Annotated in this window: 194 protein-coding genes, 1 tRNA gene, 6 pseudogenes and 1 riboswitch; of the genes and pseudogenes, 86 read left to right on the top strand and 115 right to left on the bottom strand. The window is 71.1% G+C overall.

Annotated elements, in window-relative coordinates:
* Positions 1-219: 219 nt before the first annotated feature.
* Together CU044_RS17775 and CU044_RS39050 are read right to left on the bottom strand one after the other, a co-directional pair.
* A complete protein-coding gene (locus CU044_RS17775; RefSeq protein ID WP_129769682.1) occupies positions 220-1818 on the bottom strand; it encodes an ABC-F family ATP-binding cassette domain-containing protein in 1599 nt (532 codons plus the stop codon).
* Between the two features lie 98 nt (positions 1819-1916).
* Positions 1917-2897 (bottom strand): hypothetical protein, encoded by a 981-nt coding sequence (locus CU044_RS39050; protein ID WP_193563993.1) that lies wholly within the window; start codon positions 2895-2897, stop codon positions 1917-1919.
* Positions 2898-3139: 242 nt separating this feature from the next.
* On the opposite strand from CU044_RS39050, the gene CU044_RS17765 reads away from it, so the two are divergent.
* The gene (locus tag CU044_RS17765) at positions 3140-3541 is read left to right on the top strand and encodes a VOC family protein (protein ID WP_129769681.1); all 402 of its coding nucleotides are present in this window, start codon (positions 3140-3142) and stop codon (positions 3539-3541) included.
* A gap of 144 nt (positions 3542-3685) precedes the next feature.
* On the opposite strand, the gene CU044_RS17760 is transcribed toward CU044_RS17765, so the two are convergent.
* From CU044_RS17760 to CU044_RS17750, 3 genes are all read right to left on the bottom strand, one after another.
* Positions 3686-4993, bottom strand: a complete 1308-nt coding sequence (locus tag CU044_RS17760) for a hypothetical protein (RefSeq protein ID WP_129769680.1) — start codon at positions 4991-4993, stop codon at positions 3686-3688.
* A 430-nt stretch (positions 4994-5423) separates the two neighbouring features.
* On the bottom strand, positions 5424-6551 hold the full coding sequence (locus CU044_RS17755) for a hypothetical protein (RefSeq protein ID WP_129769679.1): 1128 nt from the start codon (positions 6549-6551) through the stop codon (positions 5424-5426).
* Between the two features lie 92 nt (positions 6552-6643).
* Entirely contained in the window at positions 6644-7306 is a 663-nt protein-coding gene (locus tag CU044_RS17750; RefSeq protein WP_129769678.1) for a class II aldolase/adducin family protein, read from the bottom strand.
* 176 nt (positions 7307-7482) lie between these two features.
* On the opposite strand from CU044_RS17750, the gene CU044_RS17745 reads away from it, so the two are divergent.
* From CU044_RS17745 to CU044_RS17715, 7 genes are all read left to right on the top strand, one after another.
* Positions 7483-8766: an inorganic phosphate transporter gene (locus CU044_RS17745; RefSeq protein WP_129769677.1), complete on the top strand. Its 1284-nt coding sequence runs from the start codon at positions 7483-7485 to the stop codon at positions 8764-8766.
* A 14-nt stretch (positions 8767-8780) separates the two neighbouring features.
* Positions 8781-9008 carry a hypothetical protein gene (locus tag CU044_RS17740; protein WP_129769676.1) on the top strand — a complete coding sequence of 76 codons (228 nt, stop codon included), beginning with the start codon at positions 8781-8783 and terminating at the stop codon, positions 9006-9008.
* A 203-nt stretch (positions 9009-9211) separates the two neighbouring features.
* Positions 9212-9355, top strand: a riboswitch (cobalamin riboswitch).
* Positions 9356-9387: 32 nt separating this feature from the next.
* On the top strand, positions 9388-10416 hold the full coding sequence (locus CU044_RS17735) for a cobalamin biosynthesis protein (protein ID WP_129769675.1): 1029 nt from the start codon (positions 9388-9390) through the stop codon (positions 10414-10416).
* Positions 10413-11996: a cobyric acid synthase gene (locus CU044_RS17730; protein ID WP_129769674.1), complete on the top strand. Its 1584-nt coding sequence runs from the start codon at positions 10413-10415 to the stop codon at positions 11994-11996. The genes CU044_RS17735 and CU044_RS17730 overlap by 4 nt, the downstream gene beginning before the upstream one ends.
* 28 nt (positions 11997-12024) lie before the next feature.
* A complete protein-coding gene (locus CU044_RS17725) occupies positions 12025-14142 on the top strand; it encodes a putative cobaltochelatase (RefSeq protein ID WP_129769673.1) in 2118 nt (705 codons plus the stop codon).
* A complete protein-coding gene (cobO, locus tag CU044_RS17720; RefSeq protein ID WP_129769672.1) occupies positions 14142-14741 on the top strand; it encodes a cob(I)yrinic acid a,c-diamide adenosyltransferase in 600 nt (199 codons plus the stop codon). Before CU044_RS17725 ends, cobO begins: the two co-directional genes overlap by 1 nt.
* A 7-nt stretch (positions 14742-14748) precedes the next feature.
* The gene (locus tag CU044_RS17715; RefSeq protein WP_129769671.1) at positions 14749-16164 is read left to right on the top strand and encodes a cobyrinate a,c-diamide synthase; all 1416 of its coding nucleotides are present in this window, start codon (positions 14749-14751) and stop codon (positions 16162-16164) included.
* 59 nt (positions 16165-16223) lie between these two features.
* Here the strand turns inward: CU044_RS17715 and CU044_RS17710 are convergent, their stop codons facing one another.
* The gene (locus CU044_RS17710) at positions 16224-16970 is read right to left on the bottom strand and encodes a ZIP family metal transporter (RefSeq protein WP_129769670.1); all 747 of its coding nucleotides are present in this window, start codon (positions 16968-16970) and stop codon (positions 16224-16226) included.
* 147 nt (positions 16971-17117) lie between these two features.
* Here CU044_RS17710 and CU044_RS39560 point away from each other — a divergent pair.
* The 3 genes and pseudogenes from CU044_RS39560 to CU044_RS39555 form a co-directional block, all read left to right on the top strand.
* Positions 17118-17474 (top strand): annotated as a pseudogene (locus CU044_RS39560) (cobalamin biosynthesis protein); the annotation flags it as partial.
* 347 nt (positions 17475-17821) lie between these two features.
* Positions 17822-18889, top strand: coding sequence for an Rv2231c family pyridoxal phosphate-dependent protein CobC (cobC, locus tag CU044_RS17700; protein WP_129769668.1), 1068 nt, complete (start codon positions 17822-17824; stop codon positions 18887-18889).
* A gap of 8 nt (positions 18890-18897) precedes the next feature.
* Positions 18898-19146: pseudogene (locus tag CU044_RS39555) on the top strand (hypothetical protein); the annotation flags it as partial.
* A gap of 202 nt (positions 19147-19348) precedes the next feature.
* On the opposite strand, the gene CU044_RS17690 reads toward CU044_RS39555, so the two are convergent.
* Both CU044_RS17690 and CU044_RS17685 read right to left on the bottom strand, forming a co-directional pair.
* On the bottom strand, positions 19349-20278 hold the full coding sequence (locus CU044_RS17690; protein WP_129769667.1) for an SCO1860 family LAETG-anchored protein: 930 nt from the start codon (positions 20276-20278) through the stop codon (positions 19349-19351).
* A 384-nt stretch (positions 20279-20662) separates the two neighbouring features.
* Complete coding sequence (locus CU044_RS17685; RefSeq protein WP_129769666.1) at positions 20663-21754, bottom strand: amidohydrolase family protein; 1092 nt, start codon at positions 21752-21754, stop codon at positions 20663-20665.
* A 180-nt stretch (positions 21755-21934) separates the two neighbouring features.
* Between CU044_RS17685 and CU044_RS17680 the strand changes: the two genes are divergently transcribed.
* The 5 genes from CU044_RS17680 (at position 21935) to thpD (ending at position 26967) form a co-directional block, all read left to right on the top strand.
* Entirely contained in the window at positions 21935-23050 is a 1116-nt protein-coding gene (locus CU044_RS17680; protein WP_129769665.1) for an aminotransferase class V-fold PLP-dependent enzyme, read from the top strand.
* Between the two features lie 418 nt (positions 23051-23468).
* Positions 23469-24008 (top strand): diaminobutyrate acetyltransferase, encoded by a 540-nt coding sequence (ectA, locus tag CU044_RS17675; RefSeq protein WP_129769664.1) that lies wholly within the window; start codon positions 23469-23471, stop codon positions 24006-24008.
* 245 nt (positions 24009-24253) lie between these two features.
* Positions 24254-25522: a diaminobutyrate--2-oxoglutarate transaminase gene (gene ectB, locus CU044_RS17670; protein WP_129769663.1), complete on the top strand. Its 1269-nt coding sequence runs from the start codon at positions 24254-24256 to the stop codon at positions 25520-25522.
* Positions 25523-25669: 147 nt separating this feature from the next.
* Positions 25670-26068, top strand: coding sequence for an ectoine synthase (locus tag CU044_RS17665; protein ID WP_129769662.1), 399 nt, complete (start codon positions 25670-25672; stop codon positions 26066-26068).
* 2 nt (positions 26069-26070) lie between these two features.
* The gene (gene thpD / locus CU044_RS17660) at positions 26071-26967 is read left to right on the top strand and encodes an ectoine hydroxylase (protein ID WP_129769661.1); all 897 of its coding nucleotides are present in this window, start codon (positions 26071-26073) and stop codon (positions 26965-26967) included.
* 94 nt (positions 26968-27061) lie between these two features.
* On the opposite strand, the gene CU044_RS17655 is transcribed toward thpD, so the two are convergent.
* Complete coding sequence (locus tag CU044_RS17655; RefSeq protein ID WP_129769660.1) at positions 27062-28126, bottom strand: alkene reductase; 1065 nt, start codon at positions 28124-28126, stop codon at positions 27062-27064.
* Positions 28127-28289: 163 nt separating this feature from the next.
* On the opposite strand from CU044_RS17655, the gene CU044_RS17650 reads away from it, so the two are divergent.
* Positions 28290-28844: a MarR family winged helix-turn-helix transcriptional regulator gene (locus CU044_RS17650; RefSeq protein WP_129769659.1), complete on the top strand. Its 555-nt coding sequence runs from the start codon at positions 28290-28292 to the stop codon at positions 28842-28844.
* On the opposite strand, the gene CU044_RS17645 is transcribed toward CU044_RS17650, so the two are convergent.
* The 10 genes from CU044_RS17645 to CU044_RS17600 form a co-directional block, all read right to left on the bottom strand.
* Positions 28797-29513: an aminotransferase class I/II-fold pyridoxal phosphate-dependent enzyme gene (locus CU044_RS17645; protein WP_240045666.1), complete on the bottom strand. Its 717-nt coding sequence runs from the start codon at positions 29511-29513 to the stop codon at positions 28797-28799. The genes CU044_RS17650 and CU044_RS17645 overlap by 48 nt on opposite strands.
* 316 nt (positions 29514-29829) lie before the next feature.
* Positions 29830-30879: an aminotransferase class V-fold PLP-dependent enzyme gene (locus tag CU044_RS17640; RefSeq protein ID WP_129769657.1), complete on the bottom strand. Its 1050-nt coding sequence runs from the start codon at positions 30877-30879 to the stop codon at positions 29830-29832.
* 69 nt (positions 30880-30948) lie between these two features.
* On the bottom strand, positions 30949-31686 hold the full coding sequence (locus CU044_RS17635) for a DsbA family oxidoreductase (RefSeq protein ID WP_129769656.1): 738 nt from the start codon (positions 31684-31686) through the stop codon (positions 30949-30951).
* Between the two features lie 117 nt (positions 31687-31803).
* On the bottom strand, positions 31804-32040 hold the full coding sequence (locus CU044_RS17630) for a hypothetical protein (protein WP_129769655.1): 237 nt from the start codon (positions 32038-32040) through the stop codon (positions 31804-31806).
* A gap of 201 nt (positions 32041-32241) precedes the next feature.
* Positions 32242-32592, bottom strand: coding sequence for a hypothetical protein (locus CU044_RS17625; RefSeq protein ID WP_129769654.1), 351 nt, complete (start codon positions 32590-32592; stop codon positions 32242-32244).
* Between the two features lie 74 nt (positions 32593-32666).
* Positions 32667-33998: a cytochrome P450 gene (locus tag CU044_RS17620; RefSeq protein WP_129769653.1), complete on the bottom strand. Its 1332-nt coding sequence runs from the start codon at positions 33996-33998 to the stop codon at positions 32667-32669.
* Positions 33999-34074: 76 nt separating this feature from the next.
* Positions 34075-35361, bottom strand: a complete 1287-nt coding sequence (locus CU044_RS17615; protein WP_129769652.1) for an SDR family oxidoreductase — start codon at positions 35359-35361, stop codon at positions 34075-34077.
* A 167-nt stretch (positions 35362-35528) separates the two neighbouring features.
* Positions 35529-36071, bottom strand: coding sequence for a GNAT family N-acetyltransferase (locus CU044_RS17610; protein ID WP_240045664.1), 543 nt, complete (start codon positions 36069-36071; stop codon positions 35529-35531).
* An 85-nt stretch (positions 36072-36156) separates the two neighbouring features.
* A complete protein-coding gene (locus tag CU044_RS17605; protein ID WP_165371921.1) occupies positions 36157-36774 on the bottom strand; it encodes a DUF1349 domain-containing protein in 618 nt (205 codons plus the stop codon).
* 62 nt (positions 36775-36836) lie between these two features.
* Positions 36837-38369 (bottom strand): aldehyde dehydrogenase (NADP(+)), encoded by a 1533-nt coding sequence (locus CU044_RS17600; protein ID WP_129769651.1) that lies wholly within the window; start codon positions 38367-38369, stop codon positions 36837-36839.
* A 234-nt stretch (positions 38370-38603) separates the two neighbouring features.
* Between CU044_RS17600 and CU044_RS17595 the strand changes: the two genes are divergently transcribed.
* Positions 38604-39374 (top strand): IclR family transcriptional regulator, encoded by a 771-nt coding sequence (locus CU044_RS17595; RefSeq protein ID WP_129769650.1) that lies wholly within the window; start codon positions 38604-38606, stop codon positions 39372-39374.
* 138 nt (positions 39375-39512) lie between these two features.
* On the top strand, positions 39513-40961 hold the full coding sequence (locus CU044_RS17590; protein WP_129769649.1) for a penicillin-binding transpeptidase domain-containing protein: 1449 nt from the start codon (positions 39513-39515) through the stop codon (positions 40959-40961).
* A gap of 110 nt (positions 40962-41071) precedes the next feature.
* On the opposite strand, the gene CU044_RS17585 is transcribed toward CU044_RS17590, so the two are convergent.
* On the bottom strand, positions 41072-42703 hold the full coding sequence (locus tag CU044_RS17585) for an amidase (protein ID WP_129769648.1): 1632 nt from the start codon (positions 42701-42703) through the stop codon (positions 41072-41074).
* Positions 42700-43002, bottom strand: coding sequence for a hypothetical protein (locus CU044_RS17580; RefSeq protein ID WP_129769647.1), 303 nt, complete (start codon positions 43000-43002; stop codon positions 42700-42702). The genes CU044_RS17585 and CU044_RS17580 overlap by 4 nt, the downstream gene beginning before the upstream one ends.
* A gap of 296 nt (positions 43003-43298) precedes the next feature.
* On the opposite strand from CU044_RS17580, the gene CU044_RS17575 reads away from it, so the two are divergent.
* The gene (locus CU044_RS17575; protein WP_129769646.1) at positions 43299-44516 is read left to right on the top strand and encodes an MFS transporter; all 1218 of its coding nucleotides are present in this window, start codon (positions 43299-43301) and stop codon (positions 44514-44516) included.
* Positions 44517-44525: 9 nt separating this feature from the next.
* On the opposite strand, the gene CU044_RS17570 is transcribed toward CU044_RS17575, so the two are convergent.
* The gene (locus tag CU044_RS17570) at positions 44526-45704 is read right to left on the bottom strand and encodes a hypothetical protein (RefSeq protein ID WP_129769645.1); all 1179 of its coding nucleotides are present in this window, start codon (positions 45702-45704) and stop codon (positions 44526-44528) included.
* On the bottom strand, positions 45701-46726 hold the full coding sequence (locus CU044_RS17565) for a 5-dehydro-4-deoxyglucarate dehydratase (protein ID WP_129769644.1): 1026 nt from the start codon (positions 46724-46726) through the stop codon (positions 45701-45703). Before CU044_RS17565 ends, CU044_RS17570 begins: the two co-directional genes overlap by 4 nt.
* A gap of 267 nt (positions 46727-46993) precedes the next feature.
* Between CU044_RS17565 and CU044_RS17560 the strand changes: the two genes are divergently transcribed.
* Positions 46994-47803, top strand: a complete 810-nt coding sequence (locus tag CU044_RS17560) for an NAD(P)-dependent oxidoreductase (RefSeq protein WP_129769643.1) — start codon at positions 46994-46996, stop codon at positions 47801-47803.
* Positions 47804-47894: 91 nt separating this feature from the next.
* A complete protein-coding gene (locus CU044_RS17555) occupies positions 47895-49103 on the top strand; it encodes a TerD family protein (RefSeq protein ID WP_129769739.1) in 1209 nt (402 codons plus the stop codon).
* Positions 49104-49220: 117 nt separating this feature from the next.
* Here CU044_RS17555 and CU044_RS17550 read toward each other — a convergent pair whose 3' ends face one another.
* The gene (locus CU044_RS17550) at positions 49221-49448 is read right to left on the bottom strand and encodes a hypothetical protein (protein ID WP_129769642.1); all 228 of its coding nucleotides are present in this window, start codon (positions 49446-49448) and stop codon (positions 49221-49223) included.
* Positions 49449-49532: 84 nt separating this feature from the next.
* The gene (locus CU044_RS17545) at positions 49533-50951 is read right to left on the bottom strand and encodes an alkaline phosphatase PhoX (RefSeq protein ID WP_129769641.1); all 1419 of its coding nucleotides are present in this window, start codon (positions 50949-50951) and stop codon (positions 49533-49535) included.
* Positions 50952-51057: 106 nt separating this feature from the next.
* Between CU044_RS17545 and CU044_RS17540 the strand changes: the two genes are divergently transcribed.
* Positions 51058-51822, top strand: coding sequence for an SDR family oxidoreductase (locus CU044_RS17540; protein WP_129769738.1), 765 nt, complete (start codon positions 51058-51060; stop codon positions 51820-51822).
* Positions 51823-52682: 860 nt separating this feature from the next.
* Here CU044_RS17540 and CU044_RS17535 read toward each other — a convergent pair.
* Positions 52683-54161 (bottom strand): hypothetical protein, encoded by a 1479-nt coding sequence (locus tag CU044_RS17535; RefSeq protein ID WP_129769640.1) that lies wholly within the window; start codon positions 54159-54161, stop codon positions 52683-52685.
* Between the two features lie 184 nt (positions 54162-54345).
* On the opposite strand from CU044_RS17535, the gene CU044_RS17530 reads away from it, so the two are divergent.
* On the top strand, positions 54346-56184 hold the full coding sequence (locus tag CU044_RS17530; RefSeq protein WP_129769639.1) for an endonuclease/exonuclease/phosphatase family protein: 1839 nt from the start codon (positions 54346-54348) through the stop codon (positions 56182-56184).
* A gap of 93 nt (positions 56185-56277) precedes the next feature.
* On the opposite strand, the gene CU044_RS17525 is transcribed toward CU044_RS17530, so the two are convergent.
* From CU044_RS17525 to CU044_RS17515, 3 genes are all read right to left on the bottom strand, one after another.
* The gene (locus CU044_RS17525) at positions 56278-56982 is read right to left on the bottom strand and encodes an antibiotic biosynthesis monooxygenase (protein ID WP_129769638.1); all 705 of its coding nucleotides are present in this window, start codon (positions 56980-56982) and stop codon (positions 56278-56280) included.
* A 102-nt stretch (positions 56983-57084) separates the two neighbouring features.
* Complete coding sequence (locus tag CU044_RS17520; protein WP_240045662.1) at positions 57085-57711, bottom strand: SMI1/KNR4 family protein; 627 nt, start codon at positions 57709-57711, stop codon at positions 57085-57087.
* A gap of 273 nt (positions 57712-57984) precedes the next feature.
* Positions 57985-58578: a DUF4232 domain-containing protein gene (locus CU044_RS17515; RefSeq protein ID WP_129769637.1), complete on the bottom strand. Its 594-nt coding sequence runs from the start codon at positions 58576-58578 to the stop codon at positions 57985-57987.
* Between the two features lie 168 nt (positions 58579-58746).
* Between CU044_RS17515 and dapA the strand changes: the two genes are divergently transcribed.
* Entirely contained in the window at positions 58747-59661 is a 915-nt protein-coding gene (dapA, locus tag CU044_RS17510) for a 4-hydroxy-tetrahydrodipicolinate synthase (RefSeq protein WP_129769636.1), read from the top strand.
* A 64-nt stretch (positions 59662-59725) separates the two neighbouring features.
* Here the strand turns inward: dapA and dapD are convergent, their stop codons facing one another.
* From dapD to CU044_RS17495, 3 genes are all read right to left on the bottom strand, one after another.
* On the bottom strand, positions 59726-60724 hold the full coding sequence (dapD, locus tag CU044_RS17505; RefSeq protein WP_129769635.1) for a 2,3,4,5-tetrahydropyridine-2,6-dicarboxylate N-succinyltransferase: 999 nt from the start codon (positions 60722-60724) through the stop codon (positions 59726-59728).
* A gap of 130 nt (positions 60725-60854) precedes the next feature.
* Positions 60855-61430 carry a TetR family transcriptional regulator gene (locus CU044_RS17500; RefSeq protein WP_129769634.1) on the bottom strand — a complete coding sequence of 192 codons (576 nt, stop codon included), beginning with the start codon at positions 61428-61430 and terminating at the stop codon, positions 60855-60857.
* A complete protein-coding gene (locus CU044_RS17495; protein WP_129769633.1) occupies positions 61430-61750 on the bottom strand; it encodes a multidrug efflux SMR transporter in 321 nt (106 codons plus the stop codon). Before CU044_RS17495 ends, CU044_RS17500 begins: the two co-directional genes overlap by 1 nt.
* A 78-nt stretch (positions 61751-61828) precedes the next feature.
* Between CU044_RS17495 and CU044_RS17485 the strand changes: the two genes are divergently transcribed.
* On the top strand, positions 61829-63079 hold the full coding sequence (locus CU044_RS17485; protein WP_240045660.1) for a hypothetical protein: 1251 nt from the start codon (positions 61829-61831) through the stop codon (positions 63077-63079).
* A 69-nt stretch (positions 63080-63148) separates the two neighbouring features.
* Here CU044_RS17485 and CU044_RS17480 read toward each other — a convergent pair whose 3' ends face one another.
* From CU044_RS17480 to CU044_RS17445, 8 genes are all read right to left on the bottom strand, one after another.
* On the bottom strand, positions 63149-63487 hold the full coding sequence (locus CU044_RS17480) for a metal-sulfur cluster assembly factor (protein ID WP_129769630.1): 339 nt from the start codon (positions 63485-63487) through the stop codon (positions 63149-63151).
* Positions 63484-63948 carry a Fe-S cluster assembly sulfur transfer protein SufU gene (gene sufU, locus CU044_RS17475; protein ID WP_129769629.1) on the bottom strand — a complete coding sequence of 155 codons (465 nt, stop codon included), beginning with the start codon at positions 63946-63948 and terminating at the stop codon, positions 63484-63486. The genes CU044_RS17480 and sufU overlap by 4 nt, the downstream gene beginning before the upstream one ends.
* A 25-nt stretch (positions 63949-63973) precedes the next feature.
* Positions 63974-65248 (bottom strand): cysteine desulfurase, encoded by a 1275-nt coding sequence (locus tag CU044_RS17470; protein ID WP_129769628.1) that lies wholly within the window; start codon positions 65246-65248, stop codon positions 63974-63976.
* Positions 65245-66036 carry a Fe-S cluster assembly ATPase SufC gene (gene sufC / locus CU044_RS17465; protein WP_129769627.1) on the bottom strand — a complete coding sequence of 264 codons (792 nt, stop codon included), beginning with the start codon at positions 66034-66036 and terminating at the stop codon, positions 65245-65247. Before sufC ends, CU044_RS17470 begins: the two co-directional genes overlap by 4 nt.
* A 7-nt stretch (positions 66037-66043) precedes the next feature.
* Positions 66044-66361 (bottom strand): bifunctional 3-phenylpropionate/cinnamic acid dioxygenase ferredoxin subunit, encoded by a 318-nt coding sequence (locus tag CU044_RS17460; RefSeq protein WP_129769626.1) that lies wholly within the window; start codon positions 66359-66361, stop codon positions 66044-66046.
* The gene (sufD, locus tag CU044_RS17455) at positions 66361-67542 is read right to left on the bottom strand and encodes a Fe-S cluster assembly protein SufD (RefSeq protein WP_129769625.1); all 1182 of its coding nucleotides are present in this window, start codon (positions 67540-67542) and stop codon (positions 66361-66363) included. The genes CU044_RS17460 and sufD overlap by 1 nt, the downstream gene beginning before the upstream one ends.
* A gap of 77 nt (positions 67543-67619) precedes the next feature.
* Positions 67620-69041, bottom strand: coding sequence for a Fe-S cluster assembly protein SufB (gene sufB, locus CU044_RS17450; protein ID WP_129769623.1), 1422 nt, complete (start codon positions 69039-69041; stop codon positions 67620-67622).
* The gene (locus tag CU044_RS17445; protein ID WP_129769621.1) at positions 69038-69781 is read right to left on the bottom strand and encodes an ArsR family transcriptional regulator; all 744 of its coding nucleotides are present in this window, start codon (positions 69779-69781) and stop codon (positions 69038-69040) included. The genes sufB and CU044_RS17445 overlap by 4 nt, the downstream gene beginning before the upstream one ends.
* A 209-nt stretch (positions 69782-69990) precedes the next feature.
* Between CU044_RS17445 and CU044_RS17440 the strand changes: the two genes are divergently transcribed.
* The 3 genes from CU044_RS17440 to CU044_RS17430 all read left to right on the top strand — a co-directional run bounded on the left by CU044_RS17440 (position 69991) and on the right by CU044_RS17430 (position 72874).
* A complete protein-coding gene (locus tag CU044_RS17440; RefSeq protein WP_129769619.1) occupies positions 69991-70974 on the top strand; it encodes an ABC transporter ATP-binding protein in 984 nt (327 codons plus the stop codon).
* 125 nt (positions 70975-71099) lie between these two features.
* Positions 71100-71816 carry an ABC transporter permease gene (locus tag CU044_RS17435; protein WP_240045672.1) on the top strand — a complete coding sequence of 239 codons (717 nt, stop codon included), beginning with the start codon at positions 71100-71102 and terminating at the stop codon, positions 71814-71816.
* Positions 71817-71905: 89 nt separating this feature from the next.
* Positions 71906-72874, top strand: coding sequence for a COX15/CtaA family protein (locus CU044_RS17430; RefSeq protein ID WP_129769615.1), 969 nt, complete (start codon positions 71906-71908; stop codon positions 72872-72874).
* Positions 72875-72991: 117 nt separating this feature from the next.
* On the opposite strand, the gene CU044_RS17425 is transcribed toward CU044_RS17430, so the two are convergent.
* The 3 genes from CU044_RS17425 to CU044_RS17415 form a co-directional block, all read right to left on the bottom strand.
* Positions 72992-74110, bottom strand: coding sequence for an amidohydrolase (locus CU044_RS17425; protein ID WP_129769613.1), 1119 nt, complete (start codon positions 74108-74110; stop codon positions 72992-72994).
* A gap of 127 nt (positions 74111-74237) precedes the next feature.
* Positions 74238-74612, bottom strand: coding sequence for a hypothetical protein (locus CU044_RS17420; protein ID WP_129769611.1), 375 nt, complete (start codon positions 74610-74612; stop codon positions 74238-74240).
* 109 nt (positions 74613-74721) lie between these two features.
* Entirely contained in the window at positions 74722-75669 is a 948-nt protein-coding gene (locus tag CU044_RS17415; RefSeq protein ID WP_129769609.1) for a heme o synthase, read from the bottom strand.
* A 326-nt stretch (positions 75670-75995) separates the two neighbouring features.
* Here CU044_RS17415 and tkt point away from each other — a divergent pair, with 326 nt between their 5' ends.
* Genes tkt through pgl form a run of 5 tightly spaced genes read left to right on the top strand, consistent with a single transcriptional unit; the run spans position 75996 to position 82593 of the window.
* Complete coding sequence (gene tkt, locus CU044_RS17410) at positions 75996-78071, top strand: transketolase (protein ID WP_129769607.1); 2076 nt, start codon at positions 75996-75998, stop codon at positions 78069-78071.
* Positions 78072-78106: 35 nt separating this feature from the next.
* A complete protein-coding gene (gene tal, locus CU044_RS17405) occupies positions 78107-79225 on the top strand; it encodes a transaldolase (protein WP_129769605.1) in 1119 nt (372 codons plus the stop codon).
* Between the two features lie 4 nt (positions 79226-79229).
* On the top strand, positions 79230-80762 hold the full coding sequence (gene zwf, locus CU044_RS17400) for a glucose-6-phosphate dehydrogenase (RefSeq protein WP_129769603.1): 1533 nt from the start codon (positions 79230-79232) through the stop codon (positions 80760-80762).
* Positions 80759-81814, top strand: coding sequence for a glucose-6-phosphate dehydrogenase assembly protein OpcA (gene opcA / locus CU044_RS17395; RefSeq protein ID WP_129769601.1), 1056 nt, complete (start codon positions 80759-80761; stop codon positions 81812-81814). The genes zwf and opcA overlap by 4 nt, the downstream gene beginning before the upstream one ends.
* The gene (pgl, locus tag CU044_RS17390; RefSeq protein ID WP_129769599.1) at positions 81811-82593 is read left to right on the top strand and encodes a 6-phosphogluconolactonase; all 783 of its coding nucleotides are present in this window, start codon (positions 81811-81813) and stop codon (positions 82591-82593) included. The genes opcA and pgl overlap by 4 nt, the downstream gene beginning before the upstream one ends.
* 121 nt (positions 82594-82714) lie before the next feature.
* Here pgl and CU044_RS17385 read toward each other — a convergent pair whose 3' ends face one another.
* The 16 genes from CU044_RS17385 to uvrA form a co-directional block, all read right to left on the bottom strand.
* The gene (locus tag CU044_RS17385; protein ID WP_129769597.1) at positions 82715-84265 is read right to left on the bottom strand and encodes a PH domain-containing protein; all 1551 of its coding nucleotides are present in this window, start codon (positions 84263-84265) and stop codon (positions 82715-82717) included.
* Positions 84262-84762 (bottom strand): PH domain-containing protein, encoded by a 501-nt coding sequence (locus CU044_RS17380; protein ID WP_129769595.1) that lies wholly within the window; start codon positions 84760-84762, stop codon positions 84262-84264. Before CU044_RS17380 ends, CU044_RS17385 begins: the two co-directional genes overlap by 4 nt.
* A 4-nt stretch (positions 84763-84766) precedes the next feature.
* Positions 84767-86419, bottom strand: coding sequence for a glucose-6-phosphate isomerase (gene pgi, locus CU044_RS17375; RefSeq protein ID WP_129769736.1), 1653 nt, complete (start codon positions 86417-86419; stop codon positions 84767-84769).
* A 176-nt stretch (positions 86420-86595) separates the two neighbouring features.
* Positions 86596-86931 carry an RNA polymerase-binding protein RbpA gene (locus CU044_RS17370; RefSeq protein WP_078490869.1) on the bottom strand — a complete coding sequence of 112 codons (336 nt, stop codon included), beginning with the start codon at positions 86929-86931 and terminating at the stop codon, positions 86596-86598.
* Positions 86932-87101: 170 nt separating this feature from the next.
* A complete protein-coding gene (gene secG / locus CU044_RS17365; RefSeq protein ID WP_030353663.1) occupies positions 87102-87332 on the bottom strand; it encodes a preprotein translocase subunit SecG in 231 nt (76 codons plus the stop codon).
* Positions 87333-87537: 205 nt separating this feature from the next.
* Complete coding sequence (gene tpiA / locus CU044_RS17360) at positions 87538-88332, bottom strand: triose-phosphate isomerase (protein ID WP_129769594.1); 795 nt, start codon at positions 88330-88332, stop codon at positions 87538-87540.
* Between the two features lie 7 nt (positions 88333-88339).
* Positions 88340-89551 (bottom strand): phosphoglycerate kinase, encoded by a 1212-nt coding sequence (locus CU044_RS17355; RefSeq protein WP_129769592.1) that lies wholly within the window; start codon positions 89549-89551, stop codon positions 88340-88342.
* Between the two features lie 125 nt (positions 89552-89676).
* On the bottom strand, positions 89677-90681 hold the full coding sequence (gene gap / locus CU044_RS17350) for a type I glyceraldehyde-3-phosphate dehydrogenase (protein WP_129769590.1): 1005 nt from the start codon (positions 90679-90681) through the stop codon (positions 89677-89679).
* A gap of 250 nt (positions 90682-90931) precedes the next feature.
* The gene (locus tag CU044_RS17345) at positions 90932-93895 is read right to left on the bottom strand and encodes a M14 family metallopeptidase (protein WP_129769588.1); all 2964 of its coding nucleotides are present in this window, start codon (positions 93893-93895) and stop codon (positions 90932-90934) included.
* Between the two features lie 395 nt (positions 93896-94290).
* Positions 94291-95280, bottom strand: a complete 990-nt coding sequence (gene whiA / locus CU044_RS17335; protein WP_030353658.1) for a DNA-binding protein WhiA — start codon at positions 95278-95280, stop codon at positions 94291-94293.
* Positions 95271-96305, bottom strand: a complete 1035-nt coding sequence (gene yvcK, locus CU044_RS17330; RefSeq protein ID WP_129769584.1) for a uridine diphosphate-N-acetylglucosamine-binding protein YvcK — start codon at positions 96303-96305, stop codon at positions 95271-95273. The genes whiA and yvcK overlap by 10 nt, the downstream gene beginning before the upstream one ends.
* A complete protein-coding gene (gene rapZ / locus CU044_RS17325) occupies positions 96302-97240 on the bottom strand; it encodes an RNase adapter RapZ (RefSeq protein ID WP_129769582.1) in 939 nt (312 codons plus the stop codon). The genes yvcK and rapZ overlap by 4 nt, the downstream gene beginning before the upstream one ends.
* Complete coding sequence (gene uvrC, locus CU044_RS17320; protein ID WP_129769580.1) at positions 97233-99365, bottom strand: excinuclease ABC subunit UvrC; 2133 nt, start codon at positions 99363-99365, stop codon at positions 97233-97235. The genes rapZ and uvrC overlap by 8 nt, the downstream gene beginning before the upstream one ends.
* 61 nt (positions 99366-99426) lie before the next feature.
* On the bottom strand, positions 99427-99855 hold the full coding sequence (locus CU044_RS17315) for a Rieske (2Fe-2S) protein (RefSeq protein WP_129769578.1): 429 nt from the start codon (positions 99853-99855) through the stop codon (positions 99427-99429).
* An 82-nt stretch (positions 99856-99937) separates the two neighbouring features.
* Positions 99938-100879, bottom strand: coding sequence for an alpha/beta hydrolase (locus tag CU044_RS17310; protein ID WP_129769576.1), 942 nt, complete (start codon positions 100877-100879; stop codon positions 99938-99940).
* A 136-nt stretch (positions 100880-101015) separates the two neighbouring features.
* The gene (gene uvrA, locus CU044_RS17305; protein WP_129769574.1) at positions 101016-103973 is read right to left on the bottom strand and encodes an excinuclease ABC subunit UvrA; all 2958 of its coding nucleotides are present in this window, start codon (positions 103971-103973) and stop codon (positions 101016-101018) included.
* Positions 103974-104201: 228 nt separating this feature from the next.
* On the opposite strand from uvrA, the gene CU044_RS17300 reads away from it, so the two are divergent.
* On the top strand, positions 104202-104888 hold the full coding sequence (locus CU044_RS17300; RefSeq protein ID WP_129769572.1) for a maleylpyruvate isomerase family mycothiol-dependent enzyme: 687 nt from the start codon (positions 104202-104204) through the stop codon (positions 104886-104888).
* Positions 104889-104898: 10 nt separating this feature from the next.
* Positions 104899-105552: an MBL fold metallo-hydrolase gene (locus CU044_RS17295; protein WP_129769570.1), complete on the top strand. Its 654-nt coding sequence runs from the start codon at positions 104899-104901 to the stop codon at positions 105550-105552.
* A gap of 149 nt (positions 105553-105701) precedes the next feature.
* On the opposite strand, the gene CU044_RS17290 is transcribed toward CU044_RS17295, so the two are convergent.
* The 5 genes from CU044_RS17290 to CU044_RS17270 form a co-directional block, all read right to left on the bottom strand.
* Complete coding sequence (locus tag CU044_RS17290; RefSeq protein WP_129769569.1) at positions 105702-106715, bottom strand: TerC family protein; 1014 nt, start codon at positions 106713-106715, stop codon at positions 105702-105704.
* Between the two features lie 235 nt (positions 106716-106950).
* Positions 106951-108933: a TerD family protein gene (locus tag CU044_RS17285; protein ID WP_129769567.1), complete on the bottom strand. Its 1983-nt coding sequence runs from the start codon at positions 108931-108933 to the stop codon at positions 106951-106953.
* Positions 108934-109164: 231 nt separating this feature from the next.
* Positions 109165-109731 (bottom strand): TerD family protein, encoded by a 567-nt coding sequence (locus CU044_RS17280; protein ID WP_165371922.1) that lies wholly within the window; start codon positions 109729-109731, stop codon positions 109165-109167.
* Positions 109732-109916: 185 nt separating this feature from the next.
* Positions 109917-112046, bottom strand: coding sequence for an excinuclease ABC subunit UvrB (uvrB, locus tag CU044_RS17275; protein WP_129769563.1), 2130 nt, complete (start codon positions 112044-112046; stop codon positions 109917-109919).
* Positions 112047-112127: 81 nt separating this feature from the next.
* Complete coding sequence (locus tag CU044_RS17270) at positions 112128-113018, bottom strand: MHYT domain-containing protein (protein ID WP_129769561.1); 891 nt, start codon at positions 113016-113018, stop codon at positions 112128-112130.
* Positions 113019-113302: 284 nt separating this feature from the next.
* Here CU044_RS17270 and CU044_RS17265 point away from each other — a divergent pair, with 284 nt between their 5' ends.
* The 5 genes from CU044_RS17265 (at position 113303) to CU044_RS17245 (ending at position 118337) form a co-directional block, all read left to right on the top strand.
* A complete protein-coding gene (locus tag CU044_RS17265) occupies positions 113303-114187 on the top strand; it encodes a glycerophosphodiester phosphodiesterase family protein (RefSeq protein WP_240045658.1) in 885 nt (294 codons plus the stop codon).
* A 75-nt stretch (positions 114188-114262) separates the two neighbouring features.
* Positions 114263-114808 (top strand): methylated-DNA--[protein]-cysteine S-methyltransferase, encoded by a 546-nt coding sequence (locus CU044_RS17260; protein WP_129769557.1) that lies wholly within the window; start codon positions 114263-114265, stop codon positions 114806-114808.
* Positions 114809-115091: 283 nt separating this feature from the next.
* Positions 115092-116321, top strand: a complete 1230-nt coding sequence (fdhA, locus tag CU044_RS17255; RefSeq protein ID WP_129769555.1) for a formaldehyde dehydrogenase, glutathione-independent — start codon at positions 115092-115094, stop codon at positions 116319-116321.
* A gap of 181 nt (positions 116322-116502) precedes the next feature.
* Positions 116503-117441: a pseudouridine-5'-phosphate glycosidase gene (locus tag CU044_RS17250; protein ID WP_129769553.1), complete on the top strand. Its 939-nt coding sequence runs from the start codon at positions 116503-116505 to the stop codon at positions 117439-117441.
* A complete protein-coding gene (locus tag CU044_RS17245; protein ID WP_129769551.1) occupies positions 117438-118337 on the top strand; it encodes a PfkB family carbohydrate kinase in 900 nt (299 codons plus the stop codon). Before CU044_RS17250 ends, CU044_RS17245 begins: the two co-directional genes overlap by 4 nt.
* 160 nt (positions 118338-118497) lie before the next feature.
* Here the strand turns inward: CU044_RS17245 and CU044_RS17240 are convergent, their stop codons facing one another.
* The 3 genes from CU044_RS17240 to CU044_RS17230 all read right to left on the bottom strand — a co-directional run bounded on the left by CU044_RS17240 (position 118498) and on the right by CU044_RS17230 (position 122727).
* Complete coding sequence (locus CU044_RS17240) at positions 118498-119136, bottom strand: uridine kinase (RefSeq protein WP_129769549.1); 639 nt, start codon at positions 119134-119136, stop codon at positions 118498-118500.
* 72 nt (positions 119137-119208) lie between these two features.
* On the bottom strand, positions 119209-121827 hold the full coding sequence (locus CU044_RS17235) for a SpoIIE family protein phosphatase (protein ID WP_129769547.1): 2619 nt from the start codon (positions 121825-121827) through the stop codon (positions 119209-119211).
* 237 nt (positions 121828-122064) lie between these two features.
* Positions 122065-122727, bottom strand: a complete 663-nt coding sequence (locus tag CU044_RS17230) for a helix-turn-helix domain-containing protein (protein WP_129769545.1) — start codon at positions 122725-122727, stop codon at positions 122065-122067.
* 86 nt (positions 122728-122813) lie between these two features.
* Between CU044_RS17230 and CU044_RS17225 the strand changes: the two genes are divergently transcribed.
* On the top strand, positions 122814-124025 hold the full coding sequence (locus tag CU044_RS17225; RefSeq protein WP_129769543.1) for a pyridoxal phosphate-dependent aminotransferase: 1212 nt from the start codon (positions 122814-122816) through the stop codon (positions 124023-124025).
* Positions 124026-124064: 39 nt separating this feature from the next.
* On the opposite strand, the gene CU044_RS17220 is transcribed toward CU044_RS17225, so the two are convergent.
* Positions 124065-125336 (bottom strand): cytochrome P450, encoded by a 1272-nt coding sequence (locus tag CU044_RS17220; RefSeq protein ID WP_129769541.1) that lies wholly within the window; start codon positions 125334-125336, stop codon positions 124065-124067.
* 232 nt (positions 125337-125568) lie between these two features.
* Between CU044_RS17220 and CU044_RS17215 the strand changes: the two genes are divergently transcribed.
* Positions 125569-126714 carry a S1 family peptidase gene (locus CU044_RS17215; RefSeq protein ID WP_193563991.1) on the top strand — a complete coding sequence of 382 codons (1146 nt, stop codon included), beginning with the start codon at positions 125569-125571 and terminating at the stop codon, positions 126712-126714.
* Between the two features lie 266 nt (positions 126715-126980).
* Here CU044_RS17215 and CU044_RS17210 read toward each other — a convergent pair whose 3' ends face one another.
* From CU044_RS17210 to CU044_RS17200, 3 genes are all read right to left on the bottom strand, one after another.
* Positions 126981-128234, bottom strand: coding sequence for an SWIM zinc finger family protein (locus tag CU044_RS17210; protein ID WP_129769539.1), 1254 nt, complete (start codon positions 128232-128234; stop codon positions 126981-126983).
* A complete protein-coding gene (locus CU044_RS17205; protein ID WP_240045670.1) occupies positions 128231-131299 on the bottom strand; it encodes a DEAD/DEAH box helicase in 3069 nt (1022 codons plus the stop codon). Before CU044_RS17205 ends, CU044_RS17210 begins: the two co-directional genes overlap by 4 nt.
* Before the next feature lie 255 nt (positions 131300-131554).
* Complete coding sequence (locus CU044_RS17200; protein WP_129769535.1) at positions 131555-132613, bottom strand: slipin family protein; 1059 nt, start codon at positions 132611-132613, stop codon at positions 131555-131557.
* A 253-nt stretch (positions 132614-132866) separates the two neighbouring features.
* Here CU044_RS17200 and CU044_RS17195 point away from each other — a divergent pair, with 253 nt between their 5' ends.
* On the top strand, positions 132867-133208 hold the full coding sequence (locus CU044_RS17195) for a hypothetical protein (protein ID WP_129769534.1): 342 nt from the start codon (positions 132867-132869) through the stop codon (positions 133206-133208).
* 101 nt (positions 133209-133309) lie between these two features.
* Positions 133310-133555: pseudogene (locus tag CU044_RS17190) on the top strand (DUF6343 family protein); the annotation flags it as partial.
* Positions 133556-133750: 195 nt separating this feature from the next.
* Here the strand turns inward: CU044_RS17190 and CU044_RS17185 are convergent.
* The 3 genes from CU044_RS17185 to CU044_RS17175 form a co-directional block, all read right to left on the bottom strand.
* The gene (locus CU044_RS17185; RefSeq protein WP_129769532.1) at positions 133751-134128 is read right to left on the bottom strand and encodes a tetratricopeptide repeat protein; all 378 of its coding nucleotides are present in this window, start codon (positions 134126-134128) and stop codon (positions 133751-133753) included.
* 78 nt (positions 134129-134206) lie between these two features.
* Positions 134207-134812, bottom strand: coding sequence for a dephospho-CoA kinase (coaE, locus tag CU044_RS17180; RefSeq protein WP_129769530.1), 606 nt, complete (start codon positions 134810-134812; stop codon positions 134207-134209).
* A 267-nt stretch (positions 134813-135079) separates the two neighbouring features.
* Positions 135080-136024 (bottom strand): PAC2 family protein, encoded by a 945-nt coding sequence (locus CU044_RS17175; RefSeq protein ID WP_129769528.1) that lies wholly within the window; start codon positions 136022-136024, stop codon positions 135080-135082.
* A gap of 363 nt (positions 136025-136387) precedes the next feature.
* Here CU044_RS17175 and CU044_RS17170 point away from each other — a divergent pair, with 363 nt between their 5' ends.
* Positions 136388-137377 (top strand): right-handed parallel beta-helix repeat-containing protein, encoded by a 990-nt coding sequence (locus CU044_RS17170; protein ID WP_129769526.1) that lies wholly within the window; start codon positions 136388-136390, stop codon positions 137375-137377.
* Positions 137378-137518: 141 nt separating this feature from the next.
* Here the strand turns inward: CU044_RS17170 and rpsA are convergent, their stop codons facing one another.
* Complete coding sequence (rpsA, locus tag CU044_RS17165) at positions 137519-139027, bottom strand: 30S ribosomal protein S1 (protein ID WP_030353622.1); 1509 nt, start codon at positions 139025-139027, stop codon at positions 137519-137521.
* 340 nt (positions 139028-139367) lie between these two features.
* Between rpsA and CU044_RS17160 the strand changes: the two genes are divergently transcribed.
* Together CU044_RS17160 and hrpB are read left to right on the top strand one after the other, a co-directional pair.
* A complete protein-coding gene (locus tag CU044_RS17160; protein ID WP_129769525.1) occupies positions 139368-140312 on the top strand; it encodes a class I SAM-dependent methyltransferase in 945 nt (314 codons plus the stop codon).
* 136 nt (positions 140313-140448) lie between these two features.
* Positions 140449-143103 (top strand): ATP-dependent helicase HrpB, encoded by a 2655-nt coding sequence (gene hrpB, locus CU044_RS17155; protein WP_129769523.1) that lies wholly within the window; start codon positions 140449-140451, stop codon positions 143101-143103.
* A 354-nt stretch (positions 143104-143457) separates the two neighbouring features.
* Here hrpB and CU044_RS17150 read toward each other — a convergent pair whose 3' ends face one another.
* Both CU044_RS17150 and polA read right to left on the bottom strand, forming a co-directional pair.
* Positions 143458-145173: a lytic transglycosylase domain-containing protein gene (locus tag CU044_RS17150; protein WP_129769521.1), complete on the bottom strand. Its 1716-nt coding sequence runs from the start codon at positions 145171-145173 to the stop codon at positions 143458-143460.
* Positions 145174-145392: 219 nt separating this feature from the next.
* Positions 145393-148101, bottom strand: a complete 2709-nt coding sequence (gene polA / locus CU044_RS17145; RefSeq protein ID WP_129769519.1) for a DNA polymerase I — start codon at positions 148099-148101, stop codon at positions 145393-145395.
* A 290-nt stretch (positions 148102-148391) separates the two neighbouring features.
* On the opposite strand from polA, the gene CU044_RS17140 reads away from it, so the two are divergent.
* The 8 genes from CU044_RS17140 to CU044_RS17105 all read left to right on the top strand — a co-directional run bounded on the left by CU044_RS17140 (position 148392) and on the right by CU044_RS17105 (position 157926).
* Positions 148392-150656, top strand: coding sequence for an FdhF/YdeP family oxidoreductase (locus CU044_RS17140; protein ID WP_129769517.1), 2265 nt, complete (start codon positions 148392-148394; stop codon positions 150654-150656).
* Between the two features lie 195 nt (positions 150657-150851).
* Positions 150852-151349, top strand: a complete 498-nt coding sequence (locus tag CU044_RS17135) for a hotdog fold thioesterase (protein ID WP_129769515.1) — start codon at positions 150852-150854, stop codon at positions 151347-151349.
* 135 nt (positions 151350-151484) lie between these two features.
* Positions 151485-151967 (top strand): hypothetical protein, encoded by a 483-nt coding sequence (locus tag CU044_RS17130; protein ID WP_193563990.1) that lies wholly within the window; start codon positions 151485-151487, stop codon positions 151965-151967.
* Between the two features lie 388 nt (positions 151968-152355).
* Positions 152356-153585: a branched-chain amino acid ABC transporter substrate-binding protein gene (locus tag CU044_RS17125; protein WP_129769513.1), complete on the top strand. Its 1230-nt coding sequence runs from the start codon at positions 152356-152358 to the stop codon at positions 153583-153585.
* Positions 153586-153684: 99 nt separating this feature from the next.
* On the top strand, positions 153685-154617 hold the full coding sequence (locus tag CU044_RS17120) for a branched-chain amino acid ABC transporter permease (protein WP_129769511.1): 933 nt from the start codon (positions 153685-153687) through the stop codon (positions 154615-154617).
* 5 nt (positions 154618-154622) lie between these two features.
* Positions 154623-156323 carry a branched-chain amino acid ABC transporter permease gene (locus CU044_RS17115; RefSeq protein ID WP_129769509.1) on the top strand — a complete coding sequence of 567 codons (1701 nt, stop codon included), beginning with the start codon at positions 154623-154625 and terminating at the stop codon, positions 156321-156323.
* Between the two features lie 5 nt (positions 156324-156328).
* Positions 156329-157213: an ABC transporter ATP-binding protein gene (locus tag CU044_RS17110; protein WP_129769734.1), complete on the top strand. Its 885-nt coding sequence runs from the start codon at positions 156329-156331 to the stop codon at positions 157211-157213.
* Complete coding sequence (locus CU044_RS17105; protein ID WP_129769507.1) at positions 157210-157926, top strand: ABC transporter ATP-binding protein; 717 nt, start codon at positions 157210-157212, stop codon at positions 157924-157926. Before CU044_RS17110 ends, CU044_RS17105 begins: the two co-directional genes overlap by 4 nt.
* Before the next feature lie 113 nt (positions 157927-158039).
* Here CU044_RS17105 and CU044_RS17100 read toward each other — a convergent pair whose 3' ends face one another.
* Positions 158040-158696 (bottom strand): response regulator, encoded by a 657-nt coding sequence (locus CU044_RS17100; RefSeq protein WP_129769505.1) that lies wholly within the window; start codon positions 158694-158696, stop codon positions 158040-158042.
* Between the two features lie 101 nt (positions 158697-158797).
* Between CU044_RS17100 and CU044_RS17095 the strand changes: the two genes are divergently transcribed.
* Positions 158798-158870, top strand: a tRNA-Leu gene (locus CU044_RS17095).
* Positions 158871-158979: 109 nt separating this feature from the next.
* Complete coding sequence (locus CU044_RS17090) at positions 158980-159762, top strand: helix-turn-helix domain-containing protein (RefSeq protein ID WP_129769504.1); 783 nt, start codon at positions 158980-158982, stop codon at positions 159760-159762.
* A gap of 14 nt (positions 159763-159776) precedes the next feature.
* On the opposite strand, the gene pyk is transcribed toward CU044_RS17090, so the two are convergent.
* Entirely contained in the window at positions 159777-161210 is a 1434-nt protein-coding gene (pyk, locus tag CU044_RS17085) for a pyruvate kinase (protein WP_129769502.1), read from the bottom strand.
* A gap of 121 nt (positions 161211-161331) precedes the next feature.
* Positions 161332-162057: an SIMPL domain-containing protein gene (locus tag CU044_RS17080; RefSeq protein WP_129769501.1), complete on the bottom strand. Its 726-nt coding sequence runs from the start codon at positions 162055-162057 to the stop codon at positions 161332-161334.
* Between the two features lie 267 nt (positions 162058-162324).
* Between CU044_RS17080 and CU044_RS17075 the strand changes: the two genes are divergently transcribed.
* On the top strand, positions 162325-164136 hold the full coding sequence (locus CU044_RS17075; RefSeq protein ID WP_129769499.1) for a 5'-nucleotidase C-terminal domain-containing protein: 1812 nt from the start codon (positions 162325-162327) through the stop codon (positions 164134-164136).
* Between the two features lie 19 nt (positions 164137-164155).
* On the opposite strand, the gene CU044_RS17070 is transcribed toward CU044_RS17075, so the two are convergent.
* The 4 genes from CU044_RS17070 to CU044_RS17055 all read right to left on the bottom strand — a co-directional run bounded on the left by CU044_RS17070 (position 164156) and on the right by CU044_RS17055 (position 169722).
* Positions 164156-165565 (bottom strand): SidA/IucD/PvdA family monooxygenase, encoded by a 1410-nt coding sequence (locus CU044_RS17070; protein WP_129769497.1) that lies wholly within the window; start codon positions 165563-165565, stop codon positions 164156-164158.
* A 256-nt stretch (positions 165566-165821) separates the two neighbouring features.
* Positions 165822-168314: an aminopeptidase N gene (pepN, locus tag CU044_RS17065; protein WP_129769495.1), complete on the bottom strand. Its 2493-nt coding sequence runs from the start codon at positions 168312-168314 to the stop codon at positions 165822-165824.
* Positions 168315-168392: 78 nt separating this feature from the next.
* Positions 168393-168689, bottom strand: coding sequence for a chorismate mutase (locus CU044_RS17060; protein WP_129769733.1), 297 nt, complete (start codon positions 168687-168689; stop codon positions 168393-168395).
* A gap of 121 nt (positions 168690-168810) precedes the next feature.
* Positions 168811-169722 (bottom strand): AraC family transcriptional regulator, encoded by a 912-nt coding sequence (locus tag CU044_RS17055; RefSeq protein WP_129769493.1) that lies wholly within the window; start codon positions 169720-169722, stop codon positions 168811-168813.
* Positions 169723-169939: 217 nt separating this feature from the next.
* Between CU044_RS17055 and CU044_RS17050 the strand changes: the two genes are divergently transcribed.
* Complete coding sequence (locus CU044_RS17050) at positions 169940-171766, top strand: beta-galactosidase family protein (protein WP_129769491.1); 1827 nt, start codon at positions 169940-169942, stop codon at positions 171764-171766.
* 62 nt (positions 171767-171828) lie between these two features.
* Here the strand turns inward: CU044_RS17050 and CU044_RS17045 are convergent, their stop codons facing one another.
* Both CU044_RS17045 and CU044_RS17040 read right to left on the bottom strand, forming a co-directional pair.
* A complete protein-coding gene (locus CU044_RS17045) occupies positions 171829-174954 on the bottom strand; it encodes an endo-alpha-N-acetylgalactosaminidase family protein (protein WP_129769489.1) in 3126 nt (1041 codons plus the stop codon).
* 160 nt (positions 174955-175114) lie between these two features.
* Positions 175115-175942, bottom strand: a complete 828-nt coding sequence (locus CU044_RS17040; protein ID WP_129769487.1) for a serine protease — start codon at positions 175940-175942, stop codon at positions 175115-175117.
* 380 nt (positions 175943-176322) lie between these two features.
* On the opposite strand from CU044_RS17040, the gene CU044_RS17035 reads away from it, so the two are divergent.
* Entirely contained in the window at positions 176323-177225 is a 903-nt protein-coding gene (locus CU044_RS17035; RefSeq protein WP_129769485.1) for a hypothetical protein, read from the top strand.
* A gap of 133 nt (positions 177226-177358) precedes the next feature.
* Positions 177359-178888: an ankyrin repeat domain-containing protein gene (locus tag CU044_RS17030; RefSeq protein WP_129769484.1), complete on the top strand. Its 1530-nt coding sequence runs from the start codon at positions 177359-177361 to the stop codon at positions 178886-178888.
* Between the two features lie 96 nt (positions 178889-178984).
* On the opposite strand, the gene CU044_RS17025 is transcribed toward CU044_RS17030, so the two are convergent.
* The 5 genes from CU044_RS17025 to CU044_RS17005 form a co-directional block, all read right to left on the bottom strand.
* A complete protein-coding gene (locus tag CU044_RS17025) occupies positions 178985-179371 on the bottom strand; it encodes a barstar family protein (protein ID WP_129769482.1) in 387 nt (128 codons plus the stop codon).
* Positions 179372-179409: 38 nt separating this feature from the next.
* Entirely contained in the window at positions 179410-179799 is a 390-nt protein-coding gene (locus CU044_RS17020) for a ribonuclease domain-containing protein (protein ID WP_129769480.1), read from the bottom strand.
* A gap of 204 nt (positions 179800-180003) precedes the next feature.
* Positions 180004-181614, bottom strand: a complete 1611-nt coding sequence (locus CU044_RS17015) for a DEAD/DEAH box helicase (protein ID WP_129769478.1) — start codon at positions 181612-181614, stop codon at positions 180004-180006.
* Between the two features lie 92 nt (positions 181615-181706).
* Positions 181707-181910, bottom strand: coding sequence for a cold-shock protein (locus CU044_RS17010; protein WP_015607926.1), 204 nt, complete (start codon positions 181908-181910; stop codon positions 181707-181709).
* A gap of 196 nt (positions 181911-182106) precedes the next feature.
* Positions 182107-182610: a pyridoxamine 5'-phosphate oxidase family protein gene (locus tag CU044_RS17005; RefSeq protein ID WP_129769476.1), complete on the bottom strand. Its 504-nt coding sequence runs from the start codon at positions 182608-182610 to the stop codon at positions 182107-182109.
* A gap of 268 nt (positions 182611-182878) precedes the next feature.
* On the opposite strand from CU044_RS17005, the gene CU044_RS17000 reads away from it, so the two are divergent.
* Complete coding sequence (locus CU044_RS17000) at positions 182879-183529, top strand: DUF1707 domain-containing protein (protein ID WP_129769474.1); 651 nt, start codon at positions 182879-182881, stop codon at positions 183527-183529.
* A gap of 6 nt (positions 183530-183535) precedes the next feature.
* Here the strand turns inward: CU044_RS17000 and CU044_RS16995 are convergent, their stop codons facing one another.
* Positions 183536-183892, bottom strand: a complete 357-nt coding sequence (locus tag CU044_RS16995) for a DUF4180 domain-containing protein (RefSeq protein WP_129769473.1) — start codon at positions 183890-183892, stop codon at positions 183536-183538.
* Between the two features lie 29 nt (positions 183893-183921).
* Positions 183922-184359, bottom strand: coding sequence for a helix-turn-helix domain-containing protein (locus tag CU044_RS16990; protein ID WP_129769471.1), 438 nt, complete (start codon positions 184357-184359; stop codon positions 183922-183924).
* 241 nt (positions 184360-184600) lie between these two features.
* Between CU044_RS16990 and CU044_RS38620 the strand changes: the two genes are divergently transcribed.
* From CU044_RS38620 to CU044_RS16975, 3 genes are all read left to right on the top strand, one after another.
* Positions 184601-185875, top strand: coding sequence for a hypothetical protein (locus tag CU044_RS38620; protein WP_165371920.1), 1275 nt, complete (start codon positions 184601-184603; stop codon positions 185873-185875).
* Between the two features lie 125 nt (positions 185876-186000).
* The gene (locus CU044_RS16980; protein WP_129769469.1) at positions 186001-187482 is read left to right on the top strand and encodes a histidine kinase; all 1482 of its coding nucleotides are present in this window, start codon (positions 186001-186003) and stop codon (positions 187480-187482) included.
* A gap of 4 nt (positions 187483-187486) precedes the next feature.
* Positions 187487-188140, top strand: coding sequence for a response regulator transcription factor (locus CU044_RS16975; protein WP_129769468.1), 654 nt, complete (start codon positions 187487-187489; stop codon positions 188138-188140).
* A gap of 16 nt (positions 188141-188156) precedes the next feature.
* Here the strand turns inward: CU044_RS16975 and CU044_RS16970 are convergent, their stop codons facing one another.
* A complete protein-coding gene (locus CU044_RS16970) occupies positions 188157-188603 on the bottom strand; it encodes an ATP-binding protein (protein WP_240045656.1) in 447 nt (148 codons plus the stop codon).
* A 204-nt stretch (positions 188604-188807) separates the two neighbouring features.
* Between CU044_RS16970 and CU044_RS16965 the strand changes: the two genes are divergently transcribed.
* Genes CU044_RS16965 through CU044_RS16950 form a run of 4 tightly spaced genes read left to right on the top strand, consistent with a single transcriptional unit; the run spans position 188808 to position 191598 of the window.
* Entirely contained in the window at positions 188808-189647 is an 840-nt protein-coding gene (locus CU044_RS16965) for a helix-turn-helix transcriptional regulator (protein ID WP_129769466.1), read from the top strand.
* Positions 189625-189846, top strand: a complete 222-nt coding sequence (locus tag CU044_RS16960; RefSeq protein WP_129769464.1) for a DUF397 domain-containing protein — start codon at positions 189625-189627, stop codon at positions 189844-189846. The genes CU044_RS16965 and CU044_RS16960 overlap by 23 nt, the downstream gene beginning before the upstream one ends.
* A 30-nt stretch (positions 189847-189876) precedes the next feature.
* The gene (locus CU044_RS16955) at positions 189877-190104 is read left to right on the top strand and encodes a DUF397 domain-containing protein (RefSeq protein ID WP_129769463.1); all 228 of its coding nucleotides are present in this window, start codon (positions 189877-189879) and stop codon (positions 190102-190104) included.
* Between the two features lie 42 nt (positions 190105-190146).
* Positions 190147-191598, top strand: coding sequence for an FG-GAP-like repeat-containing protein (locus CU044_RS16950; protein WP_129769461.1), 1452 nt, complete (start codon positions 190147-190149; stop codon positions 191596-191598).
* A 29-nt stretch (positions 191599-191627) separates the two neighbouring features.
* Here the strand turns inward: CU044_RS16950 and CU044_RS16945 are convergent, their stop codons facing one another.
* Entirely contained in the window at positions 191628-192638 is a 1011-nt protein-coding gene (locus tag CU044_RS16945; protein WP_129769730.1) for a hypothetical protein, read from the bottom strand.
* Positions 192639-192791: 153 nt separating this feature from the next.
* Here CU044_RS16945 and CU044_RS16940 point away from each other — a divergent pair, with 153 nt between their 5' ends.
* Positions 192792-193448: a TetR/AcrR family transcriptional regulator gene (locus tag CU044_RS16940; RefSeq protein WP_129769459.1), complete on the top strand. Its 657-nt coding sequence runs from the start codon at positions 192792-192794 to the stop codon at positions 193446-193448.
* A 38-nt stretch (positions 193449-193486) separates the two neighbouring features.
* Here the strand turns inward: CU044_RS16940 and CU044_RS16935 are convergent, their stop codons facing one another.
* Positions 193487-194152: a TetR/AcrR family transcriptional regulator gene (locus CU044_RS16935; protein WP_129769457.1), complete on the bottom strand. Its 666-nt coding sequence runs from the start codon at positions 194150-194152 to the stop codon at positions 193487-193489.
* Positions 194153-194261: 109 nt separating this feature from the next.
* Between CU044_RS16935 and CU044_RS16930 the strand changes: the two genes are divergently transcribed.
* On the top strand, positions 194262-195209 hold the full coding sequence (locus CU044_RS16930) for an SDR family NAD(P)-dependent oxidoreductase (protein WP_129769456.1): 948 nt from the start codon (positions 194262-194264) through the stop codon (positions 195207-195209).
* Between the two features lie 33 nt (positions 195210-195242).
* On the opposite strand, the gene CU044_RS16925 is transcribed toward CU044_RS16930, so the two are convergent.
* The gene (locus CU044_RS16925) at positions 195243-196178 is read right to left on the bottom strand and encodes an SDR family NAD(P)-dependent oxidoreductase (protein ID WP_129769453.1); all 936 of its coding nucleotides are present in this window, start codon (positions 196176-196178) and stop codon (positions 195243-195245) included.
* A gap of 104 nt (positions 196179-196282) precedes the next feature.
* On the opposite strand from CU044_RS16925, the gene CU044_RS16920 reads away from it, so the two are divergent.
* Positions 196283-197014: a TetR/AcrR family transcriptional regulator C-terminal domain-containing protein gene (locus CU044_RS16920; RefSeq protein ID WP_165371919.1), complete on the top strand. Its 732-nt coding sequence runs from the start codon at positions 196283-196285 to the stop codon at positions 197012-197014.
* 42 nt (positions 197015-197056) lie between these two features.
* Here the strand turns inward: CU044_RS16920 and CU044_RS16915 are convergent, their stop codons facing one another.
* The 4 genes from CU044_RS16915 to CU044_RS16900 form a co-directional block, all read right to left on the bottom strand.
* Complete coding sequence (locus CU044_RS16915; RefSeq protein WP_129769452.1) at positions 197057-197800, bottom strand: VWA domain-containing protein; 744 nt, start codon at positions 197798-197800, stop codon at positions 197057-197059.
* Between the two features lie 211 nt (positions 197801-198011).
* On the bottom strand, positions 198012-199472 hold the full coding sequence (locus CU044_RS16910; protein WP_129769450.1) for a glutamate synthase subunit beta: 1461 nt from the start codon (positions 199470-199472) through the stop codon (positions 198012-198014).
* Positions 199465-204024: a glutamate synthase large subunit gene (gltB, locus tag CU044_RS16905; RefSeq protein WP_129769448.1), complete on the bottom strand. Its 4560-nt coding sequence runs from the start codon at positions 204022-204024 to the stop codon at positions 199465-199467. The genes CU044_RS16910 and gltB overlap by 8 nt, the downstream gene beginning before the upstream one ends.
* A 441-nt stretch (positions 204025-204465) precedes the next feature.
* A complete protein-coding gene (locus tag CU044_RS16900; protein ID WP_129769446.1) occupies positions 204466-205194 on the bottom strand; it encodes a VIT1/CCC1 transporter family protein in 729 nt (242 codons plus the stop codon).
* 252 nt (positions 205195-205446) lie between these two features.
* On the opposite strand from CU044_RS16900, the gene CU044_RS16895 reads away from it, so the two are divergent.
* From CU044_RS16895 to CU044_RS16865, 7 genes are read left to right on the top strand one after another with little or no spacing between them, the layout of a single operon-like run.
* The gene (locus tag CU044_RS16895) at positions 205447-206493 is read left to right on the top strand and encodes an ADP-ribosylglycohydrolase family protein (protein ID WP_240045654.1); all 1047 of its coding nucleotides are present in this window, start codon (positions 205447-205449) and stop codon (positions 206491-206493) included.
* On the top strand, positions 206490-207926 hold the full coding sequence (locus tag CU044_RS16890; RefSeq protein ID WP_240045652.1) for an ADP-ribosylglycohydrolase family protein: 1437 nt from the start codon (positions 206490-206492) through the stop codon (positions 207924-207926). Before CU044_RS16895 ends, CU044_RS16890 begins: the two co-directional genes overlap by 4 nt.
* Positions 207844-209061 carry an ADP-ribosylglycohydrolase family protein gene (locus tag CU044_RS16885; protein WP_240045651.1) on the top strand — a complete coding sequence of 406 codons (1218 nt, stop codon included), beginning with the start codon at positions 207844-207846 and terminating at the stop codon, positions 209059-209061. The genes CU044_RS16890 and CU044_RS16885 overlap by 83 nt, the downstream gene beginning before the upstream one ends.
* Entirely contained in the window at positions 209058-210461 is a 1404-nt protein-coding gene (locus CU044_RS16880; protein WP_129769443.1) for an ADP-ribosylglycohydrolase family protein, read from the top strand. The genes CU044_RS16885 and CU044_RS16880 overlap by 4 nt, the downstream gene beginning before the upstream one ends.
* Positions 210458-211342, top strand: a complete 885-nt coding sequence (gene rbsK / locus CU044_RS16875; RefSeq protein ID WP_129769442.1) for a ribokinase — start codon at positions 210458-210460, stop codon at positions 211340-211342. The genes CU044_RS16880 and rbsK overlap by 4 nt, the downstream gene beginning before the upstream one ends.
* Positions 211339-212637 (top strand): CoA transferase, encoded by a 1299-nt coding sequence (locus tag CU044_RS16870; RefSeq protein WP_129769441.1) that lies wholly within the window; start codon positions 211339-211341, stop codon positions 212635-212637. The genes rbsK and CU044_RS16870 overlap by 4 nt, the downstream gene beginning before the upstream one ends.
* Positions 212634-213443 carry an aldolase/citrate lyase family protein gene (locus CU044_RS16865; protein ID WP_275670198.1) on the top strand — a complete coding sequence of 270 codons (810 nt, stop codon included), beginning with the start codon at positions 212634-212636 and terminating at the stop codon, positions 213441-213443. The genes CU044_RS16870 and CU044_RS16865 overlap by 4 nt, the downstream gene beginning before the upstream one ends.
* A 34-nt stretch (positions 213444-213477) precedes the next feature.
* Here the strand turns inward: CU044_RS16865 and lgt are convergent, their stop codons facing one another.
* From lgt to hisI, 10 genes and pseudogenes are all read right to left on the bottom strand, one after another.
* The gene (gene lgt, locus CU044_RS16860) at positions 213478-214437 is read right to left on the bottom strand and encodes a prolipoprotein diacylglyceryl transferase (protein ID WP_129769439.1); all 960 of its coding nucleotides are present in this window, start codon (positions 214435-214437) and stop codon (positions 213478-213480) included.
* A gap of 69 nt (positions 214438-214506) precedes the next feature.
* Positions 214507-215373 (bottom strand): thioredoxin domain-containing protein, encoded by an 867-nt coding sequence (locus tag CU044_RS16855; protein ID WP_129769437.1) that lies wholly within the window; start codon positions 215371-215373, stop codon positions 214507-214509.
* A gap of 75 nt (positions 215374-215448) precedes the next feature.
* A complete protein-coding gene (gene trpA / locus CU044_RS16850; protein WP_129769435.1) occupies positions 215449-216261 on the bottom strand; it encodes a tryptophan synthase subunit alpha in 813 nt (270 codons plus the stop codon).
* Positions 216258-217493 carry a tryptophan synthase subunit beta gene (gene trpB, locus CU044_RS16845; protein ID WP_129769434.1) on the bottom strand — a complete coding sequence of 412 codons (1236 nt, stop codon included), beginning with the start codon at positions 217491-217493 and terminating at the stop codon, positions 216258-216260. Before trpB ends, trpA begins: the two co-directional genes overlap by 4 nt.
* 530 nt (positions 217494-218023) lie before the next feature.
* On the bottom strand, positions 218024-218833 hold the full coding sequence (gene trpC, locus CU044_RS16840; protein ID WP_129769432.1) for an indole-3-glycerol phosphate synthase TrpC: 810 nt from the start codon (positions 218831-218833) through the stop codon (positions 218024-218026).
* A 148-nt stretch (positions 218834-218981) separates the two neighbouring features.
* Complete coding sequence (locus CU044_RS16835; RefSeq protein WP_129769726.1) at positions 218982-219374, bottom strand: DUF2752 domain-containing protein; 393 nt, start codon at positions 219372-219374, stop codon at positions 218982-218984.
* Positions 219375-219674: 300 nt separating this feature from the next.
* Positions 219675-219902 (bottom strand): annotated as a pseudogene (locus tag CU044_RS16830) (HGxxPAAW family protein); the annotation flags it as partial.
* A gap of 118 nt (positions 219903-220020) precedes the next feature.
* Complete coding sequence (locus CU044_RS16825; RefSeq protein ID WP_129769430.1) at positions 220021-220728, bottom strand: TIGR02234 family membrane protein; 708 nt, start codon at positions 220726-220728, stop codon at positions 220021-220023.
* Positions 220729-220794: 66 nt separating this feature from the next.
* Complete coding sequence (locus CU044_RS16820) at positions 220795-222282, bottom strand: anthranilate synthase component I (protein WP_129769429.1); 1488 nt, start codon at positions 222280-222282, stop codon at positions 220795-220797.
* Between the two features lie 144 nt (positions 222283-222426).
* Positions 222427-222804, bottom strand: a complete 378-nt coding sequence (gene hisI, locus CU044_RS16815; protein WP_129769427.1) for a phosphoribosyl-AMP cyclohydrolase — start codon at positions 222802-222804, stop codon at positions 222427-222429.
* An 83-nt stretch (positions 222805-222887) separates the two neighbouring features.
* Between hisI and CU044_RS16810 the strand changes: the two genes are divergently transcribed.
* Positions 222888-223520, top strand: a complete 633-nt coding sequence (locus CU044_RS16810) for a TIGR03085 family metal-binding protein (protein ID WP_129769425.1) — start codon at positions 222888-222890, stop codon at positions 223518-223520.
* Positions 223521-223547: 27 nt separating this feature from the next.
* On the opposite strand, the gene CU044_RS16805 is transcribed toward CU044_RS16810, so the two are convergent.
* The 3 genes and pseudogenes from CU044_RS16805 to CU044_RS16795 all read right to left on the bottom strand — a co-directional run.
* On the bottom strand, positions 223548-224840 hold the full coding sequence (locus tag CU044_RS16805; RefSeq protein WP_129769423.1) for an MFS transporter: 1293 nt from the start codon (positions 224838-224840) through the stop codon (positions 223548-223550).
* A gap of 99 nt (positions 224841-224939) precedes the next feature.
* Positions 224940-225527 carry a helix-turn-helix domain-containing protein gene (locus CU044_RS16800; RefSeq protein ID WP_129769421.1) on the bottom strand — a complete coding sequence of 196 codons (588 nt, stop codon included), beginning with the start codon at positions 225525-225527 and terminating at the stop codon, positions 224940-224942.
* A 168-nt stretch (positions 225528-225695) separates the two neighbouring features.
* Positions 225696-225782 (bottom strand): annotated as a pseudogene (locus CU044_RS16795) (haloacid dehalogenase); the annotation flags it as partial.
* An 87-nt stretch (positions 225783-225869) separates the two neighbouring features.
* On the opposite strand from CU044_RS16795, the gene CU044_RS16790 reads away from it, so the two are divergent.
* Together CU044_RS16790 and CU044_RS16785 are read left to right on the top strand one after the other, a co-directional pair.
* Positions 225870-226577, top strand: a complete 708-nt coding sequence (locus tag CU044_RS16790) for a response regulator transcription factor (RefSeq protein ID WP_129769724.1) — start codon at positions 225870-225872, stop codon at positions 226575-226577.
* Positions 226574-227641 carry an ATP-binding protein gene (locus tag CU044_RS16785; RefSeq protein WP_240045650.1) on the top strand — a complete coding sequence of 356 codons (1068 nt, stop codon included), beginning with the start codon at positions 226574-226576 and terminating at the stop codon, positions 227639-227641. The genes CU044_RS16790 and CU044_RS16785 overlap by 4 nt, the downstream gene beginning before the upstream one ends.
* A gap of 144 nt (positions 227642-227785) precedes the next feature.
* Here the strand turns inward: CU044_RS16785 and CU044_RS16780 are convergent, their stop codons facing one another.
* A complete protein-coding gene (locus CU044_RS16780) occupies positions 227786-228535 on the bottom strand; it encodes a hypothetical protein (protein WP_129769420.1) in 750 nt (249 codons plus the stop codon).
* Between the two features lie 1097 nt (positions 228536-229632).
* Here CU044_RS16780 and CU044_RS38615 point away from each other — a divergent pair.
* From CU044_RS38615 to CU044_RS16775, 3 genes and pseudogenes are all read left to right on the top strand, one after another.
* A complete protein-coding gene (locus tag CU044_RS38615) occupies positions 229633-229809 on the top strand; it encodes a hypothetical protein (RefSeq protein ID WP_165371917.1) in 177 nt (58 codons plus the stop codon).
* A gap of 72 nt (positions 229810-229881) precedes the next feature.
* On the top strand, positions 229882-230040 hold the full coding sequence (locus CU044_RS38610; protein WP_165371916.1) for a hypothetical protein: 159 nt from the start codon (positions 229882-229884) through the stop codon (positions 230038-230040).
* A 140-nt stretch (positions 230041-230180) separates the two neighbouring features.
* A pseudogene (locus CU044_RS16775) lies at positions 230181-230686 on the top strand (thioesterase); the annotation flags it as partial.

Raw genomic sequence — 230686 nt, 5'->3', positions numbered from 1 at the left:
ACCCAAAGCTCCGGGCGAAGTGCCAGGTCAGGACCCCCGCGCCCGAAACGGCGCGGATCATGGTGCGGTCGGCCCGATCGGTCACGCACCACGCCGTGATACGAGACGTACTCACACAGATGAGGGATCACTGCTGAGCCGAAATGATCCATATGGAGTCGATCACGCGCGTGGATCATGTACTCGGGCCGACGACCGGGTGCTCTGGGACGGGGGTCCTCAGGCGAGCGCGACCAGGTCCGCGTAGTCCGCTCCCCAGAGGTCCTCGACCCCGTCGGGCAGCAGAATGATCCGCTCCGGTTCCAGCGCGTGGACGGCGCCCTCGTCGTGGGTGACGAGGATGACCGCTCCCTTGTACGTGCGGAGCGCGCCGAGGATCTCCTCGCGGCTGGCCGGGTCCAGGTTGTTCGTCGGCTCGTCGAGCAGCAGCACGTTCGCGGAGGAGACGACCAGGGTGGCCAGTGCCAGCCGGGTCTTCTCGCCACCGGAGAGCACCCCGGCCGGCTTGTCGACATCGTCCCCGGAGAAGAGGAAGGAGCCCAGGGTCTTGCGGACCTGGACCAGATCGAGGTCGGGGGCGGAGGACCGCATGTTCTCCAGGACGGAGCGGTCCGGGTCGAGGGTCTCGTGCTCCTGCGCGTAGTAGCCGAGCTTGAGGCCGTGTCCGGGGGTCACCTGGCCGGTGTCCGGCTTCTCGACCCCGGCCAGCAGCCGCAGGAGCGTGGTCTTGCCCGCGCCGTTGAGGCCGAGGATGACGACCCGGGAGCCCTTGTCGATGGCGAGATCGACATCGGTGAAGATCTCCAGGGAGCCGTACGACTTCGACAGTCCCTCGGCCGTCAGCGGGGTCTTGCCGCAGGGCGCGGGCTCGGGGAAGCGCAGCTTGGCGACCTTGTCGGACTGGCGCACTTCCTCAAGACCGGACAGCAGCCGCTCGGCGCGACGGGCCATGTTCTGCGCGGCGACGGTCTTGGTGGCCTTGGCGCGCATCTTGTCGGCCTGGGAGTTCAGGGCGGAGGCCTTCTTCTCCGCGTTGGCGCGCTCGCGCTTGCGGCGCTTCTCGTCGGCCTCGCGCTGCTGCTGGTAGAGCTTCCAGCCCATGTTGTAGACGTCGATCTGCGAGCGGTTGGCGTCCAGGTAGAAGACCTTGTTGACGACGGTCTCGACCAGTTCGACATCGTGGGAGATGACGATGAAGCCGCCGCGGTACGTCTTGAGGTAGTCGCGCAGCCAGACGATCGAGTCCGCGTCGAGGTGGTTCGTGGGCTCGTCGAGCAGCAGGGTGTCGGCGTCCGAGAACAGGATGCGCGCCAGCTCGACGCGGCGCCGCTGACCGCCGGAGAGCGTATGGAGGGGCTGGCCGAGCACCCGGTCGGGCAGTCCGAGCGCGGCGGCGATGGTGGCGGCCTCGGCCTCGGCGGCGTACCCGCCCTTGGTGAGGAACTCCGTCTCCAGGCGCTCGTACTTCTTCATCGCCTTCTCGCGGGTGGCGCCCTGGCCGTTCGCCATCCGGTCCTCGTTCTCCCGCATCTTCTTGAGCACGGAGTCGAGGTCGCGCGCGGAGAGGATGCGGTCCCTGGCGAGGACGTCGAGGTCGCCGGTGCGCGGGTCCTGCGGCAGATAGCCCACCTCGCCCGAGCGGGTGATGGTGCCGGCGGCGGGAACGCCCTCGCCCGCGAGGCACTTGGTGAGCGTGGTCTTGCCCGCTCCGTTGCGGCCGACCAGACCGATGCGGTCGCCCTTGGCGATACGGAATGAGGCGGACTCGATGAGGACACGGGCGCCGGCGCGCAGCTCTACGCCGGTTGCGGTGATCACGGAAAGACTCCAGGGCGGTATGGACGGCGGAAGAGGGCAGGCGGAGGAGATTCTTCGACGCCGGCTAATGCACAAGGAGAAATGCCATACGGGTCAGTCTAACGGGGTCGCGCAACTGCTTTCTCTGGCCGGTCCCCCGGACGATGGTCCGAGAACCCTTTCGAGACACCGCCCGGGGGACCGTTCCGGGGAACGTCCCGGAGATCGCGACGGGGGTCGTCGCGGAGGTCGTTGCGGAGCGGGGTGCGGCCCGGCACGATCCGGCCGAGGTCGTCGACCGCCATCAGCTCGGCGGTCCAGTCGGTGTGCCCGGGACAGGGCTGGGCGACGAGCAGGATCCCGGCCGTACGGACGTACCGTCCCGGGTCGAAGGCGCAGCCGCGGGCGGCGGGCAGCACCCAGCGCAGATCGCCGTCCTCGGCGCGGAAGGCGACGATGCGATGCGGGGTGACGACGGCGAGCATGCGCGACCCGGGCGCGAGGGGCTGGAGGACCCCCGCCGCGCGGCCGGGCCCCGCGGCCAGCCAGTCGGCGAGACCGGGCAGGGCGCGATGCCAGCGGACGGCCGAGCCGGCGGCGCGCTCGGTGTCGGTGACCAGGCCGTCGCTCCAGAGGGCGAAGGCGTGGCCGGGCCCCGCTGCGAGGGCGAGCGGACGGCTGCCGGTGCGCTCGTGGACCCAGCGGAGCGTGCCCGAGCCCGGGTCGCGCGCCTCGACGCGAGGGCCCGACGTGCGCAGGACGGGCTCTTGGGCGGCGGGTCCGGGCGCCGCGGTGGTGTGCACGGTGAGGCGGTCGTCGAAGGGGAAGTCCCTGGACTGGCGGGCGGCGGTCACCAACGGGACGGCGAGGACGACGGAGAGGGCCGCGAGGACGAGGCGGGTACGGCGTCGCGGCCTGTACCGGGAACGGCCCTGCCCGACGGGCCGGGGGCCGGGGCGGCGCGGGGAACCGCCGGGCGGGAGGCCGCCGTGCGGGGACTCGGTGTACCGGGACTCGGCGTACGGGGAATCGGCGTCGTCCTCGGGACCGCCGTCCGCTCTGGTGCCCGGCAGCAGGTCCGGCGCCGTGGTCGTCGGCACAGCCGTCACTGTTCTCCCGTCTGGGGCCTGTCTTTCGGATCTTGCCGGGCTCGCGAGCGTAGCCACGGGCCGCGCGGGCGGGGCGGCGGCGCCCCGCGACACGGCGGGCGCGGTGCGGCACATCCCCCGTTCGGCCCCGGATGCCGGCCGGGCGGGGCCGTGACGGCTCGAAGGCCGATTGTCAGTGGCCGGTGCGAGACTGAGATCCGCGTCACATTGGAGCCCGCGAGGGGTTGATCAGCATGACCGGAGTACCGAGCATCTGCCCGACCATCCTGTACAGGGACGCGAAGGCGGCCATCAGGACGCTGACAGACGCCTTCGCGTTCACCGAGGTATCGGTGTACGAGGGCGAGGACGGCGAGGTGCTCCACGCCGAGCTGGCGTCCGGCGACGGCGTGGTGATGCTGGGCTCGAAGGGCCGGGCGGGCGTCTTCGCCAAGGCGATGGGCGACGCGGGCCCCGCGGGCGTCTATGTGGTCGTCGAGGACGTCGACGCGCACCACGCGCGGGCGGTGGAGCACGGCGTCGAGATCCTGATGGCGCCCACGGACCAGGACTACGGCTCACGGGACTACATGGCCCGCGACGCCGAGGGGAACATATGGAGCTTCGGGACGTACGCGCCGGGCGCGGGCGGCTGAGGCACGACCGGCCGAGGCCTGGCGGACCGCGGTCCCGGCGACCGGGGCACCGCCGCGCGGCGGGGTCCCGTCCGGTCGGTCTTCGCGGTGGGACCGGCGGGGCCGGTCCCTCCGCGTCGGGTCGCGCGGCGCGGGGCCGGCCGGTCAGGCTCCTCCGGTGTGCACCTGGAAGGCCGCCCGGCGGACCGCCTTGGCGAGGGCGGGATCCGGGTGCGCGGCGGCGAGGGCGACCAGGACCTGGACGGTACGGGGGTGGCCGACGGCCCGGATCTCGTCGAGCAGCGCGGGCACGTTGCCCTGCACGGCGGAGTCCAGGTGGCGGACCAGCAGTTCGCTCTCGCCGTGGTCGGCGACGGCCGCCGCGGTGTCCACCCAGAGCCAGGTGGACTCCTCCCGGGTGAGGACCTCGGCCGCGTCCTCCGGGTCGGCGCCCTCGTACTCCGCCAGCCAGAGCAGAGCGTAGGGGCGCAGCGAGGAGTCCGTCGCCGCGGCCCGTACCTCGGCCTCGGCGGGGGCGCCGACGACGCGCAGCGCCTCGAAGGCGAGCCCGCGCAGGAGCGCGTCCTCTCCCCGGGCGACGGCGAGCAGTTCGGTGACCGCGCTGCCGACGGTGCGGGCGGCGAGCCAGGCACGGTATTCGGCGCGGGCGGGGCCGGGGGTGAGCCGCGCGCAGCCGCGCAGCATGTGCTCGGCGGACTGCTCGATATTGCCCGCGGGGCTCTGGGCGGCGACGCAGATCTGCTCCAGCTTGACCCAGACCGCCCAGTTGCCGAGCGGGGTGAGGGTCGCCTGGCCCTTCCCCAGGGTCAGCGCGCCCACGGCGGCCAGCCCTTCCAGGGCCCAGTCGAGGAGCGGGGGCAGGAGGTCGTCGGCCGGCGGCTCGGGCGCCGGGGGCTCGACGGGGGCGGGCTGCGGGCCGTAGGGCACCTCGCAGCGCTCCTCGTGGAGTTCCGCGACCCGCTGCCGGAGGAGATCGAGCAGGGCCGGTACGAGCACGGGTCCTGCGGAGAGCTGGAGAAGGGAGAGCACCTGCGGAACGGCCTCGACGACCTCGGCGACCGTGGAGGCGGCGACGTCCTCGGGGGCCGGGTGCACGAGCGACCAGGCGTCGAAGAGTGCCACCCAGCCGCGCTGGACCGCGCTGTCGTCGCGGTCCCACGCCTGGAGCCGCCAGCCGGGCCGTACGGCGGTGCCGTGCAGCTCGACGAGTCCGGCCAGCCGGGCACGGTCCCAGCCCGCGCGCACCTGGTCGGACGTCAACTCCAGTGCCGCGGCGGCCCGTTCGGCCGTCGCCGCGTCGAGCGGACCCGCGCCGGGGTCCCGGTCACCGGCCGCCCAGCGGGCGATCCGCACCGCGTCGGCGAGGACCGCTCTCGCCTGACGGGCCAGCTCCGCCGGGGGCGGAGTGCCCTCGGGCGGCCGGGGTGCCGGACGGCTGCGCCCGTCGGTCACAGCCCGTCGGGCCGTGGCCAACGGCCGCGGGCGGACGAGTCGGAGTCTGGAGTTGCGCGCCAATTGCTCATCAGGCTTTCGGGACGTCACGGGGGCAGTCTTCCCGGTGACCGCCCGAAAGCCCAAACGGAACCTGTTCCGGCGGTACGGGAAGGGCGGAGGAGGCCCGTTCCACGGGGGTGCCGCAGGGCACGGAAGGGAAGGAAGATGCCTGTTGGAAAGGGACGGGACAGCTGGTGGAGCGCTGTGTGGCGGGTGGACCCGGTGGGTCGCAAGGTGCGTGAAGGAGGTGAAGCGGAGCGCCGGGCGTCGCATCGGATTCCGCCGCGTCGCCGCATGCCGGAAAGATCCGTCAGACACCGGTAAAGCGCCCCGTGGGGCCGCGCCGTCCCCGGCGCCGCGTCGGACGCCGGCTCAGCGCGGCCAGGCGCTACATCAGGGGGGTGAGGAAGCGTCGGAGCACCTCTTCGTATCCCGCCGGATCCGCGTTCCACATCGCGCCGTGCGGGGCGTGCGCGACGGCGTGCAGGCTGATCAGACCGGAGCGGTGGGCGGCGAGTTCGCGGGAGGGGTTCCAGGACGCGAGGGTGTCGTCGGGGCCGTGGAAGATCAGCGTCGGGATGTTCAGCCTGCCGGGGTCGGCGGCCTGGCGCAGCCGGTCGCCGTCGAGACCGGCCCTGCCCTGGGCCGACCGGACCGCGAGCGGCAGCAGCGGCGCGGGGACACGGCGGGCGGTGGCCAGCGCACGCAGGGTGGCCTCCGAGTCCAGCACCGGCGAGTCGAGCACCAGCCCGGCGATCCGGGCGCGGAGCGGGGAGCCGGCCGCCGCGCCCAGGGCCATCGAGGCGCCGGTGGACCAGCCGTGCAGCACCACGCGCTCGGCGCCGTACCGGACCGCGTAACGGAGCGCCGCGTCGAGGTCGCGCCATTCGGACTCGCCGAGGTGGCCGAGGCCGTCCGGGGAGCGGGGCGCCCCGGGATCGCCGCGATAGGCGAGGTCGAGTACCGGAAGTTCCTGTTCCGCGAGGAACTCCATGATGTTCATGGGGTGCTCGCGGGTGGTGCCGAGGCCGTGCGTGGTGATGACCCAGGTGTCGCGCACCCCGGGCACGAACCAGGCGGGCAGGGGGCCGAGTTCGCCCGGGATCATCACGTCCTTGTGGCCGAGGCCGAGGGCGGAGGTGGGATCGCCGCTGTGGACCTGCGGGGTGAGGCGCACACGGGTGCCGGCGACGAGCGAGCCGTGACTGACGCGCTCCAGCCGGCGCACCACGGTGTCCGCGGCGTGTTCCACCTCGTCCAGGACCGGCCCGACGACCGCGTGGACGCCGGGGCCCTCGATCCCGTACGTACCGGGGCGCAGGGAGGCGAGGCAGCGGGTCAGGGCGATCTGTCCGGCGGCCGTGGCGTGCACGGTGAGACGGGGGTCGCCCGGCAGGGGGCGGCCGGGCGTCGTCTTGAGCGCGGCGTCGCCGGCGTACCGGCCGGCCGCGAACGCGGCCGCGCCGACACCGATGACTGTGGAGACGGCCGCTGCCGTCGCTTTGGCGGGGCGCACGTTCCCAGTGTGGTCACCCCCGGCGGGCTCGGCCAGCCGGGGGTGTCCGTCGGGGTGCCGGAGCCTGCCGGACGCCCCGCCGGAAACGCTGGTCAGCCCCGCTGTCCGTACCCCTTCAGCTTCTGTCCGACCTCGTCCAGCTGGGCCTCGGTCAGCAGTGAGGGCGTGCGGCCGGGCAGGGAGTTCGCGGTGAGCCAGAGGCGGCACATCCACTCCAGCTGCGCCGTGCGGTCGTAGGCCTGGGCGAGGCTGTCCCCGTAGGCGACCGTGCCGTGGTTCTGGAGGAGACAGGCGTTCCGGTCGCGCAGGGCGTGGAGCATATGGGCGGCCAGTTCGTCCGAGCCGTACAGCGCGTAGGGCGCGACCCGGACGGCGCCGCCGTGGGCCGCCGCCATGTAGTGGATCAAGGGCAGTTCGGGGACGAGGGTGGAGACGGCGGTGGCGTGCACGGCGTGGGTGTGGACCACAGCCGTCGCGGAGGTGTTCCGGTAAACGGCGAGGTGCAGCGGCAGCTCACTCGTAGGGGTGAAATCACCGAGGACCTGTCGGCCGTCCGGATCGACGCCGACGGCGTCCTCGGCGGTGAGTTGGTCATACGGGACTCCGCTCGGCGTGACGAGGATCAGTTCGCCGATCCGTACCGACACGTTGCCCGATGTACCGACGACAAGTCCTTCACCTGCTGTTCTCCGGGCGGTGGCGATGAGTTCACGCCAGGCCCCGGCTATCGCGTCCCGGCTCTGCTGATCAGTCATATGAGAATCCTGTCAGGCGGGGGCAAGGGAGCCCAGGGCACTTCAGCAGAACAGGCGGGCGATTTCTCCACACATGGGGACACCACAAAGACGAGCCCAGTTCATCTTCCGTTCACTCTGACTCCCTACGTTCACCGAGGCCACTGACGTCAAAAGATTGCCTGGGTCCTGGGTCAATGGAACACATCACGCTGCTGCTCGCGATCGTGATCGTGACGGCTCTCGTGTTCGATTTCACGAACGGCTTCCACGACACCGCGAACGCGATGGCGACGACCATCTCGACCGGCGCTCTGAAGCCCAAGATCGCGGTGGGCATGTCCGCCGTCCTGAATCTTGTCGGCGCGTTCCTGTCCGTGGAGGTCGCCAAGACGATCTCCGGCGGACTCATCAACGAACAGGGCATCAGAACAGAAGTGATCTTCGCGGCGCTCGTCGGCGCCATCCTGTGGAACCTCTTCACCTGGCTGCTCGGCCTTCCGTCGAGCTCCTCCCACGCACTCTTCGGCGGCCTGATCGGCGCCACCCTGATGTCGGTCGGCGCCTCGGGGGTGAACGGCGGCGTCGTCATCACGAAGGTGCTGATCCCCGCGCTCGCCGCACCGGTCGTCGCCGGTCTCGCGGCGCTGCTCGCGACGCGGCTGACGTACCGCATCGGCCGCCGTACGGACGACAAGGCGACCGCCAAGGGCTACCGCGCCGGGCAGATCGCCTCCGCCGGTCTCGTCTCCCTCGCGCACGGCACCAACGACGCGCAGAAGACCATGGGCGTCATCACCCTCGCGCTGGTCACCGGCGGCGTCCTCGCCCCCGGCTCCAACCCGCCGATGTGGGTCATCGTCTCCGCCGGAGTGGCGATCGCGCTCGGCACGTATCTCGGCGGCTGGCGCATCATCCGCACCATGGGCACCGGCCTCACCGATCTCCGGCCGCAGCAGGGCTTCGCCGCCCAGACCAGCGCCGCGACCGTCATCCTGGCCTCCTCGCACCTGGGCTTCTCGCTCTCCACCACCCAGTCCTGCTCCGGCGCCGTGATGGGCGCGGGCCTCGGCCGCAAGGGCGGTGTGGTCCGCTGGTCGACCGCCAGCCGGATGTTCATCGCCTGGGGGCTGACCCTGCCCGCCGCGGGCCTGGTCGCCGCCGGGGCCGAGTTCCTCACCGGCCAGGGCACCTGGGGCGTCGCGGTCGTCGCCGTCCTGCTGGTCGCGATCTCCGGGGCGATCTGGCTCGCCTCGCGCCGCCGGCCGGTCGACCACACCAACGTGAACGAGAACGAGGCCGGAGCCGTCGGCACGGCGGAAGGCGCCGGGACCACCGAGCCCGCGGGCGTCGTCACCGCCGCCATCGCGGCCGTCACCCCGCCGCCCACGACCGGTGCCGCGCAGGAACTGTCGACCACCATCCCGGCCCCTGGCTCCACGGACGCCGCGGGCGAGCCCGCGCGAACCGCCACGGTGTAAGGAAGAGAAACCGCATGAACATCGACTGGGCAGCACTCGGTTCCGTCTTCGGTGTCAGCCTCGTGGCCACCGTCGCCCTCGTGGGCCTGTTCACCCTCGGCATCGTGGGCCTCGCCAAGCAGGAGTCGGCGAGCGCGCGGGGGGCCGCCGGCTCCGTGGCGCTGGCCCGCGCGGGCGCGTACACCTGCTTCGCGCTCTGCGTGGCGGCCGTCGCGTACGGGATCTATCTGATCGTCGCCTGACCGGGCGGCCGGAACGGCCGCGCCACCTCGACCCGGGCCGGCCCCGGCGCGTCCGTCACGCGCCGGGGCCGGTTCATGTGCCGGGCCGTTTCATGTGCCGGGCCGGTTCGCGCGCCGGGGCCGGTTCTTCGGTGCCCGTGGGGCGGGGGTGCCGTGTGGGGCTCGGCACACTGTCCCGTCGCTGGTCAGGGATGAGTTGACGGGTGTTTGCGCTGCGTGGTGGACTTCCGGGGCCATTGACGACGGCAGAAGAGGAAGCCGGTGCGAATCCGGCGCGGTCCCGCCACTGTCACTGCGAGCCACGTCTCCAGGAGCCAGGAACTCTCGCCGCCGCATCACGTCGAGCCGGGGCGCGGACCCTGAGTGAGGACATTTCGCCATGTCTGGCCGCCGTTCGGCCGTCGTGCGCGGCCGGAGCCGGCCCGCCGAGCGTGCTTTCGCCTACGGCGCCGCCGTGGGCCTCCTGGGCGATCTGCTGTTCGGCGATCCGCGCCGGGGCCACCCCGTAGCCGCGTTCGGCCGGGCGGCGACGGCCGTAGAGCGGAGGCTGTGGCGCGACCACCGGGGCTGGGGCGCACTGCACACCGTGGTGTGCGCCGGAGGAGCCGCCGGAATCGCGGCGCTGGCCGCCCGGGGCGTACGCGACCACCGCACCGCCTCCGTGGCGCTGACCGCCGCCACCACCTGGGCCGTGGTCGGCGGCACCTCACTGGGACGGGAGGCACGGGCCATCGGCGCGGCGCTCACCGCCGGGGACGTCGAACGGGCCAGGGAGCGGCTGCCGCATCTGTGCGGCCGCGACCCGCAGGCGCTCGACGGACAGCAGATCGCGCGGGCCGTTGTGGAGTCGGTCGCCGAGAACACCTCCGACGCGGTCGTCGGCGCGCTGGTGTGGGGGGCGGTGGCGGGGGTGCCGGGGCTCGCCGGATTCCGTGCCGTGAACACGCTCGACGCGATGGTGGGTCATCTCTCGCCCCGGTACCGCAGGTTCGGCTGGGCCTCGGCCCGGCTCGACGATGTCGTGGGCGGGCCGGGCGCCCGGCTGACCGCCGTACTCGCCGGTGCGCTGGCCGGCGGTGTCGGCGGCGATCCCGGCGCGGCCCTGCGGGCGGTACGGCGGGACGCCCGTAAACATCCGAGCCCCAACGCGGGCCCCGTGGAGGCGTCGTTCGCCGGCGCGCTGGGCGTACGGCTGGGCGGGACGCTCGCGTACGGCGGGCGGGTGGAGCACAGGCCGGTGCTGAACGGCGAGGGCCGGCCGGTCGAGGTCGCGGACATCGAGCGGGCCGTACGGCTGTCGCGCCGGGTGACCGGGGCCGCCCTCGCGGTCTGCGTGGCGGGCCGTTTCGGGTACGGACTCGCCCACCGCGCGCTACGCCGTGGGGCCGGACGAAGGGGGCGCGGATGAGCGGGGACGGGCGCGGCGGGGGGCTGCTGATAGCCGGCACGACCTCCGACGCGGGCAAGAGCGTGGTCACGGCGGGGATCTGCCGCTGGCTGGTGCGCCGTGGGGTGAAGGTCGCGCCCTTCAAGGGGCAGAACATGTCGCTGAACTCGTTCGTGACGCGCGAGGGCGCGGAGATCGGCCGGGCCCAGGCGATGCAGGCCCAGGCCGCCCGGATCGAACCGACCGCGCTGATGAACCCGGTCCTGCTGAAGCCCGGCAGTGACCGCAGCAGCCAAGTGGTGCTGATGGGGCGGCCGGTGGGGGAAATGAGCGCCAGGGGTTTCTTCGGGACCTCTCAGGGGGCGTCCCCGGGGAGAACACCGCACGAGGGGCGCCGGGAGTCCTTGCTCGGGCCCGTACTGGAGTGCCTGGAGCGGCTGCGCGGCACCTACGACGCCGTGATCTGCGAAGGGGCCGGCAGTCCCGCCGAGATCAATCTGCGTCGTACCGACATCGTGAACATGGGCATCGCGCGGGCCGCGCGGCTGCCGGTGGTGGTCGTCGGGGACATCGACCGGGGCGGCGTCTTCGCCTCGTTCTTCGGGACGACCGCGCTGCTGTCCCCCGAGGACCAGGAGCTGATCGCGGGCTATCTGGTCAACAAATTCCGGGGCGACGTCTCGCTGCTCGAACCGGGCCTCGACATGCTCCGCGGGCTCACGGGACGATCCACGCTCGGCGTACTGCCGTTCCGGCACGGTCTGGGCATCGACGAGGAGGACGGGCTGCGCGTCTCGATGCGCGGCGCCGTACGCGAGTCGCCGGCGGCTCCCCCGTACGGCGAGGACGTGCTGCGGGTCGCGGTCTGCGCCGTGCCGCTGATGTCCAACTTCACCGATGTGGACGCGCTGGCGGCGGAGCCGGGGGTCGTCGTGCGGTTCGTGGACCGGCCGGAGGAGCTGGTCGACGCCGATCTCGTGGTGGTGCCCGGCACGCGCGGCACGGTCAGGGCGCTGGCGTGGCTGCGCGAACGCGGGCTCGCCGACGCGCTCGCCCGGCGGGCCGCCGAGGGCCGTCCCGTACTGGGGATCTGCGGCGGCTACCAGCTCCTGGGCGAGCACATCGACGACGAGGTGGAGTCCCGGGCGGGCGCGGTGCCCGGCCTCGGACTGCTGCCCGTACGGGTGCGGTTCGCCCGCGAGAAGACCCTGGCCAGGCCGGTGGGCCTGGCCCTCGGCGAGACGGTGGAGGGGTACGAGATCCATCACGGCGTCGCCGACGTACGCGGAGGCGACGCCTTCGTCTCCGACGCGGACGGGCGGGCGCTGGACGGCTGCCGGGTGGGGGCGGTCACGGGCACGCACTGGCACGGGGCGCTGGAGAGCGACGCGTTCCGGCGGCGGTTCCTGACGGAGGTGGCGCGGACCGCGGGCCGGCGTTTCGTCCCCGCGCCCGGCACGAGCTTCGGCGCGTTGCGGGAGGAACAGCTCGACCTGCTCGGTGACCTCATCGAGGAGCACGCGGACACGGACGCGCTGATGCGCCTGATCGAGGAGGGCGCGCCCTCGGGGCTGCCCTTCATTCCGCCGGGAGCGCCATGACGACCATCTTCGAAGGAGCGATCAGCATATGAGCACCCCCTTTCCGTTCACCGCCGTGGTGGGAATGGACGATCTGCGGCTCGCCCTGTTGCTCAACGCGGTGAGCCCCGCCGTGGGCGGTGTGCTCGTGCGGGGTGAGAAGGGCACCGCCAAGTCCACGGCCGTACGCGCCCTTTCGGCGCTGCTGCCGGAGGTGCCGGTCGTCGCGGGATGCCGGTTCAGCTGCGATCCCGCCGCGCCCGATCCGCGGTGCCCCGACGGGCCGCACGAGACGGCTCCCGGCGCGTCCAGGCCCGCCCGGATGGTCGAGCTGCCCGTGGGCGCCTCGGAGGACCGGCTCGTGGGCGCGCTGGACATCGAACGGGCGCTGTCCGAGGGCGTGAAGGCTTTCGAGCCCGGTCTGCTCGCCGACGCGCACCGCGGGGTGCTCTACGTCGACGAGGTCAACCTCCTCCATGACCACCTGGTCGACCTGCTGCTGGACGCCGCCGCCATGGGCGCCTCGTACGTCGAGCGCGAGGGCGTCTCCGTACGGCACGCGGCGCGTTTCCTGCTCGTCGGGACGATGAACCCCGAGGAGGGCGAGCTGCGGCCGCAGTTGCTCGACCGTTTCGGGCTGACCGTGGAGGTCGCGGCCTCGCGCGAGCCGGAGCAGCGGGTGGAGGTCGTACGGCGGCGGCTGGCGTTCGACGACGATCCGGCCGGGTTCGCGGCGCGCTGGGCCGAGGAGGAGACCGCGCTGCGGGACCGGATCGTCGCCGCGCGGGCGCTGCTGTCCGAGGTGCGTCTCGGCGACGCCGCGCTGCTCCGGATAGCCGCGACCTGCGCCGCGTTCGAGGTGGACGGGATGCGGGCCGACATCGTGATGGCGCGGACCGCGACGGCGCTGGCCGCGTGGGCGGGGCGTACGGACGTGCTCGCCGAGGACGTACGGCAGGCCGCGCTGCTGGCGCTGCCGCACCGGCGGCGCCGTAACCCCTTCGACGCGCCGGGGCTCGACGAGGACAAGCTCGACGACACGCTGGACGAGTTCGAGGGAGAGGACGGCGACGGCGGGGACGACGACCCGGGTCCTGACGGGCCCGGCGGTGGCGGTGGCATCCCGCCGCGGTCCGGTCCTGAGGGGTCCGGAGCCCCCGGCACGCCGCACGAGTCCGGGTCCGGGCAGGACGACACGCCCGTCGAGCACGACCCGGAGGCGCGGGACGACACGCCCGCGGAGGCGGAGCCCCAGGGGCGGACGGGTCCCGCCGGGGCCGGTGAGCAGTCCGCGGTACGGGCCGCCGAACCGTTCCGTACGAAGACGCTGAGCGTGCCGGGTCTGGGCGAGGGCGCGGCCGGCCGGCGCTCCCGGGCCCGTACCGAACACGGCAGGACGACCGGGTCCCGGCAGCCCAGGGGCGCGCTCACCAAGCTGCATCTGGCGGCGACCGTACAGGCGGCGGCCCCGCACCAGCGGGCGCGCGGGCGCAGCGGTCCGGGCCTGGTGGTGCGCAGGGACGATCTGCGGCAGGCGACCCGGGAGGGGCGCGAGGGGAATCTCGTGCTGTTCGTGGTCGACGCGTCGGGCTCGATGGCGGCCAGGCGGCGGATGAGCGCGGTGAAGGGCGCGGTGCTCTCCCTGCTGCTGGACGCGTACCAGCGGCGCGACAAGGTCGGTCTGATCACCTTCCGGGGCAAGGAGGCGGCGGTCGCGCTGCCGCCCACCTCGTCGGTGGACGCGGCGGCGGCCCGGCTGGAGTCGCTGCCGACGGGCGGGCGTACACCGCTCGCCGCCGGGCTGCTCAAGGCGCATGACGTGCTGCGGGTGGAGCGGATGCGGGACCCGGCGCGGCGTCCGCTGCTGCTCGTGGTGACGGACGGCCGGGCGACCGGCGCGCGGACGGCGGACGGCGCTGATCCGGTGGCGCTGGCGGCGCGTGCGGCGCGGCTGCACGCCTCGGAGGGGACCGCCTCGGTGGTCGTGGACTGCGAGTCGGGTCCGGTACGGCTCGGTCTGGCCGCGTCGCTCGCCGCGGATCTGGAGGGTACGGCCATCACGCTCGACGAGCTGCGCGCGGACAGCATCGCGGGCCTGGTCAGGGACGTACAGCGGGATGTACGGCAGGCGCAGGCACACAACGGACGACCCAGGAGGGCCGCTTAATGCCACAGGGACAGCCGGAATCCGTACCGGACGACGGGCTCACCACCCGTCAGCGCCGCAACCGCCCACTCGTCCTCGTCCACACCGGCACCGGCAAGGGCAAGTCGACGGCGGCCTTCGGGCTCGCGCTGCGCGCCTGGACGCAGGGGTGGCCGGTCGGGGTGTTCCAGTTCGTGAAGTCCGCGAAGTGGAAGGTCGGCGAGGAGCGGGCGCTGAAGGTGCTGGGGGCGAGCGGCGAGGGCGGTCCTGTCGCCTGGCACAAGATGGGCGAGGGCTGGTCCTGGGTGCAGCGCGACGCGCAGTACTCCAACGAGGAGGCGGCGCGCGAGGGCTGGGAGCAGGTCAAGCGCGATCTGGAGGCCGAGACGCACAAGCTGTACGTGCTGGACGAGTTCGCCTATCCGCTGCACTGGGGGTGGGTGGACACCGACGAGGTGATCGAGGTGCTGCGCGAACGCCCCGGCACCCAGCATGTGGTGATCACCGGGCGCAACGCCCCCGGGAAGCTGATGGACTTCGCGGATCTCGTGACGGAGATGACGAAGGTCAAGCATCCGATGGACGCGGGCCAGAAGGGCCAGAGAGGTATCGAGTGGTGAACGTCCCATGGTGAACGTCCCGCGCCTGGTCATCGCCGCCCCCTCCTCGGGGAGCGGCAAGACCACGGTCGCGACGGGGCTGATGGCGGCCTTCTCGGAACGCGGTCTGGCCGTGTCCCCGCACAAGGTCGGGCCCGACTACATCGATCCGGGGTATCACGCGCTGGCCGTCTCCCCTGCGGCGGCGGGCGCCTCGGGACCGGCCGGCGCCCCGGGGGCTGCCGCCCGTGTCCGGCCGGGCCGCAATCTCGACGCGTACATGTGCGGTCCCGGTCTGATCGGGCCGCTGTTCGCGCATGGCGCGGCGGGCTGCGACCTGGCGGTCGTCGAGGGCGTGATGGGGCTCTACGACGGCGCGTCGGGCCAGGGCGAACTGGCCTCCACCGCCCAGGTGTCGAAGCTGCTGCGCGCGCCGGTGGTCCTGGTGGTGGACGCCTCGTCGCAGTCGCGTTCGGTGGCGGCGCTGGTGCACGGCTTCGCCTCCTGGGATCCGGAGGTACGGATCGGCGGGGTGATCCTCAACAAGGTCGCCACCGACCGGCACGAACGGCTGCTGCGCGAGGCGCTGGACGAGTCGGGCGTACCGGTCATGGGGGTGCTGCGGCGCGCCGACGGGGTCACCGCGCCCTCGCGCCATCTGGGTCTGGTGCCGGTCGCCGAGCGGCGCGCGGAGGCGGTCGGGTCGATGCGGGAGCTGGCCGCGCGGGTGCGGGCGGGGTGCGATCTGGAGGCGCTGCTGGCGCTCGCGCGCAGTGCGCCGGCGCTCGATGTGACGCCGTGGGAGCCGGCGGTCGAGCCGGTCGCCCCCGTGGCGGGCGCGGGCCGGCCGGTGATCGCGGTGGCCGGCGGGTCCGCCTTCACCTTCTCGTACGCGGAGCACACCGAGCTGCTGGCGGCGGCGGGCGCGGACGTCGTCCCGTTCGATCCGCTGCGGGACGAGGAACTCCCGGCGGGCACCAGGGGTCTGGTGATCGGCGGCGGGTTCCCCGAGGTGTACGCGCCGGAGCTGTCGGCCAATGAGCCGCTGCGCAAGGCCGTGGCGGAGCTGGCGTACTCCGGCGCTCCGGTGGCCGCCGAGTGCGCCGGGCTGCTGTATCTGGCGCGCTCCCTGGACGGGGCGCCGATGTGCGGGGTGCTGGCCGCCGACGCGCGGATGTCGGGACGGCTGACGCTGGGCTACCGGGAGGCGGTGGCGGTCGGCGACAGCGCGCTGGCGCGGGCCGGTACGCGTGTACGCGGGCATGAGTTCCACCGGACGTTGCTGGAGCCGGGCGCCGGTGCGGCTCCGGCGTGGGGCGTGGTGCATCCCGAGCGCAGGGTGGAGGGGTTCGTACAGGGGGGCGTGCACGCGAGCTATCTGCATACGCACTGGGCGGCGGCGCCGGAGCTGGCGCGGCGGTTCGTGGAGAGATGTACGGCGTGACGGAGGGGCCGGCGGGGCACGCGCGCCCCGGGTGCCCCGTGTGCCCCGTGTGCCCCGGGTCAGTCGGCGACGCCGACCACCACCCAGATGAAGCCCACGCCGAGGACCGTGCAGAGCAGCGTGGAGCGCGCGGGGTGGTCGTGGTGCGCCTCGGGCAGGATCTCGGCGGCGGCGAGATAGAGCAGGACGCCCGCGAAGAAGCCGAGGTAGCTGCCGAGCGCTTCTGCCGGGAGGGTGAACAGCAGGGTGGACGCGGCGCCGACTACCGGCGCGATCGCGTCCGCGACGAGCATCGTGATCGCTCGGCGCCGGTCGTTCCCGTACAGGCTGGTGATCGTGTACGTGTTGAAGCCGTCGGCGAAGTCATGGGCGATGACGGCGAGGGCGACGGCGGTGCCCATGCCGCCGCCGACCTGGAAGGCCGCGCCGAGCGCGATGCCGTCCATCAGGCTGTGGCCCACCATGGCCGCCGCTGCGGTCAGCCCCACCTGGGGCACCCGCTCCCCGGCAGGGGGGCCGGAGCCGTGCGGGTCGCCGCCGTGGGACGCGCGGCGGACGGCGAGCAAACGTTCCACCAGATGGGCTACGAGAAAGCCGCCCACGAACAGCAGCAGCGCCTGGGGCACCCCGAGGATCTCGCCGCTCGCGGCGTGCATCGCCTCGGGCAGCAGATCCAGTCCGACCACGCCGAGCATGAGCCCCCCGGCCAGGCCCAGTACGAGATGGCGGCGGTCGGTGACGCGCTGCGCCGTCCACCCGCCGAACAGCGTCATGAGGAACGCGCCGAGCGCGACGAACACCGCCATGGGCCCTTGCATAGCGGATCGGACCGGCACTTCGCACATCCGGAGCGCGCGCCGGGACAGCGGGGGCAGGGGCCGGAATGTCCGGGGCGGGAGCCGGAGCGCGCCCCAGAGCCGGAGCCGGGGTGCGCGCCGGAGCCGGCGCTTGTCGTGGGGGTCGGCGCGCGCTCCGGCGTGTCCGTGGCGGAGGTGCTCGGGCTGATCGGGACCACGCTGCGGGACGCCGGACTCTCGCCACGCGCCCTCGTCGAGCTGGCCACGGCCGAGAGCAGGACCGGCGAGGCGGGGATCGCCGGGGCCGCGGCGCGGCTCGGCGTCCCGCTGAGGGGGTACCCGGCCGCGCTGCTGGCCGCGATCGCCGTACCGAATCCGTCCGGGGCTCCGCTGGCGGCGCTGGGGACGCCGTCCGTCGCCGAGGCGGCAGCGCTCGCGGGCGGGGGCGAACTGCTCGTACCGAAACGGAAGTCGGGCACCGGCGCCGGGCCCGCGTCGGTCACCTGTGCCGTGGCGGATAGAAGCCAGTCGGAGTGGAACCGGCCTGGGCGGAAATGATGTCGGTGTCGGCAGTAGGCGGACAGCCGGACAGGCAGAAGCAGACGCAGACAGACAGGCAAACAGGCAAACAGAGTGCAGCGGCCTCGCGGCAGAGCGCGGACCGTGTGGTGACGCCCCGGGGACACCGGTGGCGGGAGCAAGGGAAAGGAGCCCGGTGATCCGTGTCGTCCAGCCCATCGAGAACAGCCGGGGAGTGACGTCCCCGCAGCGGGGATCGCGGTCGCTTCCCCGGCTGTCGTTTCCCCGGCCGTCGTCGGCCCCGTCGCAGACGCCGGACGCCATATCCGGCGACGACCCCCGTGACTGCCGTGTCTACGCGCGCTGACAGCCACGATCTGCGCCACCACGGCGACGCGGAAGTACGGGACGGCGCCGCCGGGCTGATCGATCTCGCGGTCAATGTCCGTACGGGCACTCCCCCGGAGTGGCTGCGCGCGCGCATCGCCGACTCGCTGACCGGGCTCGCCGCCTACCCGGACGGGCGGGCGGCCCGCGCGGCGGTCGCGGCGCGGCACGGACTGCCGGTCGAGCGGACGCTGCTGACGGCGGGGGCGGCGGAGGCGTTCGTGCTGCTGGCCCGCGCGCTCCCGGCCCGTCGGCCCGTGGTCGTCCATCCGCAGTTCACCGAACCGGAGGCGGCGCTGCGGGACGCGGGCCATGAGGTGCGGCGGGTGCTGCTGCGCCCGGAGGACGGGTTCCGGCTGGATCCGGAGGCCGTGCCCGACGAGGCGGATCTGGTGGTGCTCGGGAATCCGACCAACCCGACGTCCGTGCTCCACCCGGCCGAGGCGATAGCGAAGCTGGCCCGTCCCGGCCGGACGCTGGTGGTGGACGAGGCGTTCATGGACGCGGTGCCGGGCGAGCCGGAGGGGCTGGCCGGGCGAATGGACGTGCCGGGGCTCGTCGTGCTGCGCAGCCTCACCAAGACCTGGGGCCTGGCGGGGCTGCGGATCGGCTATGTCCTGGCCGAGCCGGGCACCGTCACGGCGCTGGAGCGCGCGCAGCCGCTGTGGCCGGTCTCGACGCCCGCGCTGGCGGCGGCGGAGGCGTGCATGTCCCCCGCCGCGCTGGCGGAGGCGGAGCAGGCGGCGTGCCGGATCGCGGTGGAGCGCGCGCATCTGCTGGCCGGGCTCGCGGAGTTCGATGAGGTGCGGACGGTGGAGGCGGCGGAAGGCCCGTTCGTGCTGATACGGGTGAAGCGCGCGGACGCGGTGCGGGCCAGGCTCCGCACGCTGGGCTTCGCCGCCCGGCGCGGCGACACCTTCCCGGGGCTCGACCGCGACTGGCTGCGGCTCGCGGTCCGCGACCGGGCCACGACGAACCGTTTCCTCCAGGCCCTGGACCAGGCGCTGACGGCGGTCGGCTGACGCGGACGGCGACGGAGTACCCGGAGCGGGAACGCTGGCTGTGCGAGGCGTACGAGACGGTGGGCGCGCTCCAGAACGAGTCCGGGCTCGCCGAACCGGTGGATCCGGCGTGCCGGAGTTATCACAACCGGCCGTTCCAGGTGCTGCACGCCGAACGGTTCGCGCGGGCGCTGTCGGCGACGGTCACGGATCCGGAGCTACGGGGACGGCCGCTGACGGGCAGCGTGGACCAGTGGGCGGACAGCACCGGCCTTCTGAACCTCACGGGACCGGTGCGGGCCGCCACCCGGGCCTCGGACAGCGCCCGAGCACCGGCCCGCCTGCCGATGGCCCCAAGGGGCCGGAAGCACTCCCGGACGAAGGCCCGAAGGCCCGGGGGGCCGGAAGCGCCTCCCGCTCCCGGCCCCCCGGGCCGCCCCCGGGCCCCGCCCTGACATGACGTCAGCGGGCAGGAGCGGGTCAGCGCCGGCGCGCGGCCCTCGCCAGCAGCAGCGCTCCGCCGCCCGCCCCGAGCAGCGCCACCGCGCCGCCCGCCAGGTACGGCGTCATGGAGTTGCCGCCCGTCTCCGCGAGGTTCTCCTCGGCCGGCTCCGCCACGGTCTGCGGCTTCGTGTCGGCCTTCGCGGGCGCGGACTCCTCCGGTTCCGGCGTCGTCGTGGCCGCGGGTGCCTTCGGCGACTCGCAGGTGGCGCCGGCGAGCGTGACGGTGCCCTCGACCTCGGCGACATTCAGCTTGAGCGGGTTGATCGACACCCGCAGTTCCAGCGCGCTGGCCGCGGCCGTACGGGACGTGGTGTGCGTCTTGGACAGATCGAGTGTCACCTCGCCCACGCCCGGGACCTCGACGCGGGTGGGACCGCCCGCGGAGAGCGTGACCCGCTTGCCGAGCACGGTCACCTGGCCGAGCAGCTCCGACTCCGCGACCGGCCGCTTCCCGGCCGCGCAGACCGCCTTGGAGGTGACCTCCTGGATCTCGATGAGCGAGAGCAGCGGCAGTCCGGGCACATGCACCTTCGCGTGGGCGAGGTTGCTGTATCCCTCCGCCTTGCGCGCGTCGGCGGTCGCCCTCGCGGTGGCCACGTCGGCGCGCAGCACGGTGAAGGCCCTGCCCTGGTCGACCCCGTCCAGCTGGACGCTCAGCGTCGTCTTGTCCGCGCTCGCGGGCGCCGACACCTCGTTCAGGGCGGCCCGCAGAGGCACGTTGAGGGTCTTGTTGAGCAGGGACACGTCGAGACCTGCCCTGAGCACGACCGCGGTCGCCCGTCCGTCGTCCGTGCCCTCGGTGGCCCGCGCCGGAGCGGCGAGGAGCAGGGGCCCCGCCGTCAGGGCGGCGGCGGCCGTCAGGGCGGCGGCGCGGCGTGCGGGCATGCGGAAGGTGTTGCTGTTCAAGATGTGGAACCCCCACAAGAGATTTGGTGTCGCCGGCCCGCCCAACGGGGACACGGGGCGGTGGCGACCGAGACACCGGAATCTTTACGCACGGAGAGTGAACCGGCAGACACCTGGGGTGAGTTCACTCCAAAGTGGGGTTTCCGGGTTCATATTCGATTCTTGTGGCACATGCGTTCCTCGGGCCCCAAGGATGACGGCGCGTCAGGGTGCCGGAGTGGTAGGCCCGTCGCACCGACCGGGACGGGTGAGGGAGTTCAACGACCCCGAACGTCCCACGTCACGCCCCACGTCAACCGGGCGCCGCCCGGCCCTGGTCGGCCGTCCCCCCGGCCGTCTCCGCGCCGCGCCGCGCCGGGTCAGGTCAGGTCAGGTCAGGTCAGGTCAGCCGACGATCCGCCCGTTCAGGACGATCCGCCGCGGCGCCGCCAGGACCCGTACGTCCGCGCGCGGGTCCTCGCCGTACACCACGAGATCCCCCGGAGCGCCCTCCTCCAGGGACGGGCGGCCCAGCCACTCGCGCGCACCCCATGTGGTCGCCGAGAGCGCCTCCAGCGGCGGGATCCCGGCCTTCGTCAGCTCCTCGACCTCGCCCGCCACCAGACCGTGGGCCAGACCGCCGCCCGCGTCCGTGCCGACGAAGACCGGGACGCCCGCGTCGTACGCCGCGCGCACGGTGTCGTAGCGGCGCTCGTACAGCCGGTTCATATGCGCCGACCAGCGCGGGAACTTGTCCTGTCCGCCCGCCGCGAGCCGCGGGAACGTGGCGATGTTGACCAGCGTCGGTACGATCGCGACGCCACGCTCCGCGAAGAGCGGGATGGTGTTCTCGGTGAGCCCCGTCGCGTGCTCGACGCAGTCGATGCCCGCCTCGACGAGATCGCGGAGGGCGGCCTCGGCGAAGCAGTGCGCGGTGACCCTGGCCCCGAGCCGGTGCGCCTCCGCGATGGCCTCCTCGACCTCGGCGCGCGGCCAGCAGGCCGTCAGATCGCCCGCGTCGCGGTCGATCCAGTCACCGACGAGCTTCACCCAGCCGTCGCCGCGGCGTGCCTCCCCGGCCACATACGCGACCAGGTCCTCCGGCTCGATCTCGTGGGCGTAGTTGCGGATGTAGCGGCGAGTCCGGGCGATATGGCGGCCGGCCCGGATGATCTTCGGCAGATCCTCCCGGTCATCGATCCAGTGGGTGTCCACGGGCGATCCGGCGTCCCTGAGCAGCAGGGCTCCCGCCTCGCGCTCGTCGAGCGCCTGCTTCTCGCTGGTCGCCTCGTCGACCGCGCCGTGATGGTCGAGGCCGACATGGCAGTGGGCGTCGACCAGTCCGGGCAGCGCCCAGCCCTCGACCGTGCGGACATCGCGGGCGCCGGCCGGCCGGTCGTACGTGATCCGGCCGTCCACGACCCACAGTTCGTCCCTGGCCTCCTCGGGGCCGACGAGCACCCGCCCCTTCACCCGCAGCACCGTGTGATCACTCATGAGCAGCACTGTACGAGGGCGTGAGTACCCTCGACCGGGGGGTTCGCACAACGGTACGGCCCCGGGCCCGTACCCCCGTGTCCGACGCCACGGACCGGCCCACCCGACGGAACGGACCGAACCCCCGAACCGGACCGAACCGCCCGACCCACCGCCCGCCCGACCGAAGAGAGCACCGCCGTGACACACCCGCTGCTGGACCTGCCTCCGCTGACCGCCGCGCACTTCGCCGCCATCGAACGCCGCGTGGCCTCGCTCCTCGCCACCGAGAACGATGTCGTGATCATGCAGGGCGAGGCCCTGCTGCCGCTGGAGGGCTGCATCCGCGGCGGCGCGGGCCCCGGTTCCACCGCGCTCAACGTCGTGACGGGACCGTACGGGCAGACCTTCGGGAACTGGCTGCGCGACTGCGGGGCGGTGGTCGTGGACCTGGAGGTGCCGTTCCACACGGCCGTGACCGCGGAGGCGATCGAACGGGCGCTGGCCGCGCGTCCCGAGATCGACTTCGTCTCGCTGGTGCACGCGGAGGCCGCGACCGGCAACACCAACCCGGTCGCGGGGATCGGCGAGGTGGTACGGGCCCATGGCGCGCTGTTCATGCTGGACGCCGTGGCGTCGGTGGCCGCAGAACCGCTGCTCACCGACGCCTGGGGAGTGGATCTGTGCGTGATCGGCGCGCAGAAGGCGATGGGCGGTCCCGCCGGGGTGTCGGCGGTGTCCGTGAGCGAGCGTGCCTGGGAGCGGTTCGCCGCCAATCCCCGGGCCCCGCGCCGCTCGTACCTCTCGCTCCTCGACTGGAAGGAGCGCTGGATCGACGGCGACCGCCGGGCGCTGCCGCACGCCCCTGCCCAGCTGGAGATGCTGGCGCTGGAGGCGTGCGTGGAGCGCATCGAGGCGGCCGGCCAGGAGACGGTCATGGCCCGGCACGCCTCGGCGGCCGCGGCCACCCGCGCGGGCGCGCTGGCGCTGGGCGGCGGGCTGACGCCGTTCGTCCACGAGGCCGCCGAGGCCGCTCCGGTGGCCACGACCCTCAGGACCCCGGCCGGGGTGGACGCCGCGGGCGTGGTGGCGAAGGCACTGGCCGCCGATCCGGCGCTGCCGCTGATCGCGGGCGGCGGGGCGCTCGCCGCGGAGCTGATCCGCGTCAACCACTACGGCGCCGACGCGACCCCGGCCGCGGTGCGGTCCTCGCTGCTGGCGCTGGGCGCGGCGCTCGACGGCTCCGGCGGGACGGTGGACACGGAAGCGGCGGTGCGGGCGGCCGACGAGGCGTGGACGCGCCGGGCCACCGCCTAGACAGCACACCCGCCCCAGGGCGCGCTTCAGGGCGGTGCCGTCGCCGGTCCCCGGTATGCGGCTTCCCGGATCATATGTGGCCGCGGTATCCATAAATTGAAGAGAGCATTAATTATCGAATACGGGAAGACGCTTTATTCCGTGCAGCTTCCCGTATTCGTCTGCCCCCATTTTTCTGCCCTAAACGCCAAGATTTCATCAGGGCCCCCGGCATGATTCCGAGCGGCCTCCCGAGCGTTACGGATATGTGACCGACTCCACAAATCCGCCCGTTTCGCCCCACCATACTGTTACATTTTACCCCGATTCTTGGTCAGCGCACCTGGTGCCACATGCACGCGCGATAACACAGCCCGGCGGCTCACCCAACCCCTGTCCAAGATGCATCTTTTGAATTTGCTGGGTAAATTCAATCCGTATGACCGCCGCACAAGCAGACCTTGCAGGCGCCCGAAGCGAATTCCCCCGATCCTTCACGACCGACGCCCCACGAGTGGAGGACGGAGCCGCGATCTGGCGCATCGCCCGCGACTCCGAGGTCCTGGACCTCAACTCCTCGTACAGCTACTTGCTCTGGTGTCGTGACTTCGCCGCCACCTCTCTCGTAGCCCGTGACGAGGGAGGATCCCCGATCGCCTTCGTCACGGGGTACGTACGGCCGGAGCGCCCCGAGGCGCTGGTCGTCTGGCAGGTGGCCGTCGACGCGAGCCACCGCGGACGCGGCCTCGCCGGCACCCTGCTCGACGAGCTGACCGCCCGGGTCACCGAGGAGCGGGGCATCACGGCCGTCGAGACGACCGTGACCCCGGACAACACCGCCTCGGACCGGCTGTTCACCGCGTACGCCGCACGTCACGGCGCGACGCTCAAGCGCGAGGTCCTCTTCGACGGCGGACTGTTCCCCGACGGGGTGCATCAGCCGGAGGTGCTCTACCGCATCGGCCCGCTCTCGCCCTGAGCAGGCCCGCGCGGGAGCCCGCCGAGGGCTCCGGCGCCGCCACGCCCGGGTACGCCCGCGCCGCGCCGCACGTGACACACGTGCCTCACGTACGTGCCATGCCGCGCCGAAACGCACGGAAGCGTGCTGAGCCGCGTCACGTCGCGTACGGCGCGCATACCGCGCACGAGCGTCCAAGCCCCGAGCCCGAGCACCCTCCCGCTCTCGTCCCTCCACCCGCACACCCCCATCGGCAGGAGACCCCCGTGACCATCACCCCGCCCGCACTGAGCGTTTTCGAGACCCTCGAATCCGAGGTACGCAGCTACTGCCGCGGCTGGCCCGCCGTGTTCGACCGCGCGCAGGGCGCCCGCCTCACCGACGAGGACGGTCATGGCTACCTCGACTTCTTCGCCGGCGCCGGCTCACTCAACTACGGCCACAACAACCCGGTGCTGAAACGCGCGCTGATCGACTACATCGAGCGTGACGGCATCACCCACGGTCTCGACATGGCGACGACCGCGAAACGCGCCTTCCTGGAGTCCTTCCAGAACGTGGTGCTCCGGCCGCGTGATCTGCCGTACAAGGTCATGTTCCCGGGGCCCACCGGCACGAACGCCGTCGAGGCCGCCCTCAAGCTCGCCCGCAAGGTGAAGGGCCGCGAGTCGATCGTCTCCTTCACCAACGCCTTCCACGGCATGTCGCTGGGCTCGCTCGCCGTGACCGGCAACGCGTTCAAGCGCGCCGGGGCCGGTATCCCGCTGGTGCACGGCACCCCGATGCCGTTCGACCACTACCTGGACGGCCAGACCCCCGACTTCCTCTGGTTCGAGCGGCTGCTGGAGGACCAGGGCTCCGGGCTGAACAAGCCCGCCGCCGTCATCGTCGAGACCATCCAGGGCGAGGGCGGCATCAATGTCGCCAGGCCCGAGTGGCTGCGGGCGCTGGCCGATCTCTGCCACCGCCAGGACATGCTGCTGATCGTCGACGACATCCAGATGGGCTGTGGCCGTACCGGCGCCTTCTTCTCGTTCGAGGAGGCGGGCATCACACCGGACATCGTCACGCTTTCGAAGTCCATCAGCGGGTACGGGCTTCCCATGTCGCTGTGCCTGTTCACCCCGGAGCTGGACGTCTGGGAGCCCGGCGAGCACAACGGCACCTTCCGGGGCAACAACCCGGCGTTCGTCACCGCCGCCGCCGCGCTGAACACGTACTGGGCCGACGGTCAGATGGAGAAGCAGACCATCGCCCGCGGTGAGCAGGTGGAGCGGGCGCTGCTGGCGATCCGCGCCGAGAGCAGCGGCGACGTACCCGACGTCCGGGGCCGCGGTCTGGTCTGGGGCATGGAGTTCGAGGACAAGGGCCGCGCGTCCGCCGTGTGCGCCCGCGCCTTCGAGCTGGGGCTGCTGCTGGAGACCTCGGGCCCGCAGAGCGAGGTGGTCAAGCTGCTGCCGCCGCTGACCATCACCGCGGAGGAGCTGGACGAGGGGCTGCGCACGGTGGAACGCGCCGTACGCGAAACCGCCTGACCCGCGCGGCGCCGCCGCGGCCGGCACCCGCCGTCCGACACTCGGCGTACGACCGACACGTGACATGCAGTGTGCCGGGGGCACTCGGTACACCACACAAGAAAGCGCACATAGAGCGACCGCAGAAAAGAAAGGCGTCAAGGCACCGTGATCGTCCGATCGTTCAAGGACATCGAGAACACCGACCGCCATGTGAAGTCGGCCTCGGGGACCTGGGAGAGCAAGCGCATCGTGCTCGCCAAGGAGAAGGTCGGCTTCTCCCTCCACGAGACCGTCCTGTACGCGGGTACGGAGACGTCGATGTGGTACGCCAACCACATCGAGGCCGTGCTGTGCGTCGAGGGCGAGGCCGAGCTCACCAACGACGAGACCGGTGAGACCCACTGGATCGCCCCCGGCACCATGTATCTGCTGAACGGCCATGAGCACCACACGCTCCGTCCGAAGACCGACTTCCGCTGCGTCTGTGTCTTCAATCCACCGGTGACCGGGCGGGAGGACCATGACGAGAACGGTGTCTACCCGCTGCTGACAGAGGAGGGCTGACCATGACCACCACCCCCGTACGGACCGATCTGTATCCCACGCGCGGCCTCGGCGAGGTGACCACCCCGCGGCAGGACCCCGTCGTCTGGTCCGCACCCGACGCGCCGGGACCGATCGCGCCGGCCGATCTCGGACGCTTCGAGCAGGACGGCTTCCTCGCGGTCGAGCAGCTGATCGGCCCGGACGAGGTGGCGCTCTACCGCGCCGAGCTGGAGCGGCTGATCACCGACCCGGCGGTACGGGCGGACGAGCGCTCGATCATCGAGCCCAAGTCCCAGGACGTACGGTCCGTCTTCGAGATCCACCGCATGAGCGAGATCTTCGCCGGACTCGTGCGCGACGAGCGGGTGGTGGGCCGTGCGCGACAGATCCTCGGCTCCGACGTCTATGTGCACCAGTCCCGGATCAACGTCAAGCCGGGCTTCGGCGCCTCGGGCTTCTACTGGCACTCGGACTTCGAGACCTGGCACGCGGAGGACGGTCTGCCGAACATGCGGACCGTCTCGGTCTCCATCGCGCTGACCGAGAACTTCGACACCAACGGCGGGCTGATGATCATGCCCGGGTCGCACAAGTCCTTCCTGGGCTGCGCGGGCGAGACCCCGCAGGACAACTACAAGCAGTCGCTGAAGATGCAGGACGCGGGCACGCCCTCGCACGAGGCGCTGACGGCCCTGGCCGACCAGCACGGGATCAAGCTCTTCACGGGCAAGGCCGGTTCGGCGACCTGGTTCGACTGCAACTGCATGCACGGCTCGGGCGACAACATCACGCCGTACCCGCGCAGCAATGTCTTCATCGTGTTCAACAGCGTGGAGAACGCGGCGGTGCAGCCGTTCGCGGCGCCGGTGCCGCGGCCGGACTTCATCGGGGCCAGAGACTTCACCCCGGTGCGCTGACACGTCGGTGCGCTGATACGTCGCGTACACGAGCAGGGGCGCGGGGCCGGTCGTCATGACCGGCCCCGCGCCCCTTCCCGTCGGCCGGTCCGGGTCAGCTCTCCAGGGCCGGGTAGTCGATGTAGCCCTTGTCGTCGCCGCCGAAGAAGGACGCCGGGTCGGGGGCGTTGAACGGGCCGCCCGCCTTGAGCCGGGCCGGCAGGTCGGGGTTGGCGAGGAAGAGCGCCCCGAAGGAGAGCAGGTCCGCGGTGCCGTCCTCGATCAGCGCCAGCTCGTCTGCGCCGGTGAAGCCCTCGGTCGCCGCGTTGAGGATGAGCGTCCCCGAGAACAGCTTGCGCAGCGCGACCGTCAGTTCACGGTTGTTCTCGATCAGATGCAGATAGGCGAGGCCGATCGGCTCCAGCTGCTTGACCAGCGCGGTGTACACGGGCTCCGGGTCGGGCTCCGACACCCCGTTGTACGGGTTGCCGGGCGAGATCCGGATCGCGGTGCGCTCGGCCCCGATCTCGGCCGCGACCGCGCGGGTCACCTCGACCGCGAAGCGGATACGGGCCTCGTCGGAGCCGCCCCACTCGTCGGTGCGCAGATTGGAGTTGGGGGCCAGGAACTGATGGATCAGATAGCCGTTGGCGCCGTGCAGCTCGACCCCGTCGAAGCCGGCCTCGACCGCGTTGCGGGCCGCCGCGGCGAAGTCCGCGATGGTCTCCCGTACTTCGTCGGAGGTCAGCTCGCGCGGGGCGATGAAGTCCTTGGGGCCGTCATGTGTGAAGACCTGCCCCGGCGCGGCGACGGCGGAGACGCCGACCGGGACCAGGCCCTCCGGCAGCAGGACCGGGTGGCCGATCCGGCCCGCGTGCATGATCTGCGCGAAGATCTTGCCGCCCTCGGCGTGTACGGCGTCGGTGACCTTGCGCCAGGCCGCGATCTGCTCCGCGCTGTGCAGTCCGGGGGTGTCGGGGTAGCCCTGACCGACCACGGAGGGCTGGGTTCCCTCGGTGATGATCAGACCCGCCGAGGCCCGCTGCGCGTAGTACTCCACCGTCGAGTCGGTGGGCGAGTGACCGGGGCCGAAGGCGCGGCTGCGGGTCATCGGAGCCATGGCGATGCGGTTGGTGAGCTGCGTACCCGACAGGTCGATCGGGTCGAACGCGGTGGTCATGGGGGCTCCCATAGCGGTCGTGGAAGAACGGGAAGAACGAGGGCGGCGCCGCGGCGCGCGACACACGGCCGACACATTATGTGGTCGGCCAAGTAATCAACCGTCCGTCACCCTAGTCCATTCCAGGGGTCGATTATTGGCCGACCAAGTTAAACTTGTCGCCATGACCTCGGACGCCCCCGCGACCTCTGACGACCCCGCCTGTCCCGTCCAGCCGCCCGGCGCCGCGCGCGGCGGCCCGGTCAGCCACGCCCTCTCCCGGGTCGCCCGGCTGCACCGCATCGCCGCGGGGAAACTGCTGCGGCGCACCGGCCTCTACCCGGGCCAGGAGTTCCTGATGATGCATCTGTGGGATGCGGACGCCGTACGGCAGTCCGAGCTGATCAAGGCGATGGATCTCGACCCCTCGACGGTCACCAAGATGCTCCAGCGGCTCGACCACGCGGGGTACGTACGGCGCTCCGCCGACCCCCAGGACCGGCGCGCCGTACTGGTCACGGCCACCGGCGACAGCTGCACCCTGCGCTCCGAGGTGGCGGACGCCTGGACGGAGCTGGAGAAGCACACCCTCGCGGGACTCGACGACGCCGAACAGGCGGAGCTGGCCCGGCTGCTCGCCAAGGTCGAGGCCAACCTCTGCGGGGAGACGGCGGACTGCCCGGAACGGTCGTCAGTCCATCCGGCCGGCCGACGCGAAGGCGGCCAGCGCGATCAGTGACGCCGTCTCGTCCAAGGCCCCCGGGTCCTCCGTGAGCCTGCTGGTGGCGATCCGGACATGGGGGCGGGAGTACGCGACGCAGAACCGGCTGCCCGGCGAGACGGTGACGCCCCGGGCGGCCAGGGTGACCAGCGCCGAGGTCTCGTCCGCCACCGGTACCCAGAGCATCAGCCCGTCCCGGTTCGCGGTGGGCACCCCGTGCGCGGCGAGGCGCGTGGCCAGGGCGGTGCGCCGCAGGCCGTAGCGGCGGGCGGCGGCGCGTACCTGCCGGGTCGTCGCGTCGTCGGTGAGCAGATGGGCCAGGGCGTCCTGGAGGATCCGGCTGGTCCAGCCCGTACCGAACGTACGCAGCACCCGCGCCCGTTCGACGACCTCCCGCGGCCCGCCGACCACCGCGATGCGCAGATCGGGCCCGTACGACGTGGAGTACGAGCGCACCAGGACGGTACGGCCCGGAAGGTGCGCGCCGATGCTCGCGGCCGGTTCCATGGCGGCGGGGCCGATGCCGTCGTCCTCCAGGACGAGCACGTTCGGGGCGGCCTTCAGCGTCGCCGCCAGCGCCGCCGCCCGCTCCTCACCGACCGTCCAGCCGCAGGGCGCCTGGGCTCCCGACTGGTGCAGGAAGAGCGCCGGCCGCTGTTCGAGCGGACAGGTGCTGGAGAGCGGCACGCCCCGGGAGGTGCTCGACCACCCCACCCACGAACGGACCCGGGCCTTCCTGGGGCGCTTCCTCTAGGGTCTTTCGTTTGGATCATGCCGGGCTCGCGTGCCCGCGGTGACATCAGCCGCTGCCGCGGCGGGCCGCGCCTCGCCGCGTTGTCGTCGGTCACCAGGGCTCCGCCATGGCTCCCTCCTCCGCCTTGCGATCCTCCCCCGTAGCCTGAACGGCACGGGAGGGACCCCCTCCACCAGACCCCGCTCCCTGATCCGGCCTGATCCAAACGAAAGACCCTAGACGCGTACGTCCGGAAGTGCCGGCGACCGCTCAGCCGGCGAGCACGTCCAGCGCCCGGTCCACGTCGGCCGTGGTGTTGTAGAGATGGAACGACGCCCGCACGTACCCGGCACGGAGCGACACCGCCACCTTGGCCCGGCGCAGCTCGGGGTGGCGGTGCGTCAGTCCGGGGACGGACACGATCGCCGACTCGCCGGGGACCGGTTCATGGCCGAGCCCGGTCAGTCCCGCGCGGAAGCGGGCGGCGAGCGCGGTGTCATGGGCGTGGATCGCGTCGACGCCGATCTCCTCCAGCAGCGTGAGGGACCGCTCGGCGCCGTGGTACGAGAGGAAGGCCGGCGGCTCGTCGAAGCGGCGCGCGGTGGTGGCCAGCCGCTCGACGGGCCCGTACGTACTGCCCCAGAGGTCCTCGGCGGCCACCCAGCCCGCGTGCCGGGGTGTCAGTGTCTCCTGGGCCTCCTCGGTCACGGTGAGGAAGGACGTGCCGCGCGGGCAGAGCAGGAACTTGAACCCGCCGGTCACGGTGTAGTCGTACGCCCCGGCGTCCAGCGGCAGCCAGCCGGCCGACTGGCTCGCGTCCAGCAGCGTACGGGCGCCGTGCGCCGCCGCGGCGGCCCGGAGCGCGGGCAGATCGGCGACCCGGCCGTCCGCGGACTGGACCGCGGAGAAGGCCACCAGCGCGGTGCCCGGCCGCACCTCCGCGGCCAGCTTCTCCAGCGGCGCGTACCGCAGCAGGAGGTCGCCGCGGACCGCGAAGGGGGTGATGACCGAGCTGAACTCGCCCTCGGGAAAAAGGACTTCGTCGCCGGGCCGCAGGGCGGACGCGATCAGTCCGACATGTACGGCGACCGAGCCGCCCACCGCGACGCGCTCGGCGGGTACCCCGGCCAGCCGCGCGAAGGAGTCACGCGCGGCGCCCACGGTCTCGAAACTGCCCGCGCCCTCACCGCCCCGGCCGGTCCCGTTCTCCCGGGCCAGCGTCTGTACGGCCTCGACCGACCTGCGGGGCAGCAGACCGCAGCTGGACGTATTCAGATATGTCGTGTCCGGCGCGAACTCGGCGCCTCCCAGGGTGTCCATGGATCCACCCTGGAACCCGGCCACCTCATAGTCAATCGCGCATGGGTGAAGGGCACTCCCAAGCAATCCTTATGAATGGGCCCCGGCCTGCGGAATCGCGCAGGAACCGTCGGCGCCGTCCGGGCCACAGACCGCCGCGTCGGGCGACGCCCCGCCGACGGGTGTGATCACACGCCCCTGCCACGCCTGCTCCAGCGCCTGTGTGAACACCTCGGCCGGCTGCCCGCCGGAGACGCCGTAACGCCGGTCGAGCACGAAGAACGGCACGCCGTTCGCGCCCAGTTCGGCGGCCTCGCGCTCATCGGCCCGCACCTCGTCGGCGTACGCGTCCGCGTCGGCGAGCACGTCGCGGGCCTCCGCCTCGTCCAGACCGGCCTCGACGGCGAGGGCTATCAGGGTCTCCTGGTCGTAGACGGAGCGTTCCTCGGCGAAGTTCGCCCGGTAGGAGAGGTTCAGCAGTTCGTCCTGGCGGCCCCTGGCCTTGGCGAGGTGCAGCAGCCGGTGGATGTCGAACGTACTGCCGTGATCGCGCCCCTCGATCCGGTATCCGAGCCCCTCGGAGCGCGCGTTGGCGGCGACGCCCTCCTCCATCGCGAGCGCTTCCGTACGGCTGCGCCCGAACTTGGCCGCCAGCATGTCGACGACCAGCCCGGTGTCGCCCTTGGCGCGCCCCGGATCCAGCTCGAACGACCGGTGGACCACCTCGACCTCGTCCCGGTGGGCGAAGGCGGCGAGTCCCTTCTCGAACCGGGCCTTGCCGATGTAGCACCAGGGACAGGCGATGTCGCTCCAGATCTCGACGCGCATGTTTCCGCTTCTCTCCAGGGTCGTGGGTGTCGTTGCCATGGGGCTGCCGGAGGCAGCCTCCGCCGCTACGGCAACGCGTCCGCGGCCCGTGGGATTCCCCGCCCGTCCCCCGATCCCTCATGAGGCGTCGTGCGGCACCTGGTGGATGTAGGAGGCACCACAGGCGTGGCAGAGGGGCTGCCCGGCGGGTGTGCCCCACGCGTGCGCGCTCTGGGTGGCGGCGTCCGGCTCCAGTGCGCGCCCGCACAGCGCGGTCGTCCGGTCCAGTCGCGTCATGTGCCAGATCTCGAACCGGGGTTCCGGGTCATGGGGTGAGGCGCCCTCCGCGTACTCCGCGCGCATTTCGTATTCCATGCTGGGTCTCCTGTTCGGCGTCATGGCCCACGGAATGTTCTGGCCCACGGAACGACGACGCATGATTGCCCGCTTTCCCGGACGGTTGAAACAGCGGCCACTCCCTTCCCCGGGCACCGGTGAATTCCAGGACGGCGAAATGCCCCGCCGGCCCGGCGGGCCGGACGGGGCGGGGCGCTTTCGTCAGGAACGTCAGGAACGTCAGGAACGCTGGAAGAACACGACGGACCGCAGCGTGAGACGCTCGCTCGCCGAGCCGCCGGGGCGCAGGGTGTATTCGTCGCCGTCGCAGTCCGGACCGGTGAAGACGAGCGCGGTGGCCGTCGTGTGGTTGCGGGGCGTATGCGCGGGCGGTACGTATTCGCCGGCGGCTTCCGGAATGGTGACGCAGACCCAGTTGCCGGGGTCCACCACTCCCCCGACCCGTGGCTTTCCCGCGATGTCCGTATAGACATAGGTGAATTCACCGTCGGCCGCCGAAGCGGGGCCGGGTACGGAGACGAGCAGGGCGAGGGCGCCGACGGCGGCGGCCAGGGTGGTGCGAAGACGCATGCGGGTGACTCCTTCGTCGTGACGCCATGAGGCTCCACGACAGGGCCCGGGAGCGGAGGCTCAAAGGCGGCGCGTCACCCGAAAGCAGTCGGGGAATCGCTCTTCTGTGCGCCGGCCCGGAGGCATGTGTGCGCGGGGAGCCGGTCGAGCCGGCGCAGACAGGTGCCGTGCCAGGTGAGTTCGTCGAGGGGTACGGCGAGGCTCAGCCGCGGGAAGCGGCGGAAGAGGCCCGTCAGCGCCTCGTGCACGAGCCGGCGCCCGAGCGCCGCGCCGAGGCAGTAGTGGGGGCCGTGCCCGAAGGAGAGATGACCGGCGACGGTACGGCGGTGCGCGTCGGCACCTGTCGGATCGGCGCGCGCCGGATCACCACGCAGCGGGTCGGCGCGCAGCGGATCCGGCCAGGCGGCGGGGTCGAGGTTGGCCGCGAGGACGGACGTGACGACCACGGCGCCGCGCGGCAGAGGGACGCCCGCGAGGACGCAGTCGTCCCGGGTGAACCGCCAACCCGTGTGTTGGAAGGGCGGGTTCAGCCGCAGGATCTCCTCGGTGACCGCCGTCGCGTACGCGGGACCGCCGTCGTGACCGGCGCCGAGACCGTGCCGTACCTCGGGGCGCCGCAAGGCCATGAGGGCGCCCGACGGGACGACGGTGGAGAGCGAGTCGACCGTACCGATCAGCAGCATGCCGAGCATCCCGGCCAGTTCGGCGTTGCCGATCCGTCCGCTCTGCCGGGCGTGCAGCAGCGCCGTGGCGGCGGTGGGTTCCGGGGAGCGGCGCGCGGCGCCGATGATGTGCAGGACGGTCTGGGCGAAGACCTGGTGCGCCGACCGGGCCTCCTCGGTACCCGGGACCGCGCCGCTGGCGGCGAGGGCGGCCGTCACCGCCGCGTCGCGCCGCTCGGGGACGATGCCGAGGATCTCCCCGGCCGTCGCCCCGGCCAGGGGCAGGGCGAGATCGGTGACGATGTCGATCCGGCCGCGCCCGGCCAGCGAGCCGATGATCCGGTCCAGCGCGTCCCGCAGACGCACGCCCGTACGCTCCGTCGCGGCGGCGGTGAAGTACGGGGCGACGATACGGCGCAGCCCGCGGTGGCGTTCCCCGGACGCGGAGAGCAACTGCGGCGCGTGGGCGAAGAAGTCCTCGGGGTAGCGGCGGTCCGGGAAGCCCTGCACCGGCCCGCCCACCTCACCGATGTCATTGGTCAGCCGGGGGTCGGTGAGAACGCCGCGCGCGACGGCGGGGCCGGTGGCGGCCCACGCGCGCAGACCGCCGCCGAGCGTGACCGGGCGCAGGGCGGGGCCGTCCGGTGCGGTGAGGCGCCGCGCGGCGGCGGTGAATCCGCGCTCGTGCAGGGCCGGGCAGGCCAGCGGGAACGGCCCCGGGGCCGGCGGGTGCGCACCCGTCATGCGGTGATGAGGACGAGGCCGGTGATCCGGTCCTCCGTCGAATCGCTGATGGTCTCTCCTCGGGTGGCCGGCCGCGTCAGCGGGCCATGGCGGGTGGGGTGAGTGCGGCGTCCAGATAGGGGTTGTCGACCGGGGCCGGGGGGCGGACCAGCCGACGGCGTTCCAGTTCGCACAGGCTGGTGCGTTCGTAGCGCCGCCGCAGCCCGAGATAGGCCGTGGCCTCGGCGCCGTACAGATCCACGGCACGCTCCAGACCACTGGGGTAGGGCCGGTCGGGGACCAGCGCGAGGCGCAGCCAGGGCACACACCGCTGGAGCGCCTCGTTCACGCGCGTCACCGGCGTCTCGGTCGGGTGCACGATGTGGTGGACGCGCGCCCCGGGCAGTGCGTCCGACGTGTCCGTGGTGGTGGTCACCTGCTCGGCGAGGCGCAGCATCGCGCGGGCCGCGTCATCGACCTGCAACAGGTTGATGCTGGCGTCCGGAGCGCCCAGCAGCCGGATCGTCAGTCGTCCCGTGGCGTCGAGCGGGGCGGAGGAGGAGTCGACCAGCGCCCGGGGGCCGTGCCTCAGGAAGAGGGTCAGCTTGGCCGCCAGCACGGCGTAGGTGTGCTGCGGTGCGCAGGGCAGCGCGGCCCGGTCGCTGATCAGCACACTGGGCCGGAAGACCGTGGCGCTCCGGCCCTGGGTACGCGCCCAGTCGTGGACCAGCCGCTCGGCGCGGTACTTGGACTCCTCGTACGGCGTGAGAAAGCCGTCGGCCTGCAACTGCCGCTCGGGTACGACGCCGTCGAACCGCGCTCCGGCGACGAACGCGGTGCTGACATGGAACAGATGCGGCGCGCGGCGGCCGGCCGCGGCCAGCGCGAGGATCCGCCGGGTGCCCTCCACATTGGTCCGGTGCAACTCCCAGGCGTCCCCGTGCAGTTTGGTCAGCGCGGCACAGTGCAGAACGGCGTCCACACTGTCCGCGAGCGCCTGGAACTCGCCCTGGGACAGGCCGAGTCGGGGGCGGTCGAGGGTGATCTGGACGGCCCGCACCTGACGCGCCACCCGCTGTACGGTCTCGGCCGGCGCCCCGGCCGAACGCAGGGCCAGCGTGAGAGCGGCCATGGCCCGGTGCGGGGGCTTGCGTACCAGCGCCACCACCCGGGTGCCCTGGGGCAGCAGATGCAGCAGCAGATACGAGGCGAGGAAGCCGGTGGCTCCGCTGACGGCGATCGTGGAGCCGGCCAGGGCGGGGGTGGCCGAGTCGGGACCGGGGCAGGGGCCGGGTGCTTCGGAGGGGCCGGACACCACGACACCGGGTTCGTCGGGTTCGTCGGGTTCGTCGGGGTCCGGGTCGGGCAATTCAGGGTCGGGCATGCCGTCTCTTCACATTCTTCGCGGGGAGCGTCCAGTCGCTCGGAGACCCACTCATGGCCCCGGAGTCACCCGGAACCGGCTCACGAGGAGACCGAACCTATCCCGGCCGACGGGCCTTTAACCGCTCCTTATGCGCCACTCGGGAACCTTCCACCCCATCGGGTGACCTACCCGTTCTCCGTATTGCCCTCCGGACAGACGACCTGGCGCTCCGGGACCTCGAACCGCAGGACGAGGTGGGTGTCATGGCGCGGGTGGTGGGGGTCGGGGTACCAGCCCTGCCGGGCGTAGAAGGACTGGGCGCGCGTGTTGTGCTCGTACACCTCGAGCCGTGCCGTACCGGCTCCGGCGCGCCGCCAGGCGCTGACGCACGCGGCGTGCAGCGCGCCGCCGATACCGCGGCGCCATCTCGCCGGGGCGACATGGAACTGGGTGAGCGTCAGGACGCCCTCGACCGGGCGGTACGCGGCGATGCCCGCGAGCCCGGTGTCGTCCACGGCGCAGAGGACCGCCGCCTCCGGGTCCTCCCCGGCGAGGGCCCGCGCCCACCCCGCGCGGGTACGGGCGCGCTCGGCCGGGCCGTCGTAGTCGTCCTCCGGCAGATGGCCGCGGTAGTACGTGGCACGGGCCTCGGCGTGCAGAGCCGCGACGGAGTCGAGGTCGTCGGGCACCGCGGTCCTGATCACCGGGCCGCTCATGGGCGGACTCATGGGGATGGTCATAGGACCGGGGACGCGCCGGGAGCGGCGGCCGGTTCCCCGGCGCGCGGTGGCGCGCCCCCGGCGCGGTGGAGTCTCAGCTGCCGTCCCGCGCGTCCGCGAGTCCCTCCGGCCGGAAGACGATCCCGTCGTAGGTGACCTCGCACCCCTCGCCCGTGGGCGACTGTGCCAGGAAACCGACGCGCGCCGCCGCGGCCTGCGCGGCGGTGCCCAGCGTGAATACCCGGACGAAGGTCCACCGCTCGCCGTCCGGGGAGGCGTGGAAGGCGAACGCCCGGCCGGTGCGGCTGATCCGCAGCCAGTGACTGTCGCCGTCCACCACGAAGGAGTTGGCGTCGTCGGAGTGGCCGCGGGTGACGACCGTACAGATCGTCGGGCGCTCCGGGGACAGCTCCAGACAGAGCTTCGCCCAGTGCTGTGCGTCGGCCTCCAGGGTGAGCACCCCCGCGTCGAAGGCGGCGGCGAAGCCGACCGTGACGCGGGCGATCAGCTGGAAGTCGCCGTCCGGGGTGCCGAGCAGGCGGGGCGCGTCGGAGGAAGGCTCCAGGGACGCGCCCGCCGGTGGTACAAAGCGGTCCTGACGAGCGCCCGCCCGGCCGGTGAGCGCTCCGTCCGCGTAGCGCCACGCGCCCTCGGGGCCGTACGGCCGCAGCGGGAACGGCAGTCCGGGCAGGTCGATCGTCTGGTCACTCATGTGCTCGGCTCACAGTTCTCGGCTCACAGTTCTCGGCTCTCTCGATACCGGGCTCCCGGTGGTCAGTTCTCCGGACGGCCGTCCACCCGGCGCGGCAGGTCCAGGGGGTTGTCGTCGCGCAGCTCCGGCGGGAGCAGCGCGGCCGGGGTGGACTGGTACGAGACCGGGCGCAGCCAGCGCTCGACCGCCGTGGCGCCGACCGAGGTGGAGGTGGAGGTGGTCGCCGGGTAGGGGCCGCCGTGGTGCTGTGCGGGGGCGACTGCCACTCCGGTCGGCCAGCCGTTGACCAGGACGCGTCCGGCCAGCGGGGTCAGTTCCGCGAGCAGCCCCGCGGCGCCCGGCGCGCTCCCGTCGGCCTCCTCCTCGGCGAGCTGGAGGGTGGCGGTGAGGTTGCCGGGGAGCCGCGAGAGCACCGAGGTGATCTCGTCCCGTGAGGTGTACCGCGCGACGACGGTCACCGGGCCGAAGCACTCCTCCAGCAGCAGATCGTGCGCTCCCCCGGCGGCCAGCAGCTCCGCGTCCACGGTCAGGAAGCCCGCGCTGACCGTGTGTTCGCCGCCGGCGCCGGGCGTGATCGGGGCGTCCACGCCGGGCAGCGCGGCCCGTTCGCGTACGCCCGCGACGAAGGCGTCCCGCATCCGGTGGTCGAGCAGTACGCCGGGCTCGGTCTCGCTGACGGCCGCCGTCAGGGACTTCACCAGCCGGTCGCCCTGCTCACCGGCCGGGGCCAGGACGAATCCGGGCTTGGTGCAGAACTGCCCCTCCCCCAGCGTCATCGAGCCGGCCAGCCCCGCACCGATCTGCTCGGCGCGCTCGGCCGCGGCGGCCTCGGTGATCACGACGGGGTTGAGGGAGCCCAGTTCGCCGTGGAAGGGGATGGGCGTGGGCCGGGCGGCGGCGGCGTCGAAGAGCGCGCGTCCGCCGCGGACGGAACCGGTGAAGCCGGCCGCCGACACCAGCGGGTGCCGTACCAGCTCGACGCCCGCCTCGAAGCCGTGCACCAGACTCACCACGTCCTCGGGCAGCCCCACCGCCGCGGCGGCCCTGCGCAGCACGGAGACGCACAGCTCGGAGGTGGCGGGGTGGTCCGGGTGCGCCTTGACGACCACGGGGCAGCCTGCCGCGAGCGCGCTCGCGGTGTCGCCGCCGGGCACGGAGAAGGCGAGCGGGAAGTTGCTCGCGGAGTAGACGGCGACAACGCCGAGCGGCACCTTCCAGCGGCGCAGATCGGGCCAGGGCGGGGTGCGGTCCGCGTCGGCGTGGTCGATGCGGATGTCGAGGAAGGCCCCCTCGTCGACGACCTCCGCGAAGGCCCGCAGCTGGGCGGTTGTCCGGGCGAGCTCGCCGGTGAGCCGGACGGGGCCGAGCGCGGTCTCCGCGTCCGCGGCCTCGATGATGTGCCCTCCCGCCTCGTCGAGCAGGTCGGCCGCCGTACGGAGCAGAGAGGCGCGCACGGTGCGGTCGGCGAGCGCTGCCCGAGCGGCGTGCGCGCCGCGTACCGCGCGGTCGACCTCCTCCGCCGTCGCCTCGTGCGCGACCTGCTCGCGCTGCTTCCCTGTTCGGGGGTCGACACTCCAGACTGGTGCTGCTGCCACCGCGACTTTCCTTCCCGACGTACCGACGTACCGACGTATCCAAAGGACCCGGCGTACCGACGTACCGATCGACCGAGCGAGCGACGTACGGACCGTTGCCACCTCTCGGAACTTGTTCGGTATTCTGAACAGAGTTCTAGATGGTGAATCCTTAAGGACTCTATTTCCGCGCGTTCCGTGTGGTCAAGAGTGGTCAGGAGAGCAAGTCCAGTGGGCGAGAAGGGGCGAGGAACGATGTCGACCGCGGAGACCGGTGGGGCACAAGTGAAGTCCGCTGTGCGGACGGTGGAACTGCTGGAGTACTTCGCGGGACGCCCCGGCATGCACTCGCTCGCCGCCGTCCAGGAAGCGGTCGGCTACCCCAAGTCCAGCCTCTACATGCTGCTGCGCACGCTCGTCGAGCTGGGCTGGGTGGAGACGGACGCGACGGGCACGCGGTACGGCATCGGCGTACGGGCGCTGCTGGTCGGCACCTCGTACATCGACGGTGACGAGGTCGTCGCCGCCGCCCGCCCCACGCTGGACCGGCTCTCCGACGACACCAGCGAGACCATCCACCTCGCGCGGCTCGACGGCACGAACGTCGTCTATCTCGCCACCCGCCAGTCCCAGCACTATCTGCGGCCGTTCACCCGGGTCGGCCGCCGGCTGCCCGCCCACTCCACCTCGCTCGGCAAGGCGCTGCTGGCCACCCACAGCGACGAGCAGGTGCGCAAGATGCTGCCGGAGACGCTGCCCGCCCTGACCGAGCACACCATCACCGACCGCGAGAAGCTCATCGAGGAGCTGCACACCGTACGCGAGCAGGGCTACGCGGTGGACCGCGAGGAGAACACGCTCGGGCTGCGCTGCTTCGGTATCGCCATCCCCTACCGGACACCGGCGCGCGACGCGATCAGCTGCTCGGTGCCGGTGGCCCGGCTCACCCCCGGACACGAGCAGATGATCAAGGACACGCTGTTCGACGCGCGCGACCGGCTCACGCTCGCCACCCGGCGGCTCTGACCGGCCGGGGCCCGGCCAGGTCCCCGGCCCGCTCCCCGGCCCGCCCGTGCCGGGTCATGAGGGATCGCGGATGAGGAATTCCTGAGAAGCGTGCGGGGCGGGAACGCCGTCCGCGCCGCCGCTCGTCCCTCATACGGGATGAACAAGACGATCAGACACACAGCGGTCATCTGTCTGCTGCTGGTGCTCGCGCTGCTGGTGCGGGCCACCTGGGTGCAGGCGTACGAGGCCAGGGCCCTCGCGGACGACAAGCACAACCGGCGGAACGTCATGGCGCGGTACGCGCAGCCGCTCGGTGACATCATCGTGGCCGGCTCGCCGGTCACGGGCTCCAGAAAGACGGCGAGCGGCGATCTGGCGTACGCGCGCACGTACACGGACGGCGCGCTCTACGCGCCCGTCACGGGCTACAGCTCACAGGCGTACGACTCCACCCAGCTGGAGGGCATCTACTCCGGCGTCCTGGACGGGACGGACAGCCGGCTGAAGAACCCGCTGGACGCGATCATGGGCGAGCGGACCGCGCCGGGCGATGTCCTGACGACGATCGACCCCGCCGTCCAGGAGGCCGGATACCGCGCGCTGGGCGGCAAGAAGGGCGCGGCCGTCGCGATCGACCCGGTGACCGGCCAGGTGCTCGGCGTGGTCAGCACCCCCTCGTACGACCCCACGGAGATCAGCGGCACCACGGACGGCGACGCCTGGAAGCGGCTCACGGAGGACGCGGAGAAGCCGATGGTCAACCGCGCCCTGCGGCAGCCGCTCCCGCCGGGCTCGACGTTCAAGCTGGTGGTCGCCGCGGCGGCGCTGGAGGACGGTCTGTACGGCTCGGTCGACGAACGGACCGACAGCCCCGATCCGTACACCCTGCCCACGACGACCACCGTCCTGCGCAACGAGAACACTGCGGCGCCGTGCGAGAACGCCACCATCCGCACCGCCCTCGCATACTCCTGCAACACCGTCTTCGCGAAAATGGCCGACGATCTCGGCCAGGACAAGGTCCGGGCGATGGCGGAGAAGTTCGGCTTCGACGACGCCACGCAGGAGATGCCGGTGCGCGCCTCGGAGAGCGTGTATCCGTCCGGCATGGACCGGGCGCAGACGGCGCTGACGGGGATCGGCCAGTTCGATGTGACCGCGACACCGCTCCAGATGGCCATGGTCTCGGCGGCCCTCGCCCATGACGGGCTGCTCGCGGCGCCGCACATGGTGTCGAAGGTGGTGGACGCGGACGGGGACACGCTCCAGTCGTACCCGGACGGCGATACGCGGCGGATCGTCTCCTCGTCGACGGCCGAGCAGCTGCGCAGCGCGATGGTGACGGTCGTCGAGGACGGTACGGGGACGAACGCGCGGATCGACGGCGCGGAGGTGGGCGGCAAGACGGGCACGGCGCAGCACGGCGTGGACAACGTCAACACGCCGTACGCGTGGTTCACCTCGTACGCGAAGGACTCGTCCACCGGCAAGGAGGTGGCCGTGGCGGTCGTCGTGGAGGACTCGGGCGCGGCGCGTTCGGAGGTCAGCGGGAACGGTCTGGCCGCGCCGATCGCGCAGAAGATGATGACGGCGGCGCTGAAATGACCGGGTGAACGGGACCGGGTGAACGGGACCGGATGACCGGTGCCCCGGCCGTGCGCACCCTGTGGCACGGCCGGGGGAAACGCGATCGAACAGGACCGGTCCGACGACCGCTACGCGCTCCGGGAGGCCGCCTCCTCGGCCGTGAGCCGCGGCCGTCCCGCACCCGCCGCGCGCTTGGCGCTCGGCCCGGAGGCCGCCGGGGCCGCGGGGTCGGCGGGACGCCGGGTGTGCCAGTCGGTCACCGCCTGATAGGCGGCCGCGACCTCCAGCAGCCGGTCCTCCTCGTACGGCGCGCCGCCGAGGATGACCCCGGACGGAAGCCCCGCGGTGAACCCGACGGGGAACGCGATCTCCGGCAGCCCGAGGATGTCGAACGGCACGGGTCCCGTCTGGAGCAGCACGTCGCAGCGGGACATGACGCCGTCGAGGACCTCGCGGAGCAGATGGTTCTTGGCCCGCTGCGCCGTGATCCACTCGTCGCCCGAGAGCATCAGCCCCTGGAGCCAGCTGAGCAGCGAGACGCCGAACAGGGTCGGGTCCTCGCGCAGCCAGTGCCGGAACGGCTCGGTCCGCTCGGACAGCCGCGCGTCGTTGAACGCGCCGGTCAGCAGCGCCCAGTCGGCCGGGTAGGTGATGTCGACCAGCGTCACGCCGGACAGGGCGTCGAGGCGGTCGAGGAACGCCCCGCGCACCTCCGTCTCGGTGCCGAGGAAGTCGGCGGGCACCCCGATCCGGGTGGCCCTGCGCATCCGTACGGCGCCGCCCCGCGAGACCACCGGGGTCGCGGCCCGTACGAGATCGGGCAGGCCGGGCAGGCCGAGCGTGCGCGGATCGTGCGCGTCGGGCCCCGCCATCACGGCGAGCATCAGCGCCGCGTCCATCGCGTCGCGCGCCAGCGGTCCCGGATGGTCCCGGGTGTACGACAGGGGGATCACGCCGTACGCGGAGATCCGGCCCATGGTGGGCTTCAGCCCGGTGAGGTTCTGCCGGTTGGAGGGCAGGACGATGGATCCGCCCGTCTGCGTACCGATGGAGGACGAGGCCATCCGGCCGGCGACCGCGCAGGCGGGGCCGGTGGAGGAACCGCCCGGGTCGGTGGCCGGGTTGTCCGGCGTCCAGGCGTTGACGGTGGTGACCGTCCCGTTCGGGGTGGTCGCGCGGGTGGTGGCGAGCGGGCCCATCTGGCCCTTGCCCAGGACGATGCCGCCCGCGGCGGTGAGCCGCGCGACGGCGGTGGCGTCGTGGTCGGGGACGAGGTCCGCGAAGATGAGGGAGTTGCAGCGCGTCGGCACACCGCGCGTGAAGTAGTTGTCCTTGACGCAGAGCGGGATGCCGGTCAGCACCCCGCGCCGCCCGCCGCTCCGGTCGGCCTTGCGCGCCGCGGCGAGCGCGGCCTCGCCGGTCACCTCGGCGTACGCCTGATAGGTGGAGTCGTAGGTCCCGATCCTGTCGAGATACGCCTCGACGAGGGTGGTGGACGTCAGCTTGCGGCGGCTCATCAGGACCGCGGCCTCGGCGAGGGTCGCCTCCGTGGGGTCGCGGCGCGCCGCGTCACGCACCTCGATGCCTGCCGCGTCGAGGTCGGGGACGTACGGCTTGGCGTTCTTGGCGCTCTCGGCGCTCCTGGCACTCGCCGGGGAGACGGCGGCGGCGGGCGGCGCGAGGGCGGTGCCGCTCACGACGGCCCCGGTCACGGCCGCGGAACCGGCCAGGAAGATCCGGCGGTTGACGGCGCGGCTCATCGTCCGTCCGCCTTTCCGGTCCAGGCCTCGGTGATCGACGGATAGAGCAGCGGCGGCGCGGCCTGCTGCGCGTACGCGGCGGCCGGCGCCCCGCTCACCTGCGGCGTCCAGCCCGCTATGGCCGCGGGAACCGTGGCGACGAAGGACCGCAGCGAACGCAGCGCCTGGTCACGGGTGGGCACGCCGGTCGCGGGGTCGGGCCGCGTGGGCAGCAGATCGAGATCGACGCCGGCCAGCGCCAGTCTGGTCCGTATGTAGGCGTCCAACTGCTCCTGTGTGGGTGGCTGAGGCTGGCTCAACAGAACCTCCGGGATGTGCAGCCGTGCGGGGGGTGCAGGCTGGACTTCATCAGCCGTCGATGACTGCCCCATTGAGCACATGCTTCACAGGCGTTACAGAGAACGCTCAGCCCCCACCGCCCCGGTGCCGCCCGGAGCCGCCCCGAGCCCGTCTAAGGCCCCTTCCGTGCCCGGGAGTAGGGCGATCACCCGATGCGCGGGCCGGGTCCTCACAGGCCACTCTGACGCCCGTACAGGAGGCGTGCGGGAGGCGCACGGAGCGTGCGTACCGCGAGGCGGAAGGGACCGGTGGGGCAATGGGGTCGGGCGGGGCAGGTCTGGGGAGCGTGCTGCGGGACCGTGACGCGGGGCTGTATCTGACGGGTGTCGTCGTGTCCGGCTTCGGTACGTCCGCGATGTGGCTGGCGGCCGGGATCTGGACCAAGTCGCTGACGGGCTCGGACAGTCTGGCCGCGCTCACGGTCTTCGCGCTGTGGGCACCCACGCTGGCGGGCCCCCTGCTGGGGGCGCTCGCCGACCGGGTGCGCCGGCGGCCCCTGCTGATCGGCTGCAATCTCGCCATGGCGGCGCTGCTGCCGCTGCTGCTCGCCGTCGACTCGGCGGACCGTGTCTGGATCCTGTTCTGTGTGCTGTTCGTCCACGGCGCGAGCGGTGTCCTCCAGGACGCGGCGGAGTCGGCTCTGGTCGCCACGGCGATCGCCCCCCGGCTGCTGGGCGACTTCAACGGGCTGCGGATGACGGCCAACGAGGGCATGAAACTGCTGGCGCCGCTCGCGGGCGCCGCGCTCTTCGCCCGGTTCGGCGGCGGCTCCGTGGCGCTGCTCGACGCGGTGACCTTCGCCGTGGCCGCCGGGCTCTTCGCGGCGATGCGCGTACGGGAGGAGAAGCCGCGCCGGGCCCTCGCCGAAGGCCGGGGGCCCGGCATCGCGGAGGGCGTCCGGGCGCTGCGCGACGCGCCGGCGGTACGGCCGCTCGTGCTGGCCGCCTCGGCGACGATGCTGCTCGCCGGGCTCAACGGCGCGGCCGTCTACGCGGTCGTCGACCGCGGCCTCGGCCACTCCCCCGCGTACGTGGGGGTGTTGTACGCGGTGCAGGGCGCCGGGTCCGTTCTGGCGGGGCTGGTGGCGGGCCCGCTGCTGCGGCGGCTGCCGGAGAGGGTGTTCGCCGCCGCCGGTATCGCGCTGTTCGCACTGGCCGTGGCGGCGCGGGCGCTGCCGTACGACGCGGTGGTGCTGGCGAGCGCCGCCGGGGTCGGCGCCGGGCTGCCGTGTGTGCTGATCGCGGCGCTGACCGCGGTGCAGCGCGACACCCCGGCCCCGGTCCTGGGCCGGACGGCGGCCACCGCCAACACGCTGATATACGTGCCCAACGCGCTGGCGCTGGCGCTCGGCGCGGGACTGATCGCGCTGGCCGACCCGGCCGTACTGCTGCCGGTGACGGGGGCGGCCGGGCTGCTCACCGCATGGGCGCTGGCCGCCCCACGTCACGCGCGGAGGAAGACCCCGCGGCCATGACCGCCCGGCTCAGCCACCGAGGTCCGACAGCGCCTTCGCGACGGCCTTCAGATCCGCGTCCGACGCCAGTCCCGCGTGGTACAGCCGCAGTTCGGTGGCCCCGAGCGCCTTCGCCCGCGCCGCGTCGTCGGCGAGAGCGGCCGGTTTGCCGCCCATGCCGGTGACGACCGTGAAGTTGACGGCCAGGACGGACGCCTCGGTGGCGTGTCCGGCGAACGGGCTCAGCATCGTCTCCGCCGCGCCCCCGGTACAGGGCAGGACGACCCCGTCCGCGACCCCGAGAATGTGCGCGGGGTCCACCCCGGCGTTGGCGCCGACGTGGTACGACGCCGGATCGGCGTGCAGCAGCACCTGGAAGCCGGGTCCTGCTTCCGCCCGTACGGCCGCGACCGCCCGTTCCTGGAGCGTACGGGCGACCGAGCCGCGCCACTCGGCGGTGACGGCGGCGAGATCCGCGCCGAGGAGCTTCTCGACCGAGGGCCAGCCCGACTCGGCGGAGCCGGTGGCCCAGACGGGCCCCAGCGCGCGCCGTACGGCGGCGGCCAGTTCGCCGGGCGGAACTCCGAGGCCCGCGTATCCCTCCCGGCAGACGGCGCAGAAACAGAGCGACATCAGGTACTGCGCCGCGTCGCCGAGGCCGACGCCCGCGATCTTGTCGTGGGCGTGCAGATGCGCGAGCCCGTACCAGCCGCAGGACTCCAGCTCGGTACCGCGCGCGCCGGGGCGTACGGCGGCCTCGGCCGCCAGCTCCACCAGATACGCGCCGACCGCGGGCCTGGCGATACAGGGCGCCCAGGGATAGCGGTCGGCGTAGGCGTTCACCACCGAGGTGCCGGGATGCTCGGCGCCGAGACGGGAGTTGTGCGCGAGGACCACCCAGCTGTGCACGTCGAGTCCGGCGTCGGCCAGGGCCGCCGCGGCCTCGCCGTACGCGTCGCCGGGGGCCCAGGACCCGGCGGTGTACGGGCGCAGTTCGTGGGGCGCCCAGCGGGCGTCGTCCGGCGTGTAGAGGACGGCGGCGTGTTCCGCGGTGACCACGCGGTGGTGCGGATGGCGCGGGGTCAGCGCGCGGGTGGAGTGGTAGGCGGAGGCGAGGGTGACCTGCCGGACGCCGAGGTCCGCGATCCTGGCGGGGGCGTCGGGGTCGCCCAGCACGTCCCAGGGATAGAGGAAGGCCGAGGTCTTCACGCGGCGCCGCCTTCCGTACCGGTCCCGGTGCCCGCGCCGTCCGGGCCCGCGCTTCCGTCCGTACGTCCGTCCTCGCCTCCGTCGCCGCTCCGCAGCACGGCCCGGCCCCGCTCGATGATCTCGGCCAGTTCCTTGATGTGCGCGGGCTGCGGCTCGCTCAGCGGCGGCCGTACCTCCCCGACCTCCAGTCCGCCCAGCCGGACGCCCGCCTTGACGAGCGAGACGGCGTATCCGCGTCCCTTGCCGCGCAGTTCGACCAGGGGGCGGTAGAAGCCGTCGAGCAGACGGTTCACGGTGGCGTCGTCGCCGGTGGACAGCGCCCGGTGGAAGGCGAGCGCGATCTCGGGGACGAAGCAGAAGACGGCGGAGGAGTAGAGGGTGACGCCGATGCCCCGGTAGGCGAGGCCGGTGAGCTCGGCGGTGGGCAGGCCGTTGAAGTAGAGGAAGTCGCGGTCCGGCTCCTCGGTGCGTACGGCGCTGATGATGCGCTGCATCAGTTCGAGGTCGCCGTATCCGTCCTTGAGGCCGACGATGCCGTCCACCCGGGCGAGTTCCACGACGGTCTCGGGGGTGAAGACGGCGTTGTCGCGCTGGTAGACGATCGTCTCCAGCGAGGTGGCGCCCGCCAGCGCGGTGTAGTGGCGCAGCAGGCCCTCCTGGTCGGCGACGACCAGATAGGGCGGCATCGCGAGCAGCCCGTCCGCGCCGGCCTCCTCGGCGATCCCCGCGTACTGGACGGCGAGCGCCGTGCCGTAGCCCGCGCCGGCCACGACCGGGACGCGGCCTGCGGTCTCCTCGACGGCCACGGCCACGCAGGCGCGGAACTCCTCCGGCGTGAGGGCGTGGAACTCGCCGGTGCCGCAGCACGCGAAGACGGCGGCGGCTCCCCCGGCGACGCCTTCGCCGACATGCGCGCGGTACGCGTCGAGGTCGAGCGCGCCGTCGGGCCCGTACGGGGTGACGGGGAAGAACAGCGGCCCGGCCACGTGCGTCAGGCGGGCGGCGAGCGGGGCTGAGGTCACGGGCGCTCCCTGGGCCATGCGTCGAGCGGTGACCGCTCGTGCACAATTCTGATCGATGTCCATATCTCTGAACAACGCCACGCTAGGGCAGCCGCGGACCGCCGGTCAAGACGGAAAACCGCAACCCAGAGGCGGATTCCCGCACTCCGGACGAGACTTGACGGTACTCCGCCCCACTCCTTACTTTGTCCACGCATGTGAATTCCATCCACGGGTCTGAGCCCATATATCCGTGCGCCCGGCCCGAGCCGCGAGGAGATCTTCCCCATGCCCGCACCCCGCACCGTCCTGCTCACCGGCGCCGCCGGCGGCCTCGGCACCCTGATGCGGGGCCTGCTGCCCGCGTACGGCTACGAGCTGCGGCTCTTCGACGTCAATCCCATCGAGGGCGAGCCCACCGCCATCACCGCCGACCTCACGGACAAGGACGCGCTGCGCGAGGCCGTCCGGGGCGTCGACGCGATCATCCATCTCGCGGGCATCTCGCTGGAGTCCACCTTCGACAAGATCCTGCGCGCGAACATCGAGGGGACGTACAACCTGTACGAGGCGGCCCGCGCCGAGGGCGTCGGACGCACGGTCTTCGCCTCCAGCAACCACGCGGTCGGCTTCACACCGCGCCCGCGGGGGGACGACCCGCTGATCCCCGTCGACACCCCGCGCCGCCCCGACACGCTCTACGGCCTCTCCAAGTGCTTCGGCGAGGACCTGGCGCAGCTCTACTGGGACCTGCACGGCCTGGAGACCGTCTCCGTACGGATCGGCTCCTGCTTCCTGGAGCCCAGCACGGTCCGCATGCTCTCCGTCTGGCTGAGCCCCGGCGACTGCGCGCGGCTCTTCCACGCCGCCCTCACCGCCGAGGACGTCGGCCACAGCGTCGTCTACGGCTCCTCCGCCAACACCCGGCTGTGGTGGGACCTCACCAGCGCACGGGCGCTGGGGTACGAGCCGCGGGACGACTCGGAGCAGTACGCCGAGAAGCTCGTCGCGGAGCAGGGCGAACTCGACCCGGACAACCGGGACCACGCCTTCCTCGGCGGCACGTTCGCCACCGACCCGCCGCGCTGGCCCCACTGAGGCCGCCCGGCCCCGGCCGTCCGAGGGCCCGATCGGCCGAAGGTAAGGGAACGGCAAAGCGGGGTCGTTCGTTACGTCTGGCATGACAGCTATGACCCCCGGCTCGAACATCCCTCTTCCCACCGCCCATGTGGCGGTGGACGTCGCCGCTCCCGTGCGGCTCGACGTTTCGGGCCTGCTGCTCACCGCCGACGGCAAGGTGCGCTCAGACGACGACTTCATCTTCTACAACCAGCCGACGGGCCCCGGCGTGAGCCACCGCTCCGGCGGGGGCACGGCGCCCGACGCGATCGTCGTCGACACCAGCGCCGTGCCCGCCGGCATCGAGAAGATCGTCGTCACGGCCAGTCCGGACGCGGCGGGGCAGAGCTTCCAGGGCATCGAGCCCACGGCCACGATCCGCGACGCGGGCAGCGGCGGTGCGCTCGCGACGTTCACACCGCCGCAGCTCGGCACCGAGACCGCCCTGGTGATCGTGGAGATCTATCTGCGCAACGGGGCGTGGAAGGTCCGCGCGGTCGGCCAGGGGTACGCCAACGGGCTGGCCGGGATCGCCACCGACTTCGGCGTCTCCGTGGAGGAGCCCGCCCCGGCCGCGGCCCCCGCCGCGGCCCCGGCTCCCGCCCGTTCCCGCGCGGGAGCCGATCCGCGCATCGCCGCTCCGCCGGTCCCCGCCACCCCGCCGGCCGCTCCCCCGGCCCCCGCCGCCGCGCCCGGCAGCGGCAAGATCAACCTGGACAAGGGCAAGGTCAGCCTCCAGAAGAACCAGACGGTATCGCTGGTCAAGGGCGGCCGTCCGCTGCTCACGCAGGTCAAGATGGGCCTCGGCTGGGAGCCGGCGTACCGCGGCAAGGACATCGACCTGGACGCGTCCGTGATCGCCTACGGCCCGAACCGCAACCATCTGGACAGCTGCTACTTCGGCAAGCTCTCCATCCTCAACGGAGCGATCAAGCACTCCGGCGACAACCTCACCGGCGAGGGCGCGGGCGATGACGAGGTGATCGTCGTCGATCTCGGCCGGATCCCCGACGAGGCGACCGGTCTGGTCTTCACGGTCAATTCCTTCACCGGCCAGAAGTTCACCGAGGTCGCCAAGGCGTACTGCCGGCTGATCGACGCGGCCACGAACGAGGAACTGGTGCGCTTCGACCTGACCACCGCCGAGCCGCAGACCGGGGTGCTGATGGCGAAGCTGATCCGGCAGTTCTCCGGCGAGTGGGAGATGACCGGTCTGGGGGAGTTCGTCAAGTCCCGTACGGTCCGGGGCATGGTCAAGCCCGCCGCGAAGATCCTCTGACGGCGCCCCTGGCCGCTCCCGGAGGGCGGCGCGTGGCACGATGCCCCCGCACCGTCGCGGGTCCTGAGGGTCCGCGGCGGCCCGGGGGCACGGCCTCCAAGCTCCGGGGTCGGGGCTTCAGAGCTTGGTCAGCTTGGCGAAGGGGCTCAGGATCCTCCCCTGGCGCCCCGAGAAATCGATGAGCACGGCATGTTCGCCCTCGACTCCGATGACCCTTCCCAACCCGAACTGATCATGCGAGACACGGTCTCCCACATCGAACTGCTCGGGCGGGGCTGAGGCCGGGGCCTGGCGGTTGAAGGGACTGGACGGCAGGTGGCGCCGGGATCCGGCTGACTTTGTCATTACTTTGAGTATGCGCCCAAGGAGCCCCGACGCGCCATGCCCGGCCACCGACGGGCGCCCGGATCACCCCTTCCGGAGCGGCGGTCAGTCCCGGGGAGTGCGCCGCCACGGGCCGGTGATGGCCAGCATGATGCCCGGCTCCTGGATATTGGCGAACAGCGTGCGGCCGTCGGGCGAGAACACGACCCCCGTGAACTCGCTGTCGTTGAGGTCATTGCGCGCGATGGGGTACGTACGTCCGCGCTCCGTCGCCCCGAAGAGGTGCTGGAGGCCCTCGCCGTCCTCCGCGATGACCAGCCCGCCGTACGGCGAGACCGTGATGTTGTCCGGCCCGTCGAAGGCGCCGTCCTCGCCCGGGTCGGCGTTGACGCCCAGCAGCACCTTGAGCGTCAGTGTGCGGCGGCGCGGGTGGTAGAACCACACCTGTCCGTCGTGCGGCACGCCGGGGCTCTCGTCACGGGCGTACGAGGAGACGATGTACGCGCCGCCGTCCGCCCACCACATGCCCTCCAGCTTCCTGGCGCGGGTGACGTCCTCGCCGTCGAACTGCTCCCGTACGGCCACGGTCCCGCCGTCCCGGTCCGGTACGTCCACCCAGTCCACGCCGTAGACGGTGCCGATCTTCGTGGCGCGCGAGAGGTCGTCCACGAACCGGCCGCCCGCGTCGAAGCAGCGGGGCGCCTGGAGCGCCCCCGCGTCGTCCGCGAGCCGGCGCAGCTGCCCCCGCCCGTGCTTGAAGCCGTGCGGCGGGACCCAGCGGTAGAAGAGCCCGTTGGGCTCGGAGGCGTCCTCCGTCAGATAGGCGTAGCCGGTACGGGGATCGATGACCACGGCCTCGTGGTCATAGCGGCCGAACGCCTTGATGGGCCGCGGGTTCCGGTTGGCACGACGGTCGTACGGGTCGACCTCGAAGACATACCCGTGGTCCTTGGTCATCCCGTTCTCACCGGCCCGGTCGGAGTTCTCCTCACAGGTGAGCCAGGTGCCCCACGGGGTGCGCCCGCCCGCGCAGTTGGTGGAGGTGCCGGCGATACCGACCCACTCCGCGGTACGGCCGTCGCGGTGCGTCTCGACGATCGTGCAGCCCCCGGCCGCGGCGGGGTCGTAGACCAGCCCCTCGGTGAGCGGCACCGGGAACTCGTAGTCGCCCCTGGGACCGTCCAGCTCGTGGTTGTTGACCAGCAGCACCACCCCGCGGGGCCCCTCGAACGTGGCGGTGCCGTCATGGTTGGACGGGGTGTCCTCGCCGGTCTCCAGCTTGGTCACCCCGCTGTGCGTGATGACCCGGTACGAGAATCCGGCCGGCAGCGCGAGCATCCCCCGCGGGTCGGGGACGAGCGGCCCGTAACCGGGCGACGGCGCGGGCCCGGAGGCGACCTCGGGAGCGTCCTCCGCCGCCAGCGCGCCGGGCGCGGTGGCGAACGCTCCGGTGGCGCCGGTAAGGACGAGCCCCGCCCCGGTCAGTGCGGATCTTCCGGTGAATTCCCTGCGGCTCAGCGGCATCGCGGTCTCCTGAAGGGGCACGTGGGTCAGGGGTACGCTCCCGACGCTCCCGCCCGCGGATAAACAGCGCTTGAACACCGCCCGACATCGAGAGGCCCGCTTCCCCATGAATCTGCCGTCCACCGGCCGCCGTGTCCTCGTCAGCGGCGCGTCCCGCGGCCTCGGCCGCGCCGTCTCCCGCGCTTTCGCCGCGCAGGGCGACCACGTCGCCGTCCACTACGCGACCCGCTCCGCCGACGCCCGGCACACCCTGGAGTCGCTGGCCGGCACCGGCCACGCGCTGGTGGGCGGCGACATCGCCGACCCGGCGGGCGCGGCGCGCGTCGCGGACGAGGCGGCCGAGGCGCTCGGCGGGATCGACATCCTCGTCAACAACGCGGCCGTCAACGAGCCCCACCCGCTGCCCACCACGTCCTACGACGACTGGGCGGCGGCCTGGCAGCGCCACCTGTCCGTCAACCTGCTGGGCACGGCCCTGCTCAGCCACCGCGCAGCCCGCTCCATGATCGACCGCGCGACGCCCGGCCGGATCATCAACATCGGCTCCCGGGGCGCGTTCCGCGGCGAACCGGACCACCCGGCCTACGGCGCGACGAAGGCGGCGGTCCACGCCCTGGGCCAGTCCCTGGCGGTCTCCCTGGCCCCGCACGGCATCGCCGTCGCGTCCGTGGCCCCGGGCTTCTTCACCACGGAACGCGTGGCGTCCCGCCTCACGGGCGAGGAGGGCGAGTCGATCCGCGCGCAGAGCCCGTTCGGGCGCGTGGGCACGGCGGAGGAGATCGCGGGGGCGGTGGTGTGGCTGGCGTCGCCGGGGGCGGAATGGTCGTCGGGAACGATCCTGGACCTCAACGGAGCGTCGCACCTGCGGTGAGCGGGCGTGGTCCGGGTCCGCCTCGGCGGGAAGCGCGCGTACGTCGCCGGGTGCGGGCTCGTGGTCCGGTACGCGCTCGTCTCCGGCCGGGCCGGTTTCCGTGTGCGGGCATGTGGTCCGGGATGCGGTCGTCTTCAGCTGGGGCCGGTTTCCGGGTGCGGGTTGTCGCCGGGGTGCGGTCGTCTTCGGCTGGGGCCGGTTTCCGGGTGCGGGCATGTGGTCCGGGGTGCGGTCGTCTTCAGCTGGGGCCGGTTTCCGGGTGCGGGCATGTGGTCCGGGGTGCGCTCCGGGGCTCGCGCCCGGGACTGCATGATTTACGGCGCGACTCCGCCCGGTCGATGGTTCGGGCGTACGCGCGCCACAAATCACGCTCTACGTCCCGGCCACGACCCCTGCGCGCCCCCCTTCACCGCCCGCACAAGCGACGGGGCCGAGCGCGAGGGCGGGCGGGGGAGGCGGCGGCACACTCCCCACCCGGTCCGCTACCAGAGCAGCGGGTGAGGCCCACCGGATCACGCCCTGCCCGCTAACCCTCGCCGAGGCGGCGAGTGGCGGGGCATACCGGACCGCACCAGCCCACTCGCCTCCTCCGAGACGGCGATTTGCCATGACCACCGGGCCGCACCACCCCCACACCCCCACCCAGGTCGGCGGGTTGCGGGGACCCACCGGCGGGAGGGGGTCGGGGGCGTAGGAGGTGCGTGTTCGGACACTAAAGCGTGATGTGTGGCGCGCGGACGCCCGAACCAACGACAAGGCAGAGTCGCGCCGTACATCATGCCGTCCGGACATGCGCCTCCGGAGACCCCGGCCCCCGGCCCACGACAACGCAACCGCAACCGCACCCCGGCGACCGCCCCCTACCCCCGCGACCTCGCCTTGAACGCCGCCTTGCGCGCGTCCTTCGACGCCGCCCTGTCCCGATGAAGCCTCCCCATCGCCTCCAGCACCTCCGCCGTCGCCGGATGCTCCACCCGCCACGCCGCCTCGAAGAACCCGCTGTGCTGCCCCACCAGGCCCTCGACCAGTTCTTGGAGCTCGTCCGGCTCCCCCTCCGCGTCCAGCTGCGCGGCGATCGTGTCGATGGCCAGCCAGAAGATCATCGACTCGGGCGGCGGCGGCACGTCACCCGCGCCCAGCTCGGCCAGCCAGACCCGCGCCAGGCCGCCCAGTTCGGCGTCGTCCAGGACCTCCCGTACCGCGGCCTCCGCCTCCGCGCCCACCAGCGACAGCGCCTGCTGGCAGTGCAGGCGGCGCAGCGGCGCGCCCGGGTCCGTGCCGCGTGCGGCGGTGAGGAGTTCGCGTGCGGCGTCGGCCGGCGCGCGCCGGGTCAGCCACTGTTCGGTCTCCGCTCGCGCGGACAGCTCGGGGAAGTGCGCGACGCCGTCCAGCAGCGCGTGCGCGTCCTTGTCCGCGAGGTCGCCCACCGCGGGCGCGTCGACCCCCGCCTCCAGCATCCGGGACCTGATCCCGTAGAGCCCGAGCGGCGTCAGCCGGACCATCCCGTACCGGGCGACGTCCTCCTCGCCGACGGGCAGCGACGCGTCAGGGCCGTCCTCCGTGTCCTCCACCATCAGCGCCTCGTCGACGGGTACGTACGAGACGAGTCCGATCGGCTCCAGCAGCCGGAACTGGTCGTCCAGCCGCATCATCGCCTCGGACACCTGCTCAAGGATGTCGTCGGTGGGCTCGCCCATGTCGTCGGGCACGATCATCGACGCGGCGAGGACGGGCAGGGGTACCGGCCCCTCACCGCCGCCCTCCACGAGGGTGAGGAGATAGAGGTTGCCGAGGACGCCCTCCAGGAACTCCGCCTCCAGCTCCGGATCCCAGTCCAGCGAGTCGAGATCGATCTCGCCGTCGTCGCCGATGGCCGCGGCCAGATCGTCCAGCACGGGCGCGGTCGCGTCGGCGAAGACGACGTCCAGGGCGTCCAGCCAGAGCGAGAGGATGTCCTGCGGGCCGCCGGAGGTGAGCACTCCGAGCTGCTCGCCCGTGGTGACACGGCCTTCGGTGTCGGGGGCGGCGCCGTCCGGCCCGCCGTTCTCGTCCGGGTCGTCGACCTCCACGAGGCCCGTGTCGACCGCCACCCGCCATGCCTCGCCGGCGTACGCCTCGCCGTCGCCCTCGGAGAGCTCGTCCCCGAGGCCGAGCACCTCCGCCGCGGCGGGCAGCTGCTCGTCGACCAGCTCGCCGCCGGCTCCCACGCGCGTCGTCGGCCCGGCCCAGCGGGCGAGCCGTACCGCGCGGGCGAGCAGTGGCGCGGCGAGCGCGTCCCGCGCCAGCTCCGCTTCCGAGAGCAGTCGCACCGGCGGCAGGGTGGGGCGGTCTCCGGGCATCTGGTGGTTCTCCTTGTGGCGTACGCGGTCGATGCGGCCCCCAGCGTAGACGCATTTGGACCTATGCCACCCGGTTCATGTACTCGACAACGGCCGGACGCCCGGGGGCCCTTGACAACTGACCGCCGCAGCCAAGAGATTGACGCGCGTAGAACACCCCTCCCTCGTCTTCCGGAGTGCCTTCATGCCTTCTTCCGTACCGAGAACGGCCGCCGTCCCGGCCCTCGTCGCCCTCGCGCTGGCCTCCGGGCTGCTCGCCGGCGCGGGCGCCCCCGCCTCCGCCTCCTCCGGGATCCGGATCCACGGCATCCAGGGGACCGGCCGGGTATCCCCGCTGGTGGGGACACCGGTGGCGGAGGTGCCCGGCATCGTCACCGGAGTGCGGACCTCCGGTTCCCGGGGGTTCTGGATCCAGGACCCGCGGCCCGACCGCGACGCCTCCACGAGCGAGGGCGTCTTCGTCTTCACCAACTCCGTGCCGACCGTCGCCGTGGGCGACGCGGTGAAGGTCTCCGGCACGGTCGGCGAGTACATCCCGGGCGGCGCGGCCTCGGGCAACCAGTCGGTCACCCAGATCGCCTCGCCGACGGTGACGGTCGTCTCCTCCGGCAACCCGCTGCCCGCGCCGGTCGTGATCTCGGAGAGGTCGGTGCCCTCGGCGTACGCGCCGAAGGGTGACCTGGCGGCGGGCGGCAGCGTCAACGGCCTGCGGCTGAAGCCGCGCCACTACGCGCTGGACCTGTACGAGTCGCTGGAGGGCATGAACGTCCGTATCGGCGGTTCCCGCGTGGTCGGCGCGACCGACCCGTACGCGGAGCTGTGGGTGACGGTCAAGCCGCGGGAGAACGACAACCGCCGCGGTGGCACGGTCTACGGTTCGTACACCTCGCAGAACACCGGCCGGCTCCAGATCCAGCAGCTCGCGCCCGCGGCCCAGAGCCCGTTCCCGGCGGCGAACGTCGGCGACACGCTGTCCGGTGTCACCGAAGGCCCCCTGGACTACAACCAGTTCGGCGGCTACACACTCGTCGCCCGCACGCTGGGCACGGTCACGGACAGGAAGCTGAAGCCCGAGACCACCCGCCCGCAGCGCGGGAGCGAGCTGGCCGTCGCCACGTACAACGTCGAGAATCTCGACCCCTCCGACCCGCAGGAGAAGTTCGACGCGCTCGCGGGCGCGGTCGTACGGAACCTCTCCTCGCCGGACATCCTGGCGCTGGAGGAGATCCAGGACAGTACGGGCGCGACGGACGACGGCACGGTGTCCGCCGAGGAGACCATCGTGAAGTTCACGGCGGCGATCACCGCGGCCGGCGGCCCCTCCTACGCCTGGCGCACCATCGACCCGGAGAACAACAAGGACGGCGGCGAGCCCGGCGGCAATATCCGTCAGGTCTTCCTCTACAACCCGGCGCGGGTCTCGTTCACCGACCGCCCCGGCGGGGACGCGACGACGGCCACGGGGGTCGTCCGCACGAACGGCCGCGCGGCGCTGACGCTCTCTCCCGGCCGGGTCGACCCCGCCGGCGCGGCCTGGACCACCAGCCGCAAGCCGCTGGCCGGGGAGTTCACCTTCCGCGGCCGTACGGTCTTCGTCATCGCGAACCACTTCGCCTCGAAGGGCGGGGACGAGAGCCTGACCTCGCACCACCAGCCGGTGAACCGTTCCTCCGAGGTCCAGCGGCTCCAGCAGGCCCGGTCGGTGAACGCGTTCGTCAAGGACATCCTCGCGGCGCAGCGGGACGCGGACGTGCTCGTGGTCGGCGACATCAACGACTTCGAGTTCTCGGCGACGGCCAAGGCGCTGGCCGACGGCGGCGCGCTGTATCCGGCGGTCACGTCCCTGCCGGCCGCGGAGCGTTACTCGTATGTCTACCAGGGCAACTCCCAGGTCCTGGACCAGATCCTGACCAGCCCTTCGATCACCTCCGGTGCGTTCGACTACGACAGCGTGCACATCAACGCGGAGTTCGCCCGGCAGAACAGCGATCACGATCCGCAGGTCCTGCGTTTCCGCCCCTGATAAGCCGCGGTGGTCCGGCCCTACCCCACACGCGGCCGGGCCACCGCACCCGGCGCACCGCCCGCTGCGGCCGAGCGGGCGGCGGCGCCGCGCTCAGCCGGCGCTGAGGCTGATCGCGGGGGTGTACCGCGTCACCGTGCCGCGCTTCAGCCCGGGGTAGGACCGCACCCGCTTCCACAGCTCGGTGGCCGAACCGACGCCGTCCCCCGGGGCGTCGAGCGCGTCGATGTGCGCCTGCGCGCTCTCCCACTCCGCGTAGTTGAGTACGCGTGTGCCGTCGGTGCCGAGATGGAAGTGCGCCGAGATCCCGCCGGAGGACGTGTCCGGATCATCGTCGAGGGCCTCGAAGACAGTGTCGACCCAGCTCTTCTGACGTCCGGGGCCGGGACCCTCGAACTCCACGTCCACGAACACGACACAGCCCGGTACCCGGGTCTCCCCCTCCACCGGGGTCCCGCTGCGGTACAGCTCGTACGCGTGCAGCCCCACCCGCTCGATCCCGGGCACGGCGGCGTCGATCTCGGCGTTGCGCTCGTCCCGGAAGGTGCGGACGAACGCGTCGTACGCCTCCTGGTCGCGCCACTGCGAGTAGTGGCGCGGGGTGCCCCCGTCGTCGCCGGTGAAGACGCTGTACGAGAGCAGCCCGACGTCCGGCCACTCCCTGCTCCGCCAGGCCCGGGTGATGGCGTCGACCGTGGCCCGCTGCCGCTCGGGCGTGCCGACGCGCCATGTGCTGGCCAGGACGAGCCCCACGCCGGGGCGGGTGATCTCGGGAACGGTGCTGAGGCGCACGGACATGGCGGGACCTCCTCGTGGCGCGCCCCCGCGGTGCGCCTCCGACCACCATGTTCAAATGTGAAGTGCGGTTGAGGTCAACGGGCCGCAGCCACCGTCATCCCGTCAGACCACGACGTCGAACCACGGCCGGCGCGTGGTGGCCCAGTGCGCCACCCAGCCCGCGAAACCGTCTTCCGCTGTGGTGTGCCCGAGAGCCGTTCCGAACGGCGCCGCGCCCACATCGCTGATGGTCCAGATCCGCCCCCGGTGCGCACCGCTGACGACGAGATGCCAGTACATCCCGCAGCCGTCCGTGCCCAGCACCACGCTCCCGTAGTTGGAGACCTCGTCGATGAGCGGTTCTATCTCCTCGTACGGCCGGGGGTCGTCCTCCCACACCCATGTCTCGGTGAGCGGGAAGGGCTTCGCGAGATCCCGCTGTGTCTGGTCGCATCCCCAGTCGGCGGGCAGCGCGGCCAGGGGTATCAGCCCGTCGATATCGGCGGGCCCGTCGCTGCATCCGTCGCAGATCTCCGCGACCAGCGTGCGGTACGGCTCGGGCAGGACGATTCCGTGTTCGCGCTCGAAGGCGCGCACCCCGTCCCAGCCCAGAGGTGGCAGGCAGCCCTCCGACGGGAAGGCCGCGCGCAATGTGGCGAGTTCGCCCTCGTCGGCCGCGCCCTCCACGGCGTCGCCCCGGCCTGTCCCACCCTGGTCGGCATCGCCCCGATCGGCGTTTTCGGTGTCCATGCTCTCCATGCCCTCCATGTCTCCATTGCACCAGCGCCCACTGACAGTCCGGCCTCTGCTACCCCGAAGCGCCTTGCGGCACGCGGTAGTCGGAGGCATGGCCGCCCTCGGATCCGCGTACGGCTGTCGCGAGCGTGGGGGGCGATAACACCAGGAGCGGTGAGGAGCGGAGCGTACGCGTCATGGTACGCATCCTGCCCCATTCCGAACGGCCCAGCGATCACTCTTCGGTGCCGATATCGGATGCGGGTGTACGGGCTCCGGCCCGCCCGTTCACGACGGTTCCGGGGTCTCCGCGACCGTCCACGCGGTGACGTGCAGTTCGCCGTCGGAACCGATGTCCACGGACAGCGGGAGCGTGTCGCGTTCCTCGCCCGGCGCCGCCGCGACGACCACGTAGGAGCCGGTCGAGTGGGCCCCGGACTCGGTGATCCGGTTGTTCCACCGCAACGCCGACCGCGCGGACTCCCCCGGCGCCAGGGTCAGTTCCCCCGGTCCCTGGTCATCGGCCGCGCCGGTGCTCCCGTTCCCCTGGATCAGTTTCAGGCCGACCGGCTCGCGGTCCTCGTCCAGGACACCGATCTCCGGGTAGCCGTTGACCCGGTAGGGCTTCGTCCCGCAGTTCCGCAGCCCGATCGACACGGCCCGGATCCCCATGGCGGCGTTCACCATGCCATGGCTGATGGCCACCCCCGAGGCGAGACAGCGGCCGGGACCGGAGGCCTCCCAGGGCTCGGGGCTCCCGGACCCCTGGAACGTGCCCCGCGCGGCGTCGATCTCGTTCCTGATGTCGGAGCATCCGGTCGCCCCCACGATCAGGACCAGCGAGCCCGCCGCCATCGCGGCCGTCCGGCGTATTCGTGCCATGCGATCCACTCCCCCGCCCGCCCCTCGCGGGGCACCCGTCCCCCGCCCCCTGCGCGGCACTCGCCGATCATGCCAGACAGCCCGGGACCACTACCTTTAGCATCACTTCACCCTCACTCGAAGCAGATCTAAGTGGACCTTCACAGTCGCGCGGCGGACACTGCCACCATGAGCATTCCTCGCCCCTTCGGCCGCGCCCTCTGCGCGATGGTCACGCCGTTCACCGCGGACGGAGAGCTGGATCTGCCCGGCGCCCGCGAACTCGCCGGCCGGCTCGTGGACGAGGGGTGCGACGGGCTGGTCCTCAACGGCACCACCGGGGAGTCGCCCACCACCACGGACGCCGAGAAGACCGCTCTCGTCCGCGCGGTGTGCGACGAGGTGGGCGGCCGGGCCGCCGTCGTCGCGGGCGTCGGCAGCGCGGACACCCGGCACACCCTGGCCCTCGCACGGGAGGCCGAACAGGCCGGTGCCGACGGCCTGTTGGTGGTCTCCCCGTACTACAGCCGCCCGCCGCAGGCGGACGTGGAGGCGCACTTCCTGCGGATCGCCGACGCGTCGGGCATCCCGCTGATGCTGTACGACATCCCGGGCCGCACCGGCACCCGCGTCGAGCCCGCGACCATGCTCCGCCTCGCCGCGCACCCCCGCGTCGTCGCCGTGAAGGACTGCGCGTACGACCTGCTCGGCAGCTCCAAAGTGATCGCCCGCACCTCGCTCGCGTACTACTCCGGGTGCGAGGAGCTGAATCTGCCGCTCTACGCGGTCGGCGGCGCCGGATTCGTCAGTACGGTCGCCAACGCCGCGCCCCGCCCGCTGCGCGCCGCGCTCGACGCGTATGACGCGGGCGCGGTCACCGAGTCCGTACGGCTCAACCAACTCACGCTTCCCCTGGCCGAGTTGATGATGGCCTCGGGGCTGCCCGGCACGGTCACCGCGAAGGCGCTGCTGGGCGCGCTCGGGCGGCCCGGAGGACCGGTGCGCGAACCACTGCGGCCCGCCGGCCGGGAGACGGCCGACGGGCTGCTGGAGGCGTACGGGGAGCTCGTCGGATCCACCGCCGCCCCCGCCATGATCAGTTGATACCCGCCGTGATCGGCCGGGGTCAGTTGTGACTGATCAGTTATGGCTGATCAGTTATGGCTGATCAGTTATGGCTGTGGAGCACCTCGTTGAGACCGTCCCAGACCGCGTTGTTCGGACGGGCCTCGACCGCGCCGGTCACCGAGTTGCGGCGGAAGAGGATATTGCTCGCGCCGGACAGCTCACGGGCCTTGACGATCTGGCCGTCGGGCAGCGTGACGCGCGTACCGGCCGTGACATAGAGCCCCGCCTCGACGACGCACTCGTCGCCCAGCGCGATCCCGATGCCCGCCTCGGCACCGATCAGGCAGCGCTCGCCGATGACGATGCGCTCCTTGCCGCCGCCGGAGAGGGTGCCCATGGTGGAGGCGCCGCCGCCGATGTCCGAGCCGTCGCCGATGACGACGCCCGCCGAGATCCGGCCCTCGACCATGGAAGTGCCGAGGGTGCCCGCGTTGAAGTTGACGAAGCCCTCGTGCATCACGGTGGTGCCCTCGGCGAGGTGCGCGCCGAGCCGTACGCGGTCCGCGTCGGCGATCCTGACCCCCTTGGGGGCGACGTAGTCGGTCATCCGCGGGAACTTGTCGACCGAGGTCACCTGGAGATGCAGCCCCTCGGCACGGGCGTTGAGCCGTGCCGTCTCCAGTGCGTCGACGGCGACCGGGCCGAGCGAGGTCCAGGCGACATTGGCGAGCAGACCGAAGATGCCGTCCAGGCTCTGGCCGTGCGGCTGAACGAGCCGGTGGCTGAGCAGATGCAGCCGCAGATACACGTCATGCGTGTCCAGCGGCTTGTCGTCGAGCGAGGTGATGACCGTACGGACGGCGACGACCTCGACCCCGCGGCGGGCGTCGGGGCCGATGGCTTTGGCCGCGCCCTCTCCGAGCAGTTCCACGGCGCGCTCGGCGGTCAGCCGCTCGGTGCCGGCCGGGCCGGGCTCGGCGGAGAGCGCGGGGGCGGGGAACCAGGTGTCGAGGACGGTGCCGTCCTCGGCGAGGGTGGCGAGGCCGGCGGCGACGGCGCCGGTGGTGCGGGAGGAACTGGAGGAAGACGTGTCGGTCATGCTCCGAACTTAACGGTCCCGGCGGGGCGCGGGCGAACCGGTCTCAGGTGACGGGCGCAGCGCCACGCGATCTCCGGCCCGGAAGGGGGAACGCACGGGACGGACGGGACGGACGGGACGGACCAGGGGCTCATGCGGGCCGGCCTCCCGACGATGCGGGTCGGCCTCCCGACGGGATCAGCCGCGTCAGCATCGCGCGAGTGTGGTCGCCGTCGTACACCGCGTCCGTGAGCAGCACCTGGAGGCAGATCCCGTCCAGCAGCGCGACCACGGCCCGCGCGGTGAGGGGATCGGTGCGTCGGGCCACCTCGTCCCCGAGCGCGGCGCACCACTCCCCCGCGACCGGGCGCAGCGCGGGCCGCCGCAGCGCCGCGAGATACAGCTCGTACTCCAGCTCCACGCCGGTACGGTCCCCGGCGAGCCACTCCCCGGTGATCCGGGCCAGCTCACCGGCGAGGTCGCACCGCGGGTCCGCGAGGGCGCCGCTCTCCCGCACGGCCGCCGCGAAGCTGTCGTTCGTCTGCCGCAGCGCGGCGATCAGCAGTTCGTCGAGCGAGGCGAAGTGGTACGTGGTGGAGCCGAGCGGCACATCGGCCTCGGCGGCGACGGTGCGGTGGCTCAGTCCGGCGATACCGCCGCGCCCGACCACCCGGATCGCGGCGTCGATGATCCGCTGGCGCCGGTCGGGGTCGTAACGGCGGGTCATCAGTGGGCTCCTCCGAGGTTGAGCACGACGACGCCCGCGATCACGAGGGCGATGCCCAGCAGTTTCGCCGGCGCCGGCGACTCGTTCATGAAGACCATCCCGATGGCGGCGATGGCGGCCGTGCCGACACCGGCCCAGATCGCGTAGGCGGTGCCGATGGAGATGGTCTTGAGGGTCTGCGCGAGCAGGGCGAAGGCGATGACATAGCCCACGACGGTCACCAGCGAGGGCCACAGCCGGGTGAAGCCCTCGCTGTACTTCATGGCCGACGTCGCGGCCACCTCCGCCGCGATCGCCGCGGCCAGCAGTCCATATCCCATGCGTACGAGTGTACACATCGATGCGTACGGCCGTACACACCGTCCGGTCATCCCTCTGTCGGACCCAACGGTTACGGTGTGTCATCCGGATCGGAGCAGCGGGAGCGGAGCAGAGCGGTGGCGCAGGGCATGACGGGGTGGGGCGGCGGTGGCGGGCACGGAAGTGGTCCTGGCGGGCCGTACGGGAACGGTCCTGGCGGGCCGTACGGGAACGGTCCTGGCGGGCCGTACGGAAGCGGTCCTGGTGGGCCGTACGGCAACGGGCCGTACGGAAGCGGGCCCTACGGCTGGGGCGGCTGGGCGCCGCCGCCGTCGCCGCCCAAGCCCGGGGTGATACCCCTCGGCCCGCTCAGCCTCGGCGACATACTCGGCGGCGCGTTCGCCACCATAGGCGGGTACTGGAAGCAGCTGCTCGGGGTGGCCGCCGCGGTGTACGGCATGGCCATGGCAGCCGTGGCGATCGCGCTGGCCGTCGCCTACGCCATGGTCGGCGACCAGCTGCGCGAGGTCGTCGACACACCCCACGGCGTGGATCCGTCCTGGGCCGAGGTCCGGCCGCTGCTGATCGCCTTCGGCTGCGTCTGGCTCTTCGGTCTGGGGATGCTGCTGGCCGCCAACGCGCTCGTCCAGGCCGCCTGCCCCTCGGTCGTACAGAGCGCCGTCCTGGGCCGCCCCACCACCTTCGGCGCGGTCTGGCGCCGGGCACTCTCCCGGTTCCCCGCGGTTCTCGGCGCCGTCGTCCTCAGCGGGCTGATCGCCGTCCTGCCGGTGGCCCTGCTCACCCTGGGCTTCATCGCCACGCTGATCACCTACATCGCCATGGACGGCTCGCCCGCCCATCTGTTCTGGCTGATCCCGCTGGGCTTCCTGGGCGCCCTGGCTATCACGCCGCCGGCGGTCTGGCTCTGGGTCCGTCTCAGTCTGGCCCCGGCGGTCGCCGTCATCGAATCCCGCGGCCCGCTCGCGTCCCTGCGCCGCTCGGCCGCCCTGGTGCGCGGCGCCTGGTGGCGGATCTGCGGTATCTCGCTGCTGGCCTTCGCCATGGCGTCCGTCGCGGGCTTCGTCGTCCAGCAGCTGATCAACGCGCTGACCGCCTTCGGCAACCTGCTGACCCCGTCCGCCCTCGGCGGCGACCCGACGGTCGGACAGATCCTGGTGGCCGTGAGCGGCTTTCTGCTGCTGATCCTGGTCGCCCAGCTGATCATGCAGTTCATCACGACGACCTTCCCCCAGCTGGTGCTGAACCTGCTCTACGTCGACCGCCGCATCCGCACCGAGAACCTGGCCCCCACTCTGGCCGAAGCCGCCGGAACCCCGGCCCACGGCTAGAACGTACGAAGGGCCCCATGATCCGGCCGGGATCATGGGGCCCTCTCGCGTGGTCCGACGCTCAGTCGCTCAGACGTTGAAGCCCAGCGCGCGCAGCTGCTCGCGGCCGTCGTCGGTGATCTTGTCCGGGCCCCACGGCGGCATCCAGACCCAGTTGATCTTGAGTTCGTTGACGATGCCGTCCGTGGCCGCCTTCGCCTGGTCCTCGATCACATCGGTCAGCGGACACGCCGCCGACGTCAGGGTCATGTCCAGGGTGGCGATATTGGAATCGTCGATGTGGATGCCGTAGATCAGACCGAGGTTGACGACGTCGATGCCCAGTTCGGGGTCGACGACGTCGTACAGCGCCTCACGGACCTCGTCCTCCGAGGCCGGCTTGATCGTCAGGGTCTCGTTCTCGCTCATGCCGTCTCCTTCGTCGCGCTGTCGCCCAGGGCCTGGGCCGTCGCGTCCTTCCACGCCATCCAGCTCAGCAGCGCGCACTTCACGCGGGCGGGGTACTTCGAGACGCCGGCGAACGCGATCGCGTCCTCCAGCACCTCTTCCATCGCGTCGTCGGGTTCCAGCTGCCCCTTCGACTGCATCAGCTCCAGGAAGGCGCCCTGGATCTTCTGCGCCTCGGCCAGTTCCTTGCCGACCAGGAGGTCGTTCAGCACGGACGCGCTGGCCTGGCTGATCGAGCAGCCCTGGCCCTCGTACGACACGTCCGCGATCAGCGAACCCACGTACCGGACACGCAACGTGATCTCGTCACCACACGTCGGATTGACATGGTGCACCTCGGCGTCGCCGTCCCGGAGACCGCGCCCGTGCGGGTGCTTGTAGTGGTCCAGGATGACGTCCTGGTACATCGAATCCAGCTTCACGAACTGCCCCTGCCCTCTCAGGTCCTCATCCGAAGAAGTTGCGGACGTGCTCAAGCCCTTCGGCCAGAGCGTCGACCTCGGCCGGAGTGGAGTACAGATAGAAAGACGCTCGCGTGGTCGCGGGAATTCCGTACCGCAGGCAGACCGGCCGCGCGCAGTGGTGGCCGACCCGGACCGCGATGCCCTGCTCGTCGAGGACCTGGCCCACATCGTGGGGGTGGATGTCGCCGAGCGTGAAGGAGATCGTCGCGCCGCGGTCCTCGGCCGTCTCGGGGCCGATGATCCGCAGACCCGGGACCTCCAGCAGCCGCTTCACCGCGTACTCGGTGATGGCGTGCTCGTGCGCGGCGATCCTGTCCATGCCGATCGCGGTGAGATAGTCCACGGCCGCGCCGAGACCGACGGCCTGCGCGATCGGGGGCGTACCCGCCTCGAACTTGTGCGGCGCCGGGGCGTACGTCGACGAGTGCATCGACACGGTCTCGATCATCTCGCCGCCGCCCAGGAACGGCGGCAGGTCCTCCAGCAGCTCCTGGCGGCCCCAGAGGACGCCGATCCCGGTCGGGCCGACCATCTTGTGGCCGGTGAAGGCGACGAAGTCGGCCTGGAGCGCCTGTACGTCGAGCACCTGGTGCGGGGCGGCCTGCGAGGCGTCGACGCAGACCAGCGCGCCGACCTCCTGCGCACGCCGGATGATCTTCTCGACCGGGTTCTGGGTGCCCAGGATGTTGGAGACCAGCACGAAGGAGACGATCTTCGTCTTCTCCGTGATGATCTCGTCGATGTTGGACAGGTCGAGGCGGCCCTCGTCGGTGATGCCGAACCACTTCAGCTTCGCGCCCGTGCGCTGCGAGAGCAGCTGCCACGGCACGATGTTGGAGTGGTGCTCCATCTCCGTGATGACGATCTCGGTCTCGTGGTCCACCCGGTAGGGCTCGTCCGCCCAGCCGAGCATGTTCGCCACGAGGTTGAGCGACTCGGAGGCGTTCTTGGTGAAGATCACCTCGTCGCGGCTCGGCGCGTTGATGAAGGCGGCGACCTTGTCACGGGCGCCCTCGTACAGCGCCGTGGCCTCCTCGGCGATGGTGTACACGCCGCGGTGGACATTCGCGTTGTGCCGCTCGTAGTACTCGCTGAGCGCGTCGAGTACCTGGCGCGGTTTCTGCGAGGTCGCCGCGGAGTCCAGGTACACGAGCTTCTTGCCGTCGTGGATCACCCGGTCGAGGATGGGGAAATCCTTGCGGATCGCCTCGTCGAGCAGCCGATCCGATCCTGTGAGAAGGCCCGGCAGCTGTGTCACGCGACATCCTCCTCTGAGTTCACTCCGCTCACGGGGCCGCCCTTCGCGTATGCCTCGTAGCCCTCGTTCTCCAGCTTGTCGGCCAGCTCCGCACCGCCGGACTCGGCGATCCGGCCCTGCGCGAAGACATGCACGAAGTCGGGCTTGATGTAGCGGAGAATCCGCGTGTAGTGCGTGATCAGCAGGGTGCCGACCTCGCCGCTCTCGCGGACGCGGTTGACGCCCTCGGAGACCACACGCAGCGCGTCGACGTCGAGGCCGGAGTCGGTCTCGTCGAGGATCGCGATCTTGGGCTTGAGCAGTTCGAGCTGAAGGATCTCGTGCCGCTTCTTCTCGCCGCCGGAGAAGCCCTCGTTCAGGTTGCGCTCGGCGAAGGAGGGGTCCATCTGGAGACGCTCCATGGTCTCCCGGACCTCCTTCACCCAGGTACGCAGCTTGGGGGCCTCGCCGCGCACGGCGGTGGCGGAGGTGCGCAGGAAGTTGGAGACGGAGACGCCGGGGACCTCGACCGGGTACTGCATGGCGAGGAAGAGACCGGCGTGGGCGCGCTCGTCGACGGTCATCTCCAGGACGTCCTCGCCGTCCAGGGTCACGGTGCCACCGGTGATCGTGTACTTGGGGTGGCCCGCGAGGGAGTACGCGAGGGTCGACTTGCCGGAGCCGTTGGGGCCCATGATGGCGTGGGTCTCGCCCTGCTTGACGGTCAGGTCGACGCCCTTGAGGATCTCGCGGGGGCCGTTCTCCGCCTCGACGGAGACGTGCAGGTCGTGGATTTCAAGCGTTGCCATGGGTGACTCAGGACTCCTGGGTGACGGAGACGAGCACATCGTCCCCTTCGATCTTTACGGGGTAAACGGGGACCGGGCGCGTCGCGGGCAGGCCGGACGGCTTTCCGGTACGGAGGTCGAAGCTGGAGCCGTGCAGCCAGCATTCGATCATGCAGTCCTCGACCTCGCCCTCCGAGAGGGACACGTTCGCGTGCGAGCAGATGTCGTTGATCGCGAACACCTCGCCCTCGGTACGGACGAGGGAGACGGGCGTGCCGTCGAGTTCCACCCTCTTCGGGGTGTCCTCCTCCAGCTCGCCCAGCCCACAGACTCGGACGTAGGCCATCAGACTGACGCCTCCAGCTCCGCCTCGATCGAGGCCATCAGACGTTCCTCGACATCCGGCAGGCCGATCTTCTGGACCAGCTCGGCGAAGAAGCCGCGGACCACCAGCCGGCGGGCCTCGGTCTCCGGGATACCGCGGGCCATCAGGTAGAAGAGCTGCTCGTCGTCGAACCGGCCGGTGGCGGAGGCGTGGCCCGCGCCGGCGATCTCACCGGTCTCGATCTCCAGGTTCGGCACCGAGTCGACCCGGGCGCCGTCCGTGAGGACCAGGTTCCGGTTCATCTCATAGGTGTCGGTGCCCTCGGCCGCGGCGCGGATGAGCACGTCACCGATCCATACGGCGTGCGCGTCCGCGCCCTGGAGCGCGCCCTTGTAGGCCGCGTTGGACTTGCAGTGCGGGGTGTTGTGGTCGACGAGGAGACGGTGCTCCTGGTGCTGGCCGCGGTCGGTGAAGTAGAGGCCGAACAGCTCGGCCTCGCCGCCGGTGCCCGCGTACCGCACGCGCGGCTGGAGCCGTACGAGGTCGCCGCCGAAGGTGACCACGATCGACTTGAACGAGGCGTCGCGGCCGACCAGCGCGTTGTGCTGGGCGACATGGACGGCCTTGTCGTCCCAGTCCTGCACGGAGACGACGGTCAGCTTGGCGCCGTCCCCGATGAGGTAGTCGACATTGGCGGCGAGCACGCCGTCGCCGGTGTGGTCGATGACCACGACCGCCTCGGCGAAGGCTCCCAGCTCGATGATCTGGTGACCGTACGAGACCCCGCCCTCGCCGCGGACGGCGATCCGGATCGGCTCGCTCACCACGGTCTCCTTGGGCACCGAGACGACCGAGGCCTTCTCGAACGAGGAGTACGCCTGGGCGGCGACCCGGTCCACCGGGATACCGGCCTTGCCGACCCGCGCGTCGTCACGGCCGACGGTCTCGACGATGACGCCCTCGGGGGCGGTCACCTCGACCGTGACGCCGCCGTCCCGCGCGACGGCGCTGCCGTCGTGCAGACCGCGCAACCGTTCCAGCGGCGTGAACCGCCACTCCTCCTCGCGGCCGTGCGGGACGGGGAAGTCCGCCACGTCGTAGGAGGGGGGCGCGCTCATGCGCGTGGCGACGGTCGACTCGGCGGCCACCGCGATCGAACCGGCGGTCGTGGAACCCGCCGGAATGTTCTGAGCCTCAGCCATGGCTGTCGTCGTGCTCTCTCTCTGCCTCTGCGTAAGGGATTACGGGCGCTGCTGGTCGGGCGAGGGCCGCGCGGCGGTCAGCCGACGGACCCCTCCATCTGCAGCTCGATCAGCCGGTTGAGCTCCAGCGCGTACTCCATGGGCAGCTCCTTGGCGATCGGCTCCACGAAGCCGCGGACGATCATGGCCATGGCCTCGAACTCGGAGAGGCCGCGGCTCATCAGATAGAAGAGCTGGTCCTCGGAGACCTTGGAGACGGTCGCCTCGTGGCCCATGGACACGTCGTCCTCGCGGACGTCCACGTACGGGTAGGTGTCGGACCGCGAGATGGTGTCCACCAGCAGCGCGTCACAGAGCACATTGGACTTGGAGCCCTCGGCGCCCTCGCCGATCTCGATCAGACCGCGGTACGAGGTACGGCCGCCACCGCGCGCCACCGACTTGGAGACGATGTTCGACGAAGTGTGCGGGGCCATGTGGACCATCTTGGCGCCGGCGTCCTGGTGCTGGCCCTCGCCCGCGAAGGCGATGGACAGGGTCTCGCCCTTGGCGTGCTCGCCCATCAGGTAGACGGCCGGGTACTTCATGGTCACCTTGGAGCCGATGTTGCCGTCGACCCACTCCATGGTCGCGCCCTCGTAGGCCACGGCCCGCTTGGTGACCAGGTTGTAGACGTTGTTCGACCAGTTCTGGATCGTCGTATAGCGGCAGCGGCCGCCCTTCTTGACGATGATCTCGACCACGGCGCTGTGCAGCGAGTCCGAGGAGTAGATCGGGGCGGTGCAGCCCTCGACGTAGTGGACGTAGGCGTCCTCGTCGACGATGATCAGCGTCCGCTCGAACTGGCCCATGTTCTCCGTGTTGATACGGAAGTAGGCCTGGAGCGGGATGTCGACGCGCACGCCCTTCGGCACGTAGATGAACGATCCGCCGGACCACACGGCCGAGTTCAGCGAGGCGAACTTGTTGTCGCCGACCGGGATGACCGTGCCGAAGTACTCCTGGAAGAGCTCCGGGTGCTCCTTCAGCGCGGTGTCCGTGTCCAGGAAGATGACGCCCTGCTCCTCCAGGTCCTCACGGATCTGGTGGTAGACGACCTCGGACTCGTACTGGGCGGCGACACCGGCGACGAGGCGCTGCTTCTCCGCCTCCGGGATGCCGAGCTTGTCGTACGTGTTCTTGATGTCCTCCGGCAGCTCCTCCCAGGAAGCCGCCTGCTTCTCGGTGGACCGCACGAAGTACTTGATGTTGTCGAAGTCGATGCCCGACAGGTCGGAGCCCCAGTTGGGCATGGGCTTCTTGTCGAACAGGCGCAGACCCTTGAGCCGCAGCTTGAGCATCCACTCCGGCTCGTTCTTCTTCTCCGAGATGTCGCGGACGACAGCCTCCGAGAGACCGCGCTTGGCAGCGGCGCCGGCCGCGTCGGAGTCGGCCCAGCCGAATTCGTACGTGCCCAGACCCTCGAGCTCAGGGTGGGCAGTCTCCGTGGGGAGCGTCATGCGGGGTTCCTCCCGGCTGTGCTTTCAGAAGCGTGATGGGTGGTCTGTGGGGTGGCGCGGGGAATGAAGGTCGTGCAGACCCCGTCGCCATGGGCGATGGTGGCCAGCCGCTGCACATGGGTCCCGAGCAGCTGGGAGAAGAATTCCGTCTCCGCCTCGCACAGCTGGGGGAACTGCTCGGCGACGTGCGCGACCGGGCAGTGGTGCTGGCAGAGCTGCTCGCCCTGTCGGTTCGGCGCGCTACGCGCCGTAGCAGCGTACCCGTCGGCACTCAGCGCCTTGGCGAGTGCCTCCGTCCGCTGATCCGGCTCGGCGGCCTCGACCGCCTCCCGGTAGCCCTCGGACTGGCCGGCGATACGGGCACGGGCGAAGGCGGCGACGGCCGCCTCACCCCGCTCGCCGCCGCCGGCGGCGGCCGCGATCCAGCGCAGGGCGTCCGCGGCGAGCTGGTCGTAGGACTGGTCGAAGGCGTCCCGGCCGCAGTCGGTCAGGGCGAACACCTTGGCGGGCCTGCCGCGCCCTCGCGAGCCGTAGATCCGCTGGTCGCGGGGCTCCACTACGGAATCGGCCGCCAGTGCGTCCAGATGACGGCGGACGGCCGCCTGCGTGAGCCCGAGGCGTCCCGCAAGATCGGAGACGGTGGACGGGCCGTGGTCCAGGATGGACCGCGCGACCCGGTTGCGAGTGGAGTGCTCGCCGGTCGCGAGTTCCTCCTGGGAAGCCTCGCCAACGTATTTCACAACGCCATTGTTGCGTAATTCCTCCGGCCCTGACAACCGAGGCGGAAGACAGCTTCCGGTGCGCTTCATCACTTAGGGTTACCTAATCTCTAGAGGGCTCGGTTCGCCGGCGGTCGCGCGCACCCGGAAGCCGGGGCTCCGAATGGCGTGCGATCGCCGTTTCACCCCCGCGGGATTGAGGCCCCGTCCGCCTGCCTAGACTTCCCGGCATGTACAGCGACTTCCCGGGTGGCCGTCTGCCCGAAAGCGGCTCCGCCGCGGGCCGGACCTCCCGAGAGCCGGTCGTCGAGGTACGGGGCCTGGTCAAGCGCTACGGGGCCAGGACCGCGGTGAACGGCCTCGATCTCACGGTCGGTGCCGGTACGGTCACCGCCGTCCTCGGCCCCAACGGAGCCGGCAAGACGACCACGGTCGAGATCTGCGAGGGATACCGCGAGCCGGACGCCGGATCCGTGCGCGTCCTGGGGCTCGACCCCGTCGCCGACGCCGCCCGGCTGCGCCCGCGCATCGGCGTGATGCTCCAGTCCGGCGGCGTGTACTCCGGGGCACGCGCCGACGAGATGCTCCGCCACATGGCCCGGCTGCACGCCCGTCCGCTCGATGTGGACGCGCTGATCGAACGGCTCGGCCTCGGCAGCTGCGGACGTACCACCTACCGCCGCCTCTCCGGCGGCCAGCAGCAGCGGCTCGCGCTGGCCCTGGCCGTCGTCGGCCGCCCCGAGCTGGTCTTCCTGGACGAGCCGACCGCCGGCCTCGACCCGCAGGCCCGCCGCTCCACCTGGGATCTCGTACGCGAGCTGCGCTCCGACGGCGTGGGCGTGGTGCTGACCACGCACTTCATGGACGAGGCCGAGGAGCTGGCCGACGATGTGGTGATCATCGACGCGGGCCGGGTCATCGCCCAGGGCAGCCCCGAGGAGCTGTGCCGGGGCGGCGCGGAGAACACCCTGCGCTTCACCGGGCGCCCCGGGCTCGACCTCGGCTCCCTGCTGAAGGCGCTGCCGGACGGCACCGCCGCCGACGAGCTGTCCTCGGGGGTCTACCGGATCAACGGCGGGGTCGATCCGCAACTGCTCGCCACGGTGGCCTCCTGGTGCGCGCAGCACGGCGTGATGGCGAACGGGATCTCCGTGGAGCGGCACACGCTGGAGGACGTCTTCCTCGAACTGACCGGCAAGGAGCTGCGTTCATGACCACCAGCGCGAGCGGCACCGGCACCGGCACGAGCGGCGCGGGTACGCGCGGCACGGGCGCACGCGGCGCGGGCACCGGCACCGGCACCTACGCTCCGGCACCCGGCGCGGCGCCGCTCGTGCGCATGATCGCGGCGCAGACGGCGTTCGAGACGAAGCTGCTGCTGCGCAACGGCGAGCAGCTGCTGCTGACCGTGATCATCCCGTCGCTGCTGCTGGTGCTCTTCTCGACGGTCGACATCATCGACACCGGCGCGGACAAAGCGGTGGACTTCCTCGCCCCCGGCGTCCTCGCGCTGGCCGTGATGTCCACGGCCTTCACCGGCCAGGCCATCGCCACCGGTTTCGAGCGGCGGTACGGGGTGCTCAAGCGGCTCGCGGTGTCGCCGCTGCCGCGGTGGGCCCTGATGGCCGCCAAGACGCTCTCCGTGCTGGTCACCGAAGTGCTCCAGATCGTGCTGCTGACGGTGATCGCGTTCGCGCTCGGCTGGTCCCCCGAGGGCAGCCCGCTCGCCGTTCTGCCCCTGCTCGTACTGGGCACGGCCGCCTTCTCCGGGCTCGGGCTGCTGATGGCCGGCACGCTCAGGGCCGAGGCGACGCTGGCCGCCGCGAACCTGGTCTTTCTGCTGCTCCTGGTGGGTGGCGGGGTGATCGTGCCGCTGGACGAGTTCCCGGACGCGGCGCGCTCGGTGCTCGGGCTGCTGCCGATATCGGCACTCTCCGACGGGCTGCGCGAGGTGCTCCAGCACGGCGCCGCGCTGCCGTGGGGCGACCTCGGGATTCTCGCGGTCTGGTCCGCCCTCGGTCTCGGCGCGGCGGGCGCGTTCTTCCGCTGGGAGTAGCCCCGTGAGCGGGGCGGCAGCGGGTGGCCGGACCGCTGAGACGCGGCATACGTACCCCTCGTGAAAAGCTGCACAAGCTCCGTCCTACGATGGTGGCCGTGTTGACCCCCCTCGCGTATATCGCTCAGCGCTGGACGCCTTCGCCCCGTACGCTCCAGCGCGCCGCGCTCACCGCCGTCGTGATGAGTGTCGTCATCGTCGTCACCGGCGGCGCTGTCCGGCTGACCGGTTCCGGCCTCGGCTGCGACACCTGGCCGAAGTGCACGGACGACAGCCTCTTCGCCACCCCCGAGCAAGGGGTGCACGGCGCGATCGAGTTCGGCAACCGCATGCTGACCTATGTGCTGTGCGCGGCGGTCGGCTGGGCGATCATCGCGGCGCGCTCCACCAAGCCGCGGCGGCGCGGGCTGACCCGGCTCGCCTGGTCGCAGTTCTGGATCGTGATGGGCAACGCCGTGATCGGCGGGATCACGGTGTGGATGGACCTCAACCCGTGGACCGTCGCCGGGCACTTCTTCCTCGCCAGCACCCTGCTCACCGTCACCACGCTGACCTGGCTGCGCACCCGCGAGGGCGACGGCGCCCCCCGGCCGCGCGTCCCGCGCCCGGTGCGCAAGCTGTCCTGGGCGCTGGTGGGCGCCGCGGTCGTGCTGATCGCGGCGGGTACGGCGGTGACGGGCTCGGGCCCGCACGCCGGTGACAGCAGCGATGTGCCCCGGATGCCGTTCGACTGGGCCACCACCGCCCATGTGCACGCGGTGTTCGCCTGGATCGTCTGCGCGCTTGCGGTGGCGATGTGGCTGGTGCTGCGGGTGGTGGACGCCCCCGCCGACACCCGGGCGCGCGCCCGCGAGCTGCTGCTCGTGCTGCTGGCGCAAGGCGGCATCGGCTATGTGCAGTTCTTCACCGACCTCCCCGAAGTCCTGGTCGGCGCCCATATGTTGGGGTCCTGTCTGGTGTGGATCGCCGTCCTGCGGCTGGCGATGAGCCTGCGCGAGCGGCCCCGGGTGGCGACGGAGATCCCCGCGCAGTCGGACCCGACGCTCTCGGCGGTCTGAGAAGCGCGGCCTGAGAAGCACAGTCCGAGAAGCGCGGTCTGAGAAGCGCGGCTTGAGAAATACGACCGGAAAACGTCCGTCCGCGAACGCATCCGCGCACGAAGCGACAGAGTGCGGTCAGGAAGCGTCCGGCAGCCCGTAGAGCCGGTGGGCGTTGCCGGCCGCGATCATCCTGGCGACGCGCTGGGCGTCCCGTAACGCCCACGCGCCGTCGCCCACCCAGCCGCCGAGGACCCGTTCCAGCGCCTCCCGGAACACCTGCGCACCCACCACGTGCAGCTCGGGCAGCCCGCGCGCGCCGCTGGAGAACAGCAGCTTGCCGAACGGCGCCAGCTCCAGGATCTCCGCGAGCACGGCCGCGGCCCCGGCCCCGGTCCGCGCCAGTACGGGGCCCAGATCCGCGTACACATGCGGGAAGACGCTCGTCAGATGGGCCGCGTGCCGGTGGTACGGATAGCCGTTGAGCAGGACGAGATCGGTGCCGAGCCCGGCCGTGGCCGCCGCGAAGCCGGTGAGCGCCCCCGGGTCGGCGTGGCCGTCCCGCGGATACGTGTCGGTGGCGCCGCCCGCGTGCAGTTGCAGCGGCAGTCCCGAGCCGACCGCGATCCAGAGCAGATGCCGCAGCAGTACGGGATCGGTGAGCGGGCCCCCGGCCCGGCGCCCGGCCAGCCAGCGGCCCGCCGCGCCCCGCACCTCCCCCGGCCCCGGCGGCTCGGGCGAGGCGGCGAGCCCCGTTCTGGCCCCGGCGACGGAGCTGAAGGCGACGGCGGAGTCCGCCGCCGCGTGCACGGATTCGGCGAGACCGGCCAGGAAGGTGCCCGCTCCTCCCGCGACATCGGCGACCCGTTCGGCCAGCGGTTCCAGCCGGACGATCTCCCGCGCCTCGGCCGCGCCCGTCGCGGCGATCTCGGCGGGCCCGGTCAGATCGCCGGGCAGTCCGGTGTCCACCAGATAGGTGGAGATCCCGGTGGCGCGCAGCAGCCGGCGTCCGGTTTCGAGTACGCCGAGCTCCCGGCGGCGGGCGAGGTAGCGGGCGGGCGGGCAGTGCGGCTCCAGACCGAGCAGCGGCGGGCACCAGCGCCGGACGGCGAACCCGGTCTGGGTGTCGAAGAACGTGGTGCCGGACGCGGGAGCGCGCGCCGTTCCGCCGAGCTGGGCCTCGAAGGTGGCGAGGCCCAGTTCCGTGCGGAGTACGCCGTGGCAGTACTGGTCCACGAGGGACGCTGTTTCGATCATCGGGTTTCCCGTCGTGGACCGTACTCCTACTGTCCTAACGGGTAACTCGCGCTCGGGTGGCGCCTTTCGGACGCCGCGGCGCCCCCCTGGCCTCGCGACGGCGCGACGGCTCGGGCCTCGCGACGCCTCAGGCTTCGCGGCCACCGAGCTGGAGTCCGGCCATCCGCTTCCATTCGTACGGCCCCGTGCGCACCTTGGCGGCGAACTCGCCGTCGAAGGACTCGTGCAGCGTCAGCCCCGCCTTCTCCGCGGCGCTGCTCGCGATGGCGTGCGAGGGGGCGACGAGATCGCCCCAGCCGCCGTCCTCACCGACCAGCACGATGCGCGTACCGGCCTGTCCGAGGTACGCGAGCTGCCCTTCCGCACCTCCGTGCCGCCTGGCGAAGGCGCCGATCCGCTTCGCCAGCCGGGCGGCCCGGCGCTCGTCGCGCGCCTCCCGCCGGGCCAGGGCCCTGTTCTCGTCGGCCGCGTCGCTCTGCTCTGTCTGCTGGGTCTCTGCCATGAACGGGATGCTACCCACGGGTAGATGAACCGACGACGGGTGGGGCGCGTGGCCTTGACCACGCGCCCCACCCGTCGGTGGAGCAAGTCGGTGCGGTACGGGGGGCGCCTCAGCGCAGGAAGGGATCCACGGCCACGGCCACGAAGAGCAGCGACACATAGGTGATGGACCAGTGGAACAGCCGCATCTCCTTGAGCTTGGCGCCCGTCTCGCCGGCCTTGGCGCGCGACTGGAGTCCGTGCGCCTCCCAGAGCCAGTAGCCGCCGGACACCAGCGCGACCGTCGTATAGAACCAGCCGGTGTACCCCAGGGGGGTGAGCAGCAACGAGACCGCGACCATCACCCAGCTGTAGAGGACGATCTGGCGGGCCACGACCTGGTTGGTGGCGACGACCGGGAGCATCGGAACGCCCACGCGCGCGTAGTCGTCCCTCACCTTCATGGAGAGCGGCCAGTAGTGCGGCGGCGTCCAGAAGAAGATGACGAGGAAGAGGATGACGGCGGCCCAGGACACCGAATTGGTCACCGCCGACCAGCCGATCAGCACCGGCATGCAGCCCGCGATACCGCCCCAGACGATGTTCTGCGAGGTACGGCGCTTGAGGATCATCGTGTAGACGATGACGTAGAAGAGCAGCGCGCCCAGGGCGAGGGCCGCGGACAGCCAGTTGACCAGGAGTCCGAACCAGAGGGTCGACACCACGGCCAGCGTGAGGCCGAACACCAGCCCCTCGCGCGGCGAGACCATGCCGGTGACGAGAGGACGCTGCGACGTACGGTCCATCAGGGCGTCGATGTCACGGTCGATGTACATGTTCAGCGCGTTGGCACCACCGGCGGAGAGATAGCCTCCGACACAGGTGGTGACGACCAGCCACAGATTCGGCACACCTTGCGCGGCCAGGAACATCACCGGAATGGTGGTGATGAGCAGCAGTTCGATGATCCGCGGCTTGGTCAGCAACACGAATGCCTTGACGCGGGCGCCGAACGGCCGATGGCCGCCCGAGCTCGGAGTCAGAGCGACCCCTGCGGGTCGGGACTCGACGGCCGTCACGCACACCCCTGACAGAGAAATCCCAGCAAGCTCCGGGCGTGAAGCCCCGGTAAAGACTTGCGCGTACCACGCCACTCTAGACGTTGCCCTCATGCCGATCTTCGCGGGGGTCGATGGTGCGAAACACCGCCGAAAGCCCTCCCGGAACGGTCCTCACGACCTGCCTGGAGGTGAACTCCGGGGCGCCGGGAGGCGAACTCTCCGGCCGCGCCGCACCCTGGAAACACGCTCGGAAAGATGACTGTTGCTGCGGGTAGGCTCGACAGCGAACCGGTGCGCCCTCAGACACCGGGATTCGATCATGTGGAGAGGAGCCCTGACTCAGGGTGAGCACCAAGCCGACCACCACAGACCTCGAGTGGACCGATTCGGACCGCCGGGCAGTCGACACCGCCCGCGTCCTGGCCATGGATTCCGTACAGAAGGTCGGCAACGGCCATCCGGGTACGGCCATGAGCCTGGCCCCCGCCGCCTATCTGCTCTTCCAGAAGGTGATGCGGCACGATCCCGCCGACGCGCAGTGGACCGGCCGCGACCGGTTCATCCTCTCGGCGGGCCACTCGTCCCTGACCCTGTACATCCAGCTCTACCTGGCCGGATACGGCCTGGAACTCGAAGACCTGGAGTCCTTCCGCACCTGGGGTTCGAAGACCCCGGGCCACCCGGAGTACGGACACACCGTCGGTGTGGAGACCACCACGGGTCCGCTCGGGCAGGGTGTCGCGAACGCGGTGGGCATGGCGATGGCCGCTCGCTACGAGCGCGGTCTGTACGACCCGGACGCCGCGCCCGGCACCTCCCCGTTCGACCACACCATCTGGGCGATCGCCGGTGACGGCTGCCTCCAGGAGGGCATCTCGGCCGAGGCGTCCTCGCTGGCCGGCCACCAGAAGCTGGGCAATCTGGTCCTGCTCTGGGACGACAACCACATCTCCATCGAGGGTGACACGGAGACCGCGGTCTCCGAGGACACCCTCAAGCGGTACGAGGCGTACGGCTGGCATGTGCAGCGCGTCGAGCAGCTGCCCAACGGCGACCTCGACCCGGCGGGTCTCCACGAGGCGCTGAAGGCGGCGCGGGCGGAGACGGAGCGTCCCTCGTTCATCGCGGCCCGCTCGATCATCGCGTGGCCCGCCCCGCACGCGCAGAACACCGAGGCGGCGCACGGCTCCGCGCTCGGCGACGAAGAGGTCGCCGCCACCAAGAAGGTGCTCGGCTTCGACCCGGAGAAGTCCTTCGACGTCTCCACCGAGGTGCTCGCGCACACCCGTGAGGCGCTCGACCGCGGCCGTGAGGCGCGTACCGAGTGGGAGAAGACGTTCGCCGCCTGGCGTACCGCCAACCCGGAGCGCGCGGCGACGTTCGACCGGGTCAGGGCCGGCGAACTGCCCGCGGGCTGGGAGGAGAAGCTCCCCGCCTTCGAGACCGGCAAGTCCGTCGCGACGCGCGCCGCGTCCGGCAAGGTGCTCCAGGCGCTCGGCGAGGTCATCCCCGAACTGTGGGGCGGCTCCGCCGACCTCGCGGGTTCGAACAACACCACCATCGACAAGACGTCGTCGTTCCTCCCGGTGGGCAACCCGCTGCCGGAGGCCGACCCGTACGGCCGCACGGTGCACTACGGCATCCGCGAGCACGCCATGGGTTCGACCATGAACGGCATCGCGCTGCACGGCAACACCCGTATCTACGGCGGCACTTTCCTGGTGTTCTCCGACTACATGCGCCCGGCCGTGCGGCTCGCCGCGCTGATGCGGGTGCCGGTCACCTACGTCTGGACGCATGACTCGATCGGCCTCGGCGAGGACGGTCCGACCCATCAGCCGGTCGAGCACCTCTCGGCGCTGCGGGCGATCCCGGGTCTGAACATCGTCCGCCCCGCCGATGCCAACGAGACGGCGATCGCCTGGCGCGAAATCCTCAAGCGGCACGACAAGGGCGCTCCGCACGGTCTGGCGCTGACCCGCCAGGGTGTGCCGACGTACGAGGCCAACGACGACGCGGCCAAGGGCGGTTACGTCCTGTTCGAGGCCGAGGGCGGCGCTCCGCAGGTCGTGCTGATCGGCACCGGCTCCGAGGTGCAGCTGGCCGTCGAGGCGCGTGAGCGGCTCCAGTCCGCCGGTATCCCGACCCGGGTGGTCTCGATGCCGTCGGTCGAGTGGTTCGAAGAGCAGGACCAGGAGTACAAGGACAGCGTTCTGCCGCCCGCCGTGAGGGCGCGGGTGGCGGTCGAGGCCGGTATCGGGCTCACCTGGCACCGCTTCGTGGGCGACGCCGGACGCATCGTCTCGCTGGAGCACTTCGGTGCTTCGGCCGACGGCAAGGTCCTCTTCCGCGAGTTCGGCTTCACCGCGGACGCGGTGGCCGCGGCGGCACGGGAATCTCTGGCGGCTTCGGCGCGCTGACGCCTTATATACGAACAGTAGGAGATGCAACTCTCATGACAGACGCACTCAAGCGCCTCTCCGACGAAGGCGTCGCGATCTGGCTCGACGACCTCTCGCGCAAGCGGATCACGTCCGGCAACCTCGCCGAACTGCTCGATCAGCAGCACGTGGTGGGCGTCACCACCAACCCGTCGATCTTCCAGAAGGCGATCTCGGAGGGCGACGGATACGACGCCCAGCTGGCCGATCTCGCCGCCCGCAAGGTCACCGTCGAGGAAGCCATCCGCATGATCACCACGGCGGACGTCCGCGACGCCGCCGACATCCTGCGTCCGGTCTTCGACGCGACGCAGGGCCAGGACGGCCGGGTCTCCATCGAGGTGGACCCGCGGCTGGCGCACCGCACGAAGGCGACCATCGCCGAGGCCAGGCAGCTCGCCTGGCTGGTGGACCGTCCGAACACCCTGATCAAGATCCCGGCGACCAAGGCCGGTCTGCCGGCGATCACCGAGACGATCGCCCGGGGCATCAGCGTCAACGTCACGCTGATCTTCTCGCTGGAGCGCTACCGCGAGGTCATGGACGCCTACATCGCGGGTCTGGAGAAGGCTCAGGCCGCCGGCCTGGACCTGTCCAAGATCTACTCGGTGGCGTCCTTCTTCGTGTCCCGCGTGGACACCGAGATCGACAAGCGGCTCGACGCGCTGGGCACGCCCGAGGCCAAGGAGGCCCGCGGCAAGGCGGCCCTGGCCAACGCGCGGCTCGCGTACGAGGCGTACGAAGAGGTCTTCTCCTCCGAGCGCTGGGCCGCCCTGGACCGGGCGCAGGCCAACAAGCAGCGTCCGCTGTGGGCCTCGACCGGTGTCAAGGACCCGGCGTACAAGGACACGCTGTACGTCGACGAGCTGGTGGCGCCGCACACGGTGAACACCATGCCGGAGGCCACGCTCGAAGCCGTCGCGGACCATGGCCGGATCACCGGTGACACCGTGCGCGGTACGTACGACCAGGCGCGCGCGGACCTCGAAGCCGTCGCGAAGCTGGGCATCTCGTACGACGAGGTCGTCCAGCTGCTGGAGGACGAGGGCGTCGAGAAGTTCGCGACCGCCTGGAACGACCTGCTCAAGTCGACCGAGGCGGAGCTCAAGCGCCTCGCCCCTTCGGAGGGCTGATCCCTTGACCGCAACCCACGGAGCGAACCCGCTCCGTGACGCCGCGGACCGACGGCTCCCGCGTATCGCGGGGCCGTCGGGCCTGGTCATCTTTGGCGTCACGGGCGATTTGTCCCGAAAAAAGCTGATGCCCGCCATCTATGACCTGGCCAACCGCGGTCTGCTGCCGCCGGGCTTCTCGCTCGTCGGCTTCGCGCGCCGTGAGTGGCAGGACGAGGATTTCGCCAAGGAGGTGCACGACGCCGTAAAGGAGCACGCGCGCACACCGTTCCGTGAGGAGGTGTGGCAGCAGCTCATCCAGGGGATGCGCTTCGTCCAGGGCGACTTCGACGACGACAACGCGTTCGAGAACCTGAAGGCGACGATCGCCGATCTCGACAAGACGCAGGGCACCGGCGGCAACTTCGCGTTCTATCTCTCCGTACCGCCGAAGTTCTTCCCGCAGGTCGTCCAGCAGCTCAAGAAGCACGGGCTGGCCGACCAGACCGACGGCTCCTGGCGGCGCGCGGTCATCGAGAAGCCGTTCGGCCACGACCTGGCGTCCGCGCAGGACCTGAACAAGGTCGTCCACGAGGTCTTCCCGTCCAACGAGGTCTTCAGGATCGACCACTATCTGGGCAAGGAGACCGTCCAGAACATCCTGGCGCTGCGGTTCGCCAACACCCTCTTCGAGCCGATCTGGAACCGGTCGTATGTCGACCATGTCCAGATCACCATGGCCGAGGACATCGGCATCGGCGGCCGGGCCGGCTACTACGACGGCATCGGCGCCGCCCGTGACGTGATCCAGAACCATCTGCTCCAGTTGCTCGCGCTGACCGCGATGGAGGAGCCCGCCTCCTTCGACGCGGACGCGCTGGCCGCGGAGAAGACCAAGGTGCTGGGCGCCGTACGGCTGCCGAAGGATCTCGCCGAGGGCACGGTGCGCGGGCAGTACGCCGCGGGCTGGCAGGGCGGCGAGAAGGCCGTCGGCTATCTCCAGGAAGAGGGCATCGACTCCACGTCGAAGACCGACACCTATGCCGCGGTGAAGCTGGGGATCGACAACCGCCGCTGGGCGGGCGTCCCGTTCTATCTCCGTACCGGAAAGCGGCTCGGCCGCCGGGTCACCGAGATCGCGGTGGTCTTCCAGCGCGCGCCGCACTCCCCCTTCGACCACACGGCCACGGAGGAGCTGGGGCAGAACGCCCTGGTCATCCGCGTCCAGCCGGACGAGGGCGTGACCATGCGGTTCGGCTCGAAGGTCCCCGGCACCTCCATGGAGGTCAGGGACGTCTCGATGGACTTCGCGTACGGCGAGTCCTTCACGGAGTCCAGCCCCGAGGCGTACGAGCGGCTCATCCTCGATGTGCTGCTCGGCGACTCGAACCTCTTCCCGCGCGTGGAGGAGGTCGAGCTGTCCTGGAAGATCCTCGACCCGATCGAGAACTTCTGGGACACGCACGGCAAGCCCGCGCAGTACGAGTCCGGGACCTGGGGTCCGGTCGAGGCGGACGAGATGCTCGCACGAGACGGACGGAGCTGGCGCCGGCCATGAAGATCGACCTTACGGACACCACGTCCAGCAAGATCAACAAGGCGCTGGTGCAGGGGCGCAGGGCGATCGGCACCCCTGCCGTCGGCATGGTCCTCACGCTGGTGCTCGTCACCGACGAGGAGAACCAGTACGACGCGCTCAAGGCCGCCAACGAGGCGTCCCGCGAGCACCCGTCGAGGAAGCTGGTCGTCGTCAAGCGTCACTCGCGATCGCCGCGCGACCGGGCCAAGGCCCGGCTCGACGCCGAAGTACGGGTGGGGGCCGACGCGGGCACCGGCGAGACGGTCGTCCTGCGGCTGTACGGCGAGGTGATGGACCACGCGCAGTCGGTGGTCCTGCCCCTGCTGCTGCCGGACGCCCCCGTCGTCGTGTGGTGGCCGGTCAACGCGCCGGTCAACCCGGCCAAGGACGCGCTGGGCAAGCTGGCGCAGCGCCGGGTGACCGACACGTACGCGGCCGAGGATCCCGTGGCGGAGCTGACGGCACGCGCCGAGGCGTACACCCCGGGCGACACGGATCTGTCCTGGACCCGCATCACGCCGTGGCGCTCGATGGTCGCGGCCGCTCTGGACCAGGTCGCCTGCGATGTCACCTCGGTGGAGGTGGAGGGCGAGGAGCACAACCCGAGCTGCGAGCTGCTCGCCATGTGGCTCGCGGACCGGCTGCACGTACCGGTCAAGCGCAGCGTCTCGAAGGGCCCCGGCCTCACGGCCGTATGGATGGAGACGTCCTGCGGGCCGATCCAGCTGGGCCGGGCGGACGGCTCGCTGGCGACGCTCTCCATCCAGGGGCAGCCGGACCGGGCGGTGGCGCTGAAGCGGCGGGAGACCTCGGAGCTGATCGCCGAGGAGCTGCGCCGGCTGGACCCGGACGACACGTACGCGTCGGCGCTGCGGTTCGGCGTGGACCGGCTCGGTGACGGGTCGGGCTCGTCGTCGAGGGCGGCCGGTGACGGCGGTACGGCTGACGGCGGTGCGACACCCGCCAAGTCCGCCAAGCCCGCCGGCGCGGTCACGCCTGCCGCCATGCCCAAGAAGGCGGAGTCGAAGTGAGCGCTCCGCAGCTGGTCGTCCACCGCGACAAGGAGCTGATGGCGCAGGCCGCGGCGGCCCGGCTGATCACGAAGATCGTGGACGCCCAGGCCGCGCGCGGCTCCGCCTCCGTCGTCCTGACGGGCGGGCGCAACGGCAACGGTCTGCTGGCCGCACTGTCCGCGGCGCCCGCCCGGGACGCGATCGACTGGTCGCGGCTCGATCTGTGGTGGGGCGACGAACGGTTCCTGCCGGAGGGCGACCCGGAGCGCAACATCACCCAGGCGCGCGCGGCGCTGCTCGACTCGGTGCCGCTGGACCCCTCGCGGGTGCATGTGATGCCGGCCTCGAACGGCCCGTACGGCAGTGATGTGGAGGCGGCAGCGGCCGCGTACGCCACCGAACTCGCCGCGGCGGCCCGCCCGGAGGACCACGGGCCGGTGCCGACCTTCGATGTCCTGATGCTGGGGGTCGGGCCCGACACGCATGTGGCGTCGCTCTTCCCCGAGCTGCCGGGCGTACGGGAGACCGAGCGCACGGTGGTCGCCGTGCACGGCGCTCCCAAGCCCCCGCCGACCCGTATCTCCCTCACGCTGCCCGCGATCCGCGCGGCACACGAGGTGTGGCTGCTGGCGGCGGGCGAGGACAAGGCGAAGGCCGCGGAGATCGCGCTGTCGGGCGCGGGCGAGATCCAGGCACCGGCGGCGGGGGCGTACGGCCGCAGCCGCACGCTCTGGCTGCTCGACGCGGCAGCGGCCTCGGCCCTGCCCCGGGCGCTCTACCCGCCGGCCTCGGCCTAGGCCTTGTATGACAGCTAGTCCTGCCTGACACGGAGCGCGTGTACGCGTCGCGGCCCGGACCGCTTGCCGGTGGTCCGGGCCGCGACGCGTACACGCGCTCCGTGCTTACGTTTGCCGTGTTCTACGACTGCCGAGGCGTCTCGTCCGGGTCCGTGTCCGGCTCCAGGAAAGGCGCCAGCAGGCCCGGAACCGCCTCGTCCGCGAAGGCCAGGCCCTCGCCCCACGCCGCGTCGTACACGTGGTACGCGCCCTCGCCCGCGGCCGTGGTCGCCGTCAGTGTCAGCAGGCCCGCGCGGCGCTGGAAGTACGACTGCTTGACCGTCCAGCCGATCACACCACCGCGCTGGAGGGCGACCGTCGCGCGGCGCACCGTGCCGGAGCGGGCCACGAGATAGCCGCCGCTGAGGCCATGGCCCAGGTTGCGGTAGGCGTCCAGGGCCAGCAGCACGGCCACCGGCAGCAGGATCACCGCACCGACCGCCGCGATGAAGAGCAGGACGTCGGTCAGCAGCAGGCCGAGAACGGCGAGGATCACGACCGGAACCAGCGCGTACGCCACGGACCAGCGCAGCCGGCGCCCCCGCGCGGCACGCGGGTGCGGGATCAGGGTCACGCTGCTCGTCGGGGACACGGGCTCGCGCAGGACCTGCGCCGCCACCGCGTCGGCCAGCGCCCGGGGCGCGGCCGGCAGCAGCGTCTTCTTGTCGCTGCGCGCGTCCTCGTCCTCCTGGGCGAGACCGGTGGCGACCGCGTCCATCCTGGCCGCGCCCGCCATCCGGACCCCGAGCGGCTCGACCAGCTCCACACCGCGCAGCCGGCGCTCCTCGATGGAGATGGAGCGGGAGGTGAACAGTCCGCGGCGGACCCGGAGCGTACGGCCGGGCTCCCGCTCCAGACGGTAGTTCCACCACATCTCGATCCACAGGCCCAGTGACCCTATGACGCCCACGAGGGCCAGCACGGCGAGCAGGATCACGCTCCCCCAGAGGATCGAGACGGTCCGGAAGTAGTCGCCCAGCCATTCGAACAGCCGCAGCTGCATGCCGACCCAGTCGCTGAGCTGCACCAGTCCCCCGGCCGCCGAGGCACCGAGCAGCGGGGCGACGAAGGAGAGCGGCGCGTAGCGGATCCACCGCCGGTCGAATGAGGCCAGCGTGCCGTCGCTGTACGCCCCGGACGTCTCGGGGATCCGGTCGAGCAGTTCGCTTCTGAGCCACTCGCCCTCGGCGCGGGTGACGGGGTCGAGTTCCAGCGTGGATTCCCCGCCGGTCTGCTCGCCGGTGCCGATCCGGACCTTCACCAGCCCGAGGACCCGGAGCAGGGGATGGGCCGTCAGGTCGACGCTCCGTATCCGCTCACGGGCCAGCGACCGGCGCTTCAGCAGGAACAGTCCGGTACGGAGTTCGGCGCGCTCGGGTCCTATCCGGTAGCGGGTGCGGCGCCACCGTATGTAGTCCGCGCCCGTGACGCAGACGATCAGCAGCACGGCACCGGCCGACACCCAGCCGATCGCCGTCAGCGACCCCAGGCCGCCGGCCATGCCGGCGAAGGACGGCACACCGGCGACCACGGCGACCCCGGCCATGAGCACTACGGTGACCAGGAGCGTACGCCGGTCCAGCCGCCGCCACTCCCCCTCCGCGGGCCCCCCGGACTCCGCGGGCTCGCTCATGTCGCGTCCCCCGGAGTGGCCTGCGTGATGTGCGTCAGCTGCTCGGCCAGCCCCGCGGCCAGCTCGTGGTCGAGCCCCGCGATCCGCACGGCGCCCTTGGCGGACGCGGTCGTGACGGTCACCGTGGAGAGCTTGAACAGCTGCTCCAGCGGACCGCGCACGGTGTCCACGGTCTGGGTCCGGGACATCGGCGCGATCCGCCACTTCTGCCAGAAGAAGCCGGTGCGGACATAGACGGCCTCGTCCGTCACCTCCCAGCGGTGCACCCTGAACGACCACATGGGTATCAGTGCCGTACAGGCCAGCCCGAGCACCGCCAGCACGACGGCGGGGACCAGCAGCCAGGTCCGTGCCGGGGTGATGAGCGCCCCGAGCAGGACCAGCACCCCCACCGGCGCCACGGTCAGCAGCAGCCACCGCGTGCGCCACCAGCCGATGGCACGCCTGTCCAGCGTGTTGTTCGGCGGCCTCAGCCGCCGGCCCCCCTCCCCCGTCATCGGCTCAGCGCCCCCGCAACGAGCGGTACGCCCCGACCAGTGTGGAGGTGGAGGAGTCCAGCCCCTCGCCCGGCTCGTCGCCGGTGAGGACGGGCTCGATCTTCTTGGCGAGGACCTTGCCCAGCTCGACGCCCCACTGGTCGAAGGAGTCGATGTTCCAGACGGCGCCCTGGACGAACACCTTGTGCTCGTAGAGCGCGATCAGCTGGCCCAGGACGGACGGGGTGAGCTCCTCGGCGAGGATGGTGGTCGTCGGGTGGTTGCCACGGAACGTCTTGTGCGGCACCAGCTTCTCCGCCACCCCCTCGGCCCGTACCTCGTCGGGGGTCTTGCCGAAGGCGAGCGCCTGGGTCTGGGCGAAGAAGTTGGCCATGAGCAGATCGTGCTGCGCGACGAGTCCGGGCGCCAGATCCGCGACAGGCCGGGCGAAGCCGATGAAGTCGGCCGGGATGATCTTGGTGCCCTGGTGGATCAACTGGTAGTACGCGTGCTGCCCGTTGGTACCCGGCGTGCCCCAGACGACGGGCCCGGTCTGCCAGTCGACCGGATTGCCGTCCCGGTCCACCGACTTGCCGTTGGACTCCATGTCGAGCTGCTGGAGGTAGGCGGTGAACTTCGACAGATAGTGGCTGTACGGCAGGACCGCGTGCGACTGGGCGTCGAAGAACGCCCCGTACCAGACACCCAGCAGCCCGAGCAGCAGCGGCGCGTTGGCCTCCGGGGCGGCGGTACGGAAGTGCTCGTCGACGAGGTGGAAGCCGTCGAGCATCTCGCGGAACCGGTCGGGGCCGATCGCGATCATCAGCGAGAGCCCGATGGCCGAGTCGTACGAGTAGCGCCCGCCGACCCAGTCCCAGAACTCGAACATGTTGGCCGTGTCGATACCGAACGCGGAGACCTTCTCGCTGTTCGTGGAGAGTGCCACGAAGTGCTTGGCGACGGCTTCCTGTCCGGCCCCGAGCCCACTGAGCAGCCAGTCGCGCGCGGAGGTGGCGTTGGTGATGGTCTCGATGGTGGTGAAGGTCTTCGACGCGATGATGAACAGCGTCTCGGCCGGGTCCAGGTCCCGTACGGCCTCGTGCAGATCGGCTCCGTCGACATTGGAGACGAACCGCACCGTCAGCGCGCGGTCGGTGAAGGACCGGAGCACTTCGTACGCCATCGCGGGCCCGAGATCGGAGCCGCCGATACCGACGTTGACGACGTTCTTGATGGGCCGGCCGGTGTGGCCCGTCCACTCGCCCGACCTGATCCTGTCGGCGAAGGCGCTCATCTTGTCGAGCACGGCGTGCACCGCCGGTACGACGTTCTCGCCGTCGACCTCGATGACGGCGTCACGCGGGGCGCGCAGCGCCGTGTGCAGTACGGCGCGGTCCTCGGTGGTGTTGATCTTCTCGCCGCGGAACATCGCGTCCCGCAGCTCGGCGACTCCGGTGGCCGCGGCCAGCTCGCGCAGCAGCGCCAGGGTCTCGCCGGTCACCAGGTGTTTGGAGTAGTCCAGGTAGAGGTCGCCCACCTGGAGGGTGTAGCCGGCGCCGCGCGCCGGATCGGCGGCGAACAGCTCTCGCAGATGCGTCTGCCCCAGCTGCTCCCGGTGCTTGCCCAGTGCGTCCCACTCGGGCCTCCGGGTCAGCCTGGTACGGCTTTCCGCGTTCATCTCGGACATCAGCCCACTTCTTCTCGTGCCTGCGTGCATGCCCTGTTGCCTGTCCAACCTAATTGATCAGGGTGAACGGCGACGCTACGGGGACACCACGGGAACGAAAGCAGAGCAAAAGGGGACATAAACGCTTCGGCCGGACACCTGTGGGGTGTCCGGCCGGAAAGACGTGTCTAGATCTCGCCGCGCAGTTTGGCGAGTGCTTCGGCGAGGATCGCTTCGCCGTCGGCGTCGCTGCGCCGTTCCCGTACATAGGCGAGGTGCGTCTTGTACGGCTCGGTGCGCGGCGGGTCCGGCGGATTGTCCCGGTCCTGACCGGCCGGGAATCCGCAGCGCGGGCAGTCCCACGTCTCCGGAACCTGCGCGTCACTGGCGAAGCTCGGCACCGTCTCGTGCTCGTTGGAGCACCAGAAGGAGATGCGCAGGCGGGGCGCGGACTCGCCGCGCTCGGCCTCACCCATCGGCCCCGCTCCGACCCGGCTTCCCCGGATCGCGTTGCCACTTGCCACGGTCGTAACTCCCTGCGTGATGGTGCCGCAAAGCATCGAGAGGCAGCTCCGCTGCCGGGCGCCCCAGTCTACGTAAGGCCCAACGCGCGTCCAGTGAAGGGAGTTACCCCCTGCCGCCGGGCGCGGAACCCATGATAGGCCGCGCCCGCGCCGCCGTACCGTGCGTACGGTCAGCTGTCCAGCTTCAGCACCAGGCCGAGAACGACAATGCACGCGAACCACAGCAGACCGACAACCACGGTGATGCGGTCGAGGTTACGCTCCGCGACGGAGGAACCACCGACGGACGACTGCATTCCGCCACCGAACATGTCGGAGAGGCCGCCGCCCTTCCCCTTGTGCATCAGCACCAGCAGCATCAGCAGCAGGCTGAAGACGATGAGGGCGATCGAGAACCCCATAACCACGGCTGGACCAACTTCCTCGGACTGACAGGACCGACAGGACTGAAAACGAACACTGAGAACGAACGACGCAGAACGAACAGCACGAAACGAACGACGGGGACCGACCGGGCTCCTCCGGTACACATAGTCGCGCTACGCGTACGCGGACATTGCCCATTCGGCCCCCGCCAGGGTACGACGGATCCGTGCTACCGCATACTCACTGGTCGCGGAAGCGCACGATCTTGACGAACTCGTCGGCGTCCAGCGCCGCCCCGCCCACCAGGGCGCCGTCCACATCGGGCTGCGCCATGATCGCGGCCACGTTCCCGGACTTCACCGAGCCGCCGTACTGGATCCGGACCTTGTCGGCCAGCTCCCGCGAGTACAGCTCGGCCAGCCGGCCGCGGATCGCCCCGCAGACCTCCTGGGCGTCCTCGGGGGTGGCGACCTCGCCGGTGCCGATGGCCCACACCGGCTCGTACGCGATCACGACGGACTCGGCCTGGTCGGCCGGTACGTCCTTGAGACCGCCGTCGAGCTGGTTCAGCGTGTGCTCGACCTGCCGGCCCGCCTTGCGGACGTCCAGGCCCTCGCCGACGCAGAGGATCGGGGTCAGACCGTGCTTGAACGCGGCCTTCACCTTGCTGTTGCAGATCTCGTCCGTCTCGGCGTGGTACTGCCGGCGCTCGGAGTGGCCCACGGCGACGTAGGCGCACTTCAGCTTCGCCAGCATCGGGCCCGAGATCTCGCCGGTGTAGGCGCCGGAGTCGTGCGCCGAGATGTCCTGGGCGCCGTACTTGATCTTGAGCTTGTCGCCGTCGACCAGGGTCTGTACGGACCGCAGGTCGGTGAAGGGCGCCAGGACGGCGACCTCGACGGCGTCGTAGTCCTTGTCGGCCAGCGCGAAGGCGAGCTTCTGGACGTGCGCGATGGCCTCAAGGTGGTTGAGGTTCATCTTCCAGTTGCCCGCCATCAGCGGGGTACGGCCGGCCTTTTCGGATGAAGCAGTCATACGGGGGTCAGTCCTCCAGTGCCGCGAGGCCGGGGAGCGTCTTGCCCTCGAGGTATTCGAGGCTCGCGCCGCCACCGGTCGAGATATGGCCGAATGCCTTCTCGTCGAAGCCCAGGATCCGGACGGCGGCGGCGGAGTCGCCACCGCCGACGACGGAGAAGCCCGGGGAGTCGACGAGCGCCTGGGCGACGGCCTTGGTGCCCTCGGCGTAGTCGGGGTGCTCGAAGACGCCCATGGGACCGTTCCAGAACACGGTTTCCGCGTCGGCGAGCTTCGAGGCGTACAGACGGCCGGTCTCGGGGCCGATGTCCAGGCCCATCTGTCCGGCCGGAATGGCGTCCGCGGCCACTGTCGTGGGGTGCGCCGGCGCCTTGGTCCCGAGGTCCGGGAACTCCGGTGCCACCAGGACGTCCACGGGGAGCACGAACTCCACCCCGCGCTCGTCGGCCCGCCTCAGATACTCCTGGACCACCGGGATCTGGTCCTCCTGGAGCAGCGAGGAGCCGGTCTCGTGGCCCTGCGCCTTCAGGAAGGTGAAGACCATGCCGCCGCCGATCAGGATGCGGTCGGCCCTCTCCAGGAGATGGTCGATGACCCCGAGCTTGTCGGAGACCTTGGCGCCGCCGAGGACCACGGCGTAGGGCCGCTTGACGTCGTCGGTGAGCTTCTTGAGGACACCGACCTCGGTGGCGATCAGATAGCCCGCAGCGTGCGGCAGGCGGGCCGGCAGGTCGTAGACGGAGGCGTGCTTGCGGTGCACCGCCCCGAAGCCGTCGCCCACATAGAGATCGGCCAGCTCGGCGAGCTGGTCGGCGAAGGCGCCGCGCTCGGCGTCGTCCTTGGAGGTCTCGCCCGGGTTGAAGCGGAGGTTCTCCAGGACGGCGACCTGGCCGTCGGCGAGGGCCGCGACCACGGCCTTGGCGGACTCGCCGACCGTGTCGGTCGCGAACGCCACGTCGGCGCCCAGGAGTTCACCGAGGCGCGCGGCGGCGGGGGCGAGTGAGAAGGCGGGGTCCGGGGCGCCCTTGGGACGGCCCAGGTGGGAGGCGACGATCACCCGGGCGCCCGCCTCGGCGAGCCTGGCGACCGTCGGCTGTACGGCCCGGATACGGCCGTCGTCGGTGATGGTGGTGCCGGCGAGCGGCACATTGAGGTCGGCGCGGACGAATACGCGCTGTCCGGCGACCCCTTCTGCGAGAAGTTCGTCGATCGTCTTCATCTGCTGCGGGACTCCTTGAGATGTCTGGACAGGCCAACAGGGCTCGAACGGCGCCGCTTGTGCGCCGGCCGAACCCTGTCGCTCATACCGAGATGCCTACCGGCCCTGAACTCAGCGGCCCTGGATCAGAGCTGGCCGCCGACGAAGACGGTCAGGTCGACCAGACGGTTGGAGTAGCCCCACTCGTTGTCGTACCAGCCGATGACCTTGACGTTCTTGCCCTGGACCATGGTCAGGGAGGAGTCGAACGTGCAGGAGGCGGGCCAGTTGACGATGTCCGAGGAGACGATCGCGTCCTCGGTGTAGTCCAGGATGCCCTTGAGCTGACCCTCGGCGGCCTTCTGGAACGCGGTGTTGACCTCGTCCTTGGTCACCTCGCGCTCCAGCTCGATGACCAGGTCGGTGACGGAGCCCGTCGGGACCGGGACGCGCATCGCGATGCCGTCGAGCTTGCCCGCCAGCTCCGGGATCACCAGAGCGGTGGCCTTGGCGGCACCGGTGGTGGTCGGGATGATGTTCTCCGCGGCGGCCCGCGCGCGGCGCAGGTCGCTGTGCGGGAAGTCCAGGATGCGCTGGTCGTTGGTGTACGCGTGGACCGTCGTCATCATGCCCTTGACGATGCCGAAGTTCTCCAGGAGAACCTTGGCCATCGGCGCCACACAGTTGGTGGTGCAGGAGGCGTTCGAGATGACGTGGTGGTGGGCCGCGTCGTACTTGTCCTGGTTGACGCCCATCACGATGGTGATGTCCTCGTCCTTGGCCGGAGCCGAGATGAGGACCTTCTTGGCGCCGCCCGCGATGTGCTTCGAGGCGTCGGCCTTCTTGGTGAAGATGCCGGTCGACTCGATGACGATGTCGACACCCAGCTCACCCCAGGGGATGTCGGCCGGGTTGCGCTCCGAGAGCACCTTGATGGTGTGGCCGTCGACCGTGATCGTGTCGGCGGTGTGGGTCACCTCGGCCTTGAGGCGCCCCAGGATGGTGTCGTACTTCAGCAGATGCGCCGTGGTCGCAGTGTCACCCAGGTCGTTGACAGCCACGATCTCGATGTCTGCACCCTGCTCCAGCAGCGCGCGGAAGTAGTTACGACCGATGCGGCCAAAGCCGTTGATGCCTACGCGGATCGTCACGAACCGATCTCCTCGTTGGTACGCCGGTTTTCGACGCCGGCGAGTTGTATGGGATGTCCCCGACCGCTTATGACCCTACCTCTCCACGGGCCGCGTGGTGACATCGAGTGGCCACCCGATCCGCCGGCGGCCCGTTCCCGTCGATACGGGGTGACGAGCCGCCGCGGACCCGGTGACCGGCCCCTGGCGAGGAGCTGTCCTCACGGTCCCGCCTGCCCTCCGGGCGGACGGCGCCGCCTGAGGACAGGCCCTAGCCTCGCAGGGCGCGCAGCGCCTTGCCGAGCAGCGTCGCGCGCTCCCCGGCGTCCGGCACATGCTCCAGACCGAAGCCGAACAGCACGGTGTTACGCGTAGTGACGGACGCGTACGAGGTGAACAGAGCCTGGGAGCGCGCCCAGTCGCCCTCCACCACGGGGCTCCCGGCCGGCGCGCCGGGCGTGGTCCAGGCGCCGAGGGAGGTCTCGAAACCCTCGGACTCGCGGTCCGCGCCGCCCACGACGAGCTTCGCGTCGTCCGCGAACAGCCCGAGCCCGCCGCTGCCGGGGTCGCTGATGTAGCTGAGCGAGATCTCGGCCTTCTTGCCCGCGTAGGCGCTCAGGTCGAAGGAGACCTGCCGCCAGCCGTTCGAGCTGCCGGTGAAGCTGTTCCAGGAACCGCTGGTCCCGGTCGCCGTGCAGCCGTCCGCGCCGAGGGTCAGGTAGTGGCCGAGGAAGGGATGGCCTTCGAGGTAGAACCCCGCCCCGCACTCGGCCGGGACGGCCGCGCTGGTCGCGCCGCCGGCCTCGGGAAGGGTGGTCCAGTCCTCGGCCCCGGCGGTACGGGCCTCCAGGGCGGCGTGGTCGTAGCCCTGCTCCGTGTTCCAGTTGAGCGCGAAGCGGAGGGCAGGCTTGTCGGCGGCGGTGACCCCGGTGAGGTCGACGGTCCGGCTGAGCCTGCTCCATTCGTTGTCCTGGTGCGGGACCGCCGCCATCCACTGGCCGGCGTACGGGGCGTACGGGTTCGTGACCCCGGTGTACGAGCCCGACCCGGCGCTCCTGAACTGCGGGAACTCCTTCGGGTCGAGGGTGTCGGAGGTGACGGTGTAGGCGCCCGCGGGGTCCAGCGGGTTGCCGGGCAGCCCGGCGAGCGATCCGGCCGCGCCCGCGAGCGCTCCCTCACCGGTGAAGCCGGTGGCACCCGGCGTGGACGACCGTCCGTACGCGCCCAGGTAGTACTGGCTGAAGTCGTCGGTCACGGTCCGTCCGACCTGGGCGTCGCCGCCCGCGCGCCGTCCCGCCTCGATCAGTTCGCCGCCCTCGTTGAGGAAGGCGCGCAGGGCCAGCTGCGTGGGTCCGCCCGGGGCGGCCGCGCCGGTGTAGTGGACCGCGGTGGAGAAGTGGCTGAGGATACCCAGCGGGTGCGGTGCGCCCTGGGTGGCGACGTCCCAGACGGCGGCGGTACGGCCGTTGGCGCGCAGGGCGTCGGTGTAGGCGCGGAGCTGCTGCGCCGGCGCCCCCTCCTCGGCGATCACGAGCGTGTCGGCGCGGGGGCGTTCGGCCACGGTGTACCGGAAGTGCTCGCTGGACGTGGACTTTCCGCTCCTGGTCCGTCCGGTGAACCAGACCTCGACGGTGTCACCCGGACGAGCGTCCTCGATCTCGGCGCGGTACTCGTCGAAGTGGAGGTTGTCCTCGCCTCCGTAGGTCTCGCCGCCCTTCCACGCCTTGAGGTCCTCGTCGTGCGTACGGCCGCCGTTGACGCGGTAGTTGAGCTCCTTGTCACGGACCGACCTGCGGGCGGTGACGGAGACCTCCTGGTCGGCGCCGCGCGCGTACGAGGTGGTGAACGGGTCGGGGGTGAAGTCGGGGGCGGTGAGGCCGACCGGGGAGGAGGGCTGGTCGGGGTGGGCGGCGGTCTCGGCGACGGAGAGCGCGAAGGGGACGTTCTTGGCGAACTCGTCCTGGATCAGCTTCTCGTCGTCGGGGAAGTTGAAGCCGGACCGGCAGTCCCTGGCCTCCCAGGCGTCGTCCGGGTCGACGGCGGACGCGGTCTGGCAGGTGGTCATCTCCGGGGTGAACATCATCGTTCCGTTGACGTTCGCCGCGTGCCCGTCGGCCTCACCGTTGGTGGTGTACAGCTCGGAGGAGACCTGCGGGTAGTAGCCGGGGACCGCGGGGTTCTCGGGGGTGCCGGCGAGCGCCTTGTAGAGCACGTCGTCGGGTGTCGGGGTGGCGACCTGCCAGCCCACGCCGTAGAGCAGCAGTTCGGCCGCGGAGTGGTAGTTGATGCCGTAGTCGAAGCCGATGCGCTTCTGGAAGCGGTCGATCGCCTGGGTCTCGGGCTCGGAGCCCGGCCCCGCGCCGCGGTAGGTCTCGCCGGCGGGCCGGGGCGACGAACCCTCGTCGTCGTAGCCCCACTTGTAGGGGAAGTTCCGGTTGAGGTCGACCCCGTCGCCGGAGGCGAGCTTCCCGTCGCCGTCCACGTCCCGGAGGTTCTTGCGCCACAGCCGGGCGCTGTCCGAGCTGTGCGTGTAGTCGTAGCCGTCCGGGTTGGCGGAGAGGACGAACCACAGTTCGGTGGAGTCGACGATCCTGGTGATCCGCCGGTCCTTGCCGTAGTTGTCGATGTAGTGGTGCATCAGCCGGCGCGTCATCTCGGGAGTGATCCACTCCCTGGCGTGCTGGTTGGACATGTACAGCACGGACGGCTTGGCGCCGTCCTTGGTCGTCCGGGCCCCCTTGCTGAGCTTGAGGGCCAGGATGTCCTGGCCGTTGAGGGTCTTGCCGATGGAGACGACCTTGGCGATCCGGGAGTTGGCCTGTCCCGTCTCGACGATCTCCTCGCGGAGGTTGCCCGCGCCGCTGTACGGGCGGAACACCCCGTCCCCCGCCGCCCGCAGCCGGGCGCCCGCCTTCGCGGACACCTTCCGTTCGGTGGCCTCGACACCCTGCTTCGCGAGGGCGCGCGCCTGCGCGTCGGTGAGGAACAGCTCGACGCTCGCCGTCCCCTTCTCGGGAGCACGCTCCGTCAGCTCATGGGCGTCCTGACCGGCCGCGAGAAGCAGCGGTATCTGCTCCTTGGTGACCTCGGCGTCGAAGACCTTCACGGCGTCCGCGCCCGGTGCCGCCTCGGCGCCCGGCGCGGATCCGGGCCGTGCCTGGGCGGTCGGCGCCGCCGTGATGCCCGCCAGCAGCAGCGCGCCCGCCGCGAGGATCGATCCCGCTCTTCGTCTCATGTGCCCCCCTTGCTGTTGTCTGCCACATCCGTGGACAGACGCCAGGCTCACCACCCTCCATGATCATGTCAAGGGTGTGTCGAGGGGCGGTGAAATGCCTGCTGCCGACACCTATTCGGCGCCGGCAGCGGGCAGTTGGGGATGGCGGGCGGACGGCGCTACTTTCGCGACAGGGCCCAGGGTCTTTCGTTTGGATCAGGCCGGATCAGGGAGCGGGGTCTGGTGGAGGGGGTCCCTCCCGTGCCGTTCAGGCTACGGGGGAGGATCGCGAGGCGGAGGAGGGAGCCATGGCGGAGCCCTGGTGACCGACGACAACGCGGCGAGGCGCGGCCCGCCGCGGCAGCGGCTGATGTCACCGCGGGCACGCGAGCCCGGCATGATCCAAACGAGAGGCCCTAGCCGACGAGACCGTCGGCCAGGTCCTCGCTCAGATTGGACTCCGTGCCCGGAATCCCGAGGTCCTGGGCCCGCTTGTCGGCCATGGCCAGCAGCCGCCTGATCCGGCCCGCGACCGCGTCCTTGGTGAGCGGCGGGTCGGCGAGCGCGCCCAGTTCCTCCAGCGACGCCTGCTTGTGCTCCATCCGCAGCCGGCCCGCGGCGGCGAGATGCTCGGGCACCTCCTCGCCGAGGATCTCCAGCGCACGCTGCACCCGGGCTCCCGCCGCGACCGCGGCCCGCGCCGAACGGCGCAGATTCGCGTCGTCGAAGTTGGCGAGGCGGTTGGCCGTGGCACGGACCTCGCGGCGCATCCGCCGCTCCTCCCACGCCAGCACCGACTCATGGGCGCCGAGCCGGGTCAGCAGCGCGCCGATCGCGTCACCGTCCCGTACCACCACCCGGTCCACCCCGCGCACCTCACGCGCCTTGGCGGCGATCTGGAGCCTGCGGGCGGCACCGACCAGCGCGAGGGCCGCCTCGGGCCCCGGGCACGTCACCTCCAGCGAGGAGGAGCGGCCCGGCTCGGTGAGCGAGCCGTGTGCCAGGAACGCGCCGCGCCAGGCCGCCTCCGCGTCACAGGTGGCACCGGAGACGACCTGGGGGGGCAGTCCGCGGATCGGGCGGCCACGGCCGTCGACCAGTCCGGTCTGCCGGGCCAGCTGATCACCGCCCGTAATCACCCGTACGACGTAACGGCTGCCGCGGCGCAGTCCGCCCGGGGCCATCACGACGAGCTCGGAGTTGTGCCCGAAGATCTCCAGGATGTCCTTCCGCAGCCGGCGCGCGGCGATGCTGGTGTCCAGCTCCGCCTCGATCACGATGCGGCCGCTCACCAGGTGCAGCCCGCCCGCGAACCGGAGGATCGCCGAGACCTCAGCCTTCCTGCAGCACGTCCGGGTGACGGGGAGGCGGGCGATCTCGTCCTTCACCGCTGGCGTCATCGCCATGGGCCGATCCTTCCATGCATCCGAAAAATACGGTCGTACGCGGCTGCCAACAGCTCCGGATCATGGACCGGGGAACTGTCGGGCGCTGCCACCGGCGCTAGCTCGACCGCGGCACCGAACCGCTTCGCGGCATCGGAGAGTGAATCGCGGTCGGGCACGGCGGCCTGGTCGGCCAGCACCACGTCCAGGGCGAGTTTAGGGGCGTGTCGCCCCAAAACCTCCAAATGACGCTGCGGTGAGAAGCCTTCGGTTTCACCGGGTTGCGGCGCGAGGTTCAGCGAGAGGACCCGGCGCGCCTTCGTCTCGACGAGCGCGTCGAGCAGCTCGGGCACCAGGAGATGGGGGATGACCGAGGAGAACCAGGAGCCGGGGCCGAGCACCACCCAGTCGGCGTCGAGCACCGCGGCGACCGCCTCGGGGACGGCCGGCGGGTCGTGCGGCACCAGATGGACGGACTGCACCTCACCGCGGGTGAGCGCGACGGTGGCCTGGCCGCGCACCGTGTCGACCTGGTCGGGGCGCGCCGGGTCATGGCCCCGTACGAGCGCCTGGAGCTCCAGCGGTACGGCGGACATGGGCAGCACCCGGCCGTGCGCCCCGAGGAGCTTGCCGACCAGGTCGAGGGCCTGCACATGGTCGCCCAGCTGCTCCCAGAGGGCGACGATCAGCAGATTGCCCACCGCGTGCTCATGGAGGTCGCCCTTCGACTGGAAGCGGTGCTGGATCACCCGCGCCCAGGTCTGGCCCCAGTCGTCGTCGCCGCAGAGCGCCGCCAGGGCCTTGCGCAGATCGCCGGGCGGCAGGACGCCCAGCTCCTCCCGGAGGCGGCCGCTGGAACCGCCGTCGTCGGCGACGGTCACGACGGCCGTGAGGTCGCCGGTGATCCGGCGGAGCGCCGCGAGGGACGCGGACAGGCCCATTCCGCCGCCGAGCGCGACGACCTTGGGCTGGGCGCCGCGCCCCCGCGACGACAGCGCCGGGACACCCTTGCGCAGCCGGCGCATGCGGAAGGTGCGTCCGGTCACTCGCGCCCCATGTCCCGGTGGACGACGACGGTCTCGATGCCTTCGGAGACGAGGCGCGCGCCGAGCTTCTCGGACATGGCGACGGAACGGTGCTTGCCGCCGGTACAGCCGACGGCGACGGTCACATAGCGCTTGCCCTCGCGGCGGTAGCCCGAGGCGATCAGCTGGAGCAGCTCGGTGTAGCGGTCCAGGAACTCCTTGGCGCCCGGCTGGTTGAAGACATACGCGGACACCTCCTCGTTGAGCCCGGTGAAGGGCCGCAGCTCGGGGACCCAGTGCGGGTTGGGCAGGAAGCGGCAGTCCACCACCAGGTCGGCGTCGACCGGCAGACCGTACTTGTAGCCGAACGACATGACGGTGGCCCGCAGCTCCGGCTTCTCGTCCCCGGCGAACTGGGCGTCCATCTTGGCGCGCAGTTCATGAACGTTGAGGCTGGAGGTGTCGATCACCAGATCCGCGTCGCCGCGCAGCTCGCGCAGCAGCTCCCGCTCGGCCTCGATGCCGTCCACGATCCGGCCGTCGCCCTGGAGCGGGTGCGGGCGGCGTACGGATTCGAAGCGGCGCACCAGCGCCTCGTCGGAGGACTCCAGGAAGACGACCCGCCGGGTCACCTGCTTGGCGTCGAGGTCGGCGAGGGACTCGCGGAGGTTGTCGAAGAACCGCCGCCCCCGTACGTCGACCACGACCGCGATCCGCGCCACGTTGCCCTGCGAGCGGGCGCCGAGCTCCACCATGGTGGGGATCAGCGCGGGCGGCAGATTGTCCACGACGAACCAGCCGAGGTCCTCCAGACACTTGGCCGCGGTGCTGCGGCCCGCGCCCGACATACCGGAGATGATCACCAGTTCGGGGATGGCCGCCTCGACGGCGTCACCCGTCTCATGTGTGGTGCCCGTACTCACGTGCCCTGCTCCGTCCCGGTCGTGCTCAGTCATGCGTGCTGCCCCCGTTGTCTTCCATGATCTCTCCTGTTGCCGTGTTCACGGCGGGTGCCGCCGGGGCCGCCTTGGCGAAGGCCACGACGACGGACTCGGCCGTTTTGCGTCCCACGCCCGGAACCTCACAGATCTGGTCGATTGTCGCCTGCCGCAGCTTCTTCACCGAGCCGAAATGCTTGATCAGCGACTGCTTCCGCGACTCACCGAGGCCGGGCACATCGTCCAGCGGGCTGGACCTGACGCGTTTGGCCCGCTTGGCCCGCTGGTACGTGATGGCGAAGCGGTGCGCCTCGTCCCGTACGCGCTGGAGCAGATAGAGCCCCTCGCTGGAGCGTGGCAGGACCACCGGGTCGCTCTCGTCCGGCACCCAGACCTCTTCGAGGCGCTTGGCGAGACCGCAGACGGCGACATCATCGATGCCCAGCTCGTCCAGGGCCCGCTTGGCCGCCGCGACCTGCGGCTGCCCGCCGTCGACGACCACCAGCTGGGGCGGATAGGCGAAGCGTTTGGGGCGGCCGTCGTCCTCACGTCCGGGCTGTTCCAGCCGGTCCAGCTGCTCCAGCCGGTCCAGGGGGCCGACCCCGGCCGGGGACTCCCCGGGCTCTCCGGTCTCGACCGAGGACTCCCCGGGCTCCGCAGGCTCGGCTGAGGACTCCCCGGGCTCCCCGGACTCCCCCGGCTCCTCGGGCCGGTCCTGCTCCTCGGGCCACTCCCCGGTCCGCTCCTTCTCCTGGAGGTAGCGCCGGAAGCGCCGCCCGATGACCTCGTGCATCGACCGGACGTCGTCCTGTCCCTCGAAGGTCTTGATCTGGAACCGGCGGTATTCACCCTTACGGGCGAGGCCGTCCTCGAAGACCACCATGGACGCCACGACATCGTCACCCTGGAGATGCGAGATGTCGAAGCACTCGATACGCAGCGGCGCGCTGTCCAGACCGAGGGCCTCCGCGATCTCCTCCAGGGCCCGGGAGCGGGTGGTGAGATCGCTGGCGCGCTTGGTCTTGTGCAGGACCAGTGACTGCTGGGCGTTGCGCCCGACCGTCGCCATCAGGTCCTTCTTGTCGCCGCGCTGCGGAATCCGCAGCGAGACATGGGATCCGCGGCGCTCGCTGAGCCACTGGCCGACGGCCTCCGCGTCCTCCGGCAGGGCGGGGATGAGCACCTCTTTGGGGACGGCGTCCCCGCGCTCCTCCCCGTACAGCTGCTGGAGGGCGTGCTCGACGAGCCCCGCCGTCTCCACGGTCTCGACCTTGTCCGTGACCCAGCCACGCTGGCCGCGGACCCGGCCGCCGCGGACGTGGAAGATCTGTACGGCGGCCTCCAGCTCGTCCTCGGCCACCGCGATGAGGTCGGCGTCCGTGGCGTCGGCGAGCACGACCGCGTTCTTCTCCATCGCGCGGCGCAGCGCGCCTATGTCGTCACGCAGCCGGGCCGCCTTCTCGTACTCCATCTCCTCGGCGGCGTCGGTCATCCGCTGCTCCAGGCGACGGATGTACGTGCCGGTGCGGCCGGCCATGAAGTCGCAGAACTCCTCGGCCAGTTCGCGGTGTTCCTCGGGGGTGACCCGGCCGACGCAGGGCGCCGAGCACTTGCCGATGTAGCCGAGGAGACAGGGCCGGCCGGTCCGCGCGGCGTTCTTGAACACCCCGGCGGAGCACGTCCGTACGGGAAAGACACGGAGCATCAGGTCGACGGTCTCGCGGATGGCCCACGCGTGTCCGTACGGGCCGAAGTAGCGCACGCCCTTCTTCTTGGCGCCGCGCATCACCTGGACCCGGGGGAACTCCTCGTTCAGCGTGACGGCGAGGAACGGATAGCTCTTGTCGTCGCGGTACTTGACGTTGAAACGCGGGTCGTACTCCTTGATCCAGGAGTACTCCAGCTGGAGCGCCTCGACCTCGGTGGAGACGACGGTCCACTCGACGGACGCCGCGGTGGTGACCATGGTGCGGGTACGCGGGTGCAGACCCGCGAGGTCCTGGAAGTAATTGGCGAGCCGCTGACGCAGGCTTTTCGCCTTCCCGACATAGATCACCCGCCGGTGGTCGTCACGGAACCTGTAGACCCCCGGCGAGTCGGGGATCTGTCCCGGCTTGGGGCGGTAGCTGGAGGGGTCGGCCATGCCGTCCACCCTACTGTCGGGGACCGACAGCAGGACCGCGCCGGGGGTACCGCGACGGCTCTCAGGCCCGGGGGCCCGCGATGAGCTTGCCGCCCTCCGCCGTGACCGGGACCTCGGGCAGCGGCTCGGTCGCCGGACCCTGGAGCGCTTTGCCGTTGGTGACGTCGAACTTGCTGCCGTGGCACGGGCAGTCACCCACCGTGCCCTCCAGCTTCTCCAGGAGGCAGCCCGCGTGGGTGCACTGCGCGCTGAACGCCTTGTACTCCCCCTTCGCGGGGCAGCTCACCACCAGTCGCTGCTCCCGGTAGAGCTTCGCGCCGCCGACCGGCACCTCCGCCGCCGCGCCGAGGTCGACCGGTGCGGTGGGGGTGGGGTTCTCGGCGTGGCCCAGCTTCGACTCGGTGGAGCAGGCCGCCACCCCCAGCCCGGCCGCACCGGCGAGCGCGGCGCCCTTCAGCACGGTGCGACGAGCGGCGGACGGGCCGGGCATGGGTGTCTCCACTGGGTCGGGGGCCGGTGACGGCGGGGGCCGGTGACATACGCGACGATACCGGGGCCGTTCCGGCCGCTCTTCAGCGGCTGCCCCGCCGGTGGCGCACGCCTTCGAGGAACGCCCCGACCGCCGCCCGGAAGCCCTCCGGGTCCTCGGTCCAGGGCAGGTGTCCCGCGCCCGCCAGCGTCGTCCTGGTCACGTCGGGGAGCGCGCGCTCCAGCGAGTCCACGGACCAGCGGGGCCGGATGTCGCCCTCCCCGTCCACGATCAGCACGGGGACACGCAGCGCCGCGCACCGCTCCCGTAGTCCGTGGGTGGCCGAGGGCCGCTTCAGCTCCGCGCCGATGGTGGCGTTGCACGCGTAGTTGACGCCGAACCACGGGCTCGCCATGGCCTCGGCGTGTGCCTGCGCGCGGTCGCGGTCGGTGAAGTCCACCGACCACTGGAGGACCGCGTACTCCCGGTCCTCCGCGTCCGTACGGCCGTCGCCGCGCTCACGCAGTTCCTCCCAGCGCTTCCGCCGGCCGGGGCGCTCGCCGAGCCTGCGGTGGAACGCCTCCTTGTATGCCGGATGCCAGGTGGAGTCGTCGTCGATGCCGGTGCCCGAGACATAGATCAGCCCGCCGACCCGGGCGGAATGGGCCAGCGCGTATTCCAGGGCCAGCCGCGCGCCCCAGGAGTGGCCGAGCAGCGTGACCCGCTCCGGCCCGAAGTGGCGCCGTACGGCTTCGAGGTCGGCGATCGAACGGTCGGTGCTGTACGGGCCCGAGCGCTGGGAGCGGCCGCAGCCCCGCTGGTCCCAGCGGTACGCCGGGGTGCCGGGGAGCAGAGCGGCCGGCTCGTCCAGGGTGTCCCAGAGGCCCGGCCCGCCATGGCAGAGGATCACGGGCTCGCCGGGGCCGCCGCCCGTGCGCGTGGCCCAGAGCCGTACCCCGTCGTCCGTCAGAACCGTCTCGTCCCGACCCGCCCCGTCCGCACCCGTCCCGTCCGCCCCCGTGTCGTCCACACCTGTCTCGTCCATCCCAGGATTGTGCCGAGTCCGGGGGCGACGGGACAGCCGTTGGTCACGAGGCGACGCGGGGCCTGAGCGCCCCCCGGGGCGCCCCCGGGAGGGCCCGACGCACCCGACACACCCGGCGCCCCGGGCACCCCCGGGGTCAGGCGCGGCGCGAGCGCGCGGTGGTCTTCTTCGCCGCCGCCTTCGCCGGTGCCTTCCTGGCCGCCGTCTTGCGGGTGGTGGCCTTCTTCATGGGCGCCGCGTCGCTGATGCTCTCGGCGTCCAGGATCTCCCGCAGGAACTTTCCGGTGTGGCTGGCCGGGACTCCGGCCACCTGCTCCGGGGTGCCCTCCGCGATCACCAGACCGCCGCCGTTGCCGCCCTCCGGTCCCATGTCGATCACCCAGTCCGCCGTCTTGATGACGTCCAGGTTGTGCTCGATCACGATCACCGTGTTGCCCTTCTCGACCAGTCCGGAGAGCACCGTGATCAGCTTGCTGATGTCTTCGAAGTGCAGACCGGTCGTCGGCTCGTCCAGGACGTAGACCGTGCGGCCGGTGGACCGCTTCTGCAGCTCGCTCGACAGCTTCACCCGCTGCGCCTCACCGCCCGAGAGGGTCGGCGCGGACTGGCCAAGCCGGACATACCCGAGGCCGACCTCGTTGAGCGTCCTGAGGTGCCGCGAGATCGTCGGGACGGCCTCGAAGAAGTCCAGGGCCTCCTCGATCGGCATGTCCAGCACCTCGGCGATGGACTTGCCCTTGTAGTGGACCTCCAGGGTCTCCCGGTTGTAGCGGGCCCCATGGCAGACCTCGCACGGGACGTAGACGTCCGGCAGGAAGTTCATCTCGATCTTGATCGTGCCGTCGCCCGAGCAGTTCTCGCAGCGGCCGCCCTTGACGTTGAAGGAGAAGCGCCCGGGGAGGTAGCCGCGGACCTTGGCCTCCATCGTCTCGGCGAAGAGCTTGCGGACATGGTCGAAGACACCGGTGTACGTGGCCGGGTTGGAGCGGGGCGTACGGCCGATGGGCGACTGGTCGACATGGACGACCTTGTCGACCAGATCGTCGCCGTCGACCCGGGTGTGCCGGCCGGGCACCGACTTCGCGCCGTTCAGCTCGCGCGCCAGATGCGTGTACAGGATGTCGTTGACCAGCGTCGACTTGCCGGAGCCCGAGACTCCGGTGATGGCCGTGAACACACCCAGCGGGAACGACACATCGATGTCCCGCAGGTTGTTCTCCCGGGCGCCGTGCACGGTGAGCTGCCGGCCCGGGTCGACCGGCCGGCGGATGCCCGGCGTCGGGATGGCCTTCTTCCCGGAGAGGTACTGGCCGGTCATCGACTCCTTGTTGGCCAGCAGCCCCTTCAACGGTCCCGAGTGCACGACCTTGCCGCCGTGCTCACCGGCGCCGGGGCCGATGTCGACCACCCAGTCGGCCACCTTGATGGTGTCCTCGTCGTGCTCCACGACGATCAGGGTGTTGCCCATGTCCCTCAGCCGGACCAGGGTCTCGATCAGCCGGTGGTTGTCCCGCTGGTGCAGACCGATCGACGGCTCGTCCAGGACGTACAGCACCCCGACCAGCCCCGAGCCGATCTGCGTCGCGAGCCGGATCCGCTGGGCCTCGCCGCCGGAGAGGGTCCCGGCCGCGCGGTTCAGCGAGAGGTAGTCCAGGCCGACGTCGACCAGGAACTTCAGCCGTTCGTTGACCTCCTTGAGCACCCGCTCGGCGATCTTCTTGTCCCGGGCGTCCAGCTTGAGCTCGCCCAGGAAGTCGGCGCAGTCGCTGATCGACAGCGCGGCGACCTCGGCGATGGACTTCTCCATGACCGTGACCGCGAGGACGATCGGCTTGAGGCGGGTGCCCTCACAGGTCGGGCAGGGCACCTCGCGCATATAGCCCTCGAAGCGCTCCCTGCTGGTGTCGCTCTCCGCTTCCGTGTGCCGCCGCTTGACGAAGGAGACCGCTCCCTCGAAGGCGGGGCTGGTGTAGGCGCGCTCGCGGCCGTACCGGTTCCGGTACCGGACCTCGACCTGGGTCTTGTGGCCGTACAGCAGGGCCTTCCTGGCACGCTGCGGCAGTCCGGCCCACGGGATGTCCGTACGGAATCCGAGGGCCTTGGCGAGGCCGCCGATCTGCCGTCCGAAGTACTCCTTCGTATGGCCGTGGGACCAGGGGTGGATCGCGCCTTCATCGAGTGACTTGTCCTCGTCGGGAACGATCAGCTCCGGGTCGACCTCCATGCGCGTACCGATACCGGTGCAGTCGGGGCAGGCGCCGAAGGGCGAGTTGAAGGAGAAGGAGCGGGGCTCCAGCTCCTCGAAGGAGAGATCGTCGTACGGGCAGTACAGATGCTCGGAGTACATCCGCTCGCGCTCGGGGTCGTCCTCGGGGAGGTCGACGAAGTCGAGCACGACCATGCCGCCGGAGAGACCGAGCGCGGTCTCGACCGAGTCGGTCAGCCTGCGCTTGGCGCTGTCCTTCACCGTGAGGCGGTCGACCACCACCTCGATGGTGTGCTTCTCCTGCTTCTTGAGCTTGGGCGGCTCGCTGAGCTGGATCGTCTGCCCGTCGACCCTGGCCCGGCTGTACCCCTTCGTCTGGAGATCGGAGAAGAGATCGACGAACTCGCCCTTGCGCTCACGGACGAGCGGCGAGAGGACCTGGAACCGGCTGCCCTCGGGCAGTTCGAGCACCCGGTCCACGATGGCCTGCGGCGACTGCCGGGAGATCGGCCGGCCGCACTCGGGGCAGTGCGGCTTGCCGATCCTCGCGAAGAGCAGCCGGAGGTAGTCGTAGACCTCGGTGATCGTGCCGACCGTCGAGCGCGGGTTGCGCGAGGTCGACTTCTGGTCGATGGAGACTGCCGGGGAGAGCCCCTCGATGAAGTCGACGTCCGGCTTGTCCATCTGACCGAGGAACTGCCGGGCGTACGAGGAGAGGGACTCCACGTACCGGCGCTGCCCCTCGGCGAAGATCGTGTCGAACGCGAGAGAGGACTTGCCCGACCCGGAAAGCCCGGTGAAGACGATGAGGGAGTCACGGGGGAGGTCGAGCGACACGTTCTTGAGATTGTGCTCGCGCGCGCCACGGACGATGAGACGGTCGGCCACGCCTGTCCGCACCTTTCTGGAGAGAAGCAGGGGCGGAGCCCCCTTCCCACACTAATGGGGGTCGCCAGAACGAATGGATTGCCAAGTGGTGGATCGCCGGGCTTCGGAGCGCCGGGCGGGATTCCTACATGCCAGGATGCCTCTTCCGAGCTTATAGCACGCGCATTCGATTTACGGCCGCCCGTCACCGTCTTCACCCGATCGAGTGGCGGCACTATCGTCGGCGCCATGATCGATCACGAGCGTGACCTGGCGGCTGTACGTGAAGCGACGGACCGGCTCCTCAGCGCAGCCGCCCGACTGGACAACGCGGCCCTCGCCGCGCCGTCACGGCTCCCGGGCTGGAGCCGGGGACATGTGCTGGCACATCTCGCCAGGAACGCGGACGCACTGGTCAATGTGCTCGAAGGCCGACCCATGTACCGCGACGCCGAAACCCGTGACGCGGACATCGAGCGGGACGCGTCGCGCCCGCTGGATGTCCAGCTCGCCGATGTACGTAACACCGCCGACGGCTTCCAGCATTCCGCGGCCGCGCCCGCGGACTGGACGCGCGTCGTCACGATGCGCAACGGCGTCACGGATGTGGCGGCCCGCCTCCCGTTCCGGCGGCTGATCGAGATCGAGCTGCACCATGTCGATCTCGGTATCGGCCATGAGCTGGAAGATCTCTCCGAGGAGTTCACCGAGCGCGAGACCCGCTTCCTCGTGGAGCGCTTCTCCGGGAACGCCGCCGTCCCGCCGCTGGTCCTGACCACGCCCGACGGACGGAGCCGGCGCACGGGCCGTAGGGAGGGCACCGCGCTCGCCGTGAGCGGACCCGCCGCGGACCTGATGGGCTGGCTCGCGGGCCGCAGGGACGGCGCCGCCCTGAAGTCCCCGGACGGCCCCCTCCCCGTACTGCCCCCGCTATAGGCTGATCCGTATGACGTACAGCGGAACGGTGAAGGTCGGCGGACCGGCGGATGTGCATGAACTGCCCGCCCTGATGATCTCCAAGGTGGCCGTGGGGCCGATGGACAACAACGCCTATCTGCTGCGCTGCCGGGCCACCGGCGAGCAGCTGCTGATCGACGCGGCCAATGACGCCTCCACGCTGCTGACCCTGATCGGTGACGACGGCATCGCGTCGGTCGTCACCACACACCGCCATGGCGACCACTGGCAGGCCCTGGCCGAGGTCGTGGCGGCCACGGGGGCGCGGACGTACGCGGGGCGGTACGACGCCGAGGGCATCCCCGTCCCCACCGACGTCCCGGTCGAGGACGGGGACACGATCCGCGTCGGTGAGATCGAACTCACCGCCCTGCATCTGGTGGGCCACACCCCGGGCTCGATCGTGCTGGTCTACGACGACCCGCACGACCACGCGCATCTGTTCACCGGCGACTGCCTGTTCCCCGGCGGCCCCGGGAGGACCGGGACCCCGGCGGATTTCACGAGCCTGATGGACGGGATCGAGACCAAGATCTTCGCGGCCCTGCCGGACGAGGCGTGGATCTACCCAGGGCACGGCAACGACTCCACTCTCGGCGCCGAGCGCCCGCAGCTCGCGGCCTGGCGGGCGCGGGGCTGGTGACGGCTGGCCCGGCCCTTCGCTGACACGAGAGAGAGGGGGCGAGCGGCAGTACTGCCGCTCGCCCCCTCTCCGTTGCGCCTGTTCCGTGAGGATCAGGCCGTACCGCGAGGATCAGGCCGTTCCGTGAGGATCAGGCCGTTCCGTGAGGATCAGGCCTCGATGCTGTCCTTGTCCTTGCTGTCCTTGCCGCCGTCCGTCCCGGCGGCGACCGCGTCGCGCTCCGCCTGCTTCTTCGAGGCGATCAGGCTGGTGATCGTGGTGACGATCAGGACACCGCAGATGACCGCCAGCGAGACCGGAATGGAGATCTCGGGGACGTTCACCCCGGTCTCGTGCAGCGCGTGGAGCACCAGCTTCACACCGATGAAGCCCAGGATGACCGACAGGCCGTAGCTGAGGTGCACCAGCTTCTTGAGCAGCCCCCCGATGAGGAAGTAGAGCTGCCGCAGACCCATCAGGGCGAAGGCGTTGGCGGTGAAGACGATGTACGGGTCCTGGGTCAGACCGAAGATCGCGGGGATGGAGTCCAGCGCGAACAGCACGTCGGTGGTGCCGATGGCCAGCATGACCACCATCAGCGGGGTCAGGATCCGCTTGCCGTTGCTCCGGATGAAGAGCTTGGTGCCGTGGTACTTGTCGGCGACCCCGAAGCGCTTCTCGATGGACTTCAGGAGACGGTTCTCCTCGAACTCCTCTTCCTCGTCGTCCGAGCGTGCCTCCTGGATGAGCTTCCAGGCGGTGTAGATCAGGAACGCGCCGAAGATGAAGAAGACCCACGAGAAGCTGGCGATGATCGCGGCGCCGGCCGCGATGAATATCGCGCGCAGGACCAGGGCGATCAGCACACCGATGAGCAGCACGCGCTGCTGCAGATGCGTGGGAACCGAGAACTTCGCCATGATCAGGACGAAGACGAAGAGATTGTCGACACTGAGCGACTTCTCGGTGATGAAGCCGGCGAAGAACTCGCCGGACGCCTGCCCCGTCCCGAACACCATCAGGCCGAGGCCGAACAGCGCGGCGAGGGCGATCCAGACGACCGTCCAGATACCGGCTTCCTTCATCGACACGTCATGGGGCTTGCGCCCGATGAAGAAGTCGACAGCGATCAGGGCGGACAGACCAAGAATGGTCAGCACCCAGAGATTCATGGAAACGTCCACTGTGCCTCCGGCTTCGTACGGCTACAAATCAGCGTCGTCGCTGCCGGAGGTCTCTTCCACCCGGGCGGCTTCCGCCGCTCCCCGGGCCGACGCCCCGGGATCGATGGCGATCCGTATTGACGGGCACGTCGCGATGTGGGAGTACTCCCCTCCGCTGCCAAGAAGAGTACAGGAAAGACCAAGGAAAGGTAAAGAAAGAGGTAAACGATCGCCAAGTGTGCAGGTCAGGCCAGGATCAGCGACGCCACGTACGGCGAGCGGACGCCACCTGTTCCAGCACCTGGAGGAGCACCCGGCTCCTCGGCGGCACCGCCGGTGGTTCGTAGGTCCAGGCGTGGCCGACCCAGGGATCGGCGAGGTGATCGTCCGGGACGGGGGTGATCCGGAGCAGCGTCCGCCAGAGCGGGTCCAGCACCGGTCCGTACCCGCTCGCGTCCTCGCGGTCCGCGACCATCAGCAGATGCACGCCGACGGCGGGCCCTTCATCGGCCAGATAGCGCAGCTGGGTGACCGCGCGGTCGTCGAAGCCGTGCGGGAAGTCATTGACGATCAGCAGCTGCTCGGCGGTGTCGAGACCGGGCGGCAGGGATTCGGCCGCCCCGGCGCGAAGCGCCATCTGCACCAGATCCACCCGCTGGGTGAGCGCCGCGAGGACGGTCGCCACTCCCCCCGCACCCGTCGCGGGCGGCTGGTCCAGCACTCCGGACGCGGTCAGCGGGGCCAGTGAGCGCGCCCCCGAGCCCGCCGGGTCGATCACATGGACGGTGAACTCTCCGGGCGGGTAGACGGCCAGGAGGCGCGCGGCATGGGCGACCGCGGTGTCCATGGCCAGCCCGCGCAGCTGGGCGTCGTCCATCATCAGCGCGGCCTCGGAGCCGGAGCGGCCGCTGTCGACCCAGAGCCCGCGTTCCAGGGGCAGCCGCACCAGCATCGGTATCCGCAGGTCGGGGCGCTCGGGCAGATGGACGTCGCCGAGGCGGAGTGCCATCGGGATCTCCATCGGAACGCGGTAGCCGTGCCAGACGGGGTTGTCCCAGCGGGCGTAGGCATACGGCAGCGCGGGCTCGACGACCTCGGACTCGGCGACGAGCTGGGCGAGATCGCGGTCGAGGGCCTCGCGTGCCTGGCCGGCGAGCTGGTCGTGCTTGGCGCGGGCGGCCTCGCGGGCGGTGTCTCCCGCTCCGCCGATGCGCAGGCGGGGGTCGGAGAGGACGCGGTCCAGCTCCTGGTCGAGACGCGACTCGGCGAAGTCCATGGCGCTGCGGTACGCGGCGACCGTGCGGGCCAGGTCTTCGAACATGCCCCAGACCTGGTTGTAGAGGCGCTCGTCCAGGGACCAGCCCGTGGCGTCGCCCGCGACGGGACGGGGCGGCCGGCCCGGCTGCGCGGGGCCCGTGGCCGGGGGCGGAGTGGGAGGCGTGGAGGTACGGCGGCCCGGATGCGTGTAGTTGACCGCCCCGCCCGCGCCGCCCACATCACCCGTCCCGCCCGTGCCGGGCTGCGGGCCTCCGGGCGACGGCGGTCCGGACGAGGACGGCCCGGCGGACGGCACGGTGTCGGGCGCGGACTGCGGCGCGGGGGCGGGCCCCAGGGCCGGGGGCAGCCCCTCGGACCTGCGGCGCCTGCCGTCGGCCGCACCCGGCAGGGGTGTCTGTACGGCGCTGGCCAGATGGCCGGCCACCGCCTCATGGATACCGGCGGCGAAGACACGGGCCTGCGGCAGGCCCTGGTCACCGAAGAGCTCGGCGAGGCCGCCCGCGTACCCCTGGCCGACGGCCCTGACCTTCCAGGCGCCCTGGCGACGGTACAGCTCCAGGGCCACGACGGCGGTCTCGGAGTCCAGCCCGGTGAGGGTGAAACTGGCGACCTCCGCGCCCTCGGTGGAGGTGACGGCCGCGAAGGGGGCCGCGGTGGCGCCGAAGCGGTCGGGACCGCCGACGCCCTCGGGGAGGGCGAGCAGAGCGCGCACCAGATGCACGCGCGGGGGCAGGGCTTCGAGATCGACATGGAAGCGCAGGCCCGCGGCGGCCTGGCGGGACACCTCGATGCCCGGGAGCGAGGGCGAACCGGGGTGGACGATCCACTCCGTGCCACCGACGGTGCCCTGGGCGTCCGCGAGCGTGGCGCAGGCCATGACCGGTGTGCCGGCCGTCACCCGGATCTCCAGTCGGGTGTGGGGCAAGGGGTGGTTCTGCCCCCGGACCAGCTCGGCCGTCATCGCCTCTGTCCCCTCATCGGTTACGCGTCGGTGTTCAGGTGTGGGTGTACAGCTCTGTACGGGTGTTCCGGTGCGGATGCTCAGGTGCGCGTGTTCATGTGCGGGGGGGGGAAGGGTGCGGTGCGAGGTCAGAGGCGCGGCAGCCCCCGGTGGCCTGCGCCGGCCTCCGGGAGCTGCGCGTACGGGACGACGACGTCGCCGCGTCCTACGGATGCGGGATGTCGCCGCGTCCTACAGATGCGGCAGGATCGACGGCATCAGGTCCTGGAACGTACGGCCGTTGGCCGGGTTGCCGAGGGCCGTCATCTGCCAGCCGGAGCCGACGCGGTGGACCTTCGCCATGATCTGCGCGGTGTACTGGCCCCCGCCGTCGAGCGTGTAGCGGGCCATCTCCTGGCCGTTGGTCTCGTCGACGATGCGGCAGAAGGCGTTCTGGACCTCCTGGAACGTCTGGCCGGTGAAGGAGTTCACCGTGAAGACGATCTGGTCGATATGGACCGGGATCCGCTGGAGGTCGACGAGGATCGCCTCGTCGTCGCCGCCCTGGCCCGCGCCGCCGACGAGATTGTCACCGGTGTGCCGTACCGAGCCGTCGTCGCTGACGAGATGACGGAAGAAGACCACGTCGACCGGCTGCTTGTCGGCGAACAGCACCGCCGAGGCGTCCAGGTCGATCTCGCGGGTACGGGAGCCGAACAAGCCCCGGCGCGGGGCGGCCTGCCAGCCGAGCCCCATGCGCACCGCCGTCAGGGTGCCGCCGCCCTTCTTCTCCAGGCTGATGGCCTGACCCTTGGTCAGATTGACGCCAGGGCCTCCGGTCGCGCCGCCCTTGGATACGTCCGCCACGCGCTGTCCCCTCTCGAATGGTTCCCCCGCAACCGTCCGTATGCGGTTGCGCAGCACCCTACGCAGTCACGCGGACAGCGCAGGAGACTTGGACCGTTTTTGTGTCGGTCTTGCAACACACCAGGTGTCCCGGTGTGTCAGGCGAGCCCCGCCTCCCTCATCTGCCGCAATTCCTTCTTGAGTTCGCCCACTTCGTCGCGCAGTCGCGCGGCGATCTCGAACTGCAGCTCGGCGGCGGCGGCCCGCATCCGGTCGGTCATCTCCTCGATGATCCCGGCCAGTTCGGCGGCGGGCCGGTCGGTGAGCACCGCGCCCGCGGTCCCGGCCTTGCCGCCCTTCGCGGACTTCGCCCCGAGCGAGGGGACCGGGGCCTTGGCCGGCTTGCCGTCCTTCGACTGCCGGTAGCCCGTGCCGAGCAGGGCCTCGGTGTCGACCTCCTCGCGCGCGATGGTCGCGACGATGTCGTTGATCTTCTTGCGGAGCGGCTGGGGGTCGATACCGCGCTCGGTGTTGTACGCGATCTGCTTCTCACGGCGCCGGTTCGTCTCGTCGATCGCCTGCGCCATCGCCGGGGTGATCTTGTCCGCGTACATATGGACCTGGCCGGACACATTGCGCGCGGCCCGGCCGATGGTCTGGATCAGTGAGGTGCCCGAGCGCAGGAAGCCCTGCTTGTCGGCGTCGAGGATCGCCACCAGGGAGACCTCCGGGAGGTCGAGGCCCTCACGCAGCAGGTTGATGCCGACGAGGACGTCGTACTCACCGGCGCGCAGCTCACGCAGCAGCTCGACCCGGCGCAGGGTGTCCACGTCGCTGTGCAGATACCGGACCTGGATGCCCAGTTCCAGGAAGTAGTCGGTGAGGTCCTCGGCCATCTTCTTGGTGAGCGTGGTCACCAGGACGCGCTCGTCCTTCGCGGTCCGCTCGCGGATCTCATGGACCAGATCGTCGATCTGGCCCTCCGTGGGCTTGACGACGACCTCGGGGTCGATCAGGCCGGTGGGACGGATGATCTGCTCCACGAAGCCGTCGGAGCGGGACAGTTCGTATGCCCCCGGAGTGGCGGAGAGATAGACGGTCTGGCCGATCCGCTGCTGGAACTCCTCCCACTTCAGCGGGCGGTTGTCGAGCGCGGACGGCAGCCGGAAGCCGTGGTCGACCAGCGTCCGCTTGCGGGACGCGTCCCCCTCGTACATCGCGCCGATCTGCGGCACGGTGACATGCGACTCGTCGATGACCAGCAGGAAGTCCTCGGGGAAGTAGTCGAGGAGCGTGTTGGGCGCGGAGCCGGGGGCGCGGTCGTCGAAGTGCATCGAGTAGTTCTCGATCCCCGAGCAGGAGCCGATCTGGCGCATCATCTCGATGTCGTACGTCGTACGCATCCGCAGTCGCTGCGACTCCAGCAGCTTGCCCTGCTTGTCCAGCTCGGCCAGCCGGGTCTCCAGCTCCCGCTCGATGCCGTTGACCGCCTTCTCCATGCGCTCGGGGCCGGCCACGTAGTGGCTCGCCGGGAAGATGTACAGCTCGTCGTCGTCGCTGATGACCTCGCCGGTGAGCGGGTGCAGCGTGGAGAGCGCCTCGATCTCGTCGCCGAACATCTCGATACGGACGGCCAGCTCCTCGTAGACCGGGAAGATCTCGATGGTGTCGCCCCGGACCCGGAAGGTGCCCCGGGTGAACGCGAGGTCGTTGCGCGTGTACTGGATGTCGACGAAGCGGCGCAGCAGCTGGTCCCTGTCCAGCTCCAGGCCCACCTTCAGCGGCACCATCCGGTCCACGTACTCCTGGGGTGTACCGAGGCCGTAGATGCAGGAGACCGAGGCGACGACGATCACGTCGCGCCGGGTGAGAAGGGAGTTCGTCGCGGAGTGGCGCAGCCGCTCCACCTCCTCGTTGATGGAGGAGTCCTTCTCGATGTAGGTGTCCGACTGGGGGACGTACGCCTCGGGCTGGTAGTAGTCGTAGTACGAGACGAAGTACTCGACGGCGTTGTTGGGCAGCAGCTCGCGGAATTCGTTGGCCAGCTGGGCGGCGAGCGTCTTGTTCGGCGCCATCACCAGCGTGGGCCGCTGGAGCTTCTCGATCATCCAGGCGGTCGTCGCCGACTTTCCCGTGCCGGTCGCGCCGAGCAGGACGACGTCCTTCTCGCCCGCGCGGACACGCCGCTCCAGGTCGGCGATGGCCGTCGGCTGGTCGCCACTGGGCTGGTAGGAGCTGACGACCTCGAAAGGCGCCACCGTACGTTCGATCTTGGAAACGGGCCGCATGGATCCACCGTACGACCCCGCACTGACAGTGGGGCTGCGAGCGGCGCCGGATCACCCGGGGTGACCGGCGGCTCACCCGTGTCACCAGTCGTGGAGGTCCTGGGAGCCGCGGCGCGGGGACCTGGCGGCCGTACGGTCGGCGTGCTCACGAAGGGCCGGCCGCGGCCGGAGCCGCTGCGCGGGCACCCCGCCCCGCCCGCACGGCCCGGTCACGGACCCCGCGGAGCGTGACCGCTCGGGACGGCCCGTCACCAGCAGCGGGTCGACCAGCACCGCCACACCGGCCAGCAGCAGGAAGAACGCCGGGCCGACCAGCATCGGGGCCAGCAGTTCGGTGGGCGGGGCGCCGCCCGAGTCGTCGACGGCGCCGTCCAGATGCACGTGGACCGCGGCCATCGCGGTGTAGTGCATTCCGGTCGACGCGACGCCCATCACCGCGCTGGCGGCCAGACCGGCCAGAAATCCGCGGTGCGAGACGACCACCCAGATCGCCGCCGTCGCCGCGACGACGGCGATCATGACGGAGAGCGCGACGGTGACAGTGTCGTATCCGACGCGGCCCTGTAGCCGTATGCCGGCCATGCCGAGGTAGTGCATGGTGGCGAAACCGAGGCCGGTGATGATGCCGCCGGTGACGAGCGTCATCGGGGTCGTGCCGCGGTACCCCACGATGAATATCCCCACCCCGACCATGACGATCCCCACGACGAGGCTGGCGAACGTCGTGAGCCGGTCGTAGCCGACCGGCACCTCCGAGACGCTGAACCCCATCATCGCGATGAAGTGCATCGTCCAGACGCCGGAGCCGATCGCGGCCGATCCCAGCGCGAGCCCGCCGGGCTTCCAGGAGCGTCTGGCACGGAGGGATCTCGCCGTGCAGCGCAGGCCCAGAGCCGCGCCGAGGCAGGCCATCAGAAAGGCCACTACGGGGGTGACGAGACCGTAGCTGAATCCGTCGATCGTGCCCTGCATAGCGGTATGCCCCTCACCCCTCGTGCTCCCTGTGCGAAAGCGCCGGCTCGGGCGAGGGTAGGACGGCCGGCCCGGTCAGCAAACAGGCCGTCGGCGTTTTGTCGACACGAAACGGCGCGACCCCAGGGTACGGGGCGGCCCCGCGCCGGTGTGGCTTCATGATCTCACCCCATCGTTCCGGTCCGCCGCGTGACTTCACGTGGTGGCCAACCTTCGCCTGTTCCCCGTTGGCCGGGGGCTGTCACGCTCTGGCCGACCGTCATCGCACGACGCGAGGAGTACACGTGTCCACACGCACCTCAGTGACAACGGCCGCCGCACTGCTGGGAGTCACGGCACTGGTTCTGCCCGGCGCCGCCACCGCGAGCGCGGGCCCGGCCGCCGGGTCCAAGAGCGGGAGCCCCGTCGTCATCGCGCACCGCGGCGCCTCCGCCTACGCCCCGGAGAACACGCTCGCGGCCGTCGAAGCGGCCGATGACCTGGGCATCGACTGGGTGGAGAACGACGTCCAGCGCACCAAGGACGGCCGGCTCGTGGTGATCCACGACGACAACCTCCAGCGGACCACCGATGTGGAAGAGGTCTTCCCCGACCGGGCGCCCTGGAAGGTCAAGGACTTCACGGCGGCGGAGATCGCCCGGCTGGACGCGGGCAGCTGGTTCGGCGAGCGGTGGGCGGGCGAGCGCGTTCCCACGCTGAAGCAGTATCTGGAGGCCGTCGAGGCCAACCGGCAGAAGCTGCTCCTGGAGATCAAGGCGCCCGAGCAGTACCCCGGCGTCGAGAAGGACATCCTGCGGGTGCTGGGCCGGGAGGGCTGGCTCAGCCGCTCGCACGTCCGGAACAAACTGGTCATCCAGAGCTTCGGCGCGGACAGCATCCGTACGGTGCACCAGCTGCGTCCGGACCTCACGACCGGCTTCCTCGGCGCGCCCGCGGTGGCCGATCTGCCCGCGTACGCGGCGTTCACGGACCAGATCAACCCGGCGCACGCGGCGCTCACCGGCGACTACGTGGCCGCGGTGCACCGGCTCAGGGGCCCGCACGGCAAGCCGCTCACGGTGAGCACCTGGACGGTCGATGACACGGCGGGCGCGGTGCGCGTCCGGGATCTCGGCGTGGACGGCATCATCACCAACAAGCCGGACCTGGTCCGGGACGCGGTGGGCTGAGGCCGGAAGCCGGCGGTCCGGGGCCGGAGGGCGGTCTCAGGGCCGTTGTCAGTGGTGGCCCGTACCGTGGTCGGCATGGACAACTACGGGCAGTCGCCGGTGGAGTGGACGGTCGTGCCCACCGGCATCGGGCCGCTGCTGCTGGCCGCGACCGGCCAGGGGCTGGTGAGCGTCGTCTTCCATGTCGACGGACCGGTGCGGGAGAAGGCGCTCGGACAGCTGAGGGACCGGCTGGGCACCGAGCCCGCCGAGTCGGCGTCGGGGCTGCTGGCCGAGCCGATACGCAGGCTGTCCGCGTACTTCGCGGGCGAACTGCGGGAGTTCGGGCTGCCGCTCGACTGGTCGCTCTCCACGGGCTTCAACCGGCAGGTGCTGCGCGAGCTGGCGACGGGCGTCCCGTACGGCACCGTGGTCGGTTACGGCGATCTGGCCAGGCGGGTGGGCCAGCCGGCGGCCGCCCAGGCGGTCGGCGCGGCGATGGGCTCCAACCCGCTGCCGGTGGTGGTGCCGTGTCATCGCGTGGTGGAGAGCGACGGCGGGCTCGGCGGCTTCGGGGGCGGCCTCGAGACGAAGCGGCGGCTGCTGGCTCTGGAAGGGGTGCTCCCTGAACCGCTCTTCTGAGCCGCCTCCTCGTACCCTAAATAAGCCGGATCATGCGCTTTTACCGCCACTTGTCCGCTTTCAGTGCCGGGATTAGGCTTATCGGTGGAGAACCACGGCGCTTACAGCCCGGCGGGCCGCAGATGTCTCCCCGGGGCGTCCTGCCCCGGGGAGGGACACGTTCCGTACCGGCACGTCCCGTACCGGCACACACCTCGGCCGCACTGTCCGGACGGTGGCCGTCTCCAGCACACAGGCCGAGTCATCCGCTGGACGAGGAGAGCCGAAGGGACGGCGAGTCAGGATGAGCGGAGGAAACAAGGCAGTCGCATACATCAAGCCGGGTGAGGTGGATGTGAGGACCACCGACTACCCGACGCTCGAACTGCAGGACGGGCCGGGTGTGGCTCCCGCGAACGTAGGCCGGAAATGCCGCCACGGGGTCATCCTCAAGGTACTCGCGACCAACATATGCGGCAGCGACCAGCACATGGTGCGCGGCCGGACCACGGCACCCGAAGGCTTGGTACTCGGCCACGAGATCACCGGTGAGGTCATCGAGCGCGGCCCCGATGTCGAGTTCATCAACGTCGGCGACGTCGTGTCGGTGCCGTTCAACATCGCCTGCGGCCGCTGCCGCAACTGCAAGGAACGCCAGACCGGTATCTGTCTGAACGTCAATCCCGCCCGTCCCGGCGCGGCGTACGGCTACGTCGACATGGGCGGCTGGGTCGGCGGACAGGCGGAGTACGTGATGGTGCCGTACGCCGACTTCAACCTGCTGCGCTTCCCCGACCGTGACGCGGCGCTGGAGAAGCTGCTCGATCTGACGATGCTGTCGGACATCTTCCCCACCGGCTACCACGGCGCGGTGACGGCCGGCACGGGCGTCGGCTCCACGGTGTATGTCGCGGGTGCGGGACCTGTCGGTCTGGCCGCCGCGGCCTCGGCCCAGTTGCTCGGCGCCGCGGTCGTCATCGTCGGCGACCTCAACGCCGAACGGCTCGCGCAGGCGCGCAGTTTCGGCTGTGAGACCGTCGACCTCACCAAGGGGTCGGTCGAGGACCAGATAGCCCAGATCCTGGGCGAGCCCGAGGTGGACTGCGCGGTCGACGCGGTCGGCTTCGAGGCACGCGCGCACGGCAAGGACTCCAAGGAGGCTCCCGCGACCGTCCTCAACTCCCTTATGGGTGTGGTCAGGGCGGGCGGCGCGCTCGGTATCCCGGGGCTGTACGTCACCGACGACCCGGGCGGTATCGACGACGACGCCAAGAGCGGCACGCTGAAGGTCAGGCTGGGCCTGGGCTGGGCGAAGAGCCACACGTTCAGCACCGGACAGTGCCCGGTGATGAAGTATCACCGCGGCCTGGCGATGGCGATCCTGCACGGCAAGGTCCACATCGCGAAGGCCGTCAACGCCACGGTGATCTCGCTCGAGGACGCCCCGCGCGGCTACGACGAGTTCGACCACGGCGCGAGCCGGAAGTACGTGCTCAATCCGCATGGCGCGCTGAACGGGGTGGTGGCCGCCTGAGTGATCCCGGGCGGTGGAGGGCGCGGTCGGCACCGCGCCCTCCACGGCGCCCGGGGCCGGGCATCGAGCCGGGTGCGCGGACGATGCCCGTCGACGCGCGGAGGAGGGCGCGGAGGTTCCCGCGCGCGTTCCCCCGCGCGTCGACGTTTGCGTCCGCGCGGGATGTGCCATGGATGGGGACATGCCAGACATCACTTCGCAGCTCTCCCCGGAGGTACGGGAGGCGCTCGCCGCGCACCGTCCCGTGGTCGCCCTCGAATCGACGATCATCGCGCACGGACTGCCGCGCCCGCGCAATCTCGCGGTCGCGGAGGAGCTGGAGGCGCTCGTACGGTCCAGCGGCGCCGTACCCGCCACGGTCGCCGTGCTGGACGGCCGGCCCCAGGTGGGCCTGTCCAAGGACCAGTTGGAACGGGTCGCCCAGGACGACTCCGTACGGAAGCTGGGCCATCGCGATCTGGCGCCCGCGCTCGCGGCGGGCGCGAGCGGTGCGACGACCGTGTCCGCCACGGCGTTCCTGGCCGCGCGGGCCGGGATCCGGGTCTTCGCGACGGGCGGGCTCGGCGGGGTCCACCGCGGCTGGACCGACACCCAGGACGAGTCGGCCGATCTGCGGCTGCTGGCCAGGACCCGGATCACCGTGGTGTGCGCGGGCGTCAAATCGATCCTCGACGTACCGGCGACGCTCCAGCGGCTGGAGACACTGGGCGTCGGCGTCCTCGGCTACGGGACCGACCGGTTCCCCGGCTTCTATCTGGCCTCGTCCGGTGAACCGGTCGACTGGACGGTCCGTACCCCCGAGGAGGTCGCGGCGGTGATGGACGCTCAGGACGCGCTCGGCGGGCCGGAGGCGGCGCTCATCGTCGCCAACCCCGTACCGGAGGCGGAGCAGCTGGATCCGAAGCTGCACGACCGGGTGCTCGCGGAGGCCCTGACGGAGTGTCATGAGCGCGGGATCGGCGGCCAGGCCGTCACTCCGTTCCTGCTGGACCAGCTGATGCGACGCACGGGCGGCGCCTCACTGGAGGCCAATCTCGCGGCGGTGCGCGGCAATGTGTGGCTCGCGTCGCGCATCGCGGTGGCACGGACCACGGCGGCACGGACCGCGGCGGGCGGATGAGCGCCGGTGCCCCGGGCGGTGGGCTGCTGGTGATCGGGGACGTGGTCACCGATGTGGTGGCACGCCACCGCACCCCGCTCGCGCACGGTACGGACACGGCCGCCGAGATCCGTACGCTGCCGGGCGGCGCCGGGGCCAACGCGGCCTGCTGGGCCGCGCGCTCCGGGTGCGCGGACGTACGGCTCCTGGCGCGGGTGGGAGCGGAGGCGCGGGAGTGGCACGAGGAGCGGCTGCGGCGGGCGGGTGTACGTCCCCGTCTCGTCATCGACGACCGGGTGCCGACCGCGACGGTGATCTGTCTGGTCGACGCGTCCGCCGAACGCACACTGCTCACCGACAGCGGCGCGGCGCTGCGGCTGTCTCCCGCCGACTGGTCGCCGTCCCTGCTGGACGGGGTCGGCAGGCTGCATCTCTCCGGCTATCTCTTCTTCGCCGAGACGAGCCGTCAACTGGCCTCGGCCGCCATGGAATCGGCCGTGGAGCGGGGCGTTCCGGTGAGTGTGGACCCCGCCTCGGCGGGCTTCATCAAGGAGCTGGGCGCGGACCGGTTTCTGGCATCGGCCGAGGGTGTGGAGACGCTGCTCCCGAACGCGGACGAGGCCAGGCTCCTCACCGGGCTGACGAGCGTGGCGGACGCGGCCGCCGCGCTGAGCCGGCGGGCCGGGGTGGCGGTGGTGACCCTGGGCGGGGACGGCGCGCTGGTGGCGGAGGCGGGGGCCGTCACGGCCCGGGTCCCGCCGATCCCGGCACGCGCCGTGGACTCCACGGGGGCGGGCGACGCCTTCACCGGCGCGTTCCTCGCTGCCCGGCTCGCGGGGGCGGACCCGGTGGCGGCCGCGGCGGCGGGCTGCGGGGCGGGGGCGCGAGCGGTGGCGACGGTGGGAGGCCGGCCCTGACGCGGGGGTGGGAGGCCGGCCCTGACGCGGGGCGCCTCCGCCGACGCCCTGCCCTCCTGCCTCAGGGGCTCTCTGCATGCCTGGGCCCGGGGGTCCGCCGAAGCCCATGCCGGCCGAGCCGTCGGCCGCTGTCCGAGGCCGTTATCCGAGGCCGAGGCCACTATCCGAGGCCACCCCACGCCGGATGGCGCGGATCGTCGGTCCGAACGACCACATCCGACGCCTCGGCCGGGTCCACCTCCCGCTCGTACCGCTCGAAAGCGGGGAGCGTCCAGCGTTCGTTCTCGTCGGTACGGCGCCTGAGCGCGGCCGGTGACAGCCTCAGATGCACCGTGAGGTCGAACGGGAACCAGTGCCCCAGCAGCAGCGGTCCGTGCAGCACCAGCACACCACCGGGCGGGAGTTCGCTGTGCGGGCTGCGGGTCGCCCGGTCGGTGGCCGGGTCCCAGAGGTCGGGCAGCACCCGTCCGGTACCACCGGGCTCCAGCGGCCCGAAGACCTCCCGCCACAGCGCCCCGGTGTCGAACCAGCCGCTGTAGTACGACTCGGGGTCCTCGCGCCCGTACTCGTACCGCAGCGACGCCGGCCGCAGGAACCCGGCGGTCCCGACGACCAGTACCGACCGGCCTCGTACCCGCAGCGCCTCCGCGAGCGCGGCGGCCCGCTCGCCGGTCCCGGCGGCCGGTGCTCCGTCGATGGCGACGCGGAGCCAGGGACCGCCGTCCGCCGCCCCGGTCTCCAGCACCCGGTCGGCGACGGCCTCGGTCAGCCGCTCCCACGTGATCGCTTCGAGTCGCACCCGCCCATCATCGTCCAGCACCCCTCGCTCAGGGCGCGTCGGCCCCCGCCGGCCACCGCCGGTCAGCAGGGTTCAGATCCCGGTCACGGGAAGAGCCTGCTCGGCCCAGATGGTCTTGCCGCCCGTGCCCTGGCGAGTGCCCCAGCTCTGTGTGAGCTGAGCGACGAGCAGGAGGCCACGGCCCCCCTCGTCGAACACCCGGGCCCGGCGCAGATGCGGGGCGGTGTTGCTCCCGTCCGAGACCTCGCAGATGAGGCTGCGGTCATGGATGAGGCGCAGTTGGATGGGTCCCTCGGCGTATCGGATGGCGTTGGTGACCAGTTCGCTGACCACCAGTTCCGTGGTGAAGACGGCCTCTTCCAGCCCCCAGGCGGCCAGTTGTCCCGCAACGTCCCTGCGCGCCTGGGCCACCCCGGCGGGATCGCCGTCCAGCTCCCACGTCGCGACCTGGCTCGCGTCGAGAGCGCGGGTGCGGGCGAGGAGCAGGGCGACGTCGTCGGCGGGGCGGCTGGGGAGCAGCGTCTTCAGTACGTTGTCGCAGGTGTCCTCCAGCGGCGCGGCGGGCTGCGCGAGGGCGGTGCGCAGCGCGGCGAACGATTCGTCGATGCCGCGCTCGCGTGATTCGACGAGGCCGTTGGTGAACAGCGCGAGCACGCTGCCCTCCCGCAGCTCCACCTCGACGGATTCGAAGGGCAGATTGCCCAGGCCGAGCGGGGGCCCTGCGGGCAGGTCGAGGAAGTCGACAGTGCCGTCCGGGGTGACCATCGCGGGCTGCGGGTGTCCGGCGCGCGCGACGGAACAGCGACGGGACACCGGGTCGTAGACCGCGTAGAGGCAGGTGGCGCCGACGTCCCCGGCGGCGTCGGCCGCGGCGCCCGGGTTCTGTCCGCTCGACGCTTCCGCGGCCAGATGGTTGACGAGGTCGTCGAGGTGGGTGAGCAGTTCGTCGGGCGGCAGATCGACATCGGCGAGGGTGCGTACGGCCGTACGCAGCCGGCCCATCGTGGCCGACGCCTGGACGCCGTGGCCGACCACGTCGCCCACGACCAGGGCCACCCGCGAACTGGACAGCGGGATCACATCGAACCAGTCGCCGCCGACCCCGGCTCCCGTGTCCGCGGGGAGGTAGCGGAAGGCGAACTCGACCGCCGCGTGGTCGGGCAGCGCGCGCGGCAGCAGGCTGCGCTGAAGGGCGAGCGCCGTGTCGCGTTCGCGCGTGTAGCGGCGGGCGTTGTCGATGCAGACGGCCGCCCGCGCCGTGATCTCCTCGGCGAGCAGCAGATCGTCCAGCTCGAAGGGGGCCGGGCTCCGGTGGCGCGAGAAGGTGGCCACTCCGAGGATGGCGCCGCGAGCACGCAGCGGGACGGCCATCTGTGAGTGGAACCCGAACGCGCGCATCTTGGCGGCGCGCCGCGGGTCACCGGCGTCCCAGCGGGCCATGGAGGCGTCCGTCACCTTCCTCATGACGCCCCGCTGGGTGAACAGGGACTCCGCGGCGGGTGAGCTGTCGGGGTAGAAGGAGGTGTCCCCGAACTCGACCACGGCTTCCGGAACGCCCTCATAGATGGACTGGCAGGCGACGCGCCGCAGCCTGACCCCGCCGGGCAGCGGTCCCGCGGGTGCCTCGCCGCCGCCTCTGCTGACCTCGGGGAGCAGATCGACCGTGACGAAGTCGGCGAGCGCGGGGACCGCGACATCGGCCAGTTCCTGCGCGGTGCTCACGACGTCGAGGGCGCTGCCGATGCGGGTACTGGCCTCGTTCACCAGAAGCAGCCGCTGCTGGGCCCGGTTCTGCTTGGTCATGTCGTGGACCGCCACGACGACACCGCGTGTCCGGCCGTCGCCGTCCCGCAGCGGGGCGATGGAGACCGACCAGGCGAACTCCTGGTCGCGGCCCGGCAGGCGCAGCGAGAATTCGAGACGCTGTGGTTCGCCCGTCTCCAGCGCCCGCAGCATGTGCCGCTCGGTGTTGTCGATCTCCGGGGCGGGCATGGCCTCGGGCAGCCGCAGCCCGCGTACGTCGTCCTCGGTGAGGCCCAGCAGCCTTTCCATGTCTTCGCTCACGTGCCGCAGCCGCAGCCGGGTGTCGTAGACGGCCGTCGGACAGGGCGACTGCATGAAGACCAGTTCGAGCAGGTACGGATCCTCGAAGTCCGGTTCTTCGGAGTGCGGTTCTTCGGGGTGCGCTTCTTCGGAGCGCGGGACCTCGGAGCGCGGGACCTCGGAGCGCGGGACCTCGGAGCGCGGGACCGTCCCCGTCAGCGGGGAGACGAGAAACCACTCGGTGGCGCCGTCGTCCGTCGTACGGCGATGTGCCAGCAGCCGTACGTCCAGACGCTCGCCGTTCCGGTGCAGCAGCGTCACCGTCCCGCTCCATCTGTCCGGCAGGGCGGCCGGGTCCAGCGTCGTCGGATCCAGCTCCACCGGATCGAGCGCGTCGGTGCGGGACCGCGCCCTCGCCCCCTCCGCGAGGAGCCCGGCGGCCGGCCGTCCGATGATCTCCGACGGCCGGTGACCGAGCAGCCTGCGGGCACCCTCGTTCCACTCCGTTACGGTGCCCCGCGCGTCGATGACCACCCTGGCCGTGGCCGCCTCGTCAAACGGATAGACCGGCTCGCCGCGGGGATCGGTCTCCTGGGGATCGTTCGACCGGACGGGCTGGTCGTCCCGCGCGGAGTCCGGTCGCCTCATCGTCGCTCATCTCACCCTGCCTGCCCCCAACCGCCGGGGAACGAGATCCCGGCCCCCGGCGGGCCTCCAGTGGCTACTGACGCCTCCAAGTATGACATCAGTGACGAATACGGCTATTTCTGTCACCTCGGGCGATACCTCAACGGAACGTCGGCGATATACCAACGGAACGTCACCAGGAGCAGCGCCCCCTTGCCCCCGCCCCCTTGCTCCCACTCGCCCCCGCTTACCCCCTGCTCATTCCCCTCGCAGCACCTTGGCCAGCGGCCCGTCACCCGAGACCTCGATCCGCCCGTCGCGCACCCCGTCGCCCACCGTCAGCGCGCCGCCGCTCAACGCGCGGCAGGTGTCGGCGTCGAGCACGAGGCGGGCGTCCGGGCTCTCCGCCGGCCCGTCGCCGTACACCGGATCGTCCGCTCCGAGCCGTACATGGAACGCCCCTTCGTCCAGCCGGACTTCCACCACACCCTCCCCCGTCCCGCCACCCAGGCCCGAGCCCGCCGGGCCCGACAGCCCGTCCAGCACCGGAAGCAGCGGCACGGCGAACCAGTGCGCCCGTACGGCATCGGTGGGCCTGCGCTCCTCCAGCGCCGGCGCGCCCCACTCCGCCAGAGCCGTGAGGACCGGCAGCAGCCCCCGCCCCCGCTCGGTCAGCTCGTACACGTACGCCGCGGCCGGGGGCGGCAGCTTGCGGCGCAGGGCCAGGTCATCGCGCTCCATGTCCTTGAGCCGGGAGGCGAGCACATCCGTGCTGACACCCGGCAGATCGGCGTGCAGATCGGTGTACCGGCGGGGGCCCGCCAGCAGCTCCCGGACGATCAGCAGGGTCCAGCGGTCGCCCACGGAGTCGAGGGCACGGGCGGTGGCGCAGTACTGGTCGTAGCTTCGGCGACGTGACATGTGACGGATTCTAGACATGTTGTTGGACTTTCCAAGCTCGGACTTGGTAAAACCAAGTATCGCACCAAGGTCTGGGAGGCCACCGCATGGAATTCCGGCAGTCGAGCAAGCTCAGCGAGGTCTGCTACGAGATCCGCGGCCCGGTGATCGAGCACGCCGACGCCCTGGAGGAGGCGGGCCACAGCGTCCTGCGTCTCAACACCGGCAATCCCGCGCTCTTCGGGTTCGAGGCGCCGGAGGAGGTCATCCAGGACATGATCCGGATGCTGCCGCGGGCACACGGCTACACGGACTCGCGCGGTGTCCTCTCCGCGCGCCGCGCCGTGGCGCAGCGCTACCAGACCATGGGACTGCCCGAGGTCACGGTCGATGACATCTTCCTCGGCAACGGCGTCTCCGAGCTGGTCTCGATGGCCGTCCAGGCGCTTCTGGAGGACGGCGACGAAGTCCTGATCCCGGCCCCCGACTTCCCGCTCTGGACCGCTGTGACGACGCTGGCGGGCGGCCGTCCCGTGCACTATCTCTGCGACGAGTCCGCGGAGTGGTACCCGGACCTGGACGACATGGCGGCGAAGATCACCGACCGTACGAAGGCCGTCGTGATCATCAACCCCAACAACCCCACAGGCGCGGTCTATCCGCGCGAGATCGTCGAGGGCATCCTCGATCTCGCCCGCCGCCATCAGCTCATGGTGTTCGCGGACGAGATCTACGACCAGATCGTCTACGACGACGCGGTGCACCACACCGCCGCGGCCCTCGCACCCGATCTGGTGGTCCTCACCTTCAGCGGGCTCTCGAAGACGTACCGCGTGGCGGGTTTCCGCTCCGGCTGGCTGGTGGTCACCGGCCCCAAGCAGCATGCCCGCAGCTATCTTGAGGGCCTGACGATGCTCGCCTCGATGCGGCTCTGCCCCAACGCGCCCGCGCAGTACGCCATTCAGGCCGCGCTCGGCGGCCGGCAGTCCATCAAGGAGCTGACCGCGCCGGGAGGCAGGCTGTACGAGCAGCGCGACCGCGCCTGGGAGAAGCTCAACGAGATCCCCGGGGTCTCGTGCGTGAAGCCGAAGGGCGCCCTGTACGCCTTCCCCCGGCTGGACCCCAAGGTGCACAAGATCCACGACGACGAGAGGTTCGTGCTGGATCTGCTGCTGCGGGAGAAGATCCAGGTCGTACAGGGAACGGGGTTCAACTGGCCGCGCCCCGACCACTTCCGGATCCTGACGCTTCCGTACGCGGACGATCTCGACGCGGCCATCAGCCGGATCGGCCGCTTCCTGAGCGGCTACCGCCAATGACCCGCCCCCGCACCCCGGGGCGGCTCCGCCCCGGGCGGCTCAGAGCCGTACGGGCAGCGCGATCAGGCCCCGGGCACGGGTCGAGGGGCGCCACCGCAGTTCCTCGTACGGAACGGCGAGCTCCAGCCGAGGGAACCGCTCCAGCAGCGCGTTGAGCGCGATCTCCATCTCCAGCCGGGCGAGCGGTGCGCCGAGGCAGTAGTGGATGCCGTACCCGAGGGCCACCTGCCCGGCCGTATCGCGGTCGAGGTCGAGCCGGTCGGGGTCGGTGAAGCGGTGCGGGTCGCGATTGGCGGCGGCGAGGGACAGCATGACGGTCTCCCCCGCCGGCACCGTCACCCCGCCGATCGTCAGATCCTCGACCGCGAACCGCCGGATCGCCAGCAGCGCGGGCCCCTCGTACCGTGCAAACTCCCCGACCGCCGCGGCCGTCCTGCCGGGCTCGGCGCGCAGGGCCGCCAGCTGCCCGGGGTGCTGGAGCAGGGCGAGGACGGAGTTGCCGATGAGCTGGACGGTGTTCTCGTACCCGGCGAAAAGGATGAGGAAGGCCAGCGACATCAGCTCGTCCTCACTGAGCCGGTCACCGCCGTCCCCACGGGGCGCTCCCGCGTCACATGGCGCCCCGCCGCCGGCCTCCTCACCCTCGTCGCGCACCGCGATCAGCGCCGAGAGGAGATCGTCCCCGGGCTCGGCCCGCTTGTGGGCGAGCAGTTCGGTGAAGAAGGCGAGCATGGCGGCGATCGCCTCCTTCATCCGCTCGGGCCGCGCGGGATCGGGGGCCATCAGGGCGTCCGTCCACTCCCGGAAGTCACGCCGGTCGCGCGCCGGTACACCCAGCAGTTCGCAGATGACGACGATGGGCAGCGGCGCGGCGTACGAGGCGACCAGATCGGTGCGACCGCCGGATTCGAGGGCGTCGAGCAGTTCGTCGGCGGTGCGCCTGACCGGTCCCCGCAGCTCCTCGACGCGCCGCGTGGTGAACGCCCGCGCGACGAAGCGTCGGATACGGGTGTGGTCCGGCGGATCCATGTTGAGGAGATTGGCGTCGAGGGCGGGCGGCAGCCCGAAGCCCCGGTAACCGCCGGGCAGCGCACGGCTCTTGTCGAGGGAGAGCCGGGGATCGGCGAGCGATTTCCGTACGTCCTCGTAGCGCGTGACGAGCCAGGCGGGCCGTCCGTCGGGCCCGACGATCCGCTGGACGGGCGCGGTCTCACGCAGCCGCGCGTACACCTCGTACGGATCCGCCAGCAGCTCGCCCGTCGGATCGTAGAGCGACTGCGGTGACGTTCCGGCGGATTCCGTGAGGGCCATGATCCCATCCTAAACAGCCGGACGGGCGGCGGCTGTTGACGGCGGGCGGACGGGGACGGCCCGCCCGTACGGAGATGGCCGAGGCGCTGACCGGCGGGTTCACCAGAGCCTCCCCCTTGGCATGGACCTGTTCAGAATCCTCGGCTACGCTCCGGCTGGCACCGCCTGAGAGCGCTCTCAGGCGCCTGCTGTTCCACCCCCACCATGCTGGAACACAGAAGGGCCACATCCCTTGAGACGTACGACAGTGATACGCACCGGTCTGTCCGCACTCCTTCTCCTCGGCACGTGGGCCGCCGCCGGGCTCGCACCGGCCGCCGCGGCCCCCTCCCCCGCCTCCGGAGCACCGGCGTCCACCGGTCTGCTCACCGCCATGCAGAAGGACCTCGGCCTGACGGAGAGTCAGGCCAAGGCGCGTCTGGCCGCGGAGAAGACAGCGACGGCTGTCGAGGGCAAGGCGAAGCGTGCGGCGGGAGCCTCGTACGGCGGCTCCTGGTTCAACCCGGACAGCGGCACGCTGACCGTCACGGTCACCAGCGCCCAGAAGGCCGACGCCGTACGGGCGACCGGCGCGAACGTACAGCTCGTCAAGCACAGCGCGCGGCAGCTCGACGCGGCCAAGGAGCGGATCGACGCGCTCTCCGCGCCGGCCGGTGTCAGCAGCTGGCATGTCGACCCCAAGGCCAACCGCGTCGTGGTCAATGTCGTCGCGGCGCAGAAGAGCGACAACGATGTCCGTGACTTCCTCGACCGCGCCCGGCAGGCCGGCCCCGTCACGGTCAAGGAGACCGCCCAGGCTCCCCAGACCTTCGCCGCGGGCACCGTCGGCGGCGACCCGTACTACACGGGCAACGTCCGTTGTTCCATCGGCTTCTCCGTACACGGCGGCTTCGTCACGGCCGGCCACTGCGGCCAGGCCGGCGCCTCGGTGAGCGGCTGGGACGGCTCGTACATCGGCAACTTCCAGGGCTCGTCCTTCCCCGACAACGACTACGCGTGGGTGAATGTCGGCAGCGGCTGGTGGACCGCCCCGGTGGTCCTCGGCTGGGGCTCCGTCTCCGACCAGCTGGTCCGCGGTTCCAACGAGGCCCCGATCGGTGCCTCGATCTGCCGCTCCGGCTCCACGACCCACTGGCGCTGCGGCAACCTCCTGGCCAAGAACGAGACCGTCAACTACAGCCAGGGCGCCGTCCACCAGATGACCAAGACCAGCGTCTGCGCCGAGGGCGGCGACTCGGGCGGCTCCTTCATCAGCGGCGACCAGGCCCAGGGCGTGACCTCGGGCGGCTGGGGCAACTGCAGCGGCGGCGGCGAGACCTGGTACCAGCCGATCAACGAAATCCTGGGCCGCTACGGCCTGACCCTTCACACCGCCTGACCTACGACACCGTCCGAACCTGAGACGCCGTCCGACCAACGACGCCGTCTGCCCCGCGGGGAGATCAGCCCTGCGGGGAGGTCAGCCCTTCGGGGAGATCAGCACTTCGGGGCAGGCCGGTGGAGCGGTTGACGAGGCCGGGGGTACGGAGAGCGCGCGCAGCGGTCCGGCGCGGTCGTCCCGTACTCCCGGCTTCGGTCGTTTCCGCGGACCGGGCCCCGGCACCCCCTCCGTCACCGCCGCCCCGCTCGCCTCACTGCCCCGCGTCAGCGGCCGAGGAGGGCCGTCAGGGCGCCCACCGGGTCGGTGTCGGGGGTGCCCCTGGGCCACCAGTCCTCACGGTCCCGGTCCGACTCATAGCCGTACCAGAGGGCGTCGCGGCCGAAGCGGAGCTGGAGGGACGGGGTGGAGAGGCGGTTGCGCCAGGGGCGGAAGTGGGGGAAATCGGCGGCTGCCAGGGCGGGGCGGGCACGGTCGAAGGGTCCGGCCGGCGGGTCCCAGGGCTCTTCCAGTACAGCGAGGCCCGCCAGGCCGCCCTGCCGCCAGGCCGCCACGGCGCGGGCCAGGTCGGTGGGGGTGCGGTCGAGTGCGGTGGCCAGGTCCCGGTAGAGGGCACGGGTGGAGGCGGTCAGCCCGGAGCCGGGGTGGGCGGCGGCCAGCCGTACCGCGTCCTGCCAGGGCGTGAGGGCGCCGATGGGATCGAGGCCGGTGGTCAGGAACGTATGGGCGCGGGCCGCCGCTTCGGTGGCGAGCAGGTCGAGAGCGAGCGGGTCGGGGGCCCCGGGGGTCTGCGGATAGACGGGCGGCCGGCCCGGCTGCGCGGGTACGGGGAACGGCGGCGGAAGCACCGGGCGTGTACGTGGCGCGAGGGCGACGCGCGCCTCGACCGTGGGCATGGGCGGCGCGGCGGTGGTCCGTTCGGCCACCGAGCGGGTGGCGTTGCGCCGGGTGAGATCGGCCAGCACCTCGTGTTCACCGCGACCGCGCATCAGGAACAGCACGAACGGGTCCTCGTCGAGGAGCCGTGCCGTCTGGTAGCAGAGGGCGGCGGCGTGCTTGCACGGGTAACCGTCGTCCGGGCAGGAGCAGTCGGGGGTCAGATCGCGTCCGGTGGGGAGAAGATCGGCCGAGGCCGCGAGAGTGTGCGGCATGTCCTTGTCGAGCAGGGCGGCGATGTGGTCGGGGCGGGCCGCCGCGGCGTCGAGAAGATCCTCCCAGCCGGGGTCGTCGAGGGTACGGAGGCGGATCTCCGTACGGTACGGGCGGGGCCTCGAACCGTGGACATACGCCATGACCCGGCCGGGCGTGACCGTGATCGCGTCGACATGGCCGCGGTCCGCGTAGGCACGGCCGCGCTCGAGGCGGGCCGCGTCGAGCGCGGTGTCCTCCATGGACTCCACCCACGCGTTGCCCCACCAGGTGAGGGCGAAGTCGCCCTCGGCGGCCGGTCGCGGGGGCAGTGCGGGGAACGTACGCCGACGGTCGTCGTGCCGTGGGGCGGGGGCGCGGCGGGGGGTCATGACAGCCTCCGCAGGGAGACCAGGTCCGCGAGGTCACGGTCGGTCAGCTCGGTCAGGGCCGCCTCGCCCGAGCCGAGGACCGCGTCGGCCAGTGCCCGCTTGGACGAGAGCATGTCGGCGATCCTGTCCTCGACCGTGCCCTCCGCGATCAGCCGGTGGACCTGCACGGGCTGGGTCTGGCCGATGCGGTAGGCGCGGTCCGTGGCCTGCTCCTCCACGGCCGGGTTCCACCAGCGGTCGAAGTGGATGACATGGCCGGCCCTGGTCAGATTGAGACCGGTGCCCGCCGCTTTCAGGGAGAGGACGAAGACCGGGACCTCGCCGGACTGGAACCGGTCCACCATGCGTTCGCGCTCGGCGACGGGCGTGCCGCCGTGCAGGAGCTGGGACGGGAGGGCGCGCGCGGCGAGATGCGCGGAGAGCAGCCGCGCCATCGACACGTACTGGGTGAAGAGCAGGACCGAGCCGTCCTCCGCGAGGATCGTGTCGAGCAGTTCGTCGAGGAGGGCGAGCTTGCCGGAACGGCCGGTGAGCCGGGCCGCGTCCTCCTTCAGATACTGCGCGGGGTGGTTGCAGATCTGTTTGAGCGCGGTGAGCAGCTTCATGACGAGGCCGCGGCGCGCGATGCCCTCGGCCGCCTCGATGGCGGCCATCGTCTCGCGGACGACGGCCTCGTAGAGCGATGCCTGTTCACGGGTGAGCGCGACGGGGTGATCGCTCTCCGTCTTGGGCGGCAGCTCGGGCACGATGCCGGGGTCGGACTTCTTCCTGCGCAGCAGGAACGGCCGGACCAGCCGGGACAGCCGCTCCACCGCCTCCGCGTTGTCCACGTCCTTGATGTCGGCGCTCTTCGCGTTCTCGACGTTCTCCACGATCCGCGCGTGCCGGGCCCGGAACGCCTTCAGCGGGCCGAGCAGACCGGGGGTGGTCCAGTCGAGCAGCGCCCACAGCTCGGAGAGGTTGTTCTCGACGGGCGTGCCGGTCAGCGCGACCCTGGCCGGCGCCGGAATCGTGCGCAGCGCCTTGGCCGTGGACGAGAAGGGGTTCTTGACGTGCTGGGCCTCGTCGGCGACGACCATCCCCCAGCCGTGCGCGGCCAGTGCGTCGGCGCTGCTGCGCATCGTGCCGTACGTGGTGAGCACGAAGCCGCCCGGGATCCCGTCCTCCGAGATCCCGGCCAGGCTCCGCCCGGCGCCGTGGAAGCGGTGTACAAGGACGCCGGGCGCGAAGCGGGTGATCTCACGCTGCCAGTTGCCCAGGAGGGAGGCGGGGCAGACGACCAGGGTGGGGGCGGTGCGGGCCCGGTGCAGATGCAGGGCGATGACCGTGACCGTCTTGCCGAGGCCCATGTCGTCCGCGAGACAGCCGCCGAGCCCGAGCGAGGTCATCAGATCCAGCCAGGCGAGGCCGCGCAGTTGGTAGTCGCGCAGGGTGGCCGCGAGGGCGGGTGGCTGGGCGATCGCGGCCGGGCCGGTGGTGAGTCGGTCGCGCAGCGCGGCCAGCGCACCGGTCGGGACCGCTTCCACCGTCTCGCCGTCCACCTCGGCGGTGCCGGTCAGGGCGACGGCGAGCGCGTCGACCGGCTCCAGCAGCCCCAGCTCACGCTTGCGCGCCTTCCGTACGAGGGCCGGGTCGACGACGACCCACTGGTCGCGCAGCCGCACGATCGGGCGGTGCGACTCGGCGAGCGCGTCCATCTCCTGCTCACTGAGGGGATCGCCGTCGAGCGCCACCTGCCAGTTGAACGTGAGCAGTTCGGCGCTGTCGAAGAACGGGGTGCCGTCGGTGGCCGAGCCGGGCGCGGGGCGGACGACCGCCGCGGCGGTGAGCGTACGCGCCAGCTCCCTCGGCCAGTGGACGGCGACCCCCGCGGCGGCGAGACGGGCCGCCCCGGGGCCGAGCAGCTCGTACAACTCGTCCTCGGAGAGTGGCAGTGCGTCGGGGACGTCCCGCTCCAGCAGCCGGGCGAGCGGGGTCCAGACACGGGCCGCGCGGCGCAGGGCGAGCATCGCGTCGATCCGGGCGCGCGGGCCGAAGCTCTCGTCGCCCTGGCCGGCCCAGAGCCCTGAGGCGTCGATGACCAGGGTCGGGTCGGCCAGGCTGTGGATCTGGACGAGAGCGGCCCCGGCCCGTCGGACGGCCTGGGCCTCCTCGGCGCCGGGCCCGACGTCCGCGCCGGTACGGAGGGCACGTTCCGCCCGGCCGGAATCCATCTCCGGAACCGAGGCCGGGTCCGTACCCGACGCCGGATCCGTGCTTTCGGCCGGGCCCGTCTCCGCCTGATCGAAGAGGTCGTACGCGGAGAGGTCGAGGCGCAGCGAGACCCGTACCCCCGCGTCCATACCGGCCGCCGCCTCCGCGGCCCAGGTACGGGCGCCCGGCAGATGCTGCGCCTCCTGGGCGGCGAACGGCGCGCCCGCGGCGTAAGCGGCGGCGGGCGTACGCGGCAGGGAGTCCGCCACCGCGTCGAGGAACGCCCGTACCAGCGCTTCCGGGTCGGGCAGTTGGAGCGGGCTCAGATCCGGGACCGGTACGGCATGGGCCTCGGGGGGCATGGCCGCGGCGATGGCTCTCAGCTGCGCGATGTCATCGGCGTCGAGCGGCCCGGCGCGCCAGGCGTCGTGGTCGGAGGCGGTGAGGCCGGGCAGCAGTCTGCCGCGCCCGGCCAGCTGGAGCGCGTGCAGCGCGGCGGCGCCCCAGCACGCGGCGGCGGGATGCGCGGCCCGGTCACGCCGGGCGCGCACCAGCAGCGGGACGGCGTCGGCGACGGACAGCAGTACGGCGGGCACGGAGCGCGTATGGACATCGACCCCGCCCTCGCCGTCACCATCCCCGCCGTACCCGCCGTCGTCCCGGCGTCGTACGACCGTCAGCTCCCCCGGTCCGAGCCCGGTCGCGCCCGGATCACCCGACGCACCCGGTCCCGTACGGCCTTCACCGAGCGCACCGGCGGGCAGCTCCCCCTCCGGGGACCAGAAGGCGACCCGCCCCTCACGCGGCAGCCCGGCGGGCAGGAAGACGGCGGCGCAGCGGGCCAGGGCCGCCGTCGCGGCAGGGGCGGACAGAGACGTGGCGTTCTGCGCGGATTGCACGGATTGCACGGATTGCACGGATTGCACGGATTGCGTCATGGTCACCGCCTCCCTCCCGGCCCGGGATCCCTCAGGATCTGATTCCTCTGCGAGTCTAGGCCGGGGGTCTGACAGTCGATCTCGATTCGACGTCTCCGCAGCTCAGCGGGCGCTCGGGGCTGAGGGCAGGCAGCGAGAAGGACGATCCTGCGGTGCTGCGACCGCGGGATCGTCCGGTTTCCGCGTGGATCAGACCGGCTGCGCGTCCTCCCGCTTCTGTGGCTTCTCGTCCAGCGACGGCGCCGACGTGGGTACGGACGCGGGTACGGACGACACCTTGGGCGGCGCGGTGAGGCCGGGCGCCGCGAGATCGGATGCGCCGGGTTCGGTGGCCTCAGGGGCCTCAGGGGCGTCGGGGGCGTCGGTGGCCTCAGCAGTGGTGGTCGTGCCGGTGGGGGCACTGGTGGCGACAGCGGGCTGGTCGCCAGGAGGCGACGGGGCCGCCTGCACGGCTCCCGAGACCGCCTGCACGGCCTGTACCGCCTCGGCCGGTGTGGCGCGTTCGAGGAAGCGGAGCAGTTCGACGGGGAAGGGCAGCACGAGTGTCGAGTTCTTCTCGGCGGCGACCGCCACGACCGTCTGCAACAGCCGCAGCTGAAGCGCGGCCGGCTGGCCGGACATCTCCTTGGCCGCCTCGGCGAGCTTCTTCGACGCCTGCAGCTCCGCGTCCGCGTTGATCACCCGGGCGCGGCGTTCCCGGTCGGCCTCCGCCTGGCGCGCCATCGACCGCTTCATGGTCTCCGGCAGTGACACGTCCTTGATCTCGACGCGGTCGATCTGCACGCCCCAGCCGATCGCCGGGCTGTCGATCATCAGCTCCAGGCCCTGATTGAGCTTCTCCCGGTTGGAGAGCAGATCGTCCAGATCACTCTTGCCGATGATCGACCGCAGGGACGTCTGCGCCATCTGCGACACCGCGAACCGGTAGTCCTCGACCCGGACCAGCGCCTCCGCCGCGTCGACCACCTTGAAATAGATCACGGCGTCCACGCGCACGGTCACGTTGTCCCGTGTGATGCCGTCCTGCGCCGGTACGGGCATCGTCACGATCTGCATATTGACTTTGTGCAGCTTGTCCACGAACGGGAGGATCGTCGTGAATCCGGGTCCGCGGATTCCTTCCTGCAGCCTGCCGAGGCGGAAGACCACGCCCCGCTCGTACTGCCTGACGACCCGCGCGGCCGCCATCGCGTACAGCCCGCACGCGCATACCGCCGCTATGACAGCAATGACCAGTTCCTCGACCATCTTGGGCCCCCTGACGACGCCGGACCGAGGTGCTAATAACTACGGTATGCCTTGTATGACCGGCGGTCGAGAAGCGCGCGGCGGGGAAATTACCGAGCCGTAGACACGAGCCGGCACAGCCCGGCCATAGCCCGGCCGGCCGCGCATCTGGTGCCGCCATCTCGGGGATCCGGCAGTGTGACCAGCAGACTCACCCGCCCCGCCACCCGACACCCCCCGTGACCGAGTACTCCGCAGAGACGAGGACCCGCTCATGTCCGTGACCCATCACCGGCGCCTCGGCATCGCTGCCGGGGCCGCGTTCCTGACCGTCACCGTCGCGGGCTGCTCCGGCCTCGGCCGGAACGCGGTGGGGACCGCCGCGTACGACACCCCCCGCGGTCGGCACGTCCAGGTCTCCAACCCCCTGGTCACGGGCTGCCACCGGCTCGCGCCCGGCGGTGCCGTCGCGCTCACGAACCGGACCCTGGTCGACTTCGTGATGTACGGGACGCCCGACTGCACGGGCAAGGGCACGACGTATATCGCCACCACGCTGTCCGATGTGATCGCCCCCGGCGAAGGGCCGTGGCGCAGCTACACCATCGTGCACTGACCCGGCGCGGATTCCGCCCGCCATCCCTCCCTCCCCACAGCGGGTCAAAAGACGCAAACACGGGTAGGTGGCACTGGGGGGATATGGGAGGTGCAGGAGTCATGCGCACCGGAAATGAGCCGGTCACCGCACGCAGTCCGCTGCGCATGCGGTTCTGGCTGAGCGTATGGGGTCTGATCTGGACCGCGATCGGTACGACGGCGTTCGCGATCACCGGGCGCTTCGGGTGGGCACTCGCCTGCGGTGTGCTGATGCTGATCGTCGCCACGGATCTGGTCCTGGTCGTGCGGCACCGCCGGCAGGGGTCGCGCTATCAGCCCGGGAGGGACGTCCCGCCGTACGAACCGGGGACCCATGGTTCGGATCCGGACCGCGAGCGAAGTCTCGACCATGATCTCGGCAGCCGTGTCCGCGAGTGGATGCGCGAGCCGGACCCGGCGCAGCGCGGTGTCCGTACCCGGCATCGCAGCGCGCACGGACACCATCCATGACCGGCCCCGCACAAGCGACCCGGCGGTGTACGCGTTGACCGGTCTGTACGGTCAGTCTCCCGCGCGCGGGTCCGCGTCGAACTGGGCGGCCTTCACGTACTCCGGCTTGGGATCCAGCGCCGCCGCCAGCCTGAAGTGGCGTTTCGCCTGCTCGGGCCGGCCTGAGCGCTCATAGGTGCGGGCCAGCGCGAAATGGGCGAACGCGTTGTCGGGCTCCCGCTCCAGCACCAGCTCGAATTCCAGCTCGGCGGGCCGCAATTGGGCGGCGGCGAAGAACGCGCGGGCGCGCAGCAGCCGGGCCGCGGTGTTCTCCGGATGCGCCGCGATCACCGAATCGAGCAGCTTCACGGCCCCGCGCGGATCCCGCGCGGCCAGGAGTTGCTCCGCCGCGCGATAGTCGATGACGTGGGTTTCCGGACTCTCGGACACGGTCGCATCCTTCCCTAGCTGCGCGCGTTCAACGCCGCGTATGACGACGCTATTCCTCACATCCGCCCGCGCCGGCCATCAGCGCCCAGCCGCCGCGCGGTCCTCCAATGTCTGCCAAACCCGCCTGACCTGCGGTTCCAGTTCCTCCAGCGGACCGTCGTTGTCGATCACGACATCCGCGGCGGCGCGGCGCCGCTCGCGGCCGGCCTGGGCCTCCATCCGCTTACGGGCCTCGGATTCAGCCATCCCCCGCAGCCGTACGAGCCGGTCGAGCTGGGTCTCGGGCGAGGCGTCCACGACGACGACCAGGTCGTACAGCGCCTCCATGCCGTTCTCGATGAGCAGCGGCACATCGTGCACCACGATCGAGTCCGGTCCCGCCGCCGTCTCCAGTTCGGCCGAGCGCGCACGGACCAGTGGGTGCACGATCGCGTTCAGTGCCCGCAGCCGGTCCGGATCGCCGAAGACGATCCCGCCCAGTTTCGGCCGGTCGAGAGCGCCGTCCGGAGTCAGTACCTCCGGTCCGAATTCGGCCACCACGGCCGCCAGACCGGGCGTCCCCGGCTCCACCACTTCACGGGCTATCCGGTCGGAGTCGATCAGCACCGCTCCGTAACTGGTCAGCAGACGCGAGACCTCGCTCTTGCCCGAACCGATTCCGCCCGTGAGTCCCAACCTCAGCATGCGGTCAGCCTAGACGGGACGAGACGGACCCGGACGACGGGTCGGGCCTGGACGCGGGACGGGCCCGGACGGGCACGTCCGGACGCCTGGACGACTGGACGGCTGAACGACTGGACGACTGGACGACTGGACGACTGGACGACCGATGGGACGCGCCGGGACAGGACCGGACCACGACAACGCCGAGCGGCCGCACGGCTCCCGAGGGAGTCCGCACGGCCGCCGTGCCCCCGACTCCGGCCGGCCGAGCATCCGGCCGGATCCCGGTTACGCGCCGCCCTCGCCTTCCCGCTCCGCGAGGAACTTCTCGAACTCGCGGCCGATCTCATCGGCTGACGGCAGTTCCGCCGGCTCGGCGACCAGATTGCCGCGGCTCTCCGCGCCCGCGATCGCGTCGTACTGGTGCTCAAGCCCCTGCACCATCGTGACCAGTTCCTCGTCTCCCTCGCCCAGTTGACGCTCGATCTCGGTCTGGGTGCGCTGCGCCTCCGTACGGAGCGAGTGCGCGACGCTCGGCAGCACCAGGCCGGTCGCGGCCGTGATCGCCTCCAGAGCGGTCAGCGCCGCGTCGGGGTACGACGATCTGGCGACATAGTGCGGTACGTGCGCGGCGACCCCGAGCACGTCGTGGTCCGCCTGCATCAGCCGGTACTCGACCAACGACTCGGCGCTGCCCGGCACCTGCGCCTCGTCGAAGGGGCTGCGGTGGCCGGGCATGAGGTCGGTGCGGTTGCCGTGCGGGGTCACACCCACGGGGCGGGTGTGCGGAACGCCCATCGGGATGCCGTGGAAGTTGACCGAAAGGCGTACCCCCAGCCGCTCCACGATCTGCCGTACGGCCGTCGCGAAGCGCTCCCATTCCACGTCCGGCTCGGGGCCGGACAGCAGCAGGAACGGCGCGCCGGTGGCGTCCTGTACGAGCCGAACGTCGAGTGTCGGCGTCTCGTAGTCGGCCCAGCGGTCGCGCCGGAAGGTCAGCAGCGGGCGCCGTGCGCGGTAGTCGACCAGCCTGTCGTGATCGAATCGGGCCACCACCTGGTGGGGCAGCGATTCCAGCAGGTTCTCGACGATCTGGTCGCCGGTCTCCCCCGCGTCGATGTAGCCGTCGAAGTGGTACAGCATGACCAAGCCCGCCGACTCCTGCGCCAGTGCCATGTCAACGACGGCGAGGCCCTTGGGCTCCCATTCGTACAAACCCTGCGGATCAAGCACGATTACCGCTCCTCCTCGTGTTCGTAACGAAGAACGCCCCACAGGGCGCGGGCATTCCCCGCACCACGTGGGACTAACCCCGCGAGCACCACCGAACAGCGCGCGGGGGCGGGCGAGATCGCGCGTCGGCGGTGCCGGTATTGGTCCAGACCTTGACATGCCCAGGACGCGTCCCTACCGTCACGGGGCAGTGGGCGCGTTCACGAACACGACCATCGTCCACATAAGAGAACGACAGTCCCTCACTACGCGGACCGCGAAGATCTCAACGAACCTCCCGGCACCTCCACGCACCTCCACATACCGCTACGCATCTCCTCGGACTTCAACGCACCTCAACGGACCCCAACGGGAAGGCCCCCCATGCGCATCCGCACGCTGCTTCCTGCTCTGCTGACTCCTCTGCTCGCCACCGGCGCGCTGTCCCTGCTCGTCGCCCCGACCGCCGGAGCCGCCCCCGCCGGGGCCACCGGTGCCGCCGCGGTCATCCAGGTCTCGACCGCCGCCCAGCTGAAGTCGGCCCTCACCGCGGCACGTCCCGGCGATACGATCCAGCTCGCCGACGGCACGTACAAGGGGAACTTCAAGGCGACGACGCCCGGAACGTCCGGCTCCCGCATCACCCTCACCGGTTCGTCCGCCGCGATCCTCACCACCGGCGGCGGGGGCTACGGCCTGCACCTCAACGGGGCCGCGTACTGGACCGTCAAGGGCCTCACCATCACCGACGCCCAGAAGGGCATCGTGGCGGACGCGGCCAACGGGGTCGTCATCGACTCCGTGACCGTGCACAACCTGGACATGGAGGGCGTGCACTTCCGCCAGTCCAGCAGCGACGGCATCCTGCGGAACTCACGGATCTACGACACCGGCAACGACGGCCGCGGCATGGGCGAGGGCGTGTACGTAGGCAGCGCCAACACGCTGTCCGACCGCAGCGACAACGCGCAGATCCTCAACAACACCATCGGCCCGGACGTCGGCGGCGAGAACATCGACATCAAGGAAGGCACCACCGGCGCGCGCATCGTCGGCAACACCTTCGACGGCGGGGGCCTCACCGGCGCCAACTACGACGACTCCTGGGTGGACGTCAAGGGCAACAACGTCCTCGTCGAGGGCAACACCGGCAAGAACACCACCAACAACGGCTACGAGACCCACACTCAGCAGAGCGGCTGGGGCTGCGGCACGGTCTTCCGCTCCAACACCTCGGATCTGCGCGGCTCCACGGGCGCCAACCAGCTCGCCGTCAACGTCACCAACAACAGTTCGAGCTGCCGTACCACCGTCTACGCCAGCAACACCGTGACCGGCGGCAAGGGCCTGACGAACGTCACCGTCACCCCCTGACCCACCGCCCCCACCCCCACCACCGCCCCTGATCCACCGTTCCACCGCGGGCCAGGACCCGGTCCACGCACGCGTAAGGCCCGCTCCCCCGAGGGGGAACGGGCCTTACGTTCAGCTACCTACGAACAGGAGACCGGAGCGTCAGCTCTGGCCACCGGCCAGCTTCTCGCGAAGGGCGGCCAGCGCCTCGTCCGACGCCAGGGCGCCGGAGTTGTCCGCGGACTCCGAGGAGTACGAGCCACCACCGGAGGCGGCCGGAGCGCTGCCCCCGCCTGCGGGCGCGGCAGCACCCTCGGCAGCGGCGGCCTCGTCGGCCTCGCGGGACTTGATGACCTGGGCCTGGTGCTGCTCGAAGCGCTGCTGCGCCTCGGCGTACTGGCCCTCCCACGCCTCGCGCTGGGTCTCGAAGCCCTCGAGCCAGTCGTTGGTCTCGGGGTCGAAGCCCTCGGGGTAGATGTAGTTGCCCTGGTCGTCGTAGGACGCGGCCATGCCGTAGAGCGTCGGGTCGAACTCGACCGAGGCCGGGTCACTGCCGAAGGACTCGTTGGCCTGCTTCAGCGAGAGGCTGATGCGGCGGCGCTCCAGGTCGATGTCGATGACCTTGACGAAGATCTCGTCGTTGACCTGGACGACCTGCTCCGGGATCTCCACGTGGCGCTCGGCCAGCTCGGAGATGTGCACCAGACCCTCGATGCCCTCGTCGACACGGACGAACGCACCGAACGGAACGAGCTTGGTGACCTTGCCCGGGACGACCTGACCGATCTGGTGCGTCCTGGCGAACTGCTGCCACGGGTCTTCCTGCGTCGCCTTGAGCGACAGGGAGACACGCTCGCGGTCCATGTCCACGTCGAGAACCTCGACGGTGACTTCCTGGCCGACCTCGACAACCTCGGAGGGGTGGTCGATGTGCTTCCAGGACAGCTCGGAGACGTGCACGAGACCGTCGACGCCGCCGAGGTCCACGAACGCACCGAAGTTGACGATCGAGGAAACGACGCCGGAGCGGACCTGGCCCTTCTGCAGGGTCGTGAGGAAGGTCTGGCGGACCTCGCTCTGGGTCTGCTCCAGCCAGGCACGGCGGGACAGAACCACGTTGTTGCGGTTCTTGTCCAGCTCGATGATCTTGGCTTCGAGCTCCTTGCCCACGTAGGGCTGGAGGTCACGGACGCGGCGCATCTCGACGAGGGAGGCCGGCAGGAAGCCACGGAGGCCGATGTCGAGGATGAGACCACCCTTGACCACCTCGATGACGGTGCCGGTGACGATGCCGTCCTCTTCCTTGATCTTCTCGATCGTGCCCCAGGCGCGCTCGTACTGCGCACGCTTCTTGGACAGGATGAGACGGCCTTCCTTGTCCTCCTTCTGGAGAACAAGGGCCTCGATCTCATCGCCCACGGCGACGACCTCGTTGGGGTCGACGTCGTGCTTGATCGAAAGCTCGCGAGAGGGGATGACGCCTTCGGTCTTGTAACCGATGTCGAGCAGGACCTCGTCCCGGTCGACCTTCACGATGACGCCGTCGACGATGTCGCCGTCGTTGAAGTACTTGATCGTCTCGTCGATCGCGGCGAGGAAGGCTTCCTCGTTACCGATGTCGTTGACCGCAACCTGCGGGGTGGTGGCGGTGGTCTCGGTGCTGCTCGTCATGTGGGAAAGGGCTCCGGTGCGGACAGTGAGTCGTAGGTACTGCTACGCCGAGAGCCTGTATCGCCTCTGCAGAAGCCGGACAGCCAAGGAAGCGCCGGCCCCGGACAAGAGGGAAAGCGCCTCGACAACCGAGGGAACTTACATACAGATGCGAGCGCGGCTGCTACGTCTGAGGCGCGCAAGCCCGCAGCGCAACCTTTAGCATACGGGGGCAGCCGGGCACGGTCAATGCGCGAACGCCCCCACCCGGGGCGGAACCTCTCATACCCGGCACAACCAGCGTTCCATGAGGCCAGAACGGCCCCATGACGACTCCTCGCACACTACGACGACGGACACGATGATCCAAGAGCACGAACCCGAAACCGTTCGCGAAACCGCTTGCGGGACCGCTCCGGAGACCGCCCCTGAGACCACCCCGGAGACCGTTCTCGAAGCCCCGCCCGGCGAGCCCGGGGAGCGGCCGGACGACGAGACCGAAACGGAGCCCGAGGCGACACGCCGGGACAGTGGTGCCACGGAGAGCAGCCGGGCCAACCGCGGCTGGTGGGACCGGAACGCGGACGACTACCAGATCGAGCACGGCACCTTCCTCGGCGACGACCGTTTCGTCTGGTGTCCGGAGGGCCTCGACGAGGTGGAGGCCGGTCTGCTGGGACCCCAGGAGTCCCTGCGCGGGCTGGACATCCTGGAGATCGGGGCGGGCGCGGCGCAGTGCTCGCGCTGGCTGGCGGCGCAGGGCGCGCGCCCGGTGGCGCTGGATCTCTCCCACCGCCAGCTCCAGCACGCGCTGCGGATCGGCGAGGGCCGTTCGCTGAGCTTCCCGCTGGTGGAGGCGGACGCGGGCACGCTGCCCTTCCGGGACGGCTCCTTCGATCTGGCCTGCTCCGCCTATGGCGCGATCCCCTTCGTCGCGGATCCGGTGGGCGTGTTCCGCGAGGTACGGCGCGTGCTGCGGCCGGGCGGCCGCTGGGTCTTCTCCGTCACGCACCCGGTCCGCTGGGCGTTTCCCGACGAGCCGGGGCCCGAGGGCCTGTCGGTCGCGGCCTCGTACTTCGACCGCACGCCCTACGTGGAGCAGGACGAGGAGGGCCGCGCGGTCTACGTGGAGCACCACAGGACGGTCGGTGACCGGGTGCGGGACGTGGTCGCGGCCGGATTCCGGCTGATCGATCTGGTCGAGCCGGAGTGGCCGGCCTGGAACACCCAGGAGTGGGGCGGCTGGTCCCCGCTGCGGGGGAACCTGATCCCGGGTACGGCGATCTTCGTGTGCGTACGGGACTGATCCCCGGAAGAGACCGATCCGCTCAGAGGCTGACCTACGCACAGAGCTGATCCACGCACGGGGCCGATCCACGCGCGGACGGCGCGGGGGCCGTACGGGGTCGTCCGCGCCTACGGCCCCGTACGACACTGTGCGGGTGATCCGCGACGACATCCTCGGCAGTCTGCCCGTACACACCGCCGTCCCCGCCCTGGAGCGGGCCCTCGACGGACACGGCTGCGCGGTGCTGTGCGCGCCGCCGGGGACGGGCAAGACGACGCTGGTGCCGCTGGTGCTGGCCGGGCTGGTCGGGGACGGCTCCGTGGCGCGACCGGTACGGCGGGTGATCGTCGCCGAGCCGCGCCGGATCGCCGCGCGTGCGGCGGCCCGCCGGATGGCCTGGCTGCTCGGGGAGCGCGTCGGGGAGCGCGTCGGTTTCACGGTGCGCGGGGAGCGCGCGGTGGGGCGCGCGACGGTGGTGGAGGTGGTGACCACCGGCGTGCTGCTCCAGCGGCTCCAGCGCGATCAGGAACTGGCCGGGGTCGATGTGGTGATCCTCGACGAGTGCCACGAACGGCATCTGGACGCGGACACGGTGGCGGCGTTCCTGCTGGACGTACGGGCCGCGCTGCGGCCTGAGCTGCGGCTCGTCGCGGCGTCGGCGACGACCGACGCGGCCGGGTGGGCACGGCTGCTGGGTGACGCGCCGGTGGTGGAGGCGCGGGGCGTGTCGTACCCGGTGGAGGTGGTCTGGGCTCCGCCGGTCCGGCCCGTACGGCCGCCGCACGGGATGCGGGTCGATCCGGCGCTGCTCGCGCATGTGGCGTCGGTGGTGCGGCGGGCGCTGGCCGAGCGGGACGGCGACGTGCTCTGCTTCCTGCCCGGCGTGGGGGAGATCGGCCGGGTGGCGGGGCTGCTGGGGGATGCCGGGGCCGAGGTCCTCCAGGTGCACGGCCGGGCGCCGGCGGCCGTGCAGGACGCGGTCCTGGCCGGCTCGGCGGGATCTCCGGGCTCTTCGGGCGGTCGTCGCGTCGTACTGGCCACGGCGTTGGCCGAGTCGAGCCTGACGGTGCCGGGCGTACGGATCGTCGTGGACGCGGGGCTGGCACGCGAGCCCCGTACCGACCACGCGCGCGGGCTGAGCGCGCTCACGACCGTGCGGGTGTCGCAGGCGGGTGCGCGGCAGCGGGCGGGACGGGCCGGGCGTGAGGCGCCCGGCGTGGTCTACCGGTGCTGGACGGAGGCCGAGGACAGCCGGCTGGCCCGCTTCCCCTCCCCCGAGATCAAGGTCGCGGATCTGGCGGCGTTCGCGCTCCAGGCCGCGTGCTGGGGCGACCCGTCCGCGGCGGGGCTGGCACTGCTGGATCCACCGCCTGCCGGGGCGCTGGCGGCGGCGCGGTCCGTGCTGGCCGCGATCGGCGCCGTCGAAACGGTGGAAGCGGCGGAAGGGGATGGGGACACAGACGGGGACGCGGGCGGGGGCGGGCGGGTCACGGAGCGGGGCGTACGGATGGCCAGGCTCGGGCTGCACCCCCGGCTGGCCCGCGCGCTGCTGGACGGCGCGCCCGAGGTGGGGACGCGGCGGGCGGCCGAGGTGGTGGCCCTGCTGAGCGAGGAGCCGCCACGCGCGTACGGGGACGATCTCGCGGCGGCGTGGCGTACGGCCCGCCGGGGCGAGGACGGCTACGCGGCGCGCTGGCGCCAGGAGGTACGGCGGCTGGAGCGGGCTCCGGAGCTGGCGTCGTCCACCGGAAGCCGGGGTTCCGTGGCTTCCGGCTCCGGGTCCGGGTCCAAGTCCAGGTCCGGCTCCGGATCTGGACCCGGGTCCGGGTGCGCTTCCGGGTCCGATGACGCCGTCGCCGGGCTGATCGCCGCGCTCGCCTTTCCCGAGCGCGTGGCGCGGGCCCGCGGTGAGGGCGCCTGTCTCATGGTGTCGGGCACGGGCGGTGAGCTGGGCGAGGGCTCCCGGCTGCGCGGCGCGCCCTGGCTGGCGGTGGCGGTCGCGGACCGTCCCGCCACGGCCGCCTCCGCGCGGGTACGGCTCGCCGCGGTCATCGACGAGGACACCGCGCGGGCCGCGGCCGGCCGGCTGCTGGTGGCGGGCGAGGAGGTGCGCTGGGAGGACGGCGATGTCGTCGCCCGGGAGGTGGAGCGGCTCGGCGCGGTCGAGCTGTCCGTACGTGCCCTGCGGGCGCCGGACGGCCGGCTGGTGCGTGCGGCACTGCTGGACGGGCTGCGCCGCGAGGGGCTCGGGCTGCTGCGCTGGACACGCGACGCGCAGGGGCTGCGCGACCGGCTCGGCTTCCTGCACCGGGAGGTCGGCGGCGGCTGGCCCGATGTCTCGGACGCCGCTCTGCTGGCACGCGCGGACGAATGGCTGGAACCGGAGCTCTCCAGGGCCCGGCGCCGGTCGGACCTCGGACGGCTGGACGCGGGACAGGCGCTGCGCAGGCTGCTGCCCTGGACGACGGGTGAGGCGGCGCGGCTGGACGAGCTGGCACCGGAGCGCATCGAGGTGCCGAGCGGGTCGCGGGTCCGGGTGGAGTACGGCGGGCCGCAGCCCGTACTGGCCGTGAAGCTCCAGGAGTTGTTCGGTCTCCGCGAGACCCCGGAGGTCGCGGGGGTGCCGGTGCTGGTGCATCTGCTGTCCCCGGCGGGCCGGCCGGCGGCGGTGACGGCGGATCTGGCGTCTTTCTGGCGCGAGGGCTATCGCGCGGTACGGGCGGAGCTGCGGGGCCGCTACCCGCGCCATCCGTGGCCGGAGGATCCTTCGACGGCGGTGCCCACGCGCCGTCTGAACCAGCGGCGCTGAGCACGGACTGAACCAGCGGCGCTGAGCACGGGCGCGCCGCCGCCCTCCGGCGGATCGCGCGGAGGGCGGCGGCGTTCAGGGCCTCTGGATCAGAGGGACGTGCTCAGGACCTACTAGGGCCTCTCGTTTGGATCATGCCGGGCTCGCGTGCCCGCGGTGACATCAGCCGCTGCCGCGGCGGGCCGCGCCTCGCCGCGTTGTCGTCGGTCACCAGGGCTCCGCCATGGCTCCCTCCTCCGCCTTGCGATCCTCCCCCGTAGCCTGAACGGCACGGGAGGGACCCCCTCCACCAGACCCCGCTCCCTGATCCGGCCTGATCCAAACGAAAGACCCTAGGGGTCACGGCCTACGGAGTCACGCGGCCGGCGGAGCGGTGACCTTCAGCTCGACGGTCAGCGTGGCGCCGCCCTCGGTCTCGATACGGAGCAGGAACGTGCCTGCCGTGTCGTCCGCGTAGATCTTCGGGAGCTGGAGAGCGCCGTCGGCGTCGGTCTTCAGGTCCTTCAGCTCACGGAGCGGATTGCCGTCCGCGTCCTTGAAGTAGGGCCCGTCGGTGCGCGGGGCGGAGCCGTCCGCGGACGTGATCATGGTGGCGGTCGCCGCGACACCCGGCGCCACCGCTCCCTGGTAGGTGGCCTTGACCGACACCTGGTCCGCGAACTCCGTGCCGGGCGCGGCCGTCAGCTCCTTGTCGCCGGTCCTGGTGAGTCCGTCCGCCTGACGGGCCGTGACCGACGCGGTGTACTCGACGCCCGCGACGTTCTTCACGTCCACGCTGGCCCGGATCGTGAACTCGCCGGTCTGCTCGCCCGCCTGGACGGCCGGGGCCGTCGCCGTGCCGTCCTCGCCGGTGGTGCGGGTCAGCTCGGACTTTCCGGAGGTGAAGCGGGCGTCCGTGTCGCCGACGATCTCGAAGCGCACCGTGACGTCCCCGACGGGCTTGCCCGCCGCGTCCACGGCGCGTACCGAAGCCCGCTCCGTGAACTCGCTGCCCGCCATGGCCGTGTGCGTGCCCGTACCCGTCTTCTCGATCCGCTTGACGACGGGCTTCGGGGCGGGAGTGCTGGGGTCGCCCGTGGAGGGAGGGGTCGAGCCTCCGCCGCCCGGCGTGGACGGCTCCCCCGGGCCGCCGGACCCGGGAGCGGACGGCTCGGTGCCGGGGTCGGACGGCTTCGGGGGCTTGGGGCCGGGCTTCGACGACGGGGGCGGGGTCGGAGTCGGGCTCGGTGAGGGGCCCGGGTCGGCGGGGCCGGTGCCGGCGGGCAGCACGCCCGTCCCGTCCGGGACCTCGTGCGTGCCCTTGTTGTAGTACTCGAACCAGGTCAGGACGGTGCCGAGATACTCCTGCGAGTGGTTGTAACTGAGGATCGCCTGACGGAGATCGGCGTCGAGGGACAGATCGCGGTCCGCGTGGCAGAGGTACTCCCCCGCCGCGAGCGCCGCGTCGTAGATGTTGTTCGGGTCCTTGCGGCCGTCGCCGTTGGCGTCCTGGCCCCAGGTCGCCCAGGTGGACGGGATGAACTGCATCGGGCCGACCGCGCGGTCGTGCGTGGAGTCGCCGTCGTACGCGCCGTCGTCGGTGTCGGAGATGTTCGCGAAGCCGATGCCGTTGAGGACCGGGCCGAGGATCGGCGACAGCGTGGTGCCGTCGGCGTCCACCCGGCCGCCGCGCGCCTGACCGGACTCGACCTTCCCGATGGCGGCGAGCAGCTGCCACGGCAGGTTGCAGCCGGGCTTGGTCTCGGCGAGGGCCTGCTCCGCCTGCTTGTACGCGGCCAGCACCGAGGCCGGTATGCCCGCTTCCGCCGGGCCGGTGCCGATGACCGGCAGGTCGACCGTCGTGCCGGGCTTGTCGGGCGTGGTGAGCGGCGGAAGCTCCGTGTAGTACGGGGAGTTACCGGTGGCCGACGATTCGGCGGGCGGGTTCGCGTCGGCGGCCGCCTGGGCGCCGCCCGCGCCGGAGGGGATGGCGCCCGGCGCCTGGGAAGCGGAGAGGGCCGCGATCGCGGCGGCGGCCACCGCGGTGGTGGTCGCTCCTCTGCGCAAGCGCCTGCCGAATAGCGCGGACATATGTCTGGCCCCTCCCGGTGGACGGCTGTTCGCGCTCCCCGCGCGAGGACTCAGGCGACCCTATGTCAACTCCTCGCCCCGGCACACCGGGCAGTGACCGCTTTTCACCAGTTCGCCACCTGTGAGTCGGCCAGTTGTCCGAAGTGCCTCTCCTCAGAGGCACCTCGGACATCTTTACTCCGGGCATCGCGACCCCGGCACTCCCCCTGAGTGCGCCGCTCAGTGCGCCGCCGACTCCCAGTCCCTGCCCACGCCCACCGACACATCCAGCGGCGCGCGCAGTTCGACCGCCGTCGACATCTCGCGGCGCAGCAGTTCCTCCACCCGCTCGCGCTCGCCGGGCGCGATCTCCAGGACGATTTCGTCATGGACCTGGAGCAGCATCCGGGAGGTCAGACCCACCTCTGCCATCGCGCGGTCGACGTTGAGCATGGCGACCTTGACGATGTCCGCCGCGGTGCCCTGGATGGGGGCGTTGAGCGCCATCCGCTCGGCCATCTCCCTGCGCTGCCTGTTGTCGCTGTTGAGGTCCGGGAGGTAGCGGCGGCGGCCGAGCATCGTCTCCGTATAGCCGGTGGCCCTGGCCTCCACGACGGCGCGCTGCAGATAGTCCCGTACGCCCCCGAAGCGCTCGAAGAACGTGTCCATCAGGGCGCGCGCCTCGGCCGCCTCGATGTTCAGCTGCTGCGAGAGCCCGAACGCCGAGAGCCCGTAGGCCAGTCCGTACGACATCGCCTTGATCTTGCGGCGCATCTCGGGATCGACCGCGGACTTCTTCACCCCGAACACCTGGGAGGCGACCGTCGTGTGCAGGTCCTCACCCGAGGTGAACGCCTCGATCAGCCCGGCGTCCTCGGAGAGGTGGGCCATCACGCGCAGCTCGATCTGGCTGTAGTCGGCCGTCATCAGCGACTCGTAGCCCTCGCCGACGACGAAGCCGCGGCGGATCGCCCGGCCCTCGTCGGTGCGGACCGGGATGTTCTGCAGATTGGGGTCGGTGGAGGAGAGCCGGCCGGTCGCCGCCACCGTCTGGTTGAAGGTCGTGTGGATCCGGCCGTCGGCCGCGATCGACTTGATCAGCCCCTCGACCGTGACCCGCAGCTTCGCCTGCTCGCGGTGGCGCAGCATGATGACCGGCAGTTCGTGCTCGGTCTGGGCGGCCAGCCAGGCGAGCGCGTCGGCGTCCGTCGTATAACCGGTCTTGGTCTTCTTCGTCTTGGGCAGACCCAGCTCACCGAAGAGGACTTCCTGGAGCTGCTTGGGCGAGCCGAGGTTGAACTCATGCCCGACGGCGGCGTGCGCCTCCTTCACGGCCTGCTGCACGGCGCCCGCGAACTGCTGCTCCATGGCTTCCAGATGGGCGCGGTCGGCGGCGATGCCGTGCCGCTCCAGCCGGGCGAGCAGCTCGGACGTGGGCAGCTCCACGTCCAGGAGAAGTCCGGTGGCACCGACCTCGCCCAGCCGCTCGGTGAAGGCGTCGCCCAGATCGAGGACGGCGCGGGCCTGGGCCATCAGCGCCTCGGCCTCGGCCTGCTCGTCCGTCCCGAAGGCCAGCTGTCCGTCGGCCGTGGCGGGGGCCAGCTCCCGGCCCAGGTATTCGATGGCGAGGGCGTCCAGCGCGAAGGAGCGGCGGCCGGGCTTGACCAGATAGGCGGCCAGGGCGGTGTCCATCGTGACGCCGCCGACCTGCCAGCCGTGCTCGGGGGCGACGCGCATCGCGCCCTTCGCGTTGTGCATGACCTTGGGCCGGTCCTCGTCGGCGAGCCAGGCCGCGAAGGCCCGCTCGTCCGCTTCGTCCAGCTGCGTCGGGTCGAACCAGGCCGCGGCCCCCTCGGCCGCGGCGAGCGCGACCTCGCTGACGCTGCCCGTGCCCAGCGACCAGGTGTCGGCCGTGGCGACCCCGAGCGGCTGCGCGCCGTGCTCCGCGAGCCAGGGCGCCAGCTCGCCGGAGGCCAGTACCGAGCCGTCCAGCTCCACCCCGGCGGCGGGTGCCGGGGCCTCGTCCTCGACGGCGCCGGGATCCACCGCGAGCAGCCGCTCGCGCAGGCTGGGGTTACGGATCTCCAGAACCTCCAGCACGCCGATCAGGGCCGTACGGTCGTACGGGGCGCGCTCCAGCTCCTGCGGTGTCTTGGGCAGCTCGACGTCGCACGACAGCTCCGTGAGCCTGCGGTTGAGCTTGACCGACTCCAGATGGTCCCGGAAGTTCTGCCCGGCCTTGCCCTTCACCTCGTCGGCGCGCGCGACCAGTTCGCCGAACGAGCCGAACTGGTTGATCCACTTCGCGGCGGTCTTCTCACCGACGCCCGGGATACCGGGGAGGTTGTCGGACGGGTCGCCGCGCAGGGCCGCGAAGTCGGGGTACTGCGACGGCGTCAGTCCGTACTTCTCCTGGACCTTCTCCGGGGTGAAGCGGGTCAGCTCGGAGACGCCCTTGGTGGGGTACAGCACCGTCGTGTGCTCGCTGATCAGCTGGAACGAGTCCCGGTCACCGGTGACGATCAGCACCTCGAAGCCCGCGGCCTCGGCCTGGCGGGCGAGCGTCGCGATGACGTCGTCCGCCTCGAACCCCTCGATCGCGAACCGGTCCGCGTGCATCGCGTCCAGCAGCTCGCCGATCAGCTCGACCTGCCCCTTGAACTCGTCGGGCGTCTTGGAGCGGTTGGCCTTGTACTCCGGGAACTCCTCGGAGCGCCAGGTCTTGCGGGACACGTCGAAAGCGACGGCGAAATGCGTGGGCGACTCATCACGCAGCGTGTTCGCCAGCATCGACGCGAAGCCGTAGATGGCGTTCGTCGGCTGGCCGGTCGCGGTCGTGAAATTCTCCGCGGGCAGCGCGAAGAACGCCCGGTACGCCAGGGAGTGCCCGTCCATGAGGAGCAGGCGTGGACGGTTGTCTGCGGTCTTCTTCGATGCTGTCTCAGCCACGCACCCGATCCTGCCACGTCGCACTGACAATCCCGGCCGCCCGGACGCCCCGCCCCGGCCGGCGCACCCGCCCCGCCCCGGCCGCGCGCCTGTCCCCATCCCGGCCACGTACCAGGCTCGACCCCGCCCGCGCACCCGCCCCGGCCGCATACCCGCCTCGCCCCTTCCCCATCCGTCCTCCACCCGTGACGAGCCCGACATGGGCCGGACGTATCGTGGCCACAGACCCGTGAGAGGATTGTCTACTGTAGACAATCGGATTCAGCCTCACTGAGCTCAAGGAGAGCGTGATGGCCAGCAAGCCGCCGGCAGGTGATCCGGTACAGGATTCGCCGCAGGTCAAGGCCCCCAAGCACGCCGCTGCGGGAATCCCCGCGGTCGCGCATTCCCTGCTCATCTCGCACCAGCAGATGGGCACACGCCGGACCGCGCGGACGCTGCTGAAGGTCAACCAGAAGAACGGTTTCGACTGTCCCGGCTGCGCCTGGCCCGAGGGCGACCACCGGCACACCGCGGAGTTCTGCGAGAACGGCGCCAAGGCCGTCGCGGAAGAGGCGACCGTACGCAGGGTCACGCCGGAGTTCTTCGCCGAGCACCCGGTCTCCGACCTCTTCGAGCGAAGCGGCTACTGGCTCGGCCAGCAGGGCCGGATCACCCACCCGATGTATCTGCCCGAGGGCGCCGACCAGTACGAACCCATCAGCTGGGAGCGCGCCTTCGCGATCATCGCGGAGGAGCTCAACGCCCTCGGATCACCCGACGAGGCCTGCTTCTACACCTCGGGGCGCACCAGCAACGAGGCCGCGTTCCTCCTCCAGCTCTTCGCGCGCGAGTTCGGCACGAACAACCTGCCGGACTGCTCGAACATGTGCCACGAGTCCTCCGGCTCCGCCCTCGTCGAGACCATCGGCATCGGCAAGGGCAGCGTCTCTCTTGAGGACATGCACAAGGCCGACCTGATCATCGTGGCGGGCCAGAACCCGGGGACGAACCACCCCCGCATGCTCTCCGCGCTGGAGAAGGCCAAGGCCGCGGGCGCGAAGATCATCTCGGTGAACCCGCTGCCCGAGGCCGGTCTTGAGCGGTTCAAGAACCCGCAGACCCCGCTCGGCATGGTCAGGGGCGCCGCCCTCACCGATCTCTTCCTCCAGATCCGCATCGGCGGCGACCAGGCGCTGTTCCGGCTGCTCAACAGACTCGTCCTGGAGACCCCGGGCGCCGTCGACGACGCGTTCATCGAGGAACACACCCACGGGTACGAGGAGTTCAGGGCCGCCGCGCTCGCCGCCGACTGGGACGAGACCCTCGTCGCCACCGGCCTCCAGCGTGCCGAGATAGAAAAAGCCGCCGAGATGGCCCTCGCCTCGAAGCGCACCATCGTCTGCTGGGCGATGGGTCTGACCCAGCACAAGCACTCCGTGCCGACCATCCGCGAAGTCGTCAACTTCCTGCTGCTGCGCGGCAACATCGGCCGCCCCGGTGCCGGCGTCTGCCCGGTGCGCGGACACTCCAACGTGCAGGGCGACCGCACGATGGGCATCTTCGAGCGGCCGAGCCCGGCCTTCCTCGACGCCCTGGACCGGGAGTTCTCCATCACCTCGCCCCGCCACCACGGCTACGACGTGGTGCGCTCGATCGAGGCGATGCGCGGCGGGGACGCCAAGGTGTTCTTCGCCATGGGCGGCAACTTCGTCGGAGCGACGCCCGACACCGAGGTCACCGAGGCCGCGATGCGCAACACCCGGCTGACGGTGCACGTGTCCACCAAGCTCAACCGCTCGCACGTGGTGACCGGTGTACGCGCGCTGATCCTGCCCACCCTCGGCCGCACCGACAAGGACATCCAGGCCGGCGTCAAGCAGATCGTCACCGTCGAGGACTCCATGGGCATGGTGCACGCCTCGCGTGGCAATCTGCCGCCCGCCAGCCCCCATCTGCTCTCCGAGCCCGCCATCATCACCAACATGGCGCGCGCCGTCCTCGGCCCGTCCTCGATCACGCCCTGGGAGGACTTCGAGAAGGACTACGCGAACATCCGCGACCGGATCGCGCGCGTCATCCCCGGCTTCGAGGACTTCAACGCGCGGGTCGCCCGTCCCGGCGGCTTCGAACTGCCGCACGCGCCGCGCGACGAGCGCCGCTTCCCCACCGCCACCGGCAAGGCCAACTTCACCGCCGCGCCCGTGGAGTACCCGAGGCTGCCCGAGGGCCGGCTGCTGTTGCAGACGATGCGCTCGCACGACCAGTACAACACCACCATCTACGGTCTTGACGACCGCTACCGCGGCATCAAGGGCGGCCGCCGCATCGTCCTGGTCAACCCCGACGACGCACGCGAACTCGGCCTCGTCGACGGCGCGTTCACCGACATCGTCAGTGAGTGGAAGGACGGTGTGGAGCGCCGGGCCCCGGGCTTCCGGGTGGTGCACTACCCGACCGCCCGGGGCTGCGCGGCCGCCTACTACCCGGAGACCAATGTGCTGGTGCCGCTCGACGCCACGGCCGACACGAGCAACACCCCGACGAGCAAGTCCGTCGTCGTGCGCTTCGAGTAGGTCGTGCGCTCCGGGCGGCCGTGCGCTCCGGGTGGTCCCGCGCTTCGGGCAGCGGAATGAACGGGCGGGGCTAAGCGTTTGCTCAGCCGTCTGATATGCAAGACGGTGCACAGAGCACGTACCTGCGTACGTCACGCACGTACACACGCCACGTCCCCCCGTACGCCACCACCGCAGCCGATCGGAGCCGGGCCCATGGGTGAGCAGCCCTCCACGAAGTTCCCGCAGGAGATCATCGACGAATACGCCGTGCTCGGCGTCGACCTGCCCGCGCTCTTCTCCGCGGGCCATCTCGGCACGCGCATGGAGGTGCGGATCGTCGAGGCCTCCGCGGAACGCGTCGTCGGCACCATGCCGGTTGAGGGCAACACCCAGCCGTACGGGCTGCTGCACGGCGGCGCCTCCGCCGTGCTCGCCGAGACCCTCGGCTCCGTCGGCGCCATGCTGCACGGCGGCGCGGGCAAGGTCGCCGTGGGCGTGGACCTCAACTGCACCCACCACCGGGGGGTACGGAGCGGACTGGTCACGGGCGTCGCCACCCCCGTCCACCGCGGCCGCTCCACCGCGACCTACGAGATCGCCATCACCGACGAGTCGGACAAGCGGGTCTGCAGCGCCCGGCTGACCTGCCTGCTGCGCGACGCCGACATCAGCACCGGCACCGACGCCGGCACGGACACCGCGCCCGAGTAGTCGCCGCGCCGGACCAACGGCCGCGGCACACGGCCCACCCGCCTCTCCCGGAGGGCCATAAACACATACAAGGGCGCGTACGGGATGTCCGTACGCGCCCTTGTGGGTGCCCGGAACACCGCCTACCCTTCGCCCATGACGACGGCCGGACAGCGCGGGTTCCGCCCGGCCGCCCGATGCGCACTCGCGCTCTGCACCGCCCTGCTCGGCGGCGCGCTGACCGGTTGCGGTGGTGGCGGATCCGCCGCGCCCGATCCGGACGCCACCCCCGCGGCACACCGCACCACCCCCGCCGAGCTCTGCGCCGCGCTCGTCTCGTACTGGGCGAAGGAAGCCCTCAAGGGCTCCGAGTGGGCAGGGCTCGACTGGGAACAGAAAGGGCTGTCCAACGAGCAGTACGCCATCCACGAAGAGGTCGTGGCGGCGGCGCGCGCCGAGCGGACGAAGTACGGCGGCGCGGCGGCGGAGGCCCTGATCGACCGCAGGACCGCGGAACGGTGCGCCGCCGCGAACGGCGCCACCGGCAGCTCGGAAAACTGGCGCGAACCGGACTGGACAACGGCGAGGCAGCTACGGGAAACCGCCCCCGGAACCCCCGTCCGACATCACGCTGTGTAACAACGAGGTGAACGAGGGCCCTTCCGCTGCCCGCACGCGCACCCCCGCTGCCCGCTTTCCCGTCCACCCGTGCCCGATTGGGAAGTCAGCACCAAAATGGGCCCAAGTACCTTAGCGGAACTGCACGTTCTCACCATGTGGTCGTTTTGAGAAAGCCGGGAAACGCCCTATTCGCCCGGACTGAGGCCGCCAAGCGTTGGCCCCGGCATAACAAGACAGTCACATCCTTCGCGCACCACTCCACGACCCCCTCACCTGCGCTTAGAGTCACGGCCAGTCACCGCGCCGCCGGACATGCACCCGGCTCGCTCCACCTACCCGCCGGAGCGGCCCGGCGAACGCGAACGGCACCTCAGCAGAGGAGGCCGCGCCAGGGAAAGGATTCATCGTGCGACACCGTTCCTTGCTCATCCTCACCACCGTGATCACCACGGGAGCACTGACACTCACCGCTTGTGGATCTCGCGACGAAGGCAAGAGCACCGGGGATAGCGACAAGATAACCGTCGTCATCGGTGTCGACGCGCCGCTCACCGGATCGCTCTCCGCGCTCGGCCAGGGCATCAAGAACTCCGTCGACCTCGCCGCCAAGACCGCGAACAAGACCAACGAGGTCCCGGGCGTCGAGTTCAAGATCGAGGCCCTCGACGACCAGGCCGTCCCGGCCTCCGGCCAGGCGAACGCCACCAAGCTCGTCGGCAACAAGGACGTCCTCGGCGTCGTCGGCCCGCTGAACTCCGGCGTCGCGCAGTCGATGCAGGGCGTGTTCAACACCGCCAAGCTCGTCCAGGTCTCCCCCGCCAACACCAACCCGGCGCTGAGCCAGGGCGACAACTGGGCCAAGGGCGACCTCAAGCGTCCCTTCGCGTCGTACTTCCGCACGGCCGCCACGGACGTCGTCCAGGGCAAGTTCGCCGCGCAGTACTACTACAACGACGCCAAGAAGCGGAAGGTCTTCGTCGTCGACGACAAGCAGACCTACGGCGCCGGCCTCGCCGCGATCTTCTCCGCGGAGTTCGAGCGCCTCGGCGGCAAGGTCGTCGGCACCGACCACGTCACGGTCAAGGAGACCGACTTCTCCTCCACCGCCGACAAGGTCAAGGCCTCGGGCGCCGACTCCGTCTACTTCGGCGGCCAGTACCCCGAGGGCGGACTGCTCTCCGACCAGATCAAGAAGACGGGCGCCAAGGTCCCCACCATGGGTGGCGACGGCATCTACGACCCGAACTTCATCTCGGCCTCCGGTGAGTCCAACGACGGTGACTTCGCCACCTCCATCGGCTACCCCGTGGAGAAGCTCGACACCGCCAAGAAGTTCATCGCCGACTACGCGGCCGAGAACTACAAGGACCCGTACGCGGCCTACGGCGGCTACTCGTACGACGCCGGCTGGACGATCATCCAGGCCGTCAAGGCCGTCGTCGCCGCCAACGACGGCAAGCTCCCCGACGACGCCCGCGAGAAGGTCGTCGAGGCCACCAGCAAGGTCACCTTCGACGGAGTGACCGGCAAGGTCTCCTTCGACGAGTACGGCGACACGACCAACAAGCAGCTCACCGTGTACAAGGTCGAAGGCGGCACCTGGAAGGACGTCAAGAGCGCCACGTTCGAGGACTGACCTCCCGGACACAGCCCCCACACCACGACCGGACCGCGCGAGGGCGCAACAGCGCCCTCGCGCGGTGTCATATCCGACACGCTCATCGGAGGCCCTGCGGTGAACGAACTGCCGCAACAGCTGGCCAACGGCCTTGCCCTCGGTGCCCTTTACGGCTTGATCGCCATCGGGTACACCATGGTCTACGGCATCGTCCAGCTCATCAACTTCGCCCATGGCGAGATCTTCATGATCGGGGGCTTCGGTGCCCTCACCACCTACACCTTGCTCCCCGGTGGAACCTCCCTGCTGGTGGCGATCCCGCTCATGATCGTAGGCGGCGCCATAGCCGCGGTGGCCGTGGCCACCGCCGCAGAACGCTTCGCCTACCGCCCTCTGCGCGGAGCGCCCAGGCTCGCGCCGCTGATCACCGCGATCGGCCTGTCCATCACACTGCAGCAGCTCATCTGGGCCTTCTACCCGGACGCCAAGAAGGCCGTCAGCTTCCCCGAGTTCAAGGGTGAGTCCTTCCAGCTGACAGACAACCTCTACATCCAGCGGGCCGACGCGTTCATCTTCGTCCTCGCCCCCCTGTGCATGCTCGCCCTCGGCCTCTTCGTCTCCAAGAGCCGCAGCGGACGCGCCATGCAGGCCACGTCCCAGGACCGGGACACCGCCAAGCTCATGGGCATCAACACCGACCGCATCATCGTGATGGCCTTCGCCATCGGCGCCGCCTTCGCCGCGGTCGCCGCGGTCGCCTACGGTCTCGACAAGGGCCAGATCAACTTCGAAATGGGCTTCCTCCTCGGACTCAAGGCGTTCACCGCCGCCGTCCTCGGAGGCATCGGCAACATCTACGGAGCCATGGTCGGCGGCATCGTCCTCGGCCTCGCCGAAGCCATGTCGATCGCCTACATCGAGGAAATCCCCGGCATGCAGCAGCTCGGCGGCGGCGCCTGGGCCAACGTCTGGGCGTTCGTACTTCTCATCGTCGTGCTCCTCGTCAGGCCACAGGGCCTGCTCGGTGAGCGCGTCGCGGATCGGGCGTGAGAACTATGACCGACACAGCCTCCTCCCGCACCACGCAGCTGCGCGCGCTCGCCCTCGCCGGCGGCATCGCCACCGTGGCCAGCACCTTCCTCTCCTGGACCTACACCACCGAGTTCCCCGGCGACCTCACCGTCTACGGCTACCCGGGCGGCCTCCAGGTCCTCACCCTCACCGCCGGACTGCTCACCGCGCTCTTCGCGCTCTCCGCACTCGGCATCAAGGGCCTGCGCTGGCTCACCCCCACCGGCTCCACCAAGGCACTCCAACTGCTCGCCCTCGGCGGCCTGGCCACCACCTGGTTCACCGTCATCGCCATCGCGGTCGAACTCGGCGGAGTCGTCAACCTCGAACCCGGCGGGTTCGTCGCGGCGGTCGTCACCGTCATCCCCGTCGTCGCGGCCTTCCTGCTGCCCGACGACACCCGCAAAGCCACGCGGCCCAAGGAACTCCCCTCCTGGGCAGAGATCCTGATCATCGTCGCCGCGTTCGCCATCGGGCTCTTCGTCTTCACCTACGGCATCGACACCGAGTACGCCGAACTCTTCACCGGCTACCTCCTCACCGTCGGATTCGCCGCCACCGCGCTCTTCAAGGCCGGCCTCATCGCCCGCCTCAACGGGCTCACCACCAAGTACCGGCTGATCGCCGTCTCGGCCGCGTTCGTCGCCGCCGCGGCCTTCCCCTTCACCCAGAACACCGACCAGTTCACCCTGATCGCGGTCAACATCCTCATCTTCGCGACCGTCGCCCTCGGACTGAACATCGTCGTCGGCCTCGCCGGCCTGCTCGACCTCGGATACGTCGCGTTCCTCGGCGTCGGCGCCTACACCGCCGCCCTCGTCTCCGGAACCACCGCGTCCGTCTTCGACGTGCACTTCCCCTTCTGGGCCGCCGTCCTCACCGGCGCCGTCGTCTCGCTGATCTTCGGCGTCGTCATCGGCGCGCCCACCCTGCGACTGCGCGGCGACTACCTCGCCATCGTCACCCTCGGCTTCGGAGAGATCTTCCGCATCGCCGTCGGCAACCTCGACGGAGTCTCCGGCCCGCGCATCACCAACGGCCCCAACGGTGTCCCGAACATCCCCGACCTCAACTTCTTCGGGTACAACTTCGGCGAATCCCACACCGTTCTCGGCTTCGAACTCGGCTCCTACGCCAACTACTACCTGCTGATGCTGCTCGCCATGATCCTCGTGGTGATCGTCTTCAGCCGGGCGGGCAACTCCCGCATCGGCCGCGCCTGGGTCGCCATCCGCGAGGACGAGACCGCCGCCACCGCCATGGGCATCAACGGCTTCCGCGTCAAACTCATCGCCTTCGCCCTCGGCGCCACCCTCGCCGGCCTCGCCGGCACCGTACAGGCGCACGTCCAGCACACCGTGGTCCCCGAGATGTACGTCTTCGCCGGACCCGTACCGCCCAACTCCGCCTTCCTGCTCGCCGCCGTCATCCTCGGCGGCATGGGCACCATCAGCGGCCCCCTCATCGGCGCCTCGCTGCTCTACCTCATCCCGGCGAAGCTCCAGTTCCTCCAGGACTACCAGCTCCTCGGCTTCGGAATCGCGCTCATCCTCCTCATGCGCTTCCGCCCCGAAGGGCTCATCGCCAACCGGCGCGCACAGCTCGAATTCCACGAGACCGACCAGCTCGACGTACCCGACGACAAACCCGGCGCGGGCGTCAGCACCGCCAAGGCGGGGGCGTGAACGACATGACCACCACGACCACGAGCACCCAGACCACCGTGCTCGACGCCAGCGGCGTCACCATGCGCTTCGGCGGACTCACCGCCGTACGCTCCGTCGACCTCCAGGTCAGCAGCGGCGAGATCGTCGGTCTCATCGGCCCCAACGGCGCCGGCAAGACCACCTTCTTCAACTGCCTCACCGGGCTCTACGTACCCACCGAGGGCAAGGTCAGCTACAAGGGCACCGTCCTGCCGCCCAAACCCCACCTGGTCACCCAGGCGGGCATCGCGCGCACCTTCCAGAACATCAGGCTCTTCTCCAACATGACCGTCCTGGAAAACGTCCTCGTCGGACGCCACACCAGGACCAAAGAAGGCCTCTGGTCCGCACTCCTGCGCGGCCCCGGCTTCAAGAAAGCCGAAGCCGCCTCCCACGAGCGCGCCATGGAGCTCCTCGAATTCATCGGCCTCCAGCACAAGGCCGACCACCTCGCCCGCAACCTCCCCTACGGCGAACAGCGCAAGCTCGAAATCGCGCGCGCCCTCGCCAGCGACCCCGGCCTGCTGCTCCTCGACGAGCCCACCGCCGGAATGAACCCGCAGGAAACCCGCGTCACCGAAGAACTCGTCTTCGCCATCCGCGACCAGGGCATCGCCGTACTCGTCATCGAGCACGACATGCGCTTCATCTTCAACCTCTGCGACCGCGTCGCCTGCCTCGTCCAGGGCGAGAAACTCGTCGAAGGCACCGCGGAAGTCGTCCAGGGCGACGAACGCGTCATCGCCGCCTACCTCGGCACCCCCTTCGAAGGCGCCCCCGGCGCCGAGGAAGTCGCCGCGGTCGAGGCGGCCGAAGCGGACGCACACCGCGACACCAGCACCACCGGTTCGGAAGGGGACGCGAAGTGACCGCACTCCTGGAGGTCGAGGACCTCAAAGTCGCCTACGGCAAGATCGAGGCGGTCAAGGGCATCTCCTTCAGCGTCGAAGCCGGCCAGGTCGTCACCCTCATCGGCACCAACGGTGCGGGCAAGACCACCACCCTGCGCACCCTCTCCGGGCTCCTCAAGCCCTCCGGCGGGCGCATCACCTTCGACGGGAAGCCCCTCTCGGGAATCCCCGCGCACAAGATCGTCGCGCTGGGCCTCGCCCACTCCCCCGAAGGCCGGCACATCTTCCCCCGGCTCACCATCACGGAGAACCTCCAGCTCGGAGCGTTCCTCAGGACCGACAAAGCCGGCATCGAAAAAGACATCCAGCGCGCCTACGACCTCTTCCCCATCCTGGGCGAACGACGGAAGCAGGCCGCGGGCACCCTCTCCGGCGGCGAACAGCAAATGCTCGCCATGGGACGCGCCCTGATGTCCCAGCCCAAGCTGCTCATGCTCGACGAGCCCTCCATGGGACTCTCCCCGATCATGATGCAGAAGATCATGGAGACCATCGTCGAGCTGCGCCAGCAGGGCACGACGATCCTGCTCGTCGAACAGAACGCCCAGGCGGCGCTCTCACTCGCCGACCAGGGCCATGTCATGGAGATCGGCAAGATCGTCCTCTCCGGCACCGGACAGGACCTGCTGCACGACGAGTCCGTACGCAAGGCATACCTGGGCGAGGACTGACCGCCGGGCACCGGACGTACACGAGCGGGAAGCCCGCCCCGAGCGAATCGGGGCGGGCTTCCTGGCGTACTGATGTACGTACCGTACGAGCCGCAGGGGCCCGGCTACGCGGCCTACTGGCCGCCCTTCGCCGCCTTCTTCTCCGCCGCGTCCTCGATGACCGCCTCCGCCACCTGCTGCATCGACATCCGACGGTCCATCGACGTCTTCTGAATCCACCGGAACGCCGCCGGTTCCGTCAGCCCGTACTGCGTCTGCAGCACCGACTTCGCCCGGTCCACCAGCTTCCGCGTCTCCAGCCGCAGCGTAAGGTCCGCGACCTCCTGCTCCAGCGTCCTCAGCTCCGTGAACCGCGACACCGCCATCTCGATGGCCGGCACCACATCACTCTTGCTGAACGGCTTCACGAGATACGCCATCGCCCCCGCGTCCCGCGCCCGCTCCACCAGATCACGCTGCGAGAACGCGGTCAGCATCAGCACCGGCGCGATGGACTCCTCCGCGATCTTCTCGGCCGCGGAGATCCCGTCCAGGACGGGCATCTTCACATCCAGGATCACCAGATCCGGCCGATGCTCCCGCGCGAGCTCCACGGCCCGCTCACCGTCACCGGCCTCGCCGACGACCGAATACCCCTCTTCCTCAAGCATCTCCTTGAGATCAAGACGGATCAGGGCCTCGTCCTCGGCGATGACGACACGTGTCGTCAGCGGCGGAACGTGCGACTTGTCGTCATCGTCGACGGGCTGGGGCGACTCGGGGGCGGTCACGGGGGCTCCTCGTTCCAGACAGGGTGCTGCTACCCGAGACTACAGAGCTCCTGTATGTTTGAGGCACAGCGGGTCTCCGCTAACCTTTGAAGTCAAGGTCTGCCCTGGTAGTCCAGCGGAAGAGACACGGTGCTCAAACCACCGACAGCGTGGGTTCGAATCCCACCCAGGGCACTTTCCCTTTGTTTCCAAGACCACCAATCGATTGGTGGTCTTCACTCGGCCCGGTGAATCAGGGTTGTTCCGGCACCCGGCCACGAATCTCGCGGCCAGGCTCGCGCTCATGTACGACCTTGACACCCGCAAGCACGCGATTGCTCTCGTCTCGCAGGGGCGCAGCCTCAACTCCGTGAGCAAGCAGACCGGGATATCGCGGGCAGCGATCCGCTCATGGCAGATCCGCATCGAGCCCCTGCCACGCATGCTCGGGGAGGCTCACCCCTGCCCGAGGTGCTTGCCCGTGCGGACCACGCCGGCAGACTCCGCTTCGTACGCCTACCTGCTAGGCCTCTCTCTCGGTGACGGCTGCATCAGCCCGCATCCTCGTAGCGGCCACTACTTACGCATCGCGTGTGCTGATGCGTGGCCCGGGCTCATCACGGCGTGCCAAGCCGCTATCGCCGCCGTCCGCCCCAAGGCCGGCGTGTACCTCCTGCGGAAGCAAGGATGTGTCGCGGTCACCAGCTACGACCGGCACTGGCCATGTCTCTTCCCTCAGCACGCGCCGGGCAAGAAGCACGATCGCCCCATCGTCCTCGAACCCTGGCAGCAGCAGGTCGTGGACGATCACCCCTGGGAACTGCTCCGCGGCCTCATCCACTCCGACGGGTGCCGCATCACCAACTGGACCATTCGCCTGGTCGGCGGCAAGAAGAAGCGCTACGAGTACGCCCGTTACTTCTTCACCAACAGATCCGCCGACATCCTGCGGCTCTTCACCGACGCCCTCGACGCGGTCGGCGTCGAATGGAAGCCGGCCAACCAGCACCGTAGCGTCCAGAACATCTCCATCGCCAAGCGCGCGTCCGTCGCCCTCATGGACGCGCGCGTCGGACCCAAGTACTGAGCCCCGAGCTCCGACTACTTCGGACTGTCGTCCTCGCCGATGTGGTGGACGCGGACCAGGTTCGTGGAGCCCGCGACCCCCGGCGGGGAGCCCGCCGTGATGACGACGATGTCGCCCTTGTCGCAGCGGCCGATCTTCAGGAGATGGTCGTCCACCTGGGCGACCATCGCGTCCGTCGAGTCGACGTGCGGGCCGAGGAAGGCTTCCACGCCCCAGGTGAGGTTCAGCTGGGCGCGGGTGGCCGGGTCCGGGGTGAAGGCGAGCAGGGGGATCGGGGAGCGGTAGCGGGAGAGGCGCTTGACCGTGTCGCCGGACTGGGTGAAGGCGACCAGGAACTTCGCGCCCAGGAAGTCGCCCATCTCGGCCGCCGCGCGGGCCACCGCGCCGCCCTGGGTGCGGGGCTTGCTGCTCTCCGTGATCGGGGGGAGGCCCTTGGCGAGGAGGTCTTCCTCGGCGGCCTCGACGATGCGGCCCATGGTCTTGACCGTCTCGATGGGGTACTTGCCGACGCTGGTCTCGCCCGAGAGCATCACCGCGTCCGTGCCGTCGATCACCGCGTTGGCGACGTCGGAGGCCTCGGCGCGGGTGGGGCGGGAGTTGTCGATCATCGAGTCGAGCATCTGGGTGGCGACGATGACGGGCTTGGCGTTGCGCCTGGCCAGTTTGATGGCGCGCTTCTGGACGATCGGCACCTGTTCCAGGGGCATTTCGACGCCGAGGTCGCCGCGGGCGACCATGATGCCGTCGAAGGCGGCGACGATGCTGTCGATGTTCTCGACGGCCTGCGGCTTCTCGACCTTGGCGATGACGGGGACCCTGCGGCGCTCTTCGTCCATGATCCGGTGGACGTCGTTGATGTCGTCCCCGCTCCGTACGAAGGAGAGCGCGATGACGTCGGCGCCGACGCGCAGCGCCCAGCGCAGGTCCTCGACGTCCTTGTCCGAGAGCGCGGGGACGGAGACTGCCACGCCGGGGAGGTTGAGGCCCTTGTGGTCGGAGACCATGCCGCCCTCGATGACGAGGGTGTGGACGCGGGGCCCTTCGACGGAGGTGACTTCGAGGGTCACTTTGCCGTCGTCCACGAGGATGCGCTCCCCGGTGGTGACGTCGGCGGCGAGTCCTTCGTAGGTGGTGCCGCAGGTGTGGCGGTCGCCTTCGAGGGGTTCGACGGTGATGGTGAATTCGTCGCCGCGTTCAAGGAGTACCGGTCCTTCACGGAACCGGCCGAGGCGAATCTTCGGGCCTTGAAGGTCGGCGAGGATTCCGACGCTGCGGCCGACTTCTTCCGCGGCTTCCCGTACGCGCTGGTAGCGCTCCTCGTGCTCGGCGTAGGTGCCGTGGCTGAGGTTGAGGCGGGCAACGTCCATTCCGGCTTCGACCAGTGCCTTGATCTGGTCGTACGAGTCGGTGGCGGGCCCCAGGGTACAGACGATCTTTGCTCTGCGCATATATCGAGCCTAGAGCTTACCGACCGGTAGGGAATTGGTGCTGCATGACTACTCAACAACCGTTGCGTGAAAGGTTATTGACAAGTGTTGAATGGGCGCGGGGCCGCTCCTATGAGCATTTCTATGACGTCAAATCGGGCGGGGTCATCGTGAAGCGCGCGTTCACCTGCGCGTAGACGGTCTGGCGCTGTGGTTCGAGGTCGAGGACGGGCGCCTCCGCGGCCGATTCCGCACCGCCGTAGCCGCTGGCGCTGCGCATGCCGCCGAACGCGGGCCGCAGTCCGTGCTCGGCGGTGTTCTCCGCGCCGAGGTCCGCCAGCTCGACCAGGGCAGCGAGCCGGGCGCCGAGAGCTTCGGCGTATTCGCGGGCGCGCTGGACGGCTTCCCGTACGGCCTGGCGCCGGGCGTCGCCGTGGGCCGGCGAGTCGGGGCGCAGGGCCCACCAGGGGCCGCTGACCTGGGTCAGTTCGAGGTCGGCGAGGCGGGTGGTGAGTTCACCCAGAGCGGTGAAGTCGGTCAGTTCGGCGGTGAGATGAACCCGGCCGTGGTACGCGCGGATGCGTTCGGCGCGGCCGTGCTTGGTGAGTTCGGGGCTGATGGAGAACGCTCCGGTCTCCAGCTTCTCGACGGCGTCGCCGTAGGACTTGACGAGTGCGAGGACGTCTCCGTTGCGGCGCGTGAGGTCGTCGAGGGCGGTACGCCGGTCGGTGCCGCGCGCGCTGACCGCGATGCCGATTCTGGCGATCTCCGGGTCGACCTCCAGCCGTGCTTCGCCGCGGACGGCGACCCTCGGTGTCTCGGGCGTGCCGTAGGGGGCGGCGGGGGTCGGTGCGTCGGCGGTGGTCACGGGCGGCTCCCTCGTTGGACGGCTGCGGCTGGGACTGCGGCTGGGACCGCGACTGCGGCCAGGACTGCGGCTACGACTGCGGCCGCACGGCCGCGCCTCCACTCTCGCATCCGGGTACGACAGCCGGGTGCCGTAACGCCGTGCGACAACCGGCAGTCATCTGATCGAAACCCTGTGGGGGTGTTGCCGACGTCTCGTTTGGGCCAGAATCTACGCGCGTTGTCACAACGTGCCGAAGAGAAACAGATCGAGGGAGAAGAGAAGGAAATGCCGCTGAACCGTAGGACGTTCCTGGGCAGTTCGGCTGTCGCCGGCGCGGGTGTGGCGCTGGTGGGCGGGGCGACGGTCCCGGCGGAGGCCACCGGCCAGGCTCATGGTCCCGTCGCTGGACGTCCGCGCAAGCGGTACTCGTTCACCGTGCTGGGGACCACCGATCTGCATGGCAATGTCTTCAACTGGGACTACTTCACCGACAAGGAGTTCGACGACTCCGCGCACAATGATGTCGGGCTGGCGAAGATCTCCACGCTGGTCGACCGGATCCGCGAGGAGAAGGGCCGCCATAACACGCTGCTGATCGACGCGGGTGACACCATTCAGGGCACCCAGTTGTCGTACTACTACGCCAAGATCGACCCGATCACCGCGAAGCGCGGTCCGGTGCATCCGATGGCGCAGGCGATGAACGCGATCGGTTATGACGCGGCGGCGCTCGGCAACCATGAGTTCAATTACGGCATTCCCGTGCTGCGGAAGTTCGAGGAGCAGTGCCGTTTCCCGCTGCTCGGTGCCAACGCGCTGGACGCGAAGACACTGAAGCCGGCTTTCGCGCCGTATGTCATCAAGAAGCTGCGGACGCCGCACGGCCGTGATGTGCGGGTGGCGATCCTCGGGCTGACGAACCCGGGCATCGCGATCTGGGACAAGGCGAACGTCCAGGGCAAGATGACGTTCCCGGGTCTGGAGGAGCAGGCCGCGAAGTGGGTGCCGAAGCTGCGTTCGATGGGCGCGGATGTGGTCATCGTCTCCGCGCACTCCGGTACGAGCGGGACGTCGTCGTACGGCGATCAGGTGCCGCATGTGGAGAACGCCGCGACGCTGGTGGCGGAGCAGGTGCCGGGGATCGACGCGATCCTGGTCGGCCACGCGCACGCGGAGATCCCGGAGCGCCGGGTGGTCAACAAGAAGACGGGCAAGGACGTCGTCCTGTCCGAGCCGCTCAAGTGGGGCCAGCGGCTGACGCTCTTCGATTTCGATCTGGTGTGGGAGCGGGGTTCCTGGACGGTCGAGAAGGTCGGCTCGCAGGTTCTCAACTCCAATACAGTGCCCGAGGACAAGAAGATCACCCGGCTGCTCTCGGATGAGCACCGCAAGGTGGTGGCGTATGTCAATCAGGTGATCGGTACGTCCACGGCCGCCATGTCCACGGTCGACGCGCCGTGGAAGGACGAGCCGATCATCGATCTGATCAATCACGTGCAGACGGAGACGGTGAAGGCGGCGCTGGCGGGCGGCGAGTGGGCGGCGCTGCCGGTGCTGTCGCAGGCGTCGTGCTTCTCGCGTACGGCGGGCATCCCGGCGGGCGATGTGACCATCAAGGACGCGGCGGGGCTGTACCCGTTCGAGAACACGATGGAGGCGCGGCTGCTGACCGGCGCGCAGATCAAGGCGTATCTGGAGTTCTCGGCGCGGTATTACGTGCAGACCGCGGCGGGTGCGCCGGTGGACACGTCGAAGCTGACGAACGCCGACAACACGCCGGACTACAACTACGACGTCGTGTCCGGTCTGACGTACGAGATCGACATAGCGAAGCCGGCCGGGTCGCGGATCGTGAACCTCAGGTTCGAGGGCAAGGATCTGGACCCGGCGGCGAAGTTCGTCCTGGCGGTCAACAACTACCGGGCGAGCGGCGGCGGGAACTTCCCGCATGTGGCCGCCGCGCAGCAGTTGTGGGCCAATTCGGACGAGATCCGCAACACGATCATCGGGTGGGTGCAGTCGACGGGCACGGTCGACCCGGCGGCGTTCGCCTCGGTGGACTGGAAGCTGACGCGGGACGGTACGCCGGTCTTCTGACCGTTCACGGCGGCTTCCGTCAGCGTACTTCGGTGAGCGGGACCAGACCCCTCGGTGCGGGCACCGTGCGGGTCCGGTCCCGTCCGTCGAGTCCGAAGCTGGTGAACGCGGTGCGCCGGGGGAGGTGGTAGGACTCCTTGCCGGTGAGGTGGTTGAGGATGGTGGCGCTGCGCCAGGCCGCGAGTCCGAGGTCGGGCGCGCCGACGCCGTGGGTGTGCCGTTCGCCGTTCTGGACGTAGACGGAGCCGGTGACTCCGGGGTCCAGGGTGATCCGGTGGTGCTGGTCGATCCGGGGGCGGCCCGAGCTGTCCCGGCGCATGTACGGGTCGAGTCCGGCGAGGATCCGGTCGAGGGGGCGCTCCCGGTAGCCGGTGGCGAGGACGACGGCGTCGGTGGTGAGCCGGGACCTGGAGGCCTGCTGGGCGTGTTCCAGATGGAGTTCGATCTTCGTCGTGGCGACGCGTCCCGCGGTGCGGACGGAGACACCGGGGGTGAGGACGGCGTCGGGCCAGCCGCCGTACAGGGTGCGCCGGTACAGCTCGTCGTGGATGGCGGCGATGGTGGCGGCGTCGATGCCCTTGTGGAGCTGCCACTGCCGGGGGATCAGGTCGTCGCGTACATGCTCGGGCAGGGCGTGGAAGTAGCGGGTGTAGTCGGGGGTGAAGTGTTCCAGGCCGAGCTTGGAGTACTCCATGGGCGCGAAGGCTTCGGTGCGGGCCAGCCAGTGGATCTTCTCGGCTCCGGTGGGCCTGGCGCGCAGCAGGTCGAGGAAGATCTCGGCGCCGGACTGTCCTGATCCGATGACGGTGATGTGTCCCGCGGCGAGCAGCCGGTCGCGGTGGTCGAGATAGTCGGCGGAGTGGATGACCGGCGCGGCGGGCGTTTCGACGAGGAGTTTGAGCGGCTCGGGGATGTACGGCTCGGTGCCGATGCCGAGGGCGATGTGGCGGGCGTGGGCGCGGCCGAGGGCTTCGGCCTCGCCGTCCTGGTCGAGCTGGGTGAAGTCGATTTCGAACAGGTCGCGTTCGGGGTTCCAGCGGACGGCGTCGACCTGATGGCCGAAGTGGAGTCCGGGGAGCTGTTCGCTGACCCAGCGGCAGTACGCGTCGTACTCGGCGCGCTGGATGTGGAAGCGCTCGGCGAAGTAGAAGGGGAAGAGCCGGTCGCGGGCCCGGAGGTAGCTGAGGAAGGACCAGGGGCTGGCGGGGTTGGCGAGGGTGACCAGGTCGGCGAGGAAGGGGACCTGGAGGCTGGCGCCGTCGATGAGCAGGCCGGGGTGCCAGCGGAAGAAGGGGTTCTGGTCGAAGAAGGTGGTGGCGAGTCCGCCGCGGATTCCGTCGGCGAGGGCGGCCAGGGAGAGATTGAACGGGCCGATGCCGACACCCACCAGGTCGCAGGGCTGGTTGAGGTCGGTTGGCTGGGCGATCATCGGCGGGTGCTGCCTTCCACGAGTCGGGCACCCGGGGGTCCGGGGGTCGGAGGTGGTGCCTACGGAGCACAACGAGCCCGCCCGCGAGGGGTATTGGCGCCCGGCTCAGGACACGGGAAGTCGGCTGAAAACGCTCGTGGATCCGGCGTACGCGACGCGTGTGAGCGTGTACGCGTACGCCGGATCACGGGCGGATGCACCGCCGGCCCTGGTCCGGAACCGGCGACCGGGTGGCCGGCCGGGTGGAGCCGGACGTTCAGGAGGCGGTACGGACCCGCAGCGCCCGGTGCAGGTCGTCGAGCTGGTCGACGAGCTTGCGGCGCAGCGCCGGGATCATCTCCGCACCGTCCAGGCACTTCCGGCCGAGGCGCAGGGACTCCTCGTCGACCGCGTACAGCGGGAAGGCGTAGCGGCCCGCCGCGTCGGCGATGGCCGGTCCTCGCCGGTCGGCGAGTGCGACGGCCTCGGTGTAGTAGCGGGGCACGTACTCCCGTACCAGCGTGGCCTGTTCGGGCTGCCAGAACCCCTGGGCCGTGGCGGTGAAGAGGTAGTTGGAGAGGTCGTCCGTCTCGAAGAGGCGGGCCCAGGCGCGGGCCTTGGCCCCGGGGTCGGGCAGCGCGGCGTGGCAGCGGGCCGCGCCTTCCTGGCCTGTGGCGCTGGGGTCGCGTGCCAGTTCGGCGTCGATGGCGGCGGGGCCGACGGCGCCGAGGACGGCGAGCCGGGTGAGGACGCGCCAGCGGAGCTCGGGGTCGAGCTCGGGGCCGCCGGGGACACCGCCGGATTCCAGCCACTCCTGGAGGGCGTCGGGCTGGGTGGCGGCGTCGATGAAGTGGCGTACGGCGGTGAGGCGCAGCCCGGGGTTCCCGCCGTCCTCGGTGCGGCGGATCAGGTCGCGGGAGATCGCGGTGAGGGTGGCGAGCGCGGCCGGGCGGTCGGTGTCGGACAGATAGCGGTCGGTGATCTGGGCGGCGGCGAAGGCCAGGACGCCCTGGACGAGTGCGAGGTCCGTCTCGCACGGCAGATGGGCGCGGGCGGCGTCCAGGTAGGCGGTGGCGGCGAGGTCGCCGTCGCGGACCATGTCGCGGGCGGCGTTCCAGATGACGGCGCGGGTCAGCGGGTCGGGGATGCCGGACAGGGCGCGCAGGGCGGTGTCCCAGGACGCGGCGTCGAGCCGGACCTTGGCGTAGGTCAGGTCGCCGTCGTTGAGGACGACGAGGGCGGGGCGGTGGCCGGCGGCGGTGACGGGTGCGGTCAGCGGCAGGTCGAGTTCGAGGAGGTCGCGCCGGGTCAGCCGGGCCGGGTCGGCGGGGTCGAGGTCGTACGCGCCGACGGTGACGTGGTGCGGGCGGCTGCCGTCGCGTACGACGTCGAGGGTCCAGCCGGTGCCGGTGCCGGAGATCCGGGGGGTGAGGGTGTCGACGCCGGTGGTGCGCAGCCACCGCTCGGCCCAGGCGTGCACGTCGCGGTCGGTGGCGTGGGCGAGGGAGTCGATGAAGTCGGCGAGGGTGGCGTTGGCGAACTTGTGCCGGGCGAAGTGGGTGTTGATGCCGGCGAGGAAGTCCTTCTCGCCGAGCCAGGCGACGAGCTGGCGCAGTGCGGAGGCGCCCTTGGCGTAGGAGATGCCGTCGAAGTTGAGCAGCGCGGAGGCGGTGTCGGGGACGGCGTCGGGGTCGGGCGCGACGGGGTGGGTGGAGGGCCGCTGGTCGGCGTCGTATCCCCAGGATTTGCGGCCGATGCCGAAGTCGACCCAGGTGTCGGTGAAGCGGGTCGCTTCGGTGAGGGTCTGGTAGCCCATGTACTCGGCGAAGGACTCGTTCAGCCAGATGTCGTCCCACCAGGCGAGGGTGACGAGGTCGCCGAACCACATGTGGGCCATCTCGTGGGCGATGACCATGGCGCGGGTCTGGCGTTCGGTGTCGGTGACGGCGGAGCGGTAGACGAACTCGTCGCGGAAGGTGACGAGTCCGGGGTTCTCCATGGCGCCGGCGTTGAATTCGGGGACGAACGCCTGGTCGTACGAGTCGAAGGGGTACGGCTCGGTGAACTTCTCGTGGTACCGGTCGTAGCAGGCGCGGGTGATGTCGAGGATCTCGTCGGCGTCGGCGTCGAGATGGGGGGCGAGGGAGCGCCGGCAGTGGATGCCGAAGGGCAGTCCGGCGTGCTCGGTGCGTACGGAGTGCCAGGGTCCGGCGGCGACCGCGACGAGATAGGTGGAGATGAGCGGGGTGGCGGCGACGGTCCAGTGGCGTCCTCCGGTCCGGGTCGCGACGCCGTTGCCGAGGACGGTCCAGTCGTCGGGCGCGGTGACGGTCAGCTCGAAGACGGCTTTGAGGTCGGGCTGGTCGAAGGCCGCGAAGACCCGCTGGACGTCGTCCATGAACAGCTGGGTGTAGACGTAGGTCTCGCCGTCGGCGGGGTCGGTGAAGCGGTGCATGCCCTCGCCGGTACGGGAGTACCGCATCGCGGCGTCGACGCGCAGCTCGTGCTCCCCGGCGGTCAGGCCGGTGAGCGGGAGCCGGTTCCCGGCGAGCGCGGCGGGGTCGAGGGGCCGGCCGTCGAGGCTGACGGAGCGCAGAGTGGCGGGCTTGAGTTCGACGAACGTGTCTCCGGCGGCCCGCGCGGTGAAGGTGATGACGGTGCGGGAGTCGAAGGTGTCCTCGCCGGTGGTCAGATCGAGTGCGATCGTGTACCGGTGGACGTCGAGGAACTGGGCTCGGGTCTGCGCTTCGTCGCGCGTCAGTACGGACATGGGGGCCATGCTGCCCGATGTGCCGCGAGTGGCGCATCAGGGTTCATTGCGCTCTTAGCGCACGTGCGGCGGGGGCCGTCAGCCGGTGTTGCCGCGTGCCTCGTCCGCGATCGTCTCGTGGTGCCTGATCACTTCGGCGATGATGAAGTTGAGGAGCTTCTCGGCGAAGACCGGGTCCAGTCTGGCGCTCTCGGCGAGTTGCCTGAGCCGGGTGATCTGGCGGGCCTCGCGGGACGGGTCGGCGGGCGGCAGCCGGTGTTCGGCCTTGAGGACGCCGACCTGCTGGGTGCATTTGAAGCGCTCGGCCAGCATATGGACGACGGCCGCGTCGATGTTGTCGATGGACTCGCGGAGGCGGTCCAGCTCGGCTCGCACCGCTTCGTCGAGGCCGGGCCGGCCGGTTCCGCCGGTTCCTCGGTCGGCCGTGCCTGTGCGGTCGGCCGTGCCGGTGTGCTCCGTGCCGGTGTGGTCCGTCTCGGTGCGGTCGGTGCCGGGGTCACTCGTGGTCATGGTCCAGCAGCGTAGAGGAGCGCGGCGCGATGGTCGGCGGGTGATCAGGATGCGGGATCTCGTTGCTCCAGCCGCCGGGTACGACGCGCCCCTGCCGCTCGCGGAAGCGGATGGGCGGGATCCCGACACGGCGGGTGAACAGCCGTGAGAAGTAGGCCGGGTCGTCGTACCCGACGCGCCGGGCGACCGCCCCGACCGGCAGTTCCGTCCCGGCGAGCAGTTCTTTGGCGCGGCCGAGGCGGATACCCAGCAGGTAGTCCTTGGGGCTGCACCCGGCGGCCCTGCGGACGGCCGTGCGCAGTTCGGCGGGGGTCATGCCGTGGCGGGCCGCGTGCTCGGCGACCGAGAGCGTCCGGCAGGCGTCGCGGGCCAGGGCCTGGAGGACCGGGTCGCCCTCGGCGTCGGTGTCGGCGCGGGCGCGGCGCAGCGCGACGAGCAGTTCGTGCACGGCGGCGCCGGTCTCCACTTCGAGCAGCGGGTTGCCCCGGCGGGCGGCGCGGGCGATACGCGCGATGGCCGCCCGCGCGCCCGTCGCGTCGGAGAGCGGTACGACGGGCCGGGCCGGCTCGATATAGCCGAGCTCCGTGTACGTGGCGGTGGCGGGCCCGGTGAAGTCGACGAAGCTCTCGTCCCAGCCGTGCTCCTCGTCGCACCCGTAGTGGTGGGCGGTGCCGGGGGTCAGCCAGAGCAGCGCGGGCGCGGTGACGGGGGTGCGCCGCCCGTCGGCCGCGCGGAACCAGCCGTTGCCCGCGCTGATCACCACGGCCACATGGTGATCGAGGGTGCGCGGTCCGACCGTCGGCAGGCGGCCGTGCTGAAGCCCGACGCCGAGGCAGACGAGCCCGAGCCGGTGGTGGACCGGGCCGGGGGTGAAGTACCGCATCCAGGTGTGATACATCCGCTCCACCTCGCCAGTCCGTCGGTCCGGTCGTCCGGTCACGCCCCGGGCGGGCGCCCCATGCGTCCAACCAGAGGTGATCTTTGTCCATGGACCGTGCCGCCGCCAGAGGGAGAGGGTGGATCGCGGTCCGGAAACCGGACGAAGAAGACACGAAGAGCACACGAAGACACGACGACGAACGCGGGACGGGAGAGCGGGGACGGTGACTGAGTCGGTGGCTGAGTTCATGGTGGGGGACGAGGACTTTCTGCTGGACGGACGGCCGGTGCGGCTGCTTTCCGGGGCGCTGCACTACTTCCGGGTCCATGAGGAGCTGTGGGGCCACCGGCTCGGGATGCTGCGCGCCATGGGCCTCAACTGCGTCGAGACCTACGTCCCGTGGAATCTGCACGAGCCGGAGCCCGGCCGCTACCACGACGTGGCCGCGCTCGGCCGGTTCCTGGACGCCGTGCGCGAGGCGGGGCTGTGGGCGATCGTGCGGCCGGGCCCGTACATCTGCGCCGAGTGGGACAACGGCGGGCTGCCGCACTGGCTGACCGGCCCGCTGGGCGCGCGGGTACGGACCAGGGACGCCGCGTATCTGGAGCGGGTGGAGCGGTGGTACCGCGAGCTGCTCCCCCAGGTCGCCGAGCGCCAGATCGGCGCGGGCGGCCCGGTGATCATGGTGCAGGTCGAGAACGAGTACGGGAGTTACGGCTCCGACCAGGTCTATCTGGCCCGGCTGACCGAGCTGACCCGGGCCTGCGGGATCTCCGTACCGCTGGTCACCTCGGACGGCCCCGAGGACCATATGCTCACCGGCGGTTCGGTCCCCGGGCTGGCGGCGACGGTCAACTTCGGCTCGGGTGCCCGCGCCGCCTTCGAGACCCTGCGCGGGCACCGCCCCGACGGGCCGCTGATGTGCATGGAGTTCTGGTGCGGCTGGTTCGACCACTGGGGCGGTGAGCATGTCGTACGGGATCCGGCGGACGCGGCCGGCGCGCTGCGCGAGATCCTGGAGTCCGGCGCCTCGGTCAATGTGTACATGGCGCACGGCGGTACGAACCTCGCGGGCTGGGCGGGCGCCAACCGGGCAGGAGAGCTGGCCGACGGCGCGCTCACACCGGACGTCACCTCGTACGACTACGACGCGCCGGTCGACGAGGCGGGCCGGCCGACGGAGAAGTTCTGGCGGTTCCGCGAGGTGCTGGCGGAGTACGGGAGCGGCCCGCTGCCCGAACCGCCGCAGCCGCCCCCCGCCCTGGCCGGTCCCGTACGCGCGGAGTTCACCGCGTGGGCACCGCTGGACGAGGTCGTGGAGTGCCTCGGCGGCCCTGAGTCGGAGACGGCGCTGCCGCCCACCTTCGAGGAGCTGGGTGTGGACCGCGGTCTGGTGCGCTACCGGCTGGAGGTCCCGGGCCCCCGGACGCCCCGGACCCTCACACTGGCCGGGCTGCGCGATCTGGCCGTGGTGTACGTGGACGGGGTGCGCGCGGAGGTGCTCGACGGCGAGACCGCGGCCCTGGCGAAGCCGGTGGCCGGGCCCGCGTCCGTCGACATCTGGGTCGAGTCGCTGGGCCGGGTCAACTACGGGCGGCGGCTCGGCGAGTCCAAGGGCATCACGGGCGGGGTGCTGCACGAACGGCAGTATCTGCACGGCGTACGGGCCCGGGGGCTGCGTCTCGACGCCTTCGACGACGCGCGGGCGGTGGCGGGGGTCCCGTTCCGCGCCACGTTCCGCGCACCGGACGGCGAGACGGACGACGCGCCGGACTGCGAGGCCGGACAGGGGCTCGACGCGGGACGGGGGCTCCACCGCGCCGCCTTCGAGATCGCGGGCGCGGGCGACGCCCGTCTCACGCTCCCCTCCTGGACCCGGGGCTTCGTCTGGGTGAACGGCCACTGCCTGGGCCGCTACTGGTCGCGGGGCCCGCAGGAGTCGCTGTACGTGCCGGGTCCGGTGCTGCGCGAGGGCGGCAACGAGGTGTGGGTGCTGGAACTGGAGGCCGCGGGCGCCCCGTACATACAGCTCGCCCCGTACGAGAGCGTGTCCGACGAGTAGGTCCGGACGTACGGAGGGGCCGGTCCCGGCGGTGTGCCCGGGACCGGCCCCTTCTCCGCTCCCTACGCCTCCCGCACCTCGAACGCGTCGAGCACGAACTCCGCCTTCCCGTCGCCGCCCGTCTTGCGCAGCCCCACCCACGCCTCGCCCCGCTCCGGCGCGGTGAACTCGTAACTCAGCACGGCCGGTCCGGTCGCGACGGGCAGGTCCTCACGCGTCAGCTCCCGCGCCTCCGGCTCGTCCACGGCCGTGACCCAGGCGTACTGGCCCGCCTTCTCGTTCTCGTACCGGAACGAGACCCGGTAGCGCCGCCCCGGCTCGAAGCGGACGGTGTGCTGGACGGTCCGGTAGACCACTCCCCCGTTCTCGCCACGGGACTTGAGCGATTCGGTGCCGTCGACGACATCGTCGATCGCCTTGCCGTTCCAGCCTCGCTGGGTGAACGGCGCGTGCCGCTGCGCGATATGCGTACGCGGGTCGGTGACGGCTCCGGCGTCGCCCTTCACGAAGACGCCCCATCCCTGTGGCACGTTCTGGAAGTCCTCGAAGGCCAGCGTGCCCGGCTTGACGGTGGGCCGCGCGCGGACGATCCGTACGTTGTCGAACCGCACCCGCGCGCCGCCCGCCGCCGCCCGCAGCGTGAGCCGGACCGGGCCGCCGCCCTCCGGGACCGTGAAGTGGGTGAACATCCGCTGGAAGCGGGTGCCGTGCTTACGGTCGGCGGCGACGTAGTTCGCCGCGGTGGAGACGTCGGTCCAGTTCACGGCCGTGACGCCGTCGGCGGTACGGACCTCCAGGGCGGCCCTGCGCCGGAGCCCGGCCGTCTCCCCCACCTCGACCTGTACGGACGCCGCGTATGTGCCGGGCGCGAGCCGCTCCAGACGCTGGCCGGCCGCCGCCTCCGCGCCCGCGCCGATCACCAGCTCGTAGTCGCCGAGGGCGCTGCGTTCCACGGTCGCCGGGCCGCTGACCGTCCAGCCGTCCAGTGAGCCGGAGTGGAAGCCCGGGTCGTGCAGCGGGGTGGCCTGGCCCCAGTCCGGGTCCGCGGGCTTCCGCCCGGCCCGGCTCCGGTACAGCACGTACGGCTGCCCCGCCTCGGCGTCGAGCGTGACCCGGCCGCCCCGTACCGGTATGTCGCGCACATGGACCCGGCCCTGGTCGGTGAGCCGGTAGAGGGCCGCTCGCGACAGCCCCGCCCAGCCGCGCGGCAGCCGCCAGTCGCTGCTGCCGCCCGCCGGGTTGTAGTGGTAGAGCTTGTCCGGGTCGGTCGCCCGGCGCGGTTCCCAGGGCAGCAGATAGCGTCCGCCCTCGTACACGACCCGTCCGTCGGTCGTGATGCGGCGGGTGCCGTCCGCGTCGGAGACGACCGTCCGCGTCGGTCCTGAGAAGCGGATCTCGTGCTCGCTCCAGCGCGCGATCGGATACGCCTGGAGGTACTTCGCGGCCAGGGAATGGGTCCAGATCAGCTGGTAGAAGGCCGTCCAGTCGGTCTTGCCGACCCAGCCCTCGAAGCCGCCCATCCGCGGGATGCCGAGCAGCGTCGGCCACTTGTCGGCGAAGACGTCCTTCTGGTGGTTGCGGATGAACCGGATCAGCCGGGAGTTGACGCCCCGGGAGGTGTCGGCGGAGCCGTAGTCGGTCTCGGTCGCCCAGTGCGTCCAGAGCGACGAGCGCTCCAGGCCGTGGCCGTATTCCGTGGTGATCTGCCAGCCCTGTTCGCGCAGCGCGCGCTGGAGCCGGTCGGAGTTCCAGCCGGACTCCTTGAAGACGTCGATGTAGAGGGTGTTCAGCGCGGGGTCGGTCTGGTCGCGCAGGTCCTGGAAGCGCTTGATGATGTCACCGGAGACCAGATCGCGGCGGGCGTCGATGCGGTAGCTCTGGTCGAGCCAGTCCCACTGCGGGTCGTTCTTGTCCACGAGCGTTTCGGAGAAGGCGTGGGCGACGGGGTAGGACTCGGTGGCGTTGACATGCACGCCGAAGTCGCACTGCCACTTCTTGCCCTCCCTGACCAGGGTGTTGAGGTCGTCGAGGCCGCCGGCGCGCTGGTTGTAGTTGCCCGCGTAGTCGGGGTGCGCCGAGTCGTGGCCCTCCGACTGGTAGCCCTTGAGCAGGGTGTACTGCCGCAGCCCGTCGGTGGCCAGCGAGATCCGCTTGACCTGGTCGAGGGTGGCGAGGAACGGGTTGGTGGCCTGGCTGGCGAAGTTGAACGGGATGTGCGGGACGACCCGCAGATGCTGCCGGTCGGCGCCGAGCGGGCTGACCATGATGTCGCGGAAGGCGGTGGCCGCGTCCTGCCAGTCGACGGCGCGGCCGGCTCCGCCCGCGCCCGCGTCGTCACGTGTACCGGTGACGATGACCGTGGCGTACGGCAGCGGTTCGGTGGCCTCCACGGGGGAGTCGGCCGCGCGGTGGGTCCACTGCCCGCACCGCAGCCGCCCTTCCGTCACCCCGTCGTCGGCGCGCACGACGCGGTGCCACAGCCGGCCGTTGTCCCAGGCGGCGCCCGGCGTGTCGGCGGGCCGGTCGTAGACGGTGTTGGTCTCGACCGCGCCGCCGAGCCGGTCGTGCACGACGACGGCGTAGGCACAGCCCGCCGGAGCGCGTTCCGGGGTGTCGCCGCTGATCGCGGTCAGCGTGTCGCCGCTCTTGGCCTTGTCCAGTTCGACACGCGCGGTGAGCAGTACGGCGCCGGGCTGGTCGGAGCGTACGGACAGCAGCGCCAGCTCGGGCAGTTCCAGGGTGCCGACGCGCAGGGCGGGCGTGTCGGCGATCCGGGTGACCCGCCAGTCGACGCGCCATCCGGAGACCGTGATCTCGACGTCGATCTCGGTGCCGCCGTCGAAGGCGAGGGTGTACGCGATCCGGCCGCTCCCGTTGCGCGCGTTCCGGGTGCGCACCGCCGGGGTGTGGTCCGTACCGTCGATCCGTACCGAGGTGACCGGGTCGCGCTGCCCGTACAGCAGGGCGCCGGTCTCCCGGCCGGTGTACGAGACGACGCGCGGGAAGCCGCTGTCGACCCGTACCTCCAGCTCCCGGGAGCGCAGCACGGTCTCCCGTGCCCCGCCGGACGGAGACGGGCCGGAAGCCAGGCTGGGGGACGCGCCGAGAGCGACGCCGGCGCCCGCGAGTGCGGTGGCGGCGACGACGGTTCTGCGGCGGGGGCCTCGGTCTGCTGCGTTGACGGACACGCTCGCTCCTCTTCGTTCACGGATTCGACGGACGGATGCGGGGATCCGTGCACGTCAATCTCCGTCGCGAGGTGCGAGCGCGCCCATGGACAAAGGCGGGGCAGATGTTGGACTAACGCGTCCAGCCACCTGCCCCGCCCTGAGGTCCTACGACGTCACGTCAGAGAGTCGACGCGGCCGAGGCGATCTGGGAGGCGAAGGTCGAGACCTCGGTGTAGACACCGGGGTAGTTGGGCCGGGCGCAGCCGTTGCCCCAGCTCACGATGCCGACCTGGATGAAGGCTCCGGCGCTGTCCTTGCGGAACATCGGACCGCCCGAGTCACCCTGGCAGGTGTCCGTGCCGCCCTGGGCGAACCCGGCGCAGATCTCCTCGCCCGTTATGATCTCGCCGCCGTACGACGAGTTGCAGCTGGCGTCGGAGACGAACGGGACGGTGGCCTTGAGGAGGTAGCGCTGCTGGGCGCCGCCCTCGGTGGCCGCACCCCAGCCGGCGACGGTGAAGTTGCCGGTGTTGTACTGCGTGGTGGTGGCGATCTTCAGCGTCGGCAGGTTGATGGGCGCGGCGAGCTTGATCAGCGCCCAGTCCTTGCCCGCGCCGTTGTAGCCGGGGGCCTGGAGAACCTTGGTGGACTTGACCTTGATGGCGCTGGAGCTCTGGAGGTCGACGACACCGGCGGTGGCGGTGATGCTGGTGTTGTTACCGGATCCGCTCACACAGTGCGCGGCGGTCAGCACGACGGTCGGGGAGTACAGCGCGCCACCACAGCCCATGGAGAGCCGGACCATGAAGGGGAATTCGCCCTGGGCGGCGCGGGTGCCGCCGACGACGGGAGGTGCGAGCGGCGCCGCGGCCTGGGTCTTGGGCGCGACCGGCGCGGGCGCGGCGGAAGCGGAGGACGGCTGGAGGCTGATGGCGGCGAGCACGACCGCGCCGGCGGCGGCGGTTCTCTTGAGGACACCCAGAATGCTCAACGGTCTGCCTTTCATGGGGGGTTTGAGGGATTCGCGCTCAAGGCGGGCTTGGATCAACGCGCGTTGCGAGTCGCTGACATGGGCCCGACAAGAAAGCGTGATCCGGATTATGCGGAGGGGATAAGCCGCGCCACAAGAACCTGCTTTCAGCCACTCGGCAGGGCCATCCGTCGGCCACTGTCCTCTGACCGGACGGCGCGTTCCCTGACCGGACGCGCCGTCCACCGATCAGACGCGCCGTCCGCCCGTCAGACGCGCCGTCCGCTGATCGGACGCACCCGCCGGGCGTGCCCCTCCGGCGCCCGGCGTGTCCCCGTAGAGTTGACGCGAGCGGGCTCGGCCGTCCCGCGCGGGAGGACTCGGACGCGGGACCGCGGGACGCAGGGGGTACGGACGTGACGAACGGCGGCGAGGTCCAGCACGGCTATCCGCACCTCGACACGGCGCGCGCGGCCATCACGGCGCTCTACCGGCGGCTCTCGGCCGACGGAATCCGCGCGTACGCCGCCAGCGTCGCCCCGGCCGATGTCGCCTTCTCCGACGTGGACGATCTCTACCTGGGCACTCAGCGCGTGGCCCACGCCCTGGTCCAGCAGCTGCGGCTGCCGGACGCACGGGTGATCGTGAGCTTCCGCGACATGAAGCAGGCGGCGAACGTCGAGCTGACCGCCGGGCCGGAGTACTTCATCGAGCTGAACAACCGATTCCGCACCCACCGCAGGGACATCGGCGCCGCGCTCGCCCACGAGATCACCCATGTCCTGCTGCATCGCCTCGGTCTCTCCTTCCCCGGCACCCACGACAACGAGATCCTCACCGACACCGCCACGACCTATCTGGGCGCCGGCTGGCTCCTTCTGGACGCCTACCGCGAAGACCGCGATTCCAGCCAGAAACTCGGTTATCTCACCCCCGAGGAGTTCGGCTACGTCCTGGCCAAGCGCGCGCTCGTCTTCGACGAGGACCCGCGGATCTGGTTCACCAGCCCGCAGGGCTACACGTCGTATACGAAGGGCCGGGCGCAGTCGCTGCGTGACGAGCAGCAGCCGCCGCTGACCACCGCCGGCTGGTCGGGCCGGCACCGCTACGCCAAGGACCGCCGCTACGCGCTGGAGAACCCGGGCGCCGCGACCGCCCCCGTCGCGCCGTACGTGCCGTACGCCTTCGAGCATCTGGCGGACGGTCTGCGCGTCTCGTTCCCCTGCCCCACCTGCCTCCAGCGCATCCGGGTGCCGGTCCGCGGCCGGGTGCGGGCGCGGTGCGGACTGTGCGCGAGCGTGCTGGACTGCGACACCTGAGCGGACGGGCCGCCTGCCCGCACCCCGTGTCCCGCACCCCGTTTACCGGGCGGACCGGGCCAGAACCGGGCCGGAACCTGGCCGCCGCGTATCCCGGGCGACGGTGCGTCCCCGGCGAACGTAGGGTCGAAGCATGACGAATGAGCCGACAGCGGGCACGGGCGTCGACGAACTGTTCACGGCGGTGGGCGGTGGCGCCGACGACTCGGTGGTACGGCTGCTCCGCGCCGGAGTCTCCGCCGAGTCGACCGACGGGGACGGCGAAACGATCCTCTACCGCGCGGCGGTCAGCGACGAACCGGGGCTCGTACGCCTGCTGCTCACGGCGGGCGCCGACCCCCGCCGGGCGAGCGGCCGGGACGGCGGTGATCTGCCGCTGTGCGGGGCGGCCTGCGGCGGGCACACCGAGGTGGTCCGCGCCCTCCTCGCGGCCGGCGCCCCGCCCGACGGCCGCGAGGAGTTCGGCTTCACCGCGGTCTCCTGGGCGGTCGTGCAGGGCTTCGCGGACACGGTCGAAGCGCTGCTGGAGTACGGCGCCGACCCCGATCTGCCGGGCCCCGGCGGCGAACCGCCGCTGCTGCTGGCCGCCCGCCGCGGCTCCGCGCCCGCCGTGCGGGTCCTGCTCCGCTACGGCGCGGGCGCGCCCGACGGCGTGTACGCCCGGACGCGCGACGCGGCGCTCGCCGAGGCCCGGCGCTGGCTCACCCGCGATGTGGAACAGGAGCTGCGCACCGGGCTGCTGAGCGCGTACGGCGACGGTTACGAGACGGTGACGCGCCGGATCGAGGAGGACGGCTCGGAGACCGTCGTCGTTGAACTGCTCAGGGACGGCGAGCCGGTGGCCGGCCGCGAGCAGCAGACCGGGCACGCGGCCGTCGCGACGATACTCGAAACGGAACTGGGCCTGGCGACGCCGTACGAGGAGCTGGCGGCGCGGGCGCTGCGCTGCGGGGACCCCGGCAGGGACGACTGGACGGAGTCGGTGTCCGCGCTGTGGCGGCGCGGTGACGAGGAGACGTTCCAGGCCGCCGCCGCGTGGTGCGCGGGCGACGAGCCGCTGCGGCGGGCCTTCGCCGCCGATGTGCTGGCGCGGCTGGGCGCGGCGGACGGGGAGAGTCCGTTCGCCGCCCGCGCGGTGCCGCTGCTGCGCGAACTGTCCCGGCGGGCCGTGGAGCCTGAGCTGGTCCGCGCGGTCGTGGTGGCGCTCGGCCAGTACGGCGACCCGGCCGCGCTCCCGGAGATCCTGCGCCACACGGGCCACCCCGACGCCGGGGTACGGCGCCGGGCGGCCCTCGCGCTGACCGGGCTCGTACCGGGCGACGACCACGACGCGGTGTGGGCACTGACGCTGCTGAGCAGGGACACGGACGCGTCGGTCAGACACCGCGCGGCCGTGGCGCTGGCGGGCGTGGACGCGGACACGCGCGAGCTGCGCGAGGCGCTGGCGGCCCGGCTGGACGACCCGGACGCGAACACGGCCGCCGAGTCGGCCAAGGGGCTGGCGGCCCGCCGCGATCCACGCGCGGTCGAGGCGCTGGCCCGGATCCTCGGCGACGGGGACCCGGAGGGATACGCGCGCAGGACAGCGGTGGAGGCCGTGCGGTACGTACCGCACGGCCCGGAGCGACGGCGCCTGGAGCGGACACTCCCGCGCCGCCGCTGAGAACGAGCGAAGAAGCCGGAGCCCAGGGCCCAGGAGTCGGACGCCCCGGAATCAAAGGAGCCCGAGCCGGACGACCCGGAGCCGGAGAAGCCGGAGTCAGAGCAGCCGGAGCACCCCGGGCGCCTCTTCCTCGATCAGTCGCACCAGTTCGTCGAAGACGGTCGGACCGCCGCCCGCCCGGACAGCGTCCAGCCGCGCCTGGACGGCGGCCCTGTTGTCGGGGTGCGTACGCTCCAGCCGCCGCTGGAGCGTACGCACGGTCTCCTCCTGGCCGAGTGCGCGGCGCGAGAGTTCGTGCCGCCGCCATTCGATGACGAAGTCGCCGTCGTCCGGCGTTCCGTACCCGCCGCGCAGACAGTCGGCGAGCGCGTCGAGATTGCTCCCGAAGTACCCGCCCGGCCCGTTCACGGCCGCGCCGATCACCTGCCAGAAGCGTTCGAGGCCGGTGACCTCCGCCCCGTCGATCACATATGTCACCGTCATGGGACGGAGGTTACCTTCCGGTTCCGGTCGACGACCGGTCAGCAGCTGTAGTTGACGAGGGAGAACGACGCGTAGTGGTCGGCGGTGTAGTAGTCCTCGTTGTTCCGGTTGCCCGTGACGATGCGGCGCGCGCCGCGGTTCGAGGAGCCGGGCGTCTTGACGGTGTACTCGTGGTAGTAGCCGTTCGACTGGCTCGGCAGGATGCCTTCCCGGTTCTGGAAGACACCGCCGTCCTGCGGGTACGGGTACGGCCCGCCCTGGTCGATGAGGTCGAGGGTGTCGTGGGCCTGAACAGGCAGCCGGGAGTAGCAGATGCTGCCGACCGCGGTGGGGGCGGCGGTGGCGGTGGCGGTGACTCCGCCGACGAGGAGGGTCGAGACCAGAGCGGCGATGCCACCGAGGGTGGCGATCCGTGGGGGAATTCGCATGGCCCCATGATGACGCGCGTAGACGCGTACACGTCAATGCCAACTGTGTGGAGTTTCCGGGAAGTTAACCAACCGGCCCGTCTCCGTAGCATCCCGTACACCCCGCGCGGCCCCGGACGCGCGGAAGCCCGGCGCCGCGCCGAGCGCGGTACCGGGCTTCCGTTCTTCGTACGTGGACCTCGTCGTTCGCGGACCTGCCGGGCGTCAGGCCGCGGTGCGGCGACCGCCCTCGGCGCCGCGGTCAGGACGGCCGCGACGGCCCCGGCTGCCACGGCTGCCGCGCGAGGCGCCGCCGAGGCGGGTCGCGCCGCCCCCGGTGCCCGAGCGGGTCGCGCCGCCGCCGGCGCCCGAGCCTCCGCCCGTACCACCGGCCGCGCCGCCGCCCGCGCCCCCGCCGGTGTTCTTCCTGGCCGGGCGCGACGCGCGCGTCTTCGGCTTCGCCTGGACCGGCTGCTGCGGCACCTCGATGGTGACGGCCACCCCGGAGGGCACCCGCGCGCCGGTGAGCGTCGCCAGTTCCTCGTCCGTGGACTTGATCCGCGCGGACCGGGGAGCGATCCCCGCGTCCGACATCAGCCGGGTCATCTCGCGCCGCTGCTCGGGCAGTACGAGCGTCACGACACTGCCGGACTCCCCCGCCCTCGCGGTGCGTCCGCCGCGGTGCAGATAGTCCTTGTGGTCGACCGGCGGGTCGACGTTCACGACCAGGTCGAGATCGTCGACATGGATGCCGCGGGCCGCGACGTTCGTCGCGACGAGGCAGGTGACCAGTCCGTTCTTGAACTGCTCCAGCGTCCGGTTGCGCTGCGGCTGCGAACGGCCGCCGTGCAGCCCCGAGGCCCGTACGCCGCTCGCCAGCAGCCGCTTGACCAGCCGGTCCACCGACCGCTTGGTGTCCAGGAAGAGCAGCACACGGCCGTCGCGCGCCGCGATCCGCGTGGTGACTTCCTTCTTGTCCGTCTCGTCCAGGACGTAGAGCACATGGTGCTCCATCGTCGTGACCGCGCCCTGCGACGGGTCGACGGAGTGCACGACCGGGTCCGTCAGGTACTGCCGTACGAGCCGGTCGATGTTCTTGTCCAGCGTCGCCGAGAACAGCATCCGCTGCCCGTCCGGCTCGACCTGCTTGAGCAGCGCGGTGACCTGCGGCATGAAGCCCATGTCGGCCATCTGGTCGGCTTCGTCGAGCACGGTGATCGACACCTGGTCGAGCCGGCAGTCGCCGCGCTCGATGAGGTCCTTCAGCCGGCCCGGGGTCGCGACGAGCACCTCGGCGCCGCGCCGCAGCGACCCGGCCTGCTTGCTGATCGAGAGCCCGCCGACGACCGTCGTCAGCTTCAGATTGACGGCGGTGGCGTACGGGGTCAGCGCGTCGGTCACCTGCTGCGCCAGCTCACGCGTGGGTACGAGCACCAGCGCGAGCGGGGCGCGCGGTTCGGCGCGCCGGCCTGCCGTACGGGCGAGCAGCGCCAGCCCGAAGGCGAGCGTCTTGCCGGAGCCGGTGCGTCCACGGCCCAGGATGTCGCGGCCCGCGAGGGAGTTGGGGAGCGTCGCGCCCTGAATGGGGAACGGGGTGGTCACGCCCTGCGCGGTGAGCGTCTTGAGCAGTCCTGCGGGCATGTCCAGCTCGTCGAACGCCTCGACGGCGGGCAGCGCGGGGGTCAGGGTCTCCGGCAGCGTGAACTCCTGCGGGCGCGCGGCGGGGCGGCGGGCGGCCGGCTTCGCCGAGCCCTTCGCGGGCGCCTTCGCGCGGGAGTTCACCGGGCGCTTGCCGGCGGGGCGGGCAGCGCGAGCCGGGCGTTCGGAACGAGTCATTCGGAAAAAGCCTTCCTGGGCCTGAGAACAGCGCGAGCCGGGACCCGCACCTGCACGGTGCGGGCCCCGGCTGCGAGGTACACGTCCGGAAATTAGGCCGGGACGATGTTCTCCGCCTGCGGGCCCTTCTGGCCCTGCGTGACGTCGAACGAGACCTTCTGGCCCTCCTGGAGCTCACGGAAGCCCTGGGTGGCGATGTTCGAGTAGTGGGCGAAGACGTCGGCGCCGCCGCCGTCCTGCTCAATGAAGCCGAAGCCCTTTTCCGAGTTGAACCACTTCACGGTGCCAGTAGCCATGTCATTCTCCTAAAACAGGTGCAGAGCCGGAAATCCGCACTTTACGGATTCCTCGTCGCCGCATTGAGCCCCATCCGGAGAAGCCGGCAAAAACAATAATGCGCCTGAGGAACATTCCCGTCAGGCGCACATAAAGTTCATGGGTACCAAAACTGCAACGCTGTCAGCCTAGCACGCCCCGGCGCCCGCGCAACGATCACCCCTGATCCTCCCGGGGCGGACCCTCGCCGGACCCGCGCCGTACGGTGCGCAGCGGCCGGTCCGGCCGCCAGATCCGCATGACCAGGTCCTCTCCGTCCAGCCCGGTCCACACCACCTCACCGAGGTCCACCCGGAAGAGATGGAACGGAAGCGGAGGTTCGACCTCCGCCGCGAACCGCACGAGCGTCTCCTCGTCCGTGATCTCGACCGCCCGCCCGGCGATTTTGGCGTCACCGTCGGCCATCTCGCTGCCCTCGCCCGGATTCGCGTGCAGGGCGAAGCGCGGGTCGCGCGCCAGATCGAGCGCTTTCAGCGAATTGGGCATCATGCCGAGCCACAACTCCCCGAATCGGAAGGTGACTTCGAGCCCTGTCAGGCGCGGGGAGCCGTCCTTGCGGAGGGTCGCGAGGACATGGTGGACGTGCTGCTCGAATCGCCGCTGAACGGTCTCGGCGAAGCGCGGCTCCGCCGAGACGAAATCGGCCCAGGTGAATGTCATGCGCCCAGCCAACACGGGATACCGGACATCTTCTGTCGCCTTTTACGGCCCACCCGCCTTCTTACGGTCCACCCGCCTTCTTACGGTCCGCCCACTTTTCACGGCCCGCGTGCCACGAACATCCGGGTGCCGCCGCCGGGGATCACGACCTCGACGGGGGTTGGCCGCGACCCATGTCGCGATATAGCGTTAGTGCTCCGGTCGTACCGTCGGCCGCATCACCCGAAGACCCTTCACGCGAAGACCTTCGACAGACCGGGACGGATGCATGTCGCAGGAGATCTCGCCCACCGGGAAGCGCTCCGGCCCCGGCTCGTCGCCCGCGCTGCGGGCCTCCCACGCGGACCGGGACCGAGTGGTGGACGTGCTGCGCATCGCGGCGGGAGACGGCCGGCTGACCTCGGACGAGCTGGACGAGCGCCTGGAGACCGCCCTGTCGGCGCGGACCCTCGGCGAACTCGCGGCACTCACCGTCGATCTGCCGCCCGTCTCGGCCTCGACCGGCGCGGCCATGGCGGAGGTCAAGGACGTACTCCGGATCGACCAGCGGTTCAGCTCGGTCGAACGGGCCGGGCAGTGGGTGGTGCCGAGGAGGCTGGAGCTGGCGGCGGAGTGGTGCGAGGTGACGCTCGACTTCACTCAGGCGGTGATCACGCAGGACACCTTGCGGATCGACGTGGACATGCGCGGCAAGAACCTGACGCTGGTGACGACGCAGGGCATCGTGGTCGACGCCGACGCCCTGCGACTGGAGCACAGCAGGCTCAAGATCCGTCAGACCCGGGCCCCCGGTACGCCGGTCACACTGCGAGTGGAGCTGGTCGGCAACAAGAGCTTCGGCCGCGTCGTGGTGCGGCCTCCACGCCGGACGTTCGGACAGTGGCTGCTGCGCAAACCGCCGTCTGGTCGCGCCACCTGAGCGGCGCTACGAGCCGAGGCGGGCGCCCAGGGTCTCCATGTCGGGGACGAACCACAGCTGTGTGCCGCGATTGCTCTCACGGACGAAGTCCCGCAGCGCGGCGCTGTCGGCCGTGTGCCGCGCGATGTCGCCGACGACGGCGAGGCGCAGCCGGTAGTTGGCGAACTTCTGGACGATGTCGCCTGCGACGCGGGTGCGCAGCTGGAAGAAGGCGTCCTCGAACCGGACGGCCGGGATCACGACCCAGGCGGCGCCGAGGTAGTGCGCGTCACCGATGAGGTCAAGCGCCTCACGCTCGCCGCGCACCGGATCTCCGTCGGGAGCGCAGAGGAAGACGGGTACGCCATGGATGTGTTCGATCATTCCGGCTTCCTGTTCCTTTTCATTCCGGTTTATTCCGGTTGCCCGGTCAGGGCGTTGATGATCTTGAGCAGTTCGGCGGTGCTGTCCAGGCCGCCCAGGATGATGACCTTCAGCACGGCCCGTTCCTCGTCGTAGACCGTCTCGACGCGCAGCCGCTCCCCGCCGTCCTGGCCGTGCGCGATGGCGGCCATGACCGTGTTCGTCAGACGGATGGTCGCCTCGGGGCCGATCGCGTCGATCCGCACGATGACGGATGCCTCGGCATGGCGCCCGCCCCGGTCGGCGGAGGGCGCGGAAGAGGGCACCGGCCGGCCGGTGAACGCCTCCAGGTCCTCACGCGCGATCCGGTACTGCTTGCCGATGCGGGTCGCGGCCAGCCGACCGTCCCGTACGTAGCCGCGCACCGTTCGTACGTGCAGGTCCAGCAGCTCCGCCACCTGGTCCACCGAGTAGTACTGCTGTGGCAATGACTCCAGCCCTTCTTCCCTATCCGCACCTAAACTACCACTCCACCGACACCCTTCAGGGAAGTTTAGGGGCGTTTTCCGATCGGCCGGCGACTGTGGCCGATCGGACCGCGCGCGTGGCCGGTCGGCCGATGCGCCGGTACGGGGCGGACGCCTAGCGTCGTTCGCGAACGGATCAGCCGCCACATCCGCAGTCGCACCCGCAGTCACACCCGCAGTCGCACCCGAGGGGAATCGCCCGATGGAGAACCACCCACAACTCGCCTCCGTGACCACCGAGTTCGAGACCGATGTCAGCGAACTCCTCGTGGAGACGATTCAGCGCGCGGTCACGTGCGAGTCGCGGACCGTGGGCACGGAAGACCTGCTCTCCACCCTGGTCATGGGCGACTCGGCGGCCGGCGAGGCGATCGCCCCCGGCATGCGGCAGGCCGGTGCGCTGAGCGGACTGATCCGCGGCCGGGCGGGGGTCGGTTGGGCGAGCGACGACCACGACGACGAGACGTCGGGCGAACCCGCCGATGAGCACGAGGTCGCCGCCGCGTGGCGCGTCGCGCAGTGGCAGACCGCGTTGCGCGCCCGGAAGACGACGAAGGCCCCCAAGACGGCGGAGGCAGCGGAGCCGGCGAAGGCGGCAGAGTCCGCGAAGGCGGCCGAGACGGCAGACACGGTCACCCGGGGCGACCAGGAATGGCCCGAGCCGTCCGGGGCCCTGCGCGCCTGCCTCTTCCTCGCCCTCGGGCTCGCCCGCCTGGAAGCGTCCCCCGGTGTGTACGCCCGCCATGTCGCCCGTGCCCTGCTCGACCTCCCCGACAGCAGGGCGCGGGAAGCCTACGCGCTGCGGCGGCTGGACCGGACCGCCGCGTACGCCGCACTGGACGCGCTGGACGCACGCGACTCGCGGGAGTCGACGGGCACGTCCGCGACCGATCGCCCGCTCTCCCACGCCGCCACCGTCCTGCGCCGGGCCGGGCTGCTGGAGGACCGGAGCAACTGGCTGGCGCGCAAGGTGATGGCATGGACGACCCAGCACCCCGGCGACGGCACGTCCATGCTGTTCGCGGTGACCGTCGAGGCGGGTCGCCAGGCCGTACGGTGCGGACGGAGCGCGGCGGAGCCGGTCGATCTGCTGCTGGCCGTCCTGGCCCTGGACCGGGCGCTGTCCCTCGCCGGACGGTCACTGCCGGACAGGGTCGCGGCCACCAACGGGGCCGCGGATCTGCTGCACAGGCATGGAGTACGGCCGGAGGCGCTCGCCCTGTCCGCCCTCGCCGCCGAACCCTCCCCCGTACCCGATGAGGTGCCGCTCTCCGCCGCCGCCGAGCGGACCGTCGCCTCGGCCCGGCTCATCGCGGCCGAGCACGACGCCTCCTCGGCCGGAACGGTGCACCTCCTGGCCGCGCTTCTCGATGACGCGGCGGACGACGAGGAGGGCTCGGTCTCGCGGCGGCTGCGCGCGCACGGCGTGGACCCGACCGCGCTGAAGGCGGATCTGGGTCCGCGACTGAGCGCGTGAGGGGCCGGCCCACACGGCGCCCGGCGGCCCCGGCCGACGGCCCGGCGGTCCCGGCCGAGGCTACCGTTGCGGCCCGGAGGTCCTCCGGACAGAGGTCCGAGCGAGGGGCGGGAGCAGGGATGGACATGTCGCGGCCGATACCGAAGCCCGCGCGGGCGGCCTGGGCGCGCGCGAGGTCCGGGACGGCGCAGGTCGTACGGTCGGTACGGAACGAGGCGGCGGGAGCATGGCCGGCCGTGCGCCGGGCCCCGCGCCGTACCGTCGTCACCGAGACGCTGACCGTCGTCCTGACGGGCGCCCTCGGACTGGTCCCCCTGTTGCTGGTGCGGCCCGACCGGCCGGTACTGGCCGTACTGGAGGCGCTCTACGCGGCGTGCCTGATGCCGCTGCGGCGATACCGTCCGGTACAGGCGGTGCTGGGGACGGGGCCGTTGCTGGTGGGCCCCAATGTCTGGGTGCTGGCGGTGGTACCGCTGATCGTGCTGTCCGCCACCCGCCGCATCGCGCCGCCCCGGGCCTGGCGCGCGGCGGGGATCGCCTGCGCGGTGTGCGTCGTGCTGACGATCAGCGGAAGCCTGATCGTGCCGGGCGCCTGGGTGGAGCACCTGGCGGGGAACGCCGCCTCGGCCGTTCTCCTCGTCGTGCTCCCCGCGCTCGCCGGGACACTGCTCGGGCGGCGCCGCCCCCTGGTCAGTCTGCTGCGGGAACGCAACGCCTATCTGGAGCAGGCCCGTTCGCTGACGGCGGCGGCGGCGCGGATGGAGGAACGTACCCGGATCGCCGGTGAGATGCACGACCTCCTGGGCCACCGGCTCAGCCTGATCTCGGTGCACGCCGGGGCGCTGGAAATGGCGGCCGCGCGCCAGGCACCGCCACTGGCGGGCCAGGCCGAGCTGTTGCGTACGACGGCCGGTACGGCGATGGAGGAACTCCGCGACATCCTGGGCCTGTTGCGGCGCGAGGACGCCACCTCGGTGGCCGACAGCGACCGGGGGACGCGCGAGGACATCAGCGCCCTGGTGGCCGAGTCCCGGCGGGCGGGTGTCACGGTGGAGCTGGACTGGTCCGTCCCCGACACCGCTGATCCGAGCCCGCGCACACGCCAGTCGATACACCGCGTGGTCCGCGAGGGGCTGACGAACGTACTGAAGCACGCGTCCGGAGCGCCCACGCGCGTGGAGATCGGGAAGGGGAATGGCGGGATCGAGGTCTCCGTCACCAACGAGGCACCGCGCGAGGGCCGTCACCCACAGCCCGGGAACCGCAGCGGGCTGGTGGGCCTGGAGGAACGGATCGCCCTGCTCGGGGGTTCGTTCATGGCGGGACCGCTGTGGGACGGCGGCTTCCGGGTGACCGCGCTGCTGCCGTCGCGTCCGAACGGGATGCCCCGGACCGCCGTCCCCCCGCCCGCGACGAGCGGCCCGGGAGCACGGGAGCTGGGAGCACTGGGGCAGGGAGGAGCGGTCCGCACGGGAACCCGTCCTCCCCTGTCGTCGGAAGTCCTCACCTGGCCAAGAGTGTTGGGCGCGGGCTGCGCGGCGGCGTTCGTCGTACTGCCCACGGCCGCGTTCCTGATGTTTCTCCTGACCATGGCCGTCCTAAGATGAACAGGTGATTCGAGTCCTGATTGCCGACGACGAGACGCTGATGCGCGCCGGCATCCGGCTGATCCTGGAGAACGCGGACGACATCGAGGTGGTGGCCGAAGCGGCCGACGGCCGCGAGGCCGTCGCGGCCTGCCGGGACCGGACCATCGATGTGGCGCTGCTCGACATCCAGATGCCGGGCAGGGACGGGATCGCCGCGGCGGAGGAGATCGCCCGTATCTCGCCCGCCACCCACGTGGTGATGCTCACGGCCTTCGGCGAGGAACAGAGCGTGACGCGCTCCCTCCGGGTCGGCGCGAACGGCTTCCTGCTCAAGGACACCGGCCCCACGGAGCTGATCCACTCGGTACGGCTCGCCGCGAACGGCGAACCGGTGCTGGCGCCCCGGATCACGCGGCTGCTGATGGAACGGCACGTACGGTCCACCCAGGACACCCAGGACGCCCGGCGCCGAACGGAGAAACTGACCGCCGCCGAGCGGGACGTCCTGCGGCTGGTCGGGACGGGCCTGTCGAACGCGGAGATCGCCGATCAGCTCTATCTCAGCGCCAGTACGGTCAAAGCGCACATCAGCCGGATCCTGACGAGCACGGGCTGCGCCAACCGCGTCCAGGCGGCGGTCCTGGCGCACGACGCGGAGCTGCTCGCCGACCGCTGAGCCGGACCGGGGAGGTCTACGAGACCCCCGACGGGAGCGAAAGGTGCGCCCAGACCATCTTCCCCGGCCCGTTCCGCTCGCTGACGCCCCAGACATCGGCCAACGCCTCCACGAGGACGAGCCCCCGCCCGTCACAGGCGTCGGGCGCGGGCACCCGGGGCCTCGGCTGCTCGTACGACGCGTCATGCACCTCGATCCGGAGCCCGTCGGGACGCGGTACGTAGCGGGTCTCGATCTCGCGTCCGGGAGATACGCGGGCGTGCCGGGCGGCATTGGTGAGCAGCTCGGAAAGAATCAGCACGGCCGAATCCTCCAGCGCGGAAAGCCCCCATCCGGCGAGCGCTTTGCGCAACTCCAGCCGCGCGAGCCCGACACAACTCGGATGACGGCTCCACCGCAGTACGACGGAGCCGTAGTAGGGGGAGTTGGGATGGCTGATGTCCGGCCGGCCTTCCATCACCATGGTGAGCACCTTTCCGTTTTGGCCATGCGAAATAGACCCCACGGCATCTATTGAATTCCCAACGGAATAGCCACACTTCGGCGGTCTGAATGTCGGGAAGGGGTGGCCATTACGATCCCCTATCGGGCACACTGGAGGCATATCCGAGCTGTCACCAAAAACCCGCGGTGGACGGCGGGTTGAGCGAAAGAAGGTTCGATCCCAGTGGAGCTGAACAACGAATCGGACAAGCTCACACCACGATTGAGGCTGGGCCGGCGAGTGCGTCGCCTGCGAGAACGGAAGGGGCTGTCGATCCGTCAGCTCTCCGAACAGGTGGGGGGCTACTCGCACAGCTATCTCGGCCGGGTCGAGTTGGGGGACCAGCTTCCGTCGGAAGCGCTGGTGCGGTTGCTGGACGAATTCTTCGACACGGACGGCGTGTTGGTGGATCTGCTGGAGCTGGCACACGACTCGCTGATTCCTGACTACAGCCGGGTGTTCATCAGCAAGGAGCCGTCAGCGGAGCGAATCCAGGTCTTCACGAGCAGCCTGATCCCCGGACTTCTTCAAACGGAGGAGTACGCACGCGAGTTGTTCCGCAGGTCGCTCCCCAACGAGTCCGAGGACGGACTGAATGAGCGCATCGCTATCCGCATGCGCAGACAACGGGTATTCGACCGAGAAGAACCACTTCCCTATTGGGCAATGGTCGACGAAGCCGCCCTGAGGCGCCCAACGGCGTGCAAGCGGCACATGGTTGAGCAGCTACGCCATCTCGTGAAGATGGCTACCCGGCCTCGCATCACGATCCAGGTTCTCCCGTTCGCCAAGGGCATGCACCCCATGCTGGGAGGTGGGCTGACTCTCATGACCTTGAAAGAGGGAGGGACGATCGCTCTGGTCGAGAGCTTCAACTCCGGCGAAGCAGTAGAGTCGACAAAGAGGGTGGTTGAGCTGACGGAGGGTTTCGATCTGGCTCGCTCGATGGCCCTGACGGATGATGAATCTCTCGACCTGATCCGTAGATACCTGAAAGAGTATGAAGATGAAGACGATTCCTGACGCTTCCGCTCTGCCCGCCTGGCGTAAGTCGAGCCACAGCGACAACGGGGCGGGCGGGTGCGTCGAGGTCTCCGACGGCTACCCCGCCGCCGTACCGGTCCGGGACAGCAAGGACCCGCACGGCCCCGCCATCCTCTTCCCCACCGGCCACTGGTCCACCTTCGTCACCGCCGTCAAGCACGGGCAACTCCCCGCCTGAACCAGCCGAAGAGCTGAAAGGACATTGAAGATGACCCGGATCCCCAACGCGTCCGCACTGACCGCATGGCGCAAGTCGAGCTACTGCAACAACGGAGACGGCGCGTGCGTCGAGATCTCCGACGGCCACCCCGCCGCCGTCCCCGTCCGGGACAGCAAGGACCCGCACGGCCCCGCCATCCTCTTCCCCACCCACCACTGGTCCACCTTCATCACCGCCCTCAAGCAGGACGAGCCCGCGTATCGCCGGTCCTGCTGACGGGCGGGTCCTTTCGTACGTCCCGCGACAGAGGTAACGAGTATGCGCAAACGCCCGCTGTTCATAGGCGCCGTGGTGACCGGAGTGGCACTGGCCGGAGTGTCGTACCTCGCCGCCAGTACGGGTGCCTCGGGCGTCCGCAGTCCCGTGAGCCTGGCCGCGGCCACAGCGGGTTCGGGCAAGGCGGCCGATCTGAACGGCGACGGTTACGACGATCTCGCCATCGGGGCGCCGGACGGCGCCGTGCAGGGGCGCGCCAAGGCGGGGTACGTGACGGTGACGTTCGGCGCCAAGAGCGATCACGCCGTCGGCATCGCCTCCAGGAAGCACCAGCGGCTCACCCCGTCGAGCGCCGGGATCCCCGGCGCACCGCAGAGCGACGCCCGGTTCGGGTCCGCGCTGGCCCTGGGGGACATGGACGGGGACGGATACGCGGAGCTGGTCGTCGGGGCGAGCGGCGCGAACGCCGGTGGCGTCAAGGGCGCGGGATCGGTGACCATCGTCTTCGGCTCGCCGGGCGGCCTCTCCGCGCGCGCCATCACGTTCCACTCGCCGAGCCTGACGACGCATCAGGGGTTCGGGGGCGGTCTGGCGCTGGGCGACTTCAACGGAGACGGGCTCCAGGACCTCGCCGTCCCCGACGGGGACCGGGTCGACATCGTCCTCGGCGCGAAGGACCTGCGTTCGACGCCGTCCCCGCGCATCACCCGGTCCGGTCCACCGGGCGGCGGCGCCGGAACGCAGGGCATATCGACCGGTGACGTCAACGGTGACGGTTTCGACGACCTCATCACCGTGGCCCACTTCGACGACCCCGCCGACCAGGGCACCCTCGGCGTGCTGCCGGGCTCCAAGGCGGGGCTCAAGGGCTCGTCGCTCGGCCGGGACATCTCTCTGCCCTTTGCCGGATACACGGCCGTGGCTGGTGACATCAACGGCGACGGCAAGGACGACGTCGTCATCGGCACGGGCTTCGGCGACGGCCCCGACGACCATCTGCTGCGTACGTTCCCCGGCACCGCCGACGGTCTGGACGCGGCACGTGCCGTGGCGTTCAAGGGCGGCGCGTACAACAGCGACAGGGTGCATCTCGCGGACATCAACGGAGACGGCCACGCCGATCTGCTCGTCGGCGACACCCAGGCACCCGACAGCGACGGCTTCCGCGACGCCGGTGCCCTCGTCGTCGCCACGGGCGGCCCGGAGTGGCTCGACTCGGCCGAGCGGACCGTATCGCTCGACACCAAGGGCGTCACCGGCGTGGCCGAGAACGGCGACCGGTTCGGTTCGGCGCTGGCCGTCGGTGACTACGACGGTGACGGGACGACCGATGTGGCCGTGGGCGTCCCGGGCAAGTGGCGTGACAGCGGCGCGGTCAGCATGCTGCACGGCAGCCGCGACGGACTCACCGGCAGCGGCTCCATCATCTTCGGCCCGGACGAGTTCGGCTACGGAGCGGTGAAGACGTCCTTCGGCGCGTCCCTCGCGGGCTGACCGCTCCGGGCCCCGTCACCTCCGGTACGTCACCTCCGATACCGCCGCGCCACTGCCGTGAAGGCGGCCTTGGGTTCCCATTCCATGTCGGGGTAGGTCTGCCCCCGGCGCCCCGGGAGGAGCTTGACGATGCCCAGGCCGGCCCGGTCCAGGTCGTCCCTGGGGTCGCCGTCGGGGCGGTGCGGGTAGCCGGGCAGGGCGAACAGGAACACGAACGCGCTGTCCACGCCCTCGGTCTCGAAGATCTCCAGCAGTTCGCTCAGATAGGCGGCCTGGCCGGCCTCGTCGCGCTCGTACACGCCGTCCAGCCGTACCGGGGCCTTGGTCTCCGGGTCGTGCTCGACCACGTCCAGTACCCGCCCGCCCCGGTCCCCCGCGCCCCGGTAGGCCGCGGTGCCGAACCCGGTGATGGCGAGCGGCTTCGGGCCCTGGGCCAGGGTGCGCACCGCCTCCCGGAACCGGTCGGCGACCTCGGCGGAGCGGATCAGCTCGAACGTCACGAAGTCGAAGGGAGTCCAGTCGACCTGCTCGAACTGGATGGACGCGTAGGTGAGCTTGCCCTGGAAGCGCTCGCGGATCGCGACGACGGCGTCGCGGAGGAACGCGTTGACGCGTACGCCCAGCTCGCGCATCGCCTCGGCCCTCCGACCGGGCCGGCTCATCAGCTGCCCGACCCGCTCCTCGGCGCTCTCACCGGGCAGGAACCCGCGGTTCATCACGCTCAGCTCGACCCCCGCGACGAACACGACCGCGGCCCCCTGCCGCCGGAGCCGTTCCGCTCGCCCGGCGCAGTCGCGGAAGAGCGCGAGGATCCTGTCCGGGTCCAGTTCCAGCGGATAGGGCGAGAACCAGACCTCCAGGCCGAGTCCGGCGGCGATACCGGCGGCCAGCTCCAGCCGGTCCGGGTCGCCGCCGATGATCTGGACCGCGTCACAGTGCAGGTCGTCGCGGATGATGGCCAGCTCGCGCCGGACCACCGCGGGGTCGAAGTGCTCACGGGACATCTGACCGTGCACGACGAATCCGGTGTCGTAGGTCATTCCTCTTGCTCGCACGGCGGCGTCCTCTCCGTCGGTCTCTCTGTCGGTCTCGCTGTCGGTCTCGCCGTTCGGTCTCGGCGGGGTCGAGGCTGACAGTAAAAGTGCGTGCACGCAAGTTTGCGTGTACGCAGTCTCGTCTGGGACGCTGACAGCGTGACGACACCACCACCGGGGCTGCGGGAGCGGAAGAAGCAGGCCACACGCGAGGCGCTGCGCGAGGCGGCCCTGCGGCTGGCCGTGGAGCGCGGGCCGGACCAGGTGCGGGTCGAGGACATCGCCGAGGCCGCCGGGGTCTCACCGCGCACCTACAACAACTACTTCGCCAGCCGCGAGCACGCGATCGTCGCCGCCATCACCGCAGACCGGGAGGCGCGCGTCGCGGCGGCGGTCGCCGCCCGGCCCACGGGAGCACGTCTGGCCGACGCCGTCACCGAGGCGGTGATCGAGCAGTACACGAACAGCGGTGAGCGCGAGCGCGAGGTGCTGCTGCTGATCACCGCCCGGACCACGCTGCGCGACGCGTTCCTCGACGCCACCGCCGGAATCGAAGCCCCTCTCACAGCGGTGATCGCCGAACGGCTCAAGGGCGCCGGAACGTACACGGCCCGGGTCCTCGCGGCGAGCGTGGCCGCGGCGGTGCGCATCGCACTGGAGGGCTGGCTGCGGCCGGGCGGGACCGCGGGGGCCGCGGAGGGCTTCGGCACCGGCGGCCTGGTCACACCGTCCGGCTCGCTGCCCGGCCGGCTCCGCGCGGCGCTGGCCCCGCTCGCGCCCGCGTTCGACGCCGCCGAGGAGGGGCCCCGGCCGTGACATCGGCCCGGCCGGGGCACCCACTGGACAACCGCAGGTCAGCGGCGGGGCAGCACGCCCAGGAGGGTCGCGGTCAGGGCCAGCTTCAAGGAGTCCTTCAGCTCCAAGTGGAAGCGGGCCAGGTCGGGCTCGACCTGGTAGGCCGCCCGCAGGCTGGGCGGGGGTGTGCTGTACGCCGACAGCGCGCCGGCCATGACCATGGTTTGCAGGCTGAACAGCGTCGCGTTCTCGCCCAGTTCCGGCAGGTACTTCTCGATCAGGGCGGTCATGGTCGCCAGGCGATCCAGGGAGGCGCGCTTGTAGCGTGCCACGACCTCGACGGAGACGTTGTGTTCCAGGACGCTGCCCTGCGCGCCGAAGAGGTCGCACAGCACCACTCGGCCGGAGAGTGAGCGGCTGAGGACCTCGGCCACCGCTGCCGCCCGCTCGGGCATGGGCAGATCCTCGTCGACACCGGCGGCCAACTCGCCCGCCACTTCCGTCAGCCACTCCTGAAGGAAGAGGTCGAGCAGTTCCAGCAGCACCGCCTCGCGGGACTCGAAGTAGCGCAGCACATTCGGCTTCGCCAGACCTACCCGGCGGCTGAGCTCGTTCAGGGTGACCGCGGCCACAGGCATCTCGTCGAGCATCGCCGACGCCATGTCGAGGATCGCCCGTCGGCGGATCTCCCGCTGCTCTTCGGTTCGCGCCCGCTGGAACGTCACGATCGCCAGCCTACCTTACGTACCTGCGGTACGTTGACAACGTACCGAAAGTACTTTAACGTCATCGACACAAGATACCTTCGGTACGTTAATCGACTGGGAGTCTGGCATGAGCGAGAAGTGGACGACGGCGAATATTCCGGACCAGCGCGGGCGGGTGGCCGTGGTGACCGGGGCCAACACCGGACTGGGGTACGAGACCGCGAAGGCGCTCGCCGAGCGCGGGGCGTCCGTGGTGCTCGCCGTGCGCAACGCCGCGAAGGGCGAGCAGGCCGCGGCCCGCATGACCGGCGACGTGACCGTGCAGGCGCTGGACCTGACCTCGCTCGACTCCGTCCGGACCGCGGCGGCGGCGCTGCGGTCCCGGTTCGACCGGATCGACCTGCTGATCAACAACGCCGGCGTGATGTACACCCCGAAGCAGACCACCCGGGACGGCTTCGAGACGCAGTTCGGCACCAACCACCTCGGCCACTTCGCGCTCACCGGGCTGCTGCTGGACCTGATGCTGCCGGTGCCCGGCTCGCGTGTGGTGACGGTCAGCAGCACCGGCCACCGCATCCGGGCCGCGATCCACTTCGACGACCTCCAGTGGGAACGGTCGTACGGCAGGGCCGCCGCCTATGGTCAGTCCAAGCTGGCCAACCTGATGTTCACGTACGAGCTACAGCGCCGGCTCGCCGCGCACGGCACCACCGTCGCGGTGGCCGCGCACCCCGGTATGTCCAGCACCGAACTCGCCCGCAACACCCCCGCGGCCCTCCGGCTTCCGCTCACCTGGCTCGCGCCGCTGATCACCCAGACGCCCGCGATGGGCGCGCTGCCGACCTTGCGCGCCGCCACCGACCCCGCCGCGCTCGGCGGCCAGTACTACGGTCCCGGCGGACGCAACGAGATCAAGGGCCACCCCCGGCTGGTCACCTCCAGCCCGCAGTCGTACGAGGCAGCCGTCCAGCAGCGGCTGTGGGCCGTCTCCGAAGACCTCACCGGGGTGACGTTCCCCGTCGTACAGCCCCAGCGGAACTCGTTTGCCTCCGGATCGGCCATCGCGAGGTAGCCCGCGCAGACAGGGGGCGCCGGCCCGCCGCACTCAGCCCGCGCCCGCGGCGGGGTCCGGGTCCGTGCCGGTCAGGGCGACGCTCGCCGTCCATAGCCGGCGGGCCGTGCCGGTGTCCGCGAAGTGCTCGCGTACCGGCTCGAACCGTGGCCTGCCGCGCAGACCGAACACCCGGGGGCCGACCAACTGGCCCCCGCGCACGGCCGGGTCGAGGACGGCCCGGACCGCCGGCCACGCGCCCGCCTCCTTGCCCTGCACCAGGAGTCCCAGCGGCAGACCGCGCAGGCGCTGGGCCGTGGTGCGCACACGCAGGGGGGCGCGGGACGGCGTCAGCGCGTCCAGGGCGCCGCCGGGGTGGCACACCACGCTGAGGGTCGTGCTGTGTGCCGCGCGCAGTCGGCGGTCGAGTTCGAGTCCGAACAGCGTCTGGGCCAGTTTCGACCGCCCGTAGGTGCGTTTGGGCTGGTAGTCGCGCGTGCTCTGGAGGTCGTCGAGGTCCAGCCGTTCGCTTCTGGCGGCGAAGCTCCCCGTGGTGACGACCCGCGCGGCGGGCGCGGCGTGGAGCAGCGGGGCGAGGCACGCGGTCAGGGCGAAGTGCCCCAGGTGGTTGGTGGCGAACATCAGCTCGTGGCCGACGGCGCTCGCGCGGCGCGGTGGATCGTCCAGCAGCACACCGGCGTTCAGGACCACCGCGTCGAGGGCTTCCACGCCGAGCGCGTACACGCTCTTCTCGATCGAGGCGGGATCGGCGAGGTCCAGCGGTACGTGGCGCACGAGCGCGCCCGGCACCCGCGAACGGATCGAGGCCGTCGCCGCTTCGCCCTTCGACGTGCCGCGGCCGGCGACGACGACCGTGGCGCCGGTCGTGGCGAGCTGCTCGGCGACGAAGTAGCCGATCCCCGCGTTCCCGCCGGTGACCAGGAAGGTCTTGCCCTCGGCGCGCGGCAGGCGGTGTACGTCCCAGGTCATGACGTGTCTCCTTCGGAGGGAGCGGGCGGGCGGATTGACGAACACTGTTCGTCAACGACAGCCTGCCCTTAACGAACGACGTTCGTCAAGCTAGGATGAGGGCCATGCCCGCCCGCCCACGGACCCGGTCCGCGAAAACCACACTGAGCCTCGACGCGATCGTGGCCGCCACCCTGGCCCTGGTGGACGAGCTGGGATGCGAGGCGGTGAGCATGCGGCGGGTCTCCCAGGCCGTACAGACGGGACCCGCCTCGCTGTACGTGTACGTGCCCGACCGGGGCGCGCTGATGGCCCTCGCCCACGACCTGGCCGTGGCGGACGTCCGGCTGCCCACCGACGCGGACGGGGACTGGCGCGCCCGGCTCGAACTCCTCGTGGACCGCGCGGTGACCGCGCTGGCCGCCCACAACGACATCGCGACCGTCGGCATGACGGGCACACTGCCGGGCCCGCACATCCTGCGTATCACCGAGGAGTTGCTGCGGCTGCTGCGGACCGGCGGGATCAGCGACGCCGCCTGCGCCTGGGCGGCGGACCTGATCGGCCAGTACATCGCCTCGTCCGCGCTGGAGGAGGCGATGTGGTCCCGCGCCCGGCGGAGCCAGGAGCGGGTGGGCGGCTCGCCCCCCGAAGCCGCCGCGGAGGAGGAGAAGGCGGAGGAGGCGTTCGCGGCCCGGCTCGACGCCCTCTACCGGTCACTGCCCGCCGAGCGCTACCCCACGATCCGCGCGCTGGCCCCGCTGCTGACCGGCGGAGACGGGGCGACCCGGGCCGCGTGGAAGATACGCGTACTCATCGACGGGCTGCTCGCCCCGGCCCGGAGCGACGCCAACTAGCCCCAAGACCCCAGGACCCCAGGACCTCAGGACCTCAGGACCTCAGGTGACGATGCCCAGTTCGCGCGCCCGGCTGAGCCAGCGCGGGAACTCGCCGACCAGCCGGTCGTACAGGACGGCGTCCTCGACCTGGCGCGGGTCCTCCCCCGCGTGGAAGAAACCGGCGTTGTCGACGCGCCGTTTCGCCGGGACGGCCAGCTCGTCGAGCGCGCGGAGGAAGTCGAACTGCCGGCTGTCCGGATCGCCGAAGCCGATGAACTGCCAGAACAGCGGCAGTTCGGCCGCCTTGCACAGATACCGCTCGGCGGCCGGCTTGCTGACCGGGCCGCCGTCCGTCTGGAAGACCACCAGCGCCGGGGCGGTGGACCCGCTGTCCAGATAGTGGTCGATGACGGCGTCCATGGCCACGTGGTAGCTGGTCCTGCCCATATGACCGAGCCCGGCGACGATGGCGTCGATCCGGCCGTGGTGGCCGGCCAGCGAGATATCCGATTCGGCGTCGATGTCCGTGGAGAAGAGGACGACGGGCACGACGCCGTCGTCGTCCAGATGCGCGGAGAGCCCCAGCACCCGGTCGGCCAGGGCCTGGACGCTGCCGTCCTTGTAGTACTCCCGCATCGAGCCCGAGTGGTCGAGGACCAGATAGACGGCCGCCCGCTCTCCGCTCAGCCCGTTCTTCGTCAGCGAGACCGCCGCGCTCTTGTAGAGGCCGACCAGCGCCGGGGCCGTCTCCTCCACCTTCCGGAGACTGATGGCGGATCCGGACGCGGCGGGGGCGGTGACCATGCGTGGTCCTCTGTGGTCGACGGGCGGCGAGTCTCGCGATTATGCCAGCCGTCACGCACCACGGCGCCTGCCATGGGTCCGGTCGGGGACTGAGCAGGCGCCGCGTCTTGCGGGACGGCCCGGGAGACGCTCCCCGGGCCAACACCGCCCGTACGCCGTTGTACGGGAGCCTTGGGTGAAACCGGTGACCGTGACGGAAACCGGTGACGTGTCAGACCGTCAGCGCACGGTCCGTCGGACGGATCGGGGCCGGCAGATCGCTCGCGCCGGTCAGCATCCGGTCCACACCGCGCGCCGCCGAGCGGCCCTCGGCGATCGCCCACACGATCAGGGACTGGCCGCGGCCCGCGTCCCCGGCGACATACACACCGGGCACGTTGGTCGCGAAGTCCGCGTCTCGCGCGATGTTGCCGCGCTCGTCCAGCTCCAGGCCGAACTGCTCGACCAGGCCGTTCTCCTGGTCGGTGCCGGTGAAGCCCATGGCGAGCGTGACCAGCTGGGCCGGGATCTTCCGCTCCGTGCCCGGCTTCTGCTCCAGCTTGCCGCCCTTGAACTCCACCTCGATCAGGTGCAGGAACTGGACGTTGCCGTCCTCGTCGCCCTCGAAGTGGGTGGTGGAGACGGAGTAGACCCGCTCGCCGCCCTCCTCGTGCGCGGAGGTGACCTTGTAGAGCATCGGGAAGGTCGGCCACGGCTGGTGCGCGGCGCGCTCCTCGCCCGGCTTCGGCATGATCTCCAGCTGGGTGACGGAGGCGGCGCCCTGGCGGTGCGCCGTACCGACGCAGTCCGCGCCGGTGTCGCCGCCGCCGATGACCACGACGTGCTTGCCCTCGGCGGAGATCGGGGAGACCGTCAGGTCGCCCTCCTGCACCTTGTTGGAGAGGGGCAGGTACTCCATCGCGTAGTGGATGCCGTTCAGCTCACGGCCCGGGACGGGCAGATCGCGCGAGACGGTGGCGCCCGCGGCGATCACGACGGCGTCGTACCGCTTGCGCAGCTTCGCCGCGTCGATGTCCCGGCCGATCTCGATCTCGGTACGGAACTTGGTGCCCTCCGCGCGCATCTGCTCGATACGGCGGTTGATGTGCGACTTCTCCATCTTGAACTCGGGGATGCCGTACCGCAGCAGTCCGCCGATCCGGTCGGCGCGCTCGTACACCGCGACGGTGTGACCGGCCCGGGTCAGCTGCTGGGCGGCGGCCAGCCCGGCCGGGCCCGAGCCGATGACGGCGACGGTCTTGCCGGAGAGCCGCTCCGGCGGCTGCGGGGTGACATCACCGCTGTCCCACGCCTTGTCGATGATCGAGACTTCGACGTTCTTGATGGTGACGGCGGGCTGGTTGATCGCGAGGACACACGCCGACTCGCAGGGGGCCGGGCAGAGCCGCCCGGTGAACTCCGGGAAGTTGTTGGTGGCGTGCAGCCGCTCGCTCGCGGCCGTCCAGTCCTCGCGGTACGCGTAGTCGTTCCACTCGGGGATCAGGTTCCCCAGCGGACAGCCGTTGTGACAGAACGGGATGCCGCAGTCCATGCAGCGTCCGGCCTGCTTGCTGATGATCGGGAGCAGCGAGCCCGGAACGTAGACCTCGTTCCAGTCCTTGACGCGCTCCTCGGCGGGGCGGGTCCTGGCGACCTCGCGGCCGGTGGTGAGAAAGCCCTTCGGGTCAGCCATTGGTCGCCGCCTCCATCATCTTCTCGGTGGTCTCGGTCTCGGAGAGACCGGCCAGCTCGGCGGCGTCCTTGGCGGCGAGCACTGCCTTGTAGGTGGTCGGGATGATCTTGCTGAAGCGGTCCACCGCGGTGTCCCACTCGGCGAGCAGCTTCTCCGCGACGGTGGAGCCCGTCTCCTCCTGGTGGCGGCGCACCACATCGTGCAGCCACTGCTTGTCGGTGTCGTCGAGCTGTTCGACGGCGCCCAGGTTGCCGGCGTTGACGTTGTCGGCGTCGAGGTCGATGACGTACGCGACGCCGCCCGACATCCCGGCCGCGAAGTTGCGGCCCGTCTCGCCGAGGACGACGGCCCGGCCGCCGGTCATGTACTCGCAGCCGTGGTCGCCCACGCCCTCGGAGACGACGGTGGCGCCGGAGTTGCGGACGCAGAAGCGCTCGCCGGTACGGCCGCGCAGGAAGAGCTCGCCGCCGGTGGCGCCGTAGGCGATGGTGTTGCCCGCGATGGTGGAGTACTCCGCGAGGTGGTCGGCGCCGCGGTCGGGCCGTACGACGACCCGGCCGCCGGAGAGGCCCTTGCCGACGTAGTCGTTGGCGTCGCCCTCCAGGCGCAGCGTGACCCCGCTCGGCAGGAACGCGCCGAAGGACTGGCCGGCGGAGCCGGTGAAGGTGATGTCGATGGTGTCGTCGGGCAGGCCCGCGCCACCGAACTTCTTGGTCACCTGGTTGCCGAGCATGGTGCCGACGGTCCGGTTGATGTTCCGGATGCCGATCTGGGCGCGTACGGGCTGGGCGGCCTCGGCGCTCTCGGCGCCCAGGGCGTCGGCGGCGAGCTTGATCAGCTCGTTGTCGAGCGCCTTCTCCAGGCCGTGGTCCTGGCCGATGGCCTGGTGGCGTACGGCGTTCTCGGGCAGCGTGGGCACGTGGAAGAGCGGCTTCAGGTCGAGGCCCTGCGCCTTCCAGTGGTTCACGGCCCGCTCGGTGTCGAGCAGTTCGGCGTGGCCGACGGCCTCTTCGAGCGTACGGAAGCCCAGCTCGGCGAGGAGTTCGCGGACCTCTTCGGCGATGAACTGGAAGAAGTTGACGATGTACTCGGCCTTGCCGGAGAACCGCTCGCGCAGCACCGGGTTCTGGGTGGCGATGCCCACCGGGCAGGTGTCCAGATGGCAGACGCGCATCATGACGCAGCCGGAGACGACGAGCGGCGCGGTCGCGAAACCGAACTCCTCGGCGCCCAGCAGCGCGGCGATGACGACATCGCGGCCGGTCTTCAGCTGGCCGTCGGTCTGCACGACGATGCGGTCGCGCAGCCCGTTGAGCAGCAGGGTCTGCTGGGTCTCGGCGAGGCCCAGCTCCCAGGGGCCGCCCGCGTGCTTGAGCGAGGTGAGCGGCGAGGCGCCCGTGCCGCCGTCGTGTCCGGAGATCAGGACGACATCGGCGTGCGCCTTGGAGACGCCCGCGGCGACGGTGCCGACGCCGACCTCGGAGACCAGCTTCACATGGATGCGGGCCCCCGGGTTGGCGTTCTTGAGGTCGTGGATCAGCTGGGCGAGATCCTCGATGGAGTAGATGTCGTGGTGCGGGGGCGGGGAGATCAGACCGACGCCCGGGGTGGAGTGCCGGGTCTTGGCGACCCACGGGTAGACCTTGTGGCCGGGCAGCTGGCCGCCCTCGCCGGGCTTGGCGCCCTGCGCCATCTTGATCTGGATGTCGTCGGCGTTGACCAGGTATTCGCTGGTGACACCGAAGCGGCCGGAGGCGACCTGCTTGATGGAAGAGCGGCGGGCCGGGTCGTAGAGCCGGTCCGCGTCCTCGCCGCCCTCACCGGTGTTGGACTTGCCGCCGAGCTGGTTCATGGCGATGGCGAGGGTTTCGTGCGCCTCGCGGGAGATCGAGCCGTACGACATGGCGCCGGTGGAGAAGCGCTTGACGATCTCGGAGGCGGGCTCGACCTCGTCCAGCGGGACCGGCGTACGGCCGGCGGTGAAGTTGAACAGGCCGCGCAGCGTCATCAGCCGCTCGGACTGCTCGTTCACCCGGCTCGTGTACTGCTTGAAGATGTCGTAGCTGCGCGAGCGCGTCGCGTGCTGGAGCCGGAAGACGGTCTCCGGGTCGAAGAGGTGCGGCTCGCCCTCGCGGCGCCACTGGTACTCGCCGCCGATCTCCAGCTTGCGGTGGCTCGCGGAGATCCCGGAGGCCGGGTAGCCCTTGGCGTGCCGGGCGGCGACCTCCTGGGCGACGACATCGAGACCGGCGCCGCCGATCTTGGTGGCGGTGCCGTTGAAGTACTTGTCGACGAAGGACTGGTCCAGGCCGACGGCCTCGAAGACCTGCGCGCCCCGGTAGGAGGCGACGGTCGAGATGCCCATCTTGGACATCACCTTCAGGACGCCCTTGCCGAGCGCGTGGATCAGGTTCCTGATCGCCTGCTCGGGCGCCAGGCCCTCGATGAACGTACCGGCGCGGACCAGGTCCTCGACGGACTCCATGGCGAGGTACGGGTTGACGGCGGCGGCGCCGTAGCCGATGAGCAGCGCGACGTGGTGCACCTCGCGGACGTCGCCGGCCTCGACCAGCAGCCCGACCTGGGCGCGCTGCTTGGTGCGGATGAGGTGGTGGTGCACGGCGGCGGTCAGCAGCAGCGAGGGGATCGGGGCGTGCTCGGCGTCGGAGTGCCGGTCGGAGAGCACGATGATCCGGGCGCCGCTCTCGATCGCCGCGTCGGTCTCGGAGCAGATCTCGTCGATACGGGTGGCGAGGGCGTCACCGCCGCCGCCGACCCGGTAGAGACCGGAGAGCGTGGCGGCCTTCATGCCCGGCATGTCGCCGTCCGCGTTTATGTGGACGAGTTTGGCCAGCTCGTCGTTGTCGATCACTGGGAAGGGCAGGGTGACGCTGCGGCAGGACGCGGCGGCCGGCTCCAGCAGATTGCCCTGCGGGCCCAGCGAGGAACGCAGCGAGGTGACCAGTTCCTCGCGGATGGCGTCCAGCGGCGGGTTGGTGACCTGCGCGAAGAGCTGGGTGAAGTAGTCGAAGAGCAGCCGGGGCCGGGCGGAGAGCGCGGCGATCGGCGAGTCCGTGCCCATGGAGCCGATCGGCTCGGCGCCGGCCCGTGCCATCGGCGCGAGCAGGACGCGCAGCTCCTCCTCGGTGTAGCCGAAGGTCTGCTGGCGGCGGGTGACGGAGGCGTGCGTGTGCACGATGTGCTCGCGCTCGGGCAGGTCCGACAGCTCGATCTCGCCGGACTCCAGCCACTCCTGGTACGGCTGCTCGGCGGCGAGGGACGCCTTGATCTCGTCGTCCTCGATGATGCGGTGCTCGGCGGTGTCGACGAGGAACATCCGGCCGGGCTGGAGGCGGCCCTTGCGGACGACCTTGGCGGGGTCGATGTCGAGGACGCCGACCTCGGAGGAGAGGACGACGAGCCCTTCGTCGGTCACCCAGTAGCGGCCCGGACGCAGTCCGTTGCGGTCGAGGACCGCGCCGACCTGGGTGCCGTCGGTGAAGGTGACACAGGCGGGGCCGTCCCAGGGCTCCATCATCGTGGCGTGGAACTGGTAGAAGGCGCGCCGGGCCGGGTCCATGGAGTCGTGGTTCTCCCACGCCTCGGGGACCATCATCAGCACGGAGTGCGGCAGCGACCGGCCGCCGAGGTGGATCAGCTCCAGGACCTCGTCGAAGGACGCGGAGTCGGAGGCGTCGGGCGTACAGACGGGGAAGATCCGCTCCAGCGCTTCAGAGCCGAAGAGTCCGGAGGCCAGCTGCGACTCGCGGGCGCGCATCCAGTTGCGGTTGCCCATGACCGTGTTGATCTCGCCGTTGTGCGCGACGAAGCGGTACGGGTGGGCGAGCGGCCAGCTCGGGAAGGTGTTGGTGGAGAACCGCGAGTGGACCAGCGAGATCGCGGTCGCGAAACGGCGGTCGGAGAGGTCGGGGAAGAACGGCTCCAGCTGCCCGGTGGTGAGCATGCCCTTGTAGACGATCGTCCGGGCGGACAGGGACGGGAAGTAGACCCCGGCCTCCCGCTCGGCGCGCTTGCGCAGCAGGAACGCCTTGCGGTCCAGCGCGATGCCCGTGCTCGTGCCGTCCGCGACGAACAGCTGGCGGAAGGCCGGCATCGTCGAGCGGGCGGCGGCGCCGAGCAGCTCGGGGGCGACGGGGACCTCGCGCCAGCCGAGGACGTCCAGGCCCTCCTCGGCGGCGATCGTCTCGATCCGTGAGACGGCGTCCGTGGCGTCGTCGGCGGGCAGGAAGCCGATGCCGACGGCGTACGAGCCGGCCTCCGGCAGTGCGAAACCGGCGACCTCGCGGAGGAAGGCGTCCGGGATCTGGAGGAGGATTCCGGCGCCGTCACCGGAATCCGGCTCGGAGCCGGTGGCGCCGCGGTGTTCGAGATTGCGCAGTACGGTCAGCGCCTGCTCCACCAGCGCATGGCTGGCAACACCGGTGAGGGTGGCCACGAACCCGACACCACAGGCGTCGTGCTCGTTACGGGGGTCGTACATCCCTTGCGGGGCGGGGCGACCGTCCATGGGCGACCAGGCGTCGGAACGCATCGGCTCTCCCGTCGTCGTCGTGGCATATGCGAGTACCGAGGGACGACGTTGGCCCTCCAAGAAATTTCGTGCAGGTTACATGATGGGCAGCTTCTCGGAAAGTGGATAGCTTATTCCAGCATGTGGACACCGCGCGTAGCGGTGGATGGGGGGCGCAGACGGACAGATCGTCGTCCGGTCGGCAGGGGCGGAGCAGGCTTCGTTGCCCGCGGCGCCTACGGCTCATGCCCGGTGATTACCGACTCGAAACCGCCGGGTAACGGCTGGCGGTATGGCGCCGGCAAAGTGTCGCATCCCGGAGGCCGGAATGCGCGGGGACGTACGTTACAGGGCGGGCGTTTCCGCCCGCCCGCCCTCGGGGGCCTCCTCCAGGTTAGAGCCTCGCCCCGGGAATCGGGATGGCCCCGGCCGGCGGAAACCGGCCGGGGGAGAAGTCCCGCCCTACAGCGCCGCGCCGAACAGGGCCCCGAGCCCGTACGTGAGCGCCGCGGCCGTACCGCCCAGGACCAGCTGCCGCAGCCCGCTGTACCACCAGCTGCGCGCCGTCACCCGCGCCACCAGCGCGCCGCAGGCGAAGAGCCCGACCAGGGCGAGCAGCACGGCGGGCCACAGCGCGGTGGCGCCGAGCAGGTACGGCAGGACGGGCAGCAGCGCGCCCAGGGCGAACGAGCCGAACGACGACACGGCGGCGACCAGCGGCGACGGCAGGTCGTCCGGGTCGATCCCCAGCTCCTCGCGCGCGTGGATCTCCAGCGCCTGCTCGGGGTCCTTCGAGAGCTGCCGGGCCACCTCGCGGGCCAGCTCCGGCTCCACGCCGCGTGACACGTAGAGAGCGGCCAGCTCCTCCATCTCGTCGGCCGGGTGCTTCCGCAGCTCCCCGCGCTCCACATCCAGTTCGGCCTGGACCAGCTCACGCTGGGAGGCGACCGAGGTGTACTCGCCCGCGGCCATCGAGAAGGCGCCGGCCGCCAGGCCCGCGAGCCCGGTGATCACGATCGTCTGCTGGGAGACCGCGCCGCCCGCGACACCGGTCATCAGCGCCAGGTTGGAGACCAGTCCGTCCATCGCGCCGAACACCGCGGGACGCAGCCAGCCGCCGTTCACATCGCGATGCGTGTGGTTGTCACGGTGCGCCTCGTGGAGCGTTGCCTCGGTCTCGATGATGGACATGCCTCTCCCCTTTTCCGCGGGGGTGGATTCCGGTCCGCCGAGGACCGCGCCACCCCTCTCAACGCTTCGAAAATACGCACGAAAAACGTCTCCCGCCAGCAAGGAAGGCCGTACTTACCGGCGTTGGGCCGGGCCTCGGAGCGGATGCCACCCGGGTGACAGCGGGGTTTCCCGGACTCCCCCGGCCCCCCGTGTGGCACAGATCCGGAGACACGGATGCGGTGCCACCGGCTCGCGCGAAAGGGCCACACCATGGAGTCAGTCCCTCGCGATCCCGCGGTCGACGCGGTCGACGCTACCGACGCGGTCGCGGTACTCCGGGACCGGGCGCGCGGTGCCCTGCTCGGGCTCGCCGTCGGCGACGCGATCGGCGCCCCGGCGGAGAACATGCGGCCCTCCGAGATCCGCCGCCGCTGGGGCCGTATCGAAGGGTTCGTGACCGACAGCCCCGCGGGCACCGACGACACCGAGTACGCGATCTTCTCCGGGCTGCTGCTCGCCCGGCACGGCTCGGCCCTCACCGTCGCGCATGTCGAGAACGCCTGGCACCACTGGCTCGCGGACCATGACGAGGGCCCTTTCCGCGGAGCCGGGTTCAGCGAGCGCGGCACGCTGGAGAACCTGCGGCGCGGGCTCGCGGCGCCCATCACGGCCCAGCACCGGCACGCCTGGAGCGACGGGCTCGCGATGCGCGCCGCGCCGTTCGGCGTCTTCGCCGCGGGCCGCCCCGAGGAGGCCGCGCGGCTGGTCGCCGTCGACGGCCGGGTCAGCCACGACGGCGAGGGCATCTACGGCGGCCGGGCGGTGGCGGCCGGGGTCGCCGCCGCGATGGGCGGCGCCGGGCCCGCCTCGGTGATCGCCGCCGCGCTCTCCGTGGTCCCGATGGACTCCTGGACGGCCCGCACCCTGCGCCGCGGGGTCGTCGCCGCGCAGCGGGCGTACCCCGACACCCTCACGATGGAGCGCGCCGTCCGCTCCTCCGTCGTCATCGGCGGCTACCCCTGGACCGACCTGGCCCCCGAGGCGGTCGGCCTGGCCTTCGGCGCGTTCGCGGCGGCGCGCGGTGACTTCCGTACGTCGGTCCTGACCGCGGTCAACATGGGCCGGGACGCCGACACCACCGCGGCGGTCGCGGGCGCCCTGGCGGGGGCGATGTCGGGGGCGACGGCGATCCCCGGGGAGTGGTCCTCGGCCATCGGCCCGGTCCGGGGCAGCTGCCTGCCCTCGATGCGCGGCTACCACGTACTGGACATCGCGGACCTGCTCATGCCGGACTACGACGAAAGGGTGGCGTCATGACAGCGAACGAGCGGACCCGGACCCGCGAGGACCACCGGGCGTGGGCCGAGGCGCCCGACGCGCCGGAGCCCCCCGGCGCCGTCGCCCTCGATGCCGTCACCCCCGGCGCCGTCACCCCCGGCGCCGTCCCCGTCCGCCGGATCGAGGGGCTGCTCCTCGGGCTCGCCGCCGGGGACGCCGCCGGATGGCCCGCCGCCCGGCACCGCGCGGCGCGGATGCCCGAGTGGACGCGCCGCCTCACCCGCGAGCTGGACACCTTCGCCGAGCAGAACGCGACCACCACCCTCCCCGTGCCCATCGCGCTCAACCAGCCCCCCGAACCGCTCAGACTCGGCCCCTCCGACGACGCCGAGTGGGCCGCCTTCGCCGCCGAGTCCGTGCTCACCGCCGCCGGTGATCTCTTCCAGGAGCTGGGCGCCGACCGCCGCGTGCGGGCCGCCGTCGATCTCGCGTGGAACTCCCTCGCCTGCGAGATCGCCGCCGCGGCGGCCCGCGCGCCCGAGGTGGAGTCGGCCGTACCGCCCCTGCGGGCGCGGATCTCCGTACGCGCGGGCCTCGGGAATCTCGCCACCGGGCTGCGCCCGCCCGCCACCGGCCATGACAACCCGCACTACTTCGACGACGCCGCCTGCGTACGGGCCGTCGTGCTCGCCGCCGTCCACCCCGGTGATCCGTCCGCCGCCGCCGAACTCGCCGAGTTCGACGCCCGGTACACCCAGGACGGTGACGGGGTGCACGGCGCCCGCGCCATGGCCGCGGCCGTCGCGACCGCGCTCGGCGGCGGGGACACCGAGGCCGCCGTGGAGGCCGCTCTCGACCAGCTGCCCGAACCCACGGAGATCGGCCGCAACGCCCGTCACGCCGTCAAGCTGGCCCGTGACTTCGCCGGTGAACCGGCCGGTGCCTTCGCGCTCGTACCGCTCCTTGAGCATCAGATCGTCGACCACGTCTACAGCTACGGCATCGCCGCGGCCGAGACCGTCCCGGTCGCCCTCGCCCTGGCCCTCGCCTCCGGTGGCGATGTCGCCGCGGCGGTGCCCGCCGCCGCCTGTCTCTCCCGGGTCGCCGACTCCGCGCCCGCCCTGGCCGGCGCGCTGACCGGCGCGCTCGGCGGGGGCGACGCCGTACCGGCCACCTGGCGGGACGCCTGCCGCACCCTGCCGGGGTGTGCGCTGCCCCGGCTCGCCGGGACCGATCTCGTCGAACTCGCCGGACTGCTCGCAGCCACGGAACTGACCACTCCGGGTGGACAATTCCGACATGACACCGCAGTTCGGTACACCACCTCAGACCGGTACGACACCACAGACCGGTACGACACCACAGACCGGCATGGCACCACAGACCGGCATGGCACCGAAGAGCGCACCCCCGCCGCCCCTCCCGCTCACCGACCGGATCACCGGCTGTCTGATCGGCGCGGCCGTCGGTGACGCGCTCGGCGGTCCGGTCGAGGGGTACTCCCCCGAGCAGATCGCGGAACGGCACGGCGGCCGGGTGACCGGCATCGTCGGACCGTGGAACGAGGACTGGCGCACCGCCCGCCCACTCGCCCCGTACCACAAGGGCGACGGGCACATCACCGACGACACCCTGATGACGCACGCGCTGATCCGGGTGTACGAGAAGGTCCGCGACCATCTCGACGCGTACGCGGTCGCCGGCCACCTCGTGCCCGACCTGATCTCCACACCCCGCTGGATCCCCGAGCTGGAGGCCGAGGCACTGCCGCTCCAGCGGATCTTCCTCGCCGAGAAGTGGCTGGTCACCCGGTTGCACTACGGGCATGTCGATCCGCGCGAAGCGGGCACGGGAAACATCGTCAACTGCGGTGCGGCGATGTACATGGCACCCATCGGCCTGGTCAACGCGGCGCATCCGGCCGCCGCCTACGCCGAGGCGATCGAGGTCGCGGGCGCGCACCAGTCCTCGTACGGACGGGAGGCGGCCGGGGTGTTCGCCGCCGCCGTGGCCGCCGCCTGTCTGCCGGGGGCCACCCCCGCGTCGGTGGTGGCGGCCTGTCTGGACCTGGCGAAGGACGGCACGCGCGCGGCGATCGAGGCGGTCTGCGCGGTGGCCGCCCGGCACCGCGACACGGAGTCCGCACAGCGCGGGCTGCGCGAGGCGGTCGCGCCGTTCGACACGGTCGGCCCGCACTACCGCGCCCCGTCGCTCGGCGCCCGCCGCCCGTCCCGGCTGCACTCCATCGAGGAACTACCCATCGCGCTGGGCATGTTGCTGATCGGCGCGGGCGACTACCGCCGTACGGTCCTCGGCTCGGTCAACTACGGCCGGGACTGCGACTCGATCGCCACGATGAGCGGCGCGCTCGCCGGGGCGCTGGGCGGCGAGACGGCCGTCCCCGCCGAGTGGGCGCGGGACGTGGCCGAGGCGAGCCGCCTCGACCTGCACGCCCCGGCGCGGGCGCTGACGAAGGTCGCGTACGAGGTGTTCGCCCGCGACACGGAACGGCGCCGCGCGCACGAGGCGGCCTTCGTCGCGCTGACGGCGTCCCAGGTGACGGCCCCTCATCTCACCGCGGCTCAGCAGCCGGCGGGCGTGCGATGACGGACCTGCGTCTCACCTGGGTACAGCCCGAGGACCTGATCGGCCACGAACTGCGGCAGGCCGGGGAGGACGGCCGCGACGCCACCCGGATCGCCGAACGCTGGCACGCGGCGGGCGGCGCGCCCGCCCCGGACCGCGCGGGCGTTTCCCCCGTACCGGCCACCCCCCGGCTACGGTCGCTGGCGGCCGGGTTGCTGGACGAACTGGCCCTGCTGCCCGCGCCCCTCGCCGACGTGGAACCGACGGATCTGCCCGCCATCAGGGCCGCGTGCCCCGCCTGGCCCGACACCCCGCGAGAGCCGTCGCCCGCCCTCTCCGTCCCCCGGCTGCACGCCGCCTGGCTCGGCCGGGCCGTGGGCTGTCTGCTGGGCAAACCGGTCGAGAGACTTCCCCTCTCCGGCATCCGTGCCCTCGCCCGCGCCACCGGCAACTGGCCGCTGCGCACCTGGTTCACGGCCGAGGGGGTGCCGGACGGTCTCGCCGCCGCGTACCCGTGGAACCGCCGCTCCGCGCCGGTCTCGCTCGCCGAGAACATCGACGGGATGCCCGAGGACGACGACCTCAACTACCCGCTGCTCACGGTGGAGCTGCTCCGGCGCCACGGCCCCGGCTTCACCACCGCCGACGTCGCGCGGCTCTGGCTCGACGAGCTGCCCGCCGGACGTACGTTCACCGCCGAGCGGGTCGCGTACCGCAATCTGCTCGCCGGGATCGAGCCGCCCGGGACCGCCCGGTACCGCAATCCGTTCCGTGAGTGGATCGGGGCGGCCATCCGCGCCGACGTCCACGGCTGGACCCACCCCGGCGACCCGGCCGCCGCCGCCGCGCAGGCGCACCGGGAGGCGACGCTCACCCATACGGCGAACGGGGTGTACGGAGCGATGTTCGTCGCGGCCGTCATCGCCGCCGCGGCCCGCACCGACGAGGTGCACGACTGTCTGAGGGCCGGGCTGTCCGTCGTACCGCCGCGCTCCCGCCTCGCCGGAGCGGTCGCCTTCGGGATCGGATCCGCCCGCGCCCACCGGGACTTCGACACCGTGGCCGACACGCTCCACGCCGCCTACGGCCACTACCACTGGGTCCATGTCCTGCCCAACGCCGCTCTGCTGGCCGCCGCGCTGACCCATGCGGACGGCGACTTCGGCGGCTCCATCTGCCGTGCGGTGTCCGGGGGCTGGGACACCGACTCGAACGGCGCGACGGCCGGATCCGTCGCCGGACTGCTGGCCGGCCATCCGGCCAGGCTGCCCGAGCGCTGGACCGCCCCGCTCAAGAACCGGCTCGCCACCTCCGTCGCCGGATTCGACGGCATCGGCTTCGACGCCCTCGCCGAGCTGACCCGGGCCGTGGCCCACCGCCCGGCCGGGCGGGAGCCCCAGGGGGAGGCGCGTCGCACATGAGCGGCATCGTGGTGCTCGGCAGCGCCAACATGGACCTCGTCGTGTATGTCGCGCACGCCCCGAAGCACGGGGAGACCGTGACCGGCCGGGAGTTCCGTACGATCCCCGGCGGCAAGGGCGCCAACCAGGCCGTCGCCGCCGCCCGGCTCGGCGGCCAGGTCGCCATGATCGGCGCGGTCGGCGCGGACGAGTACGGGGAGCTGCTGCGGCACGCCCTCGAAGCCTCCGGGGTCGACACGGATCTCCTGCGCACCGACGAGGGGGCCTCGGGCACCGCCCATATCGTGGTCGACGACCAGGGCGGCAACGCGATCGTCGTCATCCCGGGGGCGAACGGCACGTTCAGCGGGCTCGGCCCCGGCGACGAGACCGTCATCGCCGACGCCGACGCCCTGCTCCTCCAGCTCGAACTGCCCCTGAACGCCGTACTGGAAGGCGCGGAGGCGGCGCACCGGCACTCCGTACGCACCGTCCTCACCCCCGCGCCCGCCCAGCCCCTGCCGCCGGAACTCCTCGCCGCCGTCGATCTGCTGGTCCCCAACGAGCACGAGGCGGCCACCCTCACCGGGATCGCCGCCCCGCACGCGGCGGCCGAGGCCCTGCTCCGGCAGGTCCCCGAGGTCGTGATCACCATGGGAGCGGCGGGGAGCCTGTACGCGGCCCGTGGCGCGGCGCCCGTCACGGTGACCGCGCCCCGGGTGCCCGCCGTGGACACCACCGGCGCCGGTGACACCTATGTGGGCGCCCTCACCGTCGCGCTCTGCGAGGGCCGCCCCATGCCCGAGGCGATGCGCTGGGCGTCGGCCGCCGCCGCGCTCTGCGTGCGGCGCCCCGGGGCGTCCACGTCCATGCCGTACCGCACCGAGATCGAGGTCCGATGACCGCGCACGCCCCCAGCAGCCCCGCCCCCGGACAGCCCGAATCCGGCCGGCCCGCCTCCGGACAGCCGGACCCCGGCGAGCCCGCCCGGCCGCCCGTACCCGGCGAGCCCGTCCCGCCCCTCACCGGTCTGCGCGTCCTCGACCTCGCGACGCTCTTCGCGGGCCCGCTCGCCGCCACCATGCTCGGTGACTTCGGCGCCGAGGTGATCAAGATCGAGCACCCCACCCGCCCCGATCCGTCCCGCGGACACGGCCCCGCGAAGGACGGCGTGGGCCTGTGGTGGAAGCTCCTCGGCCGCAACAAGCGCCCCATCACCCTCGACCTCTCCACCCCGGGCGGCCGGGATCTGCTGCTCAGGCTCGCCGCCGGGGCGGATGTGATCATCGAGAACTTCCGGCCGGGCACCCTGGAGAAATGGGGCCTCGGCTGGGAGGAGCTGTCCGCCGCCAACCCCCGGCTCGTGCTCGCGCGGGTGACGGGCTTCGGACAGTTCGGCCCGTACTCCCACCGCGCGGGGTTCGGCACGCTCGCCGAGGCCATGAGCGGGTTCGCCGCCGTCACGGGCGAGCCGGACGGGCCGCCCACCCTGCCGCCCTTCGGTCTCGCCGACTCGATCGCCGCGCTGACCACGGCGTACGCGGTGATGACGGCGCTCAGCGGCCGGGCCGTCACGGGCCGCGGCCAGATGGTGGACCTGGCGATCATCGAGCCGATCCTCACCGTCCTCGGCCCGCAGCCGCTCTGGTACGACCAGCTCGGCTACGTACAGCCGCGCACCGGCAACCGCTCGCGCAACAACGCCCCGCGCAACACGTACCGCACGGCCGACGGCTCCTGGCTGGCGGTCTCCACCTCCGCGCAGTCCATCGCCGAGCGCGTGATGCGGCTGGTGGGCCGCCCGGAGCTGATCGAGGAGCCGTGGTTCACCACCGGCAGCGGGCGCGCGGACCACGCGGACGTACTGGACGACGCCGTCGGCGACTGGATGGCCCGGCACACCCGCGAGGAGGCCATGGCCGAGTTCGAGAAGGCCGAGGCCGCGGTCGCGCCCGTCTACGACATCCGCGACGTCATGGCGGACCCCCAGTACCAGGCTCTGGACACCGTCACCGAGGTCCCCGACCCGGAGCTGGGGCCCCTCAGGATGCAGAACGTCCTCTTCCGGCTCTCCGAGACCCCCGGCGCCATCCGCTGGGCGGGCCGCCCGCACGGCGCGGACACCGACAGCGTCCTGGCCGAGCTGGGCCTGTCCCGGCCCGAGATCGCCGCGCTCCGCTCGGCCGGCGCGCTGTGACGGCGCCGCTCACCCGGCCGGCCCCTCTCACCTGGCTCTATGTGCCCGGGGACCGGCCGGAGGTGATGGCGAAGGCGCTGTCCTGCGGCGCGGAAGCCGTGATCGTCGACCTGGAGGACGCGGTGGCGCCCGACCGCAAGGAGTACGCGCGCGCCGCCACCGCCGAGTTCCTGTCGTCCCCCCACGAGACCCCGGTCCATGTCCGGATCGCCGACGAACACGACCTGCCGTCCCTGGTCGGCCTCCCGGGCCTGTCCGGGCTGCGCGTTCCGAAGGTCGGCCACGCCTCGGACATCCACCGCGTGGCGTCGCGCGCGCCCGGTGTCGCGCTCTACGCGCTGCTCGAATCGGCCCTCGCCGTGGAACACGCCCACGCCATCGCCGCCGCCCACCCGGCGGTCCATGGCATCGCCCTGGGCGAGGCGGATCTCCGCGCCGATCTGGGGGTACGGGACGACGCGGGCCTGGACTGGTCGCGCGGCCGGGTCGTGGTCGCGGCCCGCGCGGCGGGTCTGGCACCGCCCGCGCAGTCGGTCTACCCCGACGTGCGGGACCTGGACGGTCTCGCGGCGTCCTGCCGCCACGGCAGGACGCTGGGGCTGGTCGGCAGGGCGGCGATCCACCCGCGCCAGCTGCCGGTCATCGAGCGGGCGTATCTGCCCACGGCCCGGGAGATCGTCGAGGCCGAGGAGATCATCGAGGCGGCGGCCGACGCGGGCGCCCACGCGCTGCCCGACGGCCGTTTCGTGGACGCGGCGATCGTGGCGGCGGCACGCAGAACCCTGTCACTGGCCGCCCGCCACTGACACGCGCGGGCGGCCCCAGGCCCGAAGGCTCAGCTCAGCCGCGTCCGTCCGAGGCCGCTCCGGACACCGGATCCTCCGCCTTCCCGGCGGTTCCGGATGCCTCGGCGGGCACGGCGTCCTCGCCGGCGTCGGTCCCCGCGGACTCCCCGGCGTCGGCGTCCTTCTTCGGGGCGACGGCGTCCTTGTCCGGCTCCACGATCTCCTCGCGGCCGGGCCGTACCTTGCTGGAGACCACCAGATAGACCACGGCGAGGACGAAGAGGATCATCGCGGTCCACACATTGAGCCGGAGGCCCAGGATGTGGTGCGCCTCGTCGACCCGCATGTACTCGATCCAGGCGCGGCCCGCGCAGTACGCCGCGACATAGAGCGCGAAGACCCGGCCGTGTCCGAGCTTGAAGCGGCGCTCGGCCCAGATGACCAGCGCGGCGACCCCGAGGCACCACAGGGACTCGTACAGGAACGTCGGGTGGTAGAGCCCGGCCTCCCGGTTGGGGCCCTCGCTGATCTTCAGCGCCCACGGCAGATCGGTGGGCCTGCCGTACAGCTCCTGGTTGAACCAGTTTCCCCAGCGTCCGAAGGCCTGGGCGACGGCGAGGGCCGGGGCCAGCGCGTCGGCGAACGGCGGAAGCGCGATCCCCCGGCGGCGGCAGCCGATCCACGCGCCCACCGCGCCCAGCATCACCGCGCCCCAGATGCCGAGGCCGCCTTCCCAGATCTTGAAGGCGTCGACCCAGTCGCGTCCCTCACCGAAGTACAGCTCGTAGTCGGTGATGACGTGGTACAGCCGGCCGCCGAGCAGACCGAACGGTACGGCCCAGACGGCGATGTCCGTGGTCGTTCCCGGCTTGCCGCCACGGGCGACCCAGCGCCGGTTGACGATCCAGAGGGCGACGAACAGCCCGACGAGAATGGCGAAGGCATAGCCGCGCAGCGGGAGCGGTCCGAGGTGGATCACTCCGGTCGACGGACTGGGAATGTATGCAAGGTCCATGGCAGAACCGACGCTACCGTGCCGGACGGGACCTACGGCAACCCGCCCGGCAACTTCTGCATAACGAGGTCAGGCCCGCGGGGTCCCCGCGGGCGTCGATTCGACCGGGATCGACGAGGGCGCGGACGGCGTGGTCGTACCCGCCTTCTTGCCCTTGCCGGCCTCCTTGACCCATTTCTTCAGATTGTCGGGGGTGATGTTCTCGGCACCCTTCTTCGGGAAGACCGACTGGCCGTTGAGCAGCACGGTCGGTGTCCCGGAGAAACCACCCGTCCGGAACGCCTCCGCGGACTTGTTCACCCAGTCGTCGTGCTTGCCGTCGTCCACGCACTCCCGGAAGCCGGGCGCGGACTCCAGCCCGTCGACCTTGCCCGCCAGCTCCAGCAGATGGCTGTTCTTGGCGAAGGCGTCGTCCGTCTCCGCCGGCTGGTTCTGGTAGAGCACATCGTGGTACGGGGCGAACTTCCCGGCGTCCTGCGCGCACGCCGCGGCGTTCGCCGCGCGGAGCGAGCCCGTACCGCCCATGTTGCCGTCGATGATCGTGGCGAGGTGGTACTCGACCTTGAGCTCCCCCGCCTTCTCCAGCTCCTGGATCGTGCTCCTGAAGCCGTTCTCGAACTGGGCGCAGGCCGGGCAGCGGAAGTCCTCCCACACCGTGAGCGTGGACGGCGCGTCCGTCGCTCCCACGGGAATGGCCAGATCGTCCTTGCCCGTCAGCCCCGACGGAGCGCTGACCGGCCCCCCCGCGCTGTCGGCCTTGTCCTTGCCGGCCTTCGCGACGACCAGCCCGGCCACCGCGACGAGGCCGAGGACCCCGACCACCGCCGCGGAGACGACCAGGGTCCGCCGGCGCTTCTCCCGCGTCCTGTCCGCCGCACGTTCCTGCTGGAGCCGCTCTCTCGCGCTCCGCTTTTCCTCACGGTTCTTCTCGCTCACGCCCACAGCAACGAACCGGGGAGGCGCCTACGCACCTCCCCGGTCCCAGGTCCACCCATACGGGTGAGATCACCGTCAGCGCTTGCGAACGCCCTCGGCCAGCTCAGCCGCGAGGGCGCGCACCGCGGCCAGCCCCGCCACCTCGTCCTCCGCGTCCAGCATCCGCTTCACGAACGCGGACCCGACGATCACACCGTCCGCGAATCCGGCGACCTCGGCCGCCTGCTCCGCGTTGGACACCCCGAGCCCGACACAGACCGGCAGCCCGGTCGTGGCGCGCGTACGCCCCACCAGGTTCCTGGCCTCCAGGCCCACCGAGGCACGCGTACCGGTGACGCCCATCAGCGACGCCGCGTACACGAAGCCGCTGCCCGCCGCCGTGATCTTCGCCAGCCGCTCGTCCTTACTGCTCGGAGCCACCACGAACACGGTCGCCAGCCCGTGCTTCTCGGCGTGCTCACGCCACAGCGCGGACTCCTGCACGGGCAGATCCGGCAGAATGCACCCGGCGCCGCCCGCCTCGGCCAGCTCGGCGGTGAACCGCTCGACCCCGTACCGGTCGATCGGATTCCAGTACGTCATCACGAGCACCGGCTTACCGGTCGCCTCGTACGCCTCGCGGACCGTCCGCATCACATCCGCGATCTTCACACCGCCCCGCAGCGCGATGTCGTCGGCGGTCTGGATGACGGGCCCGTCGAGCACGGGGTCGCTGTGCGGCAGCCCCACCTCGACCACGTCCGCACCACCGTCGAAGACGGCCTTCACGGCCTCGATCCCGCCGTCCACGGTCGGGAACCCGGCGGGAAGATAGGCGATCAGCGCGGCGCGGTTCTCGGCCTTCGCCGCCGCGAGCGTGTCACTCAGCAGCTGGATGTTCCCGCTCACTTGGTGCCCTCCCCGTCATACAGCCCGAAGTAGCGGGCGGCCGTGTCCATGTCCTTGTCGCCGCGCCCTGACAGGTTGACGATGATCAGCCCGTCCTCGCCCAGCTCCCGCCCCACCTCCAGCGCACCGGCCAGCGCGTGCGCGCTCTCGATCGCCGGGATGATGCCCTCCGTACGCGACAGCAGCAGCAGCGCCCGCATCGCGTCGTCATCGGTCACCGCCCGGTACTCCCCGCGCCCGCTGTCCTTGAGATACGCGTGCTCGGGCCCGATGCCCGGATAGTCGAGACCGGCCGAGATCGAGTACGGCTCGGTGATCTGGCCCTCCTCGTCCTGGAGGACGTACGACCGCGACCCGTGCAGGATGCCGGGCTCGCCCGCGGTCAGGGTGGCGGCGTGCTCCCCGCTCCCGATCCCGTGCCCGGCCGGCTCACAGCCCACCAGCCGCACACCCGCGTCGGGGATGAACGCGTGGAAGAGCCCGATCGCGTTGGACCCGCCCCCCACACACGCCACAGCGGCATCGGGGAGCCGCCCGGCCCGCTCCAGGATCTGCCGCCGTGCCTCGACGCCGATGACCCGGTGAAAGTCCCGCACCATCGCGGGGAAGGGGTGCGGTCCCGCGACCGTCCCGAACAGATAGTGCGTACGGTCCACATTGGCGACCCAGTCGCGGAACGCCTCGTTGATGGCGTCCTTCAGCGTCCGGCTCCCGGACTTCACGGGCACGACCTCGGCACCGAGCATCCGCATCCGGGCCACGTTCAGGGCCTGGCGCTCGGTGTCGATCTCCCCCATGTAGATGGTGCATTCGAGCCCGAACAGCGCACAGGCGGTCGCGGTCGCGACCCCGTGCTGCCCGGCCCCGGTCTCGGCGATGACGCGGGTCTTGCCCATCCGCTTCGTCAGCAATGCCTGCCCCAGCACATTGTTGATCTTGTGGGAACCGGTGTGGTTCAGATCTTCCCGCTTGAGGAACACACGAGCGCCACCGGCATGCTCGGCGAACCGCGGGACGTCGGTCAGCGCGCTGGGCCGACCGGTGTAGTGGACCAGGAGGTCTTCGAGCTCGGCGGCGAAGGCGGGATCGCCCTTGGCCTTCTCGTACTCGACGGCGACCTCGTCGACGGCGGCGACGAGGGCCTCGGGAATGAACTTGCCGCCGAAGGCACCGAAGTACCCTTCGGCGCTCGGGACATGACCGTCAGGGTCAGGAACGAAAAACTCGGACACGCGAGAACTCCTCAGAAGCAACGGAGACGGAGAGGGAGCACCGTGTCGCGCCAAGGCGAGACGGCCCCGCACCCGGCAACGGACGCGAGGGGACGGGCCGCGGTGGCCGGTTTCCGGACGTAAAGCGTCGCAGCTCGCGCGAAGCGCGGTGACCACGCGGCGGAGCCGCACATGGTCATCGCTCAGTCCAGGAACCGGCCACGGAGGCACGGCACCGTACGCACAGCGCACAGTCACCGCACCCCGGGCACGGCACCGCGCAACGCACAGTCACCGCACACACAACGCACCCGCACACGGCACGGCACCGCGCACACAACCCGCGGACACCACACCGCAAAGGCCACGCCTAACGCGCGGCCCCGCGCCATCGCATCCCGTTGACCTGACCCGGCTCATCGCCGATCACGTACCGCACCCGCCGCCCGTGCACCCGCCGCGCCGGCGCACGGCACCCGCGCGGCCGGCACCCACGCGCCAACGGCGCGTGCGGCACACGCACGGCAACGAAAGTCGCGGACACGGTGAGTTCAGTCCCTCCCGTGCCGCAGCGCAGGATGCGCGCCCGCCGCCACCAGATCGGCCACCGCCGACTTCGGGTCCCGGCCCGTCACCAGTGACTCACCGACAAGCACCGCGTCGGCCCCGGCGTTCGCGTACGCGATCAGGTCGTGCGGCCCGCGCACCCCCGACTCGGCGATCTTCACGATCCCGGCCGGGATCTCCGGAGCGACGCGCTCGAACGTGCTCCGGTCGACCTTCAGCGTCTTCAGGTCGCGCGCGTTGACACCGATGATCTTCGCCCCGGCGTCCACGGCCCGCTCGACCTCGTCCTCGTCGTGCACCTCGACGAGCGGCGTGAGCCCGATCGACTCGGCGCGCTCGATCAGCGAGACCAGGGCCGGCTGCTCCAGCGCGGAGACGATCAGCAGCACCAGGTCGGCGCCGTACGCCCGCGCCTCCCACAGCTGGTACGAGGTGACGATGAAGTCCTTGCGCAGGACCGGGATGTCGACCCGGGCGCGTACGGCCTCCAGGTCGGCCAGCGAGCCGCCGAAGCGCCGCTGCTCGGTCAGTACGGAGATGACGGCGGCGCCGCCCGCCTCGTAGTCGGCGGCGAGCGCCGCGGGGTCGGCGATCGCGGCGAGCGCGCCCTTCGACGGGCTGGAGCGCTTGACCTCGCAGATCACATGCACGCCCTCGCCGCGCAGCGCGGCAAGCGCGTCCTTGGCCTGGGGCGCCTTCGCCGCGCGCTCCTTGAGCTCGTCAAGGCCCACGCGCGCCTGCCGCTCTGCGAGGTCGGCGCGTACGCCTTCGATGATCTCGTCGAGCACACTCACGCGAGCGGCCCCCTTCCGGGACTGGGTTCGAATCAAGCTCGGTCGCCGATCAGATCGGCAACGGGATCAGGATCAGCCATATCGATGCTAGCCGGAACTGGCCGAAGGACCCGCATCCGGTGGGCCGAGCATGACACCGCCTTGACCATCATGGCGCGAGCGACGAGCCGAAGGGCAAGTTTCTGACGACGCTGAAAGCCAGGATCACCCCGCCGAGGGCCCACCACCAGACGGGCCGCGGGGTGATGGCCACGGGAAGCGCCTTCCGGGCACGTACGAGCCACACCACCCACAGGACGGCGAAGACCGGGTACCCGACGGTCGCGAGGGCGTTGTCACCGAACGCCGTGATCCAGTCGCCGTGTGCGACGGCGTGGGCGCTGCGCAGCCCGCCGCAGCCGAAGCAGAGGAGGCCGGTCAGGCCGTACAGCGGGCAGACCGGGTAGTGGCCGGTTTCGTTCGGGTCAACGAGCCCGACGTAGGTGAAGGCGGCGGCCACCGCGGCCAGGGTGGCGAGCGGCGGCAGCAGCCGGCGCGCCATCGACGGCGGCCGGGCGGAGGCCACCGGAGGGGCCGGTGGCGGGACCGCCGGACGGGCCGGCTGGTCGGGCGCGGGCACAGGCAGGGCGTCATCCACCCGGTGATTGTCCCCCGCTCGTACGGAAAGACGCAGCCCGGCCTTCGCCGGACTGCGTCTCGGTGCGTCTCGCTGCGCGCGGACCAGTGCGCGCGAAAGGAGCGCGGTGCGTCAGACGGTCTGCGTCTGGGCCTGCGCCTGGCCCTGGGCCTCCGGGCGGACCCGCGTCTCGGCGGCAGCGGCGTTCTCGAGCTGCTGCTTCACCGCCGCGGCCCGCGCCTCCGCCATCGCCGCCGACTCCTTCGGCATGCCCAGGCCCGCCGCCTTCATCGCCAGGCCGACGACCCCACCGAGCAGGACCACGCCCATACCGGCCCAGAATCCGGGCTGATTCGCCGCCACCATGAAGACTCCCGAGATGCAGAAGCCGATGAAGGAGATGGTGACGCCGGTCCAGGCGGCCGGGGTGTGTCCGTGGCTGGTGCCCGCCATGAGTTGCTCCTCGTTGCTGTTGCGCTGTGTGAGTCGGACGCTCACGCACATTGTCCCGCATGCGGTACCCGTACAGGCCCGTGGGGTCCGTCGGTGTGAGTCAGCTCTCGCCTGTGAGTCAGCTCTCGCGCGTGGGGTCCTCGCCCCGGTCCAGGGCCTTCCACAGGTCCTCGGGACGGTCGGGGTCCACCGCGGGCGCCGTGCGGGCCGTACGTCCGCGCCCGCCGGAGCCTCCGCCGGGCCCGCCCGTGCCGGTGGGTGCGCCCGGCCGCTCGTAGCGGCCCGACATCCCAGGCCAGCGCCGCCCGTACAGCAGGGCCAGCGCCCCCGCGAGCAGGATCAGCAGACCGCCGGCGGTCGTCACGTACGGCCACACGGTGTGGGTCAGGGCGTCGACGGTGGCGGCGCTGTCGCCGGTGGTCCTGGCGGCCTTCTCGTCGAGGGCCGTGCTGTCCGACGCGCCGAGGAACGCGGCGACGGCCGCGCCCGCGCCGCTCAGCGCGAGCAGCGCAGCGACGAGGAGACGCCCCGCGCCGCGTACGGCGAAGACGGCGACGAGCGCCGCGAGGCCGACGATGCCGAGGGCGGCCGGAACGCCGGTGACATCACGGCCGTCGGCGTCGAGCGGCACGGAACCACCGCCGACGGCCGCGATGCCCTCGGCCCAGGTCTGGCCGGAGGCGATCAGCGCGACGGCGGCGCCGGCGGCGCCGAGCAGCAGCGCCGCCGCGAGCGCGCGACGGCCCCCGCCGCCGCCGCTCCTGGCGGTGGCCGCGGGTCCTGCGGTACGGGGCTGGGGTACGGGTACGGCACTCACGCACCCCACTATCCCCTACGGCTCCATCCGCCCGTCCGCCCGGGGGTTGGAGGCGGCGCGGGTGGGCGGGGCCTCTTACCCGGCGTTCAGCCGGTTCGCCGTGTGGACGGCGCGGAGCACCGCGGCGGCCTTGTTACGGCACTCCGTGTCCTCCGAGACCGGGTCCGAGTCGGCGACGACACCCGCTCCCGCCTGCACGTAGGCCGTGCCGTCGCGCAGCAGGGCGGTACGGATGGCGATGGCGGTGTCGGAGTCCCCCGCGAAGTCGAGATAGCCCACGCAGCCGCCGTACAGCCCGCGCCGGGTGGGCTCCAGCTCGTCGATGATCTGCATGGCGCGCGGCTTGGGGGCCCCGGAGAGGGTGCCCGCGGGGAAGCAGGCCGTCAGTACGTCGAAGGCGCCGCGCCCTTCCGCGACCCGTCCGGTCACCGTCGACACGATGTGCATGACGTGCGAGTAGCGCTCGACGGACATGAAGTCGACCACCTCGACGGTGCCGGGTTCGCAGACCCGGCCGAGGTCGTTGCGGCCGAGGTCGACGAGCATCAGATGCTCGGCGCGCTCCTTGGGGTCGGCGAGCAGTTCGTCGGCGAGGGCCTGGTCCTCCCGCGGCGTGGCGCCGCGCGGCCGGGTGCCGGCGATGGGGTGGACCATCGCCCGGCCGTCCTCGACCTTGACCAGTGCCTCCGGGCTGGAGCCCACGACGTCGAAGCCGTCGAAGCGGAAGAGGTACATGTACGGCGACGGGTTGGTGGCCCGGAGGACCCGGTAGACATCCAGCGCGCTCGCGGTGACGGGGGTCTCGAAGCGCTGGGAGGGGACGACCTGGAAGGCCTCGCCCGCCCTGATGCGCTCCTTGATGTCCTCGACCACGGCCTGGTAGTCGGGGCCGCCCCAGAGCGCGGTGTACTCGGGCAGTTCCGAGGCGGGCAGCGCGGTGGGCGCGGACCGTACCGGCTCGGTGAGATCGGCGGCCATGGCGTCGAGCCGGGCGACGGCGTCCGCGTACGCCTCGTCCACACCGGTGTCGCGGTCGTTGTGGTTGATGGCGTTGGCGATCAGCAGGACGGTGCCGTCCCAGTGGTCGAGCACGGCGAGATCCGAGGTGAGCAGCATGGTCAGCTCGGGGATGCGCAGATCGTCGCGGGCGTGCTCGCCGATCCGCTCCAGCCGCCGGACGATGTCGTAGCCGAGGTAGCCGACCATGCCGCCGGTGAAGGGCGGCATGCCGGAGGAGAGGTCGCGGGGGGTGTGCAGGGCCTCCACGGTGGCGCGCAGGGCCGCCAGCGGGTCGCCGTCGAGGGGAACTCCGACGGGCGGGGTGCCGAGCCAGTGGGTGACGCCGTCGCGCTCGGTGAGCGTGGCGGCCGACCGTACCCCGATGAAGGAGTAGCGGGACCAGGAGCGGCCGTTCTCCGCGGACTCCAGCAGGAACGTGCCGGGGCGCTCGGCGGCGAGCTTGCGGTACAGGCCGACCGGAGTGTCGCCGTCCGCGAGGAGGCGCCGGCTGACGGGGATGACGCGGCGGTCCACCGCCAGCTTGCGGAAGGTCTCAAGGTCCATGGCGGCTGACCCTACTCGTTGGACGGGAGGCATTGGGCGCGGACGGTGGAACGTCCGCTCCGTACGGTGACCCCCGTACGGAGCCTTCCGTACGGGGGCCGGCGCTCGCTTCCGTACGGTACGGCGACGGTCACGGCCCGGACGTCAGCGGCCGAGGGGCAGTACGTCGGCGTCGAAGCAGGTCCGCGCGCCGGTGTGGCAGGCGGCGCCCACCTGGTCGACCTGGACCAGGACGGTGTCGGCGTCGCAGTCCAGGGCGACGGACTTGACGTGCTGGACATGGCCCGAGGTGTCGCCCTTGACCCAGTACTCCCGCCGGCTGCGCGACCAGTAGGTGCAGCGGCCGGTCGTCAGGGTGCGGTGCAGCGCCTCGTCGTCCATCCACCCGAGCATCAGCACCTCGCCGGTGTCGTACTGCTGGGCGATGGCCGGTACGAGGCCGTCGGCGCTGCGCTTGAGCCGGTCGGCGATGGCGGGGTCGAGTCCGCCGGCCGGGTCCGCGGGTGGGGGCGTACTGGTCATACGGCCATTGTGCCGCGCCCGCGTGGCGGGCGACCGGGACGTCCACTGGGCGGACGGGACCGGGCCGCCGTACGCTTACCGGTATGTCGACCCATGCGAAGCGTGAACGACTCCTGCTCGCCGACCTGTTGGAGGCGGTGGGCCCCGACGCGCCGACCCTCTGCGAGGGCTGGCTCACCCGCGATCTGGCGGCCCATGTCGTGGTCCGCGAGCGCCGCCCCGACGCGGCGGGCGGGACAGTACTGGCCGTGCTCAGGAACCGGCTCGAACGGGTGCAGGCGGAGTACCTCGCCAAGCCGTACGAGGAGCTGATCCAGCTGATCCGTACCGGCCCGCCCCGGATGTCCCCGTTCGGCGTCAAGCAGATCGACGAGGCCGCGAACACCGTCGAGTTCTACGTCCACGCGGAGGACGTACGGCGGGCGCAGCCGGACTGGGCGCCCCGGGAGCTGGACAGCGTCTTCGCGAACGCGCTGTGGTCACGGCTGGAGAAGGGCGGCCGGATGATGGGCCGGAAGTCCCCGGTCGGCCTGGTGCTGCGCCGCCCGGACGGCCAGACGGCCGTGGCCCACCGCGGCACCCCGGTGGTGACGGTCACCGGCGAACCGGGTGAGTTGCTGCTCTTCGCGTTCGGCCGGCAGGCGGCGGCGAACGTGGAGCTGGACGGCGACAAGGACGCGATCGGACGGCTCCAGCAGGCGAGCCTCGGTATCTAGCAGGCCACTGCCACAGGGCTCCGCGCCTCAGGACGCGGGCAGTTCGGCGCGGCGGAAGGCCTTGGAGCAGAGGCCGAGCAGGCCCCCCGTGCCGCAGACCGCCGCGCTGACGACGAAGACCGGGCCCGTGCCCCACAGGCCGGTCGCCGCGCCGGTGACCGGGTAGCAGAGCGGCGCGACGCCGAGTGTGAAGAGTGTCGCCACGGAAGTGACCCGGCCCATGTAGGCCGGGTCGGCCGCCGTCTGGAGCAGGGCTCCGGTCAGCGCGCCGCTCAGCCCCGCCAGCAGTCCGATGGAGACACCGGCGAGAACGGCCGGGGCGAGCGAGGGCGCGTACGCGAGTGCCGCTACGGCGACGGCTCCGCCGCACAGGACGACGGACAGCGTGAGTCCCGCGCGCGGTATCCGTCCGCGCACGGTGAGCAGCAGTGAGCTGGCGCCCGCGCCGGTGCCGAAGGCCGCCACGATCCACCCCATGCCGTCGGCGCCCCAGCCGCGCTCCTGGACGAGCAGGGTGAGTCCGATGTTGAGCGGGCCGACGAAGCCCAGTTCACCGATGGCGATGACCAGCATCAGCGGGGCGAGCACGCGATGGCGGCGGATGTAACGGAGCCCGTCCCGCAGTTCGCCCCACGCGGTGCCGGCCTCCGCGGTACCGGCCTCCGCGGTACTGGCCTCCACGCCGTCCGCCGGGGCCTTCGCCGGTCCCGGTGTCATCCGTACGGCGAGCAGCAGCGGGAGGGACAGCGCGAACAGCGCCCCGGCGACGGCGAAGGCCGTGACCGAGCCGCCGAGCGCCACCGCGAGCCCGCCGAGCGGTGCTCCGGCGACATTGGCGATACGGGCCGCGAGCCCGCGCATGCCCTGGACACGCGCCAGTTGGCCCGGCGCGGTGATCCGGGGCGGCAGGGCGCCGACGGCGGGCAGGAAGAGCGCGTCCACGGTTCCGAAGAGGAGCGCGACCGTGATCAGCAGCCAGAGGGCGGGGCCGGTGAACAGCAGCGCCACCGCGATGCCCAGGATGAGGACACAGCGCGCGGCGTCGCTGCCGATGACGACCAGGCGTGGCCCGAACCGGTCGGCGAGTACTCCCCCGCCGAGCATCAGCACGGCGCGCGGAACGGCACCGAGGGCGAGGACGAGACCGGCCTGCCCGGGGCTGCCGGTGCGGATCGCGGCCCAGGACAGCGCCATGTAGTAGACGCTGTCGCCGACCATGGAGGCGGTGTAGGCGGTGAGCCAGCGCAGTACGTTGGGGTCGCGGTGAGCGGGTCGCTCCGGGACCGGGGCGGCGGGCGTGGGCAGGGCGGTGGCGCTCATGAGGGCGTGATCCTCTCGGGGCCGGGGCGATGCGGGTGCGGGCGGGAATCCGCGCGCGGGGAACGGGAATCCGCGCGCGCGGCACGGGAGTTCCGTGCCTCAGGGGCGGAACGGGAATCCGTACAGGTGCAGCGCGACGTTCTCGCGCCCCACGGTGTCTCCCGCGTCCGCGGCGGCCCGGCCGGCGGCCTCGTACCTCTTGACCAGCCGGTGCAGCTCCTCGCTGAACGCGGCCAGCTCCGGGGCGGTGAGCGGGGCCAGGTACTCACTGCTGAAGGAAGCGGAACGCCATTCGACGCCCCAGGCGCCCTGGGTGTCGAGATAGCCGCGGTAGAGATCGGAGCGCTGCTCGAACGACATCCGTCCTACCGCGGCATGGGTGGCGGCCTTCTCCGGCGCGTCCCGGAAGTCCGCGTCATGGAAGCTCAGTCCCTGCGAGGCAGGCTGCCACCATCGCTCCCGTCCGTCGTTCCCCTGCGGTTCCGCCTCCTCGATCAGTCCGTGATCGGCGAGTTTGCGCAGGTGGTAGCTGACCAGTGACACGGCCTCGTCCACTTGGTCGGCGAGCTGCGAAGCGGTGGCCGTGCGCGCGATGTAGAGCGCCCGGTAGAGCTTCATGCGCAGCGGATGACCGAACGCCTTGAGCGTGTCGAGGTCCGTGATTCTGCGGGGTTCCGTGTCCGACATACCTCCAGGTTAGAAAGGAAAGAAAAGTTGCGCAATATAAACTGCGCAATAAATCTTGCGGAGTCGGAGTGCCTGGGGACCTAGTCCAAGGGGTCAGTGATCGTAGGCGATCAGTGAGCGTAGGACGGTTTGTCCGGTGGCGTCGTTGTGCCAGATCGCGGCGGTCAGCAACTCGTCCCGATGGCCGAGGAAGCCGGCCAGGAAGACCGATGAACTCGTGCCTGGGACGAGGGTGCCATCGACATCGAAGAACACGGCACCCGCATGATCGGTTGAGAACACCGGCCAAGGATGTCACCGTCACGTGAGACGCCAGCTCCTGGGGTACCCCGCGTTCTTTCGATACACGCCCTGGTGGTGGAAGACGAGAGATTCCTGGCAACCATGATCGCCGAAGGGCTGCGCCGGGAGGCGATGACAGTGGACCTCGCCTTCGACGGCCTGAACGGCTGGCAGAAGCTGCGACTCGGCGACTATGACGTCCTTGTCCTGGCCCGAGACCTGCCGGGACTACACGGTGACGAGCTTTGCCGTCGCATCGTGGCCGAGAGTCTCCTCACCCGGATCCTCATGCTCACTGCCTCGACCACGGTCCCGGAACGCATCGCGGGCCTGCGTATAGGCGCGGACGACTACCTCGTCAAGCCGTTCTGCCACGAAGAACTCCTCGCACGTCTCCTCGCCCTCGGCCGCCGCACCCTACCGGCGCTGCCCCCGGTGATAGAAAGAATGGGCATCACCCTGGACATGCCAGGCCGCCAGGCCACACGCAACGAACAGCGGCTGGCCCTGACCCGCAAGGAATTCGCCGTCCTCGAAACCCTCATGCGCGCCGCGGGAGGCATCGTCAGCAGCGAAGACCTGATCGAAAAGGTCTGGGACGAACGCGTCGGCCATGACAGCAACCCCGTACGTGTCACCGTGAGTCGCCTGCGCGCGAAACTCGGCGATCCCCCCGTCATCGAGACCGTCCCCGGCGTCGTCTACCGCATCTCATCAAATGCCGTGGAAGCCGTCGACCGCGCTCGCACCGAGAACGACACACCATGATCCGCCGACTGCGCCCGATGACAGAGCGCGCCTGCTTGACCACGCTGTACGGGGGCCTTCTCCTCGCCGCCCACACGCTCTTGGCGGCCGTCATCTACGTCTTCGTCCAGAACAGTCTCGACAATCGCATCAACAGTGCCTTCACTGACAGCTCTCGCGCCAGACCGGAACAGCTCGAGGAGGGGCTGAGACCAGGACGCACACTCAAAATCGAAACAGTGGACATGATCACTTCCACAACCTTGAGCCGTCTGCTCACCGTCACCCTCATCACGCTCGGTGTATTCGCCCTGATCTCTCTCCTCATGGCGAGGTGGATGTCCGCACGAGTGCTGCGACCGGTCGGCGTCATCGCCGCCACCGCCCGCAGACTCTCCGGCGACACCCTCCACCAGCGCATCAGCCTCAAGGCTCCGCCCGGAGAGCTCAAAGAGCTGGCCGACACCTTCGACTCGATGCTGGACCGGCTCGAAGAACTGGTGACAGCTCAGCAACGGTTCGCCGCGAACGCCGCCCACGAACTGCGCACCCCGCTCGCGATCCAGCGCTCCGCTGCCCAGATCGGACTGGCCGACTCCGACCCCGAACGCGTCGCATGGATCCGCGACGAACTACTGGAGGTGGCGAAGCGGAGCGAGCACGTAATTGACTCCTTGCTGCTGCTCGCCACCGCGGGCACCCAAGTACCTCGACCGCAGCCCGTGCGGCTGGACCAGACCGCTGCCGAGGTCCTCACGGAGGCCGCCGCGCATGCGGAACGGCGCGACGTCACCTTCTCCACGTCGCTGCAGCCGGAATCCGTCGACGGCGACGCCACTCTTCTCGGCCTCATGGTGCGCAACCTCGTCGACAACGCACTGCGCTACAACCAGCCCGGTGGCACCGTGTCCCTCACCCTCACCGACCGGGCCCTGACCGTCACCAACACCGGCCCCTGCATCCCCGACGATGTCGCACCCCTGCTGTTCGAGCCCTTCCGCCGAATGGAACAGCGACACCAAGCCTCCGCCGAAGGAGCCGGGCTCGGACTGTCCCATAGTGCACTCCATTGCCCGGGCCCATAAGGCCGAGGCCACCGCACGCGCCAACCCCCTCGGCGGCCCGACCATCACCATCCTCTTCCCCTGAGCACCTTCTTTGGCGTGTGGGGCACACGCGGGATCCGGGATCGGCCGGCAGCGCGAGCATCTGAAGAGATTGACTTGGTGTCATTTGCGTGGGTAGCCGGTGCTGTCCAGGAAGTCGAGGACCTCTGCCAGGGTTCTGGTGGGATGAAGGGTGCGGACGATCTGCTCGGTGACCGGGCGCAACGCGAGTACCTGACGGATGGCCTCCACCTCCGTCATGCCCGTGATGGGCAAGGCGACTTCAGAAATGGGGATCCGCTCGCCCAGCGGGTCCTCGAACACACCCTCCTCGACTATCGAAGGGCACCACTGTGGCTTGTCGAGCACGCGGTCAATGTAGTCGCTCAGCAGGTCGGTGGCATCCTCGTCTTTGAAGGCATCTGAAGTGTTCTCGTCCCACTCGAGGGCCTCAGGGTGGATTATTTCCGGCATACGCCAGGCAGTGTCGCCCGCAGATCGCCACATCACCCCATTCAGTTCCGGTATATCCTTTTCTATCCGCAACCCGATGGTGGTGTCCTTGTCGTTGAGGAGTGCGCGGAAGGGCCCGGGGATTTGGGTAAGAATGGAGCGCCACTCCTCCGGATATTCCACGCTCGAGAAACGAGATTCATGGAGAAGCCAGGCCGCGACGACGCCTGCATCGGTGAAGTGGATATCGACGCCGTGGTAGCCCAGCCGCAGGGTTGCCTTCCATCCCTCGCCCCGCTGTGCCATGCAGTATCCGGTCCAGTCCGAATCGCCCGAATAGCACCCCCATCGGATCATGCTGATCACGGCAAGCGCACGGGCGCGGTCGAACAAGTCGGATGGATTGGGCGCTTCCTTCACTGCTAGATACATACCTCCAACCAACCACACGCCACCGACAGCCAACCACCGTCGGAAAGGCGATGAATCACAATGCGCGGCCGCAATGAGCACTTGCCAACTGTCTGCTCGAGGGGTTTGAAGGAGAAGGCCCGTATTCGTGCCGGTGTTTCGAATGAGTGTCAGCGGAGTCTGCGGAGGTCTATACCGCCGGGGGCGGGCGCCAAGGAATAGTTCGATGGCTGGGTATGTGGCGGGGTGCGGTGCTATCGCAGGCGGAAGGCGCGGCGCCCGTCCGAGCGGATGGCGACTGAGCGTGACGACCATCGTCCCTCCGGCGCCGGCTGTCGGGGCGAGGTTGATCAACCGCCGACTGAATGCCGGTGAGGTTGCGGCGTCCCAGCCGGAGGCAGCGGCTCCGTGACGCCGGTCCGTCAAACCTGGCCGTCGTCCATGGCCCAGGACTACGTCCGGTGTGTCACATCGGAGACCGCTGACTGACACGCGGCGCGCCGACGGGGCTACGTGACCCCGGAGTTGCGCGGCGGTCCAGGGCGCACCGGGCCCCGCCGCCCCGGCCCGCTGGCGCTCCGGTCGGCGCCGGGCACGCGTTGCCACTCGACGGCCTCGGGTTCGCGCGATGCCCCCTGCGGACCGTGATCCAAGCAATCCCGCCCTGATGCCACCGCCGTCCACAACAGCCTTGGCAGTCCCGGCACTTGAACGCTGCACACTCCACACGGTTCGGGCCACCATCACCAAACACTGTGACTTGAGTCACACCCTTGGCTCGAATCGCGAGCCTGGCTGAAATGTTTCCGATGCGGCGAGAATCGATCAAGCGGGGGCTGCCATGGCCCCGGATGACGCATGTCACATCGCGCCGTGACATGCGTCAGGAGCCGGATGCTCTTCTTCTGGATGAGAGTGTGACTCACGTCATATCGCCTCTGTCACTGAGGGTGCTTTCATCCTTGGCCATGACGCGGGGTCACCGCGAAATGTTGCGGATGCCACCCGTCAATAACGCACTGAAGGCCGTCATGTGACTGAGTTTCACCTGCCACATGGTCAGCGGCAGTCATGCATCCGGCACATTACGAACTGGAGCGCATCTCATGGTTGACATCGTCTCTTACTTCAACGAGGAACTGGATCTCGGTCGGATCGACGAAAACCAGTCTCCGCATCAGGACCACGGCCCGGTTCTGGCGACCCCTGCCTTCGCGGCCGCTCTCGTCGGGGGCGTAACGCTCGTCGGTGGCGCCTACGCGCTGGGCCAACTCGTCGGCTAGGCACACCAGATGGCTCAGGCCACCCGTTACCCATTCAATAGTTCGTGAACTTCACATATTTCGGAGATGAAAATGAACGACATTCTCGAGGTCATCAACAATATGGAGTTGCCGGCCGAGGAAACGGTGTTCACCGACGCCGATGCGGTGCTGGCCACCCCGTCGGCCTTCCTGGGGGCGGTCGCCATCGCATCCGCCCTCGTAGGAGCGTTCGGGGTCGGTCGCGGCTGAACGGTGTGACCCACCCCTCGCCCCTGTAGGGGCAGATATCGGATGAACGCAATTCTGCCGGGCCAGAGGTCCGTTCTGGCCCGGCAGAACCCTATCCACTCTACGGGAGCCGTCCTCAGGGCGGTTTTGAAAGGAACCCTGTGAGATTCGCACGAAGGATCGCTTCGGCAGTCTTCGGTCCTGTGCCGGTGTCCCGGGACGGGGCGTTGGGCCTGTCGGAACGGCTGGCCGCCGTCACCACTCTGACCTCGTCGGTCGAATATCTGTCCCAGCGCAAGGAATTGCGGAAGGGTGGGCTGAACGACTGGGACATCGTCAAGGATGTCCAGGCGGCTTCGACGCCTCTTGTCCGGAAGGCGTTGCACGCGGTCAGTGGACGCCGGACGACGACCGCTCTGCATGTTGCCCGTGCCGCTGTCAGCGCGGGCATGCTGCTTCCCGGCTCGTCGCGCTGGCGGGGTGCCGGGAGCCTGTTCCTGGGGACGACGTCCGCGCTGCTCTATCCGCGCCACCGTTACGGTACCGACGGGTCGGACCAGGTGGCCATTCTCGTGCAGACCGCCACCGGTGCGGCGCGGCTGGTGAGGTCGCCGGAGGCCCAGGACGCGCTGATCTGGTATGTCGCGCTCCAGTCGAGCCTGTCGTA

It is taken from the genome of Streptomyces sp. L-9-10 (genome assembly GCF_004151105.1).
Classification (GTDB): Bacteria; Actinomycetota; Actinomycetes; order Streptomycetales; family Streptomycetaceae; genus Streptomyces.
The sequence above is the reverse complement of the archived record's forward strand: the minus strand, read 5'-3'. Positions and strand labels throughout refer to the sequence as shown.

What these genes read in the sequence shown, in the direction of transcription:
- CU044_RS17710 (WP_129769670.1), bottom strand. Translation starts at nt 16,970, where the DNA reads ATGGCGGTGTTCGTCGCGCTCGGCGCGTTCCTCATGACGCTGTTCGGC.
- CU044_RS17545 (WP_129769641.1), bottom strand. Translation starts at nt 50,951, where the DNA reads ATGCCGCTGAGCCGCAGGGAATTCACCGGAAGATCCGCACTGACCGGG.
- CU044_RS17625 (WP_129769654.1), bottom strand. Translation starts at nt 32,592, where the DNA reads ATGCGTCTTCGCACCACCCTGGCCGCCGCCGTCGGCGCCCTCGCCCTG.
- pepN (WP_129769495.1), bottom strand. Translation starts at nt 168,314, where the DNA reads ATGTCCGTACTGACGCGCGACGAAGCGCAGACCCGAGCCCAGTTCCTC.
- CU044_RS17520 (WP_240045662.1), bottom strand. Translation starts at nt 57,711, where the DNA reads ATGGACACCGAAAACGCCGATCGGGGCGATGCCGACCAGGGTGGGACA.
- CU044_RS16805 (WP_129769423.1), bottom strand. Translation starts at nt 224,840, where the DNA reads ATGAGCGCCACCGCCCTGCCCACGCCCGCCGCCCCGGTCCCGGAGCGA.
- CU044_RS16900 (WP_129769446.1), bottom strand. Translation starts at nt 205,194, where the DNA reads ATGTCCATCATCGAGACCGAGGCAACGCTCCACGAGGCGCACCGTGAC.
- CU044_RS16920 (WP_165371919.1), top strand. Translation starts at nt 196,283, where the DNA reads ATGCCCGCCCGCCCACGGACCCGGTCCGCGAAAACCACACTGAGCCTC.
- CU044_RS17745 (WP_129769677.1), top strand. Translation starts at nt 7,483, where the DNA reads ATGGAACACATCACGCTGCTGCTCGCGATCGTGATCGTGACGGCTCTC.
- CU044_RS17535 (WP_129769640.1), bottom strand. Translation starts at nt 54,161, where the DNA reads ATGCCCGGAGACCGCCCCACCCTGCCGCCGGTGCGACTGCTCTCGGAA.
- CU044_RS17310 (WP_129769576.1), bottom strand. Translation starts at nt 100,879, where the DNA reads ATGGACGAGACAGGTGTGGACGACACGGGGGCGGACGGGACGGGTGCG.
- CU044_RS17385 (WP_129769597.1), bottom strand. Translation starts at nt 84,265, where the DNA reads ATGAGCGAGCCCGCGGAGTCCGGGGGGCCCGCGGAGGGGGAGTGGCGG.
- sufB (WP_129769623.1), bottom strand. Translation starts at nt 69,041, where the DNA reads ATGACGCTCCCCACGGAGACTGCCCACCCTGAGCTCGAGGGTCTGGGC.
- CU044_RS16880 (WP_129769443.1), top strand. Translation starts at nt 209,058, where the DNA reads ATGACGGACCTGCGTCTCACCTGGGTACAGCCCGAGGACCTGATCGGC.
- CU044_RS16945 (WP_129769730.1), bottom strand. Translation starts at nt 192,638, where the DNA reads ATGACCTACGACACCGGATTCGTCGTGCACGGTCAGATGTCCCGTGAG.
- CU044_RS17550 (WP_129769642.1), bottom strand. Translation starts at nt 49,448, where the DNA reads ATGACAAAGTCAGCCGGATCCCGGCGCCACCTGCCGTCCAGTCCCTTC.
- CU044_RS17245 (WP_129769551.1), top strand. Translation starts at nt 117,438, where the DNA reads ATGAGCGCCGGTGCCCCGGGCGGTGGGCTGCTGGTGATCGGGGACGTG.
- CU044_RS17380 (WP_129769595.1), bottom strand. Translation starts at nt 84,762, where the DNA reads ATGACGGGGGAGGGGGGCCGGCGGCTGAGGCCGCCGAACAACACGCTG.
- CU044_RS17740 (WP_129769676.1), top strand. Translation starts at nt 8,781, where the DNA reads ATGAACATCGACTGGGCAGCACTCGGTTCCGTCTTCGGTGTCAGCCTC.
- CU044_RS17525 (WP_129769638.1), bottom strand. Translation starts at nt 56,982, where the DNA reads ATGTCCGTGCGCCTCAGCACCGTTCCCGAGATCACCCGCCCCGGCGTG.
- sufD (WP_129769625.1), bottom strand. Translation starts at nt 67,542, where the DNA reads ATGGCTGAGGCTCAGAACATTCCGGCGGGTTCCACGACCGCCGGTTCG.
- CU044_RS17170 (WP_129769526.1), top strand. Translation starts at nt 136,388, where the DNA reads ATGCGCATCCGCACGCTGCTTCCTGCTCTGCTGACTCCTCTGCTCGCC.
- CU044_RS16970 (WP_240045656.1), bottom strand. Translation starts at nt 188,603, where the DNA reads ATGGTGATGGAAGGCCGGCCGGACATCAGCCATCCCAACTCCCCCTAC.
- CU044_RS17300 (WP_129769572.1), top strand. Translation starts at nt 104,202, where the DNA reads ATGATCGATCACGAGCGTGACCTGGCGGCTGTACGTGAAGCGACGGAC.
- CU044_RS17610 (WP_240045664.1), bottom strand. Translation starts at nt 36,071, where the DNA reads ATGAGTCCGCCCATGAGCGGCCCGGTGATCAGGACCGCGGTGCCCGAC.
- CU044_RS17530 (WP_129769639.1), top strand. Translation starts at nt 54,346, where the DNA reads ATGCCTTCTTCCGTACCGAGAACGGCCGCCGTCCCGGCCCTCGTCGCC.
- CU044_RS17200 (WP_129769535.1), bottom strand. Translation starts at nt 132,613, where the DNA reads ATGGTCGAGGAACTGGTCATTGCTGTCATAGCGGCGGTATGCGCGTGC.
- CU044_RS17260 (WP_129769557.1), top strand. Translation starts at nt 114,263, where the DNA reads ATGGACAACTACGGGCAGTCGCCGGTGGAGTGGACGGTCGTGCCCACC.
- hisI (WP_129769427.1), bottom strand. Translation starts at nt 222,804, where the DNA reads ATGACCAGTACGCCCCCACCCGCGGACCCGGCCGGCGGACTCGACCCC.
- CU044_RS17025 (WP_129769482.1), bottom strand. Translation starts at nt 179,371, where the DNA reads ATGACGGTGACATATGTGATCGACGGGGCGGAGGTCACCGGCCTCGAA.
- CU044_RS17140 (WP_129769517.1), top strand. Translation starts at nt 148,392, where the DNA reads ATGGCCAGCAAGCCGCCGGCAGGTGATCCGGTACAGGATTCGCCGCAG.
- CU044_RS17015 (WP_129769478.1), bottom strand. Translation starts at nt 181,614, where the DNA reads ATGACTCGTTCCGAACGCCCGGCTCGCGCTGCCCGCCCCGCCGGCAAG.
- CU044_RS17620 (WP_129769653.1), bottom strand. Translation starts at nt 33,998, where the DNA reads ATGACGGGTGCGCACCCGCCGGCCCCGGGGCCGTTCCCGCTGGCCTGC.
- CU044_RS17230 (WP_129769545.1), bottom strand. Translation starts at nt 122,727, where the DNA reads ATGTCACGTCGCCGAAGCTACGACCAGTACTGCGCCACCGCCCGTGCC.
- CU044_RS17055 (WP_129769493.1), bottom strand. Translation starts at nt 169,722, where the DNA reads ATGTATCACACCTGGATGCGGTACTTCACCCCCGGCCCGGTCCACCAC.
- CU044_RS16930 (WP_129769456.1), top strand. Translation starts at nt 194,262, where the DNA reads ATGAGCGAGAAGTGGACGACGGCGAATATTCCGGACCAGCGCGGGCGG.
- CU044_RS17715 (WP_129769671.1), top strand. Translation starts at nt 14,749, where the DNA reads ATGGTGAACGTCCCGCGCCTGGTCATCGCCGCCCCCTCCTCGGGGAGC.
- lgt (WP_129769439.1), bottom strand. Translation starts at nt 214,437, where the DNA reads ATGGACCTTGCATACATTCCCAGTCCGTCGACCGGAGTGATCCACCTC.
- CU044_RS17135 (WP_129769515.1), top strand. Translation starts at nt 150,852, where the DNA reads ATGGGTGAGCAGCCCTCCACGAAGTTCCCGCAGGAGATCATCGACGAA.
- CU044_RS17030 (WP_129769484.1), top strand. Translation starts at nt 177,359, where the DNA reads ATGACGAATGAGCCGACAGCGGGCACGGGCGTCGACGAACTGTTCACG.
- CU044_RS17355 (WP_129769592.1), bottom strand. Translation starts at nt 89,551, where the DNA reads ATGAAGACGATCGACGAACTTCTCGCAGAAGGGGTCGCCGGACAGCGC.
- tal (WP_129769605.1), top strand. Translation starts at nt 78,107, where the DNA reads ATGACAGACGCACTCAAGCGCCTCTCCGACGAAGGCGTCGCGATCTGG.
- CU044_RS17440 (WP_129769619.1), top strand. Translation starts at nt 69,991, where the DNA reads ATGTACAGCGACTTCCCGGGTGGCCGTCTGCCCGAAAGCGGCTCCGCC.
- rapZ (WP_129769582.1), bottom strand. Translation starts at nt 97,240, where the DNA reads ATGACTGAGCACGACCGGGACGGAGCAGGGCACGTGAGTACGGGCACC.
- CU044_RS17615 (WP_129769652.1), bottom strand. Translation starts at nt 35,361, where the DNA reads ATGCCCGACCCTGAATTGCCCGACCCGGACCCCGACGAACCCGACGAA.
- CU044_RS38615 (WP_165371917.1), top strand. Translation starts at nt 229,633, where the DNA reads ATGGTTGACATCGTCTCTTACTTCAACGAGGAACTGGATCTCGGTCGG.
- rbsK (WP_129769442.1), top strand. Translation starts at nt 210,458, where the DNA reads ATGAGCGGCATCGTGGTGCTCGGCAGCGCCAACATGGACCTCGTCGTG.
- CU044_RS16885 (WP_240045651.1), top strand. Translation starts at nt 207,844, where the DNA reads ATGGCACCGAAGAGCGCACCCCCGCCGCCCCTCCCGCTCACCGACCGG.
- CU044_RS17435 (WP_240045672.1), top strand. Translation starts at nt 71,100, where the DNA reads ATGATCGCGGCGCAGACGGCGTTCGAGACGAAGCTGCTGCTGCGCAAC.
- CU044_RS16800 (WP_129769421.1), bottom strand. Translation starts at nt 225,527, where the DNA reads ATGTCGGACACGGAACCCCGCAGAATCACGGACCTCGACACGCTCAAG.
- CU044_RS17090 (WP_129769504.1), top strand. Translation starts at nt 158,980, where the DNA reads ATGTACGACCTTGACACCCGCAAGCACGCGATTGCTCTCGTCTCGCAG.
- CU044_RS17160 (WP_129769525.1), top strand. Translation starts at nt 139,368, where the DNA reads ATGATCCAAGAGCACGAACCCGAAACCGTTCGCGAAACCGCTTGCGGG.
- CU044_RS16890 (WP_240045652.1), top strand. Translation starts at nt 206,490, where the DNA reads ATGACAGCGAACGAGCGGACCCGGACCCGCGAGGACCACCGGGCGTGG.
- uvrB (WP_129769563.1), bottom strand. Translation starts at nt 112,046, where the DNA reads ATGCGGCCCGTTTCCAAGATCGAACGTACGGTGGCGCCTTTCGAGGTC.
- CU044_RS16910 (WP_129769450.1), bottom strand. Translation starts at nt 199,472, where the DNA reads ATGGCTGACCCGAAGGGCTTTCTCACCACCGGCCGCGAGGTCGCCAGG.
- CU044_RS16995 (WP_129769473.1), bottom strand. Translation starts at nt 183,892, where the DNA reads ATGATCGAACACATCCATGGCGTACCCGTCTTCCTCTGCGCTCCCGAC.
- CU044_RS16950 (WP_129769461.1), top strand. Translation starts at nt 190,147, where the DNA reads ATGCGCAAACGCCCGCTGTTCATAGGCGCCGTGGTGACCGGAGTGGCA.
- CU044_RS17555 (WP_129769739.1), top strand. Translation starts at nt 47,895, where the DNA reads ATGACCCCCGGCTCGAACATCCCTCTTCCCACCGCCCATGTGGCGGTG.
- CU044_RS17220 (WP_129769541.1), bottom strand. Translation starts at nt 125,336, where the DNA reads ATGGCCCTCACGGAATCCGCCGGAACGTCACCGCAGTCGCTCTACGAT.
- CU044_RS17630 (WP_129769655.1), bottom strand. Translation starts at nt 32,040, where the DNA reads ATGGAATACGAAATGCGCGCGGAGTACGCGGAGGGCGCCTCACCCCAT.
- sufC (WP_129769627.1), bottom strand. Translation starts at nt 66,036, where the DNA reads ATGGCAACGCTTGAAATCCACGACCTGCACGTCTCCGTCGAGGCGGAG.
- secG (WP_030353663.1), bottom strand. Translation starts at nt 87,332, where the DNA reads ATGGGGTTCTCGATCGCCCTCATCGTCTTCAGCCTGCTGCTGATGCTG.
- CU044_RS16835 (WP_129769726.1), bottom strand. Translation starts at nt 219,374, where the DNA reads ATGGCGCGCCGGCTGCTGCCGCCGCTCGCCACCCTGGCCGCGGTGGCC.
- CU044_RS16915 (WP_129769452.1), bottom strand. Translation starts at nt 197,800, where the DNA reads ATGGTCACCGCCCCCGCCGCGTCCGGATCCGCCATCAGTCTCCGGAAG.
- CU044_RS17585 (WP_129769648.1), bottom strand. Translation starts at nt 42,703, where the DNA reads ATGAGCCGCGCCGTCAACCGCCGGATCTTCCTGGCCGGTTCCGCGGCC.
- CU044_RS17560 (WP_129769643.1), top strand. Translation starts at nt 46,994, where the DNA reads ATGCCCGCACCCCGCACCGTCCTGCTCACCGGCGCCGCCGGCGGCCTC.
- CU044_RS17685 (WP_129769666.1), bottom strand. Translation starts at nt 21,754, where the DNA reads ATGAGTGATCACACGGTGCTGCGGGTGAAGGGGCGGGTGCTCGTCGGC.
- dapD (WP_129769635.1), bottom strand. Translation starts at nt 60,724, where the DNA reads ATGACCGACACGTCTTCCTCCAGTTCCTCCCGCACCACCGGCGCCGTC.
- CU044_RS16925 (WP_129769453.1), bottom strand. Translation starts at nt 196,178, where the DNA reads ATGACCTGGGACGTACACCGCCTGCCGCGCGCCGAGGGCAAGACCTTC.
- CU044_RS17595 (WP_129769650.1), top strand. Translation starts at nt 38,604, where the DNA reads ATGTCGACCGCGGAGACCGGTGGGGCACAAGTGAAGTCCGCTGTGCGG.
- thpD (WP_129769661.1), top strand. Translation starts at nt 26,071, where the DNA reads ATGACCACCACCCCCGTACGGACCGATCTGTATCCCACGCGCGGCCTC.
- CU044_RS17650 (WP_129769659.1), top strand. Translation starts at nt 28,290, where the DNA reads ATGACCTCGGACGCCCCCGCGACCTCTGACGACCCCGCCTGTCCCGTC.
- CU044_RS17210 (WP_129769539.1), bottom strand. Translation starts at nt 128,234, where the DNA reads ATGACCCCCCGCCGCGCCCCCGCCCCACGGCACGACGACCGTCGGCGT.
- CU044_RS17070 (WP_129769497.1), bottom strand. Translation starts at nt 165,565, where the DNA reads ATGATCGCCCAGCCAACCGACCTCAACCAGCCCTGCGACCTGGTGGGT.
- whiA (WP_030353658.1), bottom strand. Translation starts at nt 95,280, where the DNA reads ATGGCGATGACGCCAGCGGTGAAGGACGAGATCGCCCGCCTCCCCGTC.
- CU044_RS17005 (WP_129769476.1), bottom strand. Translation starts at nt 182,610, where the DNA reads ATGACATTCACCTGGGCCGATTTCGTCTCGGCGGAGCCGCGCTTCGCC.
- CU044_RS16955 (WP_129769463.1), top strand. Translation starts at nt 189,877, where the DNA reads ATGACCCGGATCCCCAACGCGTCCGCACTGACCGCATGGCGCAAGTCG.
- CU044_RS38610 (WP_165371916.1), top strand. Translation starts at nt 229,882, where the DNA reads ATGAACGACATTCTCGAGGTCATCAACAATATGGAGTTGCCGGCCGAG.
- CU044_RS17235 (WP_129769547.1), bottom strand. Translation starts at nt 121,827, where the DNA reads ATGAGGCGACCGGACTCCGCGCGGGACGACCAGCCCGTCCGGTCGAAC.
- CU044_RS17500 (WP_129769634.1), bottom strand. Translation starts at nt 61,430, where the DNA reads ATGACCCGCCGTTACGACCCCGACCGGCGCCAGCGGATCATCGACGCC.
- CU044_RS17635 (WP_129769656.1), bottom strand. Translation starts at nt 31,686, where the DNA reads ATGCGCGTCGAGATCTGGAGCGACATCGCCTGTCCCTGGTGCTACATC.
- CU044_RS17655 (WP_129769660.1), bottom strand. Translation starts at nt 28,126, where the DNA reads ATGACCACCGCGTTCGACCCGATCGACCTGTCGGGTACGCAGCTCACC.
- dapA (WP_129769636.1), top strand. Translation starts at nt 58,747, where the DNA reads ATGAGCATTCCTCGCCCCTTCGGCCGCGCCCTCTGCGCGATGGTCACG.
- CU044_RS17730 (WP_129769674.1), top strand. Translation starts at nt 10,413, where the DNA reads ATGAGCGGGGACGGGCGCGGCGGGGGGCTGCTGATAGCCGGCACGACC.
- CU044_RS17495 (WP_129769633.1), bottom strand. Translation starts at nt 61,750, where the DNA reads ATGGGATATGGACTGCTGGCCGCGGCGATCGCGGCGGAGGTGGCCGCG.
- CU044_RS16870 (WP_129769441.1), top strand. Translation starts at nt 211,339, where the DNA reads ATGACCGCGCACGCCCCCAGCAGCCCCGCCCCCGGACAGCCCGAATCC.
- coaE (WP_129769530.1), bottom strand. Translation starts at nt 134,812, where the DNA reads ATGCTGAGGTTGGGACTCACGGGCGGAATCGGTTCGGGCAAGAGCGAG.
- CU044_RS17225 (WP_129769543.1), top strand. Translation starts at nt 122,814, where the DNA reads ATGGAATTCCGGCAGTCGAGCAAGCTCAGCGAGGTCTGCTACGAGATC.
- CU044_RS17075 (WP_129769499.1), top strand. Translation starts at nt 162,325, where the DNA reads ATGCCGCTGAACCGTAGGACGTTCCTGGGCAGTTCGGCTGTCGCCGGC.
- CU044_RS17540 (WP_129769738.1), top strand. Translation starts at nt 51,058, where the DNA reads ATGAATCTGCCGTCCACCGGCCGCCGTGTCCTCGTCAGCGGCGCGTCC.
- CU044_RS17425 (WP_129769613.1), bottom strand. Translation starts at nt 74,110, where the DNA reads ATGATCGAAACAGCGTCCCTCGTGGACCAGTACTGCCACGGCGTACTC.
- CU044_RS16960 (WP_129769464.1), top strand. Translation starts at nt 189,625, where the DNA reads ATGAAGATGAAGACGATTCCTGACGCTTCCGCTCTGCCCGCCTGGCGT.
- CU044_RS17590 (WP_129769649.1), top strand. Translation starts at nt 39,513, where the DNA reads ATGAACAAGACGATCAGACACACAGCGGTCATCTGTCTGCTGCTGGTG.
- CU044_RS17250 (WP_129769553.1), top strand. Translation starts at nt 116,503, where the DNA reads ATGCCAGACATCACTTCGCAGCTCTCCCCGGAGGTACGGGAGGCGCTC.
- pyk (WP_129769502.1), bottom strand. Translation starts at nt 161,210, where the DNA reads ATGCGCAGAGCAAAGATCGTCTGTACCCTGGGGCCCGCCACCGACTCG.
- CU044_RS16980 (WP_129769469.1), top strand. Translation starts at nt 186,001, where the DNA reads ATGTCGCGGCCGATACCGAAGCCCGCGCGGGCGGCCTGGGCGCGCGCG.
- CU044_RS17345 (WP_129769588.1), bottom strand. Translation starts at nt 93,895, where the DNA reads ATGAGACGAAGAGCGGGATCGATCCTCGCGGCGGGCGCGCTGCTGCTG.
- CU044_RS17420 (WP_129769611.1), bottom strand. Translation starts at nt 74,612, where the DNA reads ATGGCAGAGACCCAGCAGACAGAGCAGAGCGACGCGGCCGACGAGAAC.
- CU044_RS17295 (WP_129769570.1), top strand. Translation starts at nt 104,899, where the DNA reads ATGACGTACAGCGGAACGGTGAAGGTCGGCGGACCGGCGGATGTGCAT.
- CU044_RS38620 (WP_165371920.1), top strand. Translation starts at nt 184,601, where the DNA reads ATGGAGAACCACCCACAACTCGCCTCCGTGACCACCGAGTTCGAGACC.
- CU044_RS16785 (WP_240045650.1), top strand. Translation starts at nt 226,574, where the DNA reads ATGATCCGCCGACTGCGCCCGATGACAGAGCGCGCCTGCTTGACCACG.
- CU044_RS17315 (WP_129769578.1), bottom strand. Translation starts at nt 99,855, where the DNA reads ATGCCCGGCCCGTCCGCCGCTCGTCGCACCGTGCTGAAGGGCGCCGCG.
- CU044_RS17285 (WP_129769567.1), bottom strand. Translation starts at nt 108,933, where the DNA reads ATGACGGCCGAGCTGGTCCGGGGGCAGAACCACCCCTTGCCCCACACC.
- CU044_RS17270 (WP_129769561.1), bottom strand. Translation starts at nt 113,018, where the DNA reads ATGCAGGGCACGATCGACGGATTCAGCTACGGTCTCGTCACCCCCGTA.
- CU044_RS17020 (WP_129769480.1), bottom strand. Translation starts at nt 179,799, where the DNA reads ATGCGAATTCCCCCACGGATCGCCACCCTCGGTGGCATCGCCGCTCTG.
- CU044_RS17765 (WP_129769681.1), top strand. Translation starts at nt 3,140, where the DNA reads ATGACCGGAGTACCGAGCATCTGCCCGACCATCCTGTACAGGGACGCG.
- CU044_RS17010 (WP_015607926.1), bottom strand. Translation starts at nt 181,910, where the DNA reads ATGGCTACTGGCACCGTGAAGTGGTTCAACTCGGAAAAGGGCTTCGGC.
- CU044_RS17110 (WP_129769734.1), top strand. Translation starts at nt 156,329, where the DNA reads ATGACCACCACGACCACGAGCACCCAGACCACCGTGCTCGACGCCAGC.
- CU044_RS17575 (WP_129769646.1), top strand. Translation starts at nt 43,299, where the DNA reads ATGGGGTCGGGCGGGGCAGGTCTGGGGAGCGTGCTGCGGGACCGTGAC.
- CU044_RS17130 (WP_193563990.1), top strand. Translation starts at nt 151,485, where the DNA reads ATGACGACGGCCGGACAGCGCGGGTTCCGCCCGGCCGCCCGATGCGCA.
- CU044_RS17480 (WP_129769630.1), bottom strand. Translation starts at nt 63,487, where the DNA reads ATGAGCGAGAACGAGACCCTGACGATCAAGCCGGCCTCGGAGGACGAG.
- CU044_RS17725 (WP_129769673.1), top strand. Translation starts at nt 12,025, where the DNA reads ATGAGCACCCCCTTTCCGTTCACCGCCGTGGTGGGAATGGACGATCTG.
- rpsA (WP_030353622.1), bottom strand. Translation starts at nt 139,027, where the DNA reads ATGACGAGCAGCACCGAGACCACCGCCACCACCCCGCAGGTTGCGGTC.
- CU044_RS17000 (WP_129769474.1), top strand. Translation starts at nt 182,879, where the DNA reads ATGTCGCAGGAGATCTCGCCCACCGGGAAGCGCTCCGGCCCCGGCTCG.
- CU044_RS17750 (WP_129769678.1), bottom strand. Translation starts at nt 7,306, where the DNA reads ATGACTGATCAGCAGAGCCGGGACGCGATAGCCGGGGCCTGGCGTGAA.
- ectA (WP_129769664.1), top strand. Translation starts at nt 23,469, where the DNA reads ATGACCGCCGCACAAGCAGACCTTGCAGGCGCCCGAAGCGAATTCCCC.
- opcA (WP_129769601.1), top strand. Translation starts at nt 80,759, where the DNA reads ATGAAGATCGACCTTACGGACACCACGTCCAGCAAGATCAACAAGGCG.
- CU044_RS17735 (WP_129769675.1), top strand. Translation starts at nt 9,388, where the DNA reads ATGTCTGGCCGCCGTTCGGCCGTCGTGCGCGGCCGGAGCCGGCCCGCC.
- cobO (WP_129769672.1), top strand. Translation starts at nt 14,142, where the DNA reads ATGCCACAGGGACAGCCGGAATCCGTACCGGACGACGGGCTCACCACC.
- CU044_RS16895 (WP_240045654.1), top strand. Translation starts at nt 205,447, where the DNA reads ATGGAGTCAGTCCCTCGCGATCCCGCGGTCGACGCGGTCGACGCTACC.
- gltB (WP_129769448.1), bottom strand. Translation starts at nt 204,024, where the DNA reads ATGCGTTCCGACGCCTGGTCGCCCATGGACGGTCGCCCCGCCCCGCAA.
- CU044_RS17150 (WP_129769521.1), bottom strand. Translation starts at nt 145,173, where the DNA reads ATGTCCGCGCTATTCGGCAGGCGCTTGCGCAGAGGAGCGACCACCACC.
- pgi (WP_129769736.1), bottom strand. Translation starts at nt 86,419, where the DNA reads ATGAACGCGGAAAGCCGTACCAGGCTGACCCGGAGGCCCGAGTGGGAC.
- CU044_RS17605 (WP_165371921.1), bottom strand. Translation starts at nt 36,774, where the DNA reads ATGAGTGACCAGACGATCGACCTGCCCGGACTGCCGTTCCCGCTGCGG.
- CU044_RS17460 (WP_129769626.1), bottom strand. Translation starts at nt 66,361, where the DNA reads ATGGCCTACGTCCGAGTCTGTGGGCTGGGCGAGCTGGAGGAGGACACC.
- fdhA (WP_129769555.1), top strand. Translation starts at nt 115,092, where the DNA reads ATGAGCGGAGGAAACAAGGCAGTCGCATACATCAAGCCGGGTGAGGTG.
- uvrC (WP_129769580.1), bottom strand. Translation starts at nt 99,365, where the DNA reads ATGGCCGACCCCTCCAGCTACCGCCCCAAGCCGGGACAGATCCCCGAC.
- CU044_RS16810 (WP_129769425.1), top strand. Translation starts at nt 222,888, where the DNA reads ATGTCGACCCATGCGAAGCGTGAACGACTCCTGCTCGCCGACCTGTTG.
- CU044_RS17195 (WP_129769534.1), top strand. Translation starts at nt 132,867, where the DNA reads ATGTCCGTGACCCATCACCGGCGCCTCGGCATCGCTGCCGGGGCCGCG.
- tpiA (WP_129769594.1), bottom strand. Translation starts at nt 88,332, where the DNA reads ATGACTGCTTCATCCGAAAAGGCCGGCCGTACCCCGCTGATGGCGGGC.
- CU044_RS17115 (WP_129769509.1), top strand. Translation starts at nt 154,623, where the DNA reads ATGACCGACACAGCCTCCTCCCGCACCACGCAGCTGCGCGCGCTCGCC.
- CU044_RS16820 (WP_129769429.1), bottom strand. Translation starts at nt 222,282, where the DNA reads ATGGACCTTGAGACCTTCCGCAAGCTGGCGGTGGACCGCCGCGTCATC.
- CU044_RS17640 (WP_129769657.1), bottom strand. Translation starts at nt 30,879, where the DNA reads ATGGACACCCTGGGAGGCGCCGAGTTCGCGCCGGACACGACATATCTG.
- CU044_RS17515 (WP_129769637.1), bottom strand. Translation starts at nt 58,578, where the DNA reads ATGGCACGAATACGCCGGACGGCCGCGATGGCGGCGGGCTCGCTGGTC.
- CU044_RS17430 (WP_129769615.1), top strand. Translation starts at nt 71,906, where the DNA reads ATGGTGGCCGTGTTGACCCCCCTCGCGTATATCGCTCAGCGCTGGACG.
- CU044_RS17040 (WP_129769487.1), bottom strand. Translation starts at nt 175,942, where the DNA reads ATGAAAGGCAGACCGTTGAGCATTCTGGGTGTCCTCAAGAGAACCGCC.